Annotated in this window: 161 protein-coding genes and 2 pseudogenes (1 of these 163 running past the window's edge); 58 read left to right on the top strand and 105 right to left on the bottom strand. The window is 69.5% G+C overall.

Annotated elements, in window-relative coordinates; all coding sequences use genetic code 11:
- The first annotated feature begins 15 nt into the window (after positions 1–15).
- Together ACZ6ZD_RS33400 and ACZ6ZD_RS33395 are read left to right on the top strand one after the other, a co-directional pair.
- On the top strand, positions 16–858 hold the full coding sequence (locus tag ACZ6ZD_RS33400) for a helix-turn-helix transcriptional regulator (RefSeq protein WP_465678190.1): 843 nt from the start codon (positions 16–18) through the stop codon (positions 856–858).
- 49 nt (positions 859–907) lie between these two features.
- A complete protein-coding gene (locus ACZ6ZD_RS33395; RefSeq protein ID WP_465678182.1) occupies positions 908–1,651 on the top strand; it encodes an SDR family NAD(P)-dependent oxidoreductase in 744 nt (247 codons plus the stop codon).
- Here ACZ6ZD_RS33395 and ACZ6ZD_RS33390 read toward each other — a convergent pair.
- Positions 1,648–2,004: a MerR family transcriptional regulator gene (locus ACZ6ZD_RS33390; RefSeq protein WP_465678180.1), complete on the bottom strand. Its 357-nt coding sequence runs from the start codon at positions 2,002–2,004 to the stop codon at positions 1,648–1,650. The genes ACZ6ZD_RS33395 and ACZ6ZD_RS33390 overlap by 4 nt on opposite strands.
- 58 nt (positions 2,005–2,062) lie before the next feature.
- Here ACZ6ZD_RS33390 and ACZ6ZD_RS33385 point away from each other — a divergent pair, with 58 nt between their 5' ends.
- Together ACZ6ZD_RS33385 and ACZ6ZD_RS33380 are read left to right on the top strand one after the other, a co-directional pair.
- Positions 2,063–2,749, top strand: a complete 687-nt coding sequence (locus ACZ6ZD_RS33385; RefSeq protein ID WP_465678179.1) for an SDR family oxidoreductase — start codon at positions 2,063–2,065, stop codon at positions 2,747–2,749.
- A gap of 80 nt (positions 2,750–2,829) precedes the next feature.
- Positions 2,830–3,183: a hypothetical protein gene (locus ACZ6ZD_RS33380; protein ID WP_465678177.1), complete on the top strand. Its 354-nt coding sequence runs from the start codon at positions 2,830–2,832 to the stop codon at positions 3,181–3,183.
- A 97-nt stretch (positions 3,184–3,280) separates the two neighbouring features.
- Here ACZ6ZD_RS33380 and ACZ6ZD_RS33375 read toward each other — a convergent pair whose 3' ends face one another.
- From ACZ6ZD_RS33375 to ACZ6ZD_RS33355, 5 genes are all read right to left on the bottom strand, one after another.
- Entirely contained in the window at positions 3,281–3,682 is a 402-nt protein-coding gene (locus ACZ6ZD_RS33375) for a hypothetical protein (protein ID WP_465678175.1), read from the bottom strand.
- Complete coding sequence (locus ACZ6ZD_RS33370; RefSeq protein ID WP_465678173.1) at positions 3,675–9,947, bottom strand: RHS repeat-associated core domain-containing protein; 6,273 nt, start codon at positions 9,945–9,947, stop codon at positions 3,675–3,677. The genes ACZ6ZD_RS33375 and ACZ6ZD_RS33370 overlap by 8 nt, the downstream gene beginning before the upstream one ends.
- Positions 9,948–10,027: 80 nt before the next feature.
- The gene (locus tag ACZ6ZD_RS33365; RefSeq protein ID WP_465678171.1) at positions 10,028–13,498 is read right to left on the bottom strand and encodes a LamG-like jellyroll fold domain-containing protein; all 3,471 of its coding nucleotides are present in this window, start codon (positions 13,496–13,498) and stop codon (positions 10,028–10,030) included.
- Between the two features lie 222 nt (positions 13,499–13,720).
- Positions 13,721–15,985, bottom strand: a complete 2,265-nt coding sequence (locus ACZ6ZD_RS33360) for a transglycosylase domain-containing protein (protein WP_465678169.1) — start codon at positions 15,983–15,985, stop codon at positions 13,721–13,723.
- A gap of 9 nt (positions 15,986–15,994) precedes the next feature.
- Positions 15,995–21,511, bottom strand: a complete 5,517-nt coding sequence (locus ACZ6ZD_RS33355; RefSeq protein WP_465678167.1) for an ATP-binding protein — start codon at positions 21,509–21,511, stop codon at positions 15,995–15,997.
- A gap of 157 nt (positions 21,512–21,668) precedes the next feature.
- Here ACZ6ZD_RS33355 and ACZ6ZD_RS33350 point away from each other — a divergent pair, with 157 nt between their 5' ends.
- Positions 21,669–23,036 (top strand): FAD-binding oxidoreductase, encoded by a 1,368-nt coding sequence (locus ACZ6ZD_RS33350; RefSeq protein WP_465678165.1) that lies wholly within the window; start codon positions 21,669–21,671, stop codon positions 23,034–23,036.
- Here ACZ6ZD_RS33350 and ACZ6ZD_RS33345 read toward each other — a convergent pair.
- Entirely contained in the window at positions 23,033–23,413 is a 381-nt protein-coding gene (locus ACZ6ZD_RS33345; RefSeq protein ID WP_465678163.1) for a DUF5997 family protein, read from the bottom strand. The two genes, ACZ6ZD_RS33350 and ACZ6ZD_RS33345, sit on opposite strands and share 4 nt — an antisense overlap.
- A 40-nt stretch (positions 23,414–23,453) precedes the next feature.
- On the opposite strand from ACZ6ZD_RS33345, the gene ACZ6ZD_RS33340 reads away from it, so the two are divergent.
- Both ACZ6ZD_RS33340 and ACZ6ZD_RS33335 read left to right on the top strand, forming a co-directional pair.
- The gene (locus tag ACZ6ZD_RS33340; protein ID WP_465678161.1) at positions 23,454–24,164 is read left to right on the top strand and encodes a LysR substrate-binding domain-containing protein; all 711 of its coding nucleotides are present in this window, start codon (positions 23,454–23,456) and stop codon (positions 24,162–24,164) included.
- A 70-nt stretch (positions 24,165–24,234) separates the two neighbouring features.
- On the top strand, positions 24,235–24,744 hold the full coding sequence (locus tag ACZ6ZD_RS33335) for a VOC family protein (RefSeq protein ID WP_465678159.1): 510 nt from the start codon (positions 24,235–24,237) through the stop codon (positions 24,742–24,744).
- On the opposite strand, the gene ACZ6ZD_RS33330 is transcribed toward ACZ6ZD_RS33335, so the two are convergent.
- The gene (locus ACZ6ZD_RS33330; protein ID WP_465678158.1) at positions 24,736–26,688 is read right to left on the bottom strand and encodes a GMC oxidoreductase; all 1,953 of its coding nucleotides are present in this window, start codon (positions 26,686–26,688) and stop codon (positions 24,736–24,738) included. The genes ACZ6ZD_RS33335 and ACZ6ZD_RS33330 overlap by 9 nt on opposite strands.
- Before the next feature lie 56 nt (positions 26,689–26,744).
- Here ACZ6ZD_RS33330 and ACZ6ZD_RS33325 point away from each other — a divergent pair, with 56 nt between their 5' ends.
- On the top strand, positions 26,745–27,824 hold the full coding sequence (locus ACZ6ZD_RS33325; protein ID WP_465678156.1) for an aldo/keto reductase: 1,080 nt from the start codon (positions 26,745–26,747) through the stop codon (positions 27,822–27,824).
- Here ACZ6ZD_RS33325 and ACZ6ZD_RS33320 read toward each other — a convergent pair.
- Complete coding sequence (locus ACZ6ZD_RS33320) at positions 27,811–28,401, bottom strand: TetR/AcrR family transcriptional regulator (protein ID WP_465678154.1); 591 nt, start codon at positions 28,399–28,401, stop codon at positions 27,811–27,813. The genes ACZ6ZD_RS33325 and ACZ6ZD_RS33320 overlap by 14 nt on opposite strands.
- Positions 28,402–28,495: 94 nt before the next feature.
- Between ACZ6ZD_RS33320 and ACZ6ZD_RS33315 the strand changes: the two genes are divergently transcribed.
- From ACZ6ZD_RS33315 to ACZ6ZD_RS33300, 4 genes are all read left to right on the top strand, one after another.
- Positions 28,496–29,710 carry a helix-turn-helix domain-containing protein gene (locus ACZ6ZD_RS33315; RefSeq protein WP_465678152.1) on the top strand — a complete coding sequence of 405 codons (1,215 nt, stop codon included), beginning with the start codon at positions 28,496–28,498 and terminating at the stop codon, positions 29,708–29,710.
- A 62-nt stretch (positions 29,711–29,772) separates the two neighbouring features.
- Positions 29,773–30,999: a DegT/DnrJ/EryC1/StrS family aminotransferase gene (locus ACZ6ZD_RS33310; protein ID WP_465678150.1), complete on the top strand. Its 1,227-nt coding sequence runs from the start codon at positions 29,773–29,775 to the stop codon at positions 30,997–30,999.
- On the top strand, positions 30,999–31,721 hold the full coding sequence (locus tag ACZ6ZD_RS33305) for an amidohydrolase family protein (RefSeq protein WP_465678148.1): 723 nt from the start codon (positions 30,999–31,001) through the stop codon (positions 31,719–31,721). The genes ACZ6ZD_RS33310 and ACZ6ZD_RS33305 overlap by 1 nt, the downstream gene beginning before the upstream one ends.
- Positions 31,721–32,443: an amidohydrolase family protein gene (locus ACZ6ZD_RS33300; RefSeq protein ID WP_465678146.1), complete on the top strand. Its 723-nt coding sequence runs from the start codon at positions 31,721–31,723 to the stop codon at positions 32,441–32,443. The genes ACZ6ZD_RS33305 and ACZ6ZD_RS33300 overlap by 1 nt, the downstream gene beginning before the upstream one ends.
- Before the next feature lie 105 nt (positions 32,444–32,548).
- Here ACZ6ZD_RS33300 and ACZ6ZD_RS33295 read toward each other — a convergent pair whose 3' ends face one another.
- The 4 genes from ACZ6ZD_RS33295 to ACZ6ZD_RS33280 are packed head-to-tail and all read right to left on the bottom strand — an operon-like array spanning position 32,549 to position 35,148.
- Positions 32,549–33,073, bottom strand: a complete 525-nt coding sequence (locus tag ACZ6ZD_RS33295) for a GNAT family N-acetyltransferase (RefSeq protein ID WP_465678144.1) — start codon at positions 33,071–33,073, stop codon at positions 32,549–32,551.
- 9 nt (positions 33,074–33,082) lie between these two features.
- Positions 33,083–33,379, bottom strand: coding sequence for a hypothetical protein (locus ACZ6ZD_RS33290; protein WP_465678142.1), 297 nt, complete (start codon positions 33,377–33,379; stop codon positions 33,083–33,085).
- A 30-nt stretch (positions 33,380–33,409) separates the two neighbouring features.
- A complete protein-coding gene (locus ACZ6ZD_RS33285; protein WP_465678140.1) occupies positions 33,410–34,195 on the bottom strand; it encodes a CPBP family intramembrane glutamic endopeptidase in 786 nt (261 codons plus the stop codon).
- The gene (locus ACZ6ZD_RS33280; RefSeq protein WP_465678138.1) at positions 34,192–35,148 is read right to left on the bottom strand and encodes an ArsR/SmtB family transcription factor; all 957 of its coding nucleotides are present in this window, start codon (positions 35,146–35,148) and stop codon (positions 34,192–34,194) included. Before ACZ6ZD_RS33280 ends, ACZ6ZD_RS33285 begins: the two co-directional genes overlap by 4 nt.
- A gap of 62 nt (positions 35,149–35,210) precedes the next feature.
- Here ACZ6ZD_RS33280 and ACZ6ZD_RS33275 point away from each other — a divergent pair, with 62 nt between their 5' ends.
- The 3 genes from ACZ6ZD_RS33275 to ACZ6ZD_RS33265 are packed head-to-tail and all read left to right on the top strand — an operon-like array spanning position 35,211 to position 37,925.
- The gene (locus tag ACZ6ZD_RS33275) at positions 35,211–36,401 is read left to right on the top strand and encodes an MFS transporter (protein WP_465678136.1); all 1,191 of its coding nucleotides are present in this window, start codon (positions 35,211–35,213) and stop codon (positions 36,399–36,401) included.
- Between the two features lie 25 nt (positions 36,402–36,426).
- Entirely contained in the window at positions 36,427–37,269 is an 843-nt protein-coding gene (locus ACZ6ZD_RS33270) for an ABC transporter ATP-binding protein (protein WP_465678134.1), read from the top strand.
- Positions 37,266–37,925, top strand: a complete 660-nt coding sequence (locus tag ACZ6ZD_RS33265; RefSeq protein ID WP_465678132.1) for a hypothetical protein — start codon at positions 37,266–37,268, stop codon at positions 37,923–37,925. Before ACZ6ZD_RS33270 ends, ACZ6ZD_RS33265 begins: the two co-directional genes overlap by 4 nt.
- Here ACZ6ZD_RS33265 and ACZ6ZD_RS33260 read toward each other — a convergent pair whose 3' ends face one another.
- The 3 genes from ACZ6ZD_RS33260 to ACZ6ZD_RS33250 all read right to left on the bottom strand — a co-directional run bounded on the left by ACZ6ZD_RS33260 (position 37,926) and on the right by ACZ6ZD_RS33250 (position 41,606).
- Positions 37,926–38,753, bottom strand: a complete 828-nt coding sequence (locus tag ACZ6ZD_RS33260) for a carbohydrate ABC transporter permease (RefSeq protein ID WP_465678130.1) — start codon at positions 38,751–38,753, stop codon at positions 37,926–37,928.
- Complete coding sequence (locus ACZ6ZD_RS33255; protein WP_465678128.1) at positions 38,753–39,595, bottom strand: carbohydrate ABC transporter permease; 843 nt, start codon at positions 39,593–39,595, stop codon at positions 38,753–38,755. Before ACZ6ZD_RS33255 ends, ACZ6ZD_RS33260 begins: the two co-directional genes overlap by 1 nt.
- Before the next feature lie 694 nt (positions 39,596–40,289).
- Complete coding sequence (locus ACZ6ZD_RS33250) at positions 40,290–41,606, bottom strand: ABC transporter substrate-binding protein (protein ID WP_465678126.1); 1,317 nt, start codon at positions 41,604–41,606, stop codon at positions 40,290–40,292.
- A gap of 195 nt (positions 41,607–41,801) precedes the next feature.
- Between ACZ6ZD_RS33250 and ACZ6ZD_RS33245 the strand changes: the two genes are divergently transcribed.
- The 4 genes from ACZ6ZD_RS33245 to ACZ6ZD_RS33230 all read left to right on the top strand — a co-directional run bounded on the left by ACZ6ZD_RS33245 (position 41,802) and on the right by ACZ6ZD_RS33230 (position 49,079).
- The gene (locus ACZ6ZD_RS33245) at positions 41,802–42,830 is read left to right on the top strand and encodes a LacI family DNA-binding transcriptional regulator (protein ID WP_465678124.1); all 1,029 of its coding nucleotides are present in this window, start codon (positions 41,802–41,804) and stop codon (positions 42,828–42,830) included.
- A 115-nt stretch (positions 42,831–42,945) separates the two neighbouring features.
- Positions 42,946–45,216, top strand: a complete 2,271-nt coding sequence (locus tag ACZ6ZD_RS33240; protein WP_465678122.1) for a HelD family protein — start codon at positions 42,946–42,948, stop codon at positions 45,214–45,216.
- A gap of 139 nt (positions 45,217–45,355) precedes the next feature.
- Positions 45,356–47,743, top strand: coding sequence for a penicillin-binding protein (locus ACZ6ZD_RS33235; RefSeq protein ID WP_465678120.1), 2,388 nt, complete (start codon positions 45,356–45,358; stop codon positions 47,741–47,743).
- Between the two features lie 64 nt (positions 47,744–47,807).
- The gene (locus ACZ6ZD_RS33230; RefSeq protein ID WP_465678188.1) at positions 47,808–49,079 is read left to right on the top strand and encodes an aspartate aminotransferase type Ic; all 1,272 of its coding nucleotides are present in this window, start codon (positions 47,808–47,810) and stop codon (positions 49,077–49,079) included.
- Here the strand turns inward: ACZ6ZD_RS33230 and ACZ6ZD_RS33225 are convergent.
- Positions 49,068–49,577: a PaaI family thioesterase gene (locus ACZ6ZD_RS33225; protein ID WP_465678118.1), complete on the bottom strand. Its 510-nt coding sequence runs from the start codon at positions 49,575–49,577 to the stop codon at positions 49,068–49,070. The two genes, ACZ6ZD_RS33230 and ACZ6ZD_RS33225, sit on opposite strands and share 12 nt — an antisense overlap.
- Before the next feature lie 66 nt (positions 49,578–49,643).
- Here ACZ6ZD_RS33225 and ACZ6ZD_RS33220 point away from each other — a divergent pair, with 66 nt between their 5' ends.
- On the top strand, positions 49,644–50,123 hold the full coding sequence (locus ACZ6ZD_RS33220; RefSeq protein WP_465678116.1) for a winged helix-turn-helix transcriptional regulator: 480 nt from the start codon (positions 49,644–49,646) through the stop codon (positions 50,121–50,123).
- On the opposite strand, the gene ACZ6ZD_RS33215 is transcribed toward ACZ6ZD_RS33220, so the two are convergent.
- The 3 genes from ACZ6ZD_RS33215 to ACZ6ZD_RS33205 all read right to left on the bottom strand — a co-directional run bounded on the left by ACZ6ZD_RS33215 (position 50,111) and on the right by ACZ6ZD_RS33205 (position 53,709).
- Positions 50,111–51,076: a trypsin-like serine peptidase gene (locus ACZ6ZD_RS33215; RefSeq protein WP_465678114.1), complete on the bottom strand. Its 966-nt coding sequence runs from the start codon at positions 51,074–51,076 to the stop codon at positions 50,111–50,113. The two genes, ACZ6ZD_RS33220 and ACZ6ZD_RS33215, sit on opposite strands and share 13 nt — an antisense overlap.
- An 84-nt stretch (positions 51,077–51,160) precedes the next feature.
- Positions 51,161–52,294 (bottom strand): tetratricopeptide repeat protein, encoded by a 1,134-nt coding sequence (locus tag ACZ6ZD_RS33210; RefSeq protein WP_465678112.1) that lies wholly within the window; start codon positions 52,292–52,294, stop codon positions 51,161–51,163.
- Positions 52,295–52,350: 56 nt separating this feature from the next.
- Positions 52,351–53,709 carry an NAD-dependent succinate-semialdehyde dehydrogenase gene (locus ACZ6ZD_RS33205; RefSeq protein WP_465678110.1) on the bottom strand — a complete coding sequence of 453 codons (1,359 nt, stop codon included), beginning with the start codon at positions 53,707–53,709 and terminating at the stop codon, positions 52,351–52,353.
- Between the two features lie 153 nt (positions 53,710–53,862).
- Between ACZ6ZD_RS33205 and ACZ6ZD_RS33200 the strand changes: the two genes are divergently transcribed.
- Positions 53,863–55,959 carry a M6 family metalloprotease domain-containing protein gene (locus ACZ6ZD_RS33200; protein ID WP_465678108.1) on the top strand — a complete coding sequence of 699 codons (2,097 nt, stop codon included), beginning with the start codon at positions 53,863–53,865 and terminating at the stop codon, positions 55,957–55,959.
- On the opposite strand, the gene ACZ6ZD_RS33195 is transcribed toward ACZ6ZD_RS33200, so the two are convergent.
- The gene (locus ACZ6ZD_RS33195; protein WP_465678106.1) at positions 55,956–56,627 is read right to left on the bottom strand and encodes a histone deacetylase; all 672 of its coding nucleotides are present in this window, start codon (positions 56,625–56,627) and stop codon (positions 55,956–55,958) included. The two genes, ACZ6ZD_RS33200 and ACZ6ZD_RS33195, sit on opposite strands and share 4 nt — an antisense overlap.
- 93 nt (positions 56,628–56,720) lie before the next feature.
- On the opposite strand from ACZ6ZD_RS33195, the gene ACZ6ZD_RS33190 reads away from it, so the two are divergent.
- The gene (locus ACZ6ZD_RS33190) at positions 56,721–58,751 is read left to right on the top strand and encodes a phosphocholine-specific phospholipase C (RefSeq protein WP_465678104.1); all 2,031 of its coding nucleotides are present in this window, start codon (positions 56,721–56,723) and stop codon (positions 58,749–58,751) included.
- A 137-nt stretch (positions 58,752–58,888) separates the two neighbouring features.
- Here ACZ6ZD_RS33190 and ACZ6ZD_RS33185 read toward each other — a convergent pair whose 3' ends face one another.
- The 7 genes from ACZ6ZD_RS33185 to ACZ6ZD_RS33155 form a co-directional block, all read right to left on the bottom strand.
- Positions 58,889–59,779 (bottom strand): ABC transporter ATP-binding protein, encoded by an 891-nt coding sequence (locus ACZ6ZD_RS33185; protein WP_465678102.1) that lies wholly within the window; start codon positions 59,777–59,779, stop codon positions 58,889–58,891.
- Positions 59,776–60,645, bottom strand: a complete 870-nt coding sequence (locus tag ACZ6ZD_RS33180) for an ABC transporter ATP-binding protein (RefSeq protein ID WP_465678100.1) — start codon at positions 60,643–60,645, stop codon at positions 59,776–59,778. Before ACZ6ZD_RS33180 ends, ACZ6ZD_RS33185 begins: the two co-directional genes overlap by 4 nt.
- A complete protein-coding gene (locus tag ACZ6ZD_RS33175) occupies positions 60,638–61,513 on the bottom strand; it encodes an ABC transporter permease (protein ID WP_465678098.1) in 876 nt (291 codons plus the stop codon). Before ACZ6ZD_RS33175 ends, ACZ6ZD_RS33180 begins: the two co-directional genes overlap by 8 nt.
- A gap of 5 nt (positions 61,514–61,518) precedes the next feature.
- Positions 61,519–62,613, bottom strand: a complete 1,095-nt coding sequence (locus tag ACZ6ZD_RS33170) for an ABC transporter permease (RefSeq protein ID WP_465678096.1) — start codon at positions 62,611–62,613, stop codon at positions 61,519–61,521.
- Positions 62,610–64,442, bottom strand: coding sequence for an ABC transporter substrate-binding protein (locus ACZ6ZD_RS33165; RefSeq protein ID WP_465678094.1), 1,833 nt, complete (start codon positions 64,440–64,442; stop codon positions 62,610–62,612). The genes ACZ6ZD_RS33170 and ACZ6ZD_RS33165 overlap by 4 nt, the downstream gene beginning before the upstream one ends.
- A 377-nt stretch (positions 64,443–64,819) precedes the next feature.
- On the bottom strand, positions 64,820–67,831 hold the full coding sequence (locus tag ACZ6ZD_RS33160) for a sacsin N-terminal ATP-binding-like domain-containing protein (RefSeq protein WP_465678092.1): 3,012 nt from the start codon (positions 67,829–67,831) through the stop codon (positions 64,820–64,822).
- A gap of 124 nt (positions 67,832–67,955) precedes the next feature.
- Positions 67,956–68,396, bottom strand: a complete 441-nt coding sequence (locus ACZ6ZD_RS33155; RefSeq protein ID WP_465678090.1) for a cupin domain-containing protein — start codon at positions 68,394–68,396, stop codon at positions 67,956–67,958.
- A 122-nt stretch (positions 68,397–68,518) separates the two neighbouring features.
- Here ACZ6ZD_RS33155 and ACZ6ZD_RS33150 point away from each other — a divergent pair, with 122 nt between their 5' ends.
- Entirely contained in the window at positions 68,519–69,316 is a 798-nt protein-coding gene (locus tag ACZ6ZD_RS33150) for an SGNH/GDSL hydrolase family protein (protein WP_465678088.1), read from the top strand.
- Between the two features lie 31 nt (positions 69,317–69,347).
- Positions 69,348–69,821: a GNAT family N-acetyltransferase gene (locus ACZ6ZD_RS33145; RefSeq protein ID WP_465678086.1), complete on the top strand. Its 474-nt coding sequence runs from the start codon at positions 69,348–69,350 to the stop codon at positions 69,819–69,821.
- 16 nt (positions 69,822–69,837) lie between these two features.
- Here the strand turns inward: ACZ6ZD_RS33145 and ACZ6ZD_RS33140 are convergent, their stop codons facing one another.
- Entirely contained in the window at positions 69,838–70,701 is an 864-nt protein-coding gene (locus ACZ6ZD_RS33140; protein ID WP_465678084.1) for an LLM class flavin-dependent oxidoreductase, read from the bottom strand.
- Between the two features lie 12 nt (positions 70,702–70,713).
- Positions 70,714–71,727 carry an aldo/keto reductase gene (locus tag ACZ6ZD_RS33135; RefSeq protein WP_465678082.1) on the bottom strand — a complete coding sequence of 338 codons (1,014 nt, stop codon included), beginning with the start codon at positions 71,725–71,727 and terminating at the stop codon, positions 70,714–70,716.
- 112 nt (positions 71,728–71,839) lie between these two features.
- On the opposite strand from ACZ6ZD_RS33135, the gene ACZ6ZD_RS33130 reads away from it, so the two are divergent.
- Positions 71,840–72,397 (top strand): TetR/AcrR family transcriptional regulator, encoded by a 558-nt coding sequence (locus ACZ6ZD_RS33130; protein WP_465678080.1) that lies wholly within the window; start codon positions 71,840–71,842, stop codon positions 72,395–72,397.
- 13 nt (positions 72,398–72,410) lie between these two features.
- On the opposite strand, the gene ACZ6ZD_RS33125 is transcribed toward ACZ6ZD_RS33130, so the two are convergent.
- Both ACZ6ZD_RS33125 and ACZ6ZD_RS33120 read right to left on the bottom strand, forming a co-directional pair.
- Positions 72,411–74,351: a S9 family peptidase gene (locus ACZ6ZD_RS33125; RefSeq protein WP_465678078.1), complete on the bottom strand. Its 1,941-nt coding sequence runs from the start codon at positions 74,349–74,351 to the stop codon at positions 72,411–72,413.
- 29 nt (positions 74,352–74,380) lie between these two features.
- Complete coding sequence (locus ACZ6ZD_RS33120; RefSeq protein ID WP_465678076.1) at positions 74,381–74,872, bottom strand: MarR family winged helix-turn-helix transcriptional regulator; 492 nt, start codon at positions 74,870–74,872, stop codon at positions 74,381–74,383.
- A gap of 95 nt (positions 74,873–74,967) precedes the next feature.
- Here ACZ6ZD_RS33120 and ACZ6ZD_RS33115 point away from each other — a divergent pair, with 95 nt between their 5' ends.
- On the top strand, positions 74,968–75,738 hold the full coding sequence (locus ACZ6ZD_RS33115) for a hypothetical protein (RefSeq protein ID WP_465678074.1): 771 nt from the start codon (positions 74,968–74,970) through the stop codon (positions 75,736–75,738).
- On the opposite strand, the gene ACZ6ZD_RS33110 is transcribed toward ACZ6ZD_RS33115, so the two are convergent.
- A complete protein-coding gene (locus ACZ6ZD_RS33110; protein WP_465678072.1) occupies positions 75,704–76,453 on the bottom strand; it encodes a YqjF family protein in 750 nt (249 codons plus the stop codon). The two genes, ACZ6ZD_RS33115 and ACZ6ZD_RS33110, sit on opposite strands and share 35 nt — an antisense overlap.
- Positions 76,454–76,514: 61 nt before the next feature.
- Between ACZ6ZD_RS33110 and ACZ6ZD_RS33105 the strand changes: the two genes are divergently transcribed.
- From ACZ6ZD_RS33105 to ACZ6ZD_RS33095, 3 genes are all read left to right on the top strand, one after another.
- Positions 76,515–77,594 (top strand): epoxide hydrolase family protein, encoded by a 1,080-nt coding sequence (locus ACZ6ZD_RS33105; RefSeq protein ID WP_465678070.1) that lies wholly within the window; start codon positions 76,515–76,517, stop codon positions 77,592–77,594.
- 95 nt (positions 77,595–77,689) lie between these two features.
- Complete coding sequence (locus ACZ6ZD_RS33100) at positions 77,690–77,872, top strand: hypothetical protein (RefSeq protein ID WP_465678068.1); 183 nt, start codon at positions 77,690–77,692, stop codon at positions 77,870–77,872.
- On the top strand, positions 77,872–79,098 hold the full coding sequence (locus ACZ6ZD_RS33095) for a peptidoglycan recognition protein family protein (protein WP_465678066.1): 1,227 nt from the start codon (positions 77,872–77,874) through the stop codon (positions 79,096–79,098). The genes ACZ6ZD_RS33100 and ACZ6ZD_RS33095 overlap by 1 nt, the downstream gene beginning before the upstream one ends.
- A 221-nt stretch (positions 79,099–79,319) precedes the next feature.
- Here the strand turns inward: ACZ6ZD_RS33095 and ACZ6ZD_RS33090 are convergent, their stop codons facing one another.
- The 8 genes from ACZ6ZD_RS33090 to ACZ6ZD_RS33055 form a co-directional block, all read right to left on the bottom strand.
- Complete coding sequence (locus ACZ6ZD_RS33090; RefSeq protein WP_465678064.1) at positions 79,320–80,321, bottom strand: sugar phosphate isomerase/epimerase family protein; 1,002 nt, start codon at positions 80,319–80,321, stop codon at positions 79,320–79,322.
- Between the two features lie 343 nt (positions 80,322–80,664).
- Positions 80,665–86,046, bottom strand: a complete 5,382-nt coding sequence (locus tag ACZ6ZD_RS33085; protein ID WP_465678062.1) for a ThuA domain-containing protein — start codon at positions 86,044–86,046, stop codon at positions 80,665–80,667.
- An 86-nt stretch (positions 86,047–86,132) separates the two neighbouring features.
- Positions 86,133–87,275 (bottom strand): xylose isomerase, encoded by a 1,143-nt coding sequence (xylA, locus tag ACZ6ZD_RS33080; RefSeq protein ID WP_465678060.1) that lies wholly within the window; start codon positions 87,273–87,275, stop codon positions 86,133–86,135.
- Positions 87,272–88,435: a Gfo/Idh/MocA family protein gene (locus ACZ6ZD_RS33075; protein ID WP_465678058.1), complete on the bottom strand. Its 1,164-nt coding sequence runs from the start codon at positions 88,433–88,435 to the stop codon at positions 87,272–87,274. Before ACZ6ZD_RS33075 ends, xylA begins: the two co-directional genes overlap by 4 nt.
- 11 nt (positions 88,436–88,446) lie before the next feature.
- Positions 88,447–89,484: a substrate-binding domain-containing protein gene (locus ACZ6ZD_RS33070; RefSeq protein ID WP_465678056.1), complete on the bottom strand. Its 1,038-nt coding sequence runs from the start codon at positions 89,482–89,484 to the stop codon at positions 88,447–88,449.
- 9 nt (positions 89,485–89,493) lie between these two features.
- A complete protein-coding gene (locus tag ACZ6ZD_RS33065) occupies positions 89,494–90,552 on the bottom strand; it encodes an ABC transporter permease (RefSeq protein ID WP_465678054.1) in 1,059 nt (352 codons plus the stop codon).
- A complete protein-coding gene (locus ACZ6ZD_RS33060; protein WP_465678052.1) occupies positions 90,549–92,051 on the bottom strand; it encodes a sugar ABC transporter ATP-binding protein in 1,503 nt (500 codons plus the stop codon). Before ACZ6ZD_RS33060 ends, ACZ6ZD_RS33065 begins: the two co-directional genes overlap by 4 nt.
- Positions 92,048–93,316 carry an ROK family protein gene (locus tag ACZ6ZD_RS33055; RefSeq protein ID WP_465678050.1) on the bottom strand — a complete coding sequence of 423 codons (1,269 nt, stop codon included), beginning with the start codon at positions 93,314–93,316 and terminating at the stop codon, positions 92,048–92,050. Before ACZ6ZD_RS33055 ends, ACZ6ZD_RS33060 begins: the two co-directional genes overlap by 4 nt.
- Positions 93,317–93,479: 163 nt before the next feature.
- Between ACZ6ZD_RS33055 and ACZ6ZD_RS33050 the strand changes: the two genes are divergently transcribed.
- Positions 93,480–94,988: a lectin gene (locus ACZ6ZD_RS33050; RefSeq protein WP_465678048.1), complete on the top strand. Its 1,509-nt coding sequence runs from the start codon at positions 93,480–93,482 to the stop codon at positions 94,986–94,988.
- Here ACZ6ZD_RS33050 and ACZ6ZD_RS33045 read toward each other — a convergent pair.
- The gene (locus ACZ6ZD_RS33045) at positions 94,985–95,482 is read right to left on the bottom strand and encodes a hypothetical protein (RefSeq protein ID WP_465678046.1); all 498 of its coding nucleotides are present in this window, start codon (positions 95,480–95,482) and stop codon (positions 94,985–94,987) included. The two genes, ACZ6ZD_RS33050 and ACZ6ZD_RS33045, sit on opposite strands and share 4 nt — an antisense overlap.
- Before the next feature lie 623 nt (positions 95,483–96,105).
- Between ACZ6ZD_RS33045 and ACZ6ZD_RS33040 the strand changes: the two genes are divergently transcribed.
- The gene (locus ACZ6ZD_RS33040; protein WP_465678044.1) at positions 96,106–97,785 is read left to right on the top strand and encodes a glycoside hydrolase domain-containing protein; all 1,680 of its coding nucleotides are present in this window, start codon (positions 96,106–96,108) and stop codon (positions 97,783–97,785) included.
- A gap of 185 nt (positions 97,786–97,970) precedes the next feature.
- A complete protein-coding gene (locus ACZ6ZD_RS33035) occupies positions 97,971–100,871 on the top strand; it encodes a S8 family serine peptidase (RefSeq protein ID WP_465678042.1) in 2,901 nt (966 codons plus the stop codon).
- A gap of 57 nt (positions 100,872–100,928) precedes the next feature.
- Here the strand turns inward: ACZ6ZD_RS33035 and ACZ6ZD_RS33030 are convergent, their stop codons facing one another.
- Both ACZ6ZD_RS33030 and ACZ6ZD_RS33025 read right to left on the bottom strand, forming a co-directional pair.
- Positions 100,929–102,248, bottom strand: coding sequence for an amidohydrolase (locus ACZ6ZD_RS33030; RefSeq protein ID WP_465678040.1), 1,320 nt, complete (start codon positions 102,246–102,248; stop codon positions 100,929–100,931).
- Positions 102,249–102,252: 4 nt separating this feature from the next.
- Entirely contained in the window at positions 102,253–102,975 is a 723-nt protein-coding gene (locus ACZ6ZD_RS33025; RefSeq protein WP_465678038.1) for a GbsR/MarR family transcriptional regulator, read from the bottom strand.
- A gap of 222 nt (positions 102,976–103,197) precedes the next feature.
- On the opposite strand from ACZ6ZD_RS33025, the gene ACZ6ZD_RS33020 reads away from it, so the two are divergent.
- The 8 genes from ACZ6ZD_RS33020 (at position 103,198) to ACZ6ZD_RS32985 (ending at position 109,933) form a co-directional block, all read left to right on the top strand.
- On the top strand, positions 103,198–103,974 hold the full coding sequence (locus tag ACZ6ZD_RS33020; RefSeq protein WP_465678036.1) for an alpha/beta fold hydrolase: 777 nt from the start codon (positions 103,198–103,200) through the stop codon (positions 103,972–103,974).
- 26 nt (positions 103,975–104,000) lie between these two features.
- Positions 104,001–104,399 carry a hypothetical protein gene (locus ACZ6ZD_RS33015; RefSeq protein WP_465678034.1) on the top strand — a complete coding sequence of 133 codons (399 nt, stop codon included), beginning with the start codon at positions 104,001–104,003 and terminating at the stop codon, positions 104,397–104,399.
- Positions 104,400–104,486: 87 nt separating this feature from the next.
- Positions 104,487–105,131, top strand: coding sequence for an alpha-ketoglutarate-dependent dioxygenase AlkB (locus ACZ6ZD_RS33010; RefSeq protein ID WP_465678032.1), 645 nt, complete (start codon positions 104,487–104,489; stop codon positions 105,129–105,131).
- A 40-nt stretch (positions 105,132–105,171) separates the two neighbouring features.
- Positions 105,172–106,119, top strand: coding sequence for an ankyrin repeat domain-containing protein (locus ACZ6ZD_RS33005; protein ID WP_465678030.1), 948 nt, complete (start codon positions 105,172–105,174; stop codon positions 106,117–106,119).
- A 73-nt stretch (positions 106,120–106,192) separates the two neighbouring features.
- Positions 106,193–106,666 (top strand): hypothetical protein, encoded by a 474-nt coding sequence (locus ACZ6ZD_RS33000; RefSeq protein WP_465678028.1) that lies wholly within the window; start codon positions 106,193–106,195, stop codon positions 106,664–106,666.
- A gap of 119 nt (positions 106,667–106,785) precedes the next feature.
- Positions 106,786–108,018: an MFS transporter gene (locus ACZ6ZD_RS32995; RefSeq protein ID WP_465678026.1), complete on the top strand. Its 1,233-nt coding sequence runs from the start codon at positions 106,786–106,788 to the stop codon at positions 108,016–108,018.
- An 8-nt stretch (positions 108,019–108,026) separates the two neighbouring features.
- On the top strand, positions 108,027–108,665 hold the full coding sequence (locus tag ACZ6ZD_RS32990; protein WP_465678024.1) for a pyridoxamine 5'-phosphate oxidase family protein: 639 nt from the start codon (positions 108,027–108,029) through the stop codon (positions 108,663–108,665).
- A 95-nt stretch (positions 108,666–108,760) separates the two neighbouring features.
- Complete coding sequence (locus ACZ6ZD_RS32985) at positions 108,761–109,933, top strand: sensor histidine kinase (RefSeq protein WP_465678022.1); 1,173 nt, start codon at positions 108,761–108,763, stop codon at positions 109,931–109,933.
- Here ACZ6ZD_RS32985 and ACZ6ZD_RS32980 read toward each other — a convergent pair.
- Positions 109,877–111,091, bottom strand: a complete 1,215-nt coding sequence (locus ACZ6ZD_RS32980) for an alpha-hydroxy acid oxidase (RefSeq protein WP_465678020.1) — start codon at positions 111,089–111,091, stop codon at positions 109,877–109,879. The two genes, ACZ6ZD_RS32985 and ACZ6ZD_RS32980, sit on opposite strands and share 57 nt — an antisense overlap.
- Before the next feature lie 82 nt (positions 111,092–111,173).
- On the opposite strand from ACZ6ZD_RS32980, the gene ACZ6ZD_RS32975 reads away from it, so the two are divergent.
- Entirely contained in the window at positions 111,174–111,860 is a 687-nt protein-coding gene (locus ACZ6ZD_RS32975; RefSeq protein ID WP_465678019.1) for a FadR/GntR family transcriptional regulator, read from the top strand.
- On the opposite strand, the gene ACZ6ZD_RS32970 is transcribed toward ACZ6ZD_RS32975, so the two are convergent.
- Positions 111,836–112,612, bottom strand: coding sequence for a DUF6069 family protein (locus ACZ6ZD_RS32970; RefSeq protein ID WP_465678018.1), 777 nt, complete (start codon positions 112,610–112,612; stop codon positions 111,836–111,838). The genes ACZ6ZD_RS32975 and ACZ6ZD_RS32970 overlap by 25 nt on opposite strands.
- A gap of 196 nt (positions 112,613–112,808) precedes the next feature.
- Between ACZ6ZD_RS32970 and ACZ6ZD_RS32965 the strand changes: the two genes are divergently transcribed.
- From ACZ6ZD_RS32965 to ACZ6ZD_RS32945, 5 genes are all read left to right on the top strand, one after another.
- Complete coding sequence (locus ACZ6ZD_RS32965) at positions 112,809–113,897, top strand: sensor histidine kinase (protein ID WP_465678186.1); 1,089 nt, start codon at positions 112,809–112,811, stop codon at positions 113,895–113,897.
- Complete coding sequence (locus ACZ6ZD_RS32960) at positions 113,894–114,550, top strand: response regulator (RefSeq protein ID WP_465678017.1); 657 nt, start codon at positions 113,894–113,896, stop codon at positions 114,548–114,550. The genes ACZ6ZD_RS32965 and ACZ6ZD_RS32960 overlap by 4 nt, the downstream gene beginning before the upstream one ends.
- Before the next feature lie 9 nt (positions 114,551–114,559).
- A complete protein-coding gene (locus tag ACZ6ZD_RS32955) occupies positions 114,560–115,225 on the top strand; it encodes a response regulator (RefSeq protein ID WP_465678016.1) in 666 nt (221 codons plus the stop codon).
- A gap of 124 nt (positions 115,226–115,349) precedes the next feature.
- Positions 115,350–116,258 carry an ABC transporter ATP-binding protein gene (locus ACZ6ZD_RS32950; protein WP_465678015.1) on the top strand — a complete coding sequence of 303 codons (909 nt, stop codon included), beginning with the start codon at positions 115,350–115,352 and terminating at the stop codon, positions 116,256–116,258.
- Complete coding sequence (locus ACZ6ZD_RS32945; protein ID WP_465678014.1) at positions 116,248–117,087, top strand: ABC transporter permease; 840 nt, start codon at positions 116,248–116,250, stop codon at positions 117,085–117,087. The genes ACZ6ZD_RS32950 and ACZ6ZD_RS32945 overlap by 11 nt, the downstream gene beginning before the upstream one ends.
- On the opposite strand, the gene ACZ6ZD_RS32940 is transcribed toward ACZ6ZD_RS32945, so the two are convergent.
- The 4 genes from ACZ6ZD_RS32940 to ACZ6ZD_RS32925 are packed head-to-tail and all read right to left on the bottom strand — an operon-like array spanning position 117,080 to position 122,379.
- Complete coding sequence (locus ACZ6ZD_RS32940; protein WP_465678012.1) at positions 117,080–118,348, bottom strand: glycoside hydrolase family 125 protein; 1,269 nt, start codon at positions 118,346–118,348, stop codon at positions 117,080–117,082. The genes ACZ6ZD_RS32945 and ACZ6ZD_RS32940 overlap by 8 nt on opposite strands.
- Positions 118,349–118,357: 9 nt before the next feature.
- A complete protein-coding gene (locus ACZ6ZD_RS32935) occupies positions 118,358–119,581 on the bottom strand; it encodes an ROK family transcriptional regulator (RefSeq protein ID WP_465678010.1) in 1,224 nt (407 codons plus the stop codon).
- 10 nt (positions 119,582–119,591) lie between these two features.
- Positions 119,592–121,151 carry an alpha-amylase family protein gene (locus ACZ6ZD_RS32930; RefSeq protein WP_465678008.1) on the bottom strand — a complete coding sequence of 520 codons (1,560 nt, stop codon included), beginning with the start codon at positions 121,149–121,151 and terminating at the stop codon, positions 119,592–119,594.
- A 34-nt stretch (positions 121,152–121,185) separates the two neighbouring features.
- Entirely contained in the window at positions 121,186–122,379 is a 1,194-nt protein-coding gene (locus ACZ6ZD_RS32925; RefSeq protein WP_465678006.1) for a cysteine desulfurase-like protein, read from the bottom strand.
- A gap of 122 nt (positions 122,380–122,501) precedes the next feature.
- On the opposite strand from ACZ6ZD_RS32925, the gene ACZ6ZD_RS32920 reads away from it, so the two are divergent.
- Complete coding sequence (locus ACZ6ZD_RS32920; protein ID WP_465678004.1) at positions 122,502–123,476, top strand: DMT family transporter; 975 nt, start codon at positions 122,502–122,504, stop codon at positions 123,474–123,476.
- Here ACZ6ZD_RS32920 and ACZ6ZD_RS32915 read toward each other — a convergent pair whose 3' ends face one another.
- From ACZ6ZD_RS32915 to def, 5 genes are all read right to left on the bottom strand, one after another.
- Positions 123,477–124,352 carry a DUF559 domain-containing protein gene (locus tag ACZ6ZD_RS32915; protein ID WP_465678002.1) on the bottom strand — a complete coding sequence of 292 codons (876 nt, stop codon included), beginning with the start codon at positions 124,350–124,352 and terminating at the stop codon, positions 123,477–123,479.
- Between the two features lie 154 nt (positions 124,353–124,506).
- Positions 124,507–125,496 (bottom strand): DMT family transporter, encoded by a 990-nt coding sequence (locus tag ACZ6ZD_RS32910; RefSeq protein WP_465678000.1) that lies wholly within the window; start codon positions 125,494–125,496, stop codon positions 124,507–124,509.
- A gap of 54 nt (positions 125,497–125,550) precedes the next feature.
- Positions 125,551–126,930 (bottom strand): RsmB/NOP family class I SAM-dependent RNA methyltransferase, encoded by a 1,380-nt coding sequence (locus tag ACZ6ZD_RS32905; protein ID WP_465677998.1) that lies wholly within the window; start codon positions 126,928–126,930, stop codon positions 125,551–125,553.
- On the bottom strand, positions 126,923–127,849 hold the full coding sequence (gene fmt, locus ACZ6ZD_RS32900) for a methionyl-tRNA formyltransferase (RefSeq protein ID WP_465677996.1): 927 nt from the start codon (positions 127,847–127,849) through the stop codon (positions 126,923–126,925). The genes ACZ6ZD_RS32905 and fmt overlap by 8 nt, the downstream gene beginning before the upstream one ends.
- Complete coding sequence (def, locus tag ACZ6ZD_RS32895) at positions 127,846–128,394, bottom strand: peptide deformylase (RefSeq protein ID WP_465677994.1); 549 nt, start codon at positions 128,392–128,394, stop codon at positions 127,846–127,848. Before def ends, fmt begins: the two co-directional genes overlap by 4 nt.
- Positions 128,395–128,555: 161 nt before the next feature.
- On the opposite strand from def, the gene ACZ6ZD_RS32890 reads away from it, so the two are divergent.
- A complete protein-coding gene (locus ACZ6ZD_RS32890; RefSeq protein ID WP_465677992.1) occupies positions 128,556–129,863 on the top strand; it encodes a C39 family peptidase in 1,308 nt (435 codons plus the stop codon).
- 5 nt (positions 129,864–129,868) lie between these two features.
- Positions 129,869–131,008, top strand: coding sequence for a hypothetical protein (locus tag ACZ6ZD_RS32885; RefSeq protein WP_465677990.1), 1,140 nt, complete (start codon positions 129,869–129,871; stop codon positions 131,006–131,008).
- On the opposite strand, the gene ACZ6ZD_RS32880 is transcribed toward ACZ6ZD_RS32885, so the two are convergent.
- Positions 131,001–131,612, bottom strand: a complete 612-nt coding sequence (locus ACZ6ZD_RS32880) for an HAD family hydrolase (RefSeq protein WP_465677988.1) — start codon at positions 131,610–131,612, stop codon at positions 131,001–131,003. The two genes, ACZ6ZD_RS32885 and ACZ6ZD_RS32880, sit on opposite strands and share 8 nt — an antisense overlap.
- On the bottom strand, positions 131,609–132,604 hold the full coding sequence (locus ACZ6ZD_RS32875; RefSeq protein WP_465677986.1) for an Lrp/AsnC family transcriptional regulator: 996 nt from the start codon (positions 132,602–132,604) through the stop codon (positions 131,609–131,611). The genes ACZ6ZD_RS32880 and ACZ6ZD_RS32875 overlap by 4 nt, the downstream gene beginning before the upstream one ends.
- Positions 132,605–132,724: 120 nt before the next feature.
- Between ACZ6ZD_RS32875 and ACZ6ZD_RS32870 the strand changes: the two genes are divergently transcribed.
- Positions 132,725–134,053: an MFS transporter gene (locus ACZ6ZD_RS32870; protein ID WP_465677984.1), complete on the top strand. Its 1,329-nt coding sequence runs from the start codon at positions 132,725–132,727 to the stop codon at positions 134,051–134,053.
- Here the strand turns inward: ACZ6ZD_RS32870 and ACZ6ZD_RS32865 are convergent.
- A complete protein-coding gene (locus ACZ6ZD_RS32865) occupies positions 133,980–135,194 on the bottom strand; it encodes an MDR family MFS transporter (RefSeq protein WP_465677982.1) in 1,215 nt (404 codons plus the stop codon). The two genes, ACZ6ZD_RS32870 and ACZ6ZD_RS32865, sit on opposite strands and share 74 nt — an antisense overlap.
- Positions 135,195–135,287: 93 nt before the next feature.
- Between ACZ6ZD_RS32865 and ACZ6ZD_RS32860 the strand changes: the two genes are divergently transcribed.
- On the top strand, positions 135,288–136,277 hold the full coding sequence (locus tag ACZ6ZD_RS32860; protein WP_465677980.1) for an ArsR/SmtB family transcription factor: 990 nt from the start codon (positions 135,288–135,290) through the stop codon (positions 136,275–136,277).
- 395 nt (positions 136,278–136,672) lie between these two features.
- Here ACZ6ZD_RS32860 and ACZ6ZD_RS32855 read toward each other — a convergent pair whose 3' ends face one another.
- From ACZ6ZD_RS32855 to ACZ6ZD_RS32790, 14 genes are all read right to left on the bottom strand, one after another.
- Entirely contained in the window at positions 136,673–138,700 is a 2,028-nt protein-coding gene (locus ACZ6ZD_RS32855) for a primosomal protein N' (protein WP_465677978.1), read from the bottom strand.
- 62 nt (positions 138,701–138,762) lie between these two features.
- Positions 138,763–139,956 carry a methionine adenosyltransferase gene (gene metK / locus ACZ6ZD_RS32850; protein WP_465677976.1) on the bottom strand — a complete coding sequence of 398 codons (1,194 nt, stop codon included), beginning with the start codon at positions 139,954–139,956 and terminating at the stop codon, positions 138,763–138,765.
- A 185-nt stretch (positions 139,957–140,141) separates the two neighbouring features.
- A complete protein-coding gene (locus tag ACZ6ZD_RS32845; RefSeq protein WP_465677974.1) occupies positions 140,142–141,242 on the bottom strand; it encodes a winged helix DNA-binding domain-containing protein in 1,101 nt (366 codons plus the stop codon).
- A gap of 26 nt (positions 141,243–141,268) precedes the next feature.
- Entirely contained in the window at positions 141,269–141,979 is a 711-nt protein-coding gene (locus tag ACZ6ZD_RS32840) for a DUF1707 SHOCT-like domain-containing protein (protein WP_465677972.1), read from the bottom strand.
- A gap of 52 nt (positions 141,980–142,031) precedes the next feature.
- Positions 142,032–143,063 carry a CapA family protein gene (locus ACZ6ZD_RS32835; protein ID WP_465677970.1) on the bottom strand — a complete coding sequence of 344 codons (1,032 nt, stop codon included), beginning with the start codon at positions 143,061–143,063 and terminating at the stop codon, positions 142,032–142,034.
- Positions 143,063–144,193: an acyltransferase family protein gene (locus ACZ6ZD_RS32830; RefSeq protein ID WP_465677968.1), complete on the bottom strand. Its 1,131-nt coding sequence runs from the start codon at positions 144,191–144,193 to the stop codon at positions 143,063–143,065. The genes ACZ6ZD_RS32835 and ACZ6ZD_RS32830 overlap by 1 nt, the downstream gene beginning before the upstream one ends.
- Positions 144,194–144,360: 167 nt before the next feature.
- A complete protein-coding gene (gene coaBC, locus ACZ6ZD_RS32825) occupies positions 144,361–145,599 on the bottom strand; it encodes a bifunctional phosphopantothenoylcysteine decarboxylase/phosphopantothenate--cysteine ligase CoaBC (RefSeq protein WP_465677966.1) in 1,239 nt (412 codons plus the stop codon).
- Between the two features lie 232 nt (positions 145,600–145,831).
- Complete coding sequence (gene rpoZ, locus ACZ6ZD_RS32820; protein ID WP_132166639.1) at positions 145,832–146,134, bottom strand: DNA-directed RNA polymerase subunit omega; 303 nt, start codon at positions 146,132–146,134, stop codon at positions 145,832–145,834.
- A gap of 2 nt (positions 146,135–146,136) precedes the next feature.
- Complete coding sequence (gene gmk, locus ACZ6ZD_RS32815) at positions 146,137–146,751, bottom strand: guanylate kinase (protein ID WP_238355837.1); 615 nt, start codon at positions 146,749–146,751, stop codon at positions 146,137–146,139.
- A 77-nt stretch (positions 146,752–146,828) separates the two neighbouring features.
- Positions 146,829–147,143 carry an integration host factor, actinobacterial type gene (gene mihF / locus ACZ6ZD_RS32810; RefSeq protein WP_171678710.1) on the bottom strand — a complete coding sequence of 105 codons (315 nt, stop codon included), beginning with the start codon at positions 147,141–147,143 and terminating at the stop codon, positions 146,829–146,831.
- Positions 147,144–147,225: 82 nt separating this feature from the next.
- Complete coding sequence (locus tag ACZ6ZD_RS32805; protein ID WP_171678709.1) at positions 147,226–147,600, bottom strand: hypothetical protein; 375 nt, start codon at positions 147,598–147,600, stop codon at positions 147,226–147,228.
- A 72-nt stretch (positions 147,601–147,672) separates the two neighbouring features.
- Entirely contained in the window at positions 147,673–148,044 is a 372-nt protein-coding gene (locus tag ACZ6ZD_RS32800; RefSeq protein ID WP_465677963.1) for a hypothetical protein, read from the bottom strand.
- Between the two features lie 142 nt (positions 148,045–148,186).
- Positions 148,187–148,555, bottom strand: coding sequence for a hypothetical protein (locus ACZ6ZD_RS32795; protein ID WP_465677961.1), 369 nt, complete (start codon positions 148,553–148,555; stop codon positions 148,187–148,189).
- Between the two features lie 7 nt (positions 148,556–148,562).
- On the bottom strand, positions 148,563–149,315 hold the full coding sequence (locus tag ACZ6ZD_RS32790; protein ID WP_465677959.1) for an EamA family transporter: 753 nt from the start codon (positions 149,313–149,315) through the stop codon (positions 148,563–148,565).
- Between the two features lie 227 nt (positions 149,316–149,542).
- Between ACZ6ZD_RS32790 and ACZ6ZD_RS32785 the strand changes: the two genes are divergently transcribed.
- Positions 149,543–150,394, top strand: coding sequence for a LysR family transcriptional regulator (locus ACZ6ZD_RS32785; protein WP_465677957.1), 852 nt, complete (start codon positions 149,543–149,545; stop codon positions 150,392–150,394).
- Positions 150,395–150,475: 81 nt separating this feature from the next.
- Here the strand turns inward: ACZ6ZD_RS32785 and ACZ6ZD_RS32780 are convergent, their stop codons facing one another.
- From ACZ6ZD_RS32780 to pyrR, 9 genes are all read right to left on the bottom strand, one after another.
- Positions 150,476–151,441, bottom strand: a complete 966-nt coding sequence (locus tag ACZ6ZD_RS32780) for a DUF4037 domain-containing protein (RefSeq protein ID WP_465677955.1) — start codon at positions 151,439–151,441, stop codon at positions 150,476–150,478.
- Between the two features lie 113 nt (positions 151,442–151,554).
- Positions 151,555–152,391, bottom strand: a complete 837-nt coding sequence (gene pyrF, locus ACZ6ZD_RS32775) for an orotidine-5'-phosphate decarboxylase (RefSeq protein ID WP_465677953.1) — start codon at positions 152,389–152,391, stop codon at positions 151,555–151,557.
- Positions 152,388–153,443, bottom strand: coding sequence for a quinone-dependent dihydroorotate dehydrogenase (locus tag ACZ6ZD_RS32770; protein ID WP_465677951.1), 1,056 nt, complete (start codon positions 153,441–153,443; stop codon positions 152,388–152,390). The genes pyrF and ACZ6ZD_RS32770 overlap by 4 nt, the downstream gene beginning before the upstream one ends.
- Complete coding sequence (carB, locus tag ACZ6ZD_RS32765; RefSeq protein ID WP_465677949.1) at positions 153,436–156,738, bottom strand: carbamoyl-phosphate synthase large subunit; 3,303 nt, start codon at positions 156,736–156,738, stop codon at positions 153,436–153,438. The genes ACZ6ZD_RS32770 and carB overlap by 8 nt, the downstream gene beginning before the upstream one ends.
- Positions 156,738–157,859: a glutamine-hydrolyzing carbamoyl-phosphate synthase small subunit gene (carA, locus tag ACZ6ZD_RS32760; RefSeq protein WP_465677947.1), complete on the bottom strand. Its 1,122-nt coding sequence runs from the start codon at positions 157,857–157,859 to the stop codon at positions 156,738–156,740. Before carA ends, carB begins: the two co-directional genes overlap by 1 nt.
- On the bottom strand, positions 157,856–158,350 hold the full coding sequence (locus tag ACZ6ZD_RS32755) for a PH-like domain-containing protein (RefSeq protein ID WP_465677945.1): 495 nt from the start codon (positions 158,348–158,350) through the stop codon (positions 157,856–157,858). The genes carA and ACZ6ZD_RS32755 overlap by 4 nt, the downstream gene beginning before the upstream one ends.
- On the bottom strand, positions 158,347–159,639 hold the full coding sequence (locus ACZ6ZD_RS32750) for a dihydroorotase (protein ID WP_465677943.1): 1,293 nt from the start codon (positions 159,637–159,639) through the stop codon (positions 158,347–158,349). Before ACZ6ZD_RS32750 ends, ACZ6ZD_RS32755 begins: the two co-directional genes overlap by 4 nt.
- Positions 159,636–160,577: an aspartate carbamoyltransferase catalytic subunit gene (locus tag ACZ6ZD_RS32745; protein WP_465677941.1), complete on the bottom strand. Its 942-nt coding sequence runs from the start codon at positions 160,575–160,577 to the stop codon at positions 159,636–159,638. Before ACZ6ZD_RS32745 ends, ACZ6ZD_RS32750 begins: the two co-directional genes overlap by 4 nt.
- On the bottom strand, positions 160,577–161,158 hold the full coding sequence (gene pyrR, locus ACZ6ZD_RS32740; RefSeq protein WP_465677939.1) for a bifunctional pyr operon transcriptional regulator/uracil phosphoribosyltransferase PyrR: 582 nt from the start codon (positions 161,156–161,158) through the stop codon (positions 160,577–160,579). Before pyrR ends, ACZ6ZD_RS32745 begins: the two co-directional genes overlap by 1 nt.
- Before the next feature lie 207 nt (positions 161,159–161,365).
- On the opposite strand from pyrR, the gene bldD reads away from it, so the two are divergent.
- Positions 161,366–161,881: a transcriptional regulator BldD gene (bldD, locus tag ACZ6ZD_RS32735; protein WP_171678696.1), complete on the top strand. Its 516-nt coding sequence runs from the start codon at positions 161,366–161,368 to the stop codon at positions 161,879–161,881.
- Between the two features lie 312 nt (positions 161,882–162,193).
- Here bldD and nusB read toward each other — a convergent pair whose 3' ends face one another.
- Entirely contained in the window at positions 162,194–162,604 is a 411-nt protein-coding gene (nusB, locus tag ACZ6ZD_RS32730) for a transcription antitermination factor NusB (protein ID WP_171678695.1), read from the bottom strand.
- A gap of 6 nt (positions 162,605–162,610) precedes the next feature.
- Positions 162,611–163,174, bottom strand: coding sequence for an elongation factor P (gene efp, locus ACZ6ZD_RS32725; protein ID WP_465677937.1), 564 nt, complete (start codon positions 163,172–163,174; stop codon positions 162,611–162,613).
- A gap of 101 nt (positions 163,175–163,275) precedes the next feature.
- On the opposite strand from efp, the gene ACZ6ZD_RS32720 reads away from it, so the two are divergent.
- Positions 163,276–163,971, top strand: a complete 696-nt coding sequence (locus ACZ6ZD_RS32720; RefSeq protein ID WP_465677935.1) for a hypothetical protein — start codon at positions 163,276–163,278, stop codon at positions 163,969–163,971.
- Here the strand turns inward: ACZ6ZD_RS32720 and fxlM are convergent.
- Positions 163,937–164,758: a methyltransferase, FxLD system gene (gene fxlM / locus ACZ6ZD_RS32715; RefSeq protein WP_465677933.1), complete on the bottom strand. Its 822-nt coding sequence runs from the start codon at positions 164,756–164,758 to the stop codon at positions 163,937–163,939. The genes ACZ6ZD_RS32720 and fxlM overlap by 35 nt on opposite strands.
- Positions 164,759–164,761: 3 nt before the next feature.
- Positions 164,762–165,259: a MarR family winged helix-turn-helix transcriptional regulator gene (locus ACZ6ZD_RS32710; protein WP_465677931.1), complete on the bottom strand. Its 498-nt coding sequence runs from the start codon at positions 165,257–165,259 to the stop codon at positions 164,762–164,764.
- Between the two features lie 72 nt (positions 165,260–165,331).
- Here ACZ6ZD_RS32710 and ACZ6ZD_RS32705 point away from each other — a divergent pair, with 72 nt between their 5' ends.
- Both ACZ6ZD_RS32705 and ACZ6ZD_RS32700 read left to right on the top strand, forming a co-directional pair.
- On the top strand, positions 165,332–166,240 hold the full coding sequence (locus ACZ6ZD_RS32705; protein ID WP_465677930.1) for an EamA family transporter: 909 nt from the start codon (positions 165,332–165,334) through the stop codon (positions 166,238–166,240).
- A 2-nt stretch (positions 166,241–166,242) separates the two neighbouring features.
- Positions 166,243–166,872, top strand: coding sequence for an NAD(P)-dependent oxidoreductase (locus ACZ6ZD_RS32700; protein ID WP_465677928.1), 630 nt, complete (start codon positions 166,243–166,245; stop codon positions 166,870–166,872).
- Here the strand turns inward: ACZ6ZD_RS32700 and ACZ6ZD_RS32695 are convergent, their stop codons facing one another.
- From ACZ6ZD_RS32695 to ACZ6ZD_RS32665, 7 genes are all read right to left on the bottom strand, one after another.
- Entirely contained in the window at positions 166,873–167,538 is a 666-nt protein-coding gene (locus ACZ6ZD_RS32695; RefSeq protein WP_465677926.1) for a helix-turn-helix transcriptional regulator, read from the bottom strand.
- A gap of 129 nt (positions 167,539–167,667) precedes the next feature.
- Positions 167,668–168,585, bottom strand: a complete 918-nt coding sequence (locus ACZ6ZD_RS32690; RefSeq protein WP_465677924.1) for a phosphotransferase family protein — start codon at positions 168,583–168,585, stop codon at positions 167,668–167,670.
- Positions 168,586–168,601: 16 nt separating this feature from the next.
- Positions 168,602–169,039, bottom strand: a complete 438-nt coding sequence (aroQ, locus tag ACZ6ZD_RS32685; protein ID WP_465677923.1) for a type II 3-dehydroquinate dehydratase — start codon at positions 169,037–169,039, stop codon at positions 168,602–168,604.
- A gap of 164 nt (positions 169,040–169,203) precedes the next feature.
- Positions 169,204–170,304 carry a 3-dehydroquinate synthase gene (aroB, locus tag ACZ6ZD_RS32680; RefSeq protein ID WP_465677921.1) on the bottom strand — a complete coding sequence of 367 codons (1,101 nt, stop codon included), beginning with the start codon at positions 170,302–170,304 and terminating at the stop codon, positions 169,204–169,206.
- The gene (locus ACZ6ZD_RS32675) at positions 170,301–170,801 is read right to left on the bottom strand and encodes a shikimate kinase (RefSeq protein WP_465677920.1); all 501 of its coding nucleotides are present in this window, start codon (positions 170,799–170,801) and stop codon (positions 170,301–170,303) included. The genes aroB and ACZ6ZD_RS32675 overlap by 4 nt, the downstream gene beginning before the upstream one ends.
- The gene (aroC, locus tag ACZ6ZD_RS32670; RefSeq protein ID WP_465677918.1) at positions 170,798–172,003 is read right to left on the bottom strand and encodes a chorismate synthase; all 1,206 of its coding nucleotides are present in this window, start codon (positions 172,001–172,003) and stop codon (positions 170,798–170,800) included. Before aroC ends, ACZ6ZD_RS32675 begins: the two co-directional genes overlap by 4 nt.
- A 50-nt stretch (positions 172,004–172,053) precedes the next feature.
- Positions 172,054–172,254 carry a hypothetical protein gene (locus tag ACZ6ZD_RS32665; RefSeq protein WP_465677916.1) on the bottom strand — a complete coding sequence of 67 codons (201 nt, stop codon included), beginning with the start codon at positions 172,252–172,254 and terminating at the stop codon, positions 172,054–172,056.
- Between the two features lie 125 nt (positions 172,255–172,379).
- On the opposite strand from ACZ6ZD_RS32665, the gene ACZ6ZD_RS32660 reads away from it, so the two are divergent.
- Positions 172,380–173,720 (top strand): ADP-ribosylglycohydrolase family protein, encoded by a 1,341-nt coding sequence (locus tag ACZ6ZD_RS32660; RefSeq protein ID WP_465677914.1) that lies wholly within the window; start codon positions 172,380–172,382, stop codon positions 173,718–173,720.
- Here the strand turns inward: ACZ6ZD_RS32660 and ACZ6ZD_RS32655 are convergent.
- The 9 genes from ACZ6ZD_RS32655 to ACZ6ZD_RS32615 form a co-directional block, all read right to left on the bottom strand.
- A complete protein-coding gene (locus tag ACZ6ZD_RS32655) occupies positions 173,700–175,295 on the bottom strand; it encodes an FAD-binding oxidoreductase (RefSeq protein WP_465677913.1) in 1,596 nt (531 codons plus the stop codon). The two genes, ACZ6ZD_RS32660 and ACZ6ZD_RS32655, sit on opposite strands and share 21 nt — an antisense overlap.
- Before the next feature lie 90 nt (positions 175,296–175,385).
- Positions 175,386–176,087, bottom strand: coding sequence for a prepilin peptidase (locus ACZ6ZD_RS32650; protein ID WP_465677911.1), 702 nt, complete (start codon positions 176,085–176,087; stop codon positions 175,386–175,388).
- Between the two features lie 33 nt (positions 176,088–176,120).
- Positions 176,121–177,572 carry an FAD-binding oxidoreductase gene (locus ACZ6ZD_RS32645; RefSeq protein ID WP_465677909.1) on the bottom strand — a complete coding sequence of 484 codons (1,452 nt, stop codon included), beginning with the start codon at positions 177,570–177,572 and terminating at the stop codon, positions 176,121–176,123.
- Positions 177,559–178,383 carry a shikimate dehydrogenase gene (locus ACZ6ZD_RS32640; protein WP_171678660.1) on the bottom strand — a complete coding sequence of 275 codons (825 nt, stop codon included), beginning with the start codon at positions 178,381–178,383 and terminating at the stop codon, positions 177,559–177,561. Before ACZ6ZD_RS32640 ends, ACZ6ZD_RS32645 begins: the two co-directional genes overlap by 14 nt.
- Position 178,384: 1 nt before the next feature.
- Positions 178,385–179,578, bottom strand: a complete 1,194-nt coding sequence (gene mltG, locus ACZ6ZD_RS32635) for an endolytic transglycosylase MltG (RefSeq protein WP_465677907.1) — start codon at positions 179,576–179,578, stop codon at positions 178,385–178,387.
- Entirely contained in the window at positions 179,575–180,033 is a 459-nt protein-coding gene (gene ruvX / locus ACZ6ZD_RS32630) for a Holliday junction resolvase RuvX (RefSeq protein ID WP_465677905.1), read from the bottom strand. Before ruvX ends, mltG begins: the two co-directional genes overlap by 4 nt.
- A gap of 3 nt (positions 180,034–180,036) precedes the next feature.
- The gene (alaS, locus tag ACZ6ZD_RS32625; protein WP_465677903.1) at positions 180,037–182,706 is read right to left on the bottom strand and encodes an alanine--tRNA ligase; all 2,670 of its coding nucleotides are present in this window, start codon (positions 182,704–182,706) and stop codon (positions 180,037–180,039) included.
- Positions 182,707–182,710: 4 nt separating this feature from the next.
- Positions 182,711–182,950, bottom strand: a complete 240-nt coding sequence (locus tag ACZ6ZD_RS32620) for a DUF6167 family protein (protein ID WP_171678656.1) — start codon at positions 182,948–182,950, stop codon at positions 182,711–182,713.
- Positions 182,947–183,357, bottom strand: coding sequence for a DUF948 domain-containing protein (locus tag ACZ6ZD_RS32615; protein WP_465677901.1), 411 nt, complete (start codon positions 183,355–183,357; stop codon positions 182,947–182,949). The genes ACZ6ZD_RS32620 and ACZ6ZD_RS32615 overlap by 4 nt, the downstream gene beginning before the upstream one ends.
- Before the next feature lie 133 nt (positions 183,358–183,490).
- On the opposite strand from ACZ6ZD_RS32615, the gene ACZ6ZD_RS32610 reads away from it, so the two are divergent.
- A complete protein-coding gene (locus ACZ6ZD_RS32610) occupies positions 183,491–183,913 on the top strand; it encodes a SitI3 family protein (RefSeq protein ID WP_465677899.1) in 423 nt (140 codons plus the stop codon).
- A 77-nt stretch (positions 183,914–183,990) separates the two neighbouring features.
- Here the strand turns inward: ACZ6ZD_RS32610 and ACZ6ZD_RS32605 are convergent.
- The 4 genes and pseudogenes from ACZ6ZD_RS32605 to ACZ6ZD_RS32590 all read right to left on the bottom strand — a co-directional run.
- A pseudogene (locus ACZ6ZD_RS32605) lies at positions 183,991–184,746 on the bottom strand (AAA family ATPase); the annotation flags it as partial.
- Between the two features lie 102 nt (positions 184,747–184,848).
- A pseudogene (locus tag ACZ6ZD_RS32600) lies at positions 184,849–185,562 on the bottom strand (AAA family ATPase); the annotation flags it as partial.
- A gap of 304 nt (positions 185,563–185,866) precedes the next feature.
- A complete protein-coding gene (locus tag ACZ6ZD_RS32595) occupies positions 185,867–188,443 on the bottom strand; it encodes a preprotein translocase subunit SecA (RefSeq protein WP_465677897.1) in 2,577 nt (858 codons plus the stop codon).
- 55 nt (positions 188,444–188,498) lie between these two features.
- Positions 188,499–189,220, bottom strand: partial view of a GNAT family N-acetyltransferase gene (locus ACZ6ZD_RS32590; RefSeq protein WP_465677895.1) — the 3' portion only. It continues 76 nt past the right edge of the window; 722 of the gene's 798 nt are visible here — the last part of the coding sequence; its start codon lies off the right edge, out of view — the gene reads right to left on this strand; it ends in the stop codon at positions 188,499–188,501.

Raw genomic sequence — 189,220 nt, 5'->3', positions numbered from 1 at the left:
GCCTGCGCACGTGGACTGGATGGTCGACGCCCCCCCCCCCCCCCCCCCCCCCTCCCCGCCCCCCCTCCCCCCCCCCCCCCCCCCCCCCCCCCCCCCCCTCCCCCCCCCCCTCCCCCTCCCCCCCCCCCCCCCGCCCCCCCCCCCCTGGCCGGGCTGCGCCGTGAGGAGGTCGCAGTCCTGTCCGGGGTCAGCGCGGACTACTACACGCGGCTGGAGCAGGGGCGCGAGCGGACGCCGTCCGCACAGGTAGTCGAGTCGATCTCGCGAGCGCTGCGACTCGAAACGGACGCACGCGACCACCTGTTCCGGCTGGCCCGGCTGGCACCCGGGACTGAGCGGGACGACGATGTGGTCGCGGCCGAGCTGCTACAGACGATGGCGGCGTTTACGCAAGCAGCGGCGTACGTGACGAACCCTGCGTTCCGGGTGCTGGTTGCGAACCCGGCGGCGAGTCAGCTGATCACGCCACTACAGGGGCGGGAAGAGAACGTGCTGGCCGCGCTGTTCCTGGATCCGTACGCGCAAGAGTTCTACGGCAACTGGGACGAGGTCGTGCGGGCGTCGGTGAGCGCACTGCGGTTGTCGGCCGGTTTCACCCCGCCGCATGCCGAGGTGAGTGAGCTGGTCACGCGGCTGTACGGCGAGAGCGCGCTGTTCCGTTCGCTGTGGGACGACCAGAGCGTGGCCGGGCTGACCGTGACTCACAAGACGATCCACCACCCTGAGGCCGGGCTGCTCGAGCTGAGCTTCCAGACGTTCGGCGTCCTCGGGGCGCCTGGTCAACAGCTCACCGTCGCGACTGCGGCGAGCGGGACGCGCAGCGCCGACGTCCTTGCATCCTGGGTGCAGCACTCCTAGGAAGACTCGCTCTGCCACGGGACGCCGCTGCGGCCGTTGACTGGGCGTCATGAACATCGTCATCATCACTGGCGGCAGCCGCGGGATCGGCGCCGCCACCGCGCTCGCCTGCGCCGAACGCGGCCTGGGCGTCGTCCTCACCTACAACAGCAATCCGGACGCCGCGGCCGACGTGGTCGGCAAGATCGCGGCAGCGGGCGGGACGGCGGTCGCGCTGGAGCTCGACGTCACGGACACCACCACCTTCCCGGCGTTCGCCGCCGCCGTCCGCGCGACGTTGCAGGAGACGTGGGGCCGGGCCAACTTCGACTACCTGGTCAACAACGCCGGGTACGGCCTCTACAACCCGATCGCCACCGTCACCGAGGAGCAGTTCGACGGACTGTTCCGCGTCCACCTCAAGGGCCCGTTCTTCCTGACTCAGACGCTGCTCCCCCTGATCGCGGACGGCGGTCAGATCGTCAACCTGGTCAGCGCGACCACTCGGGTCGCCACGGCGGGCGTGGCACCGTACGCCACCTTCAAAGGCGGCCTCGAGGTCCTCACCCGCTACCAGGCCAAGGAATTCGGCGACCGTCGCATCCGCGCCAACTCCGTCTCCCCCGGCGCCATCCGCACCGACCTCGGCGGCGGTCTCACCGACGACTTCGAAGCCCACTTGGCCGCCCGGACGGCGCTGGGCCGGGTCGGCGAGCCCGAGGAGGTCGCCGCCGTGATCGCCCTGCTCCTGTCCGACGACACCCGCTGGATCAACGCGCAGTCCATCGAGGTCGGCGGCGGCTTCGACATCTAGCTCGGGCGGCCGTACTCCTGTTCGCACAGCGCGATGACCGCGGTCAGCCGACCGCGGGCGGCGGTCAGCTCGGCGATCTGGACGTCGATCTGGTCCCGCTCGCGAGTCAGCCGCGCCTGCGCCTCGGCCGGGCTGAGATCGCCGTCCACACAGGGCATCAGGCCGGCGATGGTGCGGCTGGACAGGTTTGCGGCGAACAGCTGCTGGATGAGCTGGACCCGCTCGACGGCCTCTTCGGCGTAGAAGCGCTGCCCTGCGGAGCTGCGCTCGGACTCCAGCAGGCCCCGCTCTTCGTAGTAGCGCAGCGCACGCGTGCTGACGCCGGCGCGCGTGGCCAGCTCTCCGATCCGCACAGTGACCTCCATCACAAGACTTGCCCTTGACGTCAACGTCAAGTTTTAGCGTCATCGTATGCAGATTCAAGGATCGATCGCCCTCGTCACCGGAGCCAACCGCGGGATCGGCCGCCACTTCGCCACCCAGCTCCTGGAGCGCGGCGCCGCCAAGGTGTACGCCGCCGCCCGCCGTCCCGAACTCATCGACCTGCCCGGCATCCAGGCGCTCCAGCTGGACATCACTGACCCCGGCTCGGTGGCCGCCGCCGTCCGGACCGCCGCCGACGTCAACCTCCTGATCAACAACGCCGGGATCGCCAACAGCGCGGACCTGCTCACCGGTGACCTCGATCTGGCCCGCGCCGAGATGGAAACCAACTTCTGGGGCACCCTCAACGTGATCCGCGCCTTCGCACCCCAGCTGGCCGGCGGTGCGATCCTCAACGTCCTCTCCGCACTCTCCTGGGCCTCCTTCCCGGGCTCCGGCGGGTACGCCGCCTCCAAAGCCGCCGAGTGGAACCTGACCAACGGCATCCGCCTCGAGCTGGCCGCCCAGCAGACCCACGTCACCGGCCTCCACCTCGGCCCGACCGACACCGACATGACCGCCGCCCACGACATCCCCAAGAGCGACCCCGCCGTCATCGCCAAGGCCGGCCTCGACGGCCTCGAAACCGGCAAGTGGGAAGTCCTGGCCGACGAGATGCCCCGCGTCGTCAAAGCCTCCCTGGCCGGCGACCCCCAGGCCTTCTACACCCCGTGACCGCCCCACCCCACCTACCGCAGCCCACCCACCGAAATCAAGACTAGAACATCTGTTCGAACACCGGCTAATCTGAAAATATGCTTGGTCGGTTCACAGTGCGCCCCGCAGACGACGGCTCCGAAGGCTTCGGCGTCTGGGACGGCGCAGTCAACGGCTGGCGCGCCAGCGGCCTCCCCGACAAACACGCCGCCGCCGAAGCGGCCGTAGAACTGGAGCTCCAGTACGACGCCCACGGCCCCCGCCCCGCCGGCGCCGTCCGCCTCCTCCCCACCCCCCAACCCGTCCGCCGAGCCACCTGGGGCGAAGGCCACATCGAAGCCTGGGTCCGCGACACCGGCACCGGCGCCTGGTACGCCAAATTCCGAGACCCCACCGGCCTCGTCTCCCTAGTCCTCGGCAACGACGTCCGCCCCCTCAAAGACCCGAACTGATAACCAGCGACCGACTATCGTTGGAGTCGGCCGATCGATTCTTACAGAACGGTCGAGCAGTCACCTACGCACCGAAAGACGCTCGAAGTCTTCTTAGTCAGTCCGTCATCACGCGAGCTAGAATCGCTCGGATCTCAGGAAGATCATTAGCAATCTTCTTACGTCGCGCATAATCCTCAGCCACCGCTACCGCGTCGGTAAGCAGTTCCCAAAGGACCCCGTCACGATCACCCACAGACCCGATTGGGACGGCCGCTTGTACCAACAAGTGTGAATTCTTTCGACTGAACCTTCCAGTACGAATGCCAACGAATTCATTGGGAACCAAACGCCCGTCCACATGGAAAACCACATTGACTCGCAGGGGGCCATCGAATCCTTCGCGCGCAGAACGGATTCGCTTACCAAGAGAATTTATCGCATTCTTCCACTCCATGCTGCTGCGATCCGAGTCACCCAGCACGGAGCCAATCGATAAGAGGGGAACCACTTCATCCACTGCGTCTACCTGCCCATGGCTCACGATTGAGCGGACCGGGGTCGCGCTCAACAATCCAACGTTCCAGATTCAACATATGACCCCGCACACCACTGGTCATGGGGATGAGGTTCTTGTCAGCCAAGAAGCCCTGCGTATATCTACCCTTCAAGTCGTTCGTAATGCCCCATTTGAGTAGATTTCCGTCCTGATCCTCTAATCGGTAGAGATGAGTCAGAGCCTTGCTAGCGCGCGAGTTACCATGCGCCGATTTCAGAGCAGCAGCCGCCTTCTTCGCCGGGTTGGCGACAAACCTACCGGAAGCAACGTCTCGCAAGGCACCGTTCGGTCCAGGCACAGTCGCCGCACTCGACGACACCTTACCAACTGCCGACTTGGCCAGCGCGGTTACTACCTTCCCAGCCGCTGCACCAGCGCCTACGCCTATGGCACCGCCTGCCGCGCCTGTGACGCCGCCTACAACCACTTCTTTAGCAAAGTTTGCCGTACTGAAGGATTCTTGGGCATCCAGCGCTATCCGTGTGCCATATCCGAGACTGGCTCCGGCTGCACCCATAACAGCACCAGCCGCAATCAAGCACCCGAGGCCCGCCGTCGCACCGCAGAACGCAGCGACACCAACTATCGCGACACTTGCAGTCACAACCTGTCCGATTTCGGACGCATGCGCGTCAGCCCACTCTTTAGCGTGGTCGACGAAATCACTGACCCCGTCAACGGCCTTCTCGTACCAGCGCTTTTTCTTCTTTTTGGGTTGGTTGCTGCCACCGTCATCGTTGCTCCCCCCGCCGCTGCCACCGGCGCTGGTGCTGGTGCTGGTGCTGCTGTTGTCAGGTTCGTTAATGATTGACTTGGTCGCGTCGGTGGGCTCACCGCCTCCTCCGCAGGAGAGGCATTTGGGGATGAGGCCAGTCGGGTCGGAGTTTGAGGTGGGGTTGTCGTTGGCGTAGGTGTAGCCGAGCATTTGCTGCGGGTCGTTCGGGTCCAGCACGGGGTCGACGCTGAGGAAGCGGCCGATGGTGGGGTCGTACTCGCGGGCGCCGATTGTGGTCAGGCCGGTGGTTTCGTCCTCGGGTTTGTTGAGGAAGCCGTGGTTGTCCGGCCAGGCTGTCGCTGCGGCGCCGCGGGGGTCGCCGAAGGGTTTGGCGTAGCGCTTGGTCGGAGCGAGAGTGACCGAGTCGACGGCGACCTGGGAGGTGCCGTGATAGTCGGTGACCAGCCAGGACATGTCCGAGGTCGGCGTGCCGTTCGCGGAGCGAACGCCGATGGTCTGGCCGTTGAACGAGTACTGGCGCTTGGCGAGCACCTTCTTGGTCGTCTTGTCGAGGGTGAGCTCGAGGTCGCCCATGAAGAGGGTTACCTCGGTCGGGTTGCGACGGACCAGCAGGCTGCCGTCGACGTCGTAGACGTACTCGGTGTCACCTTCGGTGCCGGACAGCTTGGCGAGCTTTCCCTGCTCGTTCCAGCTCAGGGACTGCCCAGGTCGGACTGTTGTGTTCCCGCGGGCGTCGTAGCTGTAGTTCTTCACCGGACCGGCACCGTCACCGCTCTGAGTGACGCTGGCGAGTGTGTGGGGCTGGTTCGTGTTGTAGGCGAAGGTGCTGGTGACGTCGCCGGCAGTGGAATGGTCGACTTGGGTCTTGCGTAGACCTGTTGGCGTGTAGGTCCAGGACTGCCAGTACGGTGCTACGCCACCAAGGCTGAGCGAGCTCGGGGTCTGCGTGCAGTCGGCGTTGGCCGGGGTCCATGCCTCCTTCAGACGGCGCTGGCCGTCGTACTGGAAGCACTGAGTATCGCCGCCGTCGACCAGATTGTGGTCTCTTGTGACGTTTCCGCTCGGGTCATAGGTGTACTGGTGGTAGGAGACCAGCTTCTCTTTGCCACCAGAGGCCTCTCTCAGCCGCCGGGTGCCGTCTTCGTAGTCGTAGTTGAGCTGCATGTCGCTGTTCGAGCCCAGCCGGTACTCGAGGGTCTCGCCCAACTGGTGGTAGGCAGTGCCGGCCACGTAGGTCGCATTCCCGACCATCTCCGTCGGCATACCCATGGGGTTGTACTTGAGCTGCACTTCCTCGGAGTTCAGGCCACCGCCCCGAGGACTGAGGTAGGCCTTCAGCGTCTTGGCATCCGGCATGTACGCGAACTGGCTCGTGTAGGTGCCGCCGAGCTCGTTCTCCGCCGCGGACGGGATGGACTTCGCAACCCTCGTCGGCTGGTAGAGCACATTCCGGTCAGTGATCGCCGTTCGGTACGCCGGTCCGGTCTTACCTGTGGTGTAGCTCGTCGACTCGCCGAGTTGTCCCAGGAAACCCGCCTTGTCGTATCGCCAATCGGCAAGCAGGTTTGCAGGGGCGACACTTGTCTTGTAGAGCCCAGTCTTGCGGTCGAGTACGTCGTAGGTGGTGATAAGGGTGTTGTCGGTGGAGTCCGTCGTGGATACGAGCCGATCGCCCTCGTCGTAGGTCGAGGTCGACCGACCGGCGTCGGGGTCGGTGCTTTCGATCTTGCGGCCACGGAGGTCGTACTTGTACGTCCAGGCTCCGCCAGCTCCGTCCATCCGGGTCATCCGACCCGCGAGGTCGAACGTGTACTTGGTGAGGTCAGGTGTCCCGGTAGCGGTGTTCCCGTCGAACTCTCGGCGTTCGACGACCTGGCCGCGTGCATCCGTGACGGTCGCTGTGGCGCTGCCTCCCGCAGGCGGCAGCACGGTTACGGTGTCACCGCCGTAGCGCGTGCTGGTCGACCACTTCGGCTGCAAGCCGCTCATGAAGGTCGACTTGATGGCGCGTCCGACACCGTCGTACTCGTTGAAGGTCTGGTTCGGCACCGAGGCGTTCGGAATCTCGACCAGCGGAGCCGCAGGTGCGGATGAGTTCCAGACATCGGCGTTCTGATAGATCGCCTGCCCTCGCGAGTCGTATCGCGTCTCGCTGATGACCCGGCCACTCAACGCGCCCGGTGACTGCGACTGCCTCGGGCGAAGTAGCGAATCGAACTGCTGGTACGACGTGACGTAGCCATCGGCGTTGACATTCAGCGCATCGGTCCGGATCGTCGATGCTGCGGTGTTCGAGATCGTGTAGGTGTACTTCGTGTTCGCAAGCTTCGGCGACGCCGTGGCCTGACTCGGCAACCACACCGACGTCAGTCGGCCGAGCGCGTCGTACGCCATCTCGGTGACCTTGCCGTTCGGATCACTGGTCTTCGACGGCAGCCCCCACTCCGGTTTGTAGGTGGTTACCGTCGTGAAGCTGGATTGCCCACCGTCGTAGTTCGTCACCGTCGGCTGGGTCACGGTCGTCTCTGTGAGCGGACCGGACAAAGCAGGCTTGTACGCCGTCGTAGTGATCCGCCCCAGCGCATCACCTGACGAGGTGACCCGGCCGAGCACGTCATATCCTTTGGTACCGCTCGTCTGATACGAAGGCTGGCCGTCCGTGTAGCTGCGAAGCCGCTGAACGCTGGTCGCGTCGCCCTTCGTGACTGAGCCGTAGGGCATCTTGTCGTAGAGAGTGCGGACGTCGCTGAGCACGCGCTTCTCCGGCGGATTCGGCGAATCCGCATCACACTTGCCGGTCGAGCTCACGATGCGGATCGGCAGCGCGACCAGCCAACTTGTCCTGTCTTTGGCGTAGCTCGTGATCGTGCAGGTCTCATCGGTCTTCGTCGAGTCGCCGAGGTCGGTCACCTTCACCGGCAGACCGTCCGAGTCGTACTCGGTCATCGTGGCGCGCACGAGGTTGGGGCGTCCGCCGTCCCGGACCGTCCTGCTCGTAGTCGAGCCCGCGGCCACGAAGTTCGATTTGAGACTTCCTCCGGGGACGGCCTGCGAGGCCCGCTCGGCAACGACGTAGTCCGTGATGACCCCTGACACCACCGTTGCCGAGCTCGCGCTCTGGTAGGTGATCTCCTCGAGCGGACTACCGGCGAGCGCCTCCTTGTCAGCGTAGACCTTGTCCTCGGAATCGACGATGTCGACGTTGCGGCGCGGGTCCGTGTTCGGGTTGCCGTCGCCGTCTTCGAGCTTGTCTCCGTCCATACCGCGGAAGTACTTCGTGACACTTCTTGAACGTTTCGACGGCTCGGCCGGATCTCCGGTGTACGTCGTGACTGCGCCGTAGCCGCGCCACTCCGACCAGGTCTTGTCCTTGTCCTTCAGCATCGGAGATTCCTGGTAGTGCCAGGCGCCTCCACCGGAGTACACGTACTGCGACATCATCGTCGCGCCATTGCCCGTGGGGTCCGAGGTCACGACGCTGTCGAGGACGTACTTGTGGAACCAGTCCTCGCGCTCGTTCGCCTCGAGCGGTGGCTTCCACTTCACGGGATAGCAGCGTTTCGTGTTCGAGTCCTTGACCGGGCGCTCGCCGGACATGCACTCCTTCGGCGCATAGTTCACCATCACCTTTGCGCCGGTCTCCGTGGTGATTTCATGGATCCGATTTCGGACGATCGCATTCAGATTGTCCTTCGTGCTGTCGACACGGTTGGCCATGCCGACCTCCTTGAAGGTCACATCCGGAACGCTGATGGCCGTGCCGACCGTGCCGCTGTGCGAGATTCCGTCCAGCCACATCGGCCATCCGGAGCTGTCGCCAGTAGAGGTGAACCGCTGCCGCGTCTGCCAGCGATCAACCTCCTGCGGCGTCGTCCCGTTCAGCACGAACGTCTGAACCTGGACCAGCCGCTTTCGCGAGAAGAACGTCGGCGACACCTTGTTGGTACACGCCGTCGTGCCCTCGCAGATCTGGTCGAACGGAACGTCCGGCCAGTTCCCACGCGTCGAACTGTTGAGCGTCGAGCAGTTCGACAAGCAGCGCTCGGCAGTTGTGAAGACAACCTGCTGCGGAGCCTTCGTGGTGTTCGACAGCTCGCCGTCCCGCAAGCCGTAGTCGATCCGGGCCAGGTACCCGCCACGAACATACGACGTCCCTGGGGAGGCGATACCGTTCTTCGCGTACTTGTTGGTCTCCTTCGTGTACCAGTACGACATCGCATTGCCGTGCAGATCGACCACATAGTCGAGATTCCAGCGCCACCCCAGATCACAGCTCGAAGCTGTGAACGTCGCGCCGTGGCAGGGTTCGTTGGCGTCATCGCCGAACACCGGCGCGGTGTAGACCGAGTTCGTCACCGCCGTCAGGTTGGCGTTCAGCTTGTGCTTACCGAAAAAGTACCGCGTCCCGTCGGTAGTCGTGACGCGCCAGTACTCCTTCCGGGCATCACCGTTCACGTCCGTGCCGACAAGCTTGTCGACCTTCGAGCCGTCGTCGTTCTTCAACTTCCAGGCGCTAGGACCGTTGTCCCCGCCTGAGGCTCGCACAAGCTCGGTCGCCTTACCGTTCAGGGTCAGCGTCGCGTTGTCGTATTTCCAGCATTGGTCGTACTTCCCCTTGTTCGCTCCCCCGGTCTCGTCCTCGTCGCAACTCGTGTACTTGCGCTCGATGAACGACTCGGTCAGCTCGAACCCCTCGCCAACCCATGACACCTGGTTGTTCGTAGCCGAGGTCCGGCCATCCACCAACTGCGCCGAGTATGTGAACGCCAGACTCGGCGTCGGCCCGGCCACTGCCGGCGGAACCCGCAGCGGATACGACCAGGTGAAGTCCCCACTCGAACCGCCCCCGGACCAGTTCGAGGCAGCCGACAACTGCGTGGCCGCGAAGTCACCGGTGCTCGACTCCGCTCCGGCTGTCACGGCGAAAACTGTCGGCTGCGTGCTCAAGGGCGCGGTCGCCGTTACGGTCTTTGACGCCGGATCATTCTCGCTGCGAAGAAAGGTGCTCGTTGAACAGGCCGGAACCTTGGGGGTCGTCAGGATGCAGGACGGCAAGGCGACGACACGCAAGCGTCTGTCCCAATCGGCACCGAACGCGTTTGCATAGCCTGAGTAGTCGAAGGTCAGTTTGGCGTCCGGCAGCGCCGTAGCGGCCTTCGCCTTGACCAACACACCGCTCACCCCGGCCCGAGCGCTTGCTGCCTGATCGAGGACCTCTAGGTCGGCGGTGACCGTGCTGGCCGCTTTGGCGGAGCTGGCTGCGAACAGCCCATTCTTCTCGGCACCAGGTCTGTTAACGAACACTGACCGATGTCCAGGGGCCGGCCAGCTCACCGGTCTGTTCGCCACAGCGGCCGCAGCCTGCGCTTGATCAGCCGCCAGGGGCCGCGCCACCGGTGCGACGGCTGACACCTTGGCATCCGGCGCCTGAGTCGCCGCCGGCGCCCGCAACGCCTCGGCTCGTGCCTCGGTTTGGGCCGTCGGTCCCACAACCCCAACTGTCGCAACCATCGAAACTGCGAGCAGAACAGGAAACGGGTGGATCCGAGGTTTGCGCATCATTCGCCTCATCAGGAGCACTCCGAGGGGTCACCGGTCACATCGATACACAACTGCTTGTCAGATACGACACCCGCATAGATGCGGAGATCGTCCAGAAGCCCGCCGAATGGCGAGTAGGTCGCGCCGGCCGGAGCCTTGCCGACGTGGGTGGAACCGTTGGTGAATGGCAACTTGAACTCCGTCAAGCTGCCGACATCGGGATCAGCATTGATCCGTATCTTGAGCTTGTCGTTCTTCGCGTCGTAGATAGCCGCGACGGCCATCCAGTCCGACGACACCGCGTTCCGATCAGTGATCGCCGGCGCCTCGACCGAGGTGCTGGTGGTCAGATCGCCGTTGGCTCGTACGAAGACCCAGTGGGCCCTGTCGCTACTGGTGGGATCCGGACGATATTCCAATCGCCATGAGTCCTTGTTGGTACCGGCTTGTCGGACGACGATCTGCTTCTTGGCGGGATCGGTGATCTGCACCCACGCCGTCACCGTAAAGCTGCCTGACGCGTCTACAACGGGCCTGTTGATTGAAACGCTCTCTGCAGCACTGCCGCTGAATGCGAGGACTCTGCCGCGGTGGACGTCCTCCACGATCGCGGCGGACTGATCTGTCCCGCCGAATCCTGAGACCGCCAGGTCCGCGTCGTAGACCTCGTCCGGAGTGTTCCAGCCGCCGCCCGCCCCAGGTTCCAGGCCATCGAACGGATAGCTTGCCGATAATCCGGCGACCGTCTCATCGTGCCCCGAAGGACCTACCCGCGGGTCGGCCAGCCGTTCTGCCTCGTCCTCGGGGACCACCCGGTCATAAATCTGTACTTCATCGACCGAGCCATCGAGCACACCAGTGGCAGTGCCCAGGCGATAGGAGCCGACTTCCACCGATCCCATTGCTTTCCACGGCGTGTGGTTGTACTTCGCCGTCTGCTGCAGCCGGCCGTTCATATAGAGCGTCACGCTCGTCTCGTCCACATTGAAAACAGCCAGCAGATGCGTCCAGGCGTTCAGAACCGGCGGGGCCTTGGAGTCGACCCGAACTGCCGGAGTCGTTGTGGCACTGGTGTTCTGGTAGAAGATCCAACGATCCTGGGGCGCTGGTACATAGCGCAGAACCGCGCCATACGCACTGGTTCCATTGATCGCGACGGCGACGCCATCTCGTTTGCTCTTCAGCCTCACCCACGTCGAGATACTGAAACTCTTGGAGGTGTCGACCACCGGGCCTGGCGTCGTCGCCCGATTGTCACCAGGATTCTGACCGTTGAAGGCCAGCGAACCGCCAAGCCGGCCAGCGTCGTCGAACTGCGCACCCGTAACAGTCAGGTGTCGCCCCTTGCCGGACGAGTCGGACGCGGTCCCACCCGATCCTTCGTCGAACGACCACGCCGCGACAGGCGGCGTACCGGGGCTGACATTGATCTTGTGCCGCGCTTCAACACTCCGGTGCTCAGCAGCGTCGTGGGAAACAGCATTCAGGATCATGGCAGACGGACTCGGGGTCGTGAGTGTCACTTCGACCGAGCGGCCGGCGACTCGCTTCTCGGTGCCGCCGAAACCGTAGCTCAAGGCAACGACATCAGGACTGTTCGACTCGATCTTGTACGTCACCTTGGCGAGGAACGGCACCAGGGACGGGCATGCGGTCTTCCCAAAACAGTTGACCAGCTCAGTGTTGTCATAGCTCGCCGTGATCGTCGGCGGGGGCGGCGCGAAGCTGTCCACCACGAAGAAGCACGGGCCGCCCCACGCAGAATACAGCTTCGTACCGTTAGGCAACGGATACACCGTTCTGGCGTTGTAGGTGTACAACGCACGCTCAGCCAGCTTGACCTTCGATGCCCTCTTCTGCAGCACACCCGGAGAAGTCAGTGGACTTTCCATCGTCGACACCGGCCCACCCGAGTTGCGGATCAGGAACTCGACATAGACCCGCGCCGTGGCGTCACCGACCCCCATCTTGCCTTTGGCGGAGATTTCCGGCTGCTTGTCCGCGACAACCGTCGGTCTGGTCGACGGTGCACAGTCGTGCGGGAAGTCCGTGGGACTGGCAACGCCGAGCTCATACGCCGGTAGCGGGTAGGCGACATACTCGACCTGCAGTTGAGAGATGTTGGCGAACTGCTTCCACGAGAACTTGTCTTTCTCGTCCGAAGCACGCAGCCGGAACGTCGTCGACAGCAAGTCGGCGTCGGCGGTCGCCTGCATCGAGGCGGTCACGTCGAACTCGAGGAAGCCGGCCGGGCAGGCCGAGCTCCACCCTTTGGCGTCGACCACCGTAGCGACGTCGGCCTCGACTGCAGGCTGGTTGTTCCAGGTCGTGCGCGGGGAGATCGGCTTGACCCGCGAGAGGACGACCCCCTTCTTGGTGCAGTTGGCCGAGTGCGTTTCATACGCCATCATCGACGCCGCGATGATCTTCTTGTTGGTGTAGTAGGAGGTGTTGAACTGGTAGTACGAGCGGACGATCTTGCTCTGCTCGAAGCCCTCGTAACCAACGCCGAGACTGTGCTCGGTCTGCCAGAACGATGTGCCCGGGTACAGCTCCCAGGCAGCTGTCCAGCCGACCCGGTCCTTCTTCTTGATGATGGTGGGATCGAGGACCACCGGGAAGACTGTGTCGGCGGCCGCAAGCATGCTCTGGTCCGGCTTCACGGTGAGACCAGCCTCGCTGCCAGCCAGATCCATCAACGCATGCTTTGCCTCACCGGCGGGCCCCTCGTCGACGGCCGCAGCGGCACTCTTCGACCGTGCCTTGGAGCCGGCCGAATCCCACATGAGTGCCTCGCCAACGGTCAGGACCTGACGGCCTGATGAGTCGACATAGGCCGGGCGGCCCGGCTGGCTGGTGCTTAGCTCCAGATTCTGCGTGCTGACCGGAAACGTGAGGGTGCGCAGCGCAGGGTTCGAGGCGGCCTCACGGGTCTGGACCACCAAGTTGTAGCTGAAACTCTCCGCAGTCACGTTGATGACCAGGTCCACGCCCGGGAGTACGGCGGCGTAGGTCGCCTTGGAACCGGAGAGGGTCGGCTTCGAGAGCGGCCAAGGGCTCTTCAACTCGAAGACCGCCCCATCCTGCTTGAACCGGGCCAGCGGGCCACCGCCGCCGTTCGAGAAGACCATGTCGGTGGTCGATGCCTTCGGAGCAACGAGTCCGTCAACGCGAACCTCGAGCGCAGTATCGATTTCACGCCAGGTCTGGCCTTGGCGCACACGAACAGGCTGATTGGAGATCTCGGCTTTCAGGGTTCCCTGCGGAGTCGCGACGGTACGTGTGTACTCCGTCGTCCGCTCCTCGACCTCGACCGAGGTGTTGAACTGTGCGGCGAGGCGCGACGCCTCGGCCTCAGTCTTGGCCGACTTCGGTGCGACGACCGGTGCAGCCGTGGCCGCAACCGGTGTCGCGACCAGGCCGGCCGCGATCACCACGCTTGCCGAGAGAACCCCGATCGGGCGCACGAAGGCGCGCCAGGACCACCTGTTGAAAGACATACCTCACCCCTGAAGTCACCACAGCCGAACTGCGAGCACCCCCGAGGTGCGCTTCTCAAGGCGGTTGAGAAGCGCACCAACGGTGACTTGCGAACACCCTCCGAGTCAACGGAATTGCACGAAGTGACATTGCGCAAGTACCTGGTACATCTCCCAGCGGCGGTGTATAGCGCCCCGAGCACACGGCGGCCGCCGGATCAAGACCCGAAACGCCAGCCGCAGCTACGGGGATCCGGGGCCTTTGGAGAGGTGGATGGTGATGAGGGTGCCGGGGGTGGCGCCGGCGGTGGGGCGGGGGTCGGTGTGGGCTACTTTGCCGGTGGGGATGGGGGAGGTGACCAGTTGGTTGGCGATGGTTACTTCGAAGCCGGCTTTGCGGAGGAGGGTGGTGGCGGCGGTGCGGTCGAGGCCGGTGACGTCGGGGAGGGGTTTGCGGTTGCCGTTGAGGATCTTGGTGGAGGGGGCGGTGAAGCGGCGGAGGGGGAGGCCGCGGAGGGCGCCTTGGATGGCGGTTTTCCAGATCGGGCCGGCGGTGCCGGAGCCGGTGGGGTCGGAGATGTCGCGGCCGTCCAGGGTGTGGCCGTACATGAGGTTGGTGTAGGGGAGGTTGGCGTCGGCGACGACCGCGGCGGCGGCCAGGTTGGGGGCGTAGCCGGCGAACCAGACGGCCTTGTTGTCCTGGATGGTGCCGGTCTTGCCGGCCAGGTCCCAGTTGCCGAAGCGGAGTTTGCCGCCGGTGCCGCCCGGGTCCATGACGGCGCTGAGGACGCGGTTGACGCCGTCCGCGACACCGGGAGCCAGCGCCTGTTTGCACTGCGAGCGCGGGGTGGCGATCGGCTTGTTGGCCTTGTCGCGGACCGACAGCACGATCAGCGGCCGGCAGTACACGCCGCGGGCGGCGAAGGTCGCGTAGGCGTTCGCCATCTGCAGCGGGGTCACGTAGCCGACGCCGAGCGTCATCGAGATGACCTGTTCGAGCGGCTCCAGTGTTTGGGCGTCGTACATCCCCACCCGCTGCGCGACGCCGGCGATCGAGCAGAGGCCGACCCGCTGGGACAGCTGTAGGAAATAGGTGTTGGTCGAGTAGCGGGTCGCCTCGACCATGGTCAGGTTGCCGCTGCGGGTCGAGTTCCGCGGGGTGTACTTCGGATCCCGGGTGAACCCCGAGCAGGTCCGGAACTTCTTGTTGCTGAGGTTGATCTGCTCGGGCGAGTTGATCCGGTAGTCCAGCGGGATGCCCTTCTCGATCGCCGCCGCGACCGTGAAGGCCTTCATCGTCGAGCCGTTCTGGAACCCGCCGTACCCGCCGGCGTACGACTTCTCGACGTTGTAGTTGTAGTTCGTGTGGTGCCGGCCGTTGCCGTACGGCCGGCTCTGCACCATCGCCTTCACGATCCCCGTCCCCGGCTGGACGATCGTGACCGCGGCGGTCGCGGTGTCGGTCCGCCGGGCGTGCTGGTCGATCGACGCCTGAGCGGCCGCCTGCATCCGCGGGTCGAGCCCGGTCCGGATCGTCAGGCCGCCGGTCTTCAGGCGGTGGTCGCGCTCCTTCACGGTCCGGCCGAGGGCCGGGTTGGCGAGCAGCTGCGAGACGACGTAGTCGCAGTAGAAGGGGTAGCGCGAGCTGGCGCAGCCGTTCGGCACCGGGTCGACCTTCTTCAGGTCGATCACCGGCGTCTTCAGCGCGAGGTTCGCCTGGTGCACCGAGATCACCTTGAGCTCGAGCATCCGGCGCAGCACCAGGTCGCGGCGCGCCTTGGCCCGCCGCAGGTTGTTGGTCGGGTCGTAGCCGGTCGGGTTCTTCACCAGGCCGGCCAGGAGCGCGGCCTGCGGCAGGTTCAGCTTCTCGGCGGTCGTCCCGAAGTAGTGCTGGGCGGCGACCTGGACGCCGTACGCGCCGTCGCCGAAGTTGACCAGGTTCAGGTACCGCTCGAGGATCGTGTTCTTGCTCAGCTCGCTCTCGAGCGCGATCGCGTAGCGCAGCTCGGTCAGCTTGCGCTCGTAGGAGACCTCGGTCGCCTTCTGCCGCTCGGCCTCGGTGCGGGCCTTCTCGATCAGGCTGAGCTTCACGTACTGCTGGGTGATACTCGAGCCGCCCTGCTGGACCGAGCCCTCGCTCTGGTTGCGGACGACGGCGCGCAGCGTGCCCTTCGGGTCCAGCGCGCCGTGCTCGTAGAACCGGGAGTCCTCGATCGCGATGATCGCCGTCTTCATGATCGGCGCGATCCGCTTCAGGCTGACCGGTACCCGGTTCTGCTCGAAGAGCGTGGCGATCACCGAGCCGTCACCGGCCAGCATCCGGCTGCGGACGGCGACCGGTTCGATCACCAGCTCCCGCGGCAGGCTGTCGACCGTCTTGGCCAGCTGCTCGGTGCCCAGCCCGGCGAATCCCGCCAGCGGAATCGCCAGGCCCGCGGCCAGGGCGCCCGACAGCACGCTCACGCCGACGAACGTGATCAGCGAGCGTGCTTTGTCGCTTGCGCCCATGGCGCCACCCTAGTCGCTGTCAGTACCACCCGAAAGACCGGCTGTGATTGCCTCGATCAACCGCGGGCGCAGTTCGGCGGCGCTGATCACGGCGTCGACCGAGCCGACGTCGCGGGCGCGCTGGATGCTGTGCACCTTGTCGAAGCCGATCGCGACCTCGGTCAGCTTCTCGGCCCGGACCGTGGCCCGCACCTCGGCCAGCTCGGCCGCGAGCTCGGCGCGCTCGGCCGCCGCGGCGTCAGCGACCTGCTCGGCCAGCGCCGCGACCCGCGGGTCCGCGGCCGTCCGCGCGTCCACTTCGGCCGAGAAGACCACGGCCGCCGCCGGCGCGCCGCCGAGCACGGAGGCGAACGAGCCCTCGACCGCGAGCACCGTCATCCGCGGGTTGAGCTGCTTGGAGAACACCACGAACGCGCCGCCGTGGTACCGCGAGACGACGCAGAACACGATCGGGCCCTCGAAGTTGACGATCGCCCGGCCGATCTCGGCGCCGTACTCGAGCTGCAGGTTGCGCATCGAGTCCGGTGAGCCGTCGAACCCGGACAGGTTCGCCAGGACGACGACCGGCCGGTTGCCGCTGGCCGAGTTGATCGCCCGCGCGGTCTTCTTCGACGACCGCGGGAACAGCGTCCCGGCCGTGTAGGTGTCCGGCCCGTCGGCCGGCGGGAAGCCGCGCCGCGGCACCGACTTGGACTCGATCCCGACCAGGCAGACCGGGTAGCCGCCGAGCCGCGCGTCCTGGACGACGGACGTGTCGGCGTCGGCCATCCCGGCCCAGCGCTCCAGGACCGGGTGGTCCTGGTCGCTGACCGCCCGCATCAGCGTGCGGATGTCGAACGCCTTCTTCCGATCCGGGTTGGTCTCGGCGGCGAAGATCTCGCCCACCGTCTTGAAGTCGCTGCCCTCGATCTCGTGCGGGTACGGCGTCACGTCGCGCTCGATCGGGTCCGTCGTGTCGGCCCGGCGCGGCCCGGTCTCCCCCGGGACGACGTACGTGTGGTCGTAGTGCGCCATCAGCACGTCCCGCGCGCCCTTGAGGTCGGGCGCCCAGTACTGCGCCTGCCCGTTCGGGCCCATCACGCGGTCGTAGCCGCCGATGCCGAAGTTGTCCTCGGCCGAGACGCTGCCGGAGAAGTCCAGCGTCTGCTTACCGGTCAGCACCATCGCGCTGTCCGGCGTCATCACCAGGATGCCCTTGGTGTGCATCAGCATCGTCGCCTCGGCGTTCCAGTACGGCTGGGCGCCGACGTTGATCCCGGCGACGACGATGTTGATCTCGCCGCCGTCCTGGGTGAACTCGACGATCCGCTTCAGCGCCTTCGCGACCCAGTCCATGTTCTCGGTACCGGAGTCCATCGAGATCCGCGCGCCGGCCGACAGCGAGAACCACTCGACCGGGACCCGCATCCGCTCGGCCAGATCGATCGCCGCGATGATCCGCGCGCACTCCGGCTCCGCGACCGCGCCGAGCGCCTTGGTCGGGTCGCCGCTGAGGACGACGCGGGTCAGCCCCTCCGGGTACCGAGCCGTCGGCGTGGTGACGACGCCGAGGATGACGCCGGCCTTGTTCAGCCCCTTCGGCCGGTCGACCGGGACCAGCGCGCCGGAGTCGTCCAGGTCGTGCTCGACGAACGAGCCGCCCGGACCGGCCACCATGTGGCTGACCTCGTAGGGGTAGATGGTGTTGCGGCGCCGCGAACGCTGCACCTTCTGCGCGTAGTCGTCCAGCGGCGCCAGCCGGGTGGTCGGCGGCTCCTCGATCGAAGTGACGACGCCGGCGCCCGGCTGGTAGTAGAACCGCGCCGCGACCGGGTAGGCGACGCCGTCGGGCGCCTCGACCTGGCCCTGGATCAGGACCTCCTCGATCCCGGCGCCGGCCGTCATCGGGGCGATCTTGCTCTTCAGCGTGGTGACCTCGTCGACCTGCGCGTCGACGACCGGCCAGATGTGGATCCAGACATGGTTCATGTCCAGCTTGGCTCCGGCCGCGCCGCGCGCCGTCCGCGCCCGGCGGACCGCCTCCAGGCAGTTCGCGATCGCGCGCTCGGCGTGCGGCAGCGAGGTGACGTTCCCGTCCTCGTCCCGGACGACGGCGAACTGGCGCACCTGGGCCAGCGCGACGAGCCGCTGGTCGGCCGGGTTCTCCCGGGCGACGCAGTAGTAGAGCAGGACGTCGTCCGGCCCCTCCAGCCGGGTGATGCGGAAGTCGCGCAACCGCCACAGGTTCAGCCGGCGGCCGACCATCGGGTGGACGCCGCGGACGTTGTCGTCCTCGACCAGCGAGCCGTCGGCCGGGCGGTAGGTGAAGTACGAGACCGGACGGCCGGAGCCCGGCGCGACCGCGACGGAGATCCGCCGGGCGCGCTGCGCGATCGGCAGCTCGGAGACCATCTGCCGGTACAGATCGGAGGCGTCCTGCTGGACGGCGGGCAGATCCGCGCCGTACAGGTAGAGCTCGACCACGGCCTCGTGCCCGGCCGGGCGCGCCTCGATCTGCGCCTCCAGCGCCCGGGACAGCGCGCTGGCCGGGTCGGCCAGCTCGGCCGTCGTCCCGACCGTGGTGACCAGATGGCTCGGACGGTCGTCGATCGTGTAATCCGCCGTCGCGAACGGCCGCCCGTCCACCGCGAACTCGCGGACGTCGTGCAGCTCGTACTCGCGGTAGTGCCGCCGGACGAGCACCTCGAGCATCGGCTCACGCTCGCCCCAGCCGCCCTCGAGCCGCTCGGCCAGGAAGCGGACGATCGGCTCCGGGATCGCGGCCAGCGCGTCGATCCGCTGCTGGCGGTCGGCCGCCTCCGGGTGCGCGGCCAGGTCGGCGACCTCGGCCCCGACGCCGCCGATCACGGACGCGCGCTCCGCGTCGACCAGCGGCTCGTCGAACCAGCGGAACCGAACGCTGCGCGCCAGGTCGCCGATCACCGGGAAGCGCAGCTGGGTCGCCACGACGAGCCGGTCGAGCAGCTCGTGCGCGGCCTCGTCCAGCGGGGCGGCCGGGCGCGGCTCGCCGATCCAGCGCTCCAGCAGCGAGGTGACCAGCAGGACGTCGGGCGCGGACCGCTGCTGGGCGAGGAAGATCCGGAACACGGCCTCCTCGACCTCGGTACTGCGCTCCAGATCCTTCACGCCGTAGTGACCGAGCACGCGGGCCAGCCGGGTCTGGAACTCGGCCGGCAGCCCGCCGCGCTCCGGATCCAGGCTCTGCAGGTAGGTGTGGAAGTGCTCACGCGGGCTGTGCACCCGGTTCTCGGTGCTGATCTCCTCACCGGCGGGCCGGTTCCGGCTCAGCTCGGCGAAGTCCGCGAAGACGGCGAGCAGGTCGATCTCGCCGACCACGGCCGACTGCGGCAGCTCGAGCCGTGCGAGCAGGTAGGCGTACAGCATGCCGCCCTCGTCGCGCGGGTCGATGTCGTACCCGAGCAGCATGCTGCGCAGGTCGTCCAGCCCGCGCTCGACGCGTTCCTCGGCCGACTTCTCCCCCGCGCCGTTCGGCAGATCCAGGCGGACGCCGTTCGACACCGGGGCCGCCGCCTCCGCACCGGACTCGTCCGCGACCGGCTCCAGCCGGACCAGCGGCGCGCCGGTCTCCACCTGGCTGCCGGTGGTGACCTGCAGCTCCTTCACGGTGGCCTTGAACGGCGCGTACAGCACCGTCTCCATCTTCATGCTCTCCAGGACGAGCACCGGCGCACCGGCCTCGACCACCGCACCGGTCTGCACGGGCGTCGCGACGACGAGCGCCGGTGCCGGCGACCGCAGGACGCCGCCCTCGTCGCGGCTGACCCGGTGCGTGACGCCGTTGACCTCGATCAGGTGCACCGGACCATGGGTCGCGGTGACGAGCCGGAACCGCTGCCCGTTCACGCTCAGCCGGCTGGTGTAGCCGTCGAGCCGCTCGAGATCGGCGTCCACGACCTTGAAGGCCTCGCTGCCGGACCCGACGCCGACCCGGAACCGGCCGGAGCCGATCCGGGCGACCGTGACCCGGTAGCTCGCGCCGCGCAGCTTGAGGTCGATCGCGCGGCCGACCTCGTGCTGGACCTGCGGGCGGCCGCCGTGCGCGGTCTCCAGCAGGCGGGCCCGCTCGACCTGCTCGGCGTCCTGGTAGCCCTCGATCGCGGCCGCGACCAGCGCGATCCCGGAGTGCCGGTGCGAGATCAGGCGGCCCTCGCCGCGGACGCGGTCGATCCAGCCGGTGTCGGCGCTGCCGTCGATCACCTCGGGCTGGTCGAGCAGCTCCAGGATGAAGCTCTTGTTGGTCGCGCCGCCCTCGATCAGGACGGTGGTCGCCGCGACCGCGCGCCGCAACCGGGCCAGCGCCTCCTCGCGGGTGCGCCCGTAGCCGATGATCTTGGCGATCATCGAGTCGAAGTCGGCCGGGATGCTGTCCCCGGCGCTGACGCCGGTGTCGACCCGGATGCCGGGACCGGCCGGCAGATCCAGGACGGCGATCCGGCCCGGGGACGGCGCGAAGTCGCGGTCCGGGTCCTCGGCGTTCAGCCGGGCCTCGACGGCGTGCCCGAGCTCGACCGGCTTCGGGCCCTCCAGCCGGCCGCCGTTCGCGACGTGCAGCTGGGCCTTGACCAGGTCGAAGCCCGTGGTCAGCTCGGTGATCGGGTGCTCGACCTGGAGCCGCGTGTTCACCTCGAGGAACGCGAAGCTCTTCTCGCCGGGGTGGTACAGGAACTCGACCGTCGCCGCGCCGCGGTAACCGACCGCGAGCGCCAGCCGCTCGGCCGAGGCCTTCAGGTCCTCGACCTGGCCGGCCGCCAGCAGCGGCGAGGCCGACTCCTCGATGACCTTCTGGTTACGCCGCTGCACCGAGCAGTCGCGGACGCCGAGCGCCCACGCCGTCCCCTGGCCGTCGGCGATGACCTGCACCTCGACATGCCGGGCGCCGGTGACGAGCCGCTCCAGGAAGACGATCCCGCTACCGAAGGCGCGCGCCGCCTCCTCACTGGTCCGCGCGTACGCGTCGGTCAGCTCGTCGCGGGAACCGACCATGCGGATGCCGCGGCCACCGCCACCAGCCGTTGCCTTGAGCATCAACGGGTAGCCGATCGTCTCGGCCGCGGCCAGCGCCGCCTCCAGCGACTCGACCGGCCCGCGGCTCCAGGGAGCCACCGGGACGCCGACCTCCTCGGCGATCAGCTTGGAGCCGATCTTGTCGCCGAGTTTGCGCATCGCCTCCGGCGACGGGCCGATGAACGTGACGCCGATCCGCTCGCACAGCTCCGCGAACGCCGGGTCCTCGGCGACGAAACCCCAGCCGACCCAGGCGGCGTCCGCCCCGCTCTCGCGCAGCGCGCGCTCCAGGACGGCCAGGTCCAGGTACGGGCGCGCCGACGCGGGGCCGAGCGGGTACGTCCGATCCGCCTCGCGCACGAAGGTGGCCGTACGCTCGCCGTCCGTGAACAAGGCGACGGTCTCGATCGGCTCGCCGCCTTCGGCGTTGACCTCCCGGACCGCGTTGATCAGCCGCATCGCGGCCTCGCCTCGGTTCACCACTGCGATACGCTTGAACATCGACCGCCTCCCTGTCGCACCATGCGTGTAGCGGCCCGGCCCTTGTGAGACACAAGTTTTGGCCGGGCCGCTCGCACAGACTTTCAGGACGAAGCTATTACCGTCGAGTCGGGGTCGCCTTTCGGTGCGTCGCGACCCGCGGACGAGAGGGGAAGAAATGCCGCAGAACAGTGCCCTGACCGGGGAATTGCAGCGCAGCGTAACCGGCCCGATCCTGCAGCCGACGGATGAGGGGTTCACCGCCGAGCTGGCCGGGTTCAAGACCAACATCGAACACCGGCCGGACGTCGTCGCCGGTCTGGCCTCGGCCGCGGACGCCGCCGCCGTGGTCGAGATCGCCAACCGCACCGGTACGCCGATCCACGTGCTGGCGACCGGTCACGGGCTGCCCGCGCCGGTCACCGAGGGCATCGTCGTCACCACTTCGCGCCTCACCGGCCTGACGATCGACCCAGCCACGAAGATTGCTCACATCGAGGCGGGCTGTCGCTGGGGCGAGGTCGTGGCCGCCGCGGCCGAGCACGGGCTCGCACCGGTCGCCGGCGCTTCCGGGACGGTCGGGTGCGTCGGGCTGCTGCTCGGCGGCGGGCTCGGCCCGCTGGCGCGCACCTACGGCTTCGCCTCGGACTGGGTGCGCGGGTTCGAGGTCGTCACCGGCGCCGGCGAGGTCGTGACCGCCAACGCCACCGAGCATTCCGACCTCTTCTGGGCGCTTCGCGGCGGCAAGGGCGGTTTCGGCATCGTCACCGCGGTGGACGTCGAGCTGGTCGAGCTGACCACCTTCTACGGCGGCTCGGTCTTCTTCGACGCCCCCGAGATCGAGCCGGTGTTGCGCGCCTGGCTGGAGTGGACGAATTCGTTGCCGGAGGCAGCGACCACGTCGGCCGTCGTCCTCCGCCTGCCGCCGTTGGAGTTCATCCCGCCGCCGCTGCGCGGTAAGACCGTGCTGAGCGTGCGGTTCGCCTACGTCGGCGACTCCCCCGCCGGAGCGGAGCTGTTCGCACCGATCCGGGCCGCCGGGACGGCGCTGATCGACATGGTCGGCGAGATGGCCGCGAAGGACATCGCGACCATCCACAACGACCCGACCGAGCCGGGCCTGTCCTGGGATCGCGGCCTCCTGCTCGATCAGCTCGACAGCGGTTTCGCCGACGCGTTCCTGGGTGCGGTCGGGCCGGCCCAGCAGGTCCCGCTGATCGCGGTCGAGATCCGGCACCTGGGCGGTGCGACCAGCCGCGACGTCCCCGAGGGCAGCGCGGTCGGTGGGCGCGGCGGCGCCTACTCGTTGTTCATGGTCGGCGTACCGGATCCGAGCCTGTTCGAGACCGTCCTCCCGGCGGTGGCCGGTCAGGTGCTCGGCGCCGTCCAGCCGTGGACGTCGGCCGAGAACACGGTCAACCTGGCCGACGGATTCGCCGTCCCGGGCTCGTGGGAGGCCTGCTGGCCGGCCGAAACGCGGGCCCGGCTGGCCGAGGTGCGCTCGGCGTACGACCCGCGCCGGCTGTTCCCGTACGGGCCCGCTTAGGAGCGGCGGGCCGGCTTCGGGCTCTCCTTGAGCCGCGCGGCCTCGCGACGGACCTCGGCCTGGGTGGCGCGTTCACGCTCCAGCCAGTCGGGGTCCTCGGCGCGGATCGCCTCGATGTCCTCGGTGGTCAGCGCCTCGGTGATCCCGGCGCGGGCCAGGCCGCTGATCGACACCCCGAGCCGGGCCGCGACGACCGACCGCGGGTGCGGGCCGTTCTTCCGCAGCTCCTGCAGCCACTCGGGCGGATCGTTCTGCAGGGTGGTCAACTCGTCGCGCGAGACGACGCCGTCCTGGAACTCGGCCGGCGTCGCCGGCAGGTAGATGTCCAGTTTCTTCGCCGCTGTCGCGGGCTTCATCGTCTGCGAGGTCTTGCTCATGAGGGCCAGCCTATCCGGATCCGACCGGTAGCCTGACCGCGTGACCTCCTCCTTCCGGCTCGGCTACGTCCCCGGCGTCACTCCCGCCAAGTGGGCCCGCGTCTGGGCGGAGCGGCTGCCGCGCACTCCCCTGGAGCTGATCCAGGTCCCCGCGGCGGACGGCGTCGGCCTGCTGCACTCGTCGGCCGCGGACGCCGTCCTGGTCCGGCTGCCCATCGACCGCACCGGCCTGCACGCCATCCCGCTGTACGTCGAGCAGACGGTCGTCGTGGTGCCGAAGGATCACGTGATCACCGCCGTCGAGGAGGCCACGCTCGACGACCTCGCCGACGAGCTGGTGCTGCACGCGGCGGACGACGTCCTCCCGTGGGAGTCGGCGCTACCGGGCCGGGTCGTCGCCGAACGCCCGGCCAGCACGGCCGATGCGATCGCTTTGGTTGCCATGGGCACCGGTCTGCTGATCGTCCCGCAGTCGCTGGCCCGGCTGCACCACCGCAAGGACCTCACCTACCGGCCGCTGCGCGACGCCCCGGCGTCCCAGGTCGCGCTGGCCTGGCCGGAGGGCGATCCCACCCCGCTGATGGAGGAGTTCATCGGCATCGTCCGCGGCCGGACGGCCAACAGCACCCGCGGCGCCACCCCCAAGGCCGAACCGAAGAAGGCCGCCAAACCCGCCCCGAAGAAGCGCGACGCCCAGCAGCCGAGCCAGCGCCGGCAGCCGAGCGCCCGCCGCGGCCGCCCGCGCCGCTGACCGACCCCGCCCTGGTATTCAGTTTAGTGTTCAACTACTATGGTGAACACCTACTGACGAGGGGTGTGGAATGGCGATCTTCCGGTTGAACCATGCGGTCCTGTACGTGCGCGACGTGGCCGCGAGCGTGGCCTTCTACCGCGACGTACTCGGCTTCGGCTACACCGAGACCGGTGACGCGTTCCCGGGCGCGGCCTTCCTGCGCGCGCCGGGCTCGACGAACGACCACGACCTCGGGCTGTTCCAGCTCGGCGACCAGGCCGGCCCGTCCGGCGCGGGGAAGACGACGGTCGGCCTCTACCACCTCGCCTGGGAGGTCGACACCCTCGGCGACCTGGCCGACCTCGCCGCCGGCCTCCAAGCCGCGGGCGCCCTGGTCGGCTCCTCCGACCACGGCACCACCAAATCCCTGTACGGCAAGGATCCTGACGGCCTCGAGTTCGAGATCGTCTGGATCATCCCCGCCGACCGCCTGACCGACGCCGACCGCGAACACGCCGGCGTCACCCGCCTCGACCTGGACGCCGAACTCGCCAAGTACGGCCCCGAAGCCAAGAGCGGCGTCGGCATCTCACGCTGAAACCAAGTGTTCGGCGATGCGGAGTGAACCGGCCAGGACGGTCAGCACCGGGTTCACTCCGCCGTTGGTGACATGCACGGAGGCGTCGGCGATCCAGACGTTGTCGTGCCCCCAGACCCGCCCGTAGGGGTCGACGACCGAACGAGCGGCGTCGTCCCCCATCCGGCAGGTGCCCGCTTGATGCTGACCGGTGCTCGCGCGCGCCGTCGTACCGACCGAGCCGAGCGCCGTCCGCACAGCGCCCGCTTCGGTCAACCATTCCTGCGCCTTCGCGGACATGAAGGCATGCGCCCGCACGTCCTCGGGATGAATCGACCCGCTGATCGCCACCACCGGGCTCCCGTACCGATCCAGCACCCGCGGCTCAACCCGCACCCGCGAGTCCGCTGATGTCACCTCCTGAATCGGTCCGACGACGCGCAGCATCCGGCGACTCTCCCGCCGCATCGCCGCCAGGCCAGCCGCACCGGCGCGCGGGATCAGCCCGGCACCGGTCAGATAGTCGTACGTCGCGGCCGGCGTCGGCACGAACTCGTTGGCCAGCATCCCGCCACCGACGATCCCGGCGTTCCCATGCCGAAAGTCGCAGGTCGCGATCGACACCCCCGGACCGAGCAGGTCAGCCACCTCCTCGTCGAACAGCCCGACCGCACCGGCGTACACATGCGCCTGCAGATACCGCCCGACCTGATCCCGGTTGTTCCCCACCCCGTCGGGCTCACCCGCATGCGCGCTGTTCAGCAGCAACCGCGGCGTCTCGGACGCACCCGCCGCGACCACCACCTCCGCACACGAGATCGCCCGCCGCCGCAGCTGCGTGTCCACGACCGCGACCCCAACCACCCGACCGGACGACGACGTCACCAACCGCGACGCCGTCGTACCGGTCACCAACGTGCACCGACCGGTCGCCAGCGCCGCCGGGAGCGCGGTGTTGTGCGTCCCGGACTTCGCCTCGACCGGGCAAGCGAACCCGACGCACTGCCCACACCGCACGCACCCCGCCCGGCCCTGGTACTCGACCGAGTTGATCAGCAGCGGGACGTCGAGCGTCCCCCACCCGAGCCGATCCGCCGCGGCAGCCAACCGATCGGCGGGCCCGGTCCGCGGCAGCGGCGGCATCGGCAACGCCCGCGGCTCATGCCAAGGGTCGACCCCGCCGCCACTCACCCCGAACCGCTGCTCGGCCAGCGCGTAGTACGGCGCCAGCTCGTCGTACGAGATCGGCCAGTCCGCCAACCCGCTCCCCTCCGGGACGCCGTACGTCGTCGCCATCCGGAAGTCGTGCGGAACGAACCGCCACGCCTGAGCCCCGTACACCCGCGTCCCGCCGCCGACCGTGAACGCGTTGTTCCCCCACTCCCCATCCGGCGGCAGCGGGTACGACGTCACCCCGTCGACCACCGCGACGCGCGGCCGCCCCGCCGGATCCGGGTCCGTGTACGCCGGGAGCCCCGCCACCGACCGCGGATTCCGCAGGTGATCCCGCGCGAGCACCGACGTCGCCGGATACGACCCCATTTCCACCACCAGCACCGACCGCCCGGACTCGGCCAGCACCTGAGCCGCCGCTCCCCCACCGGCGCCGGAGCCGATCACCACCACGTCGTACCGATCCGCGAGCGACTCCCACGGCGTGACGGCCAGCGGCGTCGTCACCTCCGACCAGGACCCACCGGCATCGGCTCGCCAACCGACCGACGCCCAGACGGCCGGGTCCGCGTAATGCCCCTGCGCGATGAGCCGGATCAACCACGCCGCATCCGGATCGGCGAGCAATCCGTCCAGCTCCCCGTCGACGGCCAGCGCCCGCTCGAACCGGGGCAACCAGTCCGGCCGATCCTCGGTCAGCACCCGCTCCACGAACGCGACGACGTCCGATCCCGGGACCGCCAGCTCCGCCAGTCGGGCGAGCGCTACCCGCTGCGTCGTACTCAGCACCACGCTGCCTCCCGAGCTTTGTACTTGCCGGTCCATTTTTCCCGAGCAACCCTGACGTCATGGCACTCGACAACTATTACCTCCTCGGCCGCTCCGGGCTCCGGGTCAGCCGCCTCGCGCTCGGCACGATGAACTTCGGCACCGGCGGCCTGCACGCACCCTACGGCCGCACCCCCGAGCAGGCCGCGGCCATTTTCGACGCGTACGTCGAGGCCGGCGGCAACTTCATCGACACCGCCGACTTCTACACCGCGGGCGAGAGCGAGCAGATCCTCGGCAAACTCGTCGACGGCCGCCGCGACCGGCTCGTCCTGACCAGCAAGTTCACCAACAGCGTCGACCCCGGCGACCCGAACGCGGGCGGCAACGGCCGCAAGCACATGATCCGCGCGGTCGAAGACTCGCTGCGCCGCCTCGGCACCGACTACCTCGACCTGTTCCTCCTGCACACCTGGGACCGGATCACCCCGATCGAGGAGGTCCTGCGCACCTTCGACGACCTCACCCAGGCCGGCAAGATCCGGTACGCCGGACTGTCCGACGTACCGGCCTGGTACGCCGCCCGCGCACAGACCCTCGGCTCCGTGCCGATGGTCAGCCTGCAGCTGCCGTACTCCCTGGCCGAGCGGACGATCGAGACCGAACACGTCCCGATGGCCCAGGAGCTCGGCCTCGGCATCACCGCCTGGAGCCCGCTCGCGAGCGGCTTCCTGACCGGCAAGTACCAGCGGGACGACGCCAGCGGCGTCACCGGCAACGGGCGGCTCACCGGCGAAGGATCCCCGGCGCGCGACTGGAGCGACCGGCACTGGGACTTGCTGGACGTCGTCCGGTCGGTCGCCGATGAGCTCGGCGTGACGGCAGCTCAGGTCGCGGTGAACTGGGTCGCGACTCAACCCGGGATCGCGTCGGCGATCGTCGGCGCAAGCTCACCCGAGCAGCTCACGACGACGATGGCGGCCCTCGACTTCGAGCTGCCGGCCGAGCTGCGGGCCCGGCTCGACACGGCGAGCGCCGTCCCGCCGGAGTCGGTGTACCGGATGTTCACTCCGGAGTACCAGAGCTGGCTGGTCAACGCCGGGGCGAAGGTCGGCGACAAGCCGGCCGGCTACCGGCCGCCGGTGCTCAACTGGGTCTGACCCGCAGGTAGTCCAGGCAGAGATCGAGGGCGTGTTCGAGATGCTCCGAGGAGCCCGACGACATCAGGATCGCGACCCCGCCCTGGATCGCGGCCATCAGCGCCGCGGCCGCGTGCGCCGGCTCGACGTCCGCCCGGATGTCACCGCTCGCCTGCATGTCCTCGATCCCGGCCTGGACGCGCTGCTGCCACTGCGTGAGCAGTTTGGCCGTCACCGCCTGCGCGGCCGGAGTGTGCCGCCCGAGCTCGGTGATCAGTACGCCGAGCGGGCAGTTCACCCCCTGGCGGCGGTACTTCTCGACCAGGACGTCGCGCCACTCACCCCAGGCCTCCCAAGTGGTCAGCGCGGTGAGCTGCGGCTCCTGGTCCTCGATGACGCGTTCGGCCTCCCGCTCGGCGACCGCGAGCAGCAGTTGCTCCTTGCCGTCGGGGAAGTAGTGGAACAGCTGGCTCTTCCCGGTCTTGCTCCGGCGCCCGACGTCGTCCAGGGTGACCGCGCCGATCCCCCGCTCCCGGATCTCGGCGGCCGCCGCCGCGACGATCCGGCCCCGCGTCGCCATCCCCTTCGCCGTCAGCACGGGTCAAATGTACTGCTTGGTCCACTTGTCGCGCGGCGCGGGTTGTTGCGGCGCACCGGCGTTGTGGTGAGACTGAGCCGGTGAAGGGCATCCGATGGTGACGACGATCGGGGTGGTCGGGCCGTCGGACCTGGTCACCTCAACCTGCAGGATCATCGGATCCCAGCGCGGCATCGAGGTGCTGCCGCTGAAGTACCGGCGGGAGACCGAGACGCCGCGGGTGCTGGCCGAGGCGCCGCCGACCGTCGACGCCTGGCTGTTCACCGGCGTCGTCCCCTACCAGATCGCCGCGGCCGCCAACCTGCTCGACCGGCCGGCCACCCACGTCGAGTACACCGGCGCCACGCTGCTGCGGGTCCTGCTCGAGCTGCTGCGCGACGGCCAGGACATCACCTCGATGAGTATCGACGTCCTCGACGAGGCCCAGGTGCTCGAGACGCTGGTCGAGGCCGGCCTGCCGACCGACGGCATCAGCGTGTTCCCGTACCGCCCCGGTCTGAGCTCGGACGACGTCCTCGCGTTCCACCGCGAGGCCGGAGCGACGATCGCCGTCACCTGCCTGCGGTCGGCGTACGACAAGCTGCGCCGTGAGCGCACGGCGGTCCGGCTCGGTCCGTCGATCCACTCGGTCCGCTCCGCGCTGAACGGCCTGCTGCTCGTCCACGACGCGCTGCGCAGCGACGACGCGCAGATCGCGCTCGGCCTGGTCGAGATCGCGGCCGACGCCGAGGACGCGCTGCGCCGCGAGGCCGGCTCGCTCGGGAGCAGCGTCGTCCGGTACGACGACAAGCGGTTCCTCGTGGTCGGGACGCGCGGGCCGCTGGAGCAGGCGACCGCGGAGTTCACCGAGCTGGGCATGCTGACCCGGCTGAAGGAGCAGTTCGGCCCGGTCCGGATCGGCTTCGGCGTCGGCGGCTCCGGGATCGAGACCGAGGTGCTGGCCCGGCGCGCGCTCGGCCGCGCCAAGACCGCTGGCCGGTCCGCGGCCGTCGTGTCGCTGCGCAACGACATCGACCTGATCCTGGTCGGCGGCGCGACCCCGCGGGCGCAGCAGCGCTCGAAGCTGCAGCTGCTGGCCCAGCGCGCCGGCCTGTCCAAGGGGACGCTGGAGCGGCTGCAGGAGCTGGTCCACGCCCCCAACGGCGACGGCCTGACGACGCGGACCGTTGCCGACCACCTCGGCATCCAGCCGCGGACGGCGCGCCGGGTGCTGAACCGCCTGGAGCGCGCCGGCCTGGCCGATGCCACCGGCACCCAGATCGGCACCGGCAGCGGCCGGCCGCTGGTCGTCTATCGCGTGCACCTGTGATCAGGTAGGGTCGCCCCGCAGTCCTTTACAGCCATGACCGTAATTCGGTTGCGGGAGGCATCGTGGACGAGCTCGCGGTGAACGGCGGGGCCCCAGTACGGACCGCTCCCCTGCCGTCGGTGTTCAACGCGACCGGCCGGCGCTTCGGCGGCGACGAGGTCAAGGCGGCCGAGCGGGTGCTGCGCAGCGGCATGCTGTCCTCGACCTGGGGCGCCGAGGTGCGCGCGCTCGAGCAGGAGTTCGCTGCGCTGACCGGCGCGGCGTACGCCGTCGGCTGCAGCTCCGGGACGGCGGCGCTGCACCTGGCCGTCGCCGCGGTCGACCCGGAGCCGGGCGACGAGATCATCACGACGCCGATCAGCGACATGGGCACGATCTTCCCGATCCTGATGCAGAACGCCGTCCCCGTCTTCGCCGATGTCGATCCGCTGACCGGGAACCTCGATCCCGCCGCCGTCGCCGCGGCGATCACCCCGCGGACCAAGGCCGTCCTGGCTGTCCACCTCTTCGGCAAACCGGCCCCGATCCGGGAGCTGCGGGCGCTCTGCGACCAGCACGGGCTGCGCCTGATCGAGGACTGCGCGCAGGCCTACCTCGCGCCGGTCGGCGACGTGCACGCCGGGCGCGTCGGCGACATCGGCTGCTTCAGCCTGCAGCAGACCAAACACATCAGCGCCGGGGACGGCGGTCTCGTGATCACCGACGATCCGGCGCTGGCCCGGCGGATGCGGTTGTTCGCCGACAAGGGCTGGCCGCGCGACACCAACGAGCGTACGTACCTGTTCCTCGCGCTGAACTACCGGATGACCGAGCTGGTCGGCGCGGTCACCCGCGCTCAGCTGACGCGGTTGGCCGGGGTCGTCGCGGATCGGCGTACCGGCGCGGCTCGGCTGACGGCCGCCCTGGGCGAGCTGCCCGGCGTCCGCACGCCGCTCGACGACGGCGACCACGTGTACTGGATGTATCCGCTCATCCTCGACCCGGCCGTGGCCGGCGACCTGCATCAGTGGGGTGCCGCGCTGACCGCCGAGGGCGTCCCAGCGAACCCGGGCTACCTGACCGGGCCGTTGTACGCCGCGCCCGCCGTCCGGGAACACCTGACGTACGGGCGGTCGGGGTTCCCGCTGCAGGGGGTGGAGTATCCGCCGGGGCTGTGCCCGATCGCCGAAGAGCTGATCGACCGGCGGCTGCTCGTCCTGAACTGGAACGAGAACTACACCCCGGAGGACGTGGACGATATCGTCACCGCGATCCGCAAGGTGCACTCCGCATTCGCCCAGGAGACCTGATGACCGACGCGCCCCCGCTGCTCGACTGCGACATCCTGGTCGGGCACGACGTGACGACCGGCCGCTGGAGCCGGCCCGAGCAGGTCCGCGAGGTGTTCACCGCCACCGGCATCACCGGCGGCGTCGTCGCCTCGCTGCGGGCGGTGCACTTCGACGTCCCGTCCGGGAACGCCGAGGCCGCTGATGTTGCTCTGGGCAACGGATGGACCAGCTGCCCGGTGCTCGACCTGCGCGATCCGCTCGGCGCCGAGAAGGAGCTGGAGCGGTTGCTCGCGGCGCCGGACCGACCGGCCGCGATCCGGCTGGCCCCAGCCGCGCAGGCAGTCGATCCGCGCTATCCGGCGTTCGGGCACGTGGTTCGGCTCGTGGTCGCGGCCGGGCTGCCGCTGTTCGTCGAGGGCGACGTCCGGGTGATCGGGCCGGAGCTGCGCGGCCTCGGCGCGCGGGTCCTGTTCCTGGACACGCACTTCTACTACCTGGGCGACTTCGTACTGCTGGCCCGCGCCGAGCCCGGTTTCCACACCTCGACCCGGATGCTCACCGGGCCGGACTCGCTGGAGATCGTCGCGGCCGAGGTCGGCGCGGAGCGGCTGGTCTTCGGCTGCCGCACACCGTTCCACGAGACGCACTCGGTCCGGCGGCGGCTGCTCAGCTCGAAACTGTCCGCGGCCGAGATCGCGCAGGCGGGCAGCCAGTCCCTGACCAAGCTCCTGGAGCCGTGATGCTGATCGACGTCCACGCCCACTGGGGCCCGTGGTTCTTCTCGATGGAGGTCGGGCCGATCGCGGTCAACTCCGAGCTGCTCGACCGGTTCGGCATCGACCTGCAGCTGGTCTCGTCGATCGAGGCGATCGTGTACGACGCGCCCGCGGGCAACCGCGCGCTCGCCGAACAGCTCGGCGCCGACGACCGGCTGCGCGGCATGGTCGTGGTCGACCCGCGCCGCCTGGCCGAGGCGCGCGCCGACCTGACCCGACTGGCCGGCGACGACCGCTGGGTCGGCGCCAAGATCCACTCCGAATACAGCCGGACGCCGATCGCCGCCCCGGCCATGCAGGCCGCGATCGAGCTGACCACCGAGTTCGGCCTGCCGACCCTCGTCCACACCTGGGGCGACACCGTCCTCGACCTGGCTGACGTCGCCGCCCGCGTCCCCGGCGCGCGCGTCCTGGCCGGTCACATGGGCGCTGCGGGCTGGCCGCTCGTCCCCGAGGCCGCCGACCGCTCCGACCGGATCTGGTTCGAGCCGTGCTGGTCGGCCCCCGAGGCCGGCCGGATCCGCTGGATCCTCGACCGGATCGGCCCCGGCCGCCTGATGTTCGGGACCGACGCCACCCTGATCGACCCCTCGGTCGCCCTCGGCGCGCTGGAAGCTGCCGACCTCACAGCTGTCGAGGCCGAGGCCGTGCGGTGGAAGAACGCGGTGGAGCTGTTCGGTTTGTAGGGCGGACCGCCACCACCCACCAACTCCTCCGCGCGGCCCGCGGCCGCGCTCAGCGCCGCCTGCGGGGCCACTACTCCGCATAGTTGGTGAGTGGTGCAGATCCGCCTACTGCGGCGCCAGGAAGACGACGATGTCGGTTTCGGCGCCCTTGACCGGCGGCTCGATCCAGCCGACGCGGCGGTAGAAGGCGATCGTGTCGGCCGCGTGGTCGGCGGTCAGCAGCCAAGCCCGGGGACGGTCGGCGATCGCGGTCGCGAGTAGGCGGCGACCCAGGCCCGTCCCCCGCGCCGACTGCAGGACGCCGAGCTCATCGATCTCGAACGCGCCGACCAGGTGCTCCTCGACCTGCTCCGCGCCGAGCCGCTCCAGGACGGCGCCGTACGCGCGATCGGTCCGGAACGGCGCGGGCGTCGTCCACCCGGTCACGAATCCGGCGATCCGGCCCTCGGCGTCCCGCTCGATCCAGGCCTGGAAACCGCGCCGCTGCACATCGCCTTCGAGCCGCTGCCGGAAGGCGGCGCGCAGCTGATCGGGATCGCGGTGGCCCCACGGCGGCGCGGTGAAAACCTCGACGTACGCCTCGGTCAGCTCGGCCGCGATCTCGATCAGGTTGCCCGCATAGGTCTGCACGCGGGCAGATTAATCGGCGATCGGGTGCACCGGGCCGGCCGAAATGGTCTCCAGCTCGTCGCGGAACTGCGGGAGCATCCAGCGCAGCGGCTGGTCGAGGACGCGGGCGATGGTGGACTCGTCGACCTTGAGCAGGCCGGCGATCCGGGTGAGCGCGTCCGGTTCGTCGGTCGCGGCGTAGAGCAGATGGACGACTTCGTGCCGGTGCGCGAAGACGGCCAGGGCCGCGGACGCCAGGCCGGCGTCGATCGTGGGCGGGTCGCTGGTCTCGATGATGATTTCCCCGTTGACAGTCACGTCAGACACAACCTGACCAAACATCGATCGGTTACGTGCTCAGCCCGGTAACCAGCCGACCTTTCCGATCAGATAGGTCGCGCCGACCAGCGCGACGATGTCGATTACCGTGTGCGCGACCACCAGCGGCATCACCCGGCCCCAGCGCCGGTACAGGTAACAGAAAATGACCCCCATGATCACGTTGCCGGCGAAGCCGCCGACGCCCTGGTAGAGGTGGTACGAGCCGCGCACCAGCGCGCTCGTGACCGTGCTCCGGCCGACCGACCAGCCCAGCTGATCCAGCCGCCGGTTCAGGTAGGCGAGCACGATCACTTCCTCGAGGACGGCGTTTTGCACCGCGACCGCGACCAGAATCGGGATGCGCCACCAATGGTCCGGCAGCTGCGCCGGGTCCACGCTCAGGTTCATCCCGGAGGCGTAAGCCAGCAAGTAGAACCCGAGCCCCGCGCCGCCGATCACCGCCGCGACCGCCGTCCCCCGGCCCAGATCGCGCAGGCGGTCGCGCAGATCGAAGCCGAGCGTGCGCAGCGACTCGCCGCCGCGTTTGAGCAGGTGACCGACCAGTACGACCGGCACCAATGCGGTCAGCACCGCAAAGATCTGCCAGGCGAGGTCGAGCCACGGCCGCCCCGGCGCCCGGGATCCGACGATGACCGCCGTCTGCCCGCTGATCGCCTTCTCCGCCGTCAGCACACCCGCGAACGAGATCAGCGCCGCGACTCCGGAGGCCCCCAGCGACAGCGCCAGCACCAACCACACTTCTCGGCTCAGCACCCCGCGGGGCGCCACCTGCGCCTCCGGCTCGCGCACCGCTTCCGTCATACGCCCACTATCCCTCGCGACACCCGCCCACCGGTGTCGGACTGCCAGTAGAGGACCGAACGGCCGGACCGGCGGCGTTCGAGCAGCCCGGCGGCGGTGAGCACCCGCAGGTGGTCCGAAACCGTGGCCAGCGCCAGCCCGGTGGCAGCGACCAGCGCGCTGGTGCTGACCGGTTCTGCGGCTGCAGTGAGGATGCGAGCCCGGTTGCGGCCGAGCAGGTCGACCAGCGGCTCGGCCGGTACGTCGGTGCTCGCGAAGATCCCCGTCACCGGGTAGGTGAGCGCGAAGCGGTCCGGCAGCCGCCAGCTGACGTTCACGCGCTGGGTGTGGGCGGCGATGAACATCAGGTCCTGCCCACGGACGTCGGTGATCGGGAAGTCGGAGCTGTTCACCTGGATCCGGCCGTCGCCGATCCAGCGCACGTCCGGCCCGAGACCACTCAGGACTCCGGCCCAGCCTTGCTCACTCAGCTTCGCCGTCCGGGAGACGACGTCCGCCTGCAGTACTCGCCGCCGGCGCGGCCAGTCGGGCTCGACGGTATGCGTCCAGACCCAGGTGAGCAGTTCGCCGACGCTGGCCGCGAGACCGTCGGTTTCGAGCAGGAGCGGCGGCAACGGCGTCCGGACGACGGTCAGGTCGGCGCGGATCCGGTCGTCGTCCAGGCAGGTCAGCTGGCTGAGCTCGGCGGCGAAGGCGAGGTTCGGTTCGAGGGGCGGCTGGGTGAGGAAGTCGGCGGTCCAGCGGCGTCCGAAAGCGCTCTCCAGTACCGCTGCCCAGATCGGCTCGGCCGCGAGCCGCTCCTCGAACGCGCCGACATGCTGGTCTTTCCAGCGTCGGAACCACGGGTCGACCGGCTGCAGCAGCAGCTTCAGCGCCGACACGGTCTCGGTGACTTGCGACAGGCCGAACCGCGCTCGGGCGAGGGTGTCGGCGTCGACGAGGAACTCGGACAATTGGTTTCGCCTCCAGCCGAAACTCTAGGCCGTCGCGGGCGCACCGGTGAAGGTTTTCCGCTATGAGTCTCCGCAGTGCTCCCGCCGCCACCTACGGGCAGATCTTCGCCAACTCCGAGTTCCGCAGCCTATGGCTCGGGAACGCGCTCGGGAACGCGTCCGCGACCATGACCAGCCTGACGCTCGCCCTGATCGTGAACGCCGCGACCGGCTCGGCGCTCCTGACGGCGCTGGTGATGTTCGGCCCGTCGCTGGCGCAGGTGCTCGGTGTCTCGACGCTGATGTCAGCTGCCGACACGGCGCGACCACGGCCGCTCCTGATCGCGTTGGCGATCCTCTCGACTGTTGCCGTTGGCATCCAAGCTGCGGTCGAACTGTCGGCCGGGGCGCGGCTGATCCTCGCCCTCACGGTCGCCTACGGCTTGTCGATCGGAGCCGGCGTCCGCTGGGGATTGCTGAACGACGTCGTCCATCCGGATCAGTTCGTCCTCGGCCGCTCCGCGATGAACCTGTCGGTCGGCGCGATGCAGATCGCCGGGTTCGGGCTGGCGGGACTGTTGCTGCAGGCAATGAGTCCGTCGACGGTGCTCTGGCTGGCGACCGGCTGCTCGGCCCTGGTGATCCCGGTGATCCGGTTCGGCCTACGGAACCGCGCACCTCGCCGGGTCGCGCGGACCAGCCTGGCCGAGACCTGGCGCGGCAACCGCCGCCTGCTCGCCCAGACCAACACCCGGCCGCTGCTCCTCGCCCTGACCATCCCCAACGGCCTCGTCGTCGGCTGCGAAGCCCTCTTCGTCCCGTACGCCGGTGCCGACGCAGGCTGGCTCCTCGCCGCCGCAGCCGCTGGCATGCTCACCGGCGACCTGGTCGTCGGTCGCTTCCTCAACCGTTCCCAGCGCCAAGCCGCCAGCCACTGGCTGCGCCTCCTCCTGGCGCTGCCCTTCACAGCCTTCGTCTTCGACCTACCGCTGGCAGTCCTCGCGCTCTTGGTCGCCATCGGCTGCTCCGGCTACTCGGCATCCCTCGTCCAGCAGGAGGTACTCGTTGAACTGACACCGCATTCACAACGCGGCCAGGTCCTCGGCGTCGAGTCTGCCCTCCGCACGACCACCTTCGGAATCACCGCCATCCTGGCCGGCACCCTCGCCGACCTGACCTCCCCCGCCCCCGCCATCGCCACCTTCGCCGTTGCCTCGTTGATCGCCTCGCTCATCCTCACCCGCCCGCTCCGCCGGGTCATGTCGCCGGGGTGATCCCGCCGACGGCTAGGGTCGCCGCATGGCGGTAGTGAGGCTCGCGAACATCTCGAAACGCTATGGACGCCGAGAAGTTCTGCGCGACGTCGACCTGGCAGTCGAGGCCGGTGAGCTGGTCGCCCTGATCGGGACGAACGGCTCCGGGAAGTCAACCGTGCTGAAGCTGATGGTCGGCCTGTCACGGCCGACGTCCGGTGCGGTCGAGCGAACCGCCAGGGTCGTCAGCTACGTGCCCGATGTCTTCACGTCCCACGATCGGTTGTCGGCTTCGGCGTACCTGCGGCACCTGGGCCGCATCCGCGGGCTCGACCCGAGAACGGCCAGAGAGCGCTCCACGGCGTTACTCGAGCGACTCGCGCTGACCGGTGGCGCGGACACCCCGATGCGCAAACTCTCCAAAGGCAACGCCCAAAAGGTCGCCCTGGCCCAAGCCCTCCTCACCCCGCCCCAACTCCTCGTCCTCGACGAACCCTGGGCCGGCCTCGACACCACCGCTCACCAAACCCTCCGCACCCTCCTCACCGAAACCGCCGCCGCCGGCGCCGCCGTCATCTTCACCGAGCACTCGCCCGAAACCGTCCGCACCACCGCCACCAGAACCTGCCACCTCAACCACTCAACCCTCCACCCCACCCCCGACGTCCCCGATCTGGCCGGCGGGTCGGCCAGGCGGGTGATGACCGAGATCGTGCTGGCGTCCGGGCCGGAGCTGGATTGGTCGACGCATCCGGGGGTGCTCGGGTCGCGACGGACCGGCGAGGGGGTCTGCGTGACGGTGCTCAACGGGGAGCACGATGCGTTCCTGCTGTTCGCGCTCTCTCAGGGTTTCTCGATCGTCTCGGTACGCCAGGTGAACGCCCAGTGAGCGCTCTCTACCGATTTCTCCTGCTCAGCGTCCTGCTCTCCCAGCGCTACCTCCCACCCACCCTGATCTTCCTGGCCGCGCTCGCCGTCGGGACGACGTCCGACAACGGCCCGCTACAGGCGGCGTACGCGTTCTGCGTGCTCGCCATGCTGATCTGCACGACCTGGCTGACCGTCGCGATCGTCAACCACGAGGACCCGACCCAGCGCCGGATCCTCCTCGTCACGATCGGCAGTTCGGCGAGAGCGCTCTCTGTGACGCTCGCCGTGGTGCTCACCTGGTGCCTCCCGCTGGTGCTCATCGGCGTCACCTACCCGCTCATCACCGGCGATCACGTCGTCACCGCCGGCATCCTCGCCATCGGCGTCACCGCCCACCTGACCGCCGCGTTCGTCGGGATCGCGATCGGTCTGCTCTGCTCCCGGCTGGTGATCCCGCGGATCGGCGTCGCGATGCTGGCGGCGTCCGCAGCGATCCTGGCCGTCCTGCTGCTGCGCTGGATCTCGCCGATCCGCGCGCTGATGAGCGTGCTCTCCGACGGAGAGCGCTCCCCCGCCGAGAGCGCCGTACCGCTCACGCTGCTGGCCCTGCTCGGCGCCGCGATCCTGGCCGCCGGGCTGTTCGTCACCCGAGCCGTTGCCGACCGCAAGGAATGATCAGCGGCTGAAGCCGGCGGTGAGTCCGCTGAGAAGCTGGCGGCGGCCGACGGCGTACAGGATGACGATCGGGAGCGTGGTGAGCACGACGGAGGCGAGGACGGCGGGGACGTTCACGCTGTACTGACCCTGGAAGGTCCACAGCGCCAGCGGGAGCGTGCGCTGGGTGGGGCTCTGGGTCAGGATCAGCGGCAGCAGGAAGCCGTTCCAGACGCCGAGGCCGTTGTAGATGGCAACTGTCACCAGCGCCGGCCGGGTCAACGGGAGGGCGAGCGTGCGCAGCATGCCCCACTCGGTCGCGCCGTCGACGCGCATCGACTCGAAGAGCTCCTTCGGCACGTCCCGGATGAAGTTCGTCAGGACGAGCACCGAGAGCGGGATCGCGAAGGCGATCGACGGCAGGATGATCGCGAGCAGACTGTCGTACAGCCGCATCCGGATGATCAGCAGGTAGACCGGGATGATCGTCGCCTGCAACGGGATCGCCAGGCCCATCAGGAACAACCCGTTCACCCCGGCGAGGAACCGGCTGCCGGCGCCGCGGACGATCGCGTACGCCGCCATGAACGCGATCGTCACCGCGGGGACGATCGTGCCGGCCGTGACGATCACGCTGTTCACGAAGTACCGCGGGAAATCCGACTGGATGACGAGCTGGTAGTTGGTCAGCGTCGGCTCGGTCGGCAGGGCGAGCGGGTTCTGGCTGAAGTACGCCGTCTGGTCCTTGAAGCTGGTGACGACGATCCAGTACAGCGGGACCATCACGATGATCAGCCACAGCCAGCCGGCCGATCCGCCCAGCCAGTTGAGCCGCAGGATCCTGCGCATCAGGCTCCCTCCTGCTGACTGGCCGTCGTACTGCCGCCGAGACGGCGCAGCAGCAGCGCCAGCGCGAGACCGAGCAGCACCAGCAGGACGGCGATCACACTCGCCGGGCCCATCAGATTCGCCTGGAAGCCGCGTTTGTACATGTCCAGCGCGAGCACCCGGGTCGCGTCACCGGGCCCGCCCGCGGTCAGGACGAAGATCAGGTCGAAGAAGGTCAGTGAGCCGACGACCATCAGCGTCGACGACGTGATGATCGTGTACTTCAGCTGCGGGACCGTGATGCTGAAGAATTGCCGCACCCGACCGGCGCCGTCGATCGCCGCCGCCTCGTACATCGACGTCGGGATCTGCCGGACGCCGCCCTGGTAGATCAGCGAGTGGAACGGGATGAACTGCCACGACACCACGAAGATCACCACCCCCAGCGCGAGCCCGCCCCGCCCCAGCCAGTCCTGGGTCAGGAACCCGACCCCCAACCCCGCCCCGAGCCCGAAGTTCGGATCCAGCAACGCCTTGTACGTGATCGCGATCGCCGCCGAACTCAGCAGCAACGGCACGAAGTACAACACCGCCAGCAAACCCCGATACCGCTGCCGCCCCGCCAGAAACGTCCCGATCAGCAAACTCACCGGCGTCTGCACCACCCACGACAACCCCATCACCGCGAACGTCACCCCCACCGCATGCGGCAACCCCGGATCCCGCAACACCGCCCCCCAGTTCGCAAACCCCGCCGGCCGCATCGCCCCCAACCCGTCCCACTGCACAAAACTCAGCACAACCACACCCACCAACGGCACCACCCCGAACACCACAAAAATCCCCAACGCAGGCAACACCATCCACCCCACCGCCCCACTACTCCCCGCCGCGCTCCCACCAGCCACTACAACCCGGCGTCCAGCCGCTCGGCCAGCCCCGCCCGCCCGAACCCGACCAGCCACCCTCGTCACCACTCCCCCGCCCCTAAACCCCCACCCCCGCCAAACACCAACCAACCCAACCGCATGAAACGACGCCGAGCAGTCCGCCGGCCCAAGCCACCCGCCGCCAACGCCGCCGCTCCCCCGCGACCACGCCACGAACACGGCCCGGACGAGCCGGCGCAGCGCGCCGCCGCGCACAGGCTGTGCTGGCCAAGCCCACGGAAGTCGCGCGGGTCCGAGCGCGGCTGGCGAACGGCCCGTCTGCCCGGGCCACCCGCGCGGAGCTGCCGGAAGCCGGCCGCCGACGGCGCCGACCCTCCGCGGAAGCACCACGAGCGCGACGCGCGCGAGCAAGCGGTCTGAAGGCGGGCGCATGGTGCCGCAGCGCCCGGAGCGTGACGATGGGGGCCGCGGACCACGTGTTGGGTTGGGGTGAGGGGGCGGGCGGCCCGTCGGCCTGGGCCGCCCGCCGGGTGGGGCCGGAGGGCGGCTGCCGCCCGCGGCCGGCCTCCGGGGGTTGTGGTCGCCTGCGGGCGGCACGTGGCGGGTGCGGTCGCGGGCAGGCGGGCTTCGGCAGTTGTTGCTGGGGGCAACTGGTTGATAGGGGGTTTCACTTGCCGATCACCGCGTTCATGGCGGCGGCGAATTGTTGGGGGGAGACGGAGAGCTGGAAGAGTTTGGCGATGTTGTCGAGGAGGGCTTCGGCCTGGGCGGGGCTGAGGGCCTGGTCCCAGGACTGGGCGAAGTTCTTGGCGTTGGCGGAGGTGTTGTAGACGAAGTTGAGCCAGGCGGAGTCGTGCCGGTCGGTGATCGCGGCGAGTTTGTCCTTGGAGGACTTGGCGACGGAGATGTTGCCGGATTTGACCCACGCGTCGACGGAGGCGTCGTCCAGGGTGTTGTTGGCCAGGAACTTCTTGGCGGTCTCCTGGTCGGCGGCGCTCGCCTTGGCGGAGATCGAGAGGTACTGCCCGGGGTTGCCGACGGTGGCGGTCGGGTCGCCTTTGCCGCCGTCCACCGGCGGGAAGTTCATGTAGCCCAGGTGCCCGCCGGTGACGAAGTCCCCGCCGGCCGACTTCATGTTTCCGTAGGTCCAGGCGCCGTGCAGCATCATCGCGGCTTTGCCGGTGAACAGCAGCGCCTGATCGGCGTTCGAGTCGGCGGTGATCGAGGAGAAGCCCTTGATGAACCCGCCGGCCTTGATCAGCTTCTGGACCTCGTCCAGCGCCTTGATCGCCGACGGATCCGACCAGGCGTCCTTCCCGCCGTCGAAGATGTTCTGGAAGAGCGCCTCCCCGCCGATCCGGTCGAACAGGAACTCCAGCCACATCATGTTCGTCCACCGCGACTGCCCGCCGAGCGAGAACGGCGCGATCCCGGCGCCGTTGAACTTCGGCACCAGATCCAGCACGTCACCCCAGGACTGCGGCGGCTGCGCCCCGATCTTCTCGAACGCGCGTTTGTCGTAGAACAACACGATCGGCGTCGTCGTCTCCACCGGCATCGCGTAGATCTTCCCGCCGACCGTCGCCGCCCCGAACGCGGTCGGGATGATCGACTCCTTCAGCGCCGCGTTCTCGGTGAAGAAGCCGGTCAGGTCCGCCACCTGCCCGGCGTCCACGTAGCTCTTCAGCCCACCGCCGCCCCAGCCCCAGATCAGCGTCGGCCCTTGCCCCGCGCCGATCGCGGTCTTGATCTTCTGCTTGAACGCGTCGTTCTGGAACTCGGTGGTCGCCAGCTTCGCGCCCGCGTTCGCGTCGTTGAACCGCTTGACCTGATCGGCCCGGATCCCCTGCTGGGGCTGGCCGGTCAGGTACCAGTACGTCGCTCCGTCGCCCGCGCCGGCGGTGGTCTTCGGTCCGGAGGTCCCGCAGGCCGCGAGCGCACCGGCTCCGACCAGGCTCAGAAATGTCCGCCGGGATGTCGTCATGGGGTCCACAGTGATCTCCGTCTCCATGAAGGTGTTTCGTAACGTAGATTTCGGTGCTATCACTGTCAAGACGTCGGCAGATCTCAGTTGAACACTCCAGAAGCCTTACCCAGCAGCTCTTTCACCAGCGCGCCGGTTTGCCAAGAACCTCGAAAAGTTTCGATAATCAACCCACACCACGAAAGGAGGGGACCGATGCCACGTCCCCGGGGAGCGGTCACCCTGGCTACCGTCGCGACCACGGCCGGGGTCTCGATCGCCACTGTCTCGAAGGTTCTGAACGGCCGCAGCGACGTCTCCTCCAGCACCCGCGCCCGGGTCCAGGAGGTCCTCACCCAGCATGGGTACGTCGGCCGCCGTCCCGAGCCCGTCAGCCGCCCGACGGTCGAGCTCTTCTACCAGGGCTTCCTGAGCAGCTACTCCGTCGAGGTGATCCAGGGCGTCGTCGCCGCCGGTCAGGACGCCGGGGTGGACGTCGTCCTGAACGCGCACCCGCGGCACCCGAGCGGCCCGGCCGGTCGCGCGAGCCGCTGGATCCGCGAGCTGATCGCCGGCGGCCGCCGCGCCGCGATCGGGATCACCAGCGAGCTGACCGACGCCGACCTCGCCGCCCTGTCCCGGGCCCGGCTGCCCTTGGTAGTCATCGATCCGGCCAATATCCCCGAGCCCGACGTGACGAGTGTCGGCTCGACGAACTTCGCCGGCGGGATGGCCGCCGCCCAGCACCTGCTCGACCTCGGTCACCGCCGGATCGGCTACCTCGGCGGCCCGCCGACCTCGGGCTGCAACCAGGCCCGGATGAGCGGTTTCCGCAGCGCGATGGACGCCGCGGGCGCCGCCGTCCCCAAGCAGTACGTCCGGTTGAGCGAGTTCCTGTACGACGACGGCGTCGCCGGCGGCTCCGCGCTACTGGATCTCCCCGATCGCCCAACGGCGATCTTCGCCGGCAGCGACGAGGTGGCGCTCGGCGTACTGGAGGCAGCCCGGGCGCGCGGCCTGCGCGTCCCCGAGGACCTCAGCGTCGTCGGCTTCGACGACACCCAGGTCGCGCGCCTGGCCTCACCCCCGCTGACGACAGTCAAACAACCGCTGCGCGAGATGGGCGCCGTCGCCCTGCGAACAGCGCTACGCCTGGCGGCCGGCGAAACCGTCGACTCCCATCACGTCGAACTGGCCACCACGCTGATCGTCCGCGGCTCGGCCGCCGCAATTCCTTGCGAATAACCCGCGGGAACAGTTATCGTTGGGCGTTTCTGTCTGCATAAAAAAAGTTGCCCGCAAAGGAGCAACTAAGAACAGATTAGCAGACAATTCCAGCGATTTCAAGATCGGGGACGGCGTGACGGATCGGCTGCTGGCACAGGAGATCGGCGAAGAGCAGGAGCACGTGACGACGATGTACGAAAGGCTCGACGTACTGCGCGAAAGGGCGCGCGGTGCGCTCGATCGGATCCAGGGAGAAGCGACAGCCGGAAATCTGCAGGCGCACAGCGAACGTGAATCCTTCACCGACCATTTCTCCGGCCGCTTCCACCAGTTGTCCGCCGTCGAGCGCGGCCTGTGTTTCGGCCGGATCGACGAAGCCGGCGGCGAGCGGTTCCACATCGGCCGGATCGGGTTGTTCGACGAGGAGTACGACGCGCTGCTTGTCGACTGGCGGACGCCGCTCGCGCAGTCCTTCTACCGCGCGACTCCGGCCGCCCCGCTGGGCGTCACCCGGCGCCGGCACATCCGCCTGCACGGACGGACCGTGGTCGGCGTGGACGACGACGTTCTCGATCTGGACGCGCTGTGCGCCGCCGACCGCGGCACGCTGATCGGCGAGGCCGCTTTGCTGTCCTCGCTCGGCGCGAACCGGACCGGCCGGATGAACGAGATCGTCGCGACCATCCAGACCGAGCAGGACAAGATCATCCGCGCCGAGCTGCCGGGCGTGCTCGTCGTCCAGGGCGGCCCGGGCACCGGTAAGACAGTCGTCGCGTTGCACCGGGCGGCGTACCTGCTCTACACCCATCGCGACCAGCTCGCGCGGACGGGCGTCCTGGTCGTCGGCCCGAACCCGACTTTTCTGCGCTACATCGACCAAGTGCTCCCGTCCCTCGGGGAGACGGACGTCGTCCTGGCCACGGTCGGCGAGCTCTATCCCGGGATCGCGGCGGCCGCCCCGGAGTCCGCCGAAGCCACCCGCATCAAGGGCGACCTGGCGATGGCCGAGGTCATCGAGCGCGCCGTGCAAGGCTTCCAGCGCGTCCCCGAGGCGACGATCCGCTTCAGGGCCGACCAGCACGAGCTGGCGCTCCGGCCGAGCGCCGTCCGCAAGGCGAAGGAGAAGGCACTGGACGCCGACGAGCCGCACAATCCGGCCCGGCGGATCTTCGTCCGGCGCATCATCACCGTGCTGACCGATCAGATCGTCGACACGATCGGGCGCCAGTACGTCGGCGCCGAGGACATCGAGGATCTCCGCAAGGAGCTCACCGAGGACGACCGCGTCCAGGCCATCCTCGATCACCTCTGGCCGGAGCTCACCCCGCAACTGCTGGTCAGCGTCCTGCTCTCCTCCCCCGAGCGGCTCGCAGCGGCCGCCCCGCACCTGACGGACGCCGAGCGCGCGGCGATCCGGCGTCCGATCGACGCGCCGTGGACGCCGTCCGACGTACCGCTGCTGGACGAGGCGGCCGAGCTGATCGGCGAGCTGGACGCCGACGTCGCGGCTCGTCGTCAGCAGGCGGCCGCGGCGGCGGCCGAGTCGGCCGACACCTGGAAGTACGCGCGGGAGGTCGTGCAGGTCCAGCTGGAGTCCGAGAACGTGGTCGTGATGCCGTGGGAGATCGAGCAGTTCGCCGATCTCGTCCATCGCCGCACGGAGCTGATCGAGAAGCCGGTCACGGTTGCGGAGCGAGCGGCGTCGGATCGCGGCTGGGTCTTCGGCCATGTGATCGTCGACGAGGCGCAGGAACTGACCGCGATGGATTGGCGGCTGCTGATGCGCCGCTGCCCACGGCGTTCGATGACGCTGGTCGGCGATCTCGCCCAGACCGGGACGGACGCCGGCGTCCGGTCGTGGGCCGAGGTGCTCGACCGCTACGCGCCCCGGCGCTGGCGGGCCGCGGAGCTCAGCGTCAACTACCGCACGCCGACCGCGATCATGACCGTCGCGGCCGGCGTCCTGACCGCGATCGATCCGTTGCTCACGGCACCGACCTCGGTGCGCGCCGGGAGTCACGCACCCTGGCTGCGAAGCGTCCGGAGCGAGGACTTCACCGAAACGTTGCTCGCAGCAATCGAATCCGAGCGCGCGGCCGTCGGCGACGGCCGGATCGCCGTCATCGCGCCCGCCTCCCGGATCGCAGCGCTGGCCGCCGCACTGCCAACGGTTGCCAACAGCAATGACCCGGCGATCCTCGAGGCGCCCGTCGCCCTGCTGGATCCCTCTGCAGCCAAGGGCCTGGAGTTCGACGCCGTCCTGATCGCCGACCCGGCCGGCATCGTCGCCGAGTCCCCGCGGGGCCTGTCCGACCTGTACGTCGCGGTCACCCGGGCCACCCAGCGGCTCGGCGTACTGGCCGAGGGTGTGCTGCCGGACGCGCTGATCAGAGGCGCGGAGTGAGCGGGTCGCTACTCAAGGTGAGAAAGCAAGGCAAAAGTGTCAAATCCGTGACGGAAAGGCTGCCGGTAGCCCCTGACCTCCCGTACTGTGCCAGGTCATGCACAGAGGTGACCCTGCCCGCCCCAGTGTTTTCCGGTCGGTGCTCGCATTTCTCCTGATCAGCGCGGTCTCCGGCGCACTCGTCGCCGGGCTCGCCCTGCCGCTGGCCGGGCTGGCCGACGTGACGACGTCGACCGCGCACAACACGGTGAAGTACCTGCCGCAGGACCTGACGATCCCGCCGCTGGCGCAGTCGACGACGATCGTCGCGAGTGACGGCAAGGTGATCGCGAACCTGGCCCAGGAGAACCGCAAGCAGGTCACGCTGAAGCAGATCAGCCCGATGATGCTGAAGGCGATCGTCGCGATCGAGGACGACCGGTTCTACCAGCACGGCGCGATCGACCTGAAGGGCACGCTGCGGGCGCTGGTGCTGAACCAGTCCCGCGGCTCGGTCGCGCAGGGCGGCTCGAGCATCACCCAGCAGTACGTCAAGCTCAGCCTGGTCGCGAAGGCCCGGACGCCGGAGGAGCGCGCGGCGGCCACCGCCGACACCTACGAACGCAAGTTCACCGAGCTGCGGTACGCGATCGCCGTCGAGGAGAAGATCTCCAAGGACGAGATCCTGAACCGCTACCTCAACCTGGCCTTCTTCGGCGACCGCGCGTACGGCGTCGAGGCCGCGGCGATGCACTACTTCGGCGTCCACGCCTCGAAGCTGACCCTGACGCAGGCCGCGACGCTGGCCGGGCTGGTGAAGAGCCCGAACGCGTTCAACCCGGTCGCCCATCCGGTCGCCGGCAAGGAGCGGCGCAACATCGTCCTGGGCCGGATGCGCGACCTCGGCATCGTCACCCCGAAGCAGGCCCGGGACGCGATGCGGACCCCGGTCATCGATCTCAAGAAGGTCAAGGCGTTCCGCACCGGCTGCGCGAACTCGCCGTACCCGTTCTACTGCGACTACGTCGTGGCCCGGCTGAAGCAGAACCCGGTCTTCGGCAAGACCGAGGAGGAGCGCGAGGACTACATCGAGACGGCGGGCCTGACAGTTCGCACGTCACTCGACCGCAAGATCCAGGCGGCCGCGCAGGCCTCGATCGACAAGCACTCCAAACCGGCCGACGAGGCCGTCGCGGCGATCACGATCGTCGAGCCCGGCACCGGTCTGGTGAAGGCGATGGCGCAGAGCAAACCGTACGGGTTCGGCAAGAACCAGACGGCGTACAACTACAACGTCGAGCAGTCCTACAAGGGCGGTTACGGCGGCTTCCAGAACGGGTCGACGATGAAGACCTTCACGATCGCGGCCGCGATCCAGAAGGGCGTCCCGCTGAACTACCGGATCAACTCGCCGCAGACGCTGGACCTGTCCGGCCGCCAGTTCAAGACCTGTCACGGCACCGCGTCGGACAACAACTACAAGCCGAAGAACTCGACCCGGACGGTGGCCGATCCGTCGATGATCCAGGCCGCCCAGGCCTCCACCAACACCTACTTCCTGCAGCTGTCCGAGCAGGTCGGCCTGTGCCCGATCGCCAACCTGCTGGGCAAGATGGGCATGCGGGACGCCCAGACCGAGGAGCCGCTGGAGCAAGTGCCGTCGATGACGCTGGGCTCGGCCGGTCTGATCACCCCGCTGATGCTGAGCAGCGCCTACGCGACGTTCCCGGCCCGCGGCACCTTCTGCAACCCGCAGATCGTGACCGCCGTGGCCAGCAGCCGCGGCAAGACCATCCAGACCCCCGGCCTGAGCTGCAAGTCGGTCATCACGCCGCAGGTCGCGGACGGCGTCAATTACGTGCTGAACAAGGTGATGGACCCGCCCGGCACCGGCAGCAGCCTGAAGTTCGGCAGCAGCGACCTGGCCGGCAAGACCGGAACCATCGACGGCAGCAAGGCCGTGTGGTTCGCCGGCTACTCGACCAAGCTCTCGGCCGTGTCGGTGGTCGCGGACGCGACGCCGAAGTACACGGACCTGCAGGGCCAGACGCTGAACGGCCGGACGATCGGCGAGGCGTCCGGCTCGAAGATCGCGGGACCGTTCTGGGAGACCGCGATGCGCGCGGCGCTCAAGAATTACGCCCGGACGACGTTCGTCCAGCCGGACCAGAAGACGATCCGCGGCAACGTGAAGAACCTGCCGGACGTCAAGGGGATGACGCCGGAGCAGGCGGGCGTCACGCTCAAGGCGCTCGGCTTCAAGGTCGCGACCGCGTCCTCGCAGGTGGACTCCGACGCCGTCGCCGGCACGGTCGCCTGGACGACGCCGCGGGCCGAGGAGGGCGCCCTGGCGGGCGCGACGATCCTGCTCTGGCTGTCCAACGGCAGCAAGGTTCCGCCGCCCACCACGCCACCGCCCCCGGGCACCAGTCCCCCGCCGCCGGGCACGTCGCTGCCGCCGATCCCGCCGCCGACCAAACCGACCGGCGGCCCGGCCTGCCCGCCCTGGGATCCGAAGTTCCCGAACTGCCGCCCACCGCGCCGCTGACCCTCGTTTTCGCACCGGTCACGGACAGCACTACGCTGTCCGTGATCGATTGCGTGCGAAGGGAATTGTCGTGGGTGACACAGCCTTGACGGTGGAAGAGTTGACGGCGCAGCGCGAGCGCGCCCAGGCGGAGTACGAAGCACTCGCCGCGAAGGGGCTGAAACTCGATCTGACCCGCGGTAAACCGTCGCCGCGACAGCTGGATCTGGCCGACGCGATCCTCGGCGGCATCGAGCGGCCCGTGGCCGCCGACGGGACGGACCTGCGCAACTACGGCGGCCTGGTCGGCCTGCCCGAGCTGCGCGCGATCTTCGCCGCCGACCTGCAGGTCCCGGCCGACCAGCTGCTCGCCGCCGGTAACTCGAGCCTCGAGCTGATGCACGACGCGATCGTCTTCGCGCTGCTCGGCCAGGTCCCCGGCGCGGAGCAGCGCTGGGCCGACCAGGACGTCACGTTCCTGTGCCCGGTGCCCGGCTACGACCGGCACTTCGGCATCTGCGAGCGCTACGGGATCAAGATGGTCCCGGTCGCGCTGACGCCGGAGGGCCCGGACATGGACGAGGTCGAGCGGCTGGTCGCGGCCGACGCCTCGATCAAGGGCATCTGGTGCGTCCCGAAGTACAGCAACCCCGACGGGACGACGTACTCGGCCGAGACCGTGCGCCGGCTGGCCGCGATGACGACCGCCGCGCCCGACTTCCGGATCTTCTGGGACAACGCGTACGCCGTCCACCACCTGACCGACGAGCACGCCGAGCTGGCCGACGTCCTGGCCCTGGCGGCCGAGCACGGTAACCCGGATCGCGTCTTCGTCTTCGGCTCCAGCTCGAAGATCACGCTGGCCGGCGCCGGCGTCGCGTTCTTCGGCGCCTCCCCGGCGAACCTGAAGTGGTGGCAGAGCCACACGGTCAAGCGCAGCATCGGCCCGGACAAGGTGAACCAGCTGCGGCACGTGCAGTTCCTCCGCGACGCCGACGGCCTGCACGCGCACATGCGCAACCTGGCCGAGCTGATCCGGCCGAAGTTCGAGGCGGTCGACAAGATCCTCACCGCCGAGCTCGGCGACACCGGGTTCGCGTCCTGGAACGCGCCGATCGGCGGCTACTTCATCACCCTGCGGGTGCCGGAGGGCTGCGCGGCGGACGTCGTCGCCAAGGCGAAGGCGGCCGGGATCGCGCTCACCCCGGCCGGCGCCACCCACCCGTACGGCGACGACCCGTCCGACAGCATCATCCGGATCGCGCCGACGTACCCCGAGCTCGACGAGCTCGAGGCCGCGGTCGCCGGGCTGACGGTGTGCGTGCGGCTGTCGGCGACCGAGAAGCTACTGGCCTAGCTCGAAGAGCATGCAGGTGGACGTGGCGTGGGCCAGCAGGGCGCCGCGCTCGTCCACCAGCCGGGCCTCGGCGATCGCGGTCCGGCGGCCCCGGCTGATCACCTGACCGGTGCAGCGCAGCTCGCCGGATTTCACCGTGACCGGCTTGATGAAACGCGTGTTCAGGTCGAGCGAGGTGTAGCCGACGCCGACCGGCAGCGTCGAGTGCACCGAACAGGCCGCGGCGGTGTCGAGCAGGGTCGCGATCACGCCGCCGTGCACGGTGCCGAGCGGGTTGTAGTGGAACTCGCGGACCGGCAGGATCACGGTCACCGAACCCTCTTCGACCTCGATCCCGGTCCCGCCGAGGGTCTGCAGGATCGGCGGCGGCGGGAGTTTGCCCACGGCCAGCGCCTGCAGCAGCTCGAGCCCCGACAGACCGCCGACATGGGCCGCGATCTCGGCCGGATCCGACCAGCTGAAGGTGCGCGTGCGGGCGGCGTCCTGGATGTCCGTCATGGGCCGAGCCTCACAGCTGTTGGCTGGGTCTGTCAACGAGACCTAGGAAACACTAGGATGCCCGGCATGTACAACGCGCTGGAGTGGTCGGCGGACAACTGCCCGGTGGGCCGCACGATGGAGATCATCGGCGAGCGCTGGACGGTCGTCGTCCTGCGCGAGGTCTTCAACGGCATCCGGCGCTTCGACGATCTCCGGGCGCGGACGGCGATCCCGCGGCAGGTCCTGTCGAACCGGCTCGCCGCGCTCGTCGACCACGGCATCCTGCGGCGGACGCCGTACCAGGAGCCGGGGGCCCGGCAGCGGTTCGAGTACCGGCTGACGCCGAAAGGGCTCGACCTCTACCCGGTGCTGATCGCGATCCGGGACTGGGGTGACAAGTACCTCGCGGACGACGCGGGCGCGCCGCTAGAGGTCACGCACCGCGAGTGCGGCGCGTTGGTGCACACCGAGGTCCGGTGCGCGGCCGGCCATCACGTGGTCTCGCCACGCGACGCCGTACCGCGCCCCGGCCCCGGCGCGCGCCGCCGGGATCAGCCGGCCTGAGCGGTGTTGTAGACCGACTGGGCGTCGGCGCCGAAGTACGGGCCGAACATCCAGTTCGGGATGAAGTTGATCTTGTAGCTGTTCACCGAGTTGACGATGCCGGTGCCGGCCGCCTCGTTGAACTGCAGGAACCAGCCGCCGCCGCTCGAGCCGCCGGTCATGTTGCAGGTCATGCCGAGCCCGTCCGAGATCAGCGCGTTGAACACCTTGCCGCTGCAGTAGATCAGTTTCGAGCCGTCGTACGGCGCCGCGGCCGGATAGCCGAACGCGTACATGTTCTGGCCGCGCGCCTGGTTGAACGCGATGCCCTGGCCGCCGACCACATCGGTCAGGTTCTGCCCGTTCAACGGGTTCACCACGGCCGCGCCGACGTCGTAGTTGATGTCCTCACTGGCGACCCACTGCGCGGTCGCGTAGGTCTTCTTCGCGGTCCACGTCCCGTACGGCGTCGCGCCGTTGTCGTACGCCGGGACGAACACCCAGTTGGTGTGGAAGGCGCCTTCGAGTTTCACGCAGTGCCCGGCCGTAATGACCGTGCTCTTGTTGCCACTCGTCACCGCCGTCCCGCTGCAGGACGCCGTCCGGCCGGTGTAGGTGAAGAACACCCGGCCCTCGGTGCTGACGATCTTGCCGCCGCCGGTCCACGGACCGCCGCCACTCGGGAACGCGGTCGGCGCCATCGCCGTCGGCGCCACGGTGGTCGGCGTACCGGCGGCCGCCGTACTGCCGCTCAACCGCTGCTTCGGCGTCAGCAATTGATCGATCGGCACCGCGGACCGCATCCGCTCCGGCGTCCAGAACCCGGTAACCCTGGCCTGTTCGGCTTTCGTCGTCGCGGCTTCGTGTGTTGTCGAGGGTTGGACGGCGGTGGCGGTCGTACCGGCGAGCGGCACGGCCAGGCCGACCACGCAGGCGGTTGCGAGCAGGGCGGAACGAACGGGGCGGATTCGCATCATGTCTCCTCACTGAATGTGATGGGCTGATCACATCTGGTGCGTCACCCTAAGCGCTCGACCGCCGTCGGGAAAGGGGTGAGATCAGGGCCGAACAATGGTCGGCTGGAAGGCCGCCCGCAGCGCGGCGCTGGTCGGCGTCACGAACTGGTTCGGCTCGGGGTTCGAGAAATCGGTGGCAGCTTGGTAGTAAAGCCGCCGCGGGCACGACGTCCCGTCCACCTCGACCTTGCCGCTGCGGACCAGCCGCCCGGTCCGCAGCTCGTACGTCTTCAGGTTGAACACCACCTTGCGGAACGTCACCCACACCGGCCCGAACCCCAGCTTCGCCTGGTACGGGCACGTCTTCACGGCCTTCCCCTGCGCGACGTCCACACAGACCACGATCGTCGCCGCCTTCGGGTCGCTCGTCCGCCATGCCTTCGGCAACCGCGACGCGTACCCGTCCATCTCGTCGCCCAGCAGGATCGTCCGATTCAGACCCTTCCGGTACGGCGGCGCCGCGCTGTACTTCGCCGGGTTGTCGCAATACGTCCCAGACTCCGGATCGACCAGCCCCCGCACGTCCGCCAACTCGATGGCCTCGGTCGCCCGCTGCGCCCCGGCCTTCGCCGCCGCGACCCGCAGATCATCCGGATACCGCTCGATCACCTGCTGGTAGAGCTTCCGCGCGCCATCCCAGTCCGCCTGCTTGGCCAGCTCATCAGCACAATCGGACGCCGCCCGCGGCCCGACCTCAGCGATCGCCGTCCCGACCCGCTCCTGCAGTTCCTTCCGCGCCGCCCGCCCGCGCATCTCTTCGGCAATCCGCCCGGCCAAACACGGCTCCGTCACCCGCAACGCACCCAAGAACCGATCGACGACAACCCGCACCCCGCCACGCTGCCCCGGATCAGCCAGCACCTGATCAAGCACCCCCAGCCCCTGGCTGGCATCCCGCTCACTGCCATGAACCGCCCGATCGAACATCACCTGCGCCGCATCCAACCGCGCGCAAGCCGCAACATCCGCCTCACTCCGCCTTACCGCCGACCGCCCAACCACCTTGTGCACAAGGTGATACCGCTCCACCGCAGCCCGCACGACCGCACAATCCCCAGCCGCGCGGGCCTCCCGCACCACCCCATCAACCCGCCCCACGTCGTACCGCACCACCCCCGCGGCAGCGACCACAACCGCCACCGCCACCAGCGCGATCACCACCACCGAACGCTTCATCCTCCAACTCTGCGCCGGTGCAATGCCGCTTTACGTCGAGCGACCGCAACCTGCCATCAGAGGCGGATGGACTTCTTGTTCATGAACTCTTCGATGCCGGCGGGGCCGAGTTCGCGGCCGAGGCCGGAGCGTTTGATGCCGCCGAAGGGGAGGTCGGCCTGGGAGCCGCCGGCGCGGTTGAAGTAGACCATGCCGGCGTCGATGCGGTCGGCGACGCGGCGGAGGCGGGCGGGGTCGGTGCCCCAGACGCTGGCGCCGAGGCCGAAGGGGGTGTCGTTGGCGAGGCGGACGGCGTCGTCCTCGTCGGCGGCGCGGAAGACGATGGCGACCGGGCCGAAGATCTCTTCGTAGTAGGCGTCCATACCGGGACGGACGTCGGTCAGGACGGTCGCCTCCAGGTAGGCGCCGGGGCCGATGCGGTGTCCGCCGGCGCGCAGGGTCGCGCCTTGGTCGACGGCTTTCGCGATCTGGCCGGCGACCTCGTCGGCGGCAGCGATCGAGGCGAGCGGCGGGAGTTTGGTGTCCGGGTCGGCCGGGTCGCCGGGGACGTAGTACTCCGCGACGCGTTTGGTCAGCCGGTCGACGTACTCGTCGTACAGGTCGGCGAGCACGATGATCCGTTTGGGCGCGTTACAGGACTGGCCGCAGTTGCGCATCCGGGCGGTCGCGGTGGCGTTGACGGTCTCGTCCATGTCGGCGGTGTCGAGGATGATCAGCGGATCCGAGCCGCCGAGCTCGAGGACGGTCTTCTTCAGGTTCTTCCCGGCCTCGGCCGCGACCGAGATCCCGGCCTGCTCGCTCCCGGTCAGCGAGACGCCCATGATCCGGTCGTCGGCCAGGATCCCCGGGATCTGCCGGCTCGACGCGTAGGTGTTCACGTACACGTCGTCCGGGACGCCGGCCGCGTGCAAGATCTCCTCGATCGCCTGCGCCGACCGCGGGCAGATCGACGCGTGCTTGAGCAGAATCGTGTTGCCCAGCACGAGATTCGGCGCCACGAACCGCGCCACCTGATACACCGGGAAGTTCCACGGCATGATCCCGAGCAACGCCCCGATCGGCCCCTTGGTGATCACCGCCCGGCCGCCCTTGACCTCCAGCGGCTCGTCCGCCAGCAACTCCGGCCCGTGCTCGGCGTAGTACCGGAAAATATCCACGACGATCCCCACCTCGCCGCGCCCCTCGTTCACCCGCTTCCCCATCTCCTGCGTCATGATCGCGGCCAGCTCGTCCGCCCGAGCCGCGAACCCCTCCGCGGCCCGCCCCACGATCGCCGCCCGCTCCCCCACCGGCCGCGCCCGCCACCCGCCGTACGCCCCGTGCACCCGCCCGATCGCCGCCCGAACCTCCTCCGCACTCGAGTTCGCCACTTCCTCGATCAACACACCCGTCGCCGGGTCGGTCACCGTGTACATAACGCCTCCTCGGAAAGCTCGCCAGCCACCCTAACCACCAAACGCCATACTGTATACAGTCATCTCGCCCCGCGACCAGTTGTGCGCCCGGGCGGTTGGGGGCATGCTCGGGCGCGGTAGTGAAACGTTCCTTCGTCGATCGGATGCCCGCCCGTGTCTGAGCAACGGAAGTATCGAGTCGGTTTGCGGTTGGTCGCCTTGCTGGCGGCGGTCGCGGTGCCGGGGATGGCGCTCGCGGCGCCGAGTGCGCCGCCGGATCCGGAGAACTCGTGGCAGTACCCGCACTGGCCGCAGCAGCAGCCCTGGCAGGAGTCGGGGGCCGGGGACCGGGTCGCGAAGACCGCGGCCGGCGGGTTGCCGGGGCCCATTGATCCGCAGAACTGGGAGAACCCGGACCACATGACGTGGTCGGACTACAAGAAGCCGCCGGGGACGAACTGGGCCGACCCGGGGGTGAAGGGGTCGAAGCGCACGTTCAAGGGCGCCCTGGTGCTGCTCGACTACCCGAACCTGGACTTCGCGGTGACGCAGCCGAAGGGGTCGACCGTGTTCGGCAACCCGAGCGCCGAGGCCAACGGCGTCCCGCGGGATCAGGTCGCGCAGTTCTACAAGAACTTCCTGAACACGCCCGGCGATCTCAACCGCGGGCACACGCTGCACGAGTACTGGATGGAGGACTCCGGCGGCCGGTACGGCGTCGACCTCACGGCCTTCGGCCCGTACCGGATGCCGGGCAAGTCGCACGAGTACGCGATGGAGTTCCAGAAGCCGAGTGACTGCCCGGCCGGGGACAGCTGCGTGAAGAACATCCGCACCGACGGCCGGGCCGCCTGGGTCGCGGACCAGGGTTCGCAGGTGCCGGCCGGGTTCGACTTCGTCTTCTTCCTCAGCGCCGGGCAGGACGAATCGTCCACCTGGCAGGAGTTCGGGATGATGAAGTTCCCGACCAAGGAGGACGTCACCGACGCCTTCGGCCCGCCGGACCCGGCGCTGCCGAACTGGTCGAACACCCGGTACGTCGACTGGACGTCGTGGGCGGCCGGATCAACCATCTGGCCGAACGCCGGCGGCGGGTCGTCGACCCAGGCCGAGAGCTCCGGGATGAGCGTCTACGCCCACGAGTTCAGCCACATCCTCGGGATCGGCGACAACTACAACAACCCGTACGGCGTCCCCGCGCGCCGCGACTACTCCGGGCCGTGGGAGATGCTCAGCCGGGGTACGTTCAACGGGCCCGGCGGTCCGCACAGCCGGTGGATGATCCCCGCGACCGGCGGCGCCTCGATGGGCGCGCAACACATGCTGCGGAACAAGATCAAGCTCGAGATGGTCGACGAGCAGAACGTCCTGCGGCTGTCCCGGGAGGCTCTCGCGACCTCGGGCGTCGTGGTCGCCGACGTCACCGCGCGCTCGGTCGAGCCGGGCCCGAAGGGGCTCGCCGGGATCAACATCCAGCTCGGCGGCGCGGGCGACCTGGCCCCGCCGTGCGACCCGTCGAAGGATCCGTTCTGCGACGGCCGCGGGTACCAGAACTACACCGTCGAGGTCGTCGACCGGATGGGCACGGACTCGTTCACACCCGACTCCGGCGTCCTGCTGGCGAAGACCAAGAATCAGGACGCCGCGCCGTTCGAGTGGGTCATCGACGCGAACCCGCAGGACATCAACATGACGGACTACGTCCTGCCCGACGGCACCAAGGTCCCGATCACGATCGGCGACTACCGGCAGCTGTCCGACGCGCTGTTCCACGCGGGCACGAACTCCGGCAGCGAGTACGAGTACACCGACGCCGCCAACCGCCTGCACTTCTACATCACCAACCTCCGCCGCGACCGCGCCGGCGTCCTGTCCTACACGGTCGCGATCCGCTCCCTCGACGGCTCCGGCCCGCAGAAGCGCGGCGTCCGCGTCCTGCCCACGGTCGCCAAACCCGGCAAGGGCGGCGTCCAGACCTGCACCTTCAACCTCACCAACACCGGCAAGGCCGGCGCGGCCTCCGAGCACCCCGAGGACGTCGCGAAGTACCTCAAGGGCGACGTCTACCGCCTCTCCGCCAAGATCAACGGCAAGGACTGGGCCGTCTCCCTCCCGAACGCCCTGGCCACCGCCAACGCCGGCCAAACCGTCGCCGTCCCCGTCCACACCAAGCCCGGCCGCGGCCCCGTAGCCACCATCACCCTGACCGCCAAATCCGAGTCCGACCCCACCAAGACCGCCAAAGCCACCTGCGTGGCAATCAACCGCTAACCGAGGGGTCCGCCCTGCTCAGTCAGGGCGGACCCACCCGGCGCACTGCTCAAATACCCGGCGATCCGCGCATCGTCCCACCCATGCGCCTCCCGCAGCCCAGCCGCGATCCACCCCACGTACGCCGCCGACGGCGCAACCGCCTCGAGCCCCGCGACATCCCCATGCGTAATCGTGAACATCGGCCACCCGTCGCGCTCCCCCAGCCGGACGACGGTCTCGTACCGCCCAGGCCCCATCGTGTGCAGCTCAACGACGTCCGGCAGCACGGCCGCCAACTCCAGCGCGAACGGCCCACCCGGCTCGCGCCACATCTCCTGAGCGGCGACGTCCGCAAACTGCCCCGGCGTGAGCAAATAGGCCCGCCCAGCCACGATCCGCGGCGCGCCGGGATCAAAGAAGGCCGAGCCGCCGCCCCAGACCTTCGACTCACCCGCGAACAGGAGACCGCCGGGGACTTCGACGCCCTCGATCCGAGCGGGTTCGGTGCGGTCACGGCAGCCCGGGTAAGTGCGGGCGCCGCCGGTCGGGCGGCCGCCGCCGAGGTAGCAGCGGAAGCGGTCGAGGGCGAGGTTGGAGCCGTAGGCGACGTACCAGACGTGGTCGATGGGGATCTCCTGGTGAGCGTAAGAGTTTGAAACTGATTGGAAGTAGGCAGGAAAGTTCATCTTCCGTCAGTTAATCGTTCAGGTTAGGGTGCCTGCGATGCAGTGCCGGGGGTTGACACTCCATCCGCCCCAACCGTCCGACAGGAGACGCACATGCCAGACATCAATCGCCGGAGGTTCCTGCAGCTGGCCGGCGCCTCGGCCGGGTTCGCCGCGATGGCGAACAGTATCGAGCAGGCCGCCGCGATCCCCGCGCACCGCGAGTGCGGCGACATCAACGATGTCGAGCACATCGTGGTGCTGATGCAGGAGAACCGCTCGTTCGACCACTACTTCGGGACGCTGAAGGGCGTCCGCGGGTTCGGCGACCCGCGGCCGGTGACGCTGCCGAGCGGGAAGCCGGTGTACTTCCAGCGGGACAAGAACGGCAAGGAGATCCCGCCGTTCCACCCGGACGCCGACGACCTCGGGCTGCAGTTCCTGACCGGGCTGCCGCACAGCTGGCCGGACGGCCACCACGGCATCAACCGCGGCAACTACGACCAGTGGATCCCGGCCAAGGGCGTGGCCACGATGGCCTACCTGACCCGCGAGGACATCCCGTTCCACTACGCGCTCGCGGACAAGTTCACCCTCTGCGACGCCTACCACTGCTCGTTCATCGGCGCGACCGACCCGAACCGCTACTACATGTGGACCGGCTACACCGGCAACGACGGCACCGGCGGCGGCCCGGTCCTCGGCAACGACGAGCTCGGCTACGGCTGGACGACGTACCCGGAGCGCCTGGAGCGGGCCGGCGTCTCGTGGAAGATCTACCAGGACATCGGGGACGGCCTCGACGGCCCGGGCGGCTGGGGCTGGATCGACGACGCCTACCGCGGCAACTACGGCGACAACTCGCTGCTGTACTTCAACACCTACCGCAACGCCAAGCCCGGCGACGCCCTGTACGAGAAAGCCCGGACCGGGACGAACGTCAAGGCCGGCGAGGGCTACTTCGACCAGCTCCGCGCCGACGTCAAGGCGAACAAGCTCCCGAAGATCTCCTGGATCGCCGCGCCCGAGGCGTTCACCGAGCACTCGAACTGGCCGACGAACTACGGCGCCTGGTACATCTCCCGCGTCCTCGACGCGCTCACCTCGAACCCGAAGGTGTGGAGCAAGACCGCGCTGTTCATCACCTACGACGAGAACGACGGATTCTTCGACCACGTCGTCCCGCCCTTCCCGCCGGCCGACGCCAACCAGGGCCTCTCGACGGTCGACACCGCGCCGGACTACTACCCGGGCGGCACCCGCTACACCGCCGGCTCGTACGGTCTCGGCCCGCGCGTCCCGATGTTCGTCGTCTCGCCGTGGAGCACCGGCGGCTACAGCTGCTCGGAGGTCTTCGACCACACGTCGATCATCCGCTTCATGGAGAAGCGCTTCGGCGTCCACGAACCGAACATCTCGCCGTGGCGGCGCGCGATCTGCGGTGACCTCACCTCGGCCTTCGACTTCGGCGTCGCCAACCACCGGCCGATCCCGATGCCCGACACCTCGGACTACGAGCCGCCGGACCGCGACCGGCATCCGACGTACGTCCCCGCACCGCCCGCGACCGGCGCCGTCCCGGCCCAGGAGCGCGGCTCCCGCCGGACCCGACCGTTGCCCTACGCATCGATCGTGGACGGCGCCGCGGCCGCCGGCCGCTTCCACCTGACCTTCTCCTCCGGCCCGCGCGCCGGAGCCCAGTTCCTGGTCACCGCCCAGAACCGCACCGACGGCCCCTGGACCTACACCACCGAAGCCGGCAAGTCGATCTCCGACAGCTGGAACGCCACCGCCTTCGGCGGCAGCTACGACCTCACCGTCCACGGCCCCAACGGCTTCCACCGCGCCTTCAAAGGCAAGCCCACCACAGCCCTCGAGATCACCGCCCGAGACCACCACGGCGACGTCCAACTCACCTTCACCACCGACGTCGCCCGCACCGTCACCCTCACCAACGCCTACACCGGCAAACCCAGAACCCTCCACCTCAAACCCGGCAAAACCACCCACACCATCCCCACCACCCGCCGCTGGTACGACCTCACCATCACCACCCCCACCGACCCCGCCTACCTCCGCCGCTACGCCGGCCACATCGAAACCGGCGCCCCCGGCCTCAGCGACCCCGCCATCCGCACCAGCTGACTCCCGAACACGTCCCACGCACGTCCCGCACCCGTTCGCGGCGCAGGCAGGCTCGCCAGTTGCCTACCTGCGCCGCAGAACGCGGGTGAGATCGCCGGGGAGCGCTCTCTGGCGATCTCTCTCAGATGCCGGCTCGCTCAGATGATGGGGGTTTCGGGGGCTGGGGTGGTGGCTTTGGCGTCGGCTCGTTCTTGTTCTTCGAGCTCGTCGACGGTGATGCGGTTGGTCCAGCGGTTGTCGGGGTCGGGTTGGGGGATGGAGTCGAGGAGGAGCTTGGTGTAGGGGTGGGAGGGGTCGTGCATGACGGTGGAGACGGGGCCGCGCTCGACGATCTTGCCCTTGGTGATGACCATGACCTCGCCGCCGAGGTAGTAGACGGTGGACAGGTCGTGGGTGATGAAGAGCGTCGTCATGCCGTGGTCGCGCTGGAAGTCGAGCAGGATGTCCAGGAAGTGCTTACGGACCTGGGCGTCCAGCATCGAGACCGGCTCGTCGGCGATGATGAACGACGGCCGGAGCATGTGCACCCGGGCGAGCATGATCCGCTGCCGCTGACCGCCGGAGAGTTGGTGCGGGTAACGGCCGAGAACGTTCTCCGGCTCCAGGCGGACCGCGCGCAGCGACTCCTCGATCAGCTGGAGACCCTTCGAGCGACTCGTCGTCAGCCCGAACTTCTTCACTGCCTTCCACAGCACCCGATCGACCCGGTAGAACGGGTTGAAGATCGCGTACGGATCCTGGAAGACGGGCTGGACGTCGCGCCGGTACTCGTCGTACTCGGACCGGCTCAGCTTGAAGATGTCCTTACCGCCGTAGAGAACGCTGCCCGCCGTCGGCTTCTGCAGACCGAGCACGTTCCGCGCGATCGTGCTCTTCCCGCTGCCGCTCTGCCCGACCAGGCTGACCACCTGGGGCGGCTCGGCCGCGAGGGTGAAGCTGACGTCGTCCACCGCGGTGATGTGACCGGCGGCCACGCCACGGGCGTGGAATCGTTGCTCCACGCCCCGAAGCTCGAGCTCGGATTTCATGACGCCCTCCTGCCCATCTTCGGGATCGACTCGATCAGCCGTTGGGTATACGGATCCTGCGGATCCTTGAACACCTGCCGGACGTCGCCGACCTCGACCAGCCGGCCCTCGTACATGACCGCGACCCGGTCGGCCAGCTGCGCGTGGACGCCCATGTCGTGCGAGATCACCATCAGCGTGACGCCGAAGTCCGTCCGCAGATCGGCCAGCGACTGCAGGATCACCCGCTGGATCGTGACGTCGAGCGCGGTGGTCGGCTCATCGGCGATCACCAGGTCGGGTTCGAGTGCGACGGCGATCGCCATCAGCACCCGCTGTTTCATCCCGCCGGACAGCTCGTGCGGGAACATCCGGGCCACCCGCGGCTCCAGACCGACCTGCCCGAGCAACCGCGGGATCAGCTCACCCAGCGAGGCCTTGCGGGCCGGCGCGTGTTCCAGGATCACGTCCTTGAACTGGTCCTCGACCCGCATCACCGGGTTCAGCGAGCTCATGGACCCCTGCGGGAGATACGAGAGAGCGCTCCATCGCAGGACGCGCAACTCCTCGCCGTCCACCTTCAGCAGGTCGACCGGCGCGCGGCCGCCCGGATAGAACATCACCGAGCCGGCCGTCACCTTGCCCGGCGGTTTCAGCAGCCGCAGCAACGCGACCGCGAGCGTGCTCTTCCCGCTGCCGGACTCCCCCGCGATCCCGAGGATCTCACCCCGGCGGACGGCGAGATCGAGACCGCGGACGGCTTGTACGTCACCGCGGCTGGTCGAGTACCTGACGTCCAGTCCGGTGATCGCGAGAACGTTCGGAGAGCGCTCCCCCGCGTTCCCGGCGGGTTTCCCGGCCGCTCGGCCCTGCACCGTCTCACTCACCGGCCACTCCCCTCAGCCGCGGGTTGTAGACCTCTTCCAACCCGATGTTCACCATGTTCAGCGCCGCGAACAGCAAGGTCAGTAACACGATCGGGACGACGAACATCGGCCACGCGCCCAGTGTCAGCGCACCGGTGTTGATCGCGTTGAAGATGATCTGCCCGAGGTCGATCACACCACCGGGCCCGAGCCCGATCACTTCCAGGCCGACCAGCCCGAAGATCGCGCCCAGCGCCGACGACGCGAACCCGACGCCGATGAACGGCAGCAGGTTCGGCAGCAACTCGGTCGCGATGATCTCCAGGTCCCGGGCCTTGCTGACCCGCGCCAGGTCGACGTACGGCCGCGAGCGCAGGCTGAGCACCTGCGACCGGATCGTCTTGGCCGCGAACGGCCAGGAGAAGATCGAGATCATCACGCCGACCTGGAACAGGCTGACGTTCTTGGCATAGGCGGAGAGCGCGATCAGCAACGGGAACGTCGGGATCACCAGCAGGATGCCGGTGAACGTCGACAGCACGCCGTCGATCCAACCGCCCTTGTACCCGGCCACGAAGGCCACGATCACGCCGACCACCGTCGAGATGAGCCCGGCGATCGCGCCGATCTGCAGAGAAACCGAGAGAGCGCTCACCACCATCGCGAGCACGTCCCGCCCGAACTGGTCCGTCCCGAGCAGATGGTCCGGCCCGGGCACCAGCCAGCGTTCGTACGCCGCCAGCTCCAGCGGGTCCGTCGACCCGCCGATCCCCTTCACGATCAGCGGACTGAACACCGCGATCAGCACCATCACGAGCAGGATCGCCAGCCCGATCCCCAGTTTCGGGCTGTTCCGGATCGTCCGTAGGACAGCTGTCAGGATGCGCATCGGCGTCACTTCCAATACTTGACCCGAGGGTCAAGCAACGGCAGCAGGAGGTCGAGCAGGAGGACGGCGGTCAGCACCGAGAAGATCGCGATATCGGTGACGCCCATGATCGTGTTGAAGTCGAGCTGCTGGATCGCGGTCACCAGCGTGGTGCCGAGACCGGGATAGTTGAACAGCTGCTCGACCAGCACGTTGCCGTTGAAGATGAAACCCAGCGAGATCCCGAACGCGGTGACCTGCGGCAGGTAGCAGTTGCGCAGCGCGTACCGGGTCAGGATCCGCCACGGCTTGAGCCCCTTGGCCTCGGCGTACACCAGGTAGTCCTCGCCGAGTACAGGCACCATCAGCATCCGGGTGGACAGGATCCAGCTGAACGTCCCGATCACCACGATCGACAACCCCGGCAGCAACCCGTACTTGAGCAGGCTGGCGACGAAGTCCAGGCTGAAGCCCGGACTGATGTTCGAGTCGTACGCCGACCGCGCCGGCAACCAGCCCAGCGTGTACGCGAACACGTACACCAGGATCAGCGCCACGAAGAAGAACGGGACATGGGAGAGCGCGATCGACAGGTTCGTCATGATCCGCGACCCGAGCTTGCCGCGCCGCCAGCCCGCGATCGCGCCGAACACCACGCCGAGGATCCACGCCATGACCGCGGAGATCCCGAGCAGACCGATTGTCCAGGGCAACGATCGCAGGATGACATCCTGGGCCGGCGTCGGATAACTGATCAGCGACGGCCCGAGATCGCCGTGCAGGATCAGTTTCTTCATGTAGACCAGGTACTGCGAGAAGATGTTGCCGTCCAGACCGAACTCGGCCCGGTACCGCGCGATGATCTCCGCCGACGCCTGCTGGTTGTAGATGTAGTTCTGCTGCAGGCTCTGGATCAGCGTCTGGATCGGGTCGCCCGGCATCAGCCGGAAGAAGAAGAACGCGATGGTGAGCGCTCCCCACAGCTCCACCAGATAGAGCCCGAACCGGCGGACGGCGTACGCCGCGAGCGGATGCCGCGACATCCAGGCCCGCACCCCCGACGGCGGCGCCGGCTCCGGAGTCTTGTCGACGACCTCCGCCGGCGGCGCCTCAGCCGTCACGCCGGGCCCTTCGTACCGGTCGGCTTGATCTTGCCGAGCACGAAGATGAAGTGCTGCCACCAGTTCAGCGGCACCTCGTACAGGTCGTCGTCGGTCGGCCACCCGGTCCAGAAGACCGTGTTGAAGTACGACGGGTACCCGGTCTGGATCACCGACAGCAGCGGCAGGTTCTGGAAGTAGATCTCCAAAGCCTTGTCCAGCAGCGGTTTGGCCTCGGGGGCGGTCGGGTCCATCGCCGTCAGCTGCTTGGACACCTGGTCGAACTCCGGGTTCCGGAAGCGCATCTTGTTCTTGCCGGCGGCGTTCTTCCCGATCGGCTGCGCCTTGTCGCTCTCCCAGTCGGAGTACATCTGCGCGGGGTCCATCGCGAAGCCCGCCCAGTTGGAGTCGATGTCGTACTCGCCGCGCTCGAACTTCTCGCCGTGCACGCTGCCGGACAAGCTGCGCAGCGTGGCCGGGACGCCGACCTTCGCCAGATCGGTCTTGAGCACGTTGGCGATCGCGTACTCACCCCCGTCGACCGGGGACGGCGTGATGATCTCGAGGTTGACCTCCTTACCCTTGTACATCCGCTTGCCGGCGGCGTTCTTCGGGCAGATCTCGTCCAGGATCTCGGTGGCCTTACCCGGGTTGAACTCGAACTTGTACTTGTTCGCGAGCTCGTCGTTCTTCCACTTGTCGTTGGTCGGGTAGTCCGCCCACGGATAGATCGCCGGCGGCACCTCGACCGGCCAGATCGACTTGCCGATCTTCTCCCGGTCCAGGCAGTAGTTGATCGCCCAGCGCATCTTCGGCTCCGAGATCACCCCGCGCGCCGGGTCGCAGTTCAGCCACATCACCCGCGGGTTCGGGTCGTGGAACTGCGTGGTCTGCAGGTTCGGATAGCCGGTGTTGCGCAGCTGCTTGGCGTGCTGCTCGTCGATCGAGCCGACGTCGAACTCCGCGCGCTCGAACGCGAGCGCCGCCTGGTCGGCCTGTTTCGACGTGCTCTGGAAGACGACGTACGTCGGTCCGACGTCCAGTTTGTCCTTGTTCCAGTAGTCCGCGTTCTTCTCCCAGACGAACATCTTCTGGTTCCGGATCGCCTGCTTGAGCTTGTACGGCCCACTGCGGATCGGCGGGTTGTTCTTGAACTTCGTCGGGTCCTGCCCCTTCCAGACGTGCTCGGGCAGGATGTCGAAACCGCCGGCGATCGCGGCGATGAAGTTGTAGTGGAACCGCGGCGTCGCCTTCGTCAGCTTGATCACGGCCTGCTGCGGGTTCGGGACGACGACCTCCTTGACGAACTCCTTCAGCTCACCGCCGCCGCCGAACAGGTCGGCGCGGTCGCGCAGCAACATCACGGTGAACTTGAAGTCGTTCGCCGTCAGCGGTTTGCCGTCGCTCCACTTCGCCTTCGGGTCGAAATCGATCGTCAGCTCGGTGTTGGCGTCGTTGTACTTGTACGCCGTGGCCAGCCAGGGCTTCAGCTCACCGGTCGCGAAACTCAGGTAGAACATCGCCTCGCGGCAGATCTCGAACCCGGCGCCGGACGGCGAGCCGTTCGGGATCATCGTGTTGAAGCTGTCGAAAACGGTGTACTCGACCTGGCCGATGACCACCGACTGCTCGCGCGGAACGGGGATGTTGGCCTTGCCGATCTGGACCGACTTGGTCGCGACGGGTTTGTCGTTGGCGGGCTTGTCGGAGTACGAGCCGCCGCCGGAACAGGCAGCCAGCAGACCGGTCAGAGCGGCCGCGGCACCTCCCCCGACCAAGCTGCGGCGACTGAGTTGGTAGCGGACTACCTCGGCTACGTCTTCGAACTGCGGGCGTGGTGTTTCGTCCATGACGAAAGTCACCTCCGTTTCCGTTGCGTTGACCACGGCATCACCGACCGAGAGGTGCCACGGACTATAAGTAGCGATGACAACGTTGGCAAGAGTTCATTGCCACGTTGCAAAGTTGACGCCAAACCCGCAGATCAGTGGATATACCAACCTCTGACAACGATGTTTCGCTCTGCGTGACGACCCCACCGAGTGGTCCAGTCGGCACTCCGCCGCACCCACCCCGGATCGTGACGGTATACAGCCCGCGCGAGGCCCCATGGCCGGATCCGGACGGGTTACGGCGTCGGTAACGACATGAGGTGTCGCTCTGCGATGCCCGCCCCCTTGCTCGGCGCAGCAGTCGGGGCGGCGTCGGGCCGCACTACCTCATGTCGTTAGCGACGGTCGGTGTGGTGGTCGTAGGCGGCGTCCTGGAGGAGTTCGGAGGTGCGGTCGGGCTCGTTGAGGACGGCGCGGATGAGGTGGCGGCGATCCCAGTGGCCGGCGGACCAGGCGAGGGCCTTGGCGAGACCGTCGAAGGTAGCCGCGTGCGGGGCGCCTTCGGCGTCGACCCACCAGGAGACCTCGACGCCGTCGACAGTGAGCTCCTCGTGCTCCCACCAGTGCGCGGGAACTTCGGGGACGAGCTCGCGCACCAGCTCGGGGACGTCGGCCTCCTCGCCCGTCCCATCAATCTTGCCCTCGGCAACTTCCTGCGCGAGTGGTACGTCGAACAGGTCGCCGAGCCCGTCCGCCGCCGCGCCGGAGGCGACGACGAAGCCGCCCAGATCCGTGCGCTGCAACCACATCGGTCCGTCCACGACGACCGCCGCACCGGGGTCCACGACTTCGGTCCAGCCGTCCGCGCCCAACACCCGGACCTGTTCCGGCGCGTCACCCGGGAAGAGCGGCAGTGTGCCGAGCTGCCGCCAGAAACGCAGGAGAGCGCTCTCTGTGATCTCGTGCTCCGGATCTGCCAGCCGGTCCAGCACCAGACTGATCCCGTCGGCATCCAAGTCGCCGACCTCACGAACCAGCCCGACCGCCGCCCGAACCTCCGGGTCAAGCGCCGCGGTCCACTCCGGCGCCGGATCCAGGAAGGCCGCGAGCACCGGCTCGGCCTCCGGGTCGGCCCGGCCGGCGAGCGGCTCGCCGTCCGCGAGGAGAACGCGCTCTCTGATCCACCAGGCCGCGTACGACGGGACGCCGAGCGGCCGGTCGTCCGGGCCGATCACGCGCACCTGCGTCACCAACGCCCGGCGCAGCTCCGGCTCAGCGCCGAGGATGCCGAGCACCTGCGGCCAGGCGTCGTCGCGAACCCAGTCGAGATCGCGGATCGCGGTCAGCTCACCGACGGTCGCGCCGAACCGGGACCCGTCCGGCGCGACGTCGTACGCCCAGTCGTCGATTCCATCGAGATCTTTGAGTGCCTCAGGCAACCGATCGAGCGCGACGTCGGCGGCCGTCAGCACGCCGAGAGTCGCGAGGACACCGACCGCGGCCAGCGCAGGGAGCCCGTAGCGTTCGAGTAGCGCCGGGTCGATCGGTGCGACCTCATCGGCGTCCAGCACCTGCTCGGCGTCGGAGCCGGGAACGACGAGAGCGTTTGCCGGCGTCGGCTCCCCGTCCGCATCCCGCAGTACAAGATCGGAAAGCCACCACAGTCCGTCGGCCTGGGCAGGGTCGGTGGAAACCAGGCTCAGCACGGCGTGCGCGATCACCTCCGGATCATCCGCGTCCATCGAGTGTTCCACCGCCGCGCGGACGGCGCTGTCCTCCAGCAACGACCGCGGGGACGCCGGGATCGCGCCAAGCCGCTCAAGCGCGGAGTGAACCGCCGCGGGGTGGACGACGCGGACGCCGTACGCGCCGAACTCCTTCAGCACCTCGACCGGCAGCTCCGGACCGGGCAGCAACAACCCCCGGACCCCGCGGACCAATCGGCCGTCAGCGAGCGGAACCGGCAACGTGCCAAGGGATTCCCGCAGCAGCGCGTCCGTGACCATCTCCGTGAGAGAACCGTAGAGAGCGCTCCACCACTCCGGTTCCTCGTGCGCAGCCGCAGTACCCAGCTGGTCGACGACCTCGGCCAGCTCCAGCCGCCGGACGCCGAGCGCATCCAACGCCGGCCGATCCTGCCGAGCCGACCGGATCAATCCCGGCACGATCGGCGCGAGTACCTGGTTGAAGGCGTCGTCCGCACCCTCGACGATCACCGCGTCGCGTGGCCGCAACAACGCGCCGTCCTCGACGGACCGAACGATCGGCGTACCGGGCAGGAGCGCGACGACCGCTTCGCGGACCGAATGATCGAGGGCGCCCACAGCAAGGCCGGTCGGCACCAATCGCAGGACGTCGTCGCCGTCCTCGGCTCGGGTTCGCAGCAAGTCCGCGTACGCCGTCGCCGCCTCACGGACGAGCCGATCGGTCAACGGGCCCTTGGCGACGTGCCGCCGGGTCGGGTCGAGCGGCAGAGTCGCCAGCAACAGCGCTGGCAGGGAGAGCGCTTCCTCGGTCGGCGTCGGCGCCTGCACCACGCCGGGGAGCGCGACCGCTGCGTCCCGCGGCAGCGCCCAGACGACCGAGAAGAACGGGCGAGAGCGCTCTTCGACCGGGCGATCCGCGAGCAGCTCTTCGCGTTCGTGGGCGTCGAAAGCGCCCGCTGTCCGGTGGATCCACCAACGCGATTCCACATCTTCGAGGACGCGCCGGCCCTCGTCGGTGTCGATCTCGATCCGCGCCAGGCCCGGCAACGCCAGCAGCAGCGGATCGCCGGCCTCGGACAGCAGCCGGCGGACGAGCGAGGCGGCAGCCTCATCGCGCAGCGGCAGGATCACCGCGGTGTCGTATCCCTCCGGCGGCTCCCCCTCAGCCGCGAACGGCAGCCGCAACACCGGCACCTTGCCGTCGCGTCGCCGTACTTCGGTCTCGAGCCCTGCCGACCCGAGGCCCGCGATCGCGTCCGCGGTGTCCGCCTTCGAGAACCGGACGCCGCCCGTCCGCGACAAGATCACCGGCTCGTCCGAAACCGCGAGTACTGCCGAGAATCCGACACCGAACCGCCCGACGGCGCCGGTCCCGGTCAGCTCTGCGGTCTGCTCGTCGCGTTTGGCGGAGGCTCGGAGCGTGGCGAGAGATTCGACGCCTTCGCGAGAGAGCGCTGTCCCGGTGTTCGCGACGACGAGAGTGCGGTCGCGAAGTTCGAAGAACACGCGGCCGGGGGCGCCGGAGCGGACGGCGGCATCGGCAGCGTTCTGCGCGAGCTCGACGACCAGCCGGTCGACGTACCCGCCGAGCGCGAGGTCTTCCTCGGCGTTCGCGTCCTCCCGGAAGCGGATCGGCGCCGCCGACCAGCCTGCCAGCACTCGTTCGCGAATCCCCGCCGTACCGAACACGTCGTCGCTCACCGGTGCAGTATGCCGGGAGGGCCGCCAAAGGCGCCCGCCGGGGCGTGGAGATCTGCCCCGGCGAGCGCTCTCTCGGACGATCTCCGGATCGCGGGCCGCGATCCGTGGCCGCTGAGGCCCGGAACTACTGGAACGAGCAGCCCGGGTTGGCGGCGTCCTCGGACAGCGGGGCGCCGTGCGGGTTCACGTACAGCACCTCGAGCACGATCGGCTTCTTGCCGAGGTTGCGGCCGATGTGGACCTGGTTGCTCGGCTCGATGAACGTGTCACCGGTCCGGTACTTGCCGTCGGACTTGCAGTTGCTGCCGAAGTGGTCGAGCTTGCCGGCCTTGACGATGGCGTAGAGCGTGCCGTCGTGGAAGTGCCAGCCGGTCGTCCCGCCGGGCTGGATGGTGATCTCCCGCAGGACGTAGTCGGTGTTCCCGACCGTCTTCTGGTACAAGATCGTGCCGGTTACCCCCGACGGGGGCGTCGCCTCGGCCGTGGCCGGCAGCACGGCGAACGACGCCGCCGCCAGACCACTGATCGAGAACGCGGTGAGCGCTCCCCGAGTAACTCCGCGCATGAATGGTTCCCTTCGAGAATCTGTTGAGTTGTCGATGGTGCAGACCGGACAGCCGTCTGCGCTGTGACACCACCGTCCAGATGCCGAGAACCATGCTGCCAGGCCGCGGTTAAGGTAAAGCCGTGATCCCACCCGGTAGCCGGTACGTCGCCCTCGGCAGCTCGTTCGCCGCGGGCCCTGGAATCGACCCGATCGTGCACCGTCCGGCCGGCCGTTCGGCCCGCAACTACGCGCACCTGGTCGCCGCCGAGCTCGGCCTCGAGCTCACCGACGTCACCTACAGCGGCGCGACGACAGCGCATCTGCTCGACACCCCTCAGGACGGCGCCCCGCCTCAGCTCGATGCCGTCGGCCCCGATACCGCGCTCGTCACGATCACTGCCGGCGGCAACGATCTCGAGTACGTCGGCACCTTCATCCGCGGCAGCCTGCTGAACACGCTCGCCAAACCGGCGTCCTTGTTCGGGCGAAGGGTCGCGAACCGGATCCGGGCCCGGGTCAGCTACCTCAAGGACGACGCCGCGTACCAGGCCGCGGCCGAATCGCTGATCGCCGTCGTCGAGAACGTCAGGGAGCGCTCTCCGGGCGCGCGGATCCTGCTCGTCGACTACCTCCCCCTGGTCGGCCCGAGCACGCGGCCGCGCCTCGACGTACCGCTCAACGAGGAGCAGCTGCCCAGCATCGCGATCATGGCCGACGGTCTGGCCGCCGCCTTCGCCAAGGCCACGGCCGCGACCGGCGCCGATCTCATCGAAGCCTCCGCGGCCGGCCGCGATCACGCGATCGGCTCGCCCGATCCGTGGACGACCGGCTTCGGGCTGCGGCCGCCCGGCGTCCTCGGCGGCGTCGTCCCCTATCACCCGAACGCCGCCGGCATGCGTGCGGTGGCCGATCTGATCGTCGCTCGCCTGCGCTCCTGAAACTGTCGGCGGGCGCTGTTACGTTCGCGCCATGGGCACAGTCGCGCTACGAGACGTCGAAGCAGCTGATCTCGATCTGCTCTTCGAGCACATGCGAGATCCCGAGGCGGTCCGGATGGCCGCGTTCGTCGGTCGCGATCCCAACGACCGCGCCGCCTTCGACGCGCACCGCGCCCGGATCAGCGCCGACCCAGGCATCCTCGATCTGGCCATCACCCTCGACGGCGCCTTCGTCGGCACGATCGCCAGCTTCGTCATCGAAGGCGACACCGAGCTCACGTACTGGATCGACCGCGCCCACTGGGGCCGCGGCATCGCCAGCCAAGCTCTCGCCCTCTTCCTCCGCCGCCAAACCACCCGCCCACTCCACGCCCGAGCCGCCGCCGACAACCACGGCTCGCTCCGCGTCCTCCAGAAAGCCGGCTTCCGCATCACCGGCGCCGACCGCGGCTACGCCCAAGCCCGCAACGCCGAAATCGAAGAAGCCATCCTCCAACTCGACTAGAACAGCCGGCCCGTGATCAGGGCAGGGTTGGGCGGATTACGTGGGTGGCCAGCCAGTGGGCTGGGGTTGGAGGGTAGGGGGTGGGGAGGCCGAGGACGAAGTGGGTGAAGCCGGCTTGGCGCCAGGTGGAGATGGCTTCGCGGGTGGCGGCGGGGTTGGTGTAGTCGACGGGGAGGAAGGTCGAGCGGGTGAGGGTGGCTGGGTCGCGGTTGAGGGCGGTGCAGTAGCGGGTCAGGCGGGTGTTGCGTTCGATCGCGTCGGTGAGGTCGCCGCCGGGCATGTTCCAGATGTCGGCGTGTTCGGCTGCGACGCGGAGGGTCGCGGCGGAGCGGCCGCCGATGAGGATCGGCGGGTGCGGGTGCTGGAGAGGTTTGGGGTTGCCGAAGGCGCCGGTCAGGTGGTGGTGATCGCCGGTGAAGTCGAAGGGCTCGGCTTCGGTCCAGAGGCGGCGGATGATCGTGCACGCCTCGGCCAGGCTTTCGACCGCGGTGGCGGCGTCGCCGTACGGGAGGCCGTGGGCGTCGTACTCGTACCGAGCCATCGGGATGCTCGGTCGCGAACCCGCGCCGATCCCGAAGTCCAGCCGGCCGCCCGAGACGACGTCGACCGTACTCGCGATCTTCGCCAGCATCGCCGGCGGCCGGAAGCGGTTGCTCGTGACCATCACTCCGATCCGCAGCCGCTGCGTCTGCGCGGCCAGGGCTGACAGCAGCGTCCAGCCCTCGAACGTCGGCCCGGCCGGATCGCCGAAGATCGGGAACAGGTGGTCGTACAACCACGCGTGCTCGATCTCCGGGACGCCGTCGGCCTCCTGCCAGACCCGCAGGACGTCGGCGTACTCGACCTGCGAGGGCGCGGTCATGATTCCGAAACTCGTCATCAGGGACTCCGATCAGCGCCGACGCAGCGCCGCGTCGAGTAGCGCGGGCGGGGTGTCGAACTTCTCCTCCGGCGCGAGATCGATGCCTGGCGCAACGATCTCGTCGATCGCGTCCAGGAGGTCGTTGGTCAGGACAGTGTCGGCGGCGGCTAGTTGTGAGTGCAGGTGGTCGAGGGTGCGTGGTCCGATGAGGGCGCTGGTCACGGCTGGGTGTGCGGTGACGAAGCCGAGTGCGAGCTGGATGAGCGTCAGCCCGGCCTCATCGGAGAGCGCGATCAGCTTTTCCACCGCGTTCAGCCGAGCTTGATTGGACGGGCGGCTCAGGTCGAACCGCTCGGGTAACACGCGGGCGCGGCTGGTCGTGATCTCTTGGTTCGCGCGCACCGCGCCGGACAGCCAGCCGGATGCCAGCGGGCTCCAGGCGAGGACGCCGAGGCCGTACTCCTCGGCGACGGGCAGCACGTCCGCCTCGATCCCGCGCTGCAGGATCGAATAGCTCGGCTGTTCGGTCACGTAGCGGCTCAGAGAGCGCTCTCGGGCGGTCCACTGCGCCTGCACGATTCGGTACGCCGGGAACGTGGACGACCCGAAGTACCGGATCTTCCCCGCCCGCTGCAGGTCGGTGAGCGCAGAGAGCGTTTCCTCGTCACTGGTCGCCGGATCCCAGCGGTGCATCTGGTAGAGGTCCACGTGGTCGACGCCGAGCCGGCGCAGGCTGTTGTCCAGCTCGGTCACGAGCCAGCGCCTCGACGTCCCGCGATGGTTGCGCTCGTCCCCGATCGGCATGGCGGCCTTGGTCGCCAGCACGAGATCGTCGCGGCGACCGGCGATCGCCCGGCCGACCAGCTCTTCCGAGCCGGGGTACATGTCGGCGGTGTCGATCAGGTTGATGCCGCCGTCCAGCGCGGCATCGACGATCGCGGTCGCGTCGTCCTGGGTGGTGTTACCGATGGCGCCGAAGTTCATCGCGCCGAGCGCGAGCGTGCTGACCTGGACGCCGGTCCGGCCCAAACTGCGGTAGAGCATGACGAAGTACCTCCGAAACGAGGTGGGATGTGACATGATGAGTAAGCGGAACGCTGTTCCGTTAACAATACGGAACGATGTTCCGCTTTGCAACCAGCTGGAGGACCGAGTGATGGCCGCACGGGCGCCGCGCGCCGACGCGCAGCGGAACAAGGAAGCGCTACTGGACGCCGCCGCGGCGATCTTCGTCAGTCAGGGCGTCGATGCGCCCGTCCGCGACATCGCCGCCAAGGCGGGCGTCGGCACCGGCACGATCTACCGCCACTTCCCCACCCGCGCCGAGCTGATCATGGCCGTCTACCGGCACCAGGTCGACGCCTGCGCCGAGGCCGGCCCCGCGCTCCTGGCCGCCGCCGACTCCCCCTACGCCGCCCTCACACAGTGGATCGACCAGTTCGTCGACTTCCTGGTCACCAAACACGGTCTGGCCGGCCTCCTCCAGCCCGAGGCCGCCGGCGGCGAGTGCATCCACAGCTACTTCCTCGACCGCCTCTTGCCCGTCTGCGGAACGCTCCTCGACGCTGCCGCGGCGGCCGACGAGATCCAGCCCGGCCAGACTCCCTACGAGCTGATGCGTGCCGTCGGCAACCTTTGCGTGGGCGCCGAGAACGACACCCGGTACGACGCCCGGCGCATGGTCGCCGTCCTTCTCACCGGCCTTCGCGCCTGAGGCCGAACACCCGCTAGCCGAGGGATCGGCGGAGGAATGCCAGCTCCTGGTGCAGGAGGTCGGCGATGGTCTCCTCGTCAGCGATGCGGTGACCTTCGCCGGGCAGCGTGATGAGGTCGTGCGCCTTGCCGGCGGCAGTGAGCGCTGCGGACAGACGCAGTGCGTGCGTCGGCCAGACGTTCGTGTCGGCCAGACCCTGGATGATGAGCATCGGCCGCGTCAGGTTCGTTGTGTAGGGCAACAGGGATGAGCGGCGGTAGGCATCGGGATTGACGGCGGGATCGCCGAGAAAGCGCTCTTTCCAGTAGGAGTCGTACTGACGCTGGTCGGTGACCGCCGCGCCGACGACAGCTGCATGGAAGACGTTGGGGCGATGCATGACCGCGGCCGCGGCGAGGAAGCCGCTGTAACTCCAGCCGCGGAAGGCGACCCGATCGAGGTCGAGATCGCCGTACTTGTCCGCGAGCTGTTCGAGGGCGGTGACCTGGTCGTCGAGGGCGTAGGTGACCGAATCGCCGTGGACGGCGCGCTCGTACGCCGGTCCGCGGCCCGGCGTACCGCGGCCGTCGGTGCTGATCACGACGAAACCCTGCTCGGCGAACCAGCGGGACACCGCGTAGTACGGCGCCGCGTACGCGAGCACCAGCTGGAATCCCGGCCCCGCATAGGGATTGAGCAGCACCGGGAGCTTCGCCGTTCCCGGCCGGTGCCAGGACGGGTGGAAGACCGCGGCGCGGAGCTCGGTCGGGCCGACCGCGACGAGATCGACGTCGAGATCCAAGAGAGCGCGTTCTTCGTGCGTCTCGAGCCGGTGGTCGTTGACCGTGATGCGGCGGTCGGTCAACGTTCGGGAGTCGCGGACGACGGCGCCGCCGGCCACCACGCCGGAGTGGACGCCGCGCTCGTCGGTGAGCCGGTACAGCGTTCCGTCGTACAGGTACAGGTGTAGCTCGGTCGGTTCGGTCTGGGCGAGGAACGCGATGCCGTCCGGCGCGACGGACCGGATCTCGGTGACCTGCAGACCGGGCGGCGTCACGAACTCGGAGCCGACCAGCAGCCGGTCGGTGTCACAGTCGACGTCCCGCTCGATCCACACGAGTAGGCCGTCCGGAGTCCGCGTCGGAGTGCCGGGCCGGACGTCGATCCAATGTTCGTCGGTCACCCCGCGCACGAGCGTCGTCGATCCGGTCGACGGATCGGCCTCGAGGATCAACAGCCGACGCTGATCACGGCTCTGGACGGCGATCAGCGGCGCGGACGTCGTCCAGGATGCCTGCAACAGATACTCGAACTCGCCCCGGTCCCACTCGACATCCCGCCGGTGGCCGTCGAGATCGATCAGGCTGAGCTGGACGTCGGCGTTCGTCGTACCGGCCGCCGGATAGCGGATGCCCTGCGGCGGCTCGGCCGACCGTGGCGGATCCGGCAGGTACCGCAGCTCGACCTGACTCTCGTCGACCCGCGCGACCAGCAACTGTGAACCGTCCGGAGACCACCAGAAACCGCTCTCTCGGCCCATCGACATCTGGGCGGCGAACTCTGGCATACCCCAGCTCACAGCCTCCCCGTCAGGCTCGACGAGCCGGCGGCGATCGAGGCCGTCGCGATCGATGACCTCCAGCGCGCCTTCGCGAGTGAACGCGATCCAGCGTCCGGTCGGGTCGATCCGGGCCGCGCCGACCTCACCGAGCTGAAGATCATGCCGGACACCGCTCTCCAGCTCGATCAGCGCGACGCCGTCCGCGACCTGCAGACACAGCAGTGATCCGCCGACCGTATGCGGCCCGGCGCACCCGATCCGCCGCTCGGCGCCGGAATCGACGTCCAGCACCCAGAGCGCCTCGTCGCGCAGGAAGGTGACGAACCGGCCCGCTGCCCGGATCGCCAGGTTCGACACCGCTCCGGCACTGAAGCGCCGAGTGCGTGCGTACTGGCGAGGCAGGTCTTCCGTCATTCACGTCTCCAGCGGCCGAGGGCGATGCGTCATTGTTCCGTGGCCTGCAGCAACTGTCGAAGGAGTGACTCCAGATGTTTCTGATCTGTGGCCGAAAGCCGGCGGATCAACGACTGTTCGACGTCCTGGATGTCGCCGACGCCGCGCTGCCAGATGTCGAGCCCGGCCGGGGTCAGGCGGGCGAGCACCTTGCGGCGGTCGTCGCGGTCGTGGCGACGCTCGACGTAGCCGCGCCGCTCGAGCGCATCCAACCGGTTCGTCATCGCGGCGGGCGACATCGACAGATGTCTGGCCAGCTCCCCCGGCGTGGCCTGGTACGGCGGCCCGCCGCGGCGCAGCAGGTGCAGCGTCTTGAACTCCCACCACTGCATGTCGTACGCCGTCAGCACGGCGTCGCGGCTGCGGTCGAGGTATTGGCCGAGCGACTGCAGGCGGACGGCGATGCCTTCGACCCGGCGGTCGAAGCCGGCGATCTCGCCGTCCCACTGGTCGACGTGCCAGTCGACGGACTCATCTTTCACCGGTCCAACTTTTCACCCAGTGAAGCTTAGTTGTCAAACATTTCGACATCGAAGTACTTTCGGGACACGAGTTCGGGGAAGTGAGGAGGCGGCACATGGTGCAGGTCGAGGTGTCGGCGGTGGTGGCCGTGGCGCGGCAGTTGACGATGGCGGGTCAGTGGGACGTGGCCCGCACCTTGCTGGCGGCAAGCAGTCCGGTCGATCCGGTGGAGATCCGGGCGGTGGCGCTCGCACTGGCCGAGGTGTCCGTCGATGAGGATTTCGCTCGGCAGACGCAGACCGGCGCTGCGGCGCTGGAGACGCTCGGTCGAGCGCTCGAAGAGCTGCCAGATGCAACGATCCGGTGGCATGCCGCGCTCCTGCAGCTGCGGTCGGCTTATGGACCGGCCTTGTTCGGCGGGCTCTTGGAGCGCGGCCCGGCGTTGGTCGCGGAGGCCCTGTCGCTGCGGGACACCGCTCCGGACGACGGGTGCGCCGGGATGGCCGTGTTCTACGCCGGAGTCATCGCCGACAACCTGGTACGCGATCCGAAGGTCGCGTTCTCGCACTACACGGAGGCGCTGGAACGGGGAGAGAGCGCTCTCGATGATCTCGTCATTTCTCTCGCGTTGCGGCACCTCGGGGATCATGCCCACACCGCCGGTGACTTCAAGCTGGCGCGTGCACACTGGGAGCGGTCGACCGAGCTGCGGCAGAAGATCGGGCACCTGCTGGGCGCGCTCGCGCAACAGACGCTCCTGTGTGTGCTGCTCAAGGACGAAGGCGACGTCCGGGGCTCACAGGCCCTGGCGGCCGAGGTGAACCGGTGGGCCGGTCAAGCCGGGATGCCGTTCATCGAGCAGCAGACGGCCGCAATGATGGCTTGACTGGTAAGGCGAACTCGGCCGGCACGCCGGGACTGTGCAGCACATGATCGGGCGGCCCGTCCGGCTCGGACAGACCGACGGATGGGAACAGGCCCGGCATGTGCAGCGTGGTGACCGTCGCGGAGTGCAGCTCCCAGGTCGGGTGCCAGTTCGGCAGGTACCAGGTTCGGCCCGCGCGGTGGGTGTGCAATCCCCAGCGGGCGGTGAGGAACTCGGCGAGCGGGTCAGCCGGAACAGCCGGCCCGGTGTCCACCGCGATCAGGGCGGACGCGTGGACGCCGGGCCATCGCAGTGTCGACGAATAGGTATGAGTACTCCCTGACTGCTCATGGGTCAGGTGAGCCCAGCGGTACGGCAAAGCGAAGGCGGCCCGGGCCGCGGCGACGATCGCGATCCGGTTCGCGTCGAGACTGAGGAAAACGACGCCGCGGCGGCCCACGGCGTCGACGGAGTACAGGCGGATGTTGGTCTCGAGGAACGTGCCGAAGTACGGGACCGCGGGGCCGTGCGGGAGAGCGCTCCCGGCCATCCGGAAGGGGACCAGACCGACGTAGGTACGGCCCTCGAAAGTGTCCGGCCGGGTGCCAGGCGGGAAGAAGTGCGCAACGCTCGCGGGGTCGACCGCCCAATGCAGGAACGTGAGATCGAGCCACTGCTGCCGAAGAATGCGCGGACGCCGAAGCTCGGGCGCCGCCGGCCAGTCAACCTCGCTCACTCCACCAAGCCTAGTCGGTAGCGGACGGCAGCTGTCCGCTACCGCTTCTACGGTCGAGAACATGGTCGAGAACATCTCTGAGAGCGCGTTCCGAGTTGAGATCCCGCAGGGTGAGTTGGACGAGCTGCGACGGCGGCTGGAGGCCACCCGGTGGCCGGGACAGCTGGAAGGGGTCGGGTGGTCGTACGGGGTTGAGCTCGGGCGACTGCGCGAGCTGGTCGACTACTGGCGAACGGGGTACGACTGGCGGCGGTTCGAGGAACGGTTGAACGCGTGGCCGCAGTACTTGGCTGAGATCGACGGGCAGCGGGTGCACTTCTTGCACGTAGCCAATCCGGGGCGGCCGGTGTTGTTGTTGCTGCACGGGTGGCCGGGGTCGGGCGCTGACTTCCTCGAGGTGGTCGAGTTGTTGCGGGAAGACTTTGCCTTGGTGGTGCCGTCGATCCCGGGGTTCGGGTTGTCGGGGCCGACGACACAGGCCGGTTGGGGTGTTGAGCGGATCGCACGGGCTTGGGTGACGTTGCTGGATCGGCTCGGGTACCAGGAGTTCGGCGTCCACGGGTACGACTGGGGTGCGATGGTCGCCGCGGAGCTCGGGCGGACGGTCCCGGAGCGGCTGATCGGGCTGCATCTCGAGGGCTACCTGTCGTTCCCGGGTGACGAAGAGCTGACCGAAGCCGAGAAGGAACGGTTGAGCGGGCTCGACGACTGGGAGACCGAGCGCTCGGGGTACGCCGCGATCCAGGGCAGCCGTCCGCAGACGCTCGCGTACGCGCTGGACGACTCCCCCGTCGGCCAGCTCGCCTGGTTCCTCGAGTGGTACGACGACTACGGGCACCGAGTAGGCGCCATCAGCAACGACCTCGTGCTGGACTCGGCCTCGCTGAGCTGGTTCACCGGTACGGCGGGATCGGCCGGCCGGATCTATCGCGAGGCGGCGTCGTCCTGGGGCGCTGAGCTCACCTATACCCCGCTGCGCACCGGGCTGGTCGCGCTCCCTGGTGACAGCACCGTCCGCCGGCTCGTCCAGCGCGAGTTCGACGTCGTCCACTTCACCGAGTTCGACCGCGGCGGGCATTTCGCCGCCCTCGAAGTCCCCGATCTCGTCGCCGCCGACCTACGCGCCTTCTTCAAGCACTAGACCACTCTGGCAGCTTCAGGCCAGAGAGCGCTCCCCCGCGTTCTCGGGCCGCACGCTGAGCCGACCGTGATTTCCCCACCGCCCAGGGAGAAACAATGGACGAACTCAGCTCGCGACCACCGGCGACCTCGCCGGCCAGCTCTCAGCTCTCGCGGCGGCTGCTCCTCACCGCAGCCGCTGCCACCTCCGCCGGCTTGGCGACGGTGGCCGCCGCAGCCCCGGCTCAAGCACAGGTGAAGAAGCCTGTGGAATGCCTCGCCGATCTCGAGGTGATCTGATGGTCGCGATCACCTGGCTCGCCGACGTGCTGCGGGGCGCCGGCGTACAGGTCGTGGAGGAAGGCGACTGGCGGAACCGCACCGCTGGTGGCAGCTTCAACCCGATCGGCGTGCTCTGGCACCACACCAACGGCCCGACGACCAGCCCCAGCAATCCGCACCCGAGTCTCAACGTGTGCATCAACGGCCGATCCGACCTGCCCGGCCCGCTCTGTCACGCGCTTGTCGACTACAACGGCGTCTTCCACCTCATCTCCGCGAATCACGCGAACCACGCCGGCGCCACGCGGGCGAGCGGCCCGATCCCGGCCGGTAGCGGCAACACCATGCTGGTCGGGTGGGAGATCGACTACGTCGGCGATGATCCGGTCCGGCCCGACCAGGCGATGAGCGCCGCGCAGTACGAGGCCTCGGTCAGGGCGACGGCCGCCGTCCTGAAGCAGCTCGGCCGGGACGCGAGCTATGCACGCGGGCATCTCGAGACCAGCACCACCGGCAAGATCGATCCGTCGTTCGTGAATCTCGAGCAGATGCGCGCGGATGTGGCGGCTCGGATGCGAGGTGGCGACACCCCGGTGATCGGCGACTGGAGCGATGACGGCATCGACGACGTCGGGATCTTCCGGCCGAGTGAGAGCCGGTATCACCTGCGACTGCCGGACGGCGCGGTGCGCCATGTGCCGTGGGGTGACGCCGGAGACGTGCCGGTGATCGGGAACTGGGACGGCGCCGGGCCTGATGACGTCGGGATTTTCCGGCCTCGGGAGAGCCGCTTCCACCTCCGGATGCCCAACGGCGCAGTGCGCCATGTGCCGTGGGGCGACACCGGCGACATCCCGGTGACCGGCGACTGGGACGGGGACGGCGTCGATGACGTCGGCATCTACCGGCCCCGCGAAAGCCGCTTCCACCTCCGGATGCCCAACGGTGCAGTGCGGCACGTGCCTTGGGGTGACGCCGGCGACATCCCGGTGGTTGGCGACTGGAGTGGTGACGGGGTCGACGACGTCGGGATCTACCGGCCGCGGGAGAGCCGGTTCCATCTGCGGATGCCGAACGGCGCGATCCGGCACGTGCCGTGGGGCGATGCCGGGGACGTGCCGGTCATCGGGGACTGGAACGGCGATGGGGTCGACGACGTCGGCATCTACCGGCGGCGCGAGAGCCGGTTCCACCTGCGGATGCCGGACGGTTCGGTTCGGCACATCGGCTGGGGTATCGGCTAAGACGCGGGAACGAGAACGGGCCGGGGAGATCACTCCCCGGCCCGGTTCGCACTGATCCGGAAGGACGGTTCCTGGACCAGCACGGCAGCCGCAGCTGCCGCCTCAGCGAAAGCACGAGCGGACCTCCACCACTGATCAACTCGCCGAGCGGGCGGCGACACGCCGTGTTGCGCGGCGTGTCGCGCGGCCGGCCGGAAGTTGGTCAGTGCTGGCGGTCCGGGTCAGGACGAGAAGGCCGCGTCGAAGGACGCCGTCGGCGGGTCGAAGGCGAGACCGCGGACGAACTGGAGAGCTTCGGCGGCGCCGACCAGGCGGTCCATGCCGGCGTCCTCCCACTCGACCGAGATCGGGCCGGTGTAGCCGATGGTGTTGAGCATCCGGAAGCAGGCTTCCCAGGGGACGTCGCCGTGACCGGTGGAGACGAAGTCCCAGCCGCGGCGCGGGTCGCCCCAGGCCAGGTGCGAGCCCATCCGGCCGTTGCGGCCGTTGCCGACCTGGCGCTTCGCGTCCTTGCAGTCGACGTGGTAGATCCGGTCCTTGAAGTCCCAGAGGAAGCCGACCGGGTCGAGGTCCTGCCAGACGAAGTGCGACGGGTCCCAGTTCAGGCCGAAGGCCGCGCGGTGCCCGATCGCCTCCAGGGTCGCCGTGGTGGACCAGTAGTCGTAGGCGATCTCGGACGGGTGCACCTCGTGCGCGAACCGGACGCCGACCTCGTCGAACACGTCCAGGATCGGGTTCCACCGGTCGGCGAAATCGCGGTACCCGGCCTCGATCATGGACGCCGGCACCGGCGGGAACATCGCGACCGTCTTCCAGATCGACGACCCGGTGAAACCGACCACGGTGTCGACGCCGAGAGCGCGGGCGGCGCGAGCGGTGGTCTCCATCTCGGCGGCGGCGCGGGTGCGGACGCCTTCGGGGGAACCGTCGCCCCAGATGTGCGCGGGCAGGATGCCCTGGTGCCGCTCGTCGATCGGGTCGTCGCAGATCGCCTGGCCGAGCAGGTGGTTGGAGATCGTCCAGACCTTCAGGTTGTGCTTCTCCAAGATGTCCAGCCGGCCTTGTACGTAGGCCGGGTCCTCAGCGGCCCGGCGGACGTCGAGGTGGTCACCCCAGCAGGCGATCTCGAGGCCGTCGTACCCCCACGACGACGCCAGCCGAGCCACCTCCTCGAACGGCAGGTCGGCCCACTGGCCGGTGAACAGGGTGATCGGTCGTGCCATCACAGACTCCTAGGTTCAAGGGGATGGTGTCCCCGGCGACACCGGAGCGCGAGGTGCCGCCGGGGACGGGGACCGGGTGGTCCCCCGCCGGCCGTGAGAGAGCGCTCTGTCCCGTTCCCGGGTGGGGCCGAACCACCCGGGGCGGAAGCGCTCTCTCACGGCGACGTCTACGGGTCCCGCCGGGGCGGGACGGGTTGAGCGGGTCACGAGTTGGAGGTCCCGCCGGGAGCGGGACGGGTTAGCGATCGGGAGTTGGAGGTCTCGCCGGGGGCGAGACGGGTTAGCGGGAGTTGGCGGTCTCGCCGAGGCGGGAGACTTGGCGGCTCTCGCCTCGGCGGGACGGTTAGCGGATCTTGCTCCGAAGGTCCTGGCCGACGGCGGTGAGCAGCGTGCGGGTGGGCACGTCGCGCACCGTCTTGGCCTGGCCGAGGTACAGATCCATGGCGATCCGGGCGACCAGGGGCTGCTTACGGGCGACGGCCCGTTCGGCGAGCCCAAGCTGCACCTTCATCACCGTGGCCTGTGCCTGAGAGAGCTTCCCGGAGACACGGAAGCGCTCTACGAGTTTCAGAGCCTCCGGGTACGACGCGACCACGGTGAACGGCACCGTCGTCACCGACTTGTTGCCGGCCGCGTCCGACGCGGTGGCGGTCAGCTTGTGCGCGCCGAGCCCGAGCACGGCGCCGTCGAGCTTGCCGCCGGCCGGAACCGGCTTCCCGTCGATGGCGAGCGTCACGCCGGCCGGGCCGGAGAGCGCGTCCGCGGCTTTCGCGCTGACCGTCGCCGTCGACGCGACCCCGAGCGAACCGCCCGACGCCAAGCCGCTGACCGTCGCGGTCGGCTTCGTCCGGTCGATCTTCACCGTCACCGATGAAGGCTCCGACACGTTGCCGGCCGTGTCCGACGCCCGGACCTGCACCGTGTGCGTCCCATCCGCCGTCAGCTTGATCGGCGCCGTGTACTCGGACCAGTTCCCCTCGCCGATCTTCTGCTCCAGGTACACCTGACCACCCTGGTCATCGGTGCCCAGCGCGGTAGCGACGACCTCGTCGGTCCACCAACCGGCCAGACCGCTCGGCGTCGACGGGTTCAGCGACAGCGCCACGGTCGGAGCCGTCGTGTCCCGCACCAGCTTGAAGTACTCGAACTTCGCCGTCTTCGACGCCACCTGGTCCACGCCGAACGCATAGACCCCGAACGACGCTCCCGTCGCCAAGGCGCTGTTGCTGACCGACTGCATCGCCGTCCAGGTCAGGCCGTCCGAGCTGTACGACCCGGTGAACGAAGTGCCCACCTTGGCCAGCCGGAACCACCAAACCCCTTGCGTCGCGCCGGCCCCCGGCTGCGGATCCTGCAGGACGTTGTTGATCTCACTCCGCAACTCGATGCCCCGGGCAACCGGCGACCCCGACGGGTTGGTTGTCAGGTAGTCGAGTTTCACGTAGTTCGCGTCGTCCTTGTAGACCATCAGACCGGCCTGCTGGAACGCCTCGTCGAACGTCGACGCGTCGACCTTCGTCTCGATCGTCCAGTCGCCGTCCGGCGCGGGCTGCAGGGTCAGGTTCGTCGGGTTCGTCGCCGTCCCCTGGTAGATGTCGCCCTTGCTGGTATCGATCTCCAGCTTCCCGCCGGCCACCCGGGACGCCGAGGCGTCCGGCCGGACGACCGACGACCACCGGCACGCGTCGAGCGTCGTCCCGGTGAACTCGTCATCCGGAGCGGGCTGCTCGGCCGTGTCGTCCGGCGTCAGCTGGAAGTAGTCGAACGACGCCGTGATCGGCAGCGCCTCGGCCCGGTTCGCGAGCCCGAAGACGCCGATCCGCGGGTTCGTGATCCCGGCCAGCTGCTTGGTCTCCGGCATCTCGGTGAAGGTCGCGCCGTCCGCGCTGTACGCCGCCTTCAGGTTGGCGCCGTCCGACGTGAACCGCACCCACACCGTGTCCGGGTACGCCGCGCCGAGGTTGGCCGTGTTCGACCCGGCGACCTCGTTCGGCGTGCCGCCCTCCTCGCGAATGAACTGGAAGATCCGGTCGTTCGCGGACGCCGCCCCGGTCGATCGGCCCTGGATCACCATCTTCGCGTAGTTGTCGTCATCGCCGTACAGCAGTAGACCTGCCTGTTGGTAGGCCAGACGAGCCGGCAACGTCAGCTTGGTCGTCGCCTGCCACGGCCCCGCCGGCAACGGCTGCAGGACCAGGTTCGGCGTACCGGTGTTGCCGGTCCCGTAGATGTCCGTCGCGGTCAGCGGCAGCCGAAGCGTGCCATCGGCAACCGACAGCTCTTGGTTGCCCCGGACAACCGAGGACCACCGCGAGGTGTTCAGCGCCGTCCCGTCGAACCCGTCGGACCGGCCGGTCAGACAGGTCGGCAGCGACGGCGTGTCCACTGTGATGGTCACCTTCGCCGTGCCGGCCGCGCCTCGCGCGTCCTTCACCGTCACGACCGCCGTATGTGTCCCGGCGGTGGTGAAAATGTGGCTCACAGATGCACCGGTCGCCGTCCCACCGTCGCCGAAGCTCCAGGTGTAGGACAGCGGCAGGTCGCCTTCGGGGTCGGTCGCCGTCGCGGTGAAGTCGACCTTCAGCGGCGCCTTGCCCTGCGTCGTCGACGCCTGCACGCTCACCGCCGGACGCTCGTTCTCCGTGACGCCCTTACCGATGAACTTGACCCAGTTGACGTTCAGCTGCCCGGTCGTCTTCACGAAGTACAGCGGGCCGCTGTCCGGCGACGCACCGCTCACCGAGCCGGTGAAGTCGCCGTACGTCTGCCAGGCGCCGGTCGGCGACACCTGGATGGTGGCGACGATCGGCCCGTCGGACGGCGATCCCTGGCGAACCTGCACGGTCGCACCGGCCTCGGGCGAGGCCGCCCGGAGCTGGATCTGGCCGATGTTCTTCAGGTTGGTGGGCTTCCAGCTCCACCAGTCGCCGTCCTCGATGTAGCCGATGTTCTTCCCGCCGCCGGCCGTGTCACCGGTGTCCTCGACCTGGACGCCGGGGGTCGGCCCGGAGCCGCCGGTCTCGCTGTAGTACTCCGCCTCGCGCAGCTTCGGCTGCAGCTGGACGATCTTCTCGGTGGTGATCTTGCCGGTCCCCGGCGCGCCCTTGTCGGTGTACTTCACCTTGATCAGGCCGAAGATGTTCGCACCGACGTGGCCCTGGTCGCCGTTCACCGGAATGACCGCCTCACAGCCGCGGTATTCCTCGTAGTCGTGCGCGTGCTCGTCGTGCCCGAGCGCCGGCTTGGTGATGACCTCGTTGCAGTCGACCGTCCCGTCCTCGGGATCGGTGACCGTCACCTTGTAGCGCACGGTGTCGCCGAAGTCGAAGAAGCCGCCGTCCGGCGGAGCTTCGACGGTGATCGACGGCGCCGTGTTGCCGGCCGTGATCGTCTGGTTCGAGACCGCCGTCCGGCCGTCGGCGTCCGTCACGGTCAACCGCGCCGTGAAGATACCTGGGGTGTTGTAGGTGTACGACGGCTTCTGCTCGGTGCTGTCCGTCGTCCCGTTGCCGTCGAAGTCCCAGGCCAGCGTGATCGGCTGGCCGTCGGGGTCGCGCGACCCGGTCGAGTCGAAGGCGACCACCAGCGGCGTCGGCCCGGACGTCTTGTCCGTGCTGAACTGCGCGAGCGGCGCCCGGTTCCCTTGGACGTAGTCGATCCGGTAGATCCCGGAGTCGGCGTTGTTGCCGCCGAAACCGCTCCCCCACTCGATCACGTACAGCGCGCCGTCCTTGCCGAACTGCAACGCGTGCGGGCGGATGAAGTTCAGCTTCTGCAGCATCCGGGACACGTCCGAGACCCCGGTCCGCGCGTCGTTCAGCTGGACCGAGAACAGCCGGCTGTCGTTCCAGTCGGCGAACACGGCCTTGCCGTCGAAGTACGCCGGCCACTTGCGGTCCGAGGTGCTGTCGGCGTCGAACTTGTACGCGCCGCTGGTCATCGGCGCGCCGCTGCCGCCGATCTCCGGGACGCCGCTCGTCGTCTTACCCATCCACAGCGACGCCGGGATGGCCGCCGGCAACTGGTTGATCCCGGTGTTGTTCGGCGAGTTGTTGACCGGCGCGTTGCAGTTGAACGTCGCGCCCGCCGTCCCGGTGGCGAAGTCGTAGTCGTTGTACGGCGTGTTCGCGCCGACGCAGTACGGCCAGCCGTAGAACCCCGGCCGGTCGAGGATGTCCCACTCCACCCGGCCGTCCGGCCCGCGGGTCGGCGACACCTGACCGGCGTCCGGGCCGTAGTCCGCGACGAACAGGTGGTTGGTGGTCGGGTCGATGCCGATCCGGAACGGGTTCCGGAAGCCCATCGCGTAGATCTCGGGTTTGGTCTTCGCCGTCCCGGGCGTGAACATGTTGCCGGCCGGGATCGTGTAGCTGCCGTCGGCCTCCGGGTGGATCCGCAGCACCTTGCCGTTCAGCGTGTTGCTGTTCGCGGAACTGCCCTGCGAGTCCCAGGCCGAACGGCCGGAACGCTCGTCGATCGGCGAGTAGCCGTCGGAGTCGAACGGGTTCCGGTTGTCGCCGGTGGCGATGAAAAGGTTGCCGTTGTTGTCGAACTCGAGCGCACCGCCCGCGTGACAGCACTGGTCGCGCTGGGTGTCGATGCGCAGCACCTGTTTCTCGCTGGCGAGGTCCAAAGTGTCACCAGTCACCTTGAAACGCGAGACCTTGTCGTGCGGATCGGAGCCGCCCGGCGAGTAGTACAGGTAGAGGAAGCCGTTGGTGTCGAACGCCGGGTCGAGTGCGATCCCGAGCAGACCGAACTCCTGCCCGGTATAGACGTTCAGCGTGCCGGCGGTGACCACGGAGCCATCGGTCTTGACGATCTTCACGGCGCCGTTGCGGTCGATGTAGAAGACCCGGCCGTCGGAGGCGACCGTGAGCTCCATTGGGTTCGACGTGTTGTCGTCCAGCGTGACCTTCTGGTAGCTGTCGCTGAGCGACGCACCGCAGTCGGCCGGCAGCACGCCCGCGGCGGTCTTGATGCCGCCGAGCAACAGCTTCTGGAACGCCGGCTCGGCGTACGACTGGATCGTGTGCCCCATCCCGGTGTACCAGGCGCGACCGCCGTCGTAGTCCTGGCACCAGGTGATCGGGTGCTCGACGCCCATGTTGCCGCCGGTGTACGTCGACTCGTCGAGCGAGGCCAGGACGTGCACGCTGCCGCGCGGGTTGGTCTTGTAGTTGTACCACTCGTCGGTGCGCGGCCAGGTCGTCGGCGCCTCGGCCGTCGACGGGTGCGCGTGGTCCTCCACCTTGACCGTCGCGTCCGGCGTACCGGGCGGGTGGCTGTCGAAGTAGCTGCCGACGAGCTTGCCGTACCACGGCCAGTCGTACTCGGTGTCCGAGGCCGCGTGGATACCGGCGTACCCGCCGCCGCCGCGGATGTAGCGCTCGAAGGCCGCCTGCTGGTCCGCGTTCAGGACGTCGCCGGTCGTGGACAGCCAGATGACCACTTCGTACTTGGCCAGCTCGGTGTCGTTGAACAGCGACGCGTCCTCGGTCGCGGTCACGGTGAAGTTGTTGCCGGCCGCAAGGTCCTTGATGGCCTGGACGCCGGCCGGGATCGAGTCGTGCCGGAAACCGGCGGTCTTGCTGAAGATCAGGGCGTTGAAGGTCTCGTCGCCGTGCCCGGGGTGAGCCCGGGCAGGCAACGGCGCCAACAAGGCCGCAACCAGGGCGAGCACGAGCGCACACGCGAACGTGCCGTGCCTGCGTAGCTGGGTCATGCGGAGCTCCTCATGGGTCGGATAAGGTGCGCGCTCCAACGATTCCCGTGCTCTGCCCGGCGCGGGACGTAGGTACTACCGGTGGATCAGCGAACGCCGAGCAGGTGCTCCATCGCCAGCTGGTCCAGCTTCTCGAACCCGAGCCCGCGCTCGGCCAGCGCGTCCGGGTCGTAGGTCTGGGCACGGAGGTCGGCCAAACTCTCACCCTCGGCCAGGGTGGGTTCGGACAACTCCGCAACGCGCGCCGCGGCCAGGGCTTCGGCCACCTCCGGATCGGCGCGGAACGCGGCCACCTTGTCCCGCAGGATCAGGTAGTTGCGCATACAGCCCCGCGCGGTCTCCCAGACGCCCTCCTCGTCCTCGGTCCGCGGCGGCTTGTAGTCGAAGTGGACGTAACCGTCGTAGCCGTTCAGGGTGTCGACGGTCCAGAACGCCTCGCGCAGGTTGCCGGCGCCGAAGCGCAGGTCCTGGTCGAACCGCGGACCGTGCTGCCCGTTGAGATCGATGTGGTAGAGCTTGCCGTGCCAGAGCGCCTGGGCGATCCCGTGCGCGTAGTTCAGGCCGGCCATCTGCTCGTGCCCGACCTCGGGGTTGATCCCGACCAGCTCGGGGTCGGCGAGGTCGTTGATGAAGGCGATCGCATGGCCGATCGACGGCAGCAGGATGTCGCCGCGCGGTTCGTTCGGCTTCGGCTCGATCGCGAAGCGGATGTTGTACCCCTGCTCGCGGACGTACGCGCACAGGATGTCCATCGACTCCTTGTAGCGGTCCAGCGCCGCCCGGACGTCCTTCGAGCCGCCGGACTCCGCGCCCTCGCGGCCGCCCCACAGTACGTACGTCGACGCGCCGAGTTCGGCCGCGAGGTCGAGGTTGCGCAGCACCTTGGCCAGCGCGTACCGGCGGACCTGGCGATCGTTCGCGGTCAGGCCGCCGTCCTTGAAGACGGGGTGGCTGAACAGGTTGGTGGTGGCCATCTCGACCACGATGCCGGTGTCGGCGAGCGCCTTGGTGAACCGCTCCAGGACCTGCGTCCGGGTGCCGTCGTCCGGTACCAGGTCGTCGTCGTGGAACGAGATCGCGGCGGCGCCGAGCTCGGCGAGCTTCTCGACGGCGTGGACCGGGTCCATCGCCGGGCGGACCGCCGTACCGAAGACGTCGACGCCTTCCCAGCCAACCGTCCACAGCCCGAAGGAGAACTTGTCGTCCCTGCTCGGGGTATATGCGTTCATGCGGGAATCTCCTGCCATTGTCGGGACGCCGAACTCGCCTCGACCGCGGCCAGCACGCGCTGGACCCGCAGTCCGTCCGCGAACGACGGCGCCGGGTCGGCGCCCTCGGCGATCGCGGTGACCAGATCGACGACTTGGTGGGTGAATCCGTGCTCGTAGCCGAGGAGGTGGCCGGGCGGCCACCATGCCTCGACGTAGGGGTGCGACGCCTCGGTCGCGAGGATCCGCCGGAAACCGGCCGTCCGCGCGTCCTCGGTCGCGTCGTAGTAGTGCAGGAGGTTCATGTCCTCGAAGTCGAAGGCGAGGCTGCCCGCACTGCCGTTGATCTCGATCCGGATCGCGTTCTTCCGGCCGGTGGCGAACCGGGTCGCCTCGAAGACGCCGAGCGCGCCGGAGCCGAACCGGGCCAGGAACACGGCCGCGTCGTCCACCGTCACCGGGCCGCGCTCGGCGCCCGCCGTACCGGCCAGGCCGGAGTGCTCGGCCGCGACCGGGCGCTCCTTGACGAACGTCTCGAGCTGACCGCTCACCTCGGTGATCGCGTCACCGGTGATGTACTGCGTCAGGTCGATGATGTGCGCCCCGATGTCGCCGAGCGCGCCCGAGCCGGCCTTCTCCTTGTCGAGGCGCCACGACAGCGGCGCCTCGGGGTCGGCGATCCAGTCCTGCAGGTACTGCGCCCGGACGTGCCGGATGGTCCCGAGCTTGCCTTCGGCAACGAACTGGCGGGCCAGCCCGATCGCGGGCACCCGGCGGTAGGTGAACCCGACCATCGAGCGGACGCCCTGGGCCCGGGCCGCCTCGGCCGCGGCGGTCATCGCCTCGGCCTCGGCGACCGTGTTCGCCAGCGGCTTCTCGCAGAGCACGTGCTTGCCCGCCTGCAGGGCGGCGATCGCGATCTCGGCGTGACTGTCCCCCGGCGTACAGATGTCGATCACCTGGACGTCGTCCCGGGTCAGCAACTTGCGCCAGTCGGTCTCGGTCTCCTGCCAGCCGAGCTTGCCGGCCGCGGCCTGGACCGCGTCGGCGTTCCGGCCGCAGAGCACGGTCATCGCCGGGTCCAGCGGCAGGTCGAAGAAGCGCGGCGCGCTCCGCCAGGCCTGCGAATGAGCCGCGCCCATGAACGCGTAGCCGATCAGGCCGATGCCCAGGTTCGTCATCTTGCTCCTACTCAGCTCTCGAAGGCGGTCGGGAGGTACTGGTCGACGTTCTCCTTGGTGACGACCGGCGCGTACAGCTGGACGGTCCGCGGGACCTCGACCTCCACCAGGTCGCCGAGGGCCTTCTTCTGCACCAGCAGGCGGGCGAGGCGGATCCCGTCCGCACCCTGCGTGGACGGGTAGATGACGGTGGCCTTGACGAGCGTGTTGTCGGCCTTGATCTCGCGCATCACGTTCGCCGAGCCGGCGCCGCCGACCACGAAGAAGTCCTTGCGGTTCGAGTTCTTGATCGCGGCCATCACGCCGACGCCCTGGTCGTCGTCGTGGTTCCAGATCGCGTCGATCTTGGGCGCGGCCTGGAGGAGGTTCGCGGCGGCCTTCTCGCCGGACTCGACGGTGAACTCGGCGGCGACGCGGTTGTTCACCTTGAGGCCGCATTCGCCGAGCGCGTCCTTGAAGCCCTTGCTGCGGTCCTGAGTCAACGGCAGCGAGTCGATGCCGGCGATCTCGGCGACGATCGAGTCCTTCTTGTCCTTCAGCTGGGAGCAGACGTAGTGACCGGCGGAGACGCCCATGCCGTAGTTGTCGCCGAGGACGGTGGTCCGCGCGGCGGCCGGGCTGTCGAACTCGCGGTCGACGTTGACGACCGTGATCCCGGCCTCCATCGCCTTGGTGGCGACGGGGGTGAGAGCGGCGCCGTCGAACGGCAGCAGCACGATCGCGTCGACCTTCTGGTTGATGAAGGTCTCGACCTGGCTGATCTGCAGGTTCACGTCGTTGGTGCCTTCGGCAACCAGCAGCTCGACGTCGGAGTACTTCTTGGCCTCGGCCTGGGTCGCCTTCGTGATGGCGCCCATCCAGCCGTGGTCGGCAGCGGGGGCGGAGAAGCCGATCTTCACCTTCTTGCCGGGTTCGTCGTTCTTGCCGGCGGCAACCGCCGGACCGGCGGGTGCGTCGTTCTTCTCGGCCTCCGGGGTGTTGCTCGTACACGCTGCGAGGGCGAGTACGCCGAGGCCGGCGATTGCGATCGTTCGGGCGGAACGGGACATCGGTGTCTCCTATGAACTGGTAGTGCGACTGGCCAAGCGCTGCTGGAGAAGGACCGCGATCACGATGATCAGACCCTTCGCCACCGACTGAGCGGAAATGCTCAGGTTGTTCAGGGTGAACACGTTGTTCAACGTGGTGAAGATCAGGACGCCGAACACCGTGCCGACGATCGTCCCGCGACCACCCGACAGCAGCGTGCCGCCGATGACCACAGCCGCGATCGCGTCGAGCTCGTACAGCTGGCCGTGGGTCGAGCTGCCGGTCGTCGTCCGCGCCATCAGCATCACCGCCGCGATCCCACAGCACAGACCCGCAAGCACATACAAAGCAACCGTGTGCCGCTGGACCTTGATCCCGGCCAGCCGCGCCGCCTCGGCATTACCACCGACCGCGAACGTCCGCCGTCCAAAGGTCGTCCGGTTCAGCACCACCCAACCGGCCGCGGCGACCAGCAAGAAGATCCACACCAGCACCGGGACGCCGATCAACGTGCCACCGAAGAAGTCGACAAAGGAGTTGTTCGACACGATCTGCGTCCGGCGATCCGAAATGATCTCCGCCAAACCACGAGCACCGGCAAGCATCGCCAGCGTCGCGATGAACGGCACGATCTTGCCGTAGGCAACAAGCAGACCGTTCACGAGCCCACACGCCGCACCGACCAGGAGCGCCGTACTGACCATGAAGAACCAGCCGAAGTCGTTCGCCAGCTGCTGCGTCGCCAAGGTCGTCGCCCACACCGACGCCAGCGCCACCATCGCGCCGACCGACAAGTCGATACCACCACCGGTGATCACGAACGTCATCCCGATACTGACCACACCGATCACCGCGGCCAGCCGCAGAATCGTCAGCACATTGGCACCGGTCGCGAACGTGTCCCCCGCCGTCACAACACCGACGACGCACAACAGCACCAGCGCCACGACCAGACCCAGGTTGCGGCCGGCTCCGGTCTTCAGCAGGTTGCCGCCGGCGGTGCGCTTCGACGCGGCGGTGGAATCTTGGATTGCGGGCGGATCGACAGTCGCCTGCGAAGGCGCTGCACTTCTCACTTCCTCACTCACACTGGGCTTCCTTCCATCACCAGGTCGAGGACCTGGTGCTCGTCGATGTCTTGCGCGGGCCCCGTGTGGACGGCTCGCCCCTCCCGCAGGACGATCACCCGGTCGGCCAGACCGAGGACTTCTTCGACCTCGCTGGAGACCAGCACGATCGCGACCCCGCTCGCGGCCAGCTTCCGGATCAAGGCGTAGATCTCCGACCGCGCGCCGACGTCGACGCCGCGGGTCGGCTCGTCGAGCAGCAGGACGCGGCAGTCGCGGAGCAGCCAGCGGGCGAGGACTACCTTTTGCTGGTTGCCGCCGGACAGGTTGCGCACCGGACGCTCAACGCCGGCTGGGCGGACGTCGAGGGATTCGGCCAGCTTGGCGGCGGCTGCACGTTCGGCGCGGCTGTTCAGGAAGCCTGCGTTGGCGAAGCGGCCCATGGTCGAGACGGTGATGTTCTTGAACACGGCCTCGTCCATGAGCAGCGCTTGGCTCTTGCGCTCTTCGGGCGCGAGACCAACGCCGGCGGCGACCGCTGCCTGAACCCGGCCAGGGCGCAGGGTCGCGCCGTCGACCTGGACGGATCCGGTCGACGGACGGCGGGCGCCGTACACGGTCTCGAGGACTTCGGAGCGGCCCGAGCCGACCAGCCCCGCCAGGCCGAGGATCTCGCCGGCGCGGACGTCGAACGAGATGTCGGCGAACTCGCCGGGCCTGCTGAGCTCACTGACGCTCAGGACGGTCGGCGCGGTGCTGAGGATCTCCTGCCGGGGCGGGAAGACGTACTCGATCGAGCGACCGGTCATCAGCCGGATCAACTCCTGGGTCGGCGTCTCCCGCGCATCCAGCCCGGTCGACACCGTCGCGCCGTCCTTGAGAACGGTCACCCGGTCGCCGATCTCCCGGATCTCCTCGAGCCGATGCGAGATGTAGACGACGGCGACGCCGCGCGCGGTCAGGCCGCGGATGACGCGGAAGAGGTTCGAGACCTCCTCGGGGTCGAGGACGGCGGACGGCTCGTCCATCACGATCAGGTGAGCGTCACGGGAGAGCGCTCTCGCCATGCTCACGACCTGCTGTCCAGCCGCAGGTAGCGAGCCGACCTCGCGGTGCACCGGGATCTCGCCGTGGCCGAGGCCTTCGAGGATCTCGCGGGCCCGGGCGTTCGCCTCGTGCCGGCGGCTGAAGCCGAAGGACGACGGCTCGTGGCCCAAGAACACGTTCTCCGCGACCGAGAGACCCGGGACGAGGTCGAGCTCCTGGTAGATCGCCGCGATCCCGCGGTCGATCGCGGCGGTCGGGCTGTTCAGCTGCACCTCGTCGCCGTTGATCCGGATCGTGCCGGCGTCCGGCTGATGGGCGCCGGTGAGGACGCGGATCAGCGTCGACTTGCCCGCGCCGTTCTGGCCGAGCAGGCAGTGCACCTCACCGGCCCGGACATCCAGATCGACGCCGTCCAGCGCCCGGACGCCGGGGAACTCTTTGACGATCCCCGTCATCGTGAGCAGATCCGTCATTGCGCAACCCCCTGATCAGCCCGGCCGATCACGGTCGGGTCGACGAACACCTGGTCGAGTGCGATCTGCGCCCCGCCGCGGACCGCGGCCGCGAAGCCGAGCTCCGAGCGGACCACCCGGCAGCCGCCGCCGTCCGGAGCGATCACGCGGTCGCGGATCGCCACCTCCAGCGGCTCCTTCAGCCACGGCCCCAGGGCGGCGAAGTACCCGCCGAGGACGAGCACGTCCGGGTTCAGGATGTTGACCAGGATCGCGCCTCCGATCCCCAGCCAGGCGCCGACGTCCCCGAGTGCGGCCAGCGTCCGCGCGTCCCCCGCTTCGGCCCGCCGGGTGATCCCGGCCAGCCGTTGTTCCACGTCCAGCGACGGGTCACGGACCGGGTCGTCGGCGTCCGTTGCCTGATGCAACAGCGCGCTCAGCCCGACCACGGTCTCCCAGCAGCCCGTCCGCCCGCAGCCGCACGTCCGGCCGGGCGGCGCGACGGGCATGTGCCCGACCTCGCCGCTGAAGCCGCGACCGCCGCGCAGCAGGTGCCCGTTCGACACCATGCCGCCACCGACACCGACCGCGCCGGTGAGCAGGACGAGATCCTGGACAGCGCTCTCTTGGCGAAGCTCGGAGTACGCCGCCAGGGCCGCGAGATTCGCCTCGTTGTCGATCAGCAGCGGGTACGCCGGGTCGTCGAGCCGCTCGCGCATCTCGGCGGCGACCGCGACCGGCCCCCAGCCGAGGTTCGGCGCGAGGCTCAGCGTGCCTTCGTCCTGCACCAGGCCCGGGACGGCGAGCGTGACGCCGGCGAGCTGGCCATTGCGGGCTTCGACGGCCGCGATCGCCTCGCGGATCAGATCGGTCAGCCGGTCGAGCGTCGTCCCGGGGTCGAGGTGGGCGACGTCGACGGGGACGCGGCGTTCGAGAACGGGCTCTCCGGACAGATCCAGCGCGGTGACGGCGAGGTAGTCGACGTTGATCTCGGCGCCGACGCCGCAGACGCCGCTGCCGTCGAGCTCGACCAGCTGGCCCGGGCGGCCGAGCGCGCGGCTGGAGTCGGCGGAGCCCTCCCGGAGCAGGCCGCGCTCGACCAGCTCGGCGACCAGGCTGCTCACGGTCGCCTTGTTCAGACCGGTGTCGGCGGCGATCCGGGCCCGGGACTTCGGGCCGGACTCGCGGATGTGCCGCAGCACCACGGACAGGTTGTTCCGGCGCAGCGAGACATGGTCGGCCGCGACCGCGCGATCCCCGGGACGACGTCCTTCGGTCAGTGTCACCTCGCCCCACCCCACCTCTACGCTGTGAGCCCAGTCACAGACTTTGTCTGTTGAGCCAACAAACTAAGTTTCGGCGAAGTTGACGTCAAGGGGTTGTCACGATCGATTTCTTGCAACACCCTGTTCACAATTTGCTACTCTCCGCCCTCCCAGGAGACCGCCCATGAAACTCTCCCGTCGTACCCTGCTCGCGACCAGCGCGGCGACCGCCGTCGCCGGATCCCTTCCACAGTTCAGCTTTGCGGCCAGTCCGCCCGGTGACGTCGTCGGCAAGGTGACCGTCGGCTACCAGGGCTGGTTCGCTTGCGCCGGCGACGGCGCCCCGATCAACGGCTGGTGGCACTGGAGCCGCAACTGGGGCCAGCCGCCCTCCCCCGGCAACACCGCGATCGTCAGCTGGCCCGACAACCGCGAGTACAGCGCGACGTACCAGACGGCGTACTCGAACCTCGGCAACGGCCAGCCCGCACGGCTGTTCTCGTCGTACGACCAGCAGACCGTCAACACGCATTTCCAGTGGATGCAGGCCAACGGCTGCGACACGGCCGCGCTGCAGCGCTTCAACCCGACCGGCGGCGAAGGGCCGACGCGGGACGCGATGGCCGTCAAGGTGCGGCAGGCCGCCGAGCAGTACGGGCGGAAGTTCTACATCATGTACGACGCCACGGACTGGGCGAACATGCAGTCGGAGATGAAGACCGACTGGATCAACAAGATGAGCGCGTACACGTCGTCACCGGCGTACGCGCGGCAGAACGGCAAACCGGTGATCTGCATCTGGGGCTTCGGTTTCAACGAGCCGAACAAGGCCTGGCCGGCCTCGGTCTGCCTGGATGTCGTGAACTGGTTCAAGAATCAGGGCCTGTACGTGATCGGCGGCGTGCCGACGCACTGGCGGCGCGGCGTCGAGGACTCGCGGGCCGGATACCTCGACGTGTACCACGCGTTCAACATGCTCTCGCCGTGGATGGTCGGCCGGATCCAGGACGTCGCGGGCGCGGATCACTACTACAACAACGTGAATCAGCAGGACCAGGCCGACTGCACCGCGCACGGCATCGACTACCAGCCCTGCGTGATCCCGGGTGATCTGCAGTCCGGGCACCGGCGGCACGGCGACCTGATGTGGCGGCAGTTCTACAACCTCACGCGGGTCGGCGTCCAAGGGCTCTACATCTCGATGTTCGACGAGTACAACGAGGGCAACCAGATCGCGAAAACCGCGGAGAGCGCTTCCTGGGTTCCGAACGGGTCCAACATCCGCGCCCTCGACGAGGACGGCACGGCCTGTACGTCGGACTACTACCTGCGGCTCACCAACGACGGCGGGCGGATGTTCAAGGGGCAGATCCCCTTGACCGCAACGCGTCCGACCGTCCCGTGGCCCGGCCAGGGTCCGGCCGGCGGCGTCACGTTCTACGAGCACATCGACTACGGCGGCGCGGCGTCCTCGCTGCTTGCCAAGGGCAACTACACCCGTGCGCAACTGGTGGCCGCAGGGGTGCAGGACAACTGGGCGTCGTCGGTCCGGGTGCCGGCCGGCTGGACCGTGACGATCTACGCCGAGGACAACTTCGGCGGGCAGTCCTGGGCCCGGACGGCGGACACGCCCAACTTCGTCGTCCTGACCCCGAATGCCAATGACCAGCTGACGTCCTGCCGGATTACCTAGAACAGCTCCAGGCTGTCCCCGGCCGCGGTGATGACCGGGTTCTCCAGGTAGAGACGGCAGGCGATCGCGTGCCCGGCGCAGGTGAGCAGCGCCGGGCCCGCGGCGTCCACGACGCGGTAGGCGACGGGGTGCTCACAGCGCTCGACGGCGCCCTCGTTGCTCTGGTTGCAGCCGAGGATGTGACAGCTGACCGTCTCGCCGACGTTCATCAGCGTGAGGCCGTGATCGGGGCAGACGCCCCAGCCGACGCCGCAGCTCTCGCCGTCGTTCGCGGCGAGGCGAACCAGGCTGCCGGCGGTCGCCTCGAGCTTGCCGGCCAGCGTGCGGAACGTGCTCGCTGCCTGGTCGAGCTCACGACGGAACTCCCGCAGGGCAACGGACTCCGGCATCCCGCGGGTGGCCGCCTCGAGGTTCTCCGACAGCGACATCGCGGCCACCGCGATCTCGTCGACGCGAACCGGGGTACTGAACTCCCCCAGCGCCGGGACCTCCACCCGCCCGATCGGCCGCTCCGACCAATGCGCCTCAGCTACCCCGCCGCTCTCCGCCCCCGAAACGTTCCCAGCCGGAGCGTCTCCGGCCGGAGGGATCTCAAGTGGATTGCCGCCGGTTTCGCGGGATGCCGGAGATGTCTTCCGGAGGCGAGGACGACCGTTTGTCTCCGCCGTGTCGTCGGCCCCGGGCCGACTGTCCTGCGCTGTCCGCCCGTTCATGCAGCCTCACTCCTGTGCCTGGCTCGCGCCATGCCCGCCCCCTGTTTGTACTTCGGTGGCCGATCGTCCCACGTCGTCGCCGGTTCATCCAGAGGAAATCACCGAGCGTCACCCACCGCTCTGCGTCCTTTGCACTGCGCAACGAACCGAGCAACGAATCGCGGCCCCAGACTTTCTCTGGTTCCCGTTCCGGGCGGGCGGCAATCACCGCCGTGCAATTCCTCAACGCTGCTTTAACACTTCCGAACGCACGGTGATTGTCGGTGACAACGGGTCAGCGCGGGCAGCCGTGCACGCAGGACGAACAAACGTGTCGTCTCGGTCGAAAGGGTTGAGTTCCCCCGGTCCCAGGGTTCGACTGTCTCCATCGATTGACCGGACATCCCCGCCCCGGAGGACACGTCATGTATCGATCCCTCGCAGTCATCACCAGCGCCGCGCTCGCACTCGGCGCAGCGACCGTCGTCGGCCCGGCGCAGGCAGCGCCCGGCGAACGGACCATCAACTACCAGGGCTACCAGGTCGCCGTCCCGAAGTCGTGGACGGTCGTCGATCTGGCCAAGGACCCTGCTGCCTGTGTGCGCTTCGATCGGCCGGCCGTCTATCTCGGCACCCCCGCCGCACAGCAGAACTGCCCCGCCCACCTGGTCGGCCGAACCGCGGGCCTGATCCTGGAACCGCTCACCGGTTCCGCACCGCGACCGGCCGCGGTGGCCGCTCGCTCCGGTACGGCGGCCGCGTCGGCGCCGTCCGTCGACGACCAGATCCAGGTCGGTGTCGAGGACGCCGGCGTCCTCGTGACCGCGATCCACGGGACGGCCGAGGAGGCGTCCGTCCGCGAGATCCTCGGTCGCGCCGTGGTGACCTCGAAGGCCAAGGCGGCCAAGCTGGTCGCGCCGAAGGCCGCCGCGGTGGCGCCCGCCGCGGCGGTCGTTGCCCCCGGCACCTTGATCAACCAGCGCGCGTTCGACGCCTGCGCGGCGCCGTCGCTGGGTGCGATGAACGCGTGGAAGGCCTCGCCGTTCAAGGCGGTCGGCATCTACATCAGCGGTGCGTCACGCGCCTGTGCGCAGGGCAACCTGACCGCGTCCTGGATCACGTCGAACGCCAACAACGGCTGGACGTTCCTCCCGATCGACGTCGGTCTGCAGGCCAACTGCACGACCTACAGCCGGAAGATGTCCCTCGACCTCGCCGTCGCCCGCAACCAGGGCTGGGACGCGGCGGGCGCCGCGGCACAGGCGGCGCAGAACCTCGGGCTCGCGCCGGGGAGCGCGATCTACTCCGACATCGAGAACTACAACAGCAGCAACATCGCCTGCCGGGACTCGGTGCTGTCCTACGTCACCGGCTGGACCGAGAGATTGCGCTCTCTCGGGTATCTCAGCGGCGTTTACAGCAGCGCCTCGTCCGGCGGCCGCGACCTGGCCAACGCGGCCGGCAACCCCCGCTGGCTGATGCCGGACCACCTGTGGTTCGCCTGGTGGAACAACCGCGCCGACACCGACGGCGGAACGTACTTCCCGGCCAGCGCGTTCTCGAACCACCAGCGCGTGCACCAGTACATCGGCGACCACAACGAGACCCACGGCGGCGTCACGATCAACATCGACAGCAACTTCGTCGACGTCGCCGGCGACCCGCCGCCGCCGATGCAGAACGGCTCCTACCGGATCAAGGCCGAGGTCGGCGGTTTCGACCTCGACGTCCAGGACTGCCAGTCCGGCAACGGGGCCAACGTCCGGATGTGGGACCGCATCCTGACCAGCCCGTGCCAGAAGTGGAACGTCGTCCGCACCACCGGCAACACCTTCAAGATCATCGACGGCAACACCGGTAAACCCCTCCAGGTCGCCGGTTGCAGCACCGCCGACGCCACCCCCGTCGACCTCTGGGACGACAACGGCCAGGCCTGCCAGACCTGGTCGATCGAGCCGATCATCGGCGGCGCCTACAAGATCATCGGCACCGCCTCCGGCGACTCCCTCGACGTGGCCGGCTGTTCGGCCGCCCGCGGCGCCGACGTCATCATCTGGCCCTTCCACGGCGGCTCCTGCCAGCGCTGGTATTTCAGCCCCGTGTAAGCAGCCGTTCACTTACCGTCGGTAACCGGTCGGACCGGGAAAGCAACTTTTCCCGGTCCGACCGGCTTTTACACCTGTCCGGCGGTGCTTTTGCAGCTTTTGACATCTCGCCCGGAGAAGCGGAGCGGACCGTAATTCTGCAATACTCCGGCCACTGTCACTCTGAGACCCTTGGGGGGGTCCTCTTGAAGTTCCGCCCTGCCCACTTGCTGCGCGTGGCCGTCCCAGCGGCGCTCATCGCAGGCTCGCTGGTCGTGCTGACCAGCTCCTCCGGCTCCGCCGCCGAAGATCTGAAGGCGTACGAGCCGCCGTTCAAGAACCGGCATCTGCCGGTCGGTAAGCCGGCGTACGAGCCCAACGCCGTCGTCGTCAAGTTCAAGAAGTCCGCGACCACCTCGAAGCGCAAGGCCGTGCTCTCGAAGTACCGGACGACGACCGAGGACTCGGTCTCGGACTCGACCGTCCGGATCACCGGCGACACCGCCGCGCCGGAGCTGCTGAAGAAGGTCAAGGCCGACCCCGCCGTCGAGGTGGCCCAGCTCAACTACGTCCGGACGGCGGACGCCGTCCCGAACGACCTCTACTACCCGATGTACGCGCCGGGCTGGGGTCAGGCGAACGCGATGAACACCATCCGGATGCCGCAGGCGTGGGACCTGTCCAAGACCAACGGCAGCCAGATCGTCGCCGTACTGGACACCGGCGTCGACCTCGGGCACCCGGATCTGGCCGGTCACCTGGTCCAGGGCTTCAACGCCCTGTCGCCGGCCCGGCCGAACAACCCGACCGACGACGAGGGCCACGGCACGATGACGCTCGGCATCATCGCCGCCGGCGCCAACAACCAGATCGGCACCGCGGGGATCGGCTGGAACGCCAAGGCGATGCCGGTCAAGGTGCTGAACAGCCTGGGCCAGGGCTACGACCAGGACATCATCGAGGGTCTCGACTGGGCCGTCGCGCACGGCGCCAAGGTCGTCAACATGTCCTTCGGCAGCGCCGTCGAGGACGGCACACTGCTGCACGAGGCGATCAAGCGGGCGTACGCCAAGGGCGTCGTCATCGTCGCCTCCTCCGGTAACAACGGCGGCGGCGAGCTGCGCTACCCGGCGTCCTACCCGGAGGTCATCGCCGTCGGCGCGACCGAGCACGGCGGCGCGCTGACCAGCTTCAGCAGCTACGGCGACTGGGTCGACATCGCGGCCCCGGGCTACCGGATCCTGACCACCGGTTCGCGGGCCTTCACGGACCCGGGCGACGACCCGGTCTGGTCCTGCACCGGCACGTCCTGCTCGGCCCCGATCGTGGCCGGCGTGGCGGCGATGGTGAAGAACAAGTGGCCGACGTACACGCCGGCTCAGGTCGCGGCGCGGCTGAAGAGCACCGCGCGGGACGCCGGCGCCCGTGGCAACGACCCGTTCTACGGCGCGGGCATCCTGGACGCGTACAGCGCGCTCGGCGGCCGCTTCACGACGGACTTCGCCGCGGCCGGTGTCGACGGCAACGACCAGCCGGCGCGGGCGACCGCGATCAACACCAGTGGTAGCGGGTCGGCGATCGTCGAGGGTGACGTGGACTGGTTCAAGGTGAGCGGTGCGGCCGCGACGCGCAATCTGCGGGTGTCGGTGACCGGTCCCCGGTTCGACGAGGCGGCGCAGATGCTGAACTTCGCGCCGCGGGTCGATGTCTACGACAGCACGCTGAAGTCGATCGGCTCGGCGGAGAACCCGTATCCGCAGATCGACCCCGACGGCAACCCACTGTGGGGCCCGCTGACCGCTACGGCCAATGTCAGCGCGCCGGCCGGTGACGTGTACGTCGCCGTCCGGAACTCCAACGGCTCGCGGGACGGCCGGGCATACTCGGTCAGCGTGACCGAGGCCGGTAGCGGTGGCGCGACTCCGGACTCCGACTACCCGGTGCGCGACGCGCAGCCGGCTGACCGCGCGGCCGGGCAGGCTGTTGCCGTGAAGCCGTCGGTGACGTTCGCTCGCGACGTCGACGCGGCCACGGTGTCTGAGTCGACTGTGCAGCTGGTCAACGCCAAGACCGGTGCGGCGGTCGCAGCGACCGTCGCGTACACCGCGGACACCCGGACGGCCGTGCTGACTCCGACGGCTGCTCTGTTCGACAACGTGACGTACCGGATCGTGGTCAACGGAGTAGTAGAGACCGCCGCTGCCGCCTCGCTGTTGAAGTTCAGCAGCGTGTTCACGACCGTCGACCTGGCGCCGCCGGCGCTGGAGACGTTCGACGCGAGCGGGTCGTTCCAGAAGGCCAACCTGGGCTGGAAGATCCCGGCACTGGCCGACCTCGACCAGATCGTCGTCCGGCGCAACACCGGGGGCAAGTACCCGACGCCGACGACCGGCACGGTCGTCTACTCGGGCACGGCGTCCAGCTTCCAGAACGTCGGGCTGCCGCAGGGCGCGACCTACACGTACGTGGCGTGGGTCAAGGACCGCAGCGGCAAGCTGAGCGCCGGTAAGGGCACCCAGCTGGTCGGGGCGAAGTCGGGGATCTCGACGACGTCCACCAAGCTGAACTACGGCGGCACGATCACGCTGAAGGGCAGCACGCTGGACATCAACAAGAAGGCGTACGCCGGGCTGCCGCAGAACATCTACTACCGGCCGGTCAACGGGACGACCTTCAAGCTGCTGAAGAGCCTGGGCTCGTCGTCGACCGGTACGGTCAGCTACGCGTTCAAGCCGCCGTACTCGGCCGTCTACATGCTGACGTTCCCCGGTAACGGCGACCTGATGGGTACGCGGACCAACGACATCACCGTCCTGGTCACGCCGACCATCTCGTCAACGCTGTCGCCGTCGTCGATCAAGCTGGGCAGCTCGACCAAGCTGAGCGGCGTCGTCGCCCCGGCGCACAGCGGCAAGTCGGTGCAGCTGCAGCGGCTGGTCGGCAAGACGTGGACGGCGGCCGCCTCGGTGAAGCTCAGCTCGACCGGCGCCTACGCGTTCGGCATCAAGCCGACCGCCAAGGGCAAGATCGCCTACCGGGTCTACTTCCCGAGCGACGGCGACCACACCCTCGCCTACAGCGCCATCCGGACGCTGACCATCACCTGATGAGTTAGCTCCACCCACAGCACGCCTCGGCCACACCGGCCGGGGCGTGCTGTCGTTCTAGGGGTTGTAATGCTGGACGGCGCCGCGGGACAGGTCAGTAAGCGTGTGGGCAACCGCTCTGGCCTCAGCCAGCGTTTCCGCGAGGTCGAGCGTCGTGAGCTGCCGGTCGCGGACGACGACCTGCCCGGCGACCAGGACCGTGGTGACGTCGGTCGGGCGGACCGAGTAGACGAGCGCTGCGCGTGGGTCGTGCAGGGGCTGGTTGTGTGGCGCGGAGAGGTCGAGGAGAGCAATGTCGGCCTGCCGCCCCGGTTCCAGAGCACCGAGGCTGTCGGGCTGGTTGGCCGCGGCCGCGCTGCCTCGGGTCGCCAGTCGGATGGTGTCGGACAGGGTCATCCACTCGGCGTCGTCCTCGCGGTGCTTCTGGCTGAGGGCGACCAGGCGGATGGCCTCCCAGACGTCGAGCGTGTTGTGGACGGCGGCGCCGTCGGTGCCGATCCCGATCCGGACGTTGGCGGCCTGGAGCTGCTTGATCGGGGTGACCTCGCCCATCGCGAGTTTGAGGTAGACCTTCGGGCAGGTGGCGACCGTCGTCCGGGCGGCATGGCGTTCGAGGATCGGCAGGTCGGCGGCGCGGATACCGCAGCCGTGCGCGATCAGGGCTCCGGCGTCCAGAACGCCCGTCCGGTCCAGGATGTCGATCGGGGTCGCCTGGTGCTTGTCGAGCGAGGCCTGGGTCTGGTCGTCGGACTCGGCCGCGTGCAGGTGGATCCGGAGCCCGTCGGCGCGGGCGACGTCCGCGGTCCGGCGGAGGTCGTCGTCCGAGACCGTGTACGTCGCGTGCGGGCCCAGGCTCGCCGTGATCCGCGGGTGCAGCGTAGCGAGCTCGCGGGTGGTCGCGATGGCGGCATCGATGCCGTCGGCGCCTGCTGATGAGAAGTACGTCGGGGCGAGGTCGGCGCGGATACCGGACTCGATAGCCGCTTGGGCGATCTGGTCGGCGTGGAAGTAGTGATCGACGAACGTCGTCACGCCACCGAGGAGCATCTCGGCACACGCCAGCCGCGCGCCGGCCCGAACGCGCTCCGGCGTCAGATTGACCTCCATCGGCCAGATTCGCTGGTTGAACCAGTCGTCGATCGACAGATCCTCGGCGGCGCCGCGCATCAGCACCATCGGGCTGTGCGTGTGCGAGTTGATCAGGCCCGGCACGGCCAGCAGACCTGCCCCGTCGACCACTTCACCGACGCCCGGGACACTCCCGGTCGGCACGACCGCCGCGATGCGGGAGCCGTCGATGTGGATGTCCTGGGCAGCCGCCACCGTGCACTCCCCCGACTCGGGCACGAGCAGGACGTCGACGTTCTGGATCAACATGCGGTCAACGGTAGGTGCCGCGGGCGGTCAGACGGTCGTGCCATTTCTCCATGGCTTGCTGGAGCGCCTCGCTGACCAGGTCGAGGAGCTCTGCGGACATGCCGAAGCGGTTGCCCGCCGGGGTGGACGGACCGAGGACTTCGGCGGCGTGCCGGGACTGAGCAGCCAGAGCGTTGTTCGTCTGGACGGACGTGAGGACGCTGCGCAGCCAGATCTCGTCGTCGACGACGTAGCGCTCTCGGCGCTCGCCAGGATCGCGTTCGCGGCGCATGATCCCTTGCTGCTCGAGGAAAGCGACGGCGTGCGAGATCGAGGCGGGGCTGACGCGGAGGCGCTGCACGAGATCGCCGGCGGTGAGGGTCCCGGAGTCGGTGAGGTAGAGGCAGGTCAGGACGCGGGCCTCCATCCGGGGCAGGCCCTGGCCGATGAGCAGCTCGGTGAAGGACTCCGCGACGCCGCGGACGGCGTCCGGGTCGCGCCCGTACTCGTCGTCGACGATCGCCGGCGCGGCGGGCTGGAGCTGCTTCTGCCGACGGGCCCGGTCCCGGGTGTCGGCGTCCGCGCGATCGGCGGCGTACCCGTCCGGGCCGCCGTTGCGGGTGACCTCGCGCATGATCGTCGACGCGGGCCGGTCGAGCCGGCGGCCGAGCTCGGCGTACCCGAGCCCCGCGGCCAGGCCCGCGGCGATCTGCCGCCGGTCGTCCTGGGTGAGTCTGCCTCCGGGCATCCGCGCCGGCCTCCTCGTCGTCGTCGGTCCGGCCCAAGTATGCATTCACTCCCAACTCATTGCAATGCGACGCCTTGAACGGCGTTGCGTTTAGCCTCATACTCATTGCAAAAATGCCCTGACTAACGCTTGGATGTGGAATTTTCTGTGTTGACTGATCTTTAAACGCAACATACTGTTCCTGTTGTTCGGAGATTCGCAAACAAACTTGAGGAGCTCGCCATGGCGCAGCTGATGATCCCCGTCGACGACACCGCACTGGCGGCCACCGACACCGGCGGCAGCGGTCCGGCGGTCGTCTACCTGAACGGCGCGTACGCCGACCAGTCGCACTGGCGCCGCGTGATCGCCCAGCTCGGCGACGGGTTCCGGCACATCACGTTCGACGAGCGCGCTCGCGGCAAGTCGAAGCAGTCGGCCGACTACTCGTTCGAGGCCTGCCTCCGCGACGTCGACGCCGTCCTCGCGGCGACCGGCGCCGAGCGGCCGATCCTCGTCGGCTGGTCGTACGGCGCGACCACCGCGGCGCACTGGGCGGCGCGGAACGCCGACCGGGCGGCCGGGGTCGTCTGCGTGGACGGCGCGATGCCGTACGGGCTGACCGGCGAGGAAGGCGAGGAGCGGATCCGGCAGCTCTTCCACAAGATGCGGTTCCTGCTGCCGCTGGTCCGGCCGTTCGGGATGGCCGCCCGGATGTCCGCGGCCGAGCACGCCGAGGTGAACATCGAAATCAACGCGATCGTCGACGCGATCGCCCCCGTCCTCGACCAGATCACCTGCCCGGTCCGGTACGTACTCGCCACCGGCGGCAACCTGGGCGGCGGCAACGAGGAGATGGAGGCCGCCCGCGCCTCCCTCGAGCCGGTCCTTGAGCGGAACCCGAACATCCTGGTCAGCGCGAAGGTGCCGAGCAACCACTCGAAGATCCTGCGCAAGGACTTCGCCGCGATCGCCGACGCCGTCCGCGAAGTGGCCGCACTGACCGCCTCCCAGCACTGATCCCGTAATCCACGAAGGAGAAGCTCATGACCATCACCCTCACCGACACCGACAAGCAGACCCTGCGCACCGCGGCGTACGGCGCCGTCTCGCTACTGGCAGCGGCCAGCCCCAAGCCGCACAAGGTATCGACCAACGGCACCATCGCCCTCACCTCGGCGACCGGTCTCGTCGGTCACGTCCTGACGGCGAAGTCCCGCGACATCCACCTGACCGGCAAGACCACCGCCGAGCTCGCCGACCAGGTCCTCCCCGCGCTCACCGCGGCCGTCGCGCTGCTCACCGAGCACTCCCCCGCCGAGGCCGAGAACTTCCGCAGCACAGTCACCCTCGCCCTCCGCGCCGCCCAGCTCCACCTCGGCGAGCCGAGCCCGGTCACCGTCGACATGGAGCAGAAGATCATCGCGGCCCTCGGCGCCGCATGACCCCGGCCGCCGGCTCACGCCCGGGCAGCGTGAGCCGGCCTCCCGACCGATGGGAACAAATGTTCGAATCTCATGTATGGTGAGGCCATGGGTGCTGATCTTCAGGGCTCGTTGCTGGACATGTTCGAGGACCCGGAGCTGGGGTCTCTCGACGGGGTCACGCGGGCGGAGCTCGGGCGCGGAGCCTGGGTCGACGTGCTGCCGGGGTGGTTGAGCGGGGCCGATCAGGTGTACGAGCGGCTCGCGCGGGACGTGCCCTGGTACGCGGAGCGGCGGCAGATGTACGACCGGGTGGTGGATGTGCCGCGGTTGCTGTGTTTCTACGAGGAGAGTCAGGATCTGCCGTTGCCGATCCTCGACGAGGCCCGGGATGCCTTGAGCGCGCACTACGGCGCCGAGCTGGGCGAGCCGTTCCGGACGGCGGGCCTGTGTTTCTACCGCGACGGCCGTGACAGCGTCGCCTGGCACGGTGACCGGATCGGCCGCGGCGACACCGAGGACACCATGGTCGCCATCCTCTCGGTCGGCGAGCCGCGCGTCCTCGCCCTCCGCCCACGCCCAGGCAGCGTCAGTGGGCCAGTCGGCTCCACCGTCCGCTACCCCCTGGGCCACGGCGACCTCATCGTCATGGGCGGCTCCTGCCAACGCACCTGGGAGCACGCCATCCCCAAAGCCACCGGCCGCATCGGCCCCCGCATCAGCATCCAATTCCGCCCCCGCGGCGTCCGCTGATCACCTGCTGGTTGGACTCTGCGGCTGTGATGATTCCGTGGTGAGTGCACAGGACGGCTGGGCTGGCGTGAAGTGGTACGACTTCCCAGATCTTGCTGAGGTCAGGGCACGGCTTGACGCCGGCGCCGATCCGCAGGGCGGGCCCGGTTGGTGGGAGCCGCCGTTGCATATGGCGGCCGAGCGCGGCTCGGTCGAAGTGGTCGCGGAGCTGGCCGGGCGGGTCGAGGACATCGATGCGCTGACGCATGGGCGGTCCGCGCTGTGGGCGGCCGTCGCTGCCGGCCGTTTCGACGCGGCCCGGGTGCTTGTCGAGGCCGGTGCGGATCCGTGGCTGCCGATGATGTCCGGTTGGTCGCCGGCCCGGCTGTCACTGGCGACCACCGAGCCCGAACTGTTCGGCGCCGGCGGGTCGCTGTCGCCCAGCCAATCGGCAGCGGTTGCCGAGGCCCGACGCATCCGCGGCGTTCTGCGCCCGCCGGGCTTGGAGGGCTTCAGTCTGGCCTGCGTGGGCGCGATCGACGCCGGGGAGGCGGTTCGCCGGCTGGAGGCTACGGTGCTGACCGACAGTCCCGAGCAGCTGCTGGCATCGATCGACGGTGACCCGGAAGACTCCGAGTCACAGCGGACGATGTGGGTGACTGAGGTGCCAGGTGGTGTCGTGGTCGCGCAGCCATGGATGTTCGGAGCACAGATGCCAGGCGTCATCACGGCGCTGTCAGCCGGAACGATCTGTTATGCGATGTACGCGAACGCGAAGAGCGGAAACCAGGGAAGCGTCGCGCGCGATGGACAGCTGATCGGCTGGGACCTTCATCCTGGCGGCGCACCCGACGAGGACGATCCTGATGTCCTGTTCGGCTACCTCTACGAGAATCACGCCGTGGCGTACTGCTACGCCGTCGCCGGCCTCCACCCCCAGGACGACCGCTCGTTCACCGGGCCGCCGGATGTCTGGATCCGCATCGACGCCCGCGACTGGTGGCAGTGAGGTCAGTAGGGCGCAAGCAAACTGGCCTGTGGACAACCCGGAAGCGGGGTCGGAGTCGCGGCATGTTCTTGGTATGACTTTTCTTGATCTCACACCGACCTGGTCCGACCGGCCGCTGACCGATCCTGTGCATGCCGCTGACGTGGTTGACCTGTACGTGTCCGCGGGCGATCGCCACCGGGGCACGCTGGTCGCGATCCTCTGTGATCCGGACGCGCACTTTCGGGCGTCGATCTCGCTGGAGCTGCCCGGCGAGTTCGACGATCTGACCGATGACGATGAGCCGTCCGTCGGCTCCCACCCCAACACCAGACAGCTGTGCTTCACCGCGATGGATCCGGTGATTCCCGCCGTCCAGACCGCGCCTGGGACGCGACTGCTGTTGGCGCTCGGGCGGCCGGGGCCCGAGACCTGCCCCACGCTCGACAGCGAGTGGGCCACGGCCGCTGTCGCCATCTGCCGAGCTGCCCAGGTCCCGCTCCTCGGTTTCTACATCGCTACCGCCAACCACATCTACCAACCGGCCCCGGCGCTCCTCGCGGCGTGATCCCCGCCGCCACCTCCGGCCGGCGCTCGGGAATTGGCCCATGGGATGTGACTTGAAGTGGATCTGCTGGGTGGGCCGCTGGGTCCATAGGCTCGGGGTACCGAGAGAGGGAGAGTGCGATGAACAGCAAGTGGTTGCCGGCGGCAGGGGCGGGGCGCGGGTTGGCGTTGGCGCAGTTGGCCAATGCGGTGGGCGACGGGGCGTTCGTGGTGACGTCGGCGTTGTTCTTCACGCGGGTGGTGGGGTTGTCGGAGGCCGAGGTCGGGCTGGGGCTGACGGTGGCTTGGCTGGTCGGGTTCCTGGCGGGCGTGCCGCTGGGGAACCTGGCGGATCGGCGGGGGGCTCGGGGTGTCGCCGTCCTACTGGCGGTGAGTACGGCGGTGTCGGTGTCGGCCTTCTTGTTCGTGCGGAGCTTCCCGCTGTTCGTGATCGCGGCGATCGCTTATGCCTGCAGCCAGACCGGGTTGACCGCGGCGCGGCAGGCGTTGCTCGCCGGGCTGATCGCGCCGGCAGAGCGGACGCGGATCCGGGCGTTCCTGCAGGCGACGGTGAACGGCGGGCTGGCGGTCGGCGCGTTGGCGGGCGGGGTTGCGCTCAAGTTCGACACGGAGGCGGCGTACCTGACGGTCTTCGCGCTCGATGGTTTGAGCTTCCTGCTTGCCGCCTGGCTGCTGCACCGCGTCCCGCGGGTCGCCGTCAGCGTGCGGGTCGCCGGTGAACCGCGCCTCGCCGTCCTGCGCGACCGACCGTACGCCGTCCTCGCGCTGCTCAACTCGATCATGTTGCTCTTCATGCCGCTGCTCAGCCTGATCGGCCCGCTCTGGATCGTCACCCGGACGGATGCCCCGAGCTGGGCCGTCGCCTCGCTGATGATCGTGAACACGCTCGGCGTCACGTTCTTCCAGGTCCGCGTCGCCCGCGGCGTCCGTGATCTGCGCACCGCCACCAGCTCGATCCGGTACGGCGGCGTCGCGATGCTGGCCGCCTGCGCGGTCTTCGCCGTCACCGCGCTGGACATGAGCAGCTGGGTGGCTGCAGCGACCGTGGTCGTCGCGGCGGCACTGCTGACGCTGGGCGAGATGAAGGCCGCCTCCGGCGCCTGGGAGCTCAGCTTCGGGCTGGCCCCGGCGGACAAGCAGGGGCAGTACCAGGGCTTCTTCGGCACCGGCCCGGCGGTCGCCCGGATGCTCGGCCCGGCGCTGCTCACGACGGTCGTCCTCGGCTGGGGCCCGATCGGCTGGATCCTCGTCGGCGCCCTGTTCCTGGGGACCAGTCTGCTGACTGGTCCCGCCGTAAAATGGGCCGAGCGGACGCGAGCTGTCAGCGTGGACGGTTCGGTCGCGAGCGTCTGAGGAGCCGCATGGACATCCCCGGTCTGGTCGAGGTTACGTCGTACGAGGAACTGCGCGAGATCGTGCCGCCGCCGCTCGGTGCGGCGGTCGACAAGGAGCGCAAGGAGCTGCACCCGCTGGACCGGAAGTGGCTGGCCGCCTCGCCGTTCGTGCTGATGGCGACTGCCGCGGCCGATGGCAGCTGCGACGTCTCGCCGAAGGGTGATCCGGCCGGGTTCACGCTCGTCCTGGACGACACCACGATCGCGATCCCGGACCGGGCCGGCAACCGCCGGGTCGACGGCTTCACCAACATCCTCAGCAACCCGCATGTCGGCCTGATCTACTTCCTCCCCGGCCGTACGGACACGCTGCGGATCAACGGTCGGGCCCGGCTGGTGCGGGAGGCGCCGTTCTTCGACCAGATGATCGTCAAGGGGAACCGGCCGCAGCTGGCGCTGCTGGTCGAGATCGAGGAGATCTACCACCACTGCTCGAAGGCGTTCCTGCGCTCGAAGCTGTGGAAGCCCGACAGCTGGGACGTCGACGCCGCCCCGAGCCGGGCCGAGCTCGCGCAGGCGCTGGAGCGTCGGGACGCGTCGCTCGAGGAGCTGCAGAAGTACTACGGCCAGGAGTACGAGGACAAGATCTACGACGTCAAGTACTAGTCGGGTCGGTGAGTGCTCGTACGCCGCCGGGCGCAGGGCGATGTACTCCGTGGCGACGATGACACCGGGCGGCGGGGGCCGTACGGTTCCGTAGTGTGAGCAGCACGGTGTGGGCGCAGGTTCGGCGGATCGCCCTGCCGTTCGTGCTGTCCGTGATCAGTGTGGCCGGGTCGTTCGGCGCGGCGAACAACAACGAGTACGCGCGGCGGGACCCGGACTGGCTGATGGTCGTGCTGGTCCTGATCGGGACGGTGTCGCTGTACTGGCGCCGAACCCACCTGATCCCGGTGCTCTGGGCAACGGTCGGCGCGACGCTCGTCTACATGCTGCTGCAGTACCCGTACGGCCCGGTCATCTTCGCGTTCGTGATCGCGGTCTTCAGCACGATCCGGCTCGGTCATCGCGTCATGGGCTGGTCGGCGCTGGCCGCGCTGTACATCGGCCATGTCGGCGGGCGGATCGTCCTCGGCATCAACGAACAAGGCGTCTACCAGATCCTCCTGGTCGGCACGTGCTTCGTCGTCCTCGGGTTCGCGGCGGAGTTGTTCCGCGCGCACCGCGACCGGGTGATCGCGGCGGACCGCACCAGGCGCGAAGCCGAGCTGCGACAGGCCAGTGAAGAGCGCCTGCGGATCGCGCAGGAGCTGCACGACGTCGTCGCCCACCACATCTCACTGATCAACGTGCAGGCCTCGACTGCACTCCATCTGGCCGACCGGCAGCCCGAACAGGCCGCACCGGCGCTGGCAGCCATCAAAGAGGCCAGCAAGGAGGCCCTCGTCGAGCTGCGCTCGATTGTCGGCATCCTGCGGCAGACGGATGAGTCGGCGCCGAGGCAACCTGTTCCCGGGCTGGACCGGCTGGAGCATCTGGTCAGCAGGACGGCGATGGCGGGGCTCGAGGTCCACACCGACGTGCACGGTGCGCCGCAACCGCTTCCGACCGGGCTGGACCGCGCAGCGTTCCGCATCATCCAGGAGTCGCTGACGAACGTCGTCCGGCATGCCAACGCGACCACGGCGACGGTCCGCATCCAGTACGGCGCGGAAACGCTGACTCTGCAGGTCGACGACAACGGGCAGTCGCTGGCCGCTCCCCCGGTCGAGGGCAACGGCATCGTTGGGATGCGTGAGCGTGCCACCGCGCTGGGCGGCACACTCACGGCAACCCGCACCCCCAACGGTGGTCTGCGGGTGGTCGCCGTACTCCCGTTAGCTGGGGAGGCGGACCTGGGAGGGGTTCAGGTCGGCGACGCTGGCCGCGCCTAGCAGCGCCATGGTCCGACGGACCTCCTTGGTGAGGATCTCGGCCGCACGGGCGACACCGCGCTCGCCGCCGGCCATCAGGCCGTAGAGGTACGCGCGGCCAACCAGACAGGCGTCTGCGCCCAGAGCGATCGCAGCGACGATGTCCGCGCCAGAAAGGATGCCGGTGTCCAGATAGATCTCGGCGTCCCGGCCGATCGCCTTGCGGACGTCGGGCAGGATGCGCAGCGGCGTTGGTGCCCGGTCGAGCTGACGGCCGCCGTGGTTGGACAGGACGATCGCGTCCGCACCGGCATCGACCACGCGCCGGGCGTCGTCCACGGTCTGGATGCCCTTCACGATCAGCGGACCGTGCCAGATGGACCGCAGCCAGGCCAGGTCCTCGATGGTCATCGTCGGGTCGAACAGCTTGTCCAGCAGCTCTGCGACCGTACCGTCCCAGCTGGACAGCGAGGCGAACGTCAGGGGCCGCGTAGTGAGCAGGTTGGCCCACCAGGCCGGATGCATCGACGCGTCGAGCACTGTCTTGGCAGTGAGCGACGGCGGGATGGTGAACCCGTTGCGGACGTCGCGCAGCCGCGCACCGGCGACCGGGACGTCGACTGTCAGCATCAGCGCCTCGTAGCCGGAGGCGGCCGATCGCTTGACCAGATCCTCGCCGGAGTCGCGGTCCTTCCAGACGTACAGCTGGAACCACTTGCGGGCATCCGGCGCGGCCGCGGCGACGTCCTCGATGGAGGTGGTGCCCATCGTCGAGAGCGCGTACGGGATGCCGATCTGCTGCGCGACCTTGACGACGGCGCTCTCGCCCTCGTGGTTCATCATCCGGGTGAAGCCGGTCGGCGCGAACGCGAACGGCAGCTCGGAGCGGGCGCCGAGGATCGTCGTCCCGAGGTCGATCTCGGAGACGTCGCGCAGGATCGACGGCTGCAGCTCCATCTCGGCGAACAGCTGCCGGGCGCGGCGCAGACTGATCTCCGCCTCGGCGGCGCCGTCGGTGTAGTCGAACACCGAGCGCGGCGTCCGCCGCTTGGCGATCGCGCGCAGATCGGCGATCGTGAGCGCCTTCTCCAGCCGGCGCTCGGTCGGGTTCACCGTGATCGGCTTGGCGCGCAGCAGCGGCTTCAGCTCGGACCATTTGGGTAGCTGTCGATCGGTCATCGGGTACTCCGGGAGCAGGCGTCCGTCGTGTGGTCGGACCACAGCTTACCCTGTGGTCCGACCACACGGGTAGAGTCGGGTTGTGAAGAACTACGAGCTGGTGCTGCATCGGGTCGAGGCCGAGCTGGCCGCCGGGCGGCTGCGGATCGGCGGCCGGCTGCCCGGGGAGCGGGCGCTCGCCGAGCAGCTCGGGATCAGCCGGCCGTCGGTGCGCGAGGCGGTCCGGGTGCTGGAGGCGATGGGCGTCGTCCGGACGGCGACCGGCTCGGGGCCGGACGCCGGGACGGTCATCGTGGCCGAGCCGGTCTCGCCGCTGACCGCCGTCCTGCGGTTGCATCTGGCAACGAATCATCTGCCGATGGGGGACGTCGTCCAGACGCGGGTGCTGCTCGAGTCGTGGGCGGCGCGGGAGGCGGCGGCGCGGACACCGGAGCTGAGCGCGGTGACGGCGTTGCTGGATCGGATGGACGAGCCGGGGCTGTCGCCGGAGGCGTTTCACCTGCTCGATGCCGAGTTCCATGTGGCGCTGGCGGGGTTGGCGGGGAACGTGCTGATCGCCGCGGTGATGGAGTCGTTGCGGTCGGCGATCCACGGATATGTGCTGGCGGCGGTGCCCAATCTGGCCGATTGGGAGGCGACGGCGGTGGGGCTGCGGGCGGAGCATCGCGGGATCGTCGCCGCACTCGCCGCGGGCGATGGGGACGGCGCGGCCGGGCTGGTGGCCGCGCATATCCACGGGTTCTATCAGGCGGCGCGGCTGCCGTCGTAGCAGCGCTCGGCGGTGCTCAGCGCCGTACGGCGAAGGCCGAGGACGACGGCCGCTCCGACCAGCAGGTGGAAGGACGCAAGACCGAGTTTCGCGCCGAGCGTGACGCCGCCGACGAGCGGGCTGCCGAGCGAGAGCACGCACGCAGTGATTGCCACGATCGTCCACACCTTGCGGGCGGCCGGCGTACGGCGTTCCAGGATCGCGAGCAGTGCCCAGCCGGCGAAGGTCATCGCGGCGGTGGAGATCACGATCGCCGGGGCGCCTACATGCTGGAGCACACCGCCCTGACGCGCATCCAGCGTCAGACCCGCCACAGGCACCAACACAACCCACCAGACAAGCGCCGCCATTGACGCTGCCGCCACCACCAGCAAACGACTCCGATCATTCCTTCTCGTTCTTCCTGTGCTGCTTGCGTCTGCCGAGGCGGCCGGAGCCGTTCGCCGTGGGTCACCAACCCGGCGGCCGCTGGAGGTAGTTCCCACAGGTGCTCGACCGAGGTTGGGTTGGGCGGGGGCCGAGTTTGTGGGTGCGGGGCGGGACGCCGGGTCGGCGCGCCCGATGCTCGCCGCCGGCGGCGGCGCTTGACCGAGGTCGGGTTGGGCGGGGGCCGAGTTTGTGGGTGTGGGGCGGGACGCCGGGTCGGCACGCCCGGTGCTCGCCGCCGACGGCGGCGCTTGACCGAGGTCGGGCTGGGCGGGAGCCGGGTGTGTGGGCGCCGGGTGGGAGGGGTTGGTGGGGTTGGGTTGCATGGTTTGCCTCCGGGGGTGGTTGGTGGAAACAGCTTGGTGGAGGGGTGGGGGGAGGGGCATCGGTCGGGAGGTGGTGGGGGTTCTACTTTGGTTGGTGGTGGGGTGGGGGTGGGGTGTTTAGGGTCGGGGGGTGGAGAACTTGGAGTGTCCGCCGGAGGGGCGGGAGCGGGGGTGGGGCGTTTGGGTTGTTGTGGTGGTGGGGGTTTTGACGGGGCTGACGATTGTGGGGCGGCTGGCTGATGTGGGGCAGCCGCGGCGGGTGGGGCTGGATGTGGCGGTGGGGGTCGTCAGTACTGGGTTGATGGTGCTGGTGGCGCGGCGGCCGGTGGCGGGGGCTTTGGGGCTGGCGGCGTTGGTGGTGGTTTCGCCTGCGGCTACGCCTGCTTCTACGGCGGCCACGATGGGGATTGCGTTGCAGTTGCCGCAGCGGACGGCGGTTGCGGTGACCGCTGTGCAGGTGGCGGCGCATCTGGCGCAGGGGGCTTGGCGGCCGATCGGGAACCTGCCGTACTTGTGGTTCGCGGTGCTGGCGGTGGCGGTGCATGCGGCGATGCTGGGGTGGGGGCTGTGGACGCAGGCGCGGCAGCAGTTGGTGGAGAGCCTGCTGGAGCGGGCGCGGCGGGCCGAGGCTGAGCAGGGACGTCGGGTCGCGGAGGCGCGGACGCTGGAGCGGACGAAGATGGCGCGCGAGATGCACGACGTCCTGGCGCATCGGTTGTCGCTGCTGGCGACGTACGCCGGAGCGCTGGAGTACCGGCCGGACTCGTCTCCGGAGAAGCTGGCGCGGGCTGCGGGTGTGATCCGTCTGGGAGTGCATCAGGCGCTGGATGAGCTGCGTGAGGTGATCAGCGTGCTGCGCGACGACGACGTACCGGAAGGGCCGGGTGGGCGACCGCAGCCGACGTACCAGGATGTGGCGAGTCTGGTGGCCGAGTCGCGTGCTGCCGGTACGGCGGTCGTGTACGACGACCAGGTCACGGATCCGACGTCGTTGCCACCGGCTACCGGGCGGACGGCGTACCGGATCGTCCAGGAGGGTCTGACGAACGCACGCAAGCACGCGGCCGGTCACCCGGTCACCGTGAGCCTGTCCGGCGAAGCTGGCGCCGGACTGCTGATCCGGCTCACCAACCCCGCGTCAAACGGCGTACCGATCGCACCTGGCAGCGGGACGGGCCTGGTCGGGCTGACCGAGCGTGTGCAGCTGGCGGGCGGGACACTCGACCACGTGCGCGAGCCCGGTGGCGGCTTCCGGCTGGAGGCCTCGCTACCGTGGCCGGCATGACTGAGCCGACGATCCGCGTGCTGGTAGTGGACGACGACGCGCTGGTCCGGGCGAGTCTGGAGATGATGCTGGACGGCGCCAACGGCATCGCCGTCGTCGGACAGGCCGCGGACGGCGACGAGGTACCGGCCGCCGTCGACGCGCACTTCCCCGACCTCGTGCTGATGGACCTGCGGATGCCGCGCGTGGACGGGATCGTCGCGACCCGCCGCGTCCGCGCGCGGCCGAATCCGCCCGAGGTCGTCGTCCTGACCACGTTCGACACCGACGAGAACGTGCTGCACGCGCTCCGGGCCGGCGCCAGCGGGTTCCTGCTCAAGGACACTCCCCCGGCGCAGATCGTGGACGCCGTCCGCCGGGTCGCGGCCGGTGATCCGATCCTGTCCCCCGCGATCACCCGGCGGCTGATGGATCGCGCCGCGACGCAGGCCGACGCGCACACGATCGCGCGGGCGAAGCTCGAGCAGCTGTCGCCGCGCGAGTACGACGTCCTGCTCGCCGTCGCTCAGGGCAAGGCGAACGCGGAGATCGGCCGGGAGCTGTACATGAGTCTCGCGACCGTGAAGGCGCACATCTCGCACATCCTGACCAAGCTGGAGCTGGGCAACCGGACGCAGATCGCGTTACTCGCCCATGACGCGGGGCTGGCCTAGGGTGTCCGCATGATCAGGGTGCTGCTGGCGGACGACCAGGCGTTGGTGCGGGCCGGGTTCCGGGCGTTGCTGAACGCCGAGGACGACATCACCGTGATCGGCGAGGTGTCGGACGGCGCGGCGGCGGTCGAGGTCGCGCGGGCCGAGAAGCCCGACGTGGTGCTGATGGACATCCGGATGCCCGGCGTCGACGGGCTGGAGGCGACCCGGCAGCTCGGCGCGGACGCCGAGCTCGACGGCGTCCATGTGGTGATCCTGACGACATTCGACCTGGACGAGTACGTGTTCGAGGCGTTGCGCGTCGGCGCGAGCGGGTTCCTGGTGAAGGACACCGAGCCGGTCGAGCTGTTGCAGGCGGTCCGGGTCGTCGCGCGCGGGGACGCGCTGCTCTCCCCCGGCGTCACCCGCCGGCTGGTCGCCGAGTTCGCGACGCGGAGCCGGCAACCCCATACCAGTAAGGAACTCGACGTCCTCACCGAGCGCGAGAAGGAGATCGTCGCGCTGGTCGGCGAGGGGCTGTCGAACGACGAGATCGCCGAGCGGCTCGTGCTGAGCCCGGCCACGGCCAAGACCCACGTCAGCCGCGCGATGATCAAACTCGGCGCCCGCGACCGCGCCCAGCTGGTCGTCGTCGCCTACCAAACCGGCCTCGTCCGCCCCGGCTGGCTCGGCTGAGCGGAAACTAAACGCCGCCTGGCGACTCTTTGTTTCCGCGGAGCGGGGTACTCCGTAGGGCGTAGGCGTAGCGACGCCTGGTGGGGGACGCGGGGGTGGGGCTCCGACGGGCAATCTCGTCGGTATGGATGCGCTGGTGGAAGTGTGCGGGCTGACGAAGAGGTACGGCGACACCCTCGCGGTCGATGGTGTCGATCTGACGGTGCTGCCGGGTGAGGTGTACGGGTTCCTCGGGCCGAACGGCGCCGGGAAGACCACGACGCTGCGAATACTCACCGGGCTGATCGCGCCGACGAGTGGGCGGGTTCGGGTGCTCGGCGGTGCGCCGGGGCGGCCGGAGGTGCTGGGGAAGACCGGCTCGATGATCGAGTCGCCGGCCTTCTACCCGTATCTGTCCGGCCTGGACAACCTGCGGCTGCTCGCCGAGTACGCCGAGGTCCCGCGCCGCCGGGTCGACGAGGTGCTGGAGCTGGTGGATCTCAGAGAGCGCTCTCGGGACCGTTTCTCGGCGTACTCGCTGGGGATGAAACAACGCCTCGGCGTCGCGGCCGCGCTGCTCAAGGATCCGGAGCTGGTGATCCTGGACGAGCCGACGAACGGGCTCGACCCGGCCGGGATGCGCGACATGCGCCGGCTGATCCGGGAGCTGGGTTCCGACGGCCGGACCGTGTTGCTGTCCAGCCATCTGCTCGGCGAGGTGCAGCAGATCTGCGACCGGGTCGGCATCATCGACGCCGGCCGGATGGTCGCCGAGCACCACGTCGAGGACCTGCGCGCCGAGCAGGAGCTGGTGATCCGCGCCGCGCCCCGAGAGAGCGCTCACTCCGTTCTCACCGGGTTGCTCGGCGCGGACGCCGTCCACCGGTACGACGACACGCTGCGCGTGCAGGCCGACCCGGCGCGCGCGGCCGAGCTGAACCGGATCCTCGTCGAGGCCGGGATCGCGGTCTCCGAACTGCACACCGCCGAACGAGCGCTGGAGGACGTGTTCTTCCAGCTCACGACCACGGGAGACAAGTCCGATGTTGGGTAGCTATCGCGCCGAGCTCTTGAAGCTGCGCAAACGATCCGCGGTCTGGGTGCTGTTCGGCGCCGGCCTGGTGCTGAGTCTGACCTTCGGCTATCTCCTGCCCTACCTGGGCTATGCGACCGGCGACGAGCAGACGGACGGCGTACCGCGGGCGCAGGTCCTCGCCGGGATGTTGCCGGCCCGGGTCGTCGACAACGCGATCGGCGGCTATCCGATCTTCGCGGGAGCGCTCTCTCTCGTTCTCGGCGCGATCGTCCTCGGCGGCGAGTACACCTGGGGCACGCTGAAGACGATCTTCACCCAGCGACCCGGCCGCGGCACGGTCCTGCTCGCGCAGGTTCTCGGCATCGCGACCATGGTCGCCGTCTGGGTGCTCGGCATGTTCGCCGCCTGCGCCCTGTGCAGTATCGGCGTCGCCGCCGCCGAGAACGGCTCGATGACCTGGCCGGGCCTGCCGGACCTCGCCAAGGGCCTGGCCGGCGGCTGGCTGGTCCTGATGATGTGGGCGCTGGCCGGCGCCGTGCTGGCCGTTGCCTTCCGCAACGTCGCGCTGCCGATCGGCCTCGGCGTGGTCTGGATCCTCGGCATCGAGGCCCTCTTCGCCGGAGTCGTGAACAGCCTGCTGCCGGGCCTGGAGTTCATCTCCGACGCGCTCCCCGGCGCCAATGCGGGATCACTGGTCTTCGCAGTCACTGGAATGGCCGCCGCCGATGCACCACCCGGCGTGCGGGAGGCGGTCGGCGGCGGCCGATCCTTGCTGACGATCCTGGGCTACTGCGCGCTCTTCGGCGTCCTCGCGGCCTGGACGACGAAGCGGCGCGACGTCACTTGATCCCGGCGTGCACGAGGGCGAGCTCGCAGAACATCGCGTTCGCCCAGGAGAACCACTCCCGGGTGAACTGCGTCGGATCGTCGACGTCGAACCCCTCGTGCATCAGGCCCGTCCCGCCGGTCGTGTCGCGCAGCAGCTCGAGCAGCTGCTGCCGCTCGGCGGCCGATGTACTCGAAATCCCCTGCACGGCAAGGGCGATATGCCAGATGTAGCGCGGCGGCGTATGCGGACTCCCGATCCCGGACGCCGCCGTACCGCTGTAGTAGTACGGGTTCTCCGGGCTCAGCAACAGCTTTCGCGTCGCCAGGTACGTCGGGTCGTCGGCCGCGACGTACCCGGACAGCGGAGCGCTCAACAGCGACGGCATGTTGGCGTCGTCCATCAGCAGGGCCGCGCCCGCGCCGTCCACCTCATAGGCGTAGACGCGGCCGTACTCCGGGTGCTCGACCGTGCCGAACCGGGAGATGCCCTCGTCGATCTCGGCCTTCAACTCCTTGGCCCGCGCGGCCAGCGCCTCGTCGCCGAGCACCTCGGTCGCGATCTCCTCCAGATACCCGAGGACGACGGACGCGAACATGTTGCCCGGGACATTGAAGCCCAGGTCGGTCGCGTCGTCACTCGGCCGGAACGCGCTCCACGACATCCCGGTCGGGCGGGTCTCGCGGCCGCGGCCCTCGCGGACGAGCGTGTCCGACGACCGGTCGTCGTGCCGCTGGAACCGGTACGGCGACCGCGCCTCGTGGTCCTGCTCGACGGTCCACAGCTCGAGGATCGCCTCGGCCGCGGGCTTGAACCGCGCGTCGATGACGTCGTCGCGCCCGGTCGCCCGCCACAGCTTGTAGGCCAGGTCGAGCGGGAAGCAGAGCGAGTCGATCTCGTACTTGCGCTCCCACACCCACGGCGACATCTCGGTCTCGTCGCTGGTGTGGCCGGCGCCGTTGGCCTCGCGGTTGAAGGCGTTCGCGTACGGATCGTGGACGACGTACTCCAGCTGCCGGTGCAGAACGCCGATCAGCACCTCCTGCAGCGCGGGATCGTCCTTGCAGAGCAGGGTGTACGGCCGTAGCTGCGCCGCCGAGTCGCGCAACCACATCGCCGGGATGTCCCCGGTCAGCACGAACGTCGTGCCGTCCGGCAGCCGCTCGGCCACCGCCGGGAGGTTCTCGGCCATCGACCGCCGGAACATCTCCGCGATCACCTCGTCCCCACTGGCCTCGCGGACCTTCGCGGTGGCGCGGGCCAGCACATCGGGATCGATCATGTTCGACATCTACCTTTCAGCAACGAGTTCACGTTCCGGCGAGAACGTGTGGTCCAGCACCAGGCTGCCGGCGCCGATCGCACCGGCGTCCGCGCCGAGCGCCGTACCGGTGACTTCGAGGGGGTGGATCGCGCGGACCGTGAACCGGCCGTCGAGCGCGGCCCGGACGCTGTCGCAGAACAGCGGCCCGAGCGGCTCCCAGTACGGGCCGCCGAAGACCACCCGGTCCAGGTCGAGCAGGTTCGCCACGTCCTCGACGGCCTTGGCGATCCGCTCGGCCAGCGCGGTGATGATCTCCCGGGCCACGCCGGGCCCTTCGGCCGCCAGCGCGCAGAGCCGGCCGAAGGCGGCGTCCACCGCCTGACGGTCGTCGAGATCGATGCTCTGGGCAAGTACTCCGGCGTGGATCGCCTGGTGGACCAGGTACCGCGGGCGGCTGGTGTCGCCGACGCAGCCCCGGCGTCCGCAGTGGCAGATCGGGCCGTCCGGATCGACGATCACGTGGCCGATCTCGCCCGCGTTACTCGACGTCCCGCGGACGACCTCGTCGCCGATCACCAGCCCGGCGCCGACGCCGGTGCCCAGGTAGAAGAAGACGAAGTTGCCGGGGGCACCGACCCACTTCTCGGCGGCCGCGGCGGCGGTGACGTCCTTCTCCAGCAGGACAGGCATCCCGGTCCGCGCGCGCAGCTCGTCGCGGAGCGGGACGAGGTGCCAGGTGGACAGGTTCGGCGGGTCGACGACGACGCCGCGCTCGGCGTCGATCGGGCCGGGCGCCGCGATCCCGACGCCCATCACGCGGCTCCGGGGCGCGCCCGCCTCGGCGATCACCGCCTCGACCGTGGCCGCGATCGCGTCGATCAGGACGTCCGGATCGTCGTCGTCCGGCGGGACGAGCTGATGCCGGGCGACGACGTCCCCGGTCAGGTCGAGCAGGACGACGGTGACGACGGCCGGGTCGAGGTGCACGCCGACGGCGTACTGGCCGGTGGGCTCGAGCCGCAGCAACGTGCGCGGTTTGCCCAGGCCGGTCGACTTCTGCCGCCCGGCCTCGCGGACCAGACCGGCGTCCAGGAGGCGGCGGATGATGTTCGAGATGGCCTGACCGGACAGGCCGGTCGCCTTCGCCAGCTCGACGCGGCTGAGCTGCTCGGTCCGGCGGATCGCGTCCAGGACGACGGCGTCGTTGTACCCGCCGACGCGATCGAGATTCGTCCCCCGGCGAACGCTCACTCGTTCCCCCTCACGAGACCGGGTCCGCACCCCAGGGCCGGGACCAGTCGTAGTGGACGGGGTCGCCCCCGCTCCGCCAGACGGACGGCGCGGTGCTGGTGAGCCAGTCGACCGGCTCGATCCCGCCCGCGTCACCGCCACTGAGCGCCAAATGTATACCGTTACGGAGCGCGACGTCCGTCTGTTGGGTGCGGGCGGCCGGGTCGATCGACAGGAACAGCGCCGTCCCCGATCGGGCCACCAGGTCGAGGAAGCGGGCGTTCAGCTCCCACGGGGTCTGCGGGGTGCAGGGCACGCAGTCGGCGTCCACGGTGAAGAAGCGGCCGTGCTGCGGGAGCCGGAAGGCGAGCGTGTTGACGCCCATCTTGCGGGTGCGCTCCCAGTCGCGCCCGGAGGTGTCGTCGCCGGTGCGCTGGACGTCGACCAGCCCGGCCGCGAGATGCCCGATCGTGTTGCAGCCGATCAGAACGGCGTCCGTCGCCGCCCGGATCTCGCGGTAGAAGGCGAGGATGATCTCGGCCGTCGTCCGGCTCGGGTCGTGCAACTGCCAGCCGCTGTCGGTCAGCCGGGAGCCCATCGCGGGGCCGAAGGCGCCGAACACGTCGTACGTGCTGAAGTCGTGTTTGACGAGCTCGAAACCCCAGGTCTGGAAGCGCTGCAGGTCGGCGCGGACGAGGTCGAGGACCTCGGGGTACGACGGGTCCAGCGCGCGGCCGGGCTTGTCGTGCGGACCGGGGCGCGCCCGGTTGCTCGGCTCGCGGACGAGCAGTGGGCGGAACCAGAGGCCGGGGCGGGCGCCGATGGCCTTGATCTGCGCCGCCGTCCCGGCGAGGTCGTCGAAGACGCCGGGGATGCCGTGGTCCCAAGGACCGCCGGACGCGATGCCGCCCGGGTACCAGCCGTCGTCGACGACGCTGAACGGTTTGACCGGGTGGCCGTCGGCGAGCTCGACGATGGTGGCCGCGTCGGTCAGGACGGCCTTCTCGTCGAAGTTCTCGCCGTAGGCGTAGTACCAGTTGTTGGCCCCGACCACCGGCGCGGGCTCAGGTCGCGCCGGCAGTCGGGAACTCATGGTGGCGACCGCCGCGTGCAGCGTCTGCCAGGGAGTACCCGCATCGTGGAACAATTTTACGGTAGCTGCTCTGAGGGTCCGGCCGCGCGGTTCGGTGGGTCCGCCGCCGTTGCGCAGGTCGAGCCAGAGCGTGTAGCCGTCGGCATCGACCGTCCAGGCGCAGAAGGCGCTCGGCTGGACTTCGACCCCGGCGCCCGTCGTCCGGCCCGTGTTCGGGTCGTGGACGAGGAAGTACCAGGGCAGGAGCCGCTCGGGCTGCTGGTGGCGCCACTGGAGATCGCCGTACGAGCGCTCCCAGGCGTCGCCGAGGATCAGCGCGCCGTCCGGCAGCGGCTCGGACCAGCGCAGCGCGACCCGGGTGATCACGTCAGCGGTGACCTCGACGGCCCCGTCGGCCCAGCTGACCTCGGCGCCGGCGACCGACCAGGTCGCGCCCGTGCGCTGCGCGGCGGCCAGGTCGTCGCCGACCTGGATGAAGACCGCACTCGGTTCTCTCACTGGCTCCCCCTGCGGGCGACTTTCCCCATTGACTTTAGTTATTCGTTCGGACGAGCGTCAAGATGCCTTCGACCAGGCGGTCGACGTCCGATTGATCGGTGTACGGCGCGAGCCCGGCGCGAACCGCGCCCTCGGTCAGACCGAGGTGCTTGGCGGGCTCGTAGGCGTAGAAGGTGCCGGCCGGGGCGTTGACGCCGGCCGTGGCGAGATGCTCGGCGACGGCGGCCGGGGTATGGCCCGCGACGGTGAACAGCAGCGTCGGCGTCCGGCGCGCGGCGTGACCGTGGAGGGTGACCTCGGGGATCGCCCGAAGGCGGGCTTCGAGGTCGGCGCGGAGCCGGTCCTCGTGGTCCTCGATCATGGTGAGCGCGGAGTTGAGCTTCGCGCGCCTGGTCGCGCCGACGCCCAGATCGGCGATGAAGTCGACGGCGGCCGTCGTCCCGGCCAGCAGCTCGTACGGGAGCGTGCCGAACTCGAAGCGCTCCGGGACGGCGTCCGTGGACGGCAGGAGCTTGTCGGGGCGCAGGGTTTCGAGCAGCTCGGGCCGAGCGGTGAGGACGCCGAGATGCGGGCCGAAGAACTTGTACGGCGAGCAGACGAAGAAGTCGGCGTACGACGCGTCGATCGGGGCGTGGGCGGTGAGGTGGACGCCGTCGACGTACAGGAGCGCGCCGGCCGCGTGGACGGCGTCGGCGATCCGCTCGGTGTCGGGGCGGGTGCCGAGCAGGTTGGAGGCGGCGGTGACGGCGACCAGCCTGGTGCGCGAGTTGAGCAGCGGGGCGACGTCGTCCAGCTCGGAGGTGTCGCGATCGAAGCCGAGCCAGCGGACGGTCGCGCCGGCGGCCTCGGCGGCCTGGACCCACGGACGGACGTTCGCGTCGTGGTCGAGGCGGGTGACAACGATTTCATCGCCGGGGCTCCAGCCCTTGGCCAGCGTCCGGGCGAAGTCGTAGGTCAGCTGGGTCATGCTGCGACCGAAGACGATCCCCGCGGACGTCGTACCAAGCAGGTCGGCCATCGCCTCGCGGGCGGCGACCACGATGCCGTCGGCCCGGCGCTCGGCCGGAGTCAGGCTGCCGCGGTTCGCGAGGCCGGCGACCAGGGTGGCCGCGACGGCGTCCGCGACCGGCTGCGGGGTCTGCGAACCGCCGGGCCCGTCGAAGTGCGCCGCGCCTTCACCGAGTGCAGGGAATTGCTTGCGGACGGCAATGACATCGAAGGCACTCATAGCCGCCATCCTCTCCCGCCGAACCGGTTCCCGGCCAGGGTTTGCCCGCGGCCGGACAAACCGCTGCCCGGATCCGGAAATCGCAGTACGCATTGTCGGCGGCGTGGTGCAAGATGTCAGGAGTGAGCGCCACTACGACTACTGACACCGTTCCGGTCCGGGCCTGGCTCCCGACCATGCTGACCCTGGCCGCCATCTGGGGTTGCAGCTTCCTGTTCATCTCGGTCGGCGTCCGCGAGCTGCCGCCGCTCTACCTCGCGCTCGGGCGGGTGCTGGCCGGCACCGTCGTCCTGCTGGCGTTCCTCGCGATCAAGCGCGACTCGCTCCCCCGCGACCCCAAGCTCTGGCTGCACTCGTTCGTGGTCGGCGCGGTCGGCTCGGCGATTCCGTGGACGCTGTTCGGCTACGGCGAGGAGCGCATCCCGTCGCTGCTGGCCGGGATCTGGAACGGCATCACCCCGCTCGTCGTCCTCCCGATCGCCGTCCTGATCTTCCGGACCGAGACCTTCTCCATCCAGCGCGGCCTGGGTCTGGTGATCGGCTTCGCGGGCATGCTCGTCGTCCTCGGCGCCTGGAACGTCAGCGGCGGCGCCGATCTGCTCGGCCAGCTGCTCTGCATGCTCGCCGCCGTCTGCTACGGCATCGCCGTCCCGTACCAGAAGCGCTTCCTGGCCGGCACCGCCCTGTCCGGCACCGCCCTCTCGGCCACCCTCCTGATCTGCGCGACACTCCAGCTGGCCATCGTCGCGCCACTGATCACCCGCCAGGCGCCCCCGATGCCGTGGACCCTCTCGATCGAGACCATCGGCAGCGTCCTCGCCCTCGGCGCCCTCGGCAGCGGCATCGCCTTCGTCCTCAGCATGCGCAACATCCGCCTCATCGGCGCCAGCCGCGCCTCGACGGTCACCTACCTGATGCCCATCTTCTCCATCCTGGTCGGCGTCCTCGTCCTCCGCGAACACATCACCTGGTACCAACCAGTCGGCGGCCTGGTCGTCCTCCTCGGCGTCGCCATCTCCCAGGGGGTGATCCGGAGCCCGCACCGCCCCCACTCACCAACTAAGCGGACTACCGCCGCCGTACGCTCAGCCGAGTAGTCAGGCGGCACGCAGGACCGGGTTGGTGAGTGGGGGAAGTCCGCTCGCCCGGGCAACCGAAGCGATAACCCACTCCCCGTCGTAGCGAACGTCCTCCCAGCTGAATCGGAGAATCCGCCAGCCGCGAACCGTCAGGCCGACCTGGCGTCGGCAGTCCCGGGTGAGTGCCTGCCGGGTGCCGTGGAACTCAAACCCGTCGGCCTCGAGCCCGAGCCGCAGACCGCGATGGGCCAGGTCGATGCGGGCGGAGAAATCGGCGTCTCGGACCGGGACCTGCGGGACAAAACCGTCGATCCCCGCCTCGATCAGTAGCGCCCGCAATGCGGACTCCAGTACCGACTCGGCACGGGGATCGGCGAGGCCGGCGACGTGGCAGATGCGTCGTCGGTGTCCGCCGCCGATACGGGCGGCAGCCTGCAACAGCTCGTCATTGTCCACGGCACCGATCCGCAGCGCGGAGTCCGCCACGGCCAGCGCTTCCGCGAGCGGCAGGCTGCGGATGCAGTCGAGCACCGTGCGGACGGGCGTGGTGACGTCGTCGATGGCGGGCACGTCGGCCCAGTGCAGGACGCACGGACGGCCGGTACGGCGCCGGACTCGACCCGGGGGCAAGGTGGCGTGCGGCAGCTCGGGCCGCTCCAGTACGCCGAAGCCCCAGTGCTCCGCCGCGCTGAGATGCGAGACGACACCGCGGTGGCTTCGCGCCGCGGTCAGCGCGGCCGGTGACTGCGGCAGCGCGTAGACGCCTTTGCTCACGCGACGAATGTCGCCGGCGGCCAGCGCAACTCGGATCGCGCGGCCGGAGATTCGCTTGCGGAGATCCCCGAAAGTCGCGACCCCGCCGCGCTGACTCAGCAATTCTGCGGCATCTGTCATCGCTCGATGATGAGCGATCGAGCTGCGGAGCGTCGGGAGTTGTCCACAGGCGGACCGCCAACACTCACCAACTCCCGCAACAGCCACCTGCGGGAGTCTCCTCGAGCGTGGCGAGGCGGTAGTCCGCGGTGTTGGTGAGTGGGGGGAGTCCGGCCTAGCGACGGCGGAGGTTGGGGACGGCGGCGACTATGACGGCTATCAGGGCCAGGGTGGTGCCGGCGATGACGGGGAGGGTGATGGGTTTGTCGGCGGCGGGGGCGAAGAGGTCGACGAGGAGGCTGGCGATGAGTTGGCCGGCGATGGTGCCCAGGCCGAGGACGAAGACGCCGACGACGCGGACGACGGCGGCCGCGGCGCTGATGAAGATGACGCCGCAGGCGCCGCCGAGGTAGAGCCAGGGGTTGGTGGGGAGGGGGTTGGGGGCGCCGCGGAGGGCGAGGTCGATGAGGAAGACGACCAGGAGGGCGGTCACGCCGACGAAGAAGTTGATGACGCCGGCGGCGACCGCGCCGTAGGCGTTGCCGGCGGCGGTGCGGGCGACGCGGCCGTTGATGGCTTGCTGGACGGCGGTGGCGAGGCCGCCGAGTGCGGGGAGGATGGCGAGCAGGAGGCCGTTCGGGTGGCTGAGCTGGTCGGAGACGGCCAGGACGACGGCGATCAGGGCTACGCCGGCGCCGACGATGCGCAGGGTGGTGAACTCCTGGCGGCCCGCGGGGCCGAAGCCGAGGCGGTCGACGATCAGGCTGCTGACCGCCTGGCCGGCGACCACCGCGACGGTGAAGACGGCGACGCCGATGACGTGCACGGTGATCGCCTGGGTCGCGACCAGCCAAGCGCCGCACAGGCCGCCGATGCACTGCCACCAGCGCAGGTTGCTGCGGTTCTCCGGATCGCGGATCGCGGTCCAGACGTTGCCGAGCGAGCGCCGGATCGGCGGAACCAGCGCGGTCGCGACCAGCAGGATCAGGAAGCCGCTGCCGAACGAGATCAGCGCGGCCGGGATCCCGTCGCCGAGCAGCTCGCCGAGACCGCCGTTCAGCCGCGACTGCACCGCGACCAGCATGCCGATCCCGAACGCGGCGCTCAGCCCGATGATCTGCTGCCGACGGGTCGAGGTCTCGGTCTGCGCGGCGGTCGTGGTCACCCCACCATCATGACCGTTCAACGACTTGCACCTGACAGCAGGTCCAGGTGCCGGTCAGCTCCGGCGGATCAGCGCCAGGTACATCGCGTCCGTACCCTGCCGATGCGGCCACAGCTGGACGTCGGGCCCGTCGCCCAGCTCCGGTACGTCGGGGAACAGCGCACGAGCATCCTCGAGCGTGGCGTCGTCGCGCTTGCCGAGGACGGCGTCCACCACCGCGCGGGTCTCATCGGGATGCGGCGAACAGGTCACGTACGCGACCACTCCCCCAGCACGAACCGAGTTGATCGCCGATTCGAGCAGCTCCTCCTGCAGCGGGCGCAGCTCGGCGACGTCGGCCGGCGTACGCCGCCAGCGCGCCTCCGGTCGGCGGCGCAGCGCACCAAGGCCGCTGCACGGGACGTCGGCCAGCACTCGGTCGAAGGAACCCTCAGCCCAGGTCGGCCTCGTCCCATCACCGACCAGCACCTCATGGTCGCCCGGAATCGCGCGCAAGTTGGCCCGAACCAACTCGGCCCGATGCTCAAGCGGCTCGACCGCGGTCAACCGCCCCGAACGCTGCTCGACAAGCGCCGCGAGCAACGCCGACTTCCCGCCCGGCCCAGCGCACAGATCAAGCCACTCCGCATCCGCTCCGTCCACCGGGGCGTTCGCCAGCGCGAGCGCGACGAGCTGCGAGCCCTCGTCCTGGACGCCGGCCCGCCCGGTCGCGACCGCCGCGATCCGCCCCGGATCGCCACCGCTTTGCAGGACTGCGGCGTACGGCGACCACTTGGCCGGGGTCGCCCCGGCCTCGACCAGCTCGTCGACCGTGCTGAGGCCCGGACGGGCGACCAGCGTGACCCGCGGGGCCTCGTTGTCGGCGTCGAGCAGGTCGGCGACCTCGTCGTCGTCCAGGAGGCGGGCGAAGGCCTCGACCTCCCAGGTCGGGTGCGCCTTGGAGATCGCCAGGTGCAGCAGCGGGTCCTCGTCGTACGGCGGCGCGACGGAGTCGATCCATTGGTCGAACGTGCGCTGGCTGATCTTGCGCAGGACGGCGTTCACCAGGCCGCTGCGCTTGTGGCCGATCTCGGCCCGGGTCAGCGTGACCATCTCGTTGACCGCGGCGTACGAGTCGACGCGCATCCGGAGCAGCTGATGAGTGCCGAGGCAGAGGATGTCGAGGAGCTCCGGGTCGAGCTCATTGAGCGGACGGTCGACGCAGCGGGCCAGGAAGGCGTCGTACGTGCCCTGCCAGCGCAGCGTGCCGTGCACGAGCTCGGTGCAGAACGCGGCGTCGCGCCCGGCGAGCTTCGCATCGCGCAACGCCTTGTTCAGCACGAGGTTGGCGTAGCCGCTCTCGGAGGTGACCTGCCGGATCACCCGATATGCGACCTGCCGAACCCGATCCGGCCGCTTCTGCGGCTCCCGATTCCGAGGCGACCGATCACTCACCGAGACGATCCTCATCCGTCAAACGAATCCCGCGCGCCCAGTCGGCGGCGGCCATCGGCTTCTTGCCCTGCGGCTGGACGGTCAGCAGCTCGATCGCCTTGCTGCCGGTGCCGAGACGGACGGTCGACTTGGTCGCCTGGAGCTCGCCGGGCTTCAGCTCGTCGTCGGTCAGCCGGACGGCGAGCACCTTCAGCCGTTCACCGCGGAACGTCGTCCAGGCGCCCGGCGCCGGGTTGCAGCCGCGGACCAGCCGGTCGACGCGCTGTGCGGGTGCGGTCAGATCCAGCTGGGCGTCCTCGACGGTGAGCTTCGGCGCGAGCGAAACCCCCTCGGCCGGCTGCTCGCGGGCCTCGAGGATCCCGGCCTCGATCCCGTCGAGCGTGTCGACGAGCAGCTTCGACCCCGACTCGGCGAGCCGACCGAGCAGGTCGCCCGAGGTGTCGGTCGCACCGATCGGCTCGGTCAGGACGCCGAACACCGGGCCGGCGTCCAGCGCCTTGACGATCCGGAACGTGCTCGCGCCGGCGACGTCGTCCCCGGCGATGATCGAGTGCTGCACCGGGGCGGCACCGCGCCAGGCGGGCAGCACCGAGAAGTGCAGGTTGACCCAGCCGTGCAGCGGGATGTCCAACGCTGCCTGGGGCAACAATCCACCGTAGGCGACGACCGGGCAACAATCCGGCGCGATCTCGCTCAGCCGGGCCAGGAACTCGGGGTCGCTCGGCTTCACCGGCTTCAGGATCTCGACGCCGCCGATCTCCTCGGCGTACTGCGCCACCGGTGAGGCGACCAGCTTCCGCCCGCGGCCGGCCGGGGCGTCCGGCCGGGTGACGACGGCAACCAATTCGTGGCGGCTGGCAACGATCGCCCGCAACGCCGTGACCGCGGGCTCCGGCGTACCGGCAAAAACGACTCTCACAGACCGAATCCGTTCGTGGGGTGGGGCGAGATCTTCACCTGCGGCGGGCCGGACAGCCCGGACCACTCGGCCTCGCGGATCGCCTTCATGGCGAGTTTGCGGGTCTGGGTGTCGAGCCGGTCGACGAACAGGACGCCGTCCAGATGGTCGGTCTCGTGCTGGATGGCGCGCGCCAGGTAGTCGGAGCCCTCGATCACGACCGGATCGCCGTACATGTTGAATCCGTGGGCGATGACGGATTGGGCGCGGCGGCAGTCGAAGTACAGGCCGGGGATGGACAGGCAGCCCTCGGGGCCGAACTGGTCGTCGGCGGACAGCGTCAGCTCGGGGTTCACCAGGTGCCCCAGCTCGCCCTCCACGTGGTAGGTGAAGACGCGCAGGCCGACGCCGATCTGCGGCGCGGCGAGGCCGGATCCGGGAGCGTCGCGCATGGTGTCGGTCAGGTCGCGGACCAGGCGGCGCAGCTCGGCGTCGAAGTCGACCACGGGGACGGCTTTGCTGGTCAGCACGGGGTCGCCGAACAGGCGGATGGGTTGGACCGACACAAACGTCTCCACAGCGTTCCCGAGGACCGGACCTGCCAAGTCTAGTAGTCGCACGCAGGAGCCCAGGTCAGGGAGGGGGCTGCCGCTGGACGCCACAAACACGTACTGTGGTCCCAGGCGTACCTACAGTCACTGTCGTCCCACGCCTAACGGGAGACCCAATGCCCACAGCAGCACGGGGGGCCACTTTCATCGTCCTGGGCGCGCTTGTCGCCCAGGCGCCCCTCACCGCCTTCGCCTATGAACCCCGCGAGCCCGACCGCTACCGCGCACCACTGGTCGCGCCCTCGATCACCCCCTCCGCAAGCCCGTCCGCGACCCCCTCCACGACGCCGTCCGCGACGCCGTCCGCGACGCCGTCGAAGCTGCCGAGCGTCGTACCGCCGGAGCCGGCGACCGCGCGGTCGTGGAGTGAGCTGAGCCAGCAGGTGATGGACACGTCACCCGACGACCTGCAGACGGCCGACACCGCGACGCAGGCCGCCGCGATGCTGCGCTGCTTCAAGCTCGAGACGGAGAACTACTGCCTGGGGCTCGGCTTCGTGGACCAGGTCCCGACCGGCGCGCAGGTCCAGGAAGTGATGAGTACGCCGGACGCCGAAGCGGACAGCGAGCCCGGCGTCGAGCAGGACATCGCCACCGGCGCACTGACGCCGCAATCGTTCGTGGCCGAGCGGGCCGCGCTGCCGAAGAGCCAGCGGGTCGATGTCGAGCTGGACGAGATGGAGGCCGCCTGGGCGGGCCGGGAGAAGGCTCGCACGCTGCGCCTGCTGGAGGTGCCGGCCGAGGACAATCTGGACGGCGCCGCGACTCCGGAAGCCGGTTCACCGACGCCGACTCCGAAGCCGACCCGGACGCCGCCGACCGCGCAGCCGCCGACGACCGCGCCGCAGGCCCCGCCGGTGAAGGTGGTGAAGCCGCCGAAGTCGTCGTACATCATGAAGGGCTACCAGACCTCGCAGGAGAAGGGGTTCTGGTGCGGTCCGGCGACGTTCCAGTCGATCGACTGGGCCGACGACAAGCAGAAGGACACGCAGGCGTCATGGGGCAAGGACCTCGGGACGACCAGCTCCGGGACGGCCATCTCCGCGATGGTCAAGCAGACCAATGTGAAGACCAACTGGGACCAGGCGGCCGGGACGTACATCGTCCAGAGCGTCAAGCACTGGAACGCGCAGAAGTTCTTCACCGTGCACCAGAACCACCTGGGTGACGGGCAGCCGGCGCCGATCATCGAGCACACCCAGCTGCTCAAGCGGTACTTCCCGTACCTCGCGTTCAACCACAGCGGGCACTACCAGGTCGGCCGTGGGTACGACCGGGCCAAGGGCACCATCGCGATCTTCGAGGTGTTCAACGAGCGCCGGTTCAACAGCCGGGGCAACACCACCGACGGGCCGAAGAACATCCCGGCGTCCGCGCTGTTCAACGCGACCCTGGCGAACTCCTTCCAGAACATCGGACTGTGACCTGTATGCGTCGTACCACCGTTGCCGTCGGCATCGTGCTCGTCCTCGGTCTGGCGGCGTGCTCGTCGGAGCCGGATTCCTCCGGCCCGGTGAGTCCGCCGACGACCAGCGCGCCGCCGCCGTCCACACCACCGCCGTCCACGCCGCCGGTCGAGACGAACACCGCCGTCCCGGTGTGGGCGAAGGTGCTGCGGCAGCCGGTGGACGGACAGCATCTGGTCACTCAGCAGCGTAAGTATCTGGTGACACGCGGCAGCGACGAGGCCGGGATCACCACGATCGCCTTGAAGGGCAGTAAGAAACCCGTCGTCCGGCATGTGCCGGCGAAGGGGTTCGTGGCGCAGTCGCCGGTCGTGATCGACGATCGGTGGGCGCTGGTGGAGGACATCCGGTCCGAGGGGCCGAGTCCGGAGATCGCCGTCGTCCGGTACGACCTGAGCACCGGCGCGAAGTCCGGGCTCGGGAAGCTGCCGCGGGTCTCGGAGCCGGAGATCGGCGCGTACGACGGGACGTTCGCCTACACCTCCACCGATGGGACGAACCGGTCCTGCCTGATCGTCGCCGAGCTCGCGACGCTGTCGGCGCGGACGGTCGGTTGCGTCGCCGCACCCGGATATCTGGCCGATCCGGTCGTGTCGCGCGATTCGGTGACGTTCAGCGAGATCAGCGCGCCGGAGACGCCGCGGCGGTGCAAGCGGGTGCTGACGGCGGCCCTTTCCGGTGGGCCCGCGCGGCCGGTGCCGGCGGCAACCAAGTGCATCCAGTGGAGCGGCGCTTCGGTGGGCGGGGCGACGGTCTGGTCCGAGGTGGCGGCGTCCGACCCGGATCAGTACCAGAGCAAGGCGTACTTGCGGGAGTCGGCGGACTCCCCCAGCCGGCCGCTCGGCGCGATCGCGACCGACACGATCCTTGCCTGCGGCAACTGGATTCTCTGGGAGACCCGGACGGTCGGCAGCGACGGGACGGAGTCCTTCCAGATCAGCCGCTGGCGGTCGGGCCTGCCGAAACCGCAGCGCATCTACACCGGCAAGCCCGGCGTCGCGCTGACGCCGATGACCTGCCAGGACAACACGGTGTACGTCGAAGCGGCCAATCTGTCCGCGAGCCCGACGTACACCGAGGCCCTCGCAGCAACGGTCAGCTGAGCTTCAAGCCGCGCTGCTTGAGCTGGGCCCGCAGCTCGGCGGCGCCGGTGAACTGCTCGGCGTCGATACCGACCGCACGGGCGCCGTCGACGTTGTACTGCATGTCGTCGGTGTAGAACGTGCGGGCCGGGTCGAGGGCGTAGCGCTCCAACAGGATCCGGTAGATCTTCTCGTCCGGTTTGATGGTCTGCTCGGTGCCGGAGACCACCTCGCCGTCGAAGCTGCGCAGGATCGGGAACGCCTCCTTCGCGACCTCCCACTTCTCGGCGGAGAAGTTCGTCAGCGCGTACGTCGGCAGCCCGAGCGCCCGGATCTCGGTGAGCAGCTCGACGGTGTCGGCGAAGACGCCCTTGACCATCGTCAGCCAGCCGGTGTCGTACGCCGCGATCCACTCGGCGTGCTCCGGGAACCGGCCGGACAGCTCCGCGACCGCCTCGGCCCAGCTGCGGCCGGCGTCCTGCTCCTGGTTCCAGGCGGGGGTCGCGACCTCGGTGAGGAAGCGCTTCCGCTGTTGCTCGTCGGGGATCAGGCCGGCGTACAGATAGTCCGGACTCCAGTCCAGCAGTACGCCGCCGATGTCGAACACCACCGCGTCGATCGTCATACCGGCAACCCTACGTTGGGCGCGGCGGACTTCACCGTGCGCAGGATCGGGACGGTTTCGAGCGCGGTGATCTGCTCGATCGCGCCGACGCGCTCGGTCAGGTAGGTGTGCAGCGCGGCCGGGCTCGCGCACAAGGCGTGCGCCACCAGGTTCGTCCGCCCGGTGGTCGCCGCCACGAACGCCAGCTCGTCGTGTTCGGCCAGCGCGCGGCCGACCCGATCGGCGGACGCCGGCGGCACCGAGAACCACAACATCGCACTCGTCGTGATCCCGAGTGCCGTCGGATCCACGTCCACGTCGTAGTAGATCGCCCCACTCGCCTCCAACTCCCCCAGCCTGCGCGCCACCGTCCCCGCCGCCCACCCCGTCCGGATGGCCAACTCCCCCACCGTCGCCCGCCCGTCCGCCCCCAAACCAGCCAGCAACTCCCGGTCTCCCTCCCGCACACCCCCGCTGCCCAGACCACCGCGCAACCCATCGCCGCCGACGGCAGGGTCGGAGGCTGGGATGGGGGTGAGGGCTTGGGATTGGGCGGGGGTCAGGGCTTGGGCTCGGGCCGGCCAGGGGGTGGGACCGCCTCGGTAGAGGTGCAGGAGGTGGTGAGTGGTGATGGAGGTGAGGGTCGGGGTGGCGGGGAGGTCGTGGAGGAGAAGGGGATTGGCGGTGGTGGGGGTGGTTTGGAGGATGGCGACCAGCTCGGTGCCACCGGAGGCGAGTTTGATCCAGGTGGTGTCAGGCCGGCGGGCGAGGGCTGCGGCCAGGGACTGAGTTGCTCTGGGGGTCGTGGTGAGGCGGACGAGCCACTGGGAGCGGCCGGTCCGGTGCGGGTCGGGGAGGCCGACGACGCGCAGGCCGGCTTCGGCGCGAAGGCGCTGGTAGCGGCGCGCGACGGTTTGGGTGGAGACGCCGAGGACCTCGGCGATCCGGCTGTACGGCGCTCGGCCCGCGAGCTGGAGCGCGTGGATCAGGGCCCGGTCGAGGTCGTCCACCATGGAAAGATCATCGCGTAGAGCGCTCTCTGATGGAAGATCTTTGCGATCTCCGGGCTATGGATGGATAGCCGGAACCGCCGCGACGGACCGTACTGCCACCGGATGCGAACGGAGGCGGAGATGCGGAAATGGGTGGGACTGGTCGCCCTGCTGGTGGCCGAGGCGATGAACCTGCTGGACGCGACGATCGTGCAGGTCGCGGCGCCGGTGATCCACGGCGAGCTCGGCGGAGCGACGTCCGATATCCAGTGGTTCGGCGCGGCGTACACGCTGCCGTTCGCGGCACTGCTGATCACCGGCGGCCGGCTCGGTGATCTCGCCGGCCGGCGGCGGGTGTTCCGGATCGGGGTCACCGGGTTCGTCCTGGCGTCGATCGGGTGCGCGCTGGCGACGCAGTCCGGCGTACTGATCGGCGCTCGGGCGATCCAGGGCGCGACCGCGGCGGCGATCATCCCGCAGACGATCGGCTTGATCCGCTCCACGTTCAGTGGACCCGAGCTGCCGAAGGCGCTCGGCTCGATCGGCCCGGTGATGGGCCTGGCCGGCATCTCCGGCCCGTTACTCGGCGGGGTGATCACCGAAGTGACGTCGTGGCGGGCGGTGTTCCTGGTCAACGTCCCGCTCGGGTTGGCCGTGCTCGGTCTGGCGCGGCTGCTCCCCGAGTCGCGCTCACCACTGCGCCGCCGCCTGGATCTGCCGGGAACGGGGCTGCTGATCGCAGGGAGCGCTCTCTTGGTATTTCCAATCCTGCAATCGCAGCACTGGTTCCTCGCCCCGATCGGCGTGGCGGTCCTGGCAGCCTGCGTACTCCAGCAACGCGCCACCGGAGCCCGGCTGCTCGAGCTCAGCCTGTTCACCCGCCCCGGCTTCGGCGCGGCTCTGGTCACGTCGACACTGTTCTTCGCAGTGCTGAGTGGTCTGACGCTGGTCGTCGTCCTGCATCAACAGTTGACGCTCCAGCACGGCGTACTCCGCGCGAGTCTCGCGCTGCTCCCCTGGTCCGCGGCGTCCGGCGTCAGCTCGTGGTGTGCCGGCCAGTGGCTGATCCAACGCGTCGGCTCCCGTCTCATGTACGCCGGGCTCGGCGTGCTGCTCATCGGGCTCGGCGCGGCCCACTGGTGGCTGCTCCCCGCACTCGGCGTCGCCGGCGTGGGCGTCGGACTCTTCACCACTGCCTTCTTCACCGAAGCCCTGAGCCGGGTCGAACCGCACGAGACCGGATCAGCGGCCGGCCTGCTCAACGCCGTCCAGCAGTTCGGCGGCACCCTCGGAGTCGCCGGCCTCGGCTCGGTCTTCGTCCGGCACCCGAGCTCCCTCCGACCGGCGCTGCTGATCGCGACCGCCGCCGTCCTCGCCACGCTCGGGAGCGCTCACCTCATGCGGTCGCGGCGTTCGCGGCGGCTCGGGCGTGCAGCGCCGGGGCCAGCGCCCATTGGGCCGCGAAGATGAGGACGCCGAGTAGCGCGACCCCGATCCAGGTCGTCGTCGCGCCGAAGTGCTGCAGGGCGTTCGGGCCGGCCAGCGGACCGATCACCGTGCCGACGCCGAACGCCATCCCGGTGATGCCCATGTAGCCGCCGCGCAGGTCCAGCGGAGCGATGTCGGCGAACACCGCTCCGATGACCGCGGCGAAGCCGATCTCGCCGATCGACCAGACCACGACTGTCAGCGCGTAGCCCCAGAAGGTGTCCACGACGGCGCCGAGCCCGAAGCCGAGACCGACCACCAGCATCGAGATCGCGACCAGGCGCGGCCGGTCGTAGGTCGCGAGCCGCTTCACCAGGAACGGCTGGAGCAGGACGATGACCACGCCGTTCAGCCCGATCACCGTTCCGTACAGCGACGACGGCAGCCCGTCGCGCGCCATTGCCAGCGGCAGTGTCGAGTACCCCTGGAAGTAGATGGTCGCGTACCCGATCTGGATCAGCACGACCGCGAGGAACACCCGATCGCGCAGCACGACCGGCAGCAACGGACGTCGATCGGCGCCTTCGTCCAGAACCGGCCGGCTCTCCGGCACCATCGTCCAGATCACCACGCCCGCGATCACCGACGTCGCCGCGTTCAGCCAGAACAGCAGCCCGAACCCGAGCGAAGCCAGCACTCCGGCCGACACCGTCGACACCGAGAACCCGAGATTGATCGCCCAGAACAGCAGGCCGTACGCGCGAACGCGCTCTCCCGGTTGCAGCAGGTCGGCGACCGCCGCCTGGACGGCGGGCCGGAACAGGTCGCCGAGCAGGCCGACCGTGAACGCCGCCGCCCAGATCGTCGGCATCGACCGGGCCGACCCGAGCAGGATCAGCGCGGCCGCCGTCCCGAAGAAGCAGATCAGCATCGTCGCGCGCCGTCCGACCCGGTCGGACAGCCAGCCACCGACGAGCTGCGAGACCACGCTCCCCGCCCCGACCGCGGCCGCGACGGCGCCCGCCGTCCCGGCGGACAGCTGGCGGTCCTGGGTCAGGTACAGCACGAGGAACGGCTGGACGAAGCTCCCGAGCCGGTTGACCAGCTGACAGACCACCAACGCCCAGAACGCTCTCGGCAACGGTCGGGAGGCGGTCGGCACAGTCGGGACAGCGGCAGTCATGGGACAACCTTCCGGGCGCCGAGGGCCGGTTGTCGACGATTAGGTCCAGGACTAATCGGTGGCGGCGACCCGATCGCTGCCTACGATGGACCCGTGATCACGATCGGCCTCACCCCCGATGCCATCGGCCGCATCCGGTTCGCGCTCTCTCCGATCTGGGAGGCCGTGACGAGCGTCCGGGCGCTCAGCACCAGCACCGTCCGCAGCGTGCACGGCCCGTGGCTGCAGAAGGTCCGCCCGATCATCGACGGCCCGGACCTGACGTTGCTCAAGGCATTGATCCCGCCGGTCGGCTACATCCCGGACTTCATCACCCCGGCGCCGCCGCGGCGTACGACCGGCCTGGAGTCGGGGCTGGCCGCGATCGCCGCCACTCCGCACCACCTCGTCGTGGCCGAGCTCGGCAAACTGCACGCCGAGACGCCGAACCCGGTGCTGCCCGGCATGATGGCGCGCCCGGCCAAGGCGCTCCAGCAGATCACCACGGCGCTCGAGTCGTACTTCCGCCGGACCATCGAGCCGGACTGGCGGCGGATGCGGGCGCTGCTCCAGGAGGATCTGGCGTTCCGGCTCGACGAGCTGGCCAGCGGCGGGATCGAGCGGCTGTTCCGCAATCTGCATCCGTCGGTGCGCTTCCGCGGCGACGCCATCGAGGTCGACCGGCCGTTCTGCTGCCACGGCGTCCCGGCAGCTGGGCAGGGCGTCCTGCTCGTCCCCTGCGTCTTCACCTGGCCCGCGGCGCTCCCGGTCACCGGCGCGCCGCATCTGCCGACGATCACCTATCCCCCGCGCGGCCTCGGCCGGCTCTGGGAGGATCGTCAGGACACCACGGAGTCCCCGCTCGCGGATCTCGTCGGCCGCACCCGGGCCGCGATCGTCGGCCATCTCGACCTACCGATGTCCACGACCCACCTCGCGCACCAACTAGGCGTCACCGCGCCCACCCTCAGCGTGCACCTCAGCATCCTGCGCAACGCCGGCCTCGTCGACTCCCGCCGCGACGGCCGCGCCGTCCTCTACCACCGCACCCGCCTCGGCTCCCAGCTACTCGCTGCCTCCACCGGCCTCGCCTCCACCGCCTGACTTATCGACCAGCCAGCTGCCTGGTCGCCGAGCCCGCGACCCCACAGCCCGGCCTCGGCGCCGTCCACCTGCAGCACACCATGGCCGGCGATCCGCCCGAGAACCCGAGCAACCGGCAAGCAGCCGCCCCGCCCACGGAACGAAACCCGAGCGCGGCACCACCGGCGATCGCCCCGACATCGGCGGTCAGCGCCCCCTTGAGCCGGTCGACGACGAACCAGCAGTTGCCGACGGCACCCGGCGAGCGGCCGGCAGCGCGCCGTTGGCCAGGCGGCCGGCCCAAGGTCGGCGGCGGGCGGCGGCCTCGTGGGCACGGCGAACAGGCCGAGCGCGGCGAACCGGCTAGTGCGGCGGCGTCGGCGACGGGTCGGCAGCGGGCGGCCAGGCGTCGGCGGCTAGCCGAAGCTTGGGGGGTCGACCTGGACGCGGACCGAGCCGGGGTTCTTCTTGGTGGCGCGGGCGGATTGCGCGTCTTTCAGGGCGCGGGCCAGTTGTGCGCCGGCGGCCCGAGGCGTGCGGACGACGGCGCGTACGGTCTCGTCGTCGACGTCGACCGGGCCGAGGATCTCGAGACCGGCGGTGGCTGGGAGGAGCGCGCGGAGGCGCTCGACCAGGTCGGCCACCGAATCGGCGGGGCCGGTGAGCTCGGCGAGCTTGGCCGCCGGCGCGAGGTGGGCCGCGCGTCGCTCCTCGACCTCGCGGCTGGCGAAGCCCTCGGGGCTCCAGCGGACGACGACCTGCAGCGGCAGCGCGGACGGATCGCCGACCAGGATGACGGTGCCGCCGGCGCTCGCGGGGCGGACGAGGGCGGCCGCGTTCAGCCAGCGACGGACCGCCTCCTCCGGCGCGCGCAGATCGGGCCGCGCGAGCATAAGCCAGGTATCGAGCAGGAGGGCCGCGCTGTAACCGCGCGCGGCGACCGGCTCGGCGCCCGGCGTACTGACGATCAGCGCGGGCTGATCCGGCACGTGGTCGAGCATGTTGTCCCCACCCGACGTCCGAACCAGGACGCCGGGGAACGCGCGCCCCAACTCCTCCGCCGTACGCCGAGCCCCGACAACCGCAGCCCGCATCCGGGTGTCACCGCACTCGGGGCAGCGGTGATCGGCCGCCGGTCGGCCGCAGATCGTGCAGCTCGCCGGCCCGGCCCCGCCCGTACGCCGAAGCGTGCCGCCGCAGGTCGAGCAGCGCGACGGCGCTCGGCAGGTCTGGCAAACCAGACTCGGCAGATACCCCGCGCGCGGAACCTGGACGAGCACCGGCCCGGTCTTCAGCCCCTCGCGCGCGATCTCGAAAGCGCGATGCGGCAGCCGCGCGGCGCGCGCCATCCGATCCCGCGCGAGATCGGTGTCGGACTCACCGGTGATGTGTACGGACGGCGCCGCCGCGCGGATCGCCGGGCGGGCCGCGATCAGCTCTCCCGCGAACCCGGACTCGATCACCGCGGCCGACTCCGCTGAGCGCGCGAACCCGCCGAGCAGCGCGGCGCAGTTCTGCTTGAAGGCGCGCAGCAGCAGGACTTCACGGGCGTTCGGATACGGCGCGCGCGGCTCGGCGTACGACTCGTCGCCGTCGTCCCACAGCGCGACCAGGCCGAGGTCGGTGACCGGCGCGAAGGCGGCGGCGCGCGTCCCGATGACGACGCGCGCCGTGCCGCGGAGGGCGGCCAGGAAGGCGCGGTAGCGCGCGGTCGGGCCGAGGTCGGCGGAGAGGACGACGAAGCCCGGCTCGCCGAGCACCGCCGTACAGGCCGTCGCGAGCCGCTCGAGATCGCGCGCGTCGGCCGCGAGCAGCAGCGCGCCCCGCCCGGCCGCCGCGCACACAGCCGCGGCCTGGGCGAACGCGAGCGCCCAGTCGGCCCCCGGCACCGCCGTCCAGATCGCGCGCGGCGACTCCGCCCGCGCGAGGGCGTCGAGAAAGCCCGGCGGGTACGGCGCCCACTCGGAGCGCGAGTCGGACAGCGGAGGCGGCGCGGGCTGGTCGTAGCGCAGCGGCTCGGCCTCGACCTTGGCATGCCGGGGCGGGACGGCGAGCCGGGTCACGTCGGCGAGGACGCCGGCGTACCGATCGGCGACCGCGCGGCACAGCTCGGCGATCTCGGGGCGCAGCACCTGCTCGGCCGAGACGACCTTGCGGATCCGGACCAGCTTGCCGTCGTGGTCGGACTCGGCGAGCCGCTCCAGGACGAAGCCGTCCAGGTCCTTACCGGCGAACCGGACCTTGACCCGCGCGCCGGGCTGCGCGGCGGCGGCCAGGTCCTCGGGGACCAGATAGTCGAAGGGCCGGTCCAGATGCGGGAGCGAGACGTCGACCGCGACCCGGGCCACCGGCAACGACTCGGTGATCTCGGCCGGGACCTTTGTCCGCGCTTTGCGCACGGTGTCGCGCAGTAGCGTCAGCTGCTCCGGCGAATCCGATGTCACCCGCAGATGCTAGTCCGCGGGGACGACAGTCGGTGTCCGCACTGCCGTCCCCCTGTGGACAACTACTTGTTGACCGCGGCCTTGAGGGCCTCGACGCGGTCGGTGCGCTCCCAGGTGAAGTCCTCGCCGGTGCGGCCGAAGTGGCCGTTCGCGGCGGTCTGGGTGTAGATCGGGCGGAGCAGGTCGAGATCGCGGATGATCGCGGCCGGGCGCAGGTCGAAGACCTCGGCGACGGCGTCGGCGATCGTGGCGACCGGGACCTTCTCGGTGCCGAACGTGTCGACGTAGAAGCCGACCGGAGCGGCCTTGCCGATCGCGTACGCGACCTGGCACTCGACGCGGTCGGCCAGGCCGGCCGCGACGATGTTCTTGGCCACCCAGCGCATCGCGTACGCCGCGGACCGGTCGACCTTGGACGGGTCCTTACCGGAGAACGCGCCGCCGCCGTGCCGGGCCATGCCGCCGTAGGTGTCGATGATGATCTTGCGGCCGGTCAGACCGGCGTCGCCCATCGGGCCGCCGACCTCGAAGCGGCCGGTCGGGTTGACCAGCAGCTTGTAGTCGGTCGAGTCGATGTCGAACTGCTCGAGCACCGGGTCGACGACGTGCTTCTTGACGTCCGGCGCCAGCATCGACTCCAGGTTGATGTCGGCCGCGTGCTGGCTGGAGACCACCACGGTGTCCACCCGGACCGCCTTGTCGCCGTCGTACTCGACGGTGACCTGGGTCTTGCCGTCGGGGCGCAGGTAGGCCAGCGTGCCGTCCTTGCGGACCTCGGTCAGCCGCGCGGACAGCCGGTGCGCGATCGTGATCGGCAGCGGCATCAGCTCCGGCGTCTCGTTGGACGCGTAGCCGAACATGAGCCCCTGGTCGCCCGCACCCTGCAGGTCCAGCTCGTCCTTCGACGCGTCCGAGCGCGTCTCGTACGCCGTGTCGACCCCCTGGGCGATATCCGGCGACTGGCTGCCGATCGCCACCGACACTCCGCACGACGCGCCGTCGAACCCCTTCAGCGACGAGTCGTACCCGATCTCCAGGATGCGCTTGCGCACGATCCCGGGAATGTCGACGTACCCCGACGTGGTGACCTCGCCGGCCACCACGACCAGACCGGTCGTGACGAGCGTCTCGACCGCCACGCGGCTCTTCGGGTCGGCCGTCAGCAGCGCGTCGAGAATGGAATCGCTGATCTGGTCAGCGATCTTGTCCGGGTGACCCTCGGTCACGGACTCGGACGTGAAAAGGCGCCTGCCCACAATTCTCCCTCGGATTCCTCTTGTGCCGCGCAGCCGGCGTCGCGACCGCACGATCCCCCCATGCACCGGCGGATGGCGATGCATCTTCGGCGAGTATGCCAGCAGTTTCGGCCAGAGTCCCGGGAACGCTCCGAATCCGCCCACGATTCGAGAACCGTGACCATATTCTGGGCAATCCGGGGATTTCAGGCGTGCGGGCCGACCGTGATCTCGCCGACGGTTAGGGTACCCTTACCGCCGAGGATCGTCGACACCCGGTCCACCTCGGACTCCAGCGCGGCCAGCCGGCCCGAGCTCATCCGGACCAGCGGCTCGACCGTCACGTCGAGGTTGCGGCCGCGCTTCTTCTGGTGCCAGACGCCCGCGACCGAGCCGTCGACCAACAGCAGCGGGTAGTTGCCCGCCTGGCCGCGATTGGTGGCCCGATCGAAGGCCTTGCCCGGGAACACCCGCTCGCGCGGGAAGCAGCCGACGCCGTACGCGTCGAAGTACGGGAGCAGCCGCACACCCTCGACCGGCTCGCCGGAAAAGTCGTCGTCCCCGGGGGCCAGGTAGCCGAACTCGGTCTCGGGGAGCCCGTCGAAGTAGGGCTTCACGAAGGCCGGCGACGTACTCAGCCAGCGCGCGAAGTGCTGCGGGGTCGCCGGGCCGTAGGCGAACAGATAGCGCCTGAGCAACTCGGTGAGCGCTCTCTCACCGTCCATCGGGACGAACGGCGCCCGGCGATGCGGGTTCGTGTACGTCGTCGCCCGGCCCCGGTTCGCGCCGTAACAGAGCACGCCGGCGTTGGCGGCGGCCGGGATCACCTGCCGCCAGCGCGGCCAGTGCGTCTGGAACGCGGGCATCACCAGGTCACCCGCCCATGAGCCGGTCCGGCGGACGACCTCGACGGACAGCTCGTCGACGGTGAGCTCCGCCTCGGAGAGCGCTCCCCCGATGGCCTCGATCACCTCGTCCCGCTGCTCCGCGGTCAGACGCATACTCACGGGCGGCTGGGTGCCGGCCGGGAGCGCAGAGAGCGCTCCCGTCCAGATCGGGAGGTCGTCCAGCGGCAGCAGATGCACGGTCCCGCGCGGGCCGAAGGTCTTCACCAGGCCGGTGTCGTTCTGCACGCTCTCCCGCGTCGCGCCCTGGACCCGCAGCGCGACCGAGGTCTCACCGGCGGAAAGGATCTGCGCATGCGCCCCGCACATCGCCCGGACGGCGTCGACCGGAGTCGCCGCGAGGTGGGTCAGATAGTGCCGTCGCATCCGCCGCGCGACCACGGCCGTCCAGGTGAGCTCCATGACCGGAACCCTAGGTGGAATAGCGGTCAGGAATTGTCCTCACGCTGTTTCTCCAGCTGTCGGCGTTCCTTGCGTTCGGCCTTCAGCCGGCGGCGCTCGGCCTTGGTGACCTTGCGCTGGACGCCGACCCCGCCCCAGAACGAGAACCCGGTCACGACGACCCGCGGAGCGCCCGCTTCACCGATCCCGGCGGCGCCTTGTTCGAAACCGCCCATCACGCCGATCCCCCGGACCTCGAGGTCGACGTCCGGGGAGACGATCACGGTGATGCCGCCGAGCAGCGCGACGCAGCGGATGACGGTCTCTGGCGCCTCGAAGTTCGCCTCGCGAAGGTCGATGGTCCCGCCGCCGAGGAGCGCGAAGCTGTTGAACTGGCGGGCGATCGTCCAGACGCCCTTGCGTTCGAAACCACCCAGGATCGCGATCCCGGTTCCGGACGTCGGCCGGCCGCCGATCCGCTGACTCACTGCGCCCGGAGCCGCCTGCGGCACGAGCTCCTGGTACGACGCGGCCTGGTCCACGCCGACCGGGAGGTCGTGCACGAGCTGCTCGAGTTCGCCGTACGTGCGGGCCGCGTGGGCCTCCTCCAGCCGGGACTCGAACTCCGTCAGCCGGAGCCGGCCCTCGACCAGCGCCTCCCGCAGGATCTCGGCGATCCGCTCCCGGTCGGCATCGGACGCACGCAGCTCACCCCGAGCAGGCACTGCGGGCGGTTCGGCGGGTGGAGGCGCAGACATACCCCAAGCCTAGTCACCCCCACCGGTCAGACGCCCGAAGCTGTTGGTTCGGTTACTCGGCAGGGGTTGCGGTGAGGCCGGCGCAGGTGCGGAGGTTGTTGAGGCGGGCGCGCTCCTGGTCGCGGGCGGCACCGGAGAGCGCTCTCGGGTGCCGGGTCTCGGCGTCCATCTCGGTGGGGACGAAGGTGCGGCTGACGACCGTGCGGGCGCGCAGGGTCAGGCGGAGCACGCCGCCGCGCCAGGTCTCGGGCACCGGCAGCTCACCGCCGAACAGGAGATTGCCGAGGTTGTAGGCGACGTAGGTCCGGCCGAGGTAGCCCATTCCTTGGAGGACGTGGGCGTGCGCGCCGAGGATGAGATCCGCGCCGACCGCGGAGAGATCGACAGAGAGCGCTCTCTGCTGTTCCGTCGGGCAGCGGTCGAACTCCGAACCCCAATGCGGGACGACGATCACCAGGTCGCTCGTCCGCCGCGCCCGCCGGACGGCGTCCACCGCCTGGCGATGGTCGATCGCGATCGCCAGCCCCGGACGGCGTGGACCGGCGGCCCATTCGGTCGCGAGCTCCTCGACCTGGTTGACGCCGATCACCGCGATCCGGATGCCGCGGATCGTCGTCCGCCAGGGTGCGAAGGCCTGGGCGCTGTTCAGTCCGGCGCCGAAGGTCGGCAGGCCGAGGCGGCTGGTGATCGCGAGCGTGTCGGTCAGGCCGCGCTGGCCGTAGTCGAGTGTGTGGTTGTTGGCCAGGCTGACGGCATCGACGCCGGCGGCCTTGACCGCCGCGACCGCGCGGGTATCGGTGCGGAACAGGAAACGCTTGTGCGCCGCCGTACCGCGGCCGGTGATCGCGGTCTCCAGATTGACGATCGCGAGGTCGGCGTTCGCGAGCTCGGGAGCGGCGTCGCCGAAAGCAGTCGCCAGGTCCGCATCGAGTAAGCGCTGGGTCTGGTTGTGGAAGTTGACGTCGCCGCCGAAGGCGATGGTCAGCTCCGGCCCGTCGGCCGCCACCGGCGGATCGGGCTGAAGCCCGCCGGCCGTGCAGGCCGACGCGGTCAGCAGAACCAGAGCCACGAGCAGCCGGCGCATCAACGGTGCCTCCCCTGCCGGACGAAAGGTCGCTCGAAGAGCAGATGGATGACGTACGCCGTGATCAGCACGGCGGCCGTCGTCCCAGCGAGCAGGAGGTACTTGTTCACCCGATCCCCGAGCCGCTGGAAGACGATGAAGCCGATCTGCCCATGGATCAACGCGAGTGGATACGTCGTCGCGGCGAGCGCGGCCAGGCGGCGTCCCGTCGTCCCGGGCGTCAGGTGTAGCGCCGAGGCGAGGAGGATCCAGAAGAACAAGACGATCAGGCTCGTGACGATCGCCGGGTGGATCGTCGCGTGATAGCGCTCGCTCAGGTACTCGGCGTACTGGACGCCGCGGTAGATCGCGTTGAGCTGGCAGAGTGCGAGCAGCGCCAGCCAGGAGCGGCTCGGGCCGAAGCGGTGGATCATCGCGAGCGCCATCCCGGCGATGAAGTAATGCGAGTACTGCGTGTTGAGTACCAGGTCAGCGCGGATCGGGAGGACGCCGAGCTCGAAGACAGCGGTCAGACCGAGCCAGCCCCAGGCCACGATCGCGACCCGGCGCGGGGTCGCGACGAAGAACAGCAGGACGGCGACGATCAGGTAGAAGCGGATCTCGGCCCACAGCGTCCAGTAGCCAGGATCGACGTCCGGGAGCCGGGCCAGCGGGTTGAGCATGGTCAGGTTGGCGGCGTACTGGAAACCGCCCACCGGGTAGCGGCCGGCACCGAAGAGCACCGAGACCACGGCCGTCAGCGACAGCGCGACCCAGTACGCCGGGAAGAGCCGGACGGCTCGCGAGCGCAGGAACTGGCCGGGGGTCTGGTTCCAGGCGCTCTGCAGGATGACGAATCCGCTGATCAGGAAGAACAGATCAGCGCCGAGGTAGCCGTAGCGGGCGATCGCCGCGGGCAGTGCGAATCCAAGCGGGGACTGGACGTCGGCGTACCCGGAGAACAGGTAGTGATGCCCCAGGACCGCGCCCGCCGCGCCCACGCGGAGCAGATCGACCGCGGCGAGTCTGCCACCGGGCTGATGGTCCGGACGCCGTCGCCGGGCACCCTGCGTCCGCGACTGCGCACGAACAGCCCTCGACCGAACAGGTTCGACAACCGGCGACCCCAGCGATCGCGCGACCACGGACATGCAGAAGCCCCTCCGACGACAACACCGTCATTGAGGGGCTTACAGACTTCTGCCGGGAGCTCGACTATAACCGGCGGACCCCAGCCACCGCACAACTGGTCGAGCAGCCGCCGACACGCCGTGTTCTGCGGCGTGTCGGCGGGAGGTTGTTCGGTGGTGGCGGTCCGCTACGCCCAGTGCGTCGCGACCAGGTTCCAGATCACGCCCGCCAGGGCGTCCTTCGAGCCGGACGGGACCGGGACGGCGTGGCCGGCGCGATCGAGGATGACGGCCTCGTTGTTGTCGCTGCCGAAGACCTTGCCGCCGGAGACGTCGTTGACGACCAGCAGGTCACAGCCCTTGCGCTCGAGTTTGGCGCGGCCGAGATCGAGGACGGAGTGGTCGGCGTCACCGGTCTCGGCGGCGAAGCCGACGATCACCTGCCCGGCGCGGGCGCGGCCGTGCGAGATGGTCTGCAGGATGTCCGGGTTCTGGATCAGGTTGACCGCGGGGACGGCGCCGTCCGCGGTCTTCTTGATCTTGTGCTCGGCGACGTCGGCCGGGCGGAAGTCGGCCGGGGCGGCCGCCATCACGATCGCGTCCGCGTCGGCGGCGCGCCCGGTGATCTCGTCGTACAGGTCGCGGGTGCTGGTGACGGGCACGACCTGGACGCCGGCCGGGTCGGGGAGCTCGGAGTTCGCCGCGACGAGCGTGACCTTGGCGCCGCGGGCGGCCGCGATCCGGGCCAGGGCGTAGCCCTGCTTACCGGATGAGGAGTTGCCCAGGTAGCGGACCGGGTCGAGGTGTTCGCGGGTGCCGCCGGCGGAGACGAGGACGTGTTTGCCGGTCAGATCCGCGACGGACTGGCCGGCGGCGCGGGCCGCCTGGTCGGCGAGCATCAGCTGACTGATCGCGAAGATCTCGGACGGCTCGGGGAGGCGGCCGCGGCCGGTGTCCGCGCCGGTGAGGCGGCCGACGGCGGGCTCGAGCACGGTGATCCCGCGCGAGCGCAGCGTGGCGACGTTCGCCTGGGTCGCCGGGTGCTCCCACATCTCGGTGTGCATCGCGGCCGCGAACAGGATCGGGCAGCGCGCCGTCAGCAGGGTGTTCGTCAGCAGGTCGTCGGCCAGGCCGTGGGCCGCCTTGGCGATCAGGTTCGCCGTGGCGGGCGCGACGACGACCAGCTCGGCCGCCTTCCCGATCCGCACGTGCGGCACTTCCTGGACGTCGTCGAACGGATCCGCCGTCACCGGCTGCCCCGACAGCGCCGCCCACGTCGCCGCGCCCACGAACTCGAGCGCCGCCGCCGTCGGCACCACCCGCACGCTGTGCCCCGACTCCGTCAACCGGCGCAGCAGATCACAAACCTTGTACGCCGCGATGCCGCCACCCACACCCAGCACCACATTCGGCTTGGCCTTGGTCACAACGACTCCTAGGTCGAGAAGAAGGAGACCGCACCGGTCACGGCGACGGCGGTACGGACGACGACGTCCGGGACGGCGGGGTTGGCGCGCGCCTGCCTCCGGAGCGGCACGGTGCACGCCGGGTGCGGAAACACCTCAGCCCCCGGGCCGGATGAGGCCTCGGGGGTGGGGGACGACGAGCCGGGGACGGGTATCAGGTGAGTCCCTTACCGGCCGGGTCATCGGGGCTTGGTTAGGCGGTCTTCTCCGCGGCGGCGGCTTCTGCCTCGGCCTCGGGGTCGATATCGGTGCAGGTGAGGACGCCCTCGTTGATCTCGCGCATGGCGATCGAGAGCGGCTTCTCCTGGACGTGGGTCTCGACCAGCGGACCGACGTACTCCAGCAGGCCTTCGCCGAGCTGGGAGTAGTAGGCGTTGATCTGCCGCGCACGCTTGGCCGAGTACAGCACGAGCTTGTACTTGGAGTCGGTGTGGGTGAGCAGGTCGTCGATCGGCGGGGAGGTGATGCCGATGGCGACGGGCTGGTTGCCAGACAAGTTCAGCTCTTTCCAGAGATGTGGGGTGATCGAATCAACTTTACCAAGTGATCGGCCGCCTCCCGAACCGAGGCGTTCACGATCGTCACGTCGAACTCCTTCTCGGCGGCCAGCTCGAGCGTCGCGGTCTCCAGCCGGCGCTCCCGCTCCTCGGCCGTCTCGGTGCCGCGGCCGACCAGCCGGCGGACCAGCTCGTCCCACGAGGGGGGCGCCAGGAAGACGAAATGCGCCTCCGGCATCGTCTCGCGGACCTGGCGGGCGCCCTGCAGGTCGATCTCCAGCAGCGCGGGCCGGCCCTCGGCCAGCTTGTCCAGCACCGGCTGCTTCGGCGTCCCGTAGCGGGCGGCCTTGTGGACGACGGCCCACTCCAGCAGCTCCCCGGCGGCGATCATCCGGTCGAACTCGTCGTCGGAGACGAACAGGTAGTGCACACCGTGCACCTCGTTCGGCCGGGGCTTGCGGGTGGTCGCCGAGACCGAGATCCAGATGTCCGGGAAGCGCTCCCGGATATCCGCGGCGACCGTGCCCTTACCGACCGCGGTCGGGCCGGCCAGCACGGTCAGCCGGGCCGGCTGCGGCCCGTCGGTGGCGGGCGTTGCCGCCGGTGCGTTGGTCATGTTCTCCGGGAGCCTGTCTCCAGCCACAGTCATGGTCACACCAGTGTCCAACGAGCCGGGGAGGATTTCGGTCCGGCTCACTCGGCGAATTCGCGCATCAGCGCGGCGATCTGGTTCGACCCGAGGCCGCGCACGCGGCGCGTCTCGGAGATGCCGGCGCGCTCCATGATCTGCTGCGCGCGCACCTTGCCGACGCCGGGGATGCACTGCAGCAGCGCGCTGACCCGCATCTTGCCGATCACGTCGTTGGTCTGCCCCTCGTGCAGCACCTCCGTCGGAGACGCTCCCGAGTGCCGGATCCGGTTCTTGATCTCGGCTCGTTCACGCCGCGCCGCCGCGGCCTTGTCCAGAGCCGCCGCTCGCTGCTCCGGGGTCAAAGAAGGAAGTGGCACCGTTTCACCTGTCCCGTTGTATGGCTTCGCAAGGGAACCTAACACGGCCCCGGCGCGCCATCGAACGCGAGCAGGTCAAGTCTCAGTTCAGCTTCGGGACGTCGACCTTGCAGGCGTCCTTCGCGTGCGTGGTGATGGCCTTGTACGCCGTGATCACCGGACCGGTCTGCTGGCTGAGCCGGGCCAGCTCGACCCGGTCCGAACCGGCCTTCTGGGCCTTCTCGGCGAACGTCACGACGACGCCCCAGTCGTCCTTGACGTCGGCCGGCGCGCTGTCGCGCAGCTTCTTGGCGTCGTCCAGGATCTTCACGTAGTCGGCCGCGTTGGTCGGGTCGACCTGGGTCGCGCTGGCGGCGTAACCGGCCAGGTCGACGCAGTACGCCTGCTCTTCGGTGCAGGCGGTGAGCAGGGTGGTGCCGGCCAGCAGGGTCACGACGGTGGCGATGGTGGTCCGCATACCGCGCACGCTACCGGTCGTGACCAAAGGATCCGAAACGGATACTTTCCGACACCACCCGTGCTGTCGTGCTTACGGGTTGTTCAGGTCGACCTTGCAGGTGTCCTTGGCGTGCTTGGCGATCGCGCTCGACGCCTCGCCCATCTTCTGGCCCTCGGCCTTGCTGAGCTCGGTCAGCTTGGCCGTGTCGCCCTTGGCGTCCTGGGCCTTCTTGGCGTACGCCGTCAGCGTCTTCCAGTCGTCCTTCAGCTCCGACGGAGCCGACTTGGAGACCTTCTCGGCCTCCTTGAGCGCCTTGCCGACCTGGTCGGAGTTCTTCGCGTCCAGGTTCTTCGCCGACTTCGCGTACGACGTCAGCTCGGCGCAGTAGTTGCCGCTCGAACACGCCGTCAGAACGACCGCACCCATGGTCAACGCCGCCGCGAGGGCGCCCAGCTTCCGCATCGCATTCCTTACTGTCTCGCGCGGGAAGGCCCGTCGCTTCCCGTCCCCGACACCATCCCGAACAACCGGGTCATCCGGTCCGCACGGCGCGCCGTGAACAACCTCGCACCCGCCGACTGGAACCGGTCCGTGACCTGCCGCGTCAGCGGCTGCCGGGCAGGTCGACCTGACAGGTCTCCTTGGCGTGCTTCTCGACCGCCCGCGAGGCCTCGGCGTTCTTCGCGCCGTCGGCCTCGAACAGCGCCCGCAGCGCCGTCTCGTCGCCGGTCGCCTCGCGGGTCGCGTGGGTGTAGGCGAGCATGGTCTTCCAGTCGTCGGCGAGCTCTTCGGGCGCGGCCTCGGCCAGCTTCTCCCCCGCCCGCAGCATCTCATCCTGGACGGCGGCGTCCGTCCGGTCCTTGCCGGTGAACGTCGCGGCGAAGTTCTTCACCTCACCGCAGTAGTCGGCGCCGCAGGCGGTGAGGGTGGTCAGGAGCAGGATCGATGCCGCCGTCGCGGCTGCCGTACGCATCGCACCATCATCGCGGACGGCGTCGTCCGGCCGAGACGGCGACCGCGTTCGCGGCGACGATCACGCCGATGGCGATCCAGTCCGGGACGGCGAGCTGCTGGCTGAGGACGACGTACCCGACGAGGGCGGCGAGCACCGGGTTGACGCTCATGAAGACGCCGAAGAACTGCGCGGGCACACGCCGGAGCGCGAGGACGTCGACGAGGAACGGGATCGCGGAGGACAGCACACCGGCGACGAGGGCGTAGCAGATGGCCGCCACGGTCGGCGGGTGGTGGTAGAGCACGAACGCGCCCACGGGGACGTACGCGAGCCCGGACACCGCGGCCGCCGCGCCGGACCCGGTCGCGCCGGGCAGCTCACGGCCGACCGTGCGGTTCAGCAGGATGTAGCAGGCCCAGCACACCCCCGCGAGGACGCCGAACGCCACACCGGCGTAGTCCGTCGTCGCCTGCGGCCGCGTCAGCACCAGCACCGCAGGAGCCGCCGCCAACGCACACACCAGGTCGATCACCCGCCGCGACCCCAGCAACGCGACCGCCAGCGGCCCCAGGAACTCCAGCGTCACCGCCAGCCCCAACCCCACCCGGTCGATCGCCGTGTACAGCGAAACGTTCATCACCGCGAAAACCGCCGCCAGCCCCAGCACCAACCGCCACTGCCGCCCACTGAACTCCCAGAACCGCGGCCGCCCCACCGCCACCAACACAACCCCAGCCATCCACTGCCGAACCGCCACCACCCCCACCGGCCCAATCACCGGAAAAGCCTGAGCCGCCACCGAAGCCCCCACCTGACTGGACAACCCACTCCCCAACATCAACAAAACCCCCTCCCACCGCCCCCGCCTATCAGCAGAAGCAGCAGTCGGCAGGGCGTCAGGTACAGGAAGCAGGACTGGAGCTGGCGGGGTGCTCATGGGGCCAGGTTGCGCCTGGTTGGGGCTGGCGCAAAATGCGGGATGGAGGGGATCTATACGGTGGGGGTATGGATGTGGAGGTTCGGCAGTTGCGGTGTCTGGTGGCTGTGGTGGAGACGGGGACGTTCACGGATGCGGGGATCGAGTTGGGGGTGAGTCAGGCGGCGGTGTCGCGGAATGTGTTGGGGTTGGAGGGGCGGCTGGGGGTTCGGTTGTTGCATCGGACGAGTCGGTCGGTGACGCCTACCAGTGCGGGGGTTCGGGTGTTGGCTCGGGCTCGGCAGGTGCTGGCCGAGGTGGATGAGTTGGTGCGGGAGGCGACCAGCGGGCATACGCGGTTGCGGGTCGGGCATGCGTGGTCGGCGTTGGGCCGGCACACGGCGGAGTTCCAGCGGCGATGGGCGGCTGAGCACCCAGGGGTCGAGCTGCAGCTGGTTCGGACGAACACGGCGACGGGCGGGCTGGCCGAAGGGTTGTGCGACATCGCCGTCGTCCGCGCGCATCTGGACCTGCGCCGGTTCGCGCACATCACGATCGCCCAGGAGGACCGGTACGCCGCACTCCCCGCCGACGACCCGCTGGCGCGGAAGCGGACCGTCACCCTCGACCAGCTCCGCGACCGCGTCCTGAGCCTCGACCGCCGGACCGGCAGTACGACGCTCGATCTGTGGCCCGAGGGACTACGTCCGCGGGTCGAGTACAACCAGGACGTGGACGACTGGCTCACCGCGATCGCCTCCGGCCGGTGCGTCGGCGTCACGGCCCAGGCGACCACGACGCAGTACCGCCGCGACGGCATCGTCTACCGCCGCCTCCGCGACGCTCCCCCGGTCGACGTCCACCTCATCTGGCACCGCCAGGACCCCCACCCCGCCACCCAATCCGCCGTCACCCTCCTCACCGCCCTCTACGCCGGCTGACCCGAACGACAGGAGGTACACCGGCGGTCCACGCCTGCCCCACCCCTCCCGGCACCCCCGACAGCCGCCTACCTCCTGTCCTTAGCGCTCCCCCAACACCCCAAGGAGCGCCCGGCGATCGGCCGGTTTCCAGAGGACGTCGCGGATGCGGTCGATCCCGCCGACCGGCCAGCGATCGGCGAGCCCGCGGACGGCGGGGTCCGAGATCGCGGCAGAGAGCGCTCCCGGGAAATCTCCCCAGACGACCTTGAAGGGTCGCCCCCACATCTGCTCGACGCCGAGCGCGACCGGCGCGGTGATCCCGCGCGCGTTGTGCAGCTCCGCGACCGCCGAGTACGCCGCCATCAGCGCCTCCTCCCGCTCCCGCCAGCCCACCGCCCGAAGCACGGTCTGGAAGACCGGCCCGAGCTCAGGCCCGCACACCAACCGGCTGAACGCCGTCCCGAACCATTTCGCGTACGGCGCGTACCGCCGCTCGATCAGGAAACACAACCGCATCAGATCCCGCACCAATTGGACGCCGATCAACCCCGACCCGAGCTCATCGCCGACATACCCGGCCCGGCCGACCAGATTCAGCTCCGGATGTACCCGCCACCACGCCGAGATCAGCAAATACCGCCAGACGTCGTCCGGATAATAAGCAAACTGATCCCGCACGCCCTGCAGGCCGAGCTCGTCGTGAAAGACCGCGCCCGCGGTCATCATCAGCAAACTCTGCTCGGGCAGGGTCAGCCAGTCCGCGGCCGCGATCCCATCTGCCGGGTCGAGCCCGAGGTACTGCCGGAAGTACCCATCCACCGTGTGCGTCTCGGCCAACGTCGCGCGACCGCAGAACTCCCCCGGCACCTCAAGCACGACCGCCGCCGGATCCGCGACGAACAGCACGACGCGCGCTTCGCAGTTGTGATCGGCCGACATCTCGTCATCGAACCCGAGCACCTCGGACCCGCGACCGAGCAGCCCCGCACTGTGCGGAACGGTCAGCTGCGGCGCGACGACCTCGACGTAGAACCGCCGGCACAATTCGATCCCCGACATTCCCATGCCGCCCAAGATCGCAGCCGCCGCCGCGTGATTTCAAGCGAAATGCAAAAAAGGCGCGAAATTCATCGCGCCTTTCTCACAAAGGCAATTCTATCGCGAATTACCGCCGATTGTCAGTAGCCGAGGACCGTTCGGTACGCGTCGTTGGCCCGCTCGGCCGCCGCCCGCAGACCGGCCGCGCCCGGCCCGGCGCCGAGGATCTCCCGCGAGCTCGACGGGACGACGTTGCGCACCGCCGACCCGAAGACCGCCTCCAGCCCCTCGGCCGTGCCGCCCTGCGCGCCCAGCCCGGGCGCCAGCAGCGGACCGTTGATGTCCAACTCTTCGTCCGTCGACGAGATCGTCGCGCCGACGACCGCGCCGAACGACCCGAGCCCCTCGGCGTCCGCGTTCAGCTCCCGCAGGCCGTCCAGCACCGCGCCGGCCACGGTCGGCCCAGCGACCGTCCGCGCCGACTGGAACTGCGGGCCTTCCGGGTTCGACGTCAGCGCCAGCACGAAGAGCCCCGAGCCCGACACCCGGGCCTCGTCGATCGCCGGCTGCAGCGAGCCGAAGCCGAGGTACGGGCTGACCGTCAGCGCGTCCGAGGCCAGCGGCCCCTTCTCCGCCAGGTACGCCGCCGCGTACCCGGCCATCGTCGTCCCGATGTCGCCGCGCTTGGCGTCCATGATCAGGACGGCCCCGGCGTCCCGCAGCCGGCGCGTGGCCTGCTCCAGGACGGCGACGCCCGCCGAGCCGAACCGCTCGAAGAACGCCGACTGCGGTTTGAACACGCCGACCTGCTCGGCCAGCGCGTCGACGACGGCGTACGTGAAGGAGGCGAGGCCGTCCGCGGTGTCGGGCAGACCCCACTGGTCCAGCAGGTGCTGGTGCGGGTCGATGCCGACACACAGCGGCCCGCGGTCGTCCATGACGCGCCGCAGCCGGGCGCCGAAGGTTTCGTTGCTCATAGCAAGCTCCTGTTGATCCGCCGGATCAGGCCCGGGCCGCGGTAGATGAGACCGGAGTACACCTGGACCAGACTCGCCCCGGCATCCAGCAACCGAGCGGCATCCGCCGGCTCCAGGATCCCGCCGACGCCGATCACAGGAAGCGCTCCCCCAGTTTCCGCATGGATGTGCGCGACGGTCTTCGCCGCGATCTCGGTCAGCGGCCGGCCCGACAACCCGCCGGCCTCGGCGGCCAGCGGATGCGACTCGACGCCGCCCCGGCCGATGGTCGTGTTGGTGGCGATGATGCCCGCGACGCCGACGTCCGTGCAGACCTGCAGCAGCTCGTCGATCGCGGACGGCGTCAGGTCGGGCGCGATCTTGACCAGGATCGGCTTCGCGTCGCGCCCACCCGTGCTCATGGACGACGCCTCGTCATGGAGCGCGCCGAGCAGCTCACGAAGCTGGCCGGAGTCCTGCAGAGAGCGCAATCCCGGCGTGTTCGGCGACGACACGTTGACCGCGAAGTAGTCGCCGTACCGGTAGAGCCGCTGCAGCGACGTCACGTAGTCCTGGACGGCGTCCTCCAGCGGCGTGACCTTCGACTTCCCGATGGAGACGCCGAGCGGGTACCCGAGCGGCCCGTACGCCGCCAGCCGGTCGGCCAGCGCCGCCGAGCCGAGGTTGTTGAACCCCATCCGGTTGATCACGGCCTCGTCCGACACCAGCCGGAACAACCGGGGCTTCTCGTTCCCCGGCTGCGGGAGAGCGGTCACCGTGCCGACCTCGACGAAGCCGAAGCCGAGCGCCCGCCACGCGGGGAGCGCGATCCCGTTCTTGTCCATCCCGGCGGCCAGCCCGACCGGCCCCGGGAAACGGATCCCAAAGACCGTCCGCGCCGCGCCCACCGGGATCGCGCCCAGAGAACGCGAGAGAGCGCTCACCGCGCCGGGAACGCGCCCGAGCCGGCGCAAACCGTGCAGCGTCTGCTCGTGCGCGATCTCGGCATCGCCCTTGCCCAGCCGGTACAGGACCGGCCGGAGCAAGGTTTCGTACGCCGTCCGACTACTCACCGAGGATCCTCGGCACCCAGTCCTGCAGCGAGCGGACGCCGATGCCGCCGCCCTGCTGCGCCTCGATGCCCTGCACCGCGGCCGCCAGGCCCTGGACCGTCGTGATGCACGGGATGTTCCGCGCGACCGCCGCCGACCGGATCTCGTACCCGTCCAGCCGCGGCGAACCGCCCTGGGTGATCCCGATCGGCGTGTTGACGATCAGGTTCAGCTCGCCGTCCTGGACCATCTGGACGATCGTCGGCTCACCGTTCGGCCCCGGGCCCTGACTGCTCTTGCGAACCGTCACCGCCTCGACCCCGTTGCGCCGCAGCACGTCGGCCGTGCCCTCGGTCGCGTAGATCTGGAAGCCCAGATCGGCCAGCCGCTTGACCGGGAAGATCATGTGCCGCTTGTCCCGGTTGGCGACCGACACGAACACCTTGCCCGCACCCGGCAGCGGCTGCGACGCCGCGGACTGCGACTTCGCGAACGCGATCCCGAACGTGTCGTCGAACCCCATCACCTCACCGGTCGAGCGCATCTCCGGCCCGAGCACGGTGTCGACCGACTTACCGTCGACGGTACGGAACCGGTTGAACGGCATCACGGCCTCCTTCACCGCGATCGGCGCCGTCGGCGGCAGCGTTCCGCCGTCCCCGGAGGCCGGTAGCAGGCCCTCGGCCCGCAGCTCCGCGATCGAGGCGCCGAGCATCACCCGGGCCGCGGCCTTGGCCAGCGGCGTGACCGTCGCCTTCGAGACGAACGGCACCGTCCGCGAGGCCCGCGGGTTCGCCTCCAGGACGTAGAGCACGTCGCCGGCCAGCGCGTACTGCACGTTCAGCAGCCCTTGGACGCCGACGCCGCGCGCGATCGCCTCGGTGGACTGCCGGATCTTCTCGATATCGGCGTTCCCGAGCGTGATCGGCGGCAGCGCGCAGGACGAGTCGCCCGAGTGCACCCCGGCCTCCTCGATGTGCTCCATCACGCCGCCCAGGAACAGCTCGGTACCGTCGTAGAGCGCGTCCACGTCGATCTCGACCGCGTCGTCGAGGAAGCGGTCGATCAGCACCGGGTGCTCGAACGCCTGCCCGCCGCCGAGCCGCTCCAGCGCCGCGCTCAGCTCGTCGGTGCTGTAGACGATCTCCATCCCGCGCCCGCCGAGCACGTACGACGGCCGCACCAGGACCGGGAACCCGATCTCGGCCGCGACCTCCTGGGCCTCGGCCGGCGACAGCGCCGTCCCGTGCTTCGGGGCGGGCAGCCCAGCGTCGCTCAGGACCTTGCCGAACGCGCCCCGCTCCTCGGCCAGGTCGATCGCGGCCGGCGACGTCCCGACGATCGGCACCCCGGCGTCCGCGAGCCGCTGCGCCAGGCCGAGCGGCGTCTGGCCGCCGAGCTGGACGATGACGCCGGCGACCGGGCCGGCCTGCATCTCGGCGTACACGATCTCGAGGACGTCCTCGCAGGTGAGCGGCTCGAAGTAGAGCCGGTCCGAGGTGTCGTAGTCGGTCGAGACCGTCTCCGGGTTGCAGTTCACCATGATCGTGCAGTAACCCGCCTCGCGCAGCGCCATCGACGCGTGCACGCACGAGTAGTCGAACTCGATACCCTGCCCGATCCGGTTCGGCCCGGAGCCCAGGATCAGGACGGCGGGCTCGGTCCGCGGCGCGACCTCGCTCTCCTCGTCGTACGACGAGTAGTGGTACGGCGTCGACGCCGCGAACTCGGCCGCGCAGGTGTCGACGGTCTTGTAGACCGGCCGGATCCCGAGCGCCTGCCGGACGCCGCGGACGACGTCCTCGGTCAGATCGCGGATCTCGGCCAGCTGCAGGTCGGAGAACCCGTGCCGCTTGGCGAGTTTGATCACCTCGGGTGTCAGCCGCGGCGCGGCCGCGACCTGGAGCGCGGTCTCGTGGATCAGGTACAGCTGGTCCACGAACCAGGGGTCGATCTTGGTCGCGTCGAAGATCTGCTCCGGCGTCGCCCCGGCCCGGATCGCGTCCATGATGATCCGCAGCCGCCCGTCCCGCGGCGTCTTGATTGCCGTCAGCAACGACTCCAGATCGGTCGAGGGCTCGCCGGCCCAGGAGAACCGGGCCTCCGGCTTCTCCAGCGACCGCAGCGCCTTCTGCAGCGCCTCGGTGTAGTTACGGCCGATCGCCATCGCCTCGCCGACGCTCTTCATGTGCGTGGTCAGCGTGGCGTCCGCGGCCGGGAACTTCTCGAACGCGAACCGCGGCACCTTGACGACGACGTAGTCCAGCGTCGGCTCGAAGCTGGCCGGCGTCTGCCGGGTGATGTCGTTCGGGATCTCGTCCAGGGTGTAGCCGATCGCGACCTTGGCCGCGATCTTCGCGATCGGGAAGCCGGTGGCCTTCGAGGCCAGCGCGGACGAGCGCGACACCCGCGGGTTCATCTCGATCACGATCAGCCGGCCGTCGGCCGGGTTCACCGCGAACTGGATGTTGCAGCCGCCGGTGTCGACGCCGACCTCGCGAATGATGCCGATGGCAAGGTCTCGCATGATCTGGTACTCGCGGTCGGTCAGCGTCATCGCCGGCGCGACCGTCACCGAGTCGCCGGTGTGCACGCCCATCGGGTCGACGTTCTCGATCGAGCAGATGATCACGACGTTGTCGGCCTTGTCGCGCATCACCTCCAGCTCGTATTCCTTCCAGCCGAGGATCGACTCCTCGATCAGCACCTCAGTGGTCGGCGACGCATGCAGGCCCGCGCCGGCGATCCGGGTCAGGTCGGCCTCGTCGTACGCCATCCCGGAGCCGACGCCGCCCATCGTGAACGACGGCCGCACGACCAGCGGGTAGCCGAGCTCGCCGGCCGCGCCGAGCACGTCCTCGATGGTGTGGCAGATCCGCGAGCGCGCGGTCTCGGCGCCGAGTTTCTCGACGATCTGCTTGAACGACTCCCGGTTCTCACCGCGCTGGATGGCGTCGACGGACGCGCCGATCAGCTCGACGCCGTACTTCTCCAGGACGCCGTTGTCGTGCAGCGCGATCGCCGCGTTCAGCGCCGTCTGGCCGCCCAGCGTCGCGAGCAGCGCGTTCGGGCGCTCCTTCTCGATCACCTTCTCGACGTACTCCGGGGTGATCGGCTCGACGTACGTCGCGTCCGCGAACTCCGGGTCCGTCATGATCGTGGCCGGGTTGGAGTTGACCAGGACGACCCGGAAGCCCTCCTCGCGCAGCACCCGGCAGGCCTGGGTGCCGGAGTAGTCGAACTCACAGGCCTGCCCGATCACGATCGGGCCGGAGCCGATCACCAGCACCGACTCGATATCTGTCCGCCGCGGCATCAGTTCCGCCCTTCAAGAAGCTCTACGAAACGATCGAAGAGGTACGCCGAGTCGTGCGGACCGGCCGCCGCCTCGGGGTGGTACTGGACCGAGAACGCGAGCACCCGGCCGTCGCGACCGGTCAGCTTGAGCCCTTCGACGACGTTGTCGTTGAGCGAGACGTGGCTGACCTCGGCCGTCCCGTACGGCGTCTCCACCACCGAGTCGAGCGGCGCGTCGACCGCGAAACCGTGGTTCTGCGCGGTGATCTCGACCTTGCCGGTGGCCCGGTCGAGCACCGGCTGGTTGATCCCGCGGTGGCCGTACTTGAGTTTGAAGGTGCCGAAGCCGAGCGCGCGGCCGAAGACCTGGTTGCCGAAACAGATCCCGAAGTAGGGCTTGTTCTGCTCCAGCAGGGCCTTCAGCAGGTTCGTCGGGTGCTCGGTGGTCTCGGGGTCGCCGGGGCCGTTGCTCATGAAGATGCCGTCCGGGTTCACCGCCAGCACCTCCTCGAGGGTGGCCGTGGCCGGCAGCACGTGCACCTCGATACCGCGCTCGGCCATCCGCTTCGGCGTCATCGTCTTGATGCCGAGGTCGAGGGCGACCACGGTGAACCGCTTCTCACCCTCGGCCGGGACGACGTACGCGTCCGCGGTGGTGACCTGCTCGGCGAGGTCGGAGCCGGCCATCGCCGGCTGCTCGAGGACCTTGGCCAGCAGCTCGGCCGGGTCGAGGATCTCGGTGGAGATCCCGGCCCGCATCGCGCCGCGCTCGCGCAGGTGCCGAGTCAGGGCCCGGGTGTCGATCCCGGAGATCCCGACGATGCCCTGGGACTTCAGCTGGTCGTCGAGCGAGCGGGTGGCGCGCCAGTTCGACGGGACGCGGGCCGGGTCGCGGACGACGTACCCGGCGACCCAGATCTTGTGCGACTCGTCGTCCTCGTCGTTGACGCCGGTGTTCCCGATGTGCGGCGCGGTCTGGGTGACGATCTGGCGGTGGTACGACGGGTCGGTCAGCGTCTCCTGGTAGCCGGTCATCCCGGTGGTGAACACCGCCTCGCCGAAGGTCTCGCCGGAGGCCCCGTACGAGGCGCCGGCGAACGACCGGCCGTCCTCGAGGACCAGCAATGCGGGCTGACTCATGATTGCTCGGCTCCGATCAGAGTTGCGATGGATGCGGTCAGGGGTTCGGTGTCGGCCTTGCGACGGGGCCGGAAGCCGGTGTCCAGCTCCCGCCCGTCGTGGCGCCAGGTGACCACCACCAGGCCGGACTTCTCCGCGGTCACCTTGCCGGCGATCCCGCGGTCGGTCCGGACGGCGGTCAGGTGGCCGGCCGGGATGAAGACATCCGCCGCGCCCTGCCGATGGAAGATCAGGCCGGCCTCACTGACGGCCAGGTCCGCGGTGGCGCGGACACCCAGTTCGTGGACGGCGATCCGGTCCATCCAGTCGCCGGCACTCGTCGTCGCGACGTAGACGCCCTCCACGCCGCGGGTCTTGTCGCCGGCCGGCGCCGCGGGCAGCGGGGCCAGCTCGGCCTGCCGGGCCTGGCGGTTCCGCCAGCCCCGGAACATGCCGTAGTACGCCACGGCGATCACCGCGAGCGTCCCGGCGATGGCGAGGACGGTCTTCACCGGACGGCCTGCCCGTCGCGGACGGTCGGCGTCCCGCGCAGGAAGGTCGCGACCACCTGGCCGGGCAGCGTCATCCCCGCGAACGGCGTGTTCCGCGACAGCGAGGTGGACTGCTCGGGGACGATCGTGCGCTGCGCGGCCGGGTCGACCAGGACCAGGTTCGCCGGGGCGCCGGCCTCGAGCGGGCGGCCGTGGTCACTCGCCTGGCCGATCGCGGCCGGGCGGTAGCTCATCCGGTCGGCGACGTCGGCCCAGGTCAGCAGTTTGGTGTCGACCATCGCGTGCTGAACGACCGAGAGAGCGGTCTCCAGGCCGATCATGCCGAAGGCGGCCGCGCTCCACTCGCAGTCCTTGTCCTCGACCGGGTGCGGCGCGTGGTCGGTGGCGACGATGTCGATCGTGCCGTCGGCCAGGCCCTCGCGGACGGCCTCGACGTCCTCCTTGGTGCGCAGCGGCGGGTTCACCTTGTAGACCGGGTTGTACGACGCGGCCAGCTCCTCGGTGAGCAGCAGGTGGTGCGGCGTCACCTCCGCCGTCACGTCGAGCCCGCGCCGCTTGGCGGCGCGGACGATCTCGACCGAGCCCTTGGTGGACAGGTGGCAGATGTGCAGCTTGGAGCCGACGTGGTGGTTGAGCAGGATGTCGCGGGCGATGATCGCCTCTTCCGCGACGCTCGGCCAGCCGGTCAGCCCGAGAACGCCGGAGAGCGCTCCCTCGTTCATCTGGGCGCCCTTGGTCAGCCGCGGCTCCTGCGCGTGCTGGGCGATCGTGCCGCCGAAGGCCTTCACGTACTCGAGCGCGCGGCGCATCAGGGCGGCGTCCCAGACGCAGTCGCCGTCGTCGGAGAAGACGCGGACGCGGGCCGCGGAGTCCGCCATCGCACCGAGCTCGGCCAGCTGCGTGCCCTGGCGGCCGACCGTGACGGCGCCGATCGGGTAGACGTCGGCGTACCCGGCCTCACGGCCCAGGCGCCAGACCTGCTCGACGACGCCGGCGGTGTCGGCGACCGGGTCGGTATTGGCCATCGCGAAGACCGCGGTGAACCCGCCGACGGCCGCGGCGCGCGTCCCGGTGTGCACGGTTTCGGCGTCCTCGCGGCCGGGCTCGCGCAGGTGCGTGTGCAGGTCGACCAGACCGGGCAGCGCGATCAGGCCGGTCGCGTCGATCGTCTCGGCGTCCGCCGGTGCTTGCAGGCCGGTGCCGACAGCAACGATCTCCTCGTTGTCGATCAGCAGGTCCGCCACCTCACCGCCGACGATCTTGGCTCCGGTGATCAGGTATGCGGTCATGCTGGGGGCTCCTCTGAGGATTCGTTACTACCTGACAACAGCAGATAAAGGACGGCCATCCGGACGGCCACGCCGTTGGTGACCTGTTCGACGATCACCGAGCGGGTCGAGTCCGCGACCTCGGCGCTGATCTCCATCCCGCGGTTCATCGGGCCGGGGTGCATCACGATCGCGCTCTCCGGCAGCTGCGCCATCCGGTGGACGTCGAGGCCGTAGCGCCGGGTGTACTCACGGGCGCTCGGGAAGTACGCGTCGCCCATCCGCTCGCGCTGCACGCGCAGCATCATCACCGCGTCGCTCTTGGCCAGGACGGCGTCGAAGTCGTACGACGTCGTACAGGGCCAGCGGGACATGTCGACCGGCAGCAGCGTCGGCGGGGCGACCACGGTGACCTCGGCGCCGAGCGTCGCCAGCAGCAGGACGTTCGAGCGGGCGACCCGGGAGTGCAGGACGTCGCCGACGATCGTGATCCGGCGGCCGTCCAGCGAGCCGAGGTGGCGGCGCATGGTGAAGGCATCCAGCAGGGCCTGCGTCGGGTGCTCGTGGGTGCCGTCGCCGGCGTTCACGACCGCGCCGGTCATCCAGCCGGAGGTGGCCAGCAGATGCGGAGCGCCGGAGGCGCCGTGCCGGCAGACGACGCCGTCCGCGCCCATGGCCTGCAGCGTCAGCGCGGTGTCCTTCAGGCTCTCGCCCTTGCTGACGCTGGACCCTTTGGCCGAGAAGTTGATCACATCGGCCGACAGCCGCTTGGCGGCGGCCTCGAACGAGATCCGGGTCCGGGTGGAGTCCTCGAAGAAGAGGTTCACCACGGTGCGGCCGCGCAGGGCGGGCAGTTTCTTGATCGGGCGGTCGGCCAGCGACCGCATCTCCTCGGCGGTGTCGAGGATCAGGTTCGCCTCGTCGCGGCTCAGGTCGCCCGCGCTCAGTAGGTGGCGCATCAGACCGCCGCTCCCGTCTTGTCGGCGACCGTCTTGTCGGCGATCAGGACGGCGTCCGCGCCGTCGTACTCGGTCAGGTTGACGGTGACCCGCTCCAGCAGCGAGGTGGGCAGGTTCTTGCCGACGTAGTCGGCGCGGATCGGCAGCTCGCGGTGGCCGCGGTCGACCAGGACGGCCAGCTGGACCGCCTTCGGGCGGCCGATGTCGCCGATCGCGTCCAGCGCGGCGCGGATGGTGCGGCCGGAGAACAGGACGTCGTCCACCAGGACGACCACCTTGCCGTCGATCCCGCCGGGCGGGATGTCGGTGTGCTCCAGCGCGCGGGCCGGCTTGAGGCCGATGTCGTCGCGGTACATCGTCACGTCGAGTGACCCTGTCGGCACACTCTGCCCCTCGACGGCGGCGATCCGCTCGGAGATCCGGGTCGCCAGACCCACTCCGCGAGTCGGGATACCGAGGAGTACGACGGGGTCGGCACCCCGGTTGCGCTCGAGGATCTCGTGCGCGATCCGGGTCAGTGCCCGGGAAATGTCGGAAGCATCCAGCACTGTGCGCGGTACGGGTACCGGGGCAGGGCTCATCGCTACCGTTCCTCCTTTCCTGCCTCTCGGGACAGGTCTTTAAAGGACGTTCGGACCGCTTGACATGGTATCGGAAGTGACACGCCGTCTTGACGCTGGCCTCTGACCCGGAATATTGTTACTCTGTGTAACCGAGGGGGGTTTCACCGACCGGGTCGTTTCCAACGATTCCGGGCATCACGAAACTAGTCGGAGGGAAGTACCAGAGTGCCTAGCGAATACGCGAAGACACTGGGCGGCAAACTACGCGCCATCCGCCAGCAGCAAGGTCTGTCGCTGCACGGCGTCGAAGAGAAGTCCAAGGGCCGCTGGAAGGCCGTCGTCGTCGGCTCGTACGAGCGCGGCGACCGTGCGGTCACCGTCCAGAAGCTCGCCGAGCTCGCCGATTTCTACGGCGTCCCGGTCGGCGAACTGCTCCCGGGTTCGGCCAAGGCCGCAGCGGCTGCCGCTGCTCCGCCGAAGCTGATCCTCGACCTGGAGGCCCTGCACCACCTGGACGCGGGCGAAGCCGGTCCGCTGACCCGCTACGCGGCCACCATCCAGGCTCAGCGCGGTGACTACAACGGCAAGGTGCTGTCGATCCGTCAGGACGACATGCGCACGCTCGCGGTCATCTACGACGAGTCGCCGACCACTCTGACCGAGCGCTTCATCTCCTGGGGTGTCCTGAACCCCGAGGCGAAGGGCGACGTCGAGGAGTCCGCCGAGGCCGCCGGCGCCTGAGCGGATGTGACGGTCGGGGCTCGTAGCAGCTTGCCCGCGGCCGCCCGCTCGCTCAGTTGATCCAACGAAGCACTACCCACGGCAGGAACCACCTCACCTGCCGGCCGAGGCCGGGGCCGTTCCCCCCGCGCCGCAGAACCACGGGGACGCAAGCGCCGGCCCGGGACCGTACCGAGACGGTCACCGGGCCTCGATCACCGTCCCAGCGCACGCAGAAAGACCCGAAGGAGTGCCAGAGGGCTCGCCCCCCTCACCCCTACGGGTCGATTCTTCGCCAACTGCCCCGAAGTCAGCTGCCGCGAACAGCTCGCCTCAGACGCCGAGCGTCGGCTTGAGCTGCAGCAGCCGGGCCAGCAGCCCGTTCACGAACGCCGGGGACTCGTCGGTGGACAGATCCCGCGCCAGCGCGACCGCCTCGCTCACCGCGACCACATCCGGCACCTGGTCGTCGTACAGCAGCTCGTAGGCGCCGATCCGCAGGATGTTGCGGTCGACGGCCGGCATCCGGTCCAGCGTCCAGCCGACCGAGTGCGCCGACAGCAGGTCGTCGATCGCGCCGATGTGCTTGGCGACGCCCTCGACCAGCGCGACGGTGAACTCGTTGACCGGCGGGTCGTTGTCCTCGATCCGGTCGGGCAGGGTGCCGCCGACCGGCAGCCCCCTGACCTCGGACTCGAACAGGACGTCGAGGGCCCGCTTCCGTGCCTTGCTCCGGGCTGACATCCGGCGTCAGGAAGAGACGCGGCCGAGGTAGTCCCCCGTCCGGGTGTCCACCTTGACCTTCTCGCCGGTGGTCAGGAACAGGGGCACCTGGATCGTGTAACCGGTCTCCAGCTTGGCCGGCTTGGTGCCGCCGGTGGAGCGGTCGCCCTGCAGACCCGGCTCGGTGTACTCGACCAGCAGCTCGACCGAGGCCGGCAGCTCGACGTACAGCGGGTTCTCCTCGTGCACCGCGACGATGGCGTCCTGGTTCTCCAGGAGGAAGTGCGAGGCGTCGCCGACGACCTCGGGAGCGATGCTGACCTGCTCGTAGGTGGAGCTGTCCATGAAGACGAACGAGCCGCCGTCGTTGTACAGGTAGGTCATGTCGCGCTTGTCGACGTTGGCCACCTCGACCTTGACGTCGGCGTTGAAGGTCTTGTCGACAACCTTGCCGCTCAGCACGTTCTTCAGCTTGGTGCGCATCACGGCGCCGCCCTTACCGGGCTTGTGGTGCTGGAACCAGACGACGGACCACAGCTGCCCATCCAGGTTGAGCACCATGCCGTTCTTGAGGTCGTTCGTCGATGCCACGCGGGTATACCCTTCGAAATCGATCAGCGGTAACGCCAGATTGTAGCGGTCACCTGCCGATTCTCTCGATTCGTGCGCCGCCCGGCCCGTACCCTGCTGTCATGGAGTTCGCGATCTTCGTGGTGATCCTGGCGATCCTGGGCGTCGTGGGCAAGCTGAGGAAGTCCAACGACCCCAACGGCGGCCGGACCGAGCGCATGCAGAAGATGCTCGAGCGCATCCAGGCCCAGCAGGGCGGCAACGCGCCCGTCCAGCTCCAGGGCCAGTTCACCCAGGCCGCCGGCCAGCAGTACCAGCAGCCCGCACCCCAGCAGGCCGCCTACCCGCCGCCGGTCCAGTTCGCGCCCCCGCAGTACCAGCCCGGCCCCTACCAGCCGGACCCGTACCAGGCGGCGCCGTACCAAACAGCTCCCTACCACCCCGCCGCTCCCCTCCCGAAGCAGCCGACCCCACGCCGCGACACCGACCAGCGCGTCCGCGACCTGATGGCGGCCAACAACGAGGTAGGCGCCATCCGCCTCCTCTCCGACGAGCAGGACATGGGCCTCCTCGAAGCCCAGCAATACGCCCGCAACCTGGTCAACCCACCCACCCAGGCCACCCCCGCCACCCCCGAAGACGAAGACACCCGCTACATCGGCTCCGCCGCCTTCGCCGACTCCCTCTTCGACCTAGACCGCGAAGAACACACCTGGGCCTCCGGCTGGGTAGACACCCCCGAACCCGAAGACCGCTCCGACATCGAAGAACTCTGGCAAACCGTCAACAACCCACCCCGCCCAACCGCAGCACCGTAAACGTGTAGTGCTTTCGGGGGATGTGGAAGCCGGGTGGGAGTGGGGTGCCGGTTCGGTGGGCTTGGAAAGTGGGGTGGTCGATGGGGGTGTCTGGCGGCGGGACGTCGGGGGCGTGGTGGGCGCCTTGGCCTTGGATGTCTACGAAGCCGCAGAGGATGGAGGAGCGGCTTTGGAGGTGGGTGGGGGTTTTGTCGAAGGCTATGGAGCGGGTTTCGCCGCCTAGGCGGAGGGGGACTACGAGGCGGCCGTCGGGGTGTAGTTGGTGGACCCAGGCGGGTGGGATGTCCCAGGCGGTGACGGTGACCAGGAGGCGGTCGTAGGGGGCGTGTTCGGGGACGCCGAACTCGGCGTCGGCTTGGACTACGCGGACGGCGGGGTAGCCGGCTCTGGTGAGGGCGGTGCGGGCTCGGGTGGTTACGTCGGGGTCTATGTCGACTGTGGTGACGGTGCCGGTGGGGCCGGTCAGTTCGGTGAGGAGGGCGGCGTTGTAGCCGCCGGAGCCGATCTCGAGGATGTGGTCGCCGGGGCGGACGGCGGCTTGTTCCAGCATCAGGGCAACCATGCTGGGCTGTGAGACCGAGCTGATGGCGACTCCGGTGTCGTCACGCTTCATGAGGACGACATCGTCGGCGTACGCGGCCTTGAGCGGCATTGGCGGCAGGAAGAGGTGTCTGGGGACTGCGCGGAACGCCTCGGCGATGCGCTCGTCGCGGAGGGCGCCGGTGGACTGCAGGTGGTTGACCAGGGCTGCGCGCAGTGCGGCGGGGTCGTCTGCGCGCTCGGTCATTGGTCAGGCCTGCCTGTCGCCTAGGGACTCGAGGAGGGTCCGCAGGGTGTTGGCGAGCTGCTCTCGCTCCGGCTTGGAGAGGCCGGCCAAGAACTGCTCCTCGGTCTCCAGATGCGTCGGCAGGACGGCGTCGATCAACTGGAGGCCTGCTGCGGTCAGTGTGACCTCGACACCGCGCCCGTCGGTCGCACTGGGCTTTCGACTGACCAGGCCGCGCGCTTCGAGCCGGTCCAGCCGCTGGGTGATCGCACCGGACGTCACCATCGACGAACGCATCAGCCCGGCCGGAGTGAGGCTGTGCTCGGAGTTGCTGCGCCGCAGCGTCGCCAGGACGTCGAACGACGCGGAGTCCAGGTCGTGGCGGGCGTAGTTGCGTTTGAGCTCGGTGTCGGCCATCAGGGCCAGCCGCTTGAGCCGGCCGAGCACTGCCATCGGAGAGGCATCCAGGTCCGGACGCTGCTCACCCCACTGCTCGAGGATCAGGTCGACGTGATCGGGCATACCCCCAGAGTAGTCCAGATTGCTTAGCGCTGAGGTATTGAAAGTTGCTTAGCGCTGAGATACTTTGTCTTAGTGCTAAGCAATCGACTCACCTTGATCCTCGTCACGGCGATCACGCCGCTGATCTGGGGAACCACGTACCTGGTCACGACGGAGCTGCTTCCGCCCAACCGCCCGCTGCTGGCCGCCGTCATCCGCGCGCTGCCCGCGGGTCTGCTGCTCGTCGCGATCACCCGGACGCTGCCGCGCGGCAGCTGGTGGTGGCGCTCGCTGGTGCTCGGCACGCTCAACATCGGCGCGTTCTTCGCGCTCCTGTTCGTCGGCGCCTACCGCCTCCCCGGCGGCGTCGCCGCCACCATCGGCGCGATCCAGCCGCTGCTGGTCGCCTTCCTCGCCGCCGGCCTGCTCAAAGAGCGCCTCTCCACCCGCAAGGTCCTCGCGGCCGTCGCCGGCGTCTTCGGAGTCAGCCTGCTGGTCCTGCGCGCCGACGCCCGCCTCGACCTCTGGGGCGTCCTGGCCGCCCTCGGCGGCGCAATCGTGATGGGCTTCGGCATCGTCCTCAGCAAGCGCTGGACGTCGCCCGCTCCCCTGCTGGCTACCACCGGCTGGCAGCTGGTCGCCGGCGGCCTGGTGCTTTTGCCCGTCGCCTACCTGGTCGAAGGTATGCCGCCCGCGACGCTGACCCTGACCAACCTCGCCGGCTACGCCTACCTGACCATTATCGGCTCGGCCGTCGCCTACGCCCTCTGGTTCCGCGGTCTGCGCTCCCTGGGCCCCACCGACGCCACCTTCCTCGGTCTGCTCAGCCCAGTGGTCGCCACGCTGCTCGGCTGGCTCGTACTCGGCCAGACTCTGTCGACCGCTCAGCTCCTCGGCGGCCTCATCGTCCTGGCGGCGCTTGTGACTGCCCAGCTGCGCCGCCGTCCGGCCCCTCCCAAAGCCACGATTCCGGTCCTCGTCCCCGCCACTGGAAGGTCCTGACCATGCGCATCCTGGTCTTCGGCGCCACCGGAGCTGTCGGCAGCCACGTCGTCCAAGAAGCCCTCGACCGCGGCCACCAGGTCACTGCGGTCAGCCGGAGCTCCCGACCCCGCAATACGTCGTCCGCCGACTTCCGCCAGGGCGACGCCTCGGACTCCGCAGCCGTGGCCCAGCTCGCCGCCGGTCACGACGTGGTGATCAGCGCGACCAGACCGCAGCCAGGGCAGGAGAGCGACCTGGTCGGTGCCACCAAGGGCCTGCTGGACGGACTGCGCGACAGCGGCGTCCGACTGATCGTGGTCGGTGGCGCTGCCAGTCTGACCGTCCCTGGGACCGGGCTGATGGTCATCGATCAGCCCGGCTTCCCAGCGGAGTACCGCCCGATAGCAGAGGCCTGCAACGCGCAGTTCGACCTGGTGCGTGCGGCCAGCGAGGTCGACTGGACCTACGCGAGTCCCCCGGACCTCCTTGAACCAGGCGCCCGGACTGGCACGTACCGGCTGGGCGCAGATGAGCTGCTGGTCGCAGCGGATGGCAGATCGTCGATCTCGCTAGCGGACTTCGCCGTCGCGCTCGTGGCTGAGGCCGAGCAGGCGCAGTACCGCGGCCGTCGGTTCACAGCGGGCTACTAGTCAGATGAGGCCCTCTCGCAGCGCATAAGCGACTGCGTGGGAGCGGTTCCTCAGCTGCAGACGGCTCGTCACGTCGTGGAGGACGTTCTTCACCGTCCGCTCCGAGTACGAGAGCTCGCGGGCGATCTCCTGTGTGTCCTTGCCGTCGGCGACCAGACGCAGCACCTGCGTCTCCCGGTCCGACAGGGCGGTGTGGGACCGCCCACGCGGCGCCAGCACGTGTCGCTGCATACGCGACACCTGACCGAGGAGCCGGCCTAGCAGGTCAGCCGGCAGGCTCCCGTCCCCCGCGGCGGCGGTCTGCAGCAGCTGCACGATGCGGTCGGCTGTCGCCTCGGTCCGCCTCAGGACTCCGGACACCCCCAGCTCGACCGCAGTCATCAGTGCGTCGTCGTCGATCGTGCTGCCGATCAGTACAGTCCGGCGACACCCCCGTTGCGTGGCCGCACGTAGTACCTGGACCGCTCCGGCGTCCATGGCGTCCACTGCGATCAGCGCCACCACTGGCGGGGCGGTGCGCTGATCCGATTGCGCTAGCAGGGCCGTCAGCTCGGTGTCACTGATCAGCGCGACTTCCGGTCGCTGCCGTAATGCGTGCACGAGCCCGAACTGCGACAGCGGGTCAAGCGCCTTCACCCAGACCGGAATGCGTTGCTGCGTCGTCATACTGGTCACTCCCCCAAATCGTCGATTCCGATCGTGCCCCTGCACCTTCAGCCAGCCTTAAGACTGCCCGCCACCCACCTTGATGCCCGAACGGGCAGATTGGTTGTGCCGAAATTCCGACCGGTTCGGTCAGCGGAGCGCTTGCAGCTCGTCGAGGGCGCGGTGACCGCGCTCGATCACCCCGGGAACGAGGTCGTGATCCACGCGCCGCACCTGCCATTCGATCTGAAGCAGGATCTGCGTCGCCACGAGGACGGCCGCTCCTTCCCAACCGACCAGATCGAGGATTCGCGCCCGCAGCCGGCCGCGCGCGCCGTCCAGACGCGGGTCCTGGAAGGTGTGCCACTGGAGGGTGGTCAGATCGGTCGCGCGGGTGCCGCTGCCGGCGTTCCCGATGTCCACGACGGCCACCACCGCTCCGTCGCGGACCAGGACGTTGTCGGGCTTGAGATCGGCATGCACCATGTCGGGTGCTTCGCGTGGTGCGGGGACGTCGGCGCACAGCTGCCGAATGCGATCGACCATGGCCGACACCTCGGCCGAATAGCCGGACAGCTCGGCGACGGCCTTCGACAGACTCGGAGCCAAGTCCTGGCCGGACTCCCGGCCGGTCGCGAGCCGCCAGGCGTACGACCAGTGGTCGTAGGGCTCGGAGGCTTGGCCGGCCTGGAGCTCGTTGATCGCCATCAGCTGCTCGACGATGGACAGCGTCAGCTCCGGCGCGGGTGTCGCGTCGACGAAGTCCACCAGAGTCCAGACATGAGTGGCGGTCGCGCCTACGCCGAGGCAAGCCGGGGTCGGATAACCCTGCCGACGCATATGTGCGATCACTCGCTGCGCCCGCAACACCTCGCGCATCTGGTCGGGACCCGCGCGGCGCCAGGCTTTGAGCACCCCATCTGTCCTACCGGTCACCCGGACGCGTAGTGCGCCCACGTCCAAGCCTCCAGGGAGGCGGTTGGCCAGAGTCACCTCGGCCCCGACGACCCGGGCCACGTCGTCCAGGACCCCGATCGGCAGGTCTTCGTGATACGTGCCCGGGGTCATTGGCATCGAGTTTGGCTCAGGCGGGGAGCGTGGTGAGCGCGCGCAGGGCGAGGCGGTAGGAGTCCAGGCCGAAACCCGCGATGGTGCCGGTGGCGACGCCGGCGACGACGCTGGTGTGCCGGAACTCCTCGCGGGTGGCGGGGTTGGTCAGGTGGATCTCGATCAGCGGCGCCGTCCGCTGGGCGCAGGCGTCGCGCAGCGCGTACGAGTAGTGGGTGAACGCCGCGGGGTTCAGCACGACGGGGATCTTGCCGTCGGCCGCCTCGTGCAGCCAGCCGACCAGCTCGGCCTCGTCGTCGGTCTGCCGCACCTCGACCGCGAACCCCAGCTCCGCCCCGAGCTTCTCGCACTCGGCCGCGACCTCGGCGTACGTCGCCGAGCCGTACTTCTCCGGCTCCCGCGACCCCAGCCGCCCCAAGTTCGGCCCGTTCAGCACCAGCACGCGCTCCGTCACACCACTCACCTTAGTCCGCCGTGTGCCGGGCTCGCCTTCGGCATCGCCCAAGAACAAGACGGAGTGCCCGCAAGCAGCCGCGCCGTGGACGGGGGCAAGGGAGCCCGGTGGCCGGGGGGGAAGCCCGGGGGGCGGGCGGAGCGGAGCTGGCGGTGTGCCGACGGTCAGGTGATTTCGCTGTAGGCGGCGAGGAGGAGGGTGGGGTCGGGGGCCTCGAGGATGGTGGGTTTGGCGAGGGCGTCGAGGACGACGAAGCGCAGGCGGTCGGCGCGGGTCTTCTTGTCGAGTTTCATCGCGTCCTGCAGGTGCGACCAGGCGTCGGCGCGGTAGGTCGTGGGCAGGCCCAGGGACTCCAGGACGGCGCGGTGGCGGTCGGCGGTGGGGTCGTCGAGGCGGCCGGCCGCGCGGGCCAGCTCGGCGACGAAGACCATGCCGATACTGATCGCCGCACCGTGCCGCCACTTGTAGCGCTCCAGGCGCTCGATCGCGTGACCGAGGGTGTGGCCGTAGTTCAGCGCCTCGCGGCCGATCGCGCCGCCGGCGACCGTCGTCCGCTCGCGGAGGTCGGCGCCGACCGCGTCGGCCTTGACCTGGATCGAGCGGGCGATCAGCTCCGCCGTCGCGGCGTACGCCGGGGCCGAGGCGCCGGCCGGGTCCTTCTCGACGAGGTCGAGGATGACCGGGTCGGCGATGAAACCGCATTTCACGACCTCGGCCAGGCCGCTGACGTAATCGTTGCGGGGCAGGGTCTCCAGCGCGGCGAGGTCGCACAGCACCCCGGCCGGCTCCCAGAACGCGCCGACCAGGTTCTTGCCCTCGGCGGTGTTGATCCCGGTCTTCCCGCCGACCGCCGCATCGACCATCCCGAGCAGCGTCGTCGGGATCGTCACGAACTTGACCCCGCGCAGCCAGGTCGCCGCGACGAAGCCACCCAGGTCGGTCGTCGTCCCGCCGCCGACCGCGACGATCGCGTCGGACCGGGTGAACCCGGCCTGGCCGAGCACCGTCCAGCAGTACGCCAGCACCTCGGCCGACTTCGCCTCTTCGGCGTCCGGGATCTCGATCGCGTGCGCGGTGAAACCGGAGCCGGTCAGGTCGTCGCGGATCGCGTCACCGGTCGAGCGCAGCGCCCGCGGGTGGATCACCGCGACCCGCTGCACCCCCTCGCCCAGCAGCCCGGGCAGCTCGGCCAGCAGGTTGTTGCCGATGACAACGTCGTACGGCGCCGCGGCGTCGACCCGGATCCGCGTGGTGTCCGCGCTCATGCGAGGTGCTCCTGGATCTCGGTGGCGATCTCGTCGGGGGTCTTGCCGTCGGTCTCGACGGTGAGCTTCGCGACCTCGGCGTACAGCGGACGCCGAGCCTCCATCAGCGTGCGCAGCTGCGTCCGCACGTTGCCGAGCAGGAGCGGACGGGCGACCGACAGGCCGACCCGCTTGGCCGCCTCGCCGAGGCTGACGTCGAGGAAGACGACGGTGTGCCCGGCCAGGTCCGCGCGGGTGGCGGCGTCCAGGATCGCGCCGCCGCCGAGGGACAGCACCTCGCCGTCACCGGTCAGCGCGGCCACGATCGCGGCCCGCTCCAGCGCGCGGAAATGCGCCTCGCCGGAGTCGACGAAGATGTCCGAGATCGCCTTGCCGGCGCCGGACTCGACGTCCTGATCGGTGTCGCGGTGCGGGACCTGCAGGCGCTCGGCGAGCAGCGCGGCGATGGTCGACTTACCCGAACCGGGCGGGCCGACGAGGACGACGACAGGGCTCACTGCTCGGTCCACTCCCGCGGCGTGATCGTCGTCGGCAGCGCGGCCAGGTACGACGTGTGGTTCCGGGCGGTCTCGGTCACCGAGTCGCCGCCGAACTTCTCCAGCGCGACCTCGGCCAGCACCAGCGCCACCATCGCCTCGGCGACGATCCCGGCGGCCGGGACGGCGCAGACGTCGGAGCGCTGGTGATGCGCGGCCGCGGCCTCACCGGTGCTGGTGTCGATCGTGCGCAGCGCCCGCGGCACGGTCGCGATCGGCTTCATCGCGGCCCGGACCCGCAGGGTCTCGCCGGTGCTCATCCCGCCCTCGGTACCACCGGAGCGGCCGCTGGTCCGGCGGACCGTACCGCCTTCGGCGACGATCTCGTCATGCGCCTTCGAACCCGGCGTCCGGGCGAGCTCGAAGCCGTCGCCGAGCTCGACGCCCTTGATCGCCTGGATACCCATCAGGGCGCCGGCCAGCTTGGAGTCGAGGCGGCGGTCCCAGTGCACGTAGCTGCCGAGGCCGGGCGGGAGGCCGTCGACGACGACCTCGACGACGCCGCCGAGGGTGTCACCGGCCTTCTGCGCGGCGTCGATCTCGGCCACCATCTGCTTGCTCGCGTCGGCGTCCAGGCAGCGGACCGGGTCCTCGTCGAGTTTCGCGACGTCGGCGTACTCCGGGATCACGCCGTACGGCGCCTTGACCGTGCCGAGTTCGACGACATGGCTGACGATCGTCACGCCGTACGCCTGCCGCAGGAAGCGGGCCGCGACCTCGCCGAGCGCGACGCGCGCCGCGGTCTCCCGCGCGCTGGCCCGCTCGAGCACCGGCCGGGCCTCGTCGAACCCGTACTTCTGCATCCCGGCCAGGTCGGCGTGACCGGGGCGCGGGCGGGTCAGCGGGGCGTTCCGGGCCAGGTTGGCCAGCGTCTCCGGATCGACCGGGTCCGCGCTCATCACCTGCTGCCACTTCGGCCACTCGGTGTTCCCGACCTGGATCGCGACCGGGCTGCCCATCGTCACGCCGTGCCGGAAGCCGCCGAGGAACGTCACCTCGTCCCGCTCGAACTTCATCCGGGCGCCGCGGCCGTAACCGAGCCGGCGGCGCGCCAGCGCGTCGGCCACGTCATCCGTGGTGACCTGAACCCCAGCGGGGAGACCTTCGAGTACGGCGACGAGCGCTTGTCCGTGCGACTCGCCGGCGGTGAGCCAGCGCAGCATGCCGCCATCCTCCCACGCCCGCCCGGGCCGCCGGACGCCGGTCTCACCGCTCAGCGGCAGGTCGGGGACTCGGCGTCGAACCCGTTGCGGACCTTGAGCACCGTGTCGAACGTCTTCACGATCGGCGACGAGTCGCAACTCGTGGCCGCGGTCGCCGCCGACGCCCCGGCGATCGCGGCGCCCCCGAGCGCGGTCGTGGCCAGGACGGCGGCCGCCAGCCGGACGGCGTTGCGGCGGATTCCGGTGTTCATTCGGTGCGCTCCCTTGGCGGTCGTTTTCCCTGTCCTCCGACCGTAGAAGTTCGCCGACGCCGGGGAACTGGCGGTGGATCCCGTCTTGGGGGTAGCGCTGGCACCACCATGGATAGGGTCCTGCCATGACTTCGAGGGCTTCGCGAGTACGTGGGTGTCTGCTGGGCGGGGCGATCGGGGACGCGCTCGGAGCGCCGGTCGAGTTCGACAGCGGACGGACGATTCTCGCCGCGCATCCGGGGCGATTGCGGACCTTCGTCAGCGGTACGGCGGGGTGGCCGGCCGGCTCGATCACCGACGACACCCAGATGACGCTGTTCACCGCCGAGGGCATCCTCCGGGGCGGCGGGGTCGAGGTCGCTTCGGCGTACGACCGCTGGCTCGACACCCAACTGCTCCCCGCCCCGCCCGCTTCGGCGTCCGGCCTGGCTGCCGAGCCCATGCTCTACGCCCGCCGGGCCCCCGGTAACACCTGCCTGTCCGCCCTCACCGCAGCCCGCTCCGGCCGGATCGGCCAGCCTGCGGCCAACGACTCGAAAGGCTGCGGCGGGGTGATGCGGGTCGCGCCGTACGGTCTGCTCGCGGGTATCACCGCGAAGCAGGCCTTCGACGGCGCGGTCGAGGCAGCCGCCTTCACCCACGGCCACCCCACCGGCCAACTCGCCTCCGGCGCCCTCGCCGCCCTCCTCCACGAGATCTGCGCCGGCGCCGACCTCCACACCGCCCTCGACTCCACCCTCACCCTCCTCGCCACCTACCCCACCCACCAAGAAACCACCACAGCCCTCACCACCGCCCGACAGCTTGCCGCGGACGTGCGTTCGGCCGGGTCTGCCTCAAGCGCCGGACAGCAGGCAGGGCTCGAGTCCCCGGCGGCGCAGGTGGGAAGTGCGATGAGCGACGCGACCCGGGAGGCGGGGTCGGGCGACGCTCGGCCGGATGCCCACGCGAGCTCGGGGGCGGGACTGGCCGGCGCTCAGGCGGTCGAGTTTGCTGACAGCGCCGGACACGAAGCAGGGCTCAAGTCCCCGGCGGCGCAGGTGGGAAGTGCGATGAGCGACGAGCCCGTTGGCGTGGGGGCGGGCGAGGCTGGGACGGCGGGTGGCGTGGGGGCGGGCGAGGCTGGGACGGCGGGTGGCGTGGGGGCGGGTGTGGGTGGGACGGCGGGTGGTGGGGGTGGGGAGTTGTTGCGGGTTGAGGGGTTGGGTGGGGGGTGGGTGGGTGAGGAGGCGCTGGCTATTGGGGTGTTTGCGGCGTTGGTTTGTTCAGGGGTTGGGGAGGTTTTGGAGGGGTTGGCGTTGGCGGTTTCGCATGGTGGGGACAGTGATTCGACGGGGGCGATTTGCGGGAATGTGTTGGGGGCTTTGCATGGGGAGGCGGGGTTGCCGGCGGAGTTGGCGGGTGGGGTTGAGGGACGGGAGGTGGTGTTGCGGATGGCGGCGGAGCTAGAGCGGCTCGATGCCTAGTTTGTGGGTGAAGACGTTGCGCGGGTCCCAGGCGGACTTGATGCGGCGGAGGCGGGGGTAGTTGCCCAGGTAGTAGAGGTCGTGCCAGGGGACGCCGGACTTGTTGTACGCCGGGTCGGCCAGGTCGACATCCGGGTAGTTGATGTAGGAGCCGGCGTTGATCGCGTTCGGGACCGGGACGCCGCCGGTGTCGCGGTACAGCTCGCCGTACCACTTGCGGGCCCAGGCCAGGTGCTTGGCGTCCTCGCCCTCGTCGTTCCAGGTGACCGTGATGACCATCTTCGCGACGACGTCCCGCTGTGCGGTGGCGGTCGCGTCGGAGCGGACCGTGTTCACCTTGCCGCCGTACGGGATCAGCAGCAGCGACGTCTCCGGCGCGGTGTTCGCGGTGTCGGTCAGCATCGCGTGGATGGTCTCGATCTGCGCGTCGGTGTACCCCTTGCGCAGGTAGCCGGCCTTCCACTTGTTCCGCGTCACGCTCGGCCCGGCCGCGATCGACCGCTGGATCGTCGTCCCCAGGAACGGCCCCTCCGGGACCGGGTAGACCTGCGGCGCCGGGTCGAGCCCGGCGACCATCGCCTTCGTGAACGTCTCGAGCAGCCCGGCCGCGTTCGGCACGGCGGCGTCCAGCTGGTTCGACATCAGGAAGCTGCCCGCGGACGACGTCGAGAGGATGAACGGGCTGTAGAGCGTGGCGTACGGCGAGTCCGCGGTGTTGTGCGCCTCGAAGAAATTGAAGAAGTTCCGCACCGCCCGGACGAACCCGGCCCGGCCGATCGTCTTCCAGTCGTACACGATGATGTTCGACAGCAAGCTGGTAGGTGCCTTGGGCAACGAATCGCCCGGATTCCGCCCGGTCGCGCCCGCCGAGCGCATCAGGTAACGGGTGACGAGCCCGAAGTTGCCGCCGCCACCGCCGGTGTGCGCCCACCACAGATCCTTGTGCGCGTTGTCCCGCGTCGCGACAACGGCCCGCGCCCGGCCACGCGCGTCGACGACGACCACCTCGACGCCGTACAAGTGGTCGACGACCGAGCCATGCTTACGCGACAGCGGCCCGTACCCACCGCCCGCGAAGTGCCCACCGACCCCGACGCCGAGGCACCCACCGCCGGGGATCGTCACGCCCCAGCCGTAGAACAGATCCTTGTAGACCTTCTCCAGCGTCGCGCCGACCCCGATCGAGAACGCGCGGTACCGCTCGTCGAAGGTGACGTCGTCGTAGGTCGACATGTCGAGCAGCACCTGGACGTCGGAGCTGTCGACGAAGTCCTCGAAACAGTGCCCGCCGCTGCGGACCGCGATCTTCTTCCCGCCCCGCACCGCTTCCTGCACGGCCCGGACGGCGTCCTCGGTCGACTGGATCACCCGCGCGTACTCCGGCCGCGCGGTGAAGCGCTTGTTCTGACCGCGCTGGACCAGATCGGCGTACCGGTTGTCGCCCGGCCGGATCTTCTCCCCCGCGGCAGCGGACAGCGGCCCAGCGGACGGCGCCGCGGTGGCGGTGACCGGGACGGCGAGCCCCGCTCCGGCGACGGCGGTCCCGGCCAGTAGACCTCGACGGCTGATCGGCATCAGTTTTCTCCCCACGTGGTTCGACTGCCTCGAACCTACGAAGAGCCCCGGTGCCCGCACATCAGCCAACCGGCTGAGTAGGTCTATCCCCTATCCGGCGTAGAGGCGGCCGAGCGGCTCGCCGACCACGACTCCGACCAGCGCGCCGACCAGCATGAACGGACCGAACGGCACCATCTCCCGCCGCGTCAGCACCCGGGCCGCGATCAGCACGATCCCGACCACCGCCCCGAGGAAGAACCCGCCGTACAGCCCGGCCGCGAACTCACCCCAGCCGAGCCAGCCGAGCGCGAGCCCGAGCAGCCCCGACAACCGGACGTCGCCGAACCCCACTCCGCGCGGAAACGCGAACCACAGCACGTAGAACACGCCGAACCCGATCGCGCCCGCGATCGCGGCCCGCCGCAGCGCGTCCCACTCCCCCGACACCAGCGCGGCACCGACCAGCGCGAGCCCGACGACGGCGTACGTCGGCCAGATGATCGCCGACGGCAGGAACCGCGTCCGCGCGTCGATGTATCCGAGCACCGCGCCCGAGATCGCCAGCACCAGCCACGCGATCAGCGCGGCGTCCTCAGCGAGCAACCAGCCGAGCACTCCCCCGGCGATCGCAGCCAGACCACCACACCAGTACGCCGATCGCGGCCCGGCCAGCTCGGCGTACAAGATCTTCGTGTCGCCCTCGTCGAGCACCGGCTCCGGGATCCGCCGCAACAACCAAGGCGCGAGGACGGACGCCGCCGCCCCGCAGCAGATCACTCCGGCAGCCGCGGCCAGCCACTCACTCGACACGGTCTCGCACCTTCATGGCGCGAGACTAGCGCCTCAGACGAAGGTGTACGGGGTGTGGAAGAAACCGGCGGGGTCGTACTTCTTCTTGACCGCGCGCAGCCGCGGCAGGCTCGCGCCGTAGTAGGTGGAGACGCCGCGCCGGGCCTCGACGTAGTTCACGTAGCCGCCGGCCGAGAACGAGCGGACGGCGGCATGGCCCTGATCGATGAAGGTCTGCGCGGCCTTGAGTTGTGCGGACGACGGCTTCGGCGCCGTCCCGACGTACCACTGGATGACGCCGAGGGCCGAGCGCCACGGCCAGGCCGCGCCACCGGTGGGCTGCTTCGCGGCCTGCCCGCCGAGCGGGTCGATGATCGCGGCGGCCGGCGTCTTGGCCCGGGCCGCGGCCTTCACCGTGGCGATCAGCGCGCTGATCGAGGCGGCGTTCATGGGGGCGCGCAGGACGTCGGAGCCGGCCAGGAAGCCCGTCCGTGGGCTGGTCGTGCCGCCGCCGAGGTACTTCACCGCCTCCATGTGCGTCTTCACGGTGATCGAACGGGTCGCCGCCTTCGCGCCGACGAACGACTCCAGCTGGGCGGCCGCGGCGGCCGCGTTCCCGGTGGTGGAGATGCCGAGCACGTGCACCGAGAGGGTTCCGTTGCTCTTGGCATTGAGATGCAGGTTGCCCCAGGCCGTGCTCGGCGCCTTCTGGACGAACTCCTGCCAGCCGGCCACCACCGCGGCGGCCTTCGCCTCCGGCCAGGTCAGCCGGAAGAAGCCGAGTTTGGGGCCCGGGATCGTCGCGAACTGGAACGACGTCACGACGGCCAGGTTGCCGCCACCGCCGCCGCGGAGCGCCCAGAACAGATCCGGATCGGCCTTCGCCGAGATCGCGCGCGCCTTGCTGTCAGCGGTCACCACGCTCATCCCGACCAGGCGGTCACAGGTCAGCCCCCACGCGCGGGTGTGGATGCCCATCCCGCCGCCGAGTGTCAGCCCGGCGACACCGACGGTCGGGCAGGTGCCGGTCGGCAGCGAGCGGCCGTACTTGTCCAGGAACGCGTGCACGTCGTACAGGCGCGCCCCGGCGCCAACGGTCAGGACGCCGTTCTTCGCGTACGTCATCCCGCGCAGGGCGCCGACGTCCAGCTGGATGCCCTTGCTGAGCACGGATGCGCCGACGTACGAGTGGCCGCCGGCCTTCGGGACCAGGACGAGCTTGTTGTCCCGGGCGAAGTTGATCGTGGTGACGACATCCGCCGTCCGGGCCGCGCGGACGACCGCGGCCGGTTGGACCGCATCCCAGCGGGGGTTGAAGAGCTGATGCGCCGCGGCGTACCCGGACGTCGACGGCATGAACAACTTGCCGCCCTGCAGCGCGCGGGACAACCGGTTCCAGTTCGGGGCGGCGGTGCCGCTCGCCAGCGCGTCGGTGCCGCCGGTGAGCGCGACGGCGGCGGTGAGCCCGCCTGCTTTCAGAACGGTACGGCGGTCAAGCTGGCTCACGATCGTCGAGCTCCTCACGTGCGGCGGCCCTCATGGCCGCCAGCGGCGCGGGCGACCTACCCGTCATCATCTCCACCTGCAGGGTCGCCTGGTGCACAAGGAGATCAAGCCCGTTCAACAGCTCTGTACCGATCCGGTGCGCGGACAGCGCGAGCTGCGTCGGCCACGGGTGGTAGGCCACGTCGAAGACCACCGGCGCGACACTCGCGAAGTGGTCCGCCCACGCGTCCACCGCGCCGCCGGGCAGCGTCGAGATGCACAGGTCGAACCCGCCGATCTGCTCGACCTGGGAGAAGTCGGCGACCGACGTTTTCAAGCCTAGCTCGGCGGCCAGATCGAGCAGCCGCTCCGTTTTCCCGAGGTCGCGGACGACGACCGTGACCTCGCTGACCCGCATCCCGCGCAGCGCCGCCAGCGTCGAGGCGGCGGTCGCTCCCCCACCGAGGACGACGGCCGAGTCGGCCACCGTGATCCCGCGCTCGGCGAACGCGCTGACCAGCCCCGGGACGTCGGTGTTGTGCGCGGACCGGGAACCGTCAGGCTCGAACAGCATCGTGTTCGCGGCGCCGATCAGCTCGGCGACCGGATCGACCGTGTCGACCAGATCGAGCGCGACCCGCTTCAGCGGCATCGTCAGCGAGAGCCCGCGGACGTCGTCGCCCAGGGACGCGACGAACCCGCGCAGCTCATCCTCCCCGACCTCGAACGCGTCGTACGACCAGTCGAGCCCGAGCGCGGCGTACGCGGCCCGGTGCATGGCCGGGGACAGCGAGTGCGCGATCGGCGAACCCAGGACGGCGCAACGGGTCATGTCAGCAGCGGCCCTTGTTCGCGGAGCACCAGGCCCGCAGCTTGTTCACGTTCGCCTGGTGCTCACTCGCCGTCCGCGCGAACGCGGTCTCGCCGGTGTCGAGGTTGACGAGGGTGAAGTACAGCCAGCCGCCCTTGGTCGGGTTCACCGCGGCGCGCAGCGTGTCCTTGGTCGGCGAGCTGATCGGCGTCGGCGGCAGGTCCTTGTTCTTGTAGGTGTTGTACGGCGAGTCGATGTCGCGCTGCTCTTCGGTGGTGAACACACCGCCGTCGCGACCGGCCACGTAGTGGACGGTCGAGTCCATCTGCAGGCGCATCCCGGCGGCCAGCCGGTTGTAGATCACCCGGGCGACCTTGCCGTAGTCCTGCTGGCGGTTCGTCTCGCTCTCGATGATGCTGGCCACGACCAGCGCCCGGTACGGGTCGATGTCCTTGCTCTGCGCGGTCTTCACGAAGTTCACCGCGGCGGCGTTCTTCGCGTACTGCGCGGTCATCAGCTTGATGATCGCGGTCGCATCGGCGCCCTTCGGGACGTCGTACGTCCCCGGCGCCAGGAAACCCTCGGCGTTGGCGTGCGCGTAGGCCGGCAGGCCCAGGCCCTTCGGGTTCCCCATCGCCTTGGCGGCCGACCCGGCCGGCAGCTTGAACCGCGGGTTCTGCAGGATCGCGACCACTTCGGCCTTGGTCTTCCCGGCCGGGACGCTGATCCGGAGCACCCGGATCGACTCGGCCGTGTTCAGCATCAGCTCGAACGCGGCCTTCGCGGACATGTGTTTGCGCAGCGTGTACGTCGCCGCCTGGATCTGCCGCGAGCGCGAGTCCTCGCGAGCGACCCGCTCGAACGCCTTGGCGCTCTTGACGACCTCTTTCTTCTCCAGGGTGTCGGCGATCGACGCCGTCGCCTGGCCCTTGGTGATCTCCACCGAGACCGTGCCCTCGCCGTTGCCCTCGTAGTCCGGGGCGGCGAAGACCTTCTCCAGCGCGTCCTTGCCCTTGCCGAAGCCGACCACGGCGCCCGCGACCAGCGAGCCCACGACCAGCAGCGAGATGATCACCGCGAAACAGCCCAGACCGCGCCGGGCGCGCTGTTTGCGGCGCAGCTCACGGCGCTCCACGCGGCTCTCCGGGCGCAGCCCGAGGCCGGTGCCGAGGTCCTCGCCCTCGGCGCGGTCGTCGTCCACCGTCGGTCGGTTCATAACGGCCTCCCCGGTGGATTCCCGGTCTCCCGCTCGAGATCGAGCGCATGCTGCAGAATCACGACCGCGGCGGCCTGGTCGACCACCGCCCGCCGCTTCGAACCCTTCTTACCGCGCTCGCGTAACACCCGCTCGGCGGTGACCGTGGTGAACCGCTCGTCCACCAGCCGCACCGCGGGCCCCGCGTCGCCGCTTCGCACCAGCTCCCGCACCTGCCCCGCCGTCTCCCGGATCTTCACCGCGGCGGGCCCCTCGCCCCCGTTCAGGGAGCGCGGCAGCCCGATCACGATCTCGAACGCCTCCAGTTCGGCGACGAGTGCCGCGATCCTACCCAGATCACCGGGCCCACGACGGATCGTCTCCACCGGGGTGGCCAGGATCCCGTGCGGATCGCTCTGCGCGACGCCGATCCGGGCGTCGCCGATATCCAGTGCGATCCGCACGCCGATGCGCATGGGTCAGCCCGTGACGAGCTGACCGATGGTGTGCTCGACCGCCGCCAGCGCGGCGTCCGCACCGGTCGCGTCCGTGCCGCCACCCTGCGCGACGTCGTCCTTGCCGCCGCCCTTGCCGCCGAGCTGCTCGGCCGCCGTCCGGACCAGGTCGCCCGCCTTCAGCCGCCACTCGCGCGCGGTGTCGTTGAGCGCGACGACGATCCCCGGCTTGCCGTCGTTGACGCTCAGGACGGCGACCACGGCGGGCTTGTCGTTGGACATCCGGCCGCGGACGTCGAGGGCCAGCTTGCGCAGGTCGCCGCCGTTCACGCCGTCGGGCGCCCGGTGGCCGACGTACTGGACGCCGAAGACGTCCTTCGGCGCGGCCGCCAGCTCACCCGCGGCCTGCAGCACCTGCGCCGCGCGGACCTTCTCCAGCTCCTTCTCGGCCACCCGCAGCCGCTCGGCGAGGTCGGCGACCTTGGCCGGCAGCTCCTCCGGGCGGGTCTTCAGGTTCTCGCTGAGCAGCCGGACCAGCGACCGCTCGCGGCCGAGGTAGTGCAGCGCCTCCATGCCGACGAAGGCCTCGACGCGGCGCACGCCGGCGCCGACCGAGGACTCGCTGGTCAGCGTCAGGGCGCCGACCTGCGACGAGTGCTTGACGTGGGTACCGCCGCAGAGCTCACGCGACCAGGGGCCGCCGATCTCGACGACCCGGACCTGCTCGTCGTACGTCTCGCCGAACAGCGCCAGCGCGCCCCACTCCCGGGCCTCCGGCAGCGTCATGTACTGCGCGGCGACCGGCAGATCCTGGCGGACGGCGAGGTTCGCGACCTCTTCGATCTCGGACCGGGTGGCCTGGTCGAGCGCCGACGTCCACGCGAAGTCGAGCCGCAGGTAGCCGGGCTTGTTGTAGGAGCCGCTCTGCAGCGCGTTCGGGCCGAGGACCTGCCGCAGCGCGGCGTGCACGACGTGGGTGCCGGAGTGCGCCTGGCAGGCCTGGACCCGCCACTCGTGGTCGACCTCGGCCTGGACGTCGAGCCCCGGGCGCAGCACGCCCTCGACGACCTCGACCCGGTGCACGATCAGGCCCTTGACCGGCCGCTGGACGTCGAGCACCTTCAGCTTCACGCCGTCGGCCACGATCAGGCCCTCGTCGGCGATCTGGCCGCCGGACTCGGCGTAGAACGGGGTCTTCTCCAGCACGACCTCGACGGTCTCGCCCGGCTCGGCCGAGCTCGCGACGACGCCGTCCCGGAGCAGACCGCGGACCTGGGAGTCGGTGCTGAGCTCCTGGTAGCCGGTGAACTCGGTGGCGCCCTTCTCGCGCAGCTCGCGGTAACCGGAGGTGTCCGCGTGCCCGGCCTTCTTGGCGCGCGCGTCGGCCTTGGCCCGCTCGCGCTGCTCCTTCATCAGCGAGCGGAAGCCCTCGGTGTCGACGTTCAGGCCCTGCTCGGCGGCCATCTCGACGGTCAGGTCGATCGGGAAACCGTAGGTGTCGTGCAGCTGGAAGGCCTTCGCGCCCTCGAGCTGGTGCGCGCCGCCGGCCTTCGCGTCCTTGACGGCGACGTCCAGGATCGTCGTCCCGGCCGTCAGCGTCCGCCGGAACGCCTCCTCCTCGGCGTACGCGACCTGGCTGATCCGGCCGAAGTCGGCCTCCAGCTCGGGGTACGACTTCTTCATCTGCTGCAGGCTGACCGGCAGCAGCTCGACCAGCGACGGGTCCTCGTAGCCGAGCAGGCGCATCGAGCGGATCGCCCGGCGCAGCAGCCGGCGCAGGACGTACCCGCCCTGCTCGTTACTCGGGGTGACGCCGTCGCCGATCAGCATCAGCGCGCTGCGGACGTGGTCCGCGACGACGCGGAAGCGGACGTCGTCCACGTGCTCGGCGCCGTACTTGCGCTGGGTCAGCTCGGAGGCCTTCTCGATCACCGGGAAGATCTCGTCGATCTCGTACATGTTGTCGACGCCCTGCAGCAGGTACGCGACCCGCTCCAGGCCGAGGCCGGTGTCGATGTTCTTCTTCGGCAGCTCGCCGAGGATCGGGTAGCCGTCCTTGCCGCCGCCCTCGCCGCGGATGTTCTGCATGAAGACCAGGTTCCAGAACTCCAGGTAGCGGTCGCCCGCCTCCCAGTCCCGGTCGGCGCCGAACTCCGGGCCGCGGTCGATCAGGATCTCCGAGCACGGGCCGCACGGGCCGGGGATGCCCATCGACCAGAAGTTGTCCTTCATCCCGAGCCGGACGATCCGGTCGTCGGGCAGCCCGGCGACCCGCTTCCAGATGTCGATCGCCTCGTCGTCCTCGTAGTACACCGAGGCGTAGAGGATCGACTCGTCGAAGCCGTAGCCGCCTTCGCTCTGGGGCTTGGTGACCAGCTCCCAGGCGTACTGGACGGCCTGCTCCTTGAAGTAGTCGCCGAAGGAGAAGTTGCCGTTCATCTGGAAGAACGTGCCGTGCCGGGTGGTCTTGCCGACCTCGTCGATGTCGAGCGTCCGGACGCATTTCTGCACGCTGGTGGCCCGCGGGTACGGCGGGGTCTGCTGACCCACGAAGTACGGCACGAACTGGGCCATGCCGGCCACGTTGAACAACAGGTTCGGGTCCGGCGACGGGAGCGGCGCGCTCGGCACCACGGTGTGGCCGCGGTCCTCGAAGTAGCTCAGGAACCGCCGCCTGATCTCACTGGTTTCCATGGTGTTACCGGTAGTCCTCACGTTCGTTCGGCGCTGCGTCCATACCCAGCGCGTCCTTGAGCTCTGCTTCCCGTTCGGCCATGCCCTCGCGGACCTGGTCGCCGAAGTGCCGCACGGCGGCCGCCAGCTTGGCCGCCGACTCCTGCACACTCTCCGGCGCGAGCACCTGGGCCCGCTTCTTCAGCCTGGTCACGGCGTACACGCCGACGGCGATCCCGATGATCAACCAGAAGATCCGCTTCACCGCTTCCGCGCCTTCCGCTCGGCCTTCATCTCGTCCTTCACCCGGCGGGCGACGTCGCGCCGCTGGTTCTCACCGAGCGCCCGGCGGACGCCGTACGTGAACGCGGCCGCCTTCACCAGCGGACCGCCCGCGGTCGCCGAGAACAGCGATACCAGGGCCGCCGCGTTGGTCGTCACGGTGGTCGCGTTGTCGGTGATCGTGTCCACCTTCGCCAGCTGCGCGTTCGTCGTCGCGACGGTGTTGGTCACCTCGCCGAGCAACGGCACGCTGGAATCGGAGACGCCCTTGACCATGATCCGGGTCTCGTCGAGCACCTTGCCGAGTTTGAGGATCGGATAGGCGAGCAGCCCGACCAGGATGAGCAGTGCGCAGGCCGCTATCAGCCCCGCGACTTCACCGACGCTCATGGAAAAGCTCCACCTTCCGTTGCGACTCGTGGACCCCGCGACCCTATCGCGCGCCCATACCGCACTTACCTCCAGGACACCATCCCCCACATAACAGTCCCCCACCAAACCCGCCCGCCCGTACGCTGAGCCGATGGCGATCGAGTACTCCTTCCACCTGTGCACGCCGACGCATCCGCAGGTGATCAGCTGGCTGATCGTCCCGGACGTCTGGTACCTCACCCACCACCGGACCGCCACCGGGCTGCGGATCACCGTGCACCCCGAGAGCTCACCCAATCTGGTGCTCGGCGAATCCGACGTCTCGGTCGCCTTCCGGCTCGACAAGGTGGCCGATCCGGAACCGCAGTACGCCGAGATCGTGGGCGTCGTCGTCCGGATCCTCACCGCCGAACCCGGCGACGCCATGCTGCAACAGGACTACGAGCGCATCCAGCTCCTCCGCCGCGGCTCCGAACTCCAGCTCAGCGACTCCTGGTACTGGTGGAACCCCGAACTCCTGTCCCTCATCCCCTGGCCCTACACCCGCCGCAACCTCCCCTACCCCGAGGCCTGACCGAACGCGACCATCAGCCCCCGCACGAGCCCGTCGGTCTCCGGTGGTGACCGCGCGGTTGAAGACGGCTCCTTCGGTTACTTCGACGGCTTCGGTTGTTTGGGCTGCTTGCGGTCGCGGAGGATCTTGCGGATGGCGTCGACGCGATCGGCGTACGCCGCCTCACCGCCGCGGCGGGTCGGGGTGTAGTAGTCCGTGCCGTCGATGACGTCGGGGGCGTACTGCTGGCTGACGACGCCGCGCGGGTCGTTGTGGGAGTACTGGTACGACGCGCCGTGGCCGATCTTCTTCGCACCGGCGTAATGCGCGTCCCGCAGATGCGACGGGACCGGCCCGATCTTCCCCGCCTTCACATCCGCGATCGCGGCGTCCACCGCGGTGATCACCGCGTTCGACTTCGGCGCCAGCGCCAGCGCCACCACCGCCTGCGCCAGATTGATCCGCGCCTCCGGCATCCCGATCAGCTGCACCGCCTCGGCCGCCGCCACCGCCACCCCGAGCGCCGTCGGATCCCCCATCCCGATGTCCTCACTCGCCGAGATCACCAGCCGCCGCGCAATGAACCGCGGGTCCTCCCCCGCCACGATCATCCGCGCCAGGTAATGCATCGCCGCATCCACATCCGACCCGCGAATCGACTTGATCAACGCCGACGCCACGTCGTAATGCTGATCCCCCGCCCGGTCGTACCGCACCGCAGCCCGATCAACCGCCGTCTCCAACGTCACCAGATCGATCACCGCCGCTCCACCGGAGCTGGACGTACCGGAGGCAGCAGCACCGGCTGCGCCGGAGGCGGAGGTGCCGGCTGCGGTGGAGGTGGAGGCGGCCGAGCCAGCTCCCGCGGAGGCCGACGTGCCGGCTGCGTCGGAGGCAGCCGGCTCGGCTTCACCGGTTGCGGCGGAGCCGGCTGCGCGGGTGGGGTGTTTGGCGCGGGCGCCGCCGGCGGCGGCCTCCAGGTAGGTGAGGGCGCGGCGGGCGTCGCCGCCGGCCATCCGCAGAAGGTGGTCGCGGGCGTCGTCCGCGAGGACGAGCTCACCGCCGAGGCCGCGCTCGTCGGCGAGCGCCCGGTCGAGGAGGACCGAGATGTCGTCGTCGGTGAGGGATTCGAGGGTGAGGAGGAGGGAGCGGGACAGGAGGGGCGAGATGACCGAGAAGAAAGGGTTCTCGGTGGTGGCGGCGACGAGGGTGACCCAGCGGTTCTCGACACCGGGCAGTAGCGCGTCCTGCTGAGCCTTGGTGAAGCGGTGCACCTCGTCGATGAACAGAACGGTCTCGACCGAACCGTCAGCGCGCGCGAGATCCCGCCGGGCGCCGTCGATCACCTGCCGGACATCCTTCACCCCAGCCGTCACCGCGGACAGTTCAACGAACTTCCGGTTCGTCTGATGCGACACCACCGCCGCGATCGTCGTCTTCCCCGTCCCCGGCGGCCCCCACAACAACAACGACATCGGCTGGTCCCCCTCCACCAGCCGCCGCAACGGCGACCCCGGAGCCAGCAAATGCTGCTGCCCCACCAACTCGTCCAAACTCCGCGGCCGCATCCGCACCGCCAACGGCGCCGCCGTGTGATCCACATCAGCCAGACTCCCGCCCCCTCTCACAGGCGCAGGAGCTCCCGGCAAATCAAACAAACCCTCACTCACACCCGAACCCTACCCAGGCCCACCGACACCCCCAGGCAAGCTCTCCCCCTGAGCCCGACCCCCACCACCCACCAACTCCCCAACACGCTGCCCCCAACGGCGCGTCGCCACCCCGATCACCAGTTACTGGGTGTCCGAGATCCGGCGAGGCGCCCGGCCGACCCAACCACCAGCTCGCAGGCCTGACGCACTACGCCTTCCGGCCGCCGGCTACTCGACCACCACCCGAGCACCCGGCCGCCACCGGCCACCCGACCACCACTGCACTCCCCCTCGCCTGGGTGAGGGGGCTGGTCGCGGGGGGTTAGTTCTTCTTCGGGTCGTCGTCGGGGTCGCGGAGTTCCTCGGGGAGGTCCTCGTCGTCGGCGTCGCGGAGTTCTTCGGGGAGGTCGGTTTCGTCGAAGTGTTCGTCGGGGACTTCTTCGGGCTGGGCGCCGGACTGGGGGCGGAGGGCGTTGCGGAGGCGGCCGAGGATTCGGTCGGCTTCGGTGCCGAAGGGGTTGTCGTTGACGAGGTAGGTCCAGGTGGCGGTGGGACGGGGGACGCCGGAGGCGGCTTCGTCGAGGCCGTCGGCGGAGATCTCGGCGGTGGCGAAGGTTTCGGCGGCGTCGGTCCAGGCGTCGGCGACCAGGGTGTCGAAGGAGGCGATCGCGGACTTGTTGAACTCGTCGATCGGCTTCATGTGCACGATGCCGCCGGCCAGCGAGCGCAGGTGGATACCTTCGCGCAGGTCGGCCAGGTAGGCGAGGTGGTCGGTCCAGCGCCGGTCCAGGTGGTGCAGGGCGATCCGGCGGGCGGCGTCCTTGACGACGTCCTCGCCGTGCTCCTCGACCAGCTCGTCGTAGCGCTCCTTGACCCGCTCGGACAGCTCGGTCGCGGCCAGATCCTCGGTGAGGACCTGCTCGCGGGTGTCGAGCAGGATCGCGCGCTGCTGGCCGGTCAGCCGGTGGTACTGCCACGTCGTCCGGTGCAGCTCGGCGTTGGCGCCGTCCGCGACCCGCTGGGCGTGGTCGAGCATGCCGATCGACTTGCGGTCGGTGAGGCGGCCGGCCTTGTCCGGGTGCGGGCGCAGGCCCGAGGAGACGGAGTACCGGGTGACGAGCTCGTCGCCGAGGCTGGCGAAGAACAGCGAGCCGCCCGGGTCGCCCTGGCGGCCGGCGCGGCCGCGGAGCTGGTCGTCGAGGCGGCGGGAGGCGTGCAGGCCGGTGCCGACGACGTACAGGCCGCCCAGCTCGAGCGCCTTCTCCTTGTCGTGCGACTCGTCCTTGCCGCCGAGGCGGATGTCGGTACCGCGACCGGCCATCTGGGTCGAGACGGTGACCGTGCCCGGGACGCCGGCCTCCGCGATGATCGCGGCCTCTTCGGCGTCGTTCTTCGCGTTCAGCACGACGTGCGGGATCTCGGCCGCCTCGAGCTTGTCGCTGAGCTGCTCGGACTCCTCGACACTGTGCGTGCCGATCAGGATCGGGCGGCCGGTCTCGTGCACCTCGGCGATGTGCTCGACCAGCGCGTCGTTCTTCTGGTCGACGGTCAGGTAGAGCCGGTCGACGTCGTCCTTGCGGATGTTCGGGTTGTTCGGCGGCACGACGGCCACCTCGACCTCGTAGAACTCCTGCAGCGACTCGCCGACGACGACCGCCGTACCGGTCATCCCGCACAGCGACTTGTAGCCCTTGATCAGCGCCTGGACGGTGATGCTGTCCAGGATCTCGCCGGAGTCGCTGACCGGCACGGCCTCCTTGGCCTCGACCGCGGCCTGCAGACCGTCGGGCCAGCGCTGCAGCTTCGCGATCCGGCCGCGGTTGTTGTTGATCAGGCTGACCTTGCCGTCGCGGACCAGGTAGTCGACGTCCTTGCGCAGCAGCACCTCGGCGTGCAGCGCGACGTTGATCTGGGTCAGCCGGTCCAGGTTCTCGTCGTCGTACAGGTTCACCTGCACCGGCGCCGGCTCGGCCTTCTCCTCAGCCTCATCGGTACCGGCCTCACCCTCGGCGGTGTCAGCCTCGTCGACCTCGGCCGCGTCCTCGACCGTCGCCGCGGCGGCGGTGGCCCGCTCGCCGAGCAGCTTCTCGACCTTGTCGGTACCGCGGTCGGTCAGCGCGACCGTGCGGCCGTCGCCGTCGATCTCGTAGTCCACGCCCGCGCGCAGCGTCCGGACGATCTGGACTACGTCGTCGTCCAGCTCCTCGGTCCGCGTCGCGCCGGCCAGCACCAGCGGCACCCGCGCCTCGTCGATCAGCACCGAGTCGGCCTCGTCCACGAGCGCGACGTCCGGCTCGGCGGTGACGCGCTCGGAGACGTCGGCGACCAGACGGTCCCGCAGGACGTCGAAGCCGACCTCGCTCACCGGCACGTAGCAGACCTCGGCCTCGTACGCCGTCCGCCGCTCCTCCGGCGTCGACGCCTGGCCCACGTGCGCCACGGTCACGCCGAGCAGCTCGTAGACCGGCGCCATCCACTCGGCGTCGCGGCGGGCCAGGTAGTCGTTGACCGCCAGCACGTGCACCTTGCGCCCGCCGACCGCGTACCCGGCCGCGGCGAACGCGCCCGCCAGCGTCTTGCCCTCACCGGTCGCCATCTCGACGACCCGGCCCTGCAGCATCGCCAGCGCGCCGACGATCTGGCCGTCGAACGCCGACTCGCCGAGCGTGCGCCGGGCGGCGTCCCGGGCCAGCGCCAGGAACTCGATCTGCTCGTCCTCGTGCAGGCCGCCGGTGGTCCGGAGCTCGCTGACGGACTCGGTGAGCTCCTCGTCGGTCAGCGGCTCGACGGTCTCCTCCGCCTCGAGCACGAGCTGCGAGAGCCGCTCGTACGGGCCAAGGTCGATCGAGCCGGGGCGCTGCAGCAGCCGACGGAAGCGCGAGGTGATTTTCAGAGCCATAATGACGGCAACGTACAGCCTGCCCGTGTCGTTCCGGCGACCAGGTCAGCGTGTCTTACGGAGTCCATTCGTACGGCGTGGTCGTGGTGACCGCGTGCAGACCGAGTTTCTGCAGGATCGGGCGGGAGTCCTCCGAGGCGTCGACGCGGAGGAATTCGTAGCCGCGCTCCTTGGCCAGGCGGGCCCGGTGGGCCAGCAGCGCGCCGTAGAGGCCCTGCCGCCGCCACTCGGGCAGCGTGCCGCCGCCCCAAAGACTCGCGAAGCCCGTCCCCGGGTGGAAGCGGATCCAGGCCGCCGAGGCGACCGGGCCGTCGGCGCCGCGCAGCGCGTCCTCGATCAGGAACACCGACAGCCGCTCCGGGAACATCCGGGCCTCGGCCGCCAGCCGCTCCTCGATCCGCTCGACGCCGTTGTGCCACAGGCTGTCCATCAGGACGCCGATCCGGTGGAAATCGGCCGGCCCGTCGGCCTCCCGCAGCAGCGCCTTCGACGGCAGCGCGGACGGCCGCTCCAGGATCCGGTCCACCTCACCGAGAATCAGCGTCTCCGGGTCGTCCGCGACGAACCCGGCCCGGGCCAGCCGCTCACCAAGATCGGCCGGCTCGTCGTACGCGTAGGTCTTCCACTCGAACTCCAGCCCACGCTCCCGGAAGAAGGCCACCTCGCCCGCGATCACGGCGTCCGGGTCGTCGCCCAGCCCGCGCGGCGCCTCGACGAACCCAGCGCCGTCCGGCCCTTCGACGTACGACCGATGCACCGGCCCCGCATGCTCCACCT

The organism is Kribbella sp. NPDC104218 (assembly GCF_055584105.1).
The sequence above is the reverse complement of the archived record's forward strand: the minus strand, read 5'-3'. Positions and strand labels throughout refer to the sequence as shown.

Bases quoted from the DNA above. Each gene is read 5' to 3' on its own strand.
- ACZ6ZD_RS33395 (WP_465678182.1), top strand. From the start codon at position 908: ATGAACATCGTCATCATCACTGGCGGCAGCCGCGGGATCGGCGCCGCC.
- ACZ6ZD_RS33385 (WP_465678179.1), top strand. From the start codon at position 2,063: ATGCAGATTCAAGGATCGATCGCCCTCGTCACCGGAGCCAACCGCGGG.
- ACZ6ZD_RS33380 (WP_465678177.1), top strand. From the start codon at position 2,830: ATGCTTGGTCGGTTCACAGTGCGCCCCGCAGACGACGGCTCCGAAGGC.
- ACZ6ZD_RS33365 (WP_465678171.1), bottom strand. From the start codon at position 13,498: ATGTCTTTCAACAGGTGGTCCTGGCGCGCCTTCGTGCGCCCGATCGGG.
- ACZ6ZD_RS33360 (WP_465678169.1), bottom strand. From the start codon at position 15,985: ATGGGCGCAAGCGACAAAGCACGCTCGCTGATCACGTTCGTCGGCGTG.
- ACZ6ZD_RS33355 (WP_465678167.1), bottom strand. From the start codon at position 21,511: ATGTTCAAGCGTATCGCAGTGGTGAACCGAGGCGAGGCCGCGATGCGG.
- ACZ6ZD_RS33350 (WP_465678165.1), top strand. From the start codon at position 21,669: ATGCCGCAGAACAGTGCCCTGACCGGGGAATTGCAGCGCAGCGTAACC.
- ACZ6ZD_RS33345 (WP_465678163.1), bottom strand. From the start codon at position 23,413: ATGAGCAAGACCTCGCAGACGATGAAGCCCGCGACAGCGGCGAAGAAA.
- ACZ6ZD_RS33335 (WP_465678159.1), top strand. From the start codon at position 24,235: ATGGCGATCTTCCGGTTGAACCATGCGGTCCTGTACGTGCGCGACGTG.
- ACZ6ZD_RS33325 (WP_465678156.1), top strand. From the start codon at position 26,745: ATGGCACTCGACAACTATTACCTCCTCGGCCGCTCCGGGCTCCGGGTC.
- ACZ6ZD_RS33315 (WP_465678152.1), top strand. From the start codon at position 28,496: ATGGTGACGACGATCGGGGTGGTCGGGCCGTCGGACCTGGTCACCTCA.
- ACZ6ZD_RS33305 (WP_465678148.1), top strand. From the start codon at position 30,999: ATGACCGACGCGCCCCCGCTGCTCGACTGCGACATCCTGGTCGGGCAC.
- ACZ6ZD_RS33300 (WP_465678146.1), top strand. From the start codon at position 31,721: ATGCTGATCGACGTCCACGCCCACTGGGGCCCGTGGTTCTTCTCGATG.
- ACZ6ZD_RS33285 (WP_465678140.1), bottom strand. From the start codon at position 34,195: ATGACGGAAGCGGTGCGCGAGCCGGAGGCGCAGGTGGCGCCCCGCGGG.
- ACZ6ZD_RS33275 (WP_465678136.1), top strand. From the start codon at position 35,211: ATGAGTCTCCGCAGTGCTCCCGCCGCCACCTACGGGCAGATCTTCGCC.
- ACZ6ZD_RS33270 (WP_465678134.1), top strand. From the start codon at position 36,427: ATGGCGGTAGTGAGGCTCGCGAACATCTCGAAACGCTATGGACGCCGA.
- ACZ6ZD_RS33260 (WP_465678130.1), bottom strand. From the start codon at position 38,753: ATGCGCAGGATCCTGCGGCTCAACTGGCTGGGCGGATCGGCCGGCTGG.
- ACZ6ZD_RS33255 (WP_465678128.1), bottom strand. From the start codon at position 39,595: ATGGTGTTGCCTGCGTTGGGGATTTTTGTGGTGTTCGGGGTGGTGCCG.
- ACZ6ZD_RS33250 (WP_465678126.1), bottom strand. From the start codon at position 41,606: ATGACGACATCCCGGCGGACATTTCTGAGCCTGGTCGGAGCCGGTGCG.
- ACZ6ZD_RS33245 (WP_465678124.1), top strand. From the start codon at position 41,802: ATGCCACGTCCCCGGGGAGCGGTCACCCTGGCTACCGTCGCGACCACG.
- ACZ6ZD_RS33225 (WP_465678118.1), bottom strand. From the start codon at position 49,577: ATGACGGACATCCAGGACGCCGCCCGCACGCGCACCTTCAGCTGGTCG.
- ACZ6ZD_RS33220 (WP_465678116.1), top strand. From the start codon at position 49,644: ATGTACAACGCGCTGGAGTGGTCGGCGGACAACTGCCCGGTGGGCCGC.
- ACZ6ZD_RS33215 (WP_465678114.1), bottom strand. From the start codon at position 51,076: ATGCGAATCCGCCCCGTTCGTTCCGCCCTGCTCGCAACCGCCTGCGTG.
- ACZ6ZD_RS33210 (WP_465678112.1), bottom strand. From the start codon at position 52,294: ATGAAGCGTTCGGTGGTGGTGATCGCGCTGGTGGCGGTGGCGGTTGTG.
- ACZ6ZD_RS33205 (WP_465678110.1), bottom strand. From the start codon at position 53,709: ATGTACACGGTGACCGACCCGGCGACGGGTGTGTTGATCGAGGAAGTG.
- ACZ6ZD_RS33195 (WP_465678106.1), bottom strand. From the start codon at position 56,627: ATGAACTTTCCTGCCTACTTCCAATCAGTTTCAAACTCTTACGCTCAC.
- ACZ6ZD_RS33190 (WP_465678104.1), top strand. From the start codon at position 56,721: ATGCCAGACATCAATCGCCGGAGGTTCCTGCAGCTGGCCGGCGCCTCG.
- ACZ6ZD_RS33185 (WP_465678102.1), bottom strand. From the start codon at position 59,779: ATGAAATCCGAGCTCGAGCTTCGGGGCGTGGAGCAACGATTCCACGCC.
- ACZ6ZD_RS33175 (WP_465678098.1), bottom strand. From the start codon at position 61,513: ATGCGCATCCTGACAGCTGTCCTACGGACGATCCGGAACAGCCCGAAA.
- ACZ6ZD_RS33165 (WP_465678094.1), bottom strand. From the start codon at position 64,442: ATGGACGAAACACCACGCCCGCAGTTCGAAGACGTAGCCGAGGTAGTC.
- ACZ6ZD_RS33155 (WP_465678090.1), bottom strand. From the start codon at position 68,396: ATGCGCGGAGTTACTCGGGGAGCGCTCACCGCGTTCTCGATCAGTGGT.
- ACZ6ZD_RS33145 (WP_465678086.1), top strand. From the start codon at position 69,348: ATGGGCACAGTCGCGCTACGAGACGTCGAAGCAGCTGATCTCGATCTG.
- ACZ6ZD_RS33140 (WP_465678084.1), bottom strand. From the start codon at position 70,701: ATGACGAGTTTCGGAATCATGACCGCGCCCTCGCAGGTCGAGTACGCC.
- ACZ6ZD_RS33135 (WP_465678082.1), bottom strand. From the start codon at position 71,727: ATGCTCTACCGCAGTTTGGGCCGGACCGGCGTCCAGGTCAGCACGCTC.
- ACZ6ZD_RS33130 (WP_465678080.1), top strand. From the start codon at position 71,840: ATGGCCGCACGGGCGCCGCGCGCCGACGCGCAGCGGAACAAGGAAGCG.
- ACZ6ZD_RS33125 (WP_465678078.1), bottom strand. From the start codon at position 74,351: ATGACGGAAGACCTGCCTCGCCAGTACGCACGCACTCGGCGCTTCAGT.
- ACZ6ZD_RS33115 (WP_465678074.1), top strand. From the start codon at position 74,968: ATGGTGCAGGTCGAGGTGTCGGCGGTGGTGGCCGTGGCGCGGCAGTTG.
- ACZ6ZD_RS33105 (WP_465678070.1), top strand. From the start codon at position 76,515: ATGGTCGAGAACATCTCTGAGAGCGCGTTCCGAGTTGAGATCCCGCAG.
- ACZ6ZD_RS33100 (WP_465678068.1), top strand. From the start codon at position 77,690: ATGGACGAACTCAGCTCGCGACCACCGGCGACCTCGCCGGCCAGCTCT.
- ACZ6ZD_RS33095 (WP_465678066.1), top strand. From the start codon at position 77,872: ATGGTCGCGATCACCTGGCTCGCCGACGTGCTGCGGGGCGCCGGCGTA.
- ACZ6ZD_RS33090 (WP_465678064.1), bottom strand. From the start codon at position 80,321: ATGGCACGACCGATCACCCTGTTCACCGGCCAGTGGGCCGACCTGCCG.
- ACZ6ZD_RS33085 (WP_465678062.1), bottom strand. From the start codon at position 86,046: ATGACCCAGCTACGCAGGCACGGCACGTTCGCGTGTGCGCTCGTGCTC.
- xylA (WP_465678060.1), bottom strand. From the start codon at position 87,275: ATGAACGCATATACCCCGAGCAGGGACGACAAGTTCTCCTTCGGGCTG.
- ACZ6ZD_RS33075 (WP_465678058.1), bottom strand. From the start codon at position 88,435: ATGACGAACCTGGGCATCGGCCTGATCGGCTACGCGTTCATGGGCGCG.
- ACZ6ZD_RS33070 (WP_465678056.1), bottom strand. From the start codon at position 89,484: ATGTCCCGTTCCGCCCGAACGATCGCAATCGCCGGCCTCGGCGTACTC.
- ACZ6ZD_RS33060 (WP_465678052.1), bottom strand. From the start codon at position 92,051: ATGACGGATCTGCTCACGATGACGGGGATCGTCAAAGAGTTCCCCGGC.
- ACZ6ZD_RS33050 (WP_465678048.1), top strand. From the start codon at position 93,480: ATGAAACTCTCCCGTCGTACCCTGCTCGCGACCAGCGCGGCGACCGCC.
- ACZ6ZD_RS33040 (WP_465678044.1), top strand. From the start codon at position 96,106: ATGTATCGATCCCTCGCAGTCATCACCAGCGCCGCGCTCGCACTCGGC.
- ACZ6ZD_RS33030 (WP_465678040.1), bottom strand. From the start codon at position 102,248: ATGTTGATCCAGAACGTCGACGTCCTGCTCGTGCCCGAGTCGGGGGAG.
- ACZ6ZD_RS33025 (WP_465678038.1), bottom strand. From the start codon at position 102,975: ATGCCCGGAGGCAGACTCACCCAGGACGACCGGCGGCAGATCGCCGCG.
- ACZ6ZD_RS33020 (WP_465678036.1), top strand. From the start codon at position 103,198: ATGGCGCAGCTGATGATCCCCGTCGACGACACCGCACTGGCGGCCACC.
- ACZ6ZD_RS33015 (WP_465678034.1), top strand. From the start codon at position 104,001: ATGACCATCACCCTCACCGACACCGACAAGCAGACCCTGCGCACCGCG.
- ACZ6ZD_RS33010 (WP_465678032.1), top strand. From the start codon at position 104,487: ATGGGTGCTGATCTTCAGGGCTCGTTGCTGGACATGTTCGAGGACCCG.
- ACZ6ZD_RS33000 (WP_465678028.1), top strand. From the start codon at position 106,193: ATGACTTTTCTTGATCTCACACCGACCTGGTCCGACCGGCCGCTGACC.
- ACZ6ZD_RS32995 (WP_465678026.1), top strand. From the start codon at position 106,786: ATGAACAGCAAGTGGTTGCCGGCGGCAGGGGCGGGGCGCGGGTTGGCG.
- ACZ6ZD_RS32990 (WP_465678024.1), top strand. From the start codon at position 108,027: ATGGACATCCCCGGTCTGGTCGAGGTTACGTCGTACGAGGAACTGCGC.
- ACZ6ZD_RS32980 (WP_465678020.1), bottom strand. From the start codon at position 111,091: ATGACCGATCGACAGCTACCCAAATGGTCCGAGCTGAAGCCGCTGCTG.
- ACZ6ZD_RS32970 (WP_465678018.1), bottom strand. From the start codon at position 112,612: ATGCAACCCAACCCCACCAACCCCTCCCACCCGGCGCCCACACACCCG.
- ACZ6ZD_RS32960 (WP_465678017.1), top strand. From the start codon at position 113,894: ATGACTGAGCCGACGATCCGCGTGCTGGTAGTGGACGACGACGCGCTG.
- ACZ6ZD_RS32955 (WP_465678016.1), top strand. From the start codon at position 114,560: ATGATCAGGGTGCTGCTGGCGGACGACCAGGCGTTGGTGCGGGCCGGG.
- ACZ6ZD_RS32950 (WP_465678015.1), top strand. From the start codon at position 115,350: ATGGATGCGCTGGTGGAAGTGTGCGGGCTGACGAAGAGGTACGGCGAC.
- ACZ6ZD_RS32945 (WP_465678014.1), top strand. From the start codon at position 116,248: ATGTTGGGTAGCTATCGCGCCGAGCTCTTGAAGCTGCGCAAACGATCC.
- ACZ6ZD_RS32940 (WP_465678012.1), bottom strand. From the start codon at position 118,348: ATGATCGATCCCGATGTGCTGGCCCGCGCCACCGCGAAGGTCCGCGAG.
- ACZ6ZD_RS32925 (WP_465678006.1), bottom strand. From the start codon at position 122,379: ATGAGTGCCTTCGATGTCATTGCCGTCCGCAAGCAATTCCCTGCACTC.
- ACZ6ZD_RS32915 (WP_465678002.1), bottom strand. From the start codon at position 124,352: ATGACAGATGCCGCAGAATTGCTGAGTCAGCGCGGCGGGGTCGCGACT.
- ACZ6ZD_RS32890 (WP_465677992.1), top strand. From the start codon at position 128,556: ATGCCCACAGCAGCACGGGGGGCCACTTTCATCGTCCTGGGCGCGCTT.
- ACZ6ZD_RS32885 (WP_465677990.1), top strand. From the start codon at position 129,869: ATGCGTCGTACCACCGTTGCCGTCGGCATCGTGCTCGTCCTCGGTCTG.
- ACZ6ZD_RS32880 (WP_465677988.1), bottom strand. From the start codon at position 131,612: ATGACGATCGACGCGGTGGTGTTCGACATCGGCGGCGTACTGCTGGAC.
- ACZ6ZD_RS32875 (WP_465677986.1), bottom strand. From the start codon at position 132,604: ATGGTGGACGACCTCGACCGGGCCCTGATCCACGCGCTCCAGCTCGCG.
- ACZ6ZD_RS32870 (WP_465677984.1), top strand. From the start codon at position 132,725: ATGCGGAAATGGGTGGGACTGGTCGCCCTGCTGGTGGCCGAGGCGATG.
- ACZ6ZD_RS32865 (WP_465677982.1), bottom strand. From the start codon at position 135,194: ATGACTGCCGCTGTCCCGACTGTGCCGACCGCCTCCCGACCGTTGCCG.
- ACZ6ZD_RS32845 (WP_465677974.1), bottom strand. From the start codon at position 141,242: ATGGAGCTCACCTGGACGGCCGTGGTCGCGCGGCGGATGCGACGGCAC.
- ACZ6ZD_RS32840 (WP_465677972.1), bottom strand. From the start codon at position 141,979: ATGTCTGCGCCTCCACCCGCCGAACCGCCCGCAGTGCCTGCTCGGGGT.
- ACZ6ZD_RS32835 (WP_465677970.1), bottom strand. From the start codon at position 143,063: ATGCGCCGGCTGCTCGTGGCTCTGGTTCTGCTGACCGCGTCGGCCTGC.
- ACZ6ZD_RS32830 (WP_465677968.1), bottom strand. From the start codon at position 144,193: ATGTCCGTGGTCGCGCGATCGCTGGGGTCGCCGGTTGTCGAACCTGTT.
- gmk (WP_238355837.1), bottom strand. From the start codon at position 146,751: ATGACCAACGCACCGGCGGCAACGCCCGCCACCGACGGGCCGCAGCCG.
- ACZ6ZD_RS32805 (WP_171678709.1), bottom strand. From the start codon at position 147,600: ATGCGGACCACCATCGCCACCGTCGTGACCCTGCTGGCCGGCACCACC.
- ACZ6ZD_RS32800 (WP_465677963.1), bottom strand. From the start codon at position 148,044: ATGCGGAAGCTGGGCGCCCTCGCGGCGGCGTTGACCATGGGTGCGGTC.
- ACZ6ZD_RS32795 (WP_465677961.1), bottom strand. From the start codon at position 148,555: ATGCGTACGGCAGCCGCGACGGCGGCATCGATCCTGCTCCTGACCACC.
- ACZ6ZD_RS32785 (WP_465677957.1), top strand. From the start codon at position 149,543: ATGGATGTGGAGGTTCGGCAGTTGCGGTGTCTGGTGGCTGTGGTGGAG.
- ACZ6ZD_RS32780 (WP_465677955.1), bottom strand. From the start codon at position 151,441: ATGGGAATGTCGGGGATCGAATTGTGCCGGCGGTTCTACGTCGAGGTC.
- pyrF (WP_465677953.1), bottom strand. From the start codon at position 152,391: ATGAGCAACGAAACCTTCGGCGCCCGGCTGCGGCGCGTCATGGACGAC.
- carB (WP_465677949.1), bottom strand. From the start codon at position 156,738: ATGCCGCGGCGGACAGATATCGAGTCGGTGCTGGTGATCGGCTCCGGC.
- carA (WP_465677947.1), bottom strand. From the start codon at position 157,859: ATGAGTCAGCCCGCATTGCTGGTCCTCGAGGACGGCCGGTCGTTCGCC.
- ACZ6ZD_RS32750 (WP_465677943.1), bottom strand. From the start codon at position 159,639: ATGACCGCATACCTGATCACCGGAGCCAAGATCGTCGGCGGTGAGGTG.
- ACZ6ZD_RS32745 (WP_465677941.1), bottom strand. From the start codon at position 160,577: ATGCGCCACCTACTGAGCGCGGGCGACCTGAGCCGCGACGAGGCGAAC.
- pyrR (WP_465677939.1), bottom strand. From the start codon at position 161,158: ATGAGCCCTGCCCCGGTACCCGTACCGCGCACAGTGCTGGATGCTTCC.
- nusB (WP_171678695.1), bottom strand. From the start codon at position 162,604: ATGTCAGCCCGGAGCAAGGCACGGAAGCGGGCCCTCGACGTCCTGTTC.
- ACZ6ZD_RS32720 (WP_465677935.1), top strand. From the start codon at position 163,276: ATGGAGTTCGCGATCTTCGTGGTGATCCTGGCGATCCTGGGCGTCGTG.
- fxlM (WP_465677933.1), bottom strand. From the start codon at position 164,758: ATGACCGAGCGCGCAGACGACCCCGCCGCACTGCGCGCAGCCCTGGTC.
- ACZ6ZD_RS32710 (WP_465677931.1), bottom strand. From the start codon at position 165,259: ATGCCCGATCACGTCGACCTGATCCTCGAGCAGTGGGGTGAGCAGCGT.
- ACZ6ZD_RS32700 (WP_465677928.1), top strand. From the start codon at position 166,243: ATGCGCATCCTGGTCTTCGGCGCCACCGGAGCTGTCGGCAGCCACGTC.
- ACZ6ZD_RS32695 (WP_465677926.1), bottom strand. From the start codon at position 167,538: ATGACGACGCAGCAACGCATTCCGGTCTGGGTGAAGGCGCTTGACCCG.
- ACZ6ZD_RS32690 (WP_465677924.1), bottom strand. From the start codon at position 168,585: ATGACCCCGGGCACGTATCACGAAGACCTGCCGATCGGGGTCCTGGAC.
- aroB (WP_465677921.1), bottom strand. From the start codon at position 170,304: ATGAGCGCGGACACCACGCGGATCCGGGTCGACGCCGCGGCGCCGTAC.
- aroC (WP_465677918.1), bottom strand. From the start codon at position 172,003: ATGCTGCGCTGGCTCACCGCCGGCGAGTCGCACGGACAAGCGCTCGTC.
- ACZ6ZD_RS32665 (WP_465677916.1), bottom strand. From the start codon at position 172,254: ATGAACACCGGAATCCGCCGCAACGCCGTCCGGCTGGCGGCCGCCGTC.
- ACZ6ZD_RS32660 (WP_465677914.1), top strand. From the start codon at position 172,380: ATGACTTCGAGGGCTTCGCGAGTACGTGGGTGTCTGCTGGGCGGGGCG.
- ACZ6ZD_RS32655 (WP_465677913.1), bottom strand. From the start codon at position 175,295: ATGCCGATCAGCCGTCGAGGTCTACTGGCCGGGACCGCCGTCGCCGGA.
- ACZ6ZD_RS32640 (WP_171678660.1), bottom strand. From the start codon at position 178,383: ATGACCCGTTGCGCCGTCCTGGGTTCGCCGATCGCGCACTCGCTGTCC.
- mltG (WP_465677907.1), bottom strand. From the start codon at position 179,578: ATGAACCGACCGACGGTGGACGACGACCGCGCCGAGGGCGAGGACCTC.
- ruvX (WP_465677905.1), bottom strand. From the start codon at position 180,033: ATGCGCATCGGCGTGCGGATCGCACTGGATATCGGCGACGCCCGGATC.
- alaS (WP_465677903.1), bottom strand. From the start codon at position 182,706: ATGGAAACCAGTGAGATCAGGCGGCGGTTCCTGAGCTACTTCGAGGAC.
- ACZ6ZD_RS32615 (WP_465677901.1), bottom strand. From the start codon at position 183,357: ATGAGCGTCGGTGAAGTCGCGGGGCTGATAGCGGCCTGCGCACTGCTC.
- ACZ6ZD_RS32610 (WP_465677899.1), top strand. From the start codon at position 183,491: ATGGCGATCGAGTACTCCTTCCACCTGTGCACGCCGACGCATCCGCAG.
- ACZ6ZD_RS32595 (WP_465677897.1), bottom strand. From the start codon at position 188,443: ATGGCTCTGAAAATCACCTCGCGCTTCCGTCGGCTGCTGCAGCGCCCC.